This is a genomic window from Streptomyces sp. NPDC043896 (assembly GCF_056435605.1).
Window position 1 is genome coordinate 1 of sequence record NZ_JBWKEE010000011.1, and the last position, 189,242, is coordinate 189,242.

General features: G+C 73.9%; 168 protein-coding genes, 6 tRNA genes, 2 pseudogenes and 1 riboswitch. Of the genes and pseudogenes, 81 read left to right on the top strand and 95 right to left on the bottom strand.

Annotated elements, in window-relative coordinates; translation table 11 throughout:
* Positions 1–579: 579 nt before the first annotated feature.
* Positions 580–1,047 carry an NUDIX hydrolase gene (locus AC069X_RS17685; RefSeq protein ID WP_478729501.1) on the top strand — a complete coding sequence of 156 codons (468 nt, stop codon included), beginning with the start codon at positions 580–582 and terminating at the stop codon, positions 1,045–1,047.
* A 471-nt stretch (positions 1,048–1,518) separates the two neighbouring features.
* Here the strand turns inward: AC069X_RS17685 and AC069X_RS17690 are convergent, their stop codons facing one another.
* Genes AC069X_RS17690 through AC069X_RS17700 form a run of 3 tightly spaced genes read right to left on the bottom strand, consistent with a single transcriptional unit; the run spans position 1,519 to position 4,403 of the window.
* A complete protein-coding gene (locus AC069X_RS17690; RefSeq protein ID WP_478729502.1) occupies positions 1,519–2,421 on the bottom strand; it encodes a LysR family transcriptional regulator in 903 nt (300 codons plus the stop codon).
* A gap of 11 nt (positions 2,422–2,432) precedes the next feature.
* Positions 2,433–3,380 (bottom strand): DMT family transporter, encoded by a 948-nt coding sequence (locus AC069X_RS17695; RefSeq protein WP_478729503.1) that lies wholly within the window; start codon positions 3,378–3,380, stop codon positions 2,433–2,435.
* A 48-nt stretch (positions 3,381–3,428) separates the two neighbouring features.
* Positions 3,429–4,403 (bottom strand): EamA family transporter, encoded by a 975-nt coding sequence (locus AC069X_RS17700; protein WP_478729504.1) that lies wholly within the window; start codon positions 4,401–4,403, stop codon positions 3,429–3,431.
* A gap of 161 nt (positions 4,404–4,564) precedes the next feature.
* Between AC069X_RS17700 and AC069X_RS17705 the strand changes: the two genes are divergently transcribed.
* Entirely contained in the window at positions 4,565–5,074 is a 510-nt protein-coding gene (locus AC069X_RS17705) for a MarR family winged helix-turn-helix transcriptional regulator (RefSeq protein ID WP_478729505.1), read from the top strand.
* Between the two features lie 143 nt (positions 5,075–5,217).
* Here AC069X_RS17705 and AC069X_RS17710 read toward each other — a convergent pair whose 3' ends face one another.
* Genes AC069X_RS17710 through AC069X_RS17720 form a run of 3 tightly spaced genes read right to left on the bottom strand, consistent with a single transcriptional unit; the run spans position 5,218 to position 7,725 of the window.
* A complete protein-coding gene (locus tag AC069X_RS17710; protein ID WP_478729506.1) occupies positions 5,218–5,451 on the bottom strand; it encodes a hypothetical protein in 234 nt (77 codons plus the stop codon).
* Positions 5,452–5,471: 20 nt separating this feature from the next.
* Positions 5,472–7,472, bottom strand: a complete 2,001-nt coding sequence (locus tag AC069X_RS17715; protein ID WP_478729507.1) for a 4-alpha-glucanotransferase — start codon at positions 7,470–7,472, stop codon at positions 5,472–5,474.
* Positions 7,473–7,500: 28 nt separating this feature from the next.
* Complete coding sequence (locus tag AC069X_RS17720; protein WP_478729508.1) at positions 7,501–7,725, bottom strand: hypothetical protein; 225 nt, start codon at positions 7,723–7,725, stop codon at positions 7,501–7,503.
* Positions 7,726–7,923: 198 nt separating this feature from the next.
* On the opposite strand from AC069X_RS17720, the gene AC069X_RS17725 reads away from it, so the two are divergent.
* Positions 7,924–10,923 (top strand): beta-N-acetylglucosaminidase domain-containing protein, encoded by a 3,000-nt coding sequence (locus AC069X_RS17725; protein WP_478729509.1) that lies wholly within the window; start codon positions 7,924–7,926, stop codon positions 10,921–10,923.
* 68 nt (positions 10,924–10,991) lie between these two features.
* Here AC069X_RS17725 and AC069X_RS17730 read toward each other — a convergent pair whose 3' ends face one another.
* The gene (locus tag AC069X_RS17730) at positions 10,992–11,525 is read right to left on the bottom strand and encodes an HNH endonuclease (RefSeq protein WP_478729510.1); all 534 of its coding nucleotides are present in this window, start codon (positions 11,523–11,525) and stop codon (positions 10,992–10,994) included.
* Positions 11,526–11,794: 269 nt separating this feature from the next.
* Here AC069X_RS17730 and AC069X_RS17735 point away from each other — a divergent pair, with 269 nt between their 5' ends.
* The 11 genes from AC069X_RS17735 (at position 11,795) to AC069X_RS17785 (ending at position 27,763) form a co-directional block, all read left to right on the top strand.
* Positions 11,795–12,871 (top strand): mechanosensitive ion channel family protein, encoded by a 1,077-nt coding sequence (locus AC069X_RS17735; RefSeq protein WP_478729511.1) that lies wholly within the window; start codon positions 11,795–11,797, stop codon positions 12,869–12,871.
* A 147-nt stretch (positions 12,872–13,018) separates the two neighbouring features.
* Entirely contained in the window at positions 13,019–14,248 is a 1,230-nt protein-coding gene (locus tag AC069X_RS17740; RefSeq protein ID WP_478729512.1) for an ROK family transcriptional regulator, read from the top strand.
* A 145-nt stretch (positions 14,249–14,393) separates the two neighbouring features.
* Entirely contained in the window at positions 14,394–15,659 is a 1,266-nt protein-coding gene (locus AC069X_RS17745; protein WP_478729513.1) for a 6-phospho-beta-glucosidase, read from the top strand.
* The gene (locus AC069X_RS17750; protein WP_478729514.1) at positions 15,650–16,639 is read left to right on the top strand and encodes an N-acetylglucosamine kinase; all 990 of its coding nucleotides are present in this window, start codon (positions 15,650–15,652) and stop codon (positions 16,637–16,639) included. The genes AC069X_RS17745 and AC069X_RS17750 overlap by 10 nt, the downstream gene beginning before the upstream one ends.
* A 216-nt stretch (positions 16,640–16,855) precedes the next feature.
* Positions 16,856–18,241 (top strand): hypothetical protein, encoded by a 1,386-nt coding sequence (locus AC069X_RS17755; protein WP_478729515.1) that lies wholly within the window; start codon positions 16,856–16,858, stop codon positions 18,239–18,241.
* A gap of 170 nt (positions 18,242–18,411) precedes the next feature.
* Complete coding sequence (locus AC069X_RS17760; protein WP_478729697.1) at positions 18,412–19,344, top strand: glutamate ABC transporter substrate-binding protein; 933 nt, start codon at positions 18,412–18,414, stop codon at positions 19,342–19,344.
* Positions 19,345–19,505: 161 nt separating this feature from the next.
* Positions 19,506–20,765 (top strand): coiled-coil domain-containing protein, encoded by a 1,260-nt coding sequence (locus AC069X_RS17765; protein WP_478729698.1) that lies wholly within the window; start codon positions 19,506–19,508, stop codon positions 20,763–20,765.
* Positions 20,762–23,749: a serine/threonine-protein kinase gene (locus AC069X_RS17770; protein WP_478729516.1), complete on the top strand. Its 2,988-nt coding sequence runs from the start codon at positions 20,762–20,764 to the stop codon at positions 23,747–23,749. Before AC069X_RS17765 ends, AC069X_RS17770 begins: the two co-directional genes overlap by 4 nt.
* Positions 23,750–23,752: 3 nt before the next feature.
* The gene (locus tag AC069X_RS17775) at positions 23,753–25,327 is read left to right on the top strand and encodes a PP2C family protein-serine/threonine phosphatase (protein ID WP_478729517.1); all 1,575 of its coding nucleotides are present in this window, start codon (positions 23,753–23,755) and stop codon (positions 25,325–25,327) included.
* A 38-nt stretch (positions 25,328–25,365) separates the two neighbouring features.
* A complete protein-coding gene (locus AC069X_RS17780) occupies positions 25,366–26,691 on the top strand; it encodes a VWA domain-containing protein (RefSeq protein ID WP_478729518.1) in 1,326 nt (441 codons plus the stop codon).
* Between the two features lie 16 nt (positions 26,692–26,707).
* On the top strand, positions 26,708–27,763 hold the full coding sequence (locus AC069X_RS17785; protein WP_478729519.1) for an FHA domain-containing protein: 1,056 nt from the start codon (positions 26,708–26,710) through the stop codon (positions 27,761–27,763).
* On the opposite strand, the gene AC069X_RS17790 is transcribed toward AC069X_RS17785, so the two are convergent.
* Complete coding sequence (locus tag AC069X_RS17790; protein WP_478729520.1) at positions 27,760–28,752, bottom strand: methyltransferase domain-containing protein; 993 nt, start codon at positions 28,750–28,752, stop codon at positions 27,760–27,762. The genes AC069X_RS17785 and AC069X_RS17790 overlap by 4 nt on opposite strands.
* A gap of 107 nt (positions 28,753–28,859) precedes the next feature.
* Here AC069X_RS17790 and AC069X_RS17795 point away from each other — a divergent pair, with 107 nt between their 5' ends.
* Positions 28,860–29,264 carry a globin gene (locus tag AC069X_RS17795; protein WP_478729521.1) on the top strand — a complete coding sequence of 135 codons (405 nt, stop codon included), beginning with the start codon at positions 28,860–28,862 and terminating at the stop codon, positions 29,262–29,264.
* 314 nt (positions 29,265–29,578) lie between these two features.
* On the opposite strand, the gene AC069X_RS17800 is transcribed toward AC069X_RS17795, so the two are convergent.
* From AC069X_RS17800 to AC069X_RS17835, 8 genes are all read right to left on the bottom strand, one after another.
* The gene (locus tag AC069X_RS17800) at positions 29,579–30,307 is read right to left on the bottom strand and encodes a DUF8010 domain-containing protein (RefSeq protein ID WP_478729522.1); all 729 of its coding nucleotides are present in this window, start codon (positions 30,305–30,307) and stop codon (positions 29,579–29,581) included.
* On the bottom strand, positions 30,304–30,771 hold the full coding sequence (locus AC069X_RS17805) for an acyl-CoA thioesterase (RefSeq protein ID WP_478729523.1): 468 nt from the start codon (positions 30,769–30,771) through the stop codon (positions 30,304–30,306). Before AC069X_RS17805 ends, AC069X_RS17800 begins: the two co-directional genes overlap by 4 nt.
* Before the next feature lie 9 nt (positions 30,772–30,780).
* Positions 30,781–32,445, bottom strand: a complete 1,665-nt coding sequence (ettA, locus tag AC069X_RS17810; protein ID WP_478729524.1) for an energy-dependent translational throttle protein EttA — start codon at positions 32,443–32,445, stop codon at positions 30,781–30,783.
* Positions 32,446–32,653: 208 nt separating this feature from the next.
* A complete protein-coding gene (locus AC069X_RS17815; RefSeq protein ID WP_478729525.1) occupies positions 32,654–34,345 on the bottom strand; it encodes a phosphatase PAP2 family protein in 1,692 nt (563 codons plus the stop codon).
* Positions 34,346–34,377: 32 nt separating this feature from the next.
* Positions 34,378–35,760, bottom strand: coding sequence for a thioester domain-containing protein (locus AC069X_RS17820; RefSeq protein ID WP_478729526.1), 1,383 nt, complete (start codon positions 35,758–35,760; stop codon positions 34,378–34,380).
* Between the two features lie 68 nt (positions 35,761–35,828).
* A complete protein-coding gene (locus AC069X_RS17825) occupies positions 35,829–36,236 on the bottom strand; it encodes a single-stranded DNA-binding protein (protein WP_478729527.1) in 408 nt (135 codons plus the stop codon).
* Between the two features lie 98 nt (positions 36,237–36,334).
* On the bottom strand, positions 36,335–38,305 hold the full coding sequence (locus AC069X_RS17830) for a GTPase (RefSeq protein ID WP_478729528.1): 1,971 nt from the start codon (positions 38,303–38,305) through the stop codon (positions 36,335–36,337).
* Between the two features lie 4 nt (positions 38,306–38,309).
* Complete coding sequence (locus AC069X_RS17835; protein ID WP_478729529.1) at positions 38,310–39,926, bottom strand: dynamin family protein; 1,617 nt, start codon at positions 39,924–39,926, stop codon at positions 38,310–38,312.
* Positions 39,927–40,257: 331 nt separating this feature from the next.
* Here AC069X_RS17835 and AC069X_RS17840 point away from each other — a divergent pair.
* Positions 40,258–40,330: transfer RNA gene (locus AC069X_RS17840), tRNA-Arg, on the top strand.
* 280 nt (positions 40,331–40,610) lie between these two features.
* Here the strand turns inward: AC069X_RS17840 and AC069X_RS17845 are convergent.
* A complete protein-coding gene (locus AC069X_RS17845) occupies positions 40,611–41,126 on the bottom strand; it encodes a phospholipase (protein ID WP_478729530.1) in 516 nt (171 codons plus the stop codon).
* A gap of 275 nt (positions 41,127–41,401) precedes the next feature.
* Here AC069X_RS17845 and AC069X_RS17850 point away from each other — a divergent pair, with 275 nt between their 5' ends.
* Positions 41,402–41,941: a hypothetical protein gene (locus AC069X_RS17850; protein WP_478729531.1), complete on the top strand. Its 540-nt coding sequence runs from the start codon at positions 41,402–41,404 to the stop codon at positions 41,939–41,941.
* 19 nt (positions 41,942–41,960) lie between these two features.
* On the opposite strand, the gene AC069X_RS17855 is transcribed toward AC069X_RS17850, so the two are convergent.
* Positions 41,961–42,737: an alpha/beta fold hydrolase gene (locus AC069X_RS17855; protein ID WP_478729532.1), complete on the bottom strand. Its 777-nt coding sequence runs from the start codon at positions 42,735–42,737 to the stop codon at positions 41,961–41,963.
* A gap of 81 nt (positions 42,738–42,818) precedes the next feature.
* Here AC069X_RS17855 and AC069X_RS17860 point away from each other — a divergent pair, with 81 nt between their 5' ends.
* Positions 42,819–43,520 (top strand): 4'-phosphopantetheinyl transferase family protein, encoded by a 702-nt coding sequence (locus tag AC069X_RS17860; RefSeq protein ID WP_478729533.1) that lies wholly within the window; start codon positions 42,819–42,821, stop codon positions 43,518–43,520.
* A gap of 507 nt (positions 43,521–44,027) precedes the next feature.
* Here AC069X_RS17860 and AC069X_RS17865 read toward each other — a convergent pair.
* Positions 44,028–44,714, bottom strand: coding sequence for a nucleoside deaminase (locus tag AC069X_RS17865; protein WP_478729534.1), 687 nt, complete (start codon positions 44,712–44,714; stop codon positions 44,028–44,030).
* A 42-nt stretch (positions 44,715–44,756) separates the two neighbouring features.
* Here AC069X_RS17865 and AC069X_RS17870 point away from each other — a divergent pair, with 42 nt between their 5' ends.
* From AC069X_RS17870 to AC069X_RS17890, 5 genes are all read left to right on the top strand, one after another.
* On the top strand, positions 44,757–45,173 hold the full coding sequence (locus AC069X_RS17870; protein WP_478729535.1) for a GNAT family N-acetyltransferase: 417 nt from the start codon (positions 44,757–44,759) through the stop codon (positions 45,171–45,173).
* Positions 45,174–45,254: 81 nt separating this feature from the next.
* Positions 45,255–46,718 carry a S8 family peptidase gene (locus AC069X_RS17875; protein WP_478729536.1) on the top strand — a complete coding sequence of 488 codons (1,464 nt, stop codon included), beginning with the start codon at positions 45,255–45,257 and terminating at the stop codon, positions 46,716–46,718.
* A 211-nt stretch (positions 46,719–46,929) separates the two neighbouring features.
* Positions 46,930–48,225 carry a hypothetical protein gene (locus AC069X_RS17880; protein WP_478729537.1) on the top strand — a complete coding sequence of 432 codons (1,296 nt, stop codon included), beginning with the start codon at positions 46,930–46,932 and terminating at the stop codon, positions 48,223–48,225.
* A gap of 266 nt (positions 48,226–48,491) precedes the next feature.
* Complete coding sequence (locus AC069X_RS17885; RefSeq protein WP_478729538.1) at positions 48,492–49,517, top strand: WxL protein peptidoglycan domain-containing protein; 1,026 nt, start codon at positions 48,492–48,494, stop codon at positions 49,515–49,517.
* 65 nt (positions 49,518–49,582) lie between these two features.
* Positions 49,583–50,767, top strand: coding sequence for a hypothetical protein (locus tag AC069X_RS17890; protein ID WP_478729539.1), 1,185 nt, complete (start codon positions 49,583–49,585; stop codon positions 50,765–50,767).
* Between the two features lie 230 nt (positions 50,768–50,997).
* Here AC069X_RS17890 and AC069X_RS17895 read toward each other — a convergent pair whose 3' ends face one another.
* The 4 genes from AC069X_RS17895 to iolC are packed head-to-tail and all read right to left on the bottom strand — an operon-like array spanning position 50,998 to position 56,334.
* Positions 50,998–52,497 (bottom strand): CoA-acylating methylmalonate-semialdehyde dehydrogenase, encoded by a 1,500-nt coding sequence (locus tag AC069X_RS17895; protein WP_478729540.1) that lies wholly within the window; start codon positions 52,495–52,497, stop codon positions 50,998–51,000.
* 12 nt (positions 52,498–52,509) lie between these two features.
* Positions 52,510–54,390, bottom strand: coding sequence for a 3D-(3,5/4)-trihydroxycyclohexane-1,2-dione acylhydrolase (decyclizing) (gene iolD, locus AC069X_RS17900; RefSeq protein WP_478729541.1), 1,881 nt, complete (start codon positions 54,388–54,390; stop codon positions 52,510–52,512).
* Entirely contained in the window at positions 54,375–55,361 is a 987-nt protein-coding gene (iolB, locus tag AC069X_RS17905; RefSeq protein ID WP_478729542.1) for a 5-deoxy-glucuronate isomerase, read from the bottom strand. The genes iolD and iolB overlap by 16 nt, the downstream gene beginning before the upstream one ends.
* A complete protein-coding gene (gene iolC, locus AC069X_RS17910; RefSeq protein WP_478729543.1) occupies positions 55,345–56,334 on the bottom strand; it encodes a 5-dehydro-2-deoxygluconokinase in 990 nt (329 codons plus the stop codon). Before iolC ends, iolB begins: the two co-directional genes overlap by 17 nt.
* 63 nt (positions 56,335–56,397) lie before the next feature.
* Here iolC and AC069X_RS17915 point away from each other — a divergent pair, with 63 nt between their 5' ends.
* From AC069X_RS17915 to AC069X_RS17925, 3 genes are all read left to right on the top strand, one after another.
* Entirely contained in the window at positions 56,398–57,312 is a 915-nt protein-coding gene (locus AC069X_RS17915) for a sugar phosphate isomerase/epimerase family protein (protein ID WP_478729544.1), read from the top strand.
* A gap of 26 nt (positions 57,313–57,338) precedes the next feature.
* Complete coding sequence (locus AC069X_RS17920) at positions 57,339–58,352, top strand: Gfo/Idh/MocA family protein (protein WP_478729545.1); 1,014 nt, start codon at positions 57,339–57,341, stop codon at positions 58,350–58,352.
* Positions 58,353–58,612: 260 nt separating this feature from the next.
* Entirely contained in the window at positions 58,613–58,813 is a 201-nt protein-coding gene (locus AC069X_RS17925) for a helix-turn-helix transcriptional regulator (RefSeq protein ID WP_478729546.1), read from the top strand.
* Positions 58,814–58,860: 47 nt separating this feature from the next.
* Here the strand turns inward: AC069X_RS17925 and AC069X_RS17930 are convergent, their stop codons facing one another.
* Positions 58,861–60,063 (bottom strand): cation:proton antiporter, encoded by a 1,203-nt coding sequence (locus tag AC069X_RS17930; protein ID WP_478729547.1) that lies wholly within the window; start codon positions 60,061–60,063, stop codon positions 58,861–58,863.
* Positions 60,064–60,225: 162 nt separating this feature from the next.
* Here AC069X_RS17930 and AC069X_RS17935 point away from each other — a divergent pair, with 162 nt between their 5' ends.
* Together AC069X_RS17935 and AC069X_RS17940 are read left to right on the top strand one after the other, a co-directional pair.
* Positions 60,226–60,450 carry a heavy-metal-associated domain-containing protein gene (locus tag AC069X_RS17935; protein WP_478729548.1) on the top strand — a complete coding sequence of 75 codons (225 nt, stop codon included), beginning with the start codon at positions 60,226–60,228 and terminating at the stop codon, positions 60,448–60,450.
* A 94-nt stretch (positions 60,451–60,544) separates the two neighbouring features.
* Complete coding sequence (locus tag AC069X_RS17940; protein WP_478729549.1) at positions 60,545–62,830, top strand: heavy metal translocating P-type ATPase; 2,286 nt, start codon at positions 60,545–60,547, stop codon at positions 62,828–62,830.
* Between the two features lie 355 nt (positions 62,831–63,185).
* Here AC069X_RS17940 and AC069X_RS17945 read toward each other — a convergent pair whose 3' ends face one another.
* Together AC069X_RS17945 and recD2 are read right to left on the bottom strand one after the other, a co-directional pair.
* Positions 63,186–64,475: a citrate synthase gene (locus AC069X_RS17945; RefSeq protein WP_136216460.1), complete on the bottom strand. Its 1,290-nt coding sequence runs from the start codon at positions 64,473–64,475 to the stop codon at positions 63,186–63,188.
* Between the two features lie 183 nt (positions 64,476–64,658).
* Positions 64,659–66,905 carry an SF1B family DNA helicase RecD2 gene (gene recD2 / locus AC069X_RS17950; protein WP_478729550.1) on the bottom strand — a complete coding sequence of 749 codons (2,247 nt, stop codon included), beginning with the start codon at positions 66,903–66,905 and terminating at the stop codon, positions 64,659–64,661.
* Positions 66,906–67,217: 312 nt separating this feature from the next.
* Between recD2 and AC069X_RS17955 the strand changes: the two genes are divergently transcribed.
* Positions 67,218–67,733: a DUF937 domain-containing protein gene (locus tag AC069X_RS17955; protein ID WP_478729551.1), complete on the top strand. Its 516-nt coding sequence runs from the start codon at positions 67,218–67,220 to the stop codon at positions 67,731–67,733.
* A 61-nt stretch (positions 67,734–67,794) separates the two neighbouring features.
* A pseudogene (locus AC069X_RS17960) lies at positions 67,795–68,292 on the top strand (GNAT family N-acetyltransferase); the annotation flags it as partial.
* Here AC069X_RS17960 and AC069X_RS17965 read toward each other — a convergent pair.
* Positions 68,243–69,169, bottom strand: a complete 927-nt coding sequence (locus AC069X_RS17965; RefSeq protein ID WP_478729552.1) for an EamA family transporter — start codon at positions 69,167–69,169, stop codon at positions 68,243–68,245. The pseudogene AC069X_RS17960 and the gene AC069X_RS17965 overlap by 50 nt on opposite strands.
* An 82-nt stretch (positions 69,170–69,251) precedes the next feature.
* Here AC069X_RS17965 and AC069X_RS17970 point away from each other — a divergent pair, with 82 nt between their 5' ends.
* Together AC069X_RS17970 and AC069X_RS17975 are read left to right on the top strand one after the other, a co-directional pair.
* On the top strand, positions 69,252–70,148 hold the full coding sequence (locus AC069X_RS17970) for a LysR substrate-binding domain-containing protein (protein ID WP_478729553.1): 897 nt from the start codon (positions 69,252–69,254) through the stop codon (positions 70,146–70,148).
* 125 nt (positions 70,149–70,273) lie between these two features.
* A complete protein-coding gene (locus tag AC069X_RS17975) occupies positions 70,274–72,076 on the top strand; it encodes a glycoside hydrolase family 3 protein (protein WP_478729554.1) in 1,803 nt (600 codons plus the stop codon).
* A 59-nt stretch (positions 72,077–72,135) separates the two neighbouring features.
* On the opposite strand, the gene AC069X_RS17980 is transcribed toward AC069X_RS17975, so the two are convergent.
* Positions 72,136–73,611 (bottom strand): aminopeptidase, encoded by a 1,476-nt coding sequence (locus tag AC069X_RS17980; protein WP_478729555.1) that lies wholly within the window; start codon positions 73,609–73,611, stop codon positions 72,136–72,138.
* A gap of 85 nt (positions 73,612–73,696) precedes the next feature.
* Positions 73,697–74,065, bottom strand: coding sequence for a hypothetical protein (locus tag AC069X_RS17985; protein WP_478729556.1), 369 nt, complete (start codon positions 74,063–74,065; stop codon positions 73,697–73,699).
* A gap of 155 nt (positions 74,066–74,220) precedes the next feature.
* Here AC069X_RS17985 and AC069X_RS17990 point away from each other — a divergent pair, with 155 nt between their 5' ends.
* Positions 74,221–74,775 (top strand): EF-hand domain-containing protein, encoded by a 555-nt coding sequence (locus tag AC069X_RS17990; protein ID WP_478729557.1) that lies wholly within the window; start codon positions 74,221–74,223, stop codon positions 74,773–74,775.
* A gap of 27 nt (positions 74,776–74,802) precedes the next feature.
* On the opposite strand, the gene AC069X_RS17995 is transcribed toward AC069X_RS17990, so the two are convergent.
* The 5 genes from AC069X_RS17995 to speB form a co-directional block, all read right to left on the bottom strand.
* Positions 74,803–78,648 (bottom strand): ABC transporter ATP-binding protein, encoded by a 3,846-nt coding sequence (locus AC069X_RS17995; protein ID WP_478729558.1) that lies wholly within the window; start codon positions 78,646–78,648, stop codon positions 74,803–74,805.
* Between the two features lie 84 nt (positions 78,649–78,732).
* A complete protein-coding gene (locus tag AC069X_RS18000; protein ID WP_478729559.1) occupies positions 78,733–79,161 on the bottom strand; it encodes a PIN domain-containing protein in 429 nt (142 codons plus the stop codon).
* Positions 79,158–79,367 (bottom strand): type II toxin-antitoxin system VapB family antitoxin, encoded by a 210-nt coding sequence (locus tag AC069X_RS18005; protein WP_478729560.1) that lies wholly within the window; start codon positions 79,365–79,367, stop codon positions 79,158–79,160. The genes AC069X_RS18000 and AC069X_RS18005 overlap by 4 nt, the downstream gene beginning before the upstream one ends.
* Positions 79,368–79,429: 62 nt before the next feature.
* Complete coding sequence (locus tag AC069X_RS18010; RefSeq protein WP_478729561.1) at positions 79,430–81,115, bottom strand: thiamine pyrophosphate-binding protein; 1,686 nt, start codon at positions 81,113–81,115, stop codon at positions 79,430–79,432.
* An 18-nt stretch (positions 81,116–81,133) separates the two neighbouring features.
* Positions 81,134–82,090, bottom strand: coding sequence for an agmatinase (gene speB / locus AC069X_RS18015; RefSeq protein WP_478729562.1), 957 nt, complete (start codon positions 82,088–82,090; stop codon positions 81,134–81,136).
* A gap of 116 nt (positions 82,091–82,206) precedes the next feature.
* Between speB and AC069X_RS18020 the strand changes: the two genes are divergently transcribed.
* Positions 82,207–83,700 (top strand): PucR family transcriptional regulator, encoded by a 1,494-nt coding sequence (locus tag AC069X_RS18020; protein ID WP_478729563.1) that lies wholly within the window; start codon positions 82,207–82,209, stop codon positions 83,698–83,700.
* Here the strand turns inward: AC069X_RS18020 and AC069X_RS18025 are convergent.
* Positions 83,690–84,844, bottom strand: a complete 1,155-nt coding sequence (locus AC069X_RS18025) for a serine hydrolase domain-containing protein (protein WP_478729564.1) — start codon at positions 84,842–84,844, stop codon at positions 83,690–83,692. The two genes, AC069X_RS18020 and AC069X_RS18025, sit on opposite strands and share 11 nt — an antisense overlap.
* 276 nt (positions 84,845–85,120) lie before the next feature.
* On the opposite strand from AC069X_RS18025, the gene AC069X_RS18030 reads away from it, so the two are divergent.
* Genes AC069X_RS18030 through AC069X_RS18045 form a run of 4 tightly spaced genes read left to right on the top strand, consistent with a single transcriptional unit; the run spans position 85,121 to position 88,592 of the window.
* On the top strand, positions 85,121–86,278 hold the full coding sequence (locus AC069X_RS18030) for an acyl-CoA dehydrogenase family protein (protein ID WP_478729565.1): 1,158 nt from the start codon (positions 85,121–85,123) through the stop codon (positions 86,276–86,278).
* Positions 86,279–86,283: 5 nt separating this feature from the next.
* The gene (gene tesB, locus AC069X_RS18035; RefSeq protein ID WP_478729566.1) at positions 86,284–87,174 is read left to right on the top strand and encodes an acyl-CoA thioesterase II; all 891 of its coding nucleotides are present in this window, start codon (positions 86,284–86,286) and stop codon (positions 87,172–87,174) included.
* 19 nt (positions 87,175–87,193) lie between these two features.
* A complete protein-coding gene (locus tag AC069X_RS18040; RefSeq protein WP_478729567.1) occupies positions 87,194–88,180 on the top strand; it encodes a cation diffusion facilitator family transporter in 987 nt (328 codons plus the stop codon).
* A gap of 4 nt (positions 88,181–88,184) precedes the next feature.
* Positions 88,185–88,592, top strand: a complete 408-nt coding sequence (locus AC069X_RS18045; protein ID WP_478729568.1) for a helix-turn-helix domain-containing protein — start codon at positions 88,185–88,187, stop codon at positions 88,590–88,592.
* Between the two features lie 11 nt (positions 88,593–88,603).
* Here AC069X_RS18045 and AC069X_RS18050 read toward each other — a convergent pair whose 3' ends face one another.
* The 3 genes from AC069X_RS18050 to AC069X_RS18060 form a co-directional block, all read right to left on the bottom strand.
* Positions 88,604–89,422, bottom strand: coding sequence for a DUF4253 domain-containing protein (locus AC069X_RS18050; RefSeq protein ID WP_478729569.1), 819 nt, complete (start codon positions 89,420–89,422; stop codon positions 88,604–88,606).
* A 185-nt stretch (positions 89,423–89,607) separates the two neighbouring features.
* On the bottom strand, positions 89,608–90,414 hold the full coding sequence (locus AC069X_RS18055) for a phosphatase (RefSeq protein WP_478729699.1): 807 nt from the start codon (positions 90,412–90,414) through the stop codon (positions 89,608–89,610).
* A gap of 56 nt (positions 90,415–90,470) precedes the next feature.
* Complete coding sequence (locus tag AC069X_RS18060; protein ID WP_478729570.1) at positions 90,471–91,049, bottom strand: SACE_7040 family transcriptional regulator; 579 nt, start codon at positions 91,047–91,049, stop codon at positions 90,471–90,473.
* A 100-nt stretch (positions 91,050–91,149) separates the two neighbouring features.
* Between AC069X_RS18060 and AC069X_RS18065 the strand changes: the two genes are divergently transcribed.
* The 10 genes from AC069X_RS18065 to AC069X_RS18110 all read left to right on the top strand — a co-directional run bounded on the left by AC069X_RS18065 (position 91,150) and on the right by AC069X_RS18110 (position 104,488).
* On the top strand, positions 91,150–92,766 hold the full coding sequence (locus AC069X_RS18065) for a carboxyl transferase domain-containing protein (protein WP_478729571.1): 1,617 nt from the start codon (positions 91,150–91,152) through the stop codon (positions 92,764–92,766).
* Between the two features lie 23 nt (positions 92,767–92,789).
* The gene (locus AC069X_RS18070; RefSeq protein WP_478729572.1) at positions 92,790–94,844 is read left to right on the top strand and encodes an acetyl/propionyl/methylcrotonyl-CoA carboxylase subunit alpha; all 2,055 of its coding nucleotides are present in this window, start codon (positions 92,790–92,792) and stop codon (positions 94,842–94,844) included.
* Between the two features lie 11 nt (positions 94,845–94,855).
* Positions 94,856–95,776: a hydroxymethylglutaryl-CoA lyase gene (locus AC069X_RS18075; protein WP_478729700.1), complete on the top strand. Its 921-nt coding sequence runs from the start codon at positions 94,856–94,858 to the stop codon at positions 95,774–95,776.
* A 7-nt stretch (positions 95,777–95,783) separates the two neighbouring features.
* Positions 95,784–96,944, top strand: a complete 1,161-nt coding sequence (locus AC069X_RS18080) for an acyl-CoA dehydrogenase family protein (RefSeq protein WP_478729573.1) — start codon at positions 95,784–95,786, stop codon at positions 96,942–96,944.
* 153 nt (positions 96,945–97,097) lie between these two features.
* Positions 97,098–98,144 (top strand): ABC transporter substrate-binding protein, encoded by a 1,047-nt coding sequence (locus tag AC069X_RS18085; protein ID WP_478729574.1) that lies wholly within the window; start codon positions 97,098–97,100, stop codon positions 98,142–98,144.
* Positions 98,145–98,265: 121 nt separating this feature from the next.
* Positions 98,266–99,174 (top strand): siderophore-interacting protein, encoded by a 909-nt coding sequence (locus AC069X_RS18090; protein ID WP_478729575.1) that lies wholly within the window; start codon positions 98,266–98,268, stop codon positions 99,172–99,174.
* Positions 99,175–99,347: 173 nt separating this feature from the next.
* Positions 99,348–100,838, top strand: coding sequence for a pyridoxal phosphate-dependent decarboxylase family protein (locus tag AC069X_RS18095; RefSeq protein WP_478729576.1), 1,491 nt, complete (start codon positions 99,348–99,350; stop codon positions 100,836–100,838).
* Entirely contained in the window at positions 100,822–102,123 is a 1,302-nt protein-coding gene (locus AC069X_RS18100; protein ID WP_478729577.1) for a lysine N(6)-hydroxylase/L-ornithine N(5)-oxygenase family protein, read from the top strand. The genes AC069X_RS18095 and AC069X_RS18100 overlap by 17 nt, the downstream gene beginning before the upstream one ends.
* Positions 102,120–102,710 carry a GNAT family N-acetyltransferase gene (locus AC069X_RS18105; RefSeq protein WP_478729578.1) on the top strand — a complete coding sequence of 197 codons (591 nt, stop codon included), beginning with the start codon at positions 102,120–102,122 and terminating at the stop codon, positions 102,708–102,710. Before AC069X_RS18100 ends, AC069X_RS18105 begins: the two co-directional genes overlap by 4 nt.
* Positions 102,707–104,488, top strand: a complete 1,782-nt coding sequence (locus AC069X_RS18110) for an IucA/IucC family protein (protein ID WP_478729579.1) — start codon at positions 102,707–102,709, stop codon at positions 104,486–104,488. Before AC069X_RS18105 ends, AC069X_RS18110 begins: the two co-directional genes overlap by 4 nt.
* A 116-nt stretch (positions 104,489–104,604) precedes the next feature.
* Here AC069X_RS18110 and AC069X_RS18115 read toward each other — a convergent pair whose 3' ends face one another.
* Positions 104,605–106,215 (bottom strand): beta-N-acetylhexosaminidase, encoded by a 1,611-nt coding sequence (locus AC069X_RS18115; RefSeq protein ID WP_478729580.1) that lies wholly within the window; start codon positions 106,213–106,215, stop codon positions 104,605–104,607.
* Positions 106,216–106,278: 63 nt separating this feature from the next.
* Here AC069X_RS18115 and AC069X_RS18120 point away from each other — a divergent pair, with 63 nt between their 5' ends.
* The 3 genes from AC069X_RS18120 to glmS all read left to right on the top strand — a co-directional run bounded on the left by AC069X_RS18120 (position 106,279) and on the right by glmS (position 109,441).
* Positions 106,279–107,163, top strand: coding sequence for a DUF4429 domain-containing protein (locus AC069X_RS18120; RefSeq protein ID WP_478729581.1), 885 nt, complete (start codon positions 106,279–106,281; stop codon positions 107,161–107,163).
* 106 nt (positions 107,164–107,269) lie between these two features.
* On the top strand, positions 107,270–107,548 hold the full coding sequence (locus tag AC069X_RS18125; protein WP_478729582.1) for a hypothetical protein: 279 nt from the start codon (positions 107,270–107,272) through the stop codon (positions 107,546–107,548).
* A gap of 75 nt (positions 107,549–107,623) precedes the next feature.
* The gene (gene glmS / locus AC069X_RS18130) at positions 107,624–109,441 is read left to right on the top strand and encodes a glutamine--fructose-6-phosphate transaminase (isomerizing) (RefSeq protein WP_478729583.1); all 1,818 of its coding nucleotides are present in this window, start codon (positions 107,624–107,626) and stop codon (positions 109,439–109,441) included.
* A gap of 122 nt (positions 109,442–109,563) precedes the next feature.
* Here glmS and AC069X_RS18135 read toward each other — a convergent pair whose 3' ends face one another.
* Together AC069X_RS18135 and AC069X_RS18140 are read right to left on the bottom strand one after the other, a co-directional pair.
* Positions 109,564–110,130, bottom strand: a complete 567-nt coding sequence (locus AC069X_RS18135; RefSeq protein ID WP_478729584.1) for a GPR1/FUN34/YaaH family transporter — start codon at positions 110,128–110,130, stop codon at positions 109,564–109,566.
* Positions 110,131–110,229: 99 nt separating this feature from the next.
* Positions 110,230–110,760, bottom strand: a complete 531-nt coding sequence (locus AC069X_RS18140; RefSeq protein ID WP_478729585.1) for a universal stress protein — start codon at positions 110,758–110,760, stop codon at positions 110,230–110,232.
* 417 nt (positions 110,761–111,177) lie between these two features.
* On the opposite strand from AC069X_RS18140, the gene AC069X_RS18145 reads away from it, so the two are divergent.
* The 4 genes from AC069X_RS18145 (at position 111,178) to AC069X_RS18160 (ending at position 113,964) form a co-directional block, all read left to right on the top strand.
* Positions 111,178–111,564 (top strand): hypothetical protein, encoded by a 387-nt coding sequence (locus tag AC069X_RS18145; RefSeq protein WP_478729701.1) that lies wholly within the window; start codon positions 111,178–111,180, stop codon positions 111,562–111,564.
* 376 nt (positions 111,565–111,940) lie between these two features.
* Complete coding sequence (locus AC069X_RS18150; protein WP_478729586.1) at positions 111,941–113,116, top strand: helix-turn-helix domain-containing protein; 1,176 nt, start codon at positions 111,941–111,943, stop codon at positions 113,114–113,116.
* 78 nt (positions 113,117–113,194) lie between these two features.
* On the top strand, positions 113,195–113,797 hold the full coding sequence (gene orn, locus AC069X_RS18155) for an oligoribonuclease (protein ID WP_478729587.1): 603 nt from the start codon (positions 113,195–113,197) through the stop codon (positions 113,795–113,797).
* 94 nt (positions 113,798–113,891) lie between these two features.
* Positions 113,892–113,964, top strand: a tRNA-His gene (locus AC069X_RS18160).
* Positions 113,965–114,069: 105 nt separating this feature from the next.
* Here AC069X_RS18160 and AC069X_RS18165 read toward each other — a convergent pair.
* Positions 114,070–115,062: a LacI family DNA-binding transcriptional regulator gene (locus AC069X_RS18165; protein ID WP_478729588.1), complete on the bottom strand. Its 993-nt coding sequence runs from the start codon at positions 115,060–115,062 to the stop codon at positions 114,070–114,072.
* 159 nt (positions 115,063–115,221) lie between these two features.
* Here AC069X_RS18165 and AC069X_RS18170 point away from each other — a divergent pair, with 159 nt between their 5' ends.
* Positions 115,222–116,499, top strand: coding sequence for an MFS transporter (locus AC069X_RS18170; protein WP_478729589.1), 1,278 nt, complete (start codon positions 115,222–115,224; stop codon positions 116,497–116,499).
* Here AC069X_RS18170 and AC069X_RS18175 read toward each other — a convergent pair.
* The 5 genes from AC069X_RS18175 to AC069X_RS18195 form a co-directional block, all read right to left on the bottom strand.
* Positions 116,444–116,743 (bottom strand): hypothetical protein, encoded by a 300-nt coding sequence (locus tag AC069X_RS18175; protein WP_478729590.1) that lies wholly within the window; start codon positions 116,741–116,743, stop codon positions 116,444–116,446. The two genes, AC069X_RS18170 and AC069X_RS18175, sit on opposite strands and share 56 nt — an antisense overlap.
* 423 nt (positions 116,744–117,166) lie before the next feature.
* A complete protein-coding gene (locus tag AC069X_RS18180) occupies positions 117,167–117,808 on the bottom strand; it encodes a disulfide bond formation protein B (protein ID WP_478729702.1) in 642 nt (213 codons plus the stop codon).
* A 12-nt stretch (positions 117,809–117,820) separates the two neighbouring features.
* Positions 117,821–117,985 (bottom strand): DUF5993 family protein, encoded by a 165-nt coding sequence (locus tag AC069X_RS18185; protein ID WP_478729591.1) that lies wholly within the window; start codon positions 117,983–117,985, stop codon positions 117,821–117,823.
* A gap of 166 nt (positions 117,986–118,151) precedes the next feature.
* On the bottom strand, positions 118,152–119,528 hold the full coding sequence (locus AC069X_RS18190) for a sensor histidine kinase (protein ID WP_478729592.1): 1,377 nt from the start codon (positions 119,526–119,528) through the stop codon (positions 118,152–118,154).
* Positions 119,529–119,538: 10 nt separating this feature from the next.
* On the bottom strand, positions 119,539–120,228 hold the full coding sequence (locus tag AC069X_RS18195; RefSeq protein ID WP_185899126.1) for a response regulator transcription factor: 690 nt from the start codon (positions 120,226–120,228) through the stop codon (positions 119,539–119,541).
* Positions 120,229–120,306: 78 nt separating this feature from the next.
* Between AC069X_RS18195 and AC069X_RS18200 the strand changes: the two genes are divergently transcribed.
* On the top strand, positions 120,307–120,870 hold the full coding sequence (locus AC069X_RS18200) for a hypothetical protein (RefSeq protein WP_478729593.1): 564 nt from the start codon (positions 120,307–120,309) through the stop codon (positions 120,868–120,870).
* Between the two features lie 12 nt (positions 120,871–120,882).
* Here AC069X_RS18200 and AC069X_RS18205 read toward each other — a convergent pair whose 3' ends face one another.
* Both AC069X_RS18205 and AC069X_RS18210 read right to left on the bottom strand, forming a co-directional pair.
* Positions 120,883–121,767 (bottom strand): spermidine synthase, encoded by an 885-nt coding sequence (locus AC069X_RS18205; RefSeq protein WP_478729594.1) that lies wholly within the window; start codon positions 121,765–121,767, stop codon positions 120,883–120,885.
* Positions 121,768–121,792: 25 nt separating this feature from the next.
* Positions 121,793–122,311, bottom strand: coding sequence for a hypothetical protein (locus tag AC069X_RS18210; protein ID WP_478729595.1), 519 nt, complete (start codon positions 122,309–122,311; stop codon positions 121,793–121,795).
* A 273-nt stretch (positions 122,312–122,584) separates the two neighbouring features.
* On the opposite strand from AC069X_RS18210, the gene AC069X_RS18215 reads away from it, so the two are divergent.
* Positions 122,585–123,916, top strand: coding sequence for a tetratricopeptide repeat protein (locus tag AC069X_RS18215; RefSeq protein ID WP_478729596.1), 1,332 nt, complete (start codon positions 122,585–122,587; stop codon positions 123,914–123,916).
* Between the two features lie 198 nt (positions 123,917–124,114).
* Here AC069X_RS18215 and AC069X_RS18220 read toward each other — a convergent pair whose 3' ends face one another.
* Positions 124,115–124,711, bottom strand: coding sequence for a histidine phosphatase family protein (locus tag AC069X_RS18220; protein WP_478729597.1), 597 nt, complete (start codon positions 124,709–124,711; stop codon positions 124,115–124,117).
* Positions 124,712–124,887: 176 nt separating this feature from the next.
* On the opposite strand from AC069X_RS18220, the gene AC069X_RS18225 reads away from it, so the two are divergent.
* From AC069X_RS18225 to AC069X_RS18240, 4 genes are all read left to right on the top strand, one after another.
* Positions 124,888–126,069 carry a hypothetical protein gene (locus AC069X_RS18225; protein ID WP_478729598.1) on the top strand — a complete coding sequence of 394 codons (1,182 nt, stop codon included), beginning with the start codon at positions 124,888–124,890 and terminating at the stop codon, positions 126,067–126,069.
* Positions 126,057–127,628 carry a hypothetical protein gene (locus AC069X_RS18230; RefSeq protein ID WP_478729599.1) on the top strand — a complete coding sequence of 524 codons (1,572 nt, stop codon included), beginning with the start codon at positions 126,057–126,059 and terminating at the stop codon, positions 127,626–127,628. Before AC069X_RS18225 ends, AC069X_RS18230 begins: the two co-directional genes overlap by 13 nt.
* Positions 127,625–128,959, top strand: a complete 1,335-nt coding sequence (locus tag AC069X_RS18235) for an AAA domain-containing protein (RefSeq protein ID WP_478729600.1) — start codon at positions 127,625–127,627, stop codon at positions 128,957–128,959. Before AC069X_RS18230 ends, AC069X_RS18235 begins: the two co-directional genes overlap by 4 nt.
* A gap of 215 nt (positions 128,960–129,174) precedes the next feature.
* Positions 129,175–129,765 (top strand): hypothetical protein, encoded by a 591-nt coding sequence (locus AC069X_RS18240; protein ID WP_478729601.1) that lies wholly within the window; start codon positions 129,175–129,177, stop codon positions 129,763–129,765.
* Positions 129,766–129,785: 20 nt separating this feature from the next.
* Here AC069X_RS18240 and AC069X_RS18245 read toward each other — a convergent pair whose 3' ends face one another.
* Genes AC069X_RS18245 through AC069X_RS18255 form a run of 3 tightly spaced genes read right to left on the bottom strand, consistent with a single transcriptional unit; the run spans position 129,786 to position 131,334 of the window.
* Positions 129,786–130,202, bottom strand: a complete 417-nt coding sequence (locus AC069X_RS18245) for a GNAT family N-acetyltransferase (protein WP_478729602.1) — start codon at positions 130,200–130,202, stop codon at positions 129,786–129,788.
* Positions 130,203–130,244: 42 nt separating this feature from the next.
* Positions 130,245–130,823, bottom strand: a complete 579-nt coding sequence (locus AC069X_RS18250) for an SMI1/KNR4 family protein (protein ID WP_478729603.1) — start codon at positions 130,821–130,823, stop codon at positions 130,245–130,247.
* A 16-nt stretch (positions 130,824–130,839) separates the two neighbouring features.
* The gene (locus AC069X_RS18255) at positions 130,840–131,334 is read right to left on the bottom strand and encodes a MarR family winged helix-turn-helix transcriptional regulator (protein WP_478729604.1); all 495 of its coding nucleotides are present in this window, start codon (positions 131,332–131,334) and stop codon (positions 130,840–130,842) included.
* A gap of 136 nt (positions 131,335–131,470) precedes the next feature.
* Here AC069X_RS18255 and AC069X_RS18260 point away from each other — a divergent pair, with 136 nt between their 5' ends.
* The 4 genes from AC069X_RS18260 to AC069X_RS18275 all read left to right on the top strand — a co-directional run bounded on the left by AC069X_RS18260 (position 131,471) and on the right by AC069X_RS18275 (position 133,291).
* Positions 131,471–132,028, top strand: coding sequence for an NADPH-dependent FMN reductase (locus AC069X_RS18260; protein WP_478729605.1), 558 nt, complete (start codon positions 131,471–131,473; stop codon positions 132,026–132,028).
* Between the two features lie 72 nt (positions 132,029–132,100).
* Entirely contained in the window at positions 132,101–132,448 is a 348-nt protein-coding gene (locus AC069X_RS18265) for a hypothetical protein (protein WP_478729606.1), read from the top strand.
* A 185-nt stretch (positions 132,449–132,633) separates the two neighbouring features.
* A complete protein-coding gene (locus tag AC069X_RS18270) occupies positions 132,634–133,227 on the top strand; it encodes a bifunctional DNA primase/polymerase (protein WP_478729607.1) in 594 nt (197 codons plus the stop codon).
* Positions 133,218–133,291 (top strand) — tRNA-Lys (locus AC069X_RS18275). Before AC069X_RS18270 ends, AC069X_RS18275 begins: the two co-directional genes overlap by 10 nt.
* A gap of 62 nt (positions 133,292–133,353) precedes the next feature.
* On the opposite strand, the gene AC069X_RS18280 is transcribed toward AC069X_RS18275, so the two are convergent.
* Positions 133,354–134,550 (bottom strand): M6 family metalloprotease domain-containing protein, encoded by a 1,197-nt coding sequence (locus AC069X_RS18280; RefSeq protein ID WP_478729608.1) that lies wholly within the window; start codon positions 134,548–134,550, stop codon positions 133,354–133,356.
* 411 nt (positions 134,551–134,961) lie between these two features.
* Here AC069X_RS18280 and AC069X_RS18285 point away from each other — a divergent pair, with 411 nt between their 5' ends.
* The gene (locus tag AC069X_RS18285) at positions 134,962–136,794 is read left to right on the top strand and encodes a putative bifunctional diguanylate cyclase/phosphodiesterase (protein WP_478729609.1); all 1,833 of its coding nucleotides are present in this window, start codon (positions 134,962–134,964) and stop codon (positions 136,792–136,794) included.
* A 125-nt stretch (positions 136,795–136,919) separates the two neighbouring features.
* Here AC069X_RS18285 and AC069X_RS18290 read toward each other — a convergent pair whose 3' ends face one another.
* A complete protein-coding gene (locus AC069X_RS18290) occupies positions 136,920–138,605 on the bottom strand; it encodes a glycosyl hydrolase family 18 protein (protein WP_478729610.1) in 1,686 nt (561 codons plus the stop codon).
* 265 nt (positions 138,606–138,870) lie between these two features.
* The gene (locus tag AC069X_RS18295) at positions 138,871–140,046 is read right to left on the bottom strand and encodes an LLM class flavin-dependent oxidoreductase (RefSeq protein ID WP_478729703.1); all 1,176 of its coding nucleotides are present in this window, start codon (positions 140,044–140,046) and stop codon (positions 138,871–138,873) included.
* Between the two features lie 272 nt (positions 140,047–140,318).
* On the opposite strand from AC069X_RS18295, the gene AC069X_RS18300 reads away from it, so the two are divergent.
* Positions 140,319–141,077 carry an IclR family transcriptional regulator gene (locus AC069X_RS18300; RefSeq protein WP_478729611.1) on the top strand — a complete coding sequence of 253 codons (759 nt, stop codon included), beginning with the start codon at positions 140,319–140,321 and terminating at the stop codon, positions 141,075–141,077.
* A 163-nt stretch (positions 141,078–141,240) separates the two neighbouring features.
* Here the strand turns inward: AC069X_RS18300 and AC069X_RS18305 are convergent.
* The 5 genes from AC069X_RS18305 to AC069X_RS18325 form a co-directional block, all read right to left on the bottom strand.
* Positions 141,241–141,314 (bottom strand) — tRNA-Lys (locus AC069X_RS18305).
* A 76-nt stretch (positions 141,315–141,390) separates the two neighbouring features.
* Positions 141,391–143,097, bottom strand: coding sequence for an AMP-binding protein (locus tag AC069X_RS18310; RefSeq protein ID WP_478729612.1), 1,707 nt, complete (start codon positions 143,095–143,097; stop codon positions 141,391–141,393).
* A 26-nt stretch (positions 143,098–143,123) separates the two neighbouring features.
* Positions 143,124–143,807: a lytic polysaccharide monooxygenase auxiliary activity family 9 protein gene (locus AC069X_RS18315; RefSeq protein WP_478729613.1), complete on the bottom strand. Its 684-nt coding sequence runs from the start codon at positions 143,805–143,807 to the stop codon at positions 143,124–143,126.
* Positions 143,808–144,036: 229 nt separating this feature from the next.
* A complete protein-coding gene (locus AC069X_RS18320) occupies positions 144,037–146,292 on the bottom strand; it encodes an SPFH domain-containing protein (protein ID WP_478729614.1) in 2,256 nt (751 codons plus the stop codon).
* Between the two features lie 11 nt (positions 146,293–146,303).
* Positions 146,304–147,746, bottom strand: coding sequence for a peptidoglycan-binding protein (locus tag AC069X_RS18325; protein WP_478729704.1), 1,443 nt, complete (start codon positions 147,744–147,746; stop codon positions 146,304–146,306).
* A gap of 227 nt (positions 147,747–147,973) precedes the next feature.
* Between AC069X_RS18325 and AC069X_RS18330 the strand changes: the two genes are divergently transcribed.
* A tRNA-Lys gene (locus AC069X_RS18330) sits at positions 147,974–148,047 on the top strand.
* Between the two features lie 123 nt (positions 148,048–148,170).
* On the opposite strand, the gene AC069X_RS18335 is transcribed toward AC069X_RS18330, so the two are convergent.
* The 13 genes from AC069X_RS18335 to AC069X_RS18395 form a co-directional block, all read right to left on the bottom strand.
* On the bottom strand, positions 148,171–148,824 hold the full coding sequence (locus AC069X_RS18335) for a class F sortase (protein ID WP_478729615.1): 654 nt from the start codon (positions 148,822–148,824) through the stop codon (positions 148,171–148,173).
* Entirely contained in the window at positions 148,821–149,423 is a 603-nt protein-coding gene (locus AC069X_RS18340; protein WP_478729616.1) for a hypothetical protein, read from the bottom strand. Before AC069X_RS18340 ends, AC069X_RS18335 begins: the two co-directional genes overlap by 4 nt.
* A 103-nt stretch (positions 149,424–149,526) precedes the next feature.
* Positions 149,527–150,306: an HAD-IIA family hydrolase gene (locus tag AC069X_RS18345; protein WP_478729617.1), complete on the bottom strand. Its 780-nt coding sequence runs from the start codon at positions 150,304–150,306 to the stop codon at positions 149,527–149,529.
* A gap of 146 nt (positions 150,307–150,452) precedes the next feature.
* Positions 150,453–152,039, bottom strand: a complete 1,587-nt coding sequence (locus AC069X_RS18350) for an alkaline phosphatase family protein (protein ID WP_478729618.1) — start codon at positions 152,037–152,039, stop codon at positions 150,453–150,455.
* A 171-nt stretch (positions 152,040–152,210) separates the two neighbouring features.
* A complete protein-coding gene (locus AC069X_RS18355; RefSeq protein WP_478729619.1) occupies positions 152,211–153,299 on the bottom strand; it encodes a 2-aminoethylphosphonate ABC transporter substrate-binding protein in 1,089 nt (362 codons plus the stop codon).
* An 82-nt stretch (positions 153,300–153,381) separates the two neighbouring features.
* The gene (locus tag AC069X_RS18360; RefSeq protein WP_478729620.1) at positions 153,382–154,179 is read right to left on the bottom strand and encodes an ABC transporter permease; all 798 of its coding nucleotides are present in this window, start codon (positions 154,177–154,179) and stop codon (positions 153,382–153,384) included.
* Entirely contained in the window at positions 154,166–155,269 is a 1,104-nt protein-coding gene (locus tag AC069X_RS18365) for a 2-aminoethylphosphonate ABC transporter permease subunit (protein WP_478729621.1), read from the bottom strand. The genes AC069X_RS18360 and AC069X_RS18365 overlap by 14 nt, the downstream gene beginning before the upstream one ends.
* A complete protein-coding gene (locus AC069X_RS18370) occupies positions 155,262–156,311 on the bottom strand; it encodes an ABC transporter ATP-binding protein (RefSeq protein ID WP_478729622.1) in 1,050 nt (349 codons plus the stop codon). Before AC069X_RS18370 ends, AC069X_RS18365 begins: the two co-directional genes overlap by 8 nt.
* Complete coding sequence (locus AC069X_RS18375; protein ID WP_478729623.1) at positions 156,308–157,006, bottom strand: phosphonatase-like hydrolase; 699 nt, start codon at positions 157,004–157,006, stop codon at positions 156,308–156,310. The genes AC069X_RS18370 and AC069X_RS18375 overlap by 4 nt, the downstream gene beginning before the upstream one ends.
* Positions 157,007–157,011: 5 nt before the next feature.
* Entirely contained in the window at positions 157,012–158,133 is a 1,122-nt protein-coding gene (locus AC069X_RS18380) for a TIGR03364 family FAD-dependent oxidoreductase (protein WP_478729624.1), read from the bottom strand.
* Positions 158,134–158,291: 158 nt separating this feature from the next.
* Positions 158,292–159,059 (bottom strand): GntR family transcriptional regulator, encoded by a 768-nt coding sequence (locus AC069X_RS18385; protein WP_478729625.1) that lies wholly within the window; start codon positions 159,057–159,059, stop codon positions 158,292–158,294.
* Positions 159,060–159,263: 204 nt separating this feature from the next.
* On the bottom strand, positions 159,264–160,004 hold the full coding sequence (locus AC069X_RS18390; protein ID WP_478729626.1) for a hypothetical protein: 741 nt from the start codon (positions 160,002–160,004) through the stop codon (positions 159,264–159,266).
* Between the two features lie 737 nt (positions 160,005–160,741).
* On the bottom strand, positions 160,742–161,839 hold the full coding sequence (locus tag AC069X_RS18395) for an ROK family transcriptional regulator (protein ID WP_478729627.1): 1,098 nt from the start codon (positions 161,837–161,839) through the stop codon (positions 160,742–160,744).
* A 55-nt stretch (positions 161,840–161,894) separates the two neighbouring features.
* Between AC069X_RS18395 and AC069X_RS18400 the strand changes: the two genes are divergently transcribed.
* Both AC069X_RS18400 and AC069X_RS18405 read left to right on the top strand, forming a co-directional pair.
* Complete coding sequence (locus tag AC069X_RS18400) at positions 161,895–163,025, top strand: Gfo/Idh/MocA family oxidoreductase (protein WP_478729628.1); 1,131 nt, start codon at positions 161,895–161,897, stop codon at positions 163,023–163,025.
* Between the two features lie 98 nt (positions 163,026–163,123).
* Positions 163,124–164,353 carry an ALF repeat-containing protein gene (locus AC069X_RS18405; protein ID WP_478729629.1) on the top strand — a complete coding sequence of 410 codons (1,230 nt, stop codon included), beginning with the start codon at positions 163,124–163,126 and terminating at the stop codon, positions 164,351–164,353.
* Between the two features lie 108 nt (positions 164,354–164,461).
* Here the strand turns inward: AC069X_RS18405 and AC069X_RS18410 are convergent, their stop codons facing one another.
* The 4 genes from AC069X_RS18410 to AC069X_RS18425 all read right to left on the bottom strand — a co-directional run bounded on the left by AC069X_RS18410 (position 164,462) and on the right by AC069X_RS18425 (position 167,535).
* Positions 164,462–165,319 carry a fumarylacetoacetate hydrolase family protein gene (locus AC069X_RS18410; RefSeq protein WP_478729630.1) on the bottom strand — a complete coding sequence of 286 codons (858 nt, stop codon included), beginning with the start codon at positions 165,317–165,319 and terminating at the stop codon, positions 164,462–164,464.
* A gap of 138 nt (positions 165,320–165,457) precedes the next feature.
* The gene (locus AC069X_RS18415; RefSeq protein ID WP_478729631.1) at positions 165,458–166,147 is read right to left on the bottom strand and encodes a YidC/Oxa1 family membrane protein insertase; all 690 of its coding nucleotides are present in this window, start codon (positions 166,145–166,147) and stop codon (positions 165,458–165,460) included.
* A 113-nt stretch (positions 166,148–166,260) separates the two neighbouring features.
* Positions 166,261–166,599, bottom strand: a complete 339-nt coding sequence (locus tag AC069X_RS18420; protein WP_478729632.1) for a DUF6412 domain-containing protein — start codon at positions 166,597–166,599, stop codon at positions 166,261–166,263.
* 66 nt (positions 166,600–166,665) lie between these two features.
* Entirely contained in the window at positions 166,666–167,535 is an 870-nt protein-coding gene (locus AC069X_RS18425; RefSeq protein WP_478729633.1) for a class E sortase, read from the bottom strand.
* 56 nt (positions 167,536–167,591) lie between these two features.
* Here AC069X_RS18425 and AC069X_RS18430 point away from each other — a divergent pair, with 56 nt between their 5' ends.
* A complete protein-coding gene (locus AC069X_RS18430; RefSeq protein ID WP_478729634.1) occupies positions 167,592–168,596 on the top strand; it encodes an SEC-C metal-binding domain-containing protein in 1,005 nt (334 codons plus the stop codon).
* Positions 168,597–168,672: 76 nt separating this feature from the next.
* Here AC069X_RS18430 and AC069X_RS18435 read toward each other — a convergent pair whose 3' ends face one another.
* From AC069X_RS18435 to AC069X_RS18445, 3 genes are read right to left on the bottom strand one after another with little or no spacing between them, the layout of a single operon-like run.
* On the bottom strand, positions 168,673–169,134 hold the full coding sequence (locus AC069X_RS18435) for a very short patch repair endonuclease (RefSeq protein WP_478729635.1): 462 nt from the start codon (positions 169,132–169,134) through the stop codon (positions 168,673–168,675).
* Complete coding sequence (locus tag AC069X_RS18440) at positions 169,092–170,180, bottom strand: hypothetical protein (RefSeq protein ID WP_478729636.1); 1,089 nt, start codon at positions 170,178–170,180, stop codon at positions 169,092–169,094. The genes AC069X_RS18435 and AC069X_RS18440 overlap by 43 nt, the downstream gene beginning before the upstream one ends.
* 41 nt (positions 170,181–170,221) lie before the next feature.
* Positions 170,222–170,767 carry a GNAT family N-acetyltransferase gene (locus AC069X_RS18445; protein WP_478729637.1) on the bottom strand — a complete coding sequence of 182 codons (546 nt, stop codon included), beginning with the start codon at positions 170,765–170,767 and terminating at the stop codon, positions 170,222–170,224.
* Between the two features lie 167 nt (positions 170,768–170,934).
* On the opposite strand from AC069X_RS18445, the gene AC069X_RS18450 reads away from it, so the two are divergent.
* Both AC069X_RS18450 and AC069X_RS18455 read left to right on the top strand, forming a co-directional pair.
* Positions 170,935–171,117, top strand: a complete 183-nt coding sequence (locus tag AC069X_RS18450; protein WP_478729638.1) for a hypothetical protein — start codon at positions 170,935–170,937, stop codon at positions 171,115–171,117.
* A 68-nt stretch (positions 171,118–171,185) separates the two neighbouring features.
* A complete protein-coding gene (locus AC069X_RS18455) occupies positions 171,186–171,488 on the top strand; it encodes a hypothetical protein (RefSeq protein WP_478729639.1) in 303 nt (100 codons plus the stop codon).
* Positions 171,489–171,768: 280 nt separating this feature from the next.
* On the opposite strand, the gene AC069X_RS18460 is transcribed toward AC069X_RS18455, so the two are convergent.
* The 5 genes and pseudogenes from AC069X_RS18460 to AC069X_RS18480 all read right to left on the bottom strand — a co-directional run bounded on the left by AC069X_RS18460 (position 171,769) and on the right by AC069X_RS18480 (position 176,839).
* Complete coding sequence (locus tag AC069X_RS18460; RefSeq protein ID WP_478729640.1) at positions 171,769–173,136, bottom strand: DUF445 domain-containing protein; 1,368 nt, start codon at positions 173,134–173,136, stop codon at positions 171,769–171,771.
* A gap of 122 nt (positions 173,137–173,258) precedes the next feature.
* Positions 173,259–174,002 (bottom strand): annotated as a pseudogene (locus AC069X_RS18465) (DUF1707 SHOCT-like domain-containing protein); the annotation flags it as partial.
* A 178-nt stretch (positions 174,003–174,180) separates the two neighbouring features.
* A complete protein-coding gene (locus tag AC069X_RS18470) occupies positions 174,181–175,167 on the bottom strand; it encodes an ABC transporter ATP-binding protein (RefSeq protein WP_478729641.1) in 987 nt (328 codons plus the stop codon).
* A 3-nt stretch (positions 175,168–175,170) separates the two neighbouring features.
* A complete protein-coding gene (locus AC069X_RS18475; RefSeq protein WP_478729642.1) occupies positions 175,171–176,055 on the bottom strand; it encodes an ABC transporter permease in 885 nt (294 codons plus the stop codon).
* On the bottom strand, positions 176,048–176,839 hold the full coding sequence (locus tag AC069X_RS18480; protein WP_478729705.1) for an ABC transporter permease: 792 nt from the start codon (positions 176,837–176,839) through the stop codon (positions 176,048–176,050). The genes AC069X_RS18475 and AC069X_RS18480 overlap by 8 nt, the downstream gene beginning before the upstream one ends.
* Positions 176,840–177,013: 174 nt before the next feature.
* Between AC069X_RS18480 and AC069X_RS18485 the strand changes: the two genes are divergently transcribed.
* Entirely contained in the window at positions 177,014–179,464 is a 2,451-nt protein-coding gene (locus tag AC069X_RS18485; RefSeq protein WP_478729706.1) for a transglycosylase domain-containing protein, read from the top strand.
* A 21-nt stretch (positions 179,465–179,485) separates the two neighbouring features.
* Here AC069X_RS18485 and AC069X_RS18490 read toward each other — a convergent pair whose 3' ends face one another.
* From AC069X_RS18490 to AC069X_RS18500, 3 genes are all read right to left on the bottom strand, one after another.
* Positions 179,486–179,806 carry a DMT family transporter gene (locus tag AC069X_RS18490; protein WP_030158619.1) on the bottom strand — a complete coding sequence of 107 codons (321 nt, stop codon included), beginning with the start codon at positions 179,804–179,806 and terminating at the stop codon, positions 179,486–179,488.
* Positions 179,807–179,839: 33 nt separating this feature from the next.
* Positions 179,840–179,911, bottom strand: a riboswitch (guanidine-III (ykkC-III) riboswitch).
* Positions 179,912–179,973: 62 nt separating this feature from the next.
* Entirely contained in the window at positions 179,974–180,315 is a 342-nt protein-coding gene (locus tag AC069X_RS18495; RefSeq protein WP_478729643.1) for a GroES family chaperonin, read from the bottom strand.
* A 63-nt stretch (positions 180,316–180,378) separates the two neighbouring features.
* A complete protein-coding gene (locus AC069X_RS18500; protein WP_478729644.1) occupies positions 180,379–180,696 on the bottom strand; it encodes a DUF3618 domain-containing protein in 318 nt (105 codons plus the stop codon).
* A gap of 116 nt (positions 180,697–180,812) precedes the next feature.
* Here AC069X_RS18500 and bcp point away from each other — a divergent pair, with 116 nt between their 5' ends.
* The 4 genes from bcp (at position 180,813) to AC069X_RS18520 (ending at position 182,691) form a co-directional block, all read left to right on the top strand.
* Complete coding sequence (bcp, locus tag AC069X_RS18505) at positions 180,813–181,280, top strand: thioredoxin-dependent thiol peroxidase (protein ID WP_007264334.1); 468 nt, start codon at positions 180,813–180,815, stop codon at positions 181,278–181,280.
* A gap of 146 nt (positions 181,281–181,426) precedes the next feature.
* A complete protein-coding gene (locus tag AC069X_RS18510; RefSeq protein ID WP_478729645.1) occupies positions 181,427–182,074 on the top strand; it encodes an HNH endonuclease signature motif containing protein in 648 nt (215 codons plus the stop codon).
* The gene (locus AC069X_RS18515; protein ID WP_478729646.1) at positions 182,071–182,556 is read left to right on the top strand and encodes an HNH endonuclease; all 486 of its coding nucleotides are present in this window, start codon (positions 182,071–182,073) and stop codon (positions 182,554–182,556) included. Before AC069X_RS18510 ends, AC069X_RS18515 begins: the two co-directional genes overlap by 4 nt.
* Positions 182,557–182,608: 52 nt before the next feature.
* A tRNA-Leu gene (locus tag AC069X_RS18520) sits at positions 182,609–182,691 on the top strand.
* Positions 182,692–182,748: 57 nt separating this feature from the next.
* On the opposite strand, the gene rdgB is transcribed toward AC069X_RS18520, so the two are convergent.
* From rdgB to AC069X_RS18540, 4 genes are all read right to left on the bottom strand, one after another.
* On the bottom strand, positions 182,749–183,351 hold the full coding sequence (gene rdgB, locus AC069X_RS18525) for an RdgB/HAM1 family non-canonical purine NTP pyrophosphatase (RefSeq protein WP_478729647.1): 603 nt from the start codon (positions 183,349–183,351) through the stop codon (positions 182,749–182,751).
* Between the two features lie 8 nt (positions 183,352–183,359).
* Positions 183,360–183,764: a hypothetical protein gene (locus tag AC069X_RS18530; protein ID WP_478729648.1), complete on the bottom strand. Its 405-nt coding sequence runs from the start codon at positions 183,762–183,764 to the stop codon at positions 183,360–183,362.
* Between the two features lie 99 nt (positions 183,765–183,863).
* Positions 183,864–184,598 carry a ribonuclease PH gene (rph, locus tag AC069X_RS18535; RefSeq protein ID WP_478729649.1) on the bottom strand — a complete coding sequence of 245 codons (735 nt, stop codon included), beginning with the start codon at positions 184,596–184,598 and terminating at the stop codon, positions 183,864–183,866.
* A gap of 104 nt (positions 184,599–184,702) precedes the next feature.
* Positions 184,703–185,011: a PTS sugar transporter subunit IIB gene (locus AC069X_RS18540; protein WP_478729650.1), complete on the bottom strand. Its 309-nt coding sequence runs from the start codon at positions 185,009–185,011 to the stop codon at positions 184,703–184,705.
* A gap of 158 nt (positions 185,012–185,169) precedes the next feature.
* Here AC069X_RS18540 and AC069X_RS18545 point away from each other — a divergent pair, with 158 nt between their 5' ends.
* Both AC069X_RS18545 and AC069X_RS18550 read left to right on the top strand, forming a co-directional pair.
* On the top strand, positions 185,170–186,471 hold the full coding sequence (locus tag AC069X_RS18545; RefSeq protein WP_478729651.1) for a PTS transporter subunit EIIC: 1,302 nt from the start codon (positions 185,170–185,172) through the stop codon (positions 186,469–186,471).
* A gap of 242 nt (positions 186,472–186,713) precedes the next feature.
* Positions 186,714–187,970 (top strand): PTS transporter subunit EIIC, encoded by a 1,257-nt coding sequence (locus AC069X_RS18550; protein WP_478729652.1) that lies wholly within the window; start codon positions 186,714–186,716, stop codon positions 187,968–187,970.
* Positions 187,971–188,112: 142 nt separating this feature from the next.
* On the opposite strand, the gene AC069X_RS18555 is transcribed toward AC069X_RS18550, so the two are convergent.
* Both AC069X_RS18555 and AC069X_RS18560 read right to left on the bottom strand, forming a co-directional pair.
* Positions 188,113–188,865: an MBL fold metallo-hydrolase gene (locus AC069X_RS18555; protein ID WP_478729653.1), complete on the bottom strand. Its 753-nt coding sequence runs from the start codon at positions 188,863–188,865 to the stop codon at positions 188,113–188,115.
* A gap of 193 nt (positions 188,866–189,058) precedes the next feature.
* Positions 189,059–189,242, bottom strand: a 184-nt coding sequence (locus AC069X_RS18560) for a hypothetical protein (RefSeq protein WP_478729654.1), incomplete at its 5' end; no start/stop codon positions are given.

Genomic DNA, 189,242 nt, shown 5'->3' on the forward strand with positions numbered 1-189,242 from the left:
GATCGCCTTCGGCGACCCTTGACAGCCCGTCCCGCCCCGGAAAGCCGAAAGACTGCCGGGAAACCCCCAAAAGAACGGTCACGGGGCAGAAGAGGAAGGGACGGGCCTGTCATGGACGAGACGAGGGACCGGGCCATGGCCGGCCGGGCATCCGGGCCCCTTGATCCCTGCCGCCAGGGCCGGGGGCCCGGCTACCTGCAGGAAAGGTCGAGCAGAGCGACCGGCGGACCACCCAGACGCGACAGATCGCTACGCGCTCCTCATCGATTGGCGTCCAGCGGCCGTCCGGGGCTGATACCTGCAGTGGAGGACGATCAGAGCAGCCTGGAGAGCGGTCAGGCGCGTGAGATCGCTACGCGCTTCGCCGGTCTCGGCGGCTGACGGCCGTCTGGGGCTGGTCCGGGGCGCTTCCTGGACGAGTACGAGGCCCTGTCCTCGGCCCGGGGCGACGAGCACTTCGAGGTGATGAACCGCAGGCTCCGCCCGCACGGCAATGTCCGGGCGGTACGAGACCTCCGCGAGCGCGCCCGGCTCGTCGGCGCCCTCAAGGGCTGACCAGGCACCACATCAGGGAGAGCGATGCCCAGAATCGACTATGAAAACGACCCCGGCGCCCCGTCGGCGAACAGCCTCGTGCCCGCCGCATCCGCCGTCGTGGTGGACGACGACGGCCGGGTGCTGCTCCAGCGCCGCACCGACAACGGCATGTGGGCCCTTCCCGGCGGCCGAATGGATCTCGGCGAGTCCATCGGCGACTGCGCGGTCCGGGAAACCCACGAGGAAACAGGCATCAGCGTCGAGATCACCGGCATCGTCGGCACCTACACCAATCCCGGCCACGTCTTCGCCTACGACGACGGGGAAGTCCGCCAGGAGTTCTCGATCTGCCTCCTCGCCCGCCCCACGGGCGGCACCCTCCGCACGTCCGACGAGTCCTTCGAAGTCGCCTGGTTCACCCCCGAGGAGACCGACGAACTCCCCATGGTCCCCAGCATCCGCAACCGGCTCGCCGACTGGCGAGCCGGTAACGGCCCAGTAGTCCGATGACGCCGCCCTGATCGACCTTCGCTGCGGGCACCAGCCCTGGACGGTCGTCGGACGCCAAGCGAGAGGAGCGCGTAGCGATCTTTCGCGTCTGGGTGGTCCGCAGGGTGATCCTGTCGTCCTTCCGTGCAGGTAGAGGCCCTGTGGTCCCGGATCTCGGCTCCTGGGGGCCCGGATGCCCGGTGGGCCGGCCCCCGGCCCCTCGCCTGGTCTCTGAGAGACCCGTCCCTCCCTCTTCTGCCCCGTGACCGTTCTTTTGGGGGTTTCCCGGCAGTCTTTCGGCTTTCCGGGGCGGGACGGGCTGTCAAGGGTCGCCGAAGGCGATCACGAAGTGACGCGACCGAAGGGAGCGCCCTTTACAGGCCGGCACGACACGGAACGACGATGGGACTGACGGGAAACCCCCAGCACCTCCCCGACCCCGCCCCAGTGGCTACCGCCCACCCCGCCCAGGGGATGCCGCCCCCGGCCCCCTCAGGCAAGGGCCGTGGCCGCCGTTTCGAGGGCCTTCAGGACCTGCGACGTGGCCGGGGTGGCTTCCGTGCCGCGGCGGAGGGCGGCGATGACGTGGCGGGTCGGGCGGTCGTGGGACAGGGTGCGGACGGTGACCCCGGAGGCGCGGGCCGAGACCATGCGGGGGACCAGGGCGACGCCCATGCCCGCCTCCACCATGGCCAGGATCGCGGTCCAGCCGGATGCCGAGTGGGCCTGCTCCGGGACGAAGCCCGCCGTTTCGCACGCCGAGCGGGTGATCTCCGACCAGGGCCCGCTCCCGCCGTAGATCCACCGGTCCGCCGAGAGGTCCGCCAGCCTCACCTCCGGTGCACCCGCCAGGGGGTGGGCCGGGGGCAGGGCCACGTCCAGGGGGTCCTCCAGGAGGGTGACCCGGGTGTAGCGGGCGTCGTGGGCGCCCGGGGCGTGGGCGGCCAGGGAGAGGGCCAGGTCCACGACGCCGCCGGACAGGAGCTCGTACGACTCGGCCGCCTCGGTCTCCCGGACGCGGATCTCGATGCCCGGGTGCGTGCGCTTGAGGGCGGCGGCCGCCGGGACGATCAGGACCGGGACCGCCGTGGAGAAGGCGCCGACGCGGACCTCGCCCGACTCGCCCGCCAGGTAGCCGGTGAGTTCGGCGTCGGCCCGTTCCAGCTGGGCGAAGACGGCTTCGGTGTGGCGCAGGACCAGGTGGGCCGCGCCGGTCAGCCGGACCCCCCGGCCCTGGGCCTCCAGGATCGGCACCCCCAGCTGCCGGGCGAGGTTGGTCAGCTGCTGCGAAACGGCCGAGGGCGTCATGTGCAGCGCCTCGGCCGTCGCGGTCACGGTGCCCTGGTCGGCCAGGGTCCGCAGGATGCGGAGCTTCTTGATGTCCCAGTCGGTCACGGGACGAGAAGCTACCGGCGGGCCGTGCTGCTCAGGGCGACTCCGCCCAGGATCAGGGCCATGCACAGGAGCTGTGCCGGACCGGTGCGCTCGCCCAGGAGGAGCAGGCCGAGCACCGCGACGCACACCGGCTGGAGGTAGTAGACGACTCCCGCGCGGGCCGCCCCGATGAGGGAGATCGCCTTGTTCCAGGCGAAGAAGGCGACGGCGGAGGAGAAGACGCCGACGTACAGGAGCGGGCCGATGGTGTGGGGGGTGGGGGCGAAGCCGCCCTGGACGGTGAGGGAGACGGCGTACGCGGGGGCCAGCATCAGGGCGCCGAGGACGAAGGTGGTGAGGAGGAAGGCCAGGCCGCCGATCTCGGCGGGCTTGCGCTTCAGGAGGGCGCTGTAGGTGGCGAAGGAGAGGGCGGCCCCGAACATCCACAGGTCGCCGGCGCCGAAGTCGAGGCCGAGGGAGCCGTCGCCGACCAGGAGCAGCACCCCGAGGGCCGCGAGCAGCATGCCGAAGGAGCGCCGGGCGCCGAGCCGTTCACCGCCGAGGCGGGCGTAGAGGGCCATGATGACGGGGGACGCCGCCATGATCATGCCCATGTTGGAGGCGGATGTGGTCAGTCCGGCCTGGTGGACGAGGGTGTTGTAGAGGGTGACGCCGAAGAGGGTGGCGAGGCTGATGTAGCCGAGGTGCTCGCGGAGCAGTGTCCGCTGCTGCCAGGCCTGGTGGGCGGCGAAGGGGGCGACCGCGACGGCGGCGATGATCCAGCGCCAGAAGACGGCCTGGACGGGAGGGACCGTGTCCGCCATGCCGCGGGTGGCGACGAAGCTGCCGGACCAGACGACCGTCGCCACCAGGGCGAGGAGCACGCCGAGCCCGGCGGTCCCCTTCCTGGCAGCGGCGCCGCCGCCGGCGATGACGCCGGCGGCGGTGGGTGCGGTGCGGATCCGGTCCTTGACGGTCACTGGTGGTTCTCCTCCTCGGGAGTGGTCCGGGTGGGTCTGGACCTACTCTCACACCCTCACTTTGGTCAGGTCCATCGAAACATTTCGATCGGTTCCTTCAGGAGAACTGAACGGTCCCACCTGCGCCGGTGCCTGCTCCGGCTCCACCGCCTGCTCCCGCTTCGCCGCCCGCCCCGGGAGCTGCCCGAACACCGTGGCGCCGAAGGCGAGGGCCATGCCCACCAGCTGGACGGGCGACAGGGCCTGGCCGAGCGCGGCCCAGCCGATGACGGCGGCGGTGAGCGGGGAGAGCGGGCCGAGCAGGGTGACGGAGGTGGCGGTGAGCTGGCCGATGCCGCGGAACCAGAGGAAGTAGGCGGCACCGGTGTTGATCAGCATCATGTAGCCGTACCCGAGGAAGGCCTTGCCGTCGAGCGCGGGCGGCGCCCCCTCGACCAGCGCGGCGATCGGGATGATGACCAGGCCGCCCGCGGTGAGCTGCCAGCCGGTCACGGCCAGCGGGCCGACGCCCTCGGGGCGGCCCCAGCGCTTGGTCATCACGGTGCCGGCCCCCATGGCGGCGGAGGAGACAAGGCCGGCGATGACGCCGACGAGGTCGAGCTTCGCGTCGGCGGTCAGGACCACCATGCTCACGCCTAAGGCGGCGACGATCGCGGCGAGTACGGTCCGCAGCCTGGCCCGCTCGCCCAGCAGCACGGCCGCGAGCCCCACGACGAACAGCGGTCCGGCGGAGCCCAGTACGGCGGCGACACCGCCGGGGAGGCGGTAGGCGGCGAGGAAGAGGAGCGGGAAGAAGGCGCCGATGTTGAGGGTGCCGAGGACCGCGGACTTCCACCACCAGGCGCCCTTGGGCAGGACGCGGGAGAGGGCGACCAGCAGCAGGCCGGCGGGCAGGGCGCGCATGGCCCCGGTGAAGAGGGGCCGGTCGGGCGGCAGCAGCTCGCTGGCGACGAAGTACGTCGAGCCCCAGGAGATGGGGGCGAGCGCGGTCAGGATGGTGGTGGTGACACGGTTCACGGTCACTCCTCGGGCAGATGGTGAAGCGGCTGCGGTTGGGAGGCGACCTGCCCGGGGGCCCGTCCCGGCCTCCCCGAGTAGGTCGCTCGTAAGTAGCTTACTACTAAGCTACTTTTTGGCAAGCTACTTTCTTGCGAACGACTGAGCGGAAGCCGGATACTTCGGTCATGACCGAGGTGAAGAAGGACGCCGAGAAGGACGCCGTCGACGCGATCACCACCCAGTGGGGCGTCGTACGACCGGACCTGGACACCGCCCCCATGGCCGTCTTCGGGCGGATCTACCGCATCTCCAAGGCCATCGGCGACGCCGTCGAGCGGGCGTACAACCGCCACGGGATCACCCGCGGGGAGTTCGACGTCGTCGCGACGCTGCGCCGCTCCGGGGCCCCGTACACGCTCTCGCCGCGCGAGCTGTCGGCCACGCTGATGCTCACCACGGGCGGGATGACCGGGCGCCTGGACAAGCTGGAGAAGGCCGGACTGCTCACCCGCAGCCCCGACCCGCACGACCGGCGCGGGATCCAGGTGACGCTGACCGACCGCGGCGTCGCCCTCGCCGACGAGGCCGTCTCCGCCGGGCTGGAGGTCCACCGCGCCGCCCTGAAGGGGTTCGCGGACGAAGAGGTGGAGCAGCTCACCGGCCTGCTGCGCAAGCTCCTCGCCGAGATGCCCTAGCCGACGGCCGACGGGCGGCGGGCGGTGAGCGGTGAGCGGCTCCGGGTACGCCGAGGCGCCGGAGGTCGCGACGGGACCGGTTCACACCGGTTCCGCGGACCTCCGGCGCCCGGAAGTCTGAGCTGTGGACCTGCCCGGTCGGGTCAGGCCTGGTTCTTGCGCGACTTGTCGCCGACCATCACGAGGCCCGTGATGACCAGGAACAGCACGATCGGCGCGGCCACGAACAGGCCGAGCGTCTCGCCAATGCTCAGGCCCGGGCCCGGGTCGTCGCCGTCGTCGCGGGTCAGCGCGAGGGCGGGAGACGTCATCAGCAGCATCATCAGCGTCGTTCCGGCCGTGACGGCGCCGGCGCGCAGAGCGTTCTTCTTGTCCACGGTGCAAAAGTAGCGAACACCTAAACGGGGCGCGCGCCCGGGGGTGCCGTACGGGTCTGCGCGCCCTCCCGCACCGCGCCGAGCAGGGCGTTCGCCCGGGCCGAGGCGGTCAGCGCCTCCAGGGTCAGCGGGCGGCCGTCCGCGTCGGCGACCGGGAGCCGCCAGTTGGGGTACTGGTCCCAGGTGCCGGGCAGGTTCTGCGGCCGCCGGTCCCCCACCGCGTCGGGCAGCCACACGCCGACCAGCCGGGCGGGCGTGCGCAGCAGGAAGGCGTACAGGGCCCGTACGGCGGCCTCCTCGCCCTTGGTCTCCAGCCCCAGCGAGTCCAGCACCCGCAGCCACTCGGCGGTGTCGGCGGCGTCCTCGGCCCGCTCCAGCTCCAGAGGGCGGGTCAGCAGGCCGAGCCGGTCGCGCAGTTCCACGTGGGAGCCGGCCAGCTTGGCGGCGGAGGGGGGCAGGTCGTGCGTGGTGGCGGTGGCCAGGCACTCCGACCGCCAGGCCCGTGCCGGCAGCGGCTCCCCGCCGCCCGACCAGTCCCGCTCGAACCACAGCACGGAGGTGCCGAGGATCCCGCGCCGGGCCAGCGCCCGCCGTACCCGCGGCTCCACCGTCCCGAGGTCCTCGCCGACCACCAGGGCACCGGCCCGGTGCGCCTCCAGGACCAGTACGGCCAGCATCGCCTCGCCGTCGTACGAGACGTACGTGCCCTGCGCGGCCGGGGTGCCGACCGGGATCCACCAGAGCCGGAAGAGGCCCATGACGTGGTCCACGCGCACCGCCCCCGCGTAGCGGAACACCCCGCGCAGCAGGGCCCGGAAGGGGGCGTACGCGGACTCCTCCAGGGCGTCGGGCCGCCAGGGCGGCAGGCCCCAGTCCTGGCCGCGCGCGTTGAAGGCGTCCGGCGGGGCGCCGACGGAGGCGCCCCGGGCGTGGAAGGGGCCCGTACGGGCGTCCGAGCCGTCCGGGTGCACCCCGACGGCCAGGTCGTGCACGATGCCGACCGCCATCCCGGCCTCCCGCGCGGCCCGCTGGGCGGCGGTCAGCTGGGTGTCCGTCAGCCAGACGAGCCAGCAGTGGAAGTCGGCCCGCTCCCCGGGGTCCTCCCCGGCGGCGGCCGCGCACCAGGCGGCGTGCGCGGCGAGCCCCTCACCCTGGGCGGCCCGGAACGCCCGGTAGGCGGCCTCCCGGGCCGGCTCGCGCGGGACGGCGTACAGCAGTTCCAGGGCGGCGCGCTTGAGGGCCCACACGGCGTCCCGGTCGATCAGCGCCCCCTTCTCCAGCACCTCCCGGCGCAGCTCCCCGCCCCGGGCTGCCAGTTCGGCGAGGGCGTCCCGGTCGGGGCAGGCGGTCCACTCGGGCAGGTCCTCGACGCGCAGGTACACCGGGTCGGGGAAGCGGCGCGAGGCCGGCCGGTAGGGCGAGGGGTCGGTCGGGGTGCCGGGGAGCGCCGCGTGCAGCGGGTTGACCTGGACGAAGCCGGCGCCGTGGGTGCGGGCCGCCCAGCGGGCGAGCTCCGCGAGGTCGCCGAGGTCGCCCATGCCCCAGGAGCGCTCCGAGAGCAGGGAGTACAGCTGGACGAGCAGGCCGTGGGCGCGGTCGGGTGCCTCCGGGGCCCGGTCCGGGGCGACGATCAGGGTGGCGGCGGCGGTGCGGCCGTCGGGCGTCCCGGCGGTGAGCCGGTGCACCCCCAGGGGCAGGCCGGGGTGCCAGTCGGCCTCCCCGGCGCCGTCCTCCAGGGTCACCCGCACCCGCGTCCCGGCCGGCAGCGCGGCCAGGGCGGCGGGGGCGGGTTCCCCCCGCCACTGCACCAGCGTCGGGGGGAGCAGCCGTCCGGCCCGCTCCCGCCCGGCGCGGTCGGCCCTCTCCCGTACCTCCTCGGGGCTGTCGACGGTGACCCCGTTCAGGGCGAGCACCGCCCGGACCGTCGCCTCGGGCACCCGGACGGTGACGTCCTCGGCGGGCTGGTAGGAGGTGGCGACGCCGTAGAGGGCCGCGAGCCGGGCGAGGTCGTCCATCGTCATCCTTGGGGGAAGGGCCGCGAAGCAGGGGCTAGGTGAGCGGCTCGCTGGTGAGGTGGACCTCGGCCACGAGCGGGGGTTCGCTGGTCAGGGGTGCGTACCCGGAGCCGGCCAGCGGCGGTTCACTGGTCAGCGGGGGGCAGGCGGCGTCGACGGCCGGCACGTCCTCGGCGCCGGACGGGGCGGGCAGGTGGGCGAGCTGCGCGGGTTTCCTGCGGGCGCCGGACGCGGTGCCGGACGCGGTACGGGCGTTCATGAGGCCTCCCTTGTGCGGTTCGTCGGACCGCCCATGCAACACCCGTGGCGAACACCGCAGCCATACCCAGTCAGGGGCACCGCATTCCTGGCGGATCCAGGTCAGATCACCCCACGCGCATTGACACCCCGGCCGCGCGGGTGGTGGGCTCGGGCTCGTTCACACGGTCGGGGGACGACTCGGGACGGGGGAGGCTCCGTGCAGCTCAGGGGCAGGAAGCGGACCACGGCCGCGGCCGTCGCCGTCATCGGGACGCTCCTCGGCGGGGCCGTCGCGTCCGCTCCGCCGGGCATCGGCGGCGCTCCGGGGAACTCCGGCTCCGCGCGCCCCGACAGCGGCTCGGCCGCCACGTACGCGGCGGGACTGGGGCCGGTCATCGACCCGGGTTCCGACGTTCCCAGAGCGGTTTCCGAGGGTCCGGCCGTGTGGCCGCGGCCGCAGTCGGCGACCGCCGATCCGGGACGGGAGCTGCCGGTGCCCGCGGAGGCCGTACTGGTGACCCCTCCGGGCGTCGACCCGTACGCCGTCGAGGTCGTCCGCACCGCCCTGCGCACGGCCGGCGTGCGGACCCTGCACGCGCGGCCCCCGGGGGCGGCGCTGCCCGAACGGGCCCTCGTCGTACGGCTCCAGGGCCCGGACGCCGAGGAGGCCCTGCTGGCGCTGGGCGCGGCCCCGGCCGGGGACCTGCCGGGCGGCGGGTACCGGCTGGCCGTGGGCCGCACGGCCGGGCGGGACACGGTGGCGCTGGCCGGGGTGGGCGAGGACGGGCTGTTCCACGCGGCGCAGACGCTGCGCCAGCTGCTGGCGGCCGGGCACGGGAAGGTGCCCGGGATGCTGGTCCGGGACTGGCCGATCGCCCCGGTGCGCGGGATCACCGAGGGCTTCTACGGGCAGCCCTGGACGCGGGAACAGCGCCTCGAACAGATCGACTTCCTGGGCCGCACCAAGCAGAACCGCATGCTGCTGGCGCCCGGCGACGACCAGTACCGCACCACGGCGTGGCGCGAGGAGTACCCGCGCGAGCGGCAGGAGGAGTTCCGGGCGCTGGCCGAACGGGCGCTGGCCAACCGGGTGGTGCTCGGCTGGGCGGTGTCCCCGGGGCAGTCGATGTGCCTGGCGTCGGCGGACGACCGGGCGGCCCTGCTGCGCAAGGTGGACGCCATGTGGGAGCTGGGCTTCCGGGCGTTCCAGGTGCAGTTCCAGGACGTCAGCTACACCGAGTGGGGCTGCCGGGCCGACCGGGTGCGGTACGGGACGGGCCCCGCCGCCGCGGCGAAGGCGCACGCGGAGGTCGCGGGCGAGCTGGCGGCGCACCTGGCGGCCCGGCATCCGGGGGCGGCCCCGCTGTCGCTGCTGCCGACGGAGTACTTCCAGAACGGCGCGACCGCCTACCGCACCGCCCTGGCGGGGGCGCTGGACCCGCGCGTCGAAGTGGCCTGGACGGGCGTGGGGGTGGTGCCGCGCACCATCACCGGCAAGGAGCTGGCCGGGGCGCGGGCGGCGCTCGCGCATCCGCTGGTCACCATGGACAACTACCCGGTCAACGACTGGGACCCGGACCGCATCTTCCTCGGCCCGTACGCCGGCCGCGATCCGGCGGTGGCGAGCGGTTCGGCCGGGGTGCTGGCCAACGCGATGGCGCAGGGCACGCTGTCGCGGATCCCGCTGTTCACGGCGGCGGACTACGCCTGGAACCCGCGCGGCTACCGGGCCGGGGAGTCCTGGGCGGCGGCGGTCCGCGAACTGTCCGGCCCCGACCCGAAGACGCGGGCGGCGCTGGCGGCGCTGGCCGGGAACACCGCCTCCTCGGGCCTGAAGGTGGAGGAGTCGGCGTACCTGAAGCCGCTGGTGGAGGAGTTCTGGCGGGCCCGGGCCGCCGGGGACAAGGCCGCCGGGGAGCGGCTCCGCGCGGCCTTCACCGTGCTGCGGGAGGCTCCGGAGCGCCTCGACGCGCCGGTGGCGGCGGAGGCCGGGCCCTGGCTGGAGCGGCTCTCCCGGTACGGGGCCGCGGGCGAGCTGGCGGTCGACCTGATGCGGGCCGAGGCCCGGGGCGACGGGGCGGCCGCCTGGCGGCTGTCGCGGGAACTCTCGGCGGCGCGGGGCGAGCTGGCGGAACCGGGCGGGGTGCGGGTGGACACCTCCGTGCTCGACCCCTTCCTCGCGAAGGCGGCGGCGGAGTCGGACGCCTGGACGGGCGCGGCCCGCAAGGACGGCACCGTACGGCACGAACCCGGCTCCCACACCGTCCGGCTGGACTCGGCGCGGCCGCTCGCCGCGGTCACGGTCATGACGGACCCGCTGGCGCCGGGCACGCGGGGCGCGGTGGTGGAGGCGCACGTGCCGGGCGAGGGCTGGCGGCGGCTGGGTGACGCGGCGGTGTCCGGCTGGACGCAGGCCGACGGGGCGGGCGTACGGGCGGACGCGGTGCGGTTGTCGTGGGCGGGCCCCGGCCCCGTGGTGCACCAGGTGGTGCCGTGGTTCGCGGACGGCCCGCGGGCCCGCTTCGAACTGGCCGACGGGGGCCGGGCCGACGCGGAGATCGGCGGCGCGCCGCGCACGGTGTCGGCGCAGCTGTCCGGGCTGCGGCCCGGCGAGTTCCGGGGCCCGCTGGCGGCGGCCGCGCCGGCCGGGGTCCAGGTGCGGCTCCCTCAGGAGGTCGTGGTGCCGCGGGGTGCGACGGTCGCCGTCCCGGTGGAGGTCACCGTCGCGGCGGGCACCCCGGCCGGGGAGTACGCGGTGCCGCTGACCTTCGACGGGGAGGTACGGGTGCTCACCGTCCGGGCGGTCCCGCGCATCGCCGGCCCGGACCTGCTGCGCACGGCCCGGGCCACCTCCTCGGGGGACGAGGCCCCGCAGTTCCCGGCGGCGGCGGCGCTGGACGGCTCCGCCGCGACCCGGTGGTCGTCCCCGGCGGTGGACGGGGCCTGGTGGCAGGCCGAACTGGCCTCCCCGGCCAGGCTGGGCCTGCTGACCCTGCACTGGCAGGAGGCGTACCCCTCGCAGTTCCGGGTGGAGACGTCCCGCGACGGCGTGACGTGGCGCCCGGGTGCCGTGGTGTCCTCCCGGGGCGGGGTGGACGCGGTCCGGCTGGACGCGCCGGACACCCGCTACGTCCGGGTCACGTGCGACCGCCGCGCGACCCGCTTCGGGTGCAGCCTCTGGGCGGCGACGGCCCAGGCGGTGGCCGGTCCTTCCTGACGGGCCGCACGGCTCGGTCTCCGTGGCCGGGGCCCGAGCCGTGCGGGCGGCGCGGAAGCGAGCGAGGGTCAGGCCGTGGCTCCGATGCGTTCCAGCGCGTCCTGCGCCCCGTACGGCTGGAGGTAGGGCATCCAGCGCGGGTCCCGGTGCCCCGTACCGATGATCCGCCAGGCCAGCCCCGACGGCGGAGCCGGCTGGTGGCGCAGCCGCCAGCCGAGTTCCAGGAGGTGCCGGTCCGCCTTCACGTGGTTGCACCGCCGGCACGCGGCGACCACGTTGTCCCAGACGTGCTGGCCTCCCCTGCTGCGCGGGATGACGTGGTCCACGCTCGTCGCGACGGCCCCGCAGTACATGCAGCGGCCGCCGTCGCGGGCGAACAGCGCGCGGCGGGTGAGTGGAACGGGCCCCCGGTAGGGGACCCGCACGAAGCGCTTGAGCCTGACCACGCTGGGCGCGGGGACGGCTCGTGTCGCGCTGTGCAGGAAGGCGCCCGATTCCTCCAGGGAGATTGCCTTGTTCTCCAGGACGAGGACGAGCGCGCGGCGGAGCGGTACGACGCCGAGGGGCTCGTACGACGCGTTGAGGACCAGGACGTGCGGCACGGACTGCCTCCTTGTACGCCGGCGGCGCGTGGCTCGCGCCGGGACGATCTGCTCTCAGTCTCCCCTTACGGCTGGTCGAAGCGCCACCACGCGCCGGTAACGGGCCCGGGGTGTTTTCAACCACACTCCCTTTCATCCCCAGGTGAGTCCGGTCTCTCCCTCGAACAACGCAACGAGGTCGGTCCCGTGCCCCGTTAGTGTGGATGGCCTGCCCGCACAAGCCGTACGACCGTCCGCGGGCGGACCGCTATGCCCTGGAGGTTCCCGCCGTGCCCTCGCCCGCCACCCTGCTACCGCAGGCAGCGTCCACCACCGACGACGCCGCCGAGAGCGTGACGAACGCCGCGAGCTTCGTCGAGGAGAACTGGGCCACCTGGCTGAGCATCGGTCTGCGGATCCTGCTGATCATCGTGATCGCGGTGGCGCTCCGCACGGTGGTCCGCAAGGCGCTGACGAAGCTGATAAGCCGGATGAACTCCAGCGCGGAGGCCGTCGAGGGCACGGCGCTCGGCGGGCTGCTGGTCAACGCCGAGCGGCGCCGCCAGCGCTCGGAGGCGATCGGCTCCGTGCTGCGTTCGGTGTCCTCGTTCCTGATCCTCGGTACGGCCGCGCTGATGGTGCTGGCCGCGTTGAAGATCGACCTGGGGCCGCTGCTGGCGAGTGCCGGTGTGGCCGGTGTGGCGATCGGTTTCGGTGCGCGCAACCTGGTGACGGACTTCCTGTCCGGCGTGTTCATGATCATGGAGGACCAGTACGGCGTCGGCGACAAGATCGACGCCGGGGTGGCCTCCGGCGAGGTGATCGAGGTCGGTCTGCGCGTGACCAAGCTGCGCGGCGACAACGGCGAGATCTGGTACGTCCGCAACGGCGAGATCAAGCGGATCGGCAACCTCAGCCAGGGCTGGGCGACCGCGACCGTGGACGTGCAGGTCAAGCCGACGGAGAACCTCGCGCACATCCGCGAGGTGGTCCAGGAGGTCGCGGACACCCTGGCGAAGGAGACCCCGTGGGACGAGCGCCTGTGGGGTCCGGTGGAGGTGCTGGGCCTGGACGAGGTGCTGCTGGCCTCCATGACGGTGAAGGTGTCGGCGAAGACGATGCCGGGCCAGCAGTTCGCGGTGGAGCGCGAGCTGCGCTGGCGGATCAAGGAGGCCTTCGACGCGGCCGGGATCCGGATCATCGGCGGCGCCCCGGCCCCCGGCGAGGAGGAGGGCGCCCCGGCCGACCCCTCGGCCGCCGTCGCCGCGCCGTCGGCGCTGGCCAACCCGGCCTCCCCGCAGTCCCTGGCCACCGCCCCGATCCCGCCGGTGCAGGCGCCCGCTCCGGGGGTCCGGCTGCCGAAGTAGGGCCTGCCACCCCGCCCCACCCGCCCCACCGCCCCTCCCGCCCTCCGCTGCCCCGCCGGTCCGTTCCGGCGGGGCAGCGGCGTTGACAGGGCTCCGAAACCGATAGGAAACTTACCTGACAGTTCGCTTCGGAGGGAGGGACCCGCCATGCCCGCCGCCACTCCCGGAACCCCCAGCGTGCTGCGCGCCATGAACGACCGCGCCGCCCTGGAGCTGCTGCTGACGCACGGCCCCCTCTCCCGGACCCGGATCGGCCACCTCACCGGGCTCTCGAAGCCCACCGCCTCCCAGCTGCTGGCCCGGCTGGAGGCCGCCGGACTCGTCGTCGCCACCGGCACCGACGGCGGCCGCCCCGGCCCGAACGCCCAGCTGTACGCCCTCAACGCCCGCGCCGCCCACGTCGCCGGCCTCGACGTCACACCCGAGCGGGTGCTCGCCGCCGTCGCCGACCTGACCGGCACCGTGACCGGCCGCTTCGAGCTGCCCTCCCCCCAGGGCGCCGACGCCGTCGGTCAGGTCACCCGGGCCCTCGACGGGGCCCTCGAAGACGCCGGAATGACCCGCTCCGATCTGCACCGCCTGGTCATCGCCACCCCCGGCGCCTTCGACCCCCGCACCGGGCGGCTGCGCTACGCCGGCCACCTCCCCGGCTGGCACTCCCCCACCCTCCTCGACGAACTGGCCGCGGCCCTGCCCGTGCCGGTCGAGTACGAGAACGACGTGAACCTCGCCGCCGTCGCCGAGCAGCGCCTCGGCGCGGCCCGCGGCCACGAGGACTTCGTCCTGCTGTGGAACGAGGAGGGCCTGGGCGCCGCCCTCGTCCTCGGCGGGCGCCTGCACCGCGGCTGGACCGGCGGCGCGGGCGAGGTCGGCTTCCTGCCCGTGCCCGGCCGCCCCCTGGTCCGCGAGGTCAGCCGGGCCAACGCCGGCGGCTACCAGGAGCTGGCCGGCGTACAGGTGCTGCCCGCGCTCGCCGCCGGCGCCGGGCTCGCCGGCGGGACCGCCCCGGGCGTCCCGGACGCCGCCGGCACCCCGCGGGCGCAGGTCGCCGCCGGGGCCGGGCTGCTGCGGCGGGCCGCCGCCGCGCCCGAGGGCGCGGGCCTGCGCTTCCTCCGGTCGTACGCCACCGCCCTCGCGACCGGCCTGGCCTCGCTGGTCGCCGTACTGGACCCGGAGATCGTGGTCCTGTCCGGCGAGCTGATCACCGCGGGCGGCGAGCCGCTGCGCGCCCTGCTGGAGGACGAACTCGCCGAACTGGCCCCCTCCCGGCCGCGGCTGGTCACCGGCGAGGTGCGCGAGCGGCCCGTGCTGCGCGGCGCCCTGGAGAGCGCCCTGGCCGCCACCCGGGAGGAGGTCTTCGACACCAGCCGCCCGTGACCCTGGCCGGGCCCGGAGCCCGGCCGCCCGGACCCCCGGCCACGGCCCGGAGTCCTCCGAGGGCGCACCACGGCAACTGGAAGCCGGCCATGGCGGCGACGGTGCTCGTCATGGTCACCCCGACCGGAGTGAAAGGCTGATCCCGATGAAACTCGCAGTGGTGGGCGGCGGTTCCACCTACACCCCCGAACTCGTCGACGGCTTCGCACGGCTGCGCGACACCCTGCGCGTCGACGAACTCGTCCTGATCGACCCGGCCGCCGACAGGCTGGAGCTGATCGGGGGCCTGGCCCGGCGGATCTTCGCCCGGCAGGGCCACCCGGGGCGCGTCACCACCACCTCCGCACTGGACGCCGGGGTGGCCGGCGCCGACGCGGTCCTCCTCCAGCTGCGCGTCGGCGGTCAGGCGGCCCGGCTCCAGGACGAGACCTGGCCGCTGGAGTGCGGCTGCGTCGGCCAGGAGACCACCGGCGCGGGCGGGCTGGCCAAGGCCCTGCGCACCGTCCCCGTGGTCCTCGACATCGCCGAACGGGTACGCCGCGCCGCCCCCGGCGCCTGGATCATCGACTTCACCAACCCGGTCGGGATCGTCACCCGGGCCCTGCTGCGGGCCGGGCACAAGGCGGTCGGGCTGTGCAACGTCGCCATCGGCTTCCAGCGGAAGTTCGCGAAGCTGCTGGACGTGGCCCCCTCCGAGGTCCACCTCGACCACGTCGGCCTCAACCACCTGACCTGGGAGCTGGGGGTGCGGCTCGGCGGTCCGGACGGCGCCGACCAGCTGCCGCGGCTGCTGGCCGAGCACGGGGAGGCCGTCGCCGCCGACCTGCACCTGCCGCGCGCGCTGCTCGACCGGCTCGGCGTGGTGCCCTCGTACTACCTGCGCTACTTCTACGCCCACGACCAGGTGGTGCGGGAGCTCGGCCGGAAGCCCTCGCGGGCCGCCGAGGTCGCCGCGATGGAACGGGAACTCCTCGCCCTGTACGGGGATCCCGCGCTCGACGAGAAGCCCGCCCTGCTGGCGAAGCGGGGCGGGGCCTTCTACTCGGAGGCGGCCGTGGACCTCGCGGCGGCCCTGCTGGGCGGCCGCGGTCCGTCCGTGCAGGTGGTCAACGCCCGCAACGACGGGACGCTGCCCTTCCTCGCGGACGACGCCGTCATCGAGGTCCAGGCGCGCGTCGACGGCGGCGGTGCGGTGCCGCTGCCCGTGCCGCGGCTCGACCCCCTGTACGCCGGGCTCGTCGCGCACGTCGGCGCGTACGAGGAACTCGCGCTGGACGCGGCCCTGCGCGGCGGGCGCGAGCGGGTCTTCAAGGCCCTGCTCGCGCACCCGCTCGTCGGCCAGTACGACCTCGCCGAGGGACTGACCGACCGGCTGCTCGCGCACAACAAGGAGCACCTGCCGTGGGCGTAGCCGTCCCGCCCGCCTGCGCCGTCGTCGCGATCGACGCGGGCAACAGCAAGACGGACGCGGCGCTGGTCGCCGCCGACGGCACGGTCCTCGGCACGGGGCGCGCCGGGGGCTTCCAGCCGCCGCGCACCGGTGTGGAGGCGGCCGTGGACGTGCTCGCGGAGGCCGTCGCCGCGGCGGCCGCGGCCGCCGGGCTGTCCGGGGTGCCGCGCGCGGCCCGGGTCTCGGCCTGCCTGGCCAACGCGGACCTCCCGGTGGAGGAGAACCGGCTCGCCGGGGCGGTCGCGGCGCGCGGCTGGGGCGCCGCCACCGAGGTCCGCAACGACACCTTCGCGGTCCTGCGGGCGGGCGTGGAGGACCCGCGCGGGGTCGCGGTGGTGTGCGGGGCCGGCATCAACTGCGTGGGCATGCTGCCCGACGGGCGGACCGCCCGGTTCCCCGCACTGGGGCAGATCTCCGGGGACTGGGGCGGCGGGGGCGGCCTGGCGCGGGAGGCCCTGTGGTGGGCGGCGCGGGCCGAGGACGGGCGGGGCGGCCCGACGGCCCTGGCGGCCGCCCTGCCGGGGCACTTCGGGCTGGCTTCGATGGCGGCGCTGATCGAGGCGCTGCACCTGGGGCCGTTGGACCGGGGCCGGCTGCACGAGCTGGTGCCGGTGCTGTTCGCGGTGGCGGCGGCGGGCGACGCGGTGGCCTCGGCGCTGGTGGAGCGGCAGGCCGAGGAGGTGGTGGCGCTGGCCTCGGTGGCGCTGGAACGGCTCGGCCTGCTGGAGGCGGAGGTGCCGGTGCTGCTGGGCGGCGGTGTGCTCGCGGCAGGGCATCCCCGGCTGAACGGCCGGATCGGGGAACTGCTGGCCGCCCGCGCCCCCCTGGCCCGCGTCTCGGTCGTCACGGCCCCGCCGGTCCTGGGCGCCGCCCTGCTGGGCCTGGACGCCCTGGGCGCCCCGCGGGGGGCGATGGCGAGGCTGCGTGCCCATTTCGGGTGAACCCGCGCGGGGAGGTCTTGCGGAGGGAACCGCCGGGGCTGCTGCGGCGTATTGACGGTGAAGGGTGACGGGGGAATCCGCAGGGGCAGGAGGAGCGGGGGCGGCGGCCGGGCCGGGCGGGAAGGGGGATCGTCCAAGATCGGGCACCGGGTGCTGTGGCCGGGCGCCGCTAAGGCCATACTGCTGCGGAGCAGAGGGACCGAGGGGGAGGTCACGGTGGCCATCACGACACGCGCGTCCGCGCCCGGGGGCGGTACCTCCGGGGCGCCCGCCGCGCCGCCCGGGCGCAGTACCGCCTGGGCCGAGGGCGTCGAGCGGGTGCGTGCCGCGGCGACGACCGAGCCGGGCCGGCTGCGGATCATCGGTGCGGTGCTGGCCGCGCTGGTCGTGCTGTTCGGCGCGGTCGCGGTGTGGGAGGTGTCCGGGCGGGTCGCCGCCGCGGAGGACGTGGTGGGCCGCAGCCAGCCGCTGAGCGCGGACGCGGCGAGCATCTACCGTTCCCTCGCCGACGCCGACACGGCCTCCTCCAGCGGTTTCCTCGCGGGTGCCCAGGAGCCCCGGGAGGTCCGCCAGCGCTACGAGAAGGACATCGCGAACGCGTCCCGGCTGCTGGTGAGCGCCGCGGCCAACACCGGGGCGGGCGGCGAGTCCCGCAAGGAGATAGCGCTGCTCGGCGAGCAGCTGCCCCGGTACACCGGGCTGATCGAACAGGCCCGGGCGACGAACCGGCAGGGCCTGCCGCTGGGCGGGGCGTACCTGCGCTACGCCAACGAGCAGATGAGCACGGTGCTGCTGCCGGCCGCGCAGCGGCTGTACGAGGCGGAGACGGGCCGGCTGTACACGGACTACGACGAGGCCCGGTCCTGGCCGGTGGCGGCGACGGGCGCGGGGCTGCTCGCGCTGGCGGCCCTGGTGTGGGCGCAGCGGCGCAACTACCGGCGCACCAACCGTGTCTTCAACCACGGCCTGCTGGCGGCGACGGCCTCGGCGGCGGTGGTGCTGCTGTGGCTGACGGTGGGGCAGTCGGTGGCCCGGGCCGGGCTGGGTGAGGCCAGGGCGGACGGGCAGGAGTCGCTGAAGGTGCTCAACGACGCGCGGATCGCCTCGCTCCAGGCGCGGGCGAACGAGAACCTGACGCTGATCGCGCGGGGTGCCGTACTCGCCGAGGACAAGAAGTCCGACAAGTACGACGTGGACTACGAGAAGAACATGAAGGAGCTCGACGCCGGGCTGGCGCGGGCGCTGCGGCTGGCGGACGACGGGAGCGGCCGGGAGCCCGTCTCGAAGGCCGTCGAGGGCGTGGCGCAGTGGAAGCAGCGGCACGCGGCGGCCCGGGACGCCGACATGAAGGGCGACTACGAGCAGGCTCTGCCCCGGGTGATCGGGGACGCGGAGCACAGGGACAGCAGCGGGGCCTCGTTCGACACGGTGGACGCCTCCCTGGAGCGGGCCCTGGCCCATGAGCAGGCGCAGTTCACCGTGGCCGCCCGGGACGGCCTCGGCGCGCTCGGCGGGCTGGTGACGGGCTCGGCGCTGCTGGCGGTCGCCGGCGCGGCGGCGGCCCTCCTGGGCATCGGTCGCAGGCTTTCGGAGTACAGGTGAGATCGATGCGGATACGAGGGACCGGGCCGGAGCTGAACGAGCCGTACGGGACGCCGGAGCAGGCGGAGGGGGGCGGGGCGCCCGCGGCTGCCCCGTCACAGGCGGCGGGGGCGGCCGTGCGGGTGCGGCGCGCGGCGCGCCGGCTGCGCGGCTGGGGCGGGGTCAGCGCCATGGCGGCGGCCTGCGCGGTGACGGCTGCGGCCGTGCTGCTGCCGCTGGCCGGCTCCTCGTCCGGCGGCGGCTCGGGGCCGGTCCACGAGCCGGCTTCGGTCGCGGTGGCCCCGTACGCGCCGGCCGACACCTGCCGGGACCCGGAGGCCAGCCTGCGCCCGTCGGGGCTGGACGGTCCGGCGATCGAGCGGATCCGCAAGGCGGGCAAGCTCGTGGCGGGCGTGGACCAGAACAGCTTCAAGTGGGGCTACCGCAATCCGGACGGCCGCCTGGACGGTTTCGACATCGACCTGGTGAAGGCCATAGCGAAGGACATCCTGGGCAGCGAGGACGCGGTCATCTACCGGGCCATCCCGACCAGCCAGCGCATCCCGGCACTCCAGGAGGGCCGGGTGGACGTCGTTGTGCGGACCATGACGATCAACTGCAAGCGCCTGGAGGACGTCGCCTTCTCCACCGCCTATTTCGAGGGCGGGCAGCAGGTGCTGGCCCCCAAGGGCTCGCCGATCACCGGGTACGACGCCTCGCTGAAGGGCCGCCGGATCTGCACGGCGGCCGGTTCGACGGCGGAGGCTGCGCTGAAGGCCCAGCCGCACGGCTCGGTCGGGGTGTCGGTGGCGAACCAGCTGGACTGCCTGGTGCGGCTCCAGCTGGGTGAGGTGGACGGGATCATCACCGACAACGCGCTGGCCGCCGGGCAGGCGGCGCAGGACCCGTCGGTTCAGCTGGTCGGGGCGCCGTTCACCCGGGAGCTGTACGGGGTGGCGATGAACAAGGACGCCTCCGACCTGGTGCGCCGGGTCAACAAGGTGCTGGAGAACTACCGGGCGGGCGGTGACCAGAGCCCGTGGGCGACCTCGTACCGGAAGCACTTCGAGGACGTCCTGCCGAAGGCCAGCGTGCCGCCGGCGCCCAAGTACCGGGACGGCTGAGGCCCATGGCGGATTCGGAGCGGTACGTGAGCGAGCGTCACACGAGCGGGCCCCCTGCGGGCGGCTCCCATCCCGGGGGGTCCCACGCCGGGGGGTTCCAGCAGGGCGGGTTCCAGCAGGGCGGGTTCCTCGCGGGCAGGCCGGGGGCGGGGGCCGCGGTGATGGACCGGGACGAGGTCGACCGCGCGCTGGCGCGCCTCGGCGCGGAGCACGAGGCCGTCGAGACCTCCCTGCTCGCGCTCCAGGACCACGCGGGGCGGCGGCTGCTGGAAGGGGCCGCGCTGAGCGGGGTCACCAAGGAGCGGTGGGCCGCCGCGGACGCGGCGGTGACCCGGCTGTGGACGTACTTCGACGCCTACAGCGGGGCGCTGGCCGCCGCCCGGGAGATCCGCGAGCGGCGCCGCTGGCCCGGCCGGGAGGACCTGGCCGAGCTGACGGAGCGGCTGCGCGGTCCCGGGGTGACGATCGCCGGGGCCGGTGCGGAGGGCGCGGCGCTGGCGGAGCGCTTCTCGCTGGCGGAGCTGGTGGCACGGATGAACGAGCTGTACGCGTCCTCCCTGGACGTGGTGGTCGCCGCCGACGCGGTGTGGTCGGCGCTGCCCGCGCGGATCGACCTGCTCGCGGCCGAACTTCACCGGACGCGTTCGCTGGCGCACTCGGTGGGGGTCCGGCCGGGCGAGCACCCCTCGGGGGACGACCTGGAGGGGATCACCGCCGAGCTGGCGCAGCTGCGGGCGGCGGTGATCGAGGACCCGCTGGCCTTCTGGGTTCCGGTGGCGGGGAGTTCCGCTCCGGGCGGGGGCCGGCCGGACACCACCCGCTACGACCGGGCGGCGCGCGCGCTGGACGACGTACGGCGTGAGGTCGAGGCGGTCCTGACGGTGCGGCAGGACGCGGAGCAGCGGCTGATCGCCGTGCGGGACCTGCTGTCGCGGGCCGACCGGACCCTGGCGGAGGCGCGGGCGGCACGCGTGGAGGTGCTGGCGAAGATCGCGGCGTCGGAGGTCCCGGCGGTCAGCGGTCCGCCGACGGCCCTGCAGGAGCAGCTCGCGGCGGCGGCCGAGTACCGGCGGCGCTCGCAGTGGCACCGGCTGTCCCCGCTGCTGGACGCGCTGGAGGACCGGGCCGAGGAGGAACTGCGGCGGGCCCGCGAATCGTTGACCGCGGTGACGGCGCCCCTGGCGGTGCGCGCGGAGCTGCGCGGGCGGCTCGACGCGTACAAGGCGAAGGTGGCCCGGCTGGGCCTGGCGGAGGACCCGCTGCTGATCGAGCGGTACGACACGGCCCGGCGGATGCTGTGGAGCGCCCCCTGCGACCTGCGGGTCGCGGAGGAGGCGGTGTGGCGCTACCAGCAGGCGACGGCGGAGGCGTCGGCGCCGCAGGACATCCGGCCCGGACGGCCGGGGGAGGAGGAGGGATGAGCCTGATCGGAGCGCCGTGCCTCCGCCCCGGCTGCCCGGGCGCGTACGAGGACATGGGCGGCGGCGAGGTGTACTGCGACACGTGCGGGCTCGCGCCGGCGGGCGCGGTCGCCGCGGGTGCCGAGGAGCTGGTGTCGCCGCCGACGGGGATGACGAGCGCCGCCCGGCAGGGCGATTCCCGGGGGTCGGCGGGTTCGCGCGGTTCCGGGCGTTCCTCGGCGTCGGCGCGCTCGTCCCGGTCCTCCCGGTCGTCGTCCTCGCGCCGTTCGGTGTCCGGGCGGCTGTCGCGCTCGCTGCCGGGGTCGGTGTCGACCCGGTCGGTGTCGGTGCGAAGTTCGGGCTCGTCGGCGCCCTCCTCGGGGCGCAGCCGGCTGGGTGCCGGGCTGGTCAGCGTGCCGGAGGTGCCGCGTCCGGACCCGTCGGCGGCGGTGCTGGAGAACCCGGAGGTGCCGGAGCGCAAGCGGTTCTGCTCGCGCTCGGACTGCGGGGCGCCGGTGGGCCGGGCGCGCGGGGACCGGCCGGGCCGTACGGAGGGCTTCTGCACGAAGTGCGGGCACCCGTACTCGTTCGTGCCGAAGCTGCGCGCCGGGGACGTGGTGCACGGCCAGTACGAGGTGGCGGGCTGCCTGGCGCACGGGGGGCTCGGCTGGGTCTACCTGGCGGTGGACCGGGCCGTGTCGGACCGGTGGGTGGTGCTCAAGGGCCTGCTCGACACGGGTGACCAGGACGCGATGGAGGCGGCGATCTCCGAGCGGCGCTTCCTCGCGGAGATCGAGCACTCCAACATCGTGCGGATCTACAACTTCGTGGAGCACCTGGACCAGCGGACGGGTTCGCTGGACGGGTACATCGTCATGGAGTACGTGGGCGGCAAGTCGCTGAAGGAGATCGCCAACGAGCGGCGCCGGCCGGACGGGCGGCGCGATCCGCTGCCCGTGGAGCAGGCGTGCGCGTACGGGATCGAGGCGCTGGAGGCGCTGGGGCACCTGCACAGCCGCAACCTGCTGTACTGCGACTTCAAGGTCGACAACGCGATCCAGCGGCAGGACCAGCTGAAGCTGATCGACATGGGCGCGGTCCGGCGGATGGACGACGAGGAGTCGGCCATATACGGCACGGTCGGCTACCAGGCGCCGGAGGTGGCGGAGCTGGGCCCGTCGGTGGCCTCGGACCTGTATACGGTGGCGCGGACCCTGGCGGTGCTGACGTTCGACTTCCAGGGCTACACGAACGTGTTCGTGGACTCGCTGCCGGATCCGGAGCACATCGAGGTGTTCCAGCGGTACGAGTCGTTCTACCGGCTGCTGGTACGGGCGACCGATCCGGATCCGGGGCGGCGGTTCGCGTCCGCGCAGGAGATGGCCGACCAGCTGACGGGTGTGCTGCGGGAGGTGGTCGCGCTGCAGACGGGCCGGCCGCGGCCTCAGCTGTCGACCCTGTTCGGGCCGGAGCTGCGGGTTCCCGACAACCGGCTGTACGAGGACGCGCCGGGGGCGGAGGTGTCCCGGCTGGGCGTGCGGGCCGTCGCCTCCCGGCGGGGCGGATGGTTCGGCCGGCGCGCCGGCTCCGTGCGCGGGAGCTCCGCCCCGGCCGGTCGGCCCGCGGTCACGCTGCCGGCGCAGCAGGGTCCGGCGGGCGGCGCGGCGCCGGGGGGCGCGGCCATGAGCGCGGCTGTGCCCGGGGGCCGGGCCGTGGCGCAGGCCTGGGACCCGGCCGCGGCCGGAGCCGGATCCGCGAGCCCGCCCGGGGGCGGTGTCCCCGCGGCCGGGCCGGTGACCGGGCCGGCGGCCGCTGCCGCGGGCGGGGCCGGGCCGGGGACCGGCGTGACGGGGACGACCGGGCCGGGGATCGGCGGCACGGGGACGACCAGGCCGGGGATCGGCGGCACGGGGACGACCGGGCCGGGGATCGGCGGCACGGGGACGGCCGGGCTCGGCACCACCGCCACGCACGTGGCCGGGGCCGCCGTGCCCGGGGCCCGGCAGGCCCCGGCTGCCGCCGCCGCGCCCGCGTCCGCGCCGCTCCCGGCCGCCCGGGGACCGCTGCCGGCCACTGCCGGGCTCGCGGTACTCGACGCCCGCGACACCGCCCTCGCCCTGCCGGTGCCGCTGGTGGACCCGGCCGACCCCAACGCCGGGTTCCTCGCCGGGCTGCTCGCCTCCGCGCCGGCCGACCTGCTGGGCGCGCTGGGCTCGGCCCCGGCCGACTCCGTCGAGCTGCGGCTGCGTGAACTGCGCGCCCGGCTCGAACTGGGCGAACTGGCCGTCGCCGGAGAGGCGCTGGCCGAGCTGGAGGCCCGGCATCCGGACGACTGGCGGGTGGTGTGGGCGCGCGGGATCGCCTCCCTGGCCACCGGGGACGACGAGATAGCGGCCCTGTCCTTCGACGCCGTCTACGACGCCTTCCCGGGCGAGCCCGCGCCGAAGCTGGCGCTCGGGCTGTGCGCGGAGATCCTGGGCCAGCTGGACAACGCCGCCGAGTACTACCGGCTCGTCTGGATCACCGACCCGGGCTTCGTGAGCGCGGCCTTCGGGCTGGCCCGGGTCCAGCTGGCGGCCGGTGACCGGGACGCGGCGGTGCGCACCCTGGAATCCGTACCGGAGGCCTCCATCCACTACACCGCCGCACGGGTGGCGGCGGTACGGGCACGCCTGCGCGACCGTTCCCCGCAGGAGGAGCTGCTGGCCGACCTCGCGGCGGCGTCCGACCAGGTGGAGGCGCTGCGGCGGTTCGGGCTGGACCCGGAGCGGCAGGAGCGGCTGGCGACGGAGGTTCTGGGCTCCGCCCTGGACTGGGTACTGTCGGGTAGCCGGGGTGCCGACCCCGGCCGGACCTCGCTGCTCGGCAGTCAACTGGACGAGCGGGGGCTGCGGTTCGGCCTGGAACGCTCCTACCGCGTCCTCGCCCGGCTCGCGCAGCGGGGCGAGGAGCGGATCGAACTGGTGGAACGGGCAAACCGTTTCCGTCCCCGGACGTGGGTGTGAGTGATGTCGATGCATCGGCTGTCGGGCTGCCCCAGCTGCGCGGAACCGCTGGAGGAGGGTGACCGTTTCTGCGGGGTGTGCGGGTACGCCCTCTCCGCCGCGCCCCCCGCCTCGGATCCCACCCCGACGCTCCCCGTCACCCCCACCCCGGGTGCGGCGGGCCGGACCGGGTACGAGGCTCCGAGCGCCCCGGCGGGCGCGGGCCCGGCCGCGCCGCCCGGCGCCGCCGAGCCCGCCGCCGTGCCGGCCGGGGCCGCGTACTCCGCCGTCCCGGGCCCCGGCGCCCCGGCGGAGTACGGGGTGCCCGCCCCCGGGTGGGAGGAGGAGACCGGGCCGGACGCCCCCTGGGCCGCCGCCGCGCCCGGACCGGAGGAGCCGTACGGCGGCGCCGCCGGGGCCGTCCCGCAGGAGGGCCCGTACGGCAGTGCCCGGCAGGGCGGCGCGCAGGGGGACCCGTACGCGGGCTCCGGCGGCGTCCGCCACGACCCGCCCGGCCCCGGCCCCGAGTCCCCGTACGCCGCCGCACCGCAGAGCGGTCCGCACCCGGAGCCGTGCCCCGCCGCGCAGCAGCCCGAGGCGCACGAAGTCCCGTACGGCGGCGCCCCGCAGGGCGAGGGCCGGACCTGCGTCGCCTGCCGCGCCGGACACGTGGACCCCGACGGGTACTGCGAGCACTGCGGCCACGCGCAGCCGCGCGAGCGGGACCACCTGGAGGAGGAGCTCTGCAGCGTCGCCGCCGTCAGTGACCGCGGCCTGCGCCACCACCGCAACGAGGACTCCTTCGCGGTGTCCGCGACGGCCCTGCCCGACGGCTCCGCCGCGACCGTCGCCATCGTGTGCGACGGCGTCTCCTCCGCCAGCCGCCCCGACGAGGCCTCGGCGGCCGCCGCCGGCGCCGCCAACGAGGCACTGCTGGAGGCCCTTCCGCGCGGCGCCCGCCCGGCGGAGGCCATGCACGAGGCGATCCTCGCGGCGGCCGCCGCGGTGACCGCCCTCGCCCCGCCGGCCCCCGGCGCGCAGAACGCCCCGGCCTGCACCCTGGTCGGCGCCGTCGTCAGCGGCGGTGTGCTGACCGTCGGCTGGGTCGGCGACAGCCGCGCCTACTGGGTGCCCGACGACCGCGCGGCGCCGGCCCGCCGGCTCACCGAGGACGACTCCTGGGCCGCCCAGATGGTCGCGGCGGGCCTGATGGGCGAGGCCGAGGCCTACGCCGACGCCCGGGCCCACGCCATCACCGGCTGGCTCGGAGCCGACGCGTACGACCTCGAACCGCACACCGCCAGCTTCAGACCGGACCACCCGGGCGTGGTCGTCGTATGCACCGACGGCCTGTGGAACTACGCCGAGTCCGCGCAGGAGATGGCGCAGGTGGTCCCCGCGGACGCGGCCGCCCGGCCCCTGCACAGTGCCCAGGTACTGGTCGGGCACGCCCTGGACGGGGGTGGTCATGACAACATCACCGTCGCCGTCGTGCCCTTCGCGGGACCGGCGGAGGCACCGCCGCAGGCCCCCGCGGAAGCCCACGCGGCGCCGGAAGCGGAACCCCAAGCGGAACCGCAGGCCCACCCCCAGGCCTGAGCGCCTGCCCCAGCCAGCCCGGAGGAGGAGACCGACCGATGGCGAACTTCGCCAAGCCGAGCGCACCCCGTTTCAGCGTGGAGGTGTACCAGAACGAGTTCCTGCCCGAGGGCGGCCGCGACGTGCACGCCATCGTGACGGTCACCTCCAGCGGCGGAGCCACCGCCACCGCATCGCGCGCGCTCGGCCAGGACGCAGCCGTCGTGATCATGGTCGACTGCTCCGGCTCCATGGAGTACCCGCCGGACAAGATGCGCGGCGCCCGCGAGGCCACCGCCGCCGCGATCGACACCCTGCGCGACGGCACGGCCTTCGCGGTGATCGCCGGAACGCACGAGGCCAGGGAGGTCTACCCCGGCCAGGGCGGCCTCGCCACCGCCGGGCCGGCCACCCGCGCCCAGGCCAAGGAGGCCCTGCGCGGCCTGCGCGCCGGCGGCGGCACCGCCATCGGCACCTGGCTGCGGCTCGCCGACGGCCTGCTGCGCCGGACCCCCGCCACGATCCGGCACGGCATCCTGCTCACCGACGGCCGCAACGAGCACGAGGACCCGGCCGTGCTGCGCGCCACCCTCGACGCCTGCGCCGGCCGCTTCACCTGCGACGCCCGCGGGGTGGGCACGGACTGGGAGGTGAAGGAGGTGACCGGCATCGCGAGCGCGCTGCTCGGCTCCGCCGACATCGTCGCCGATCCGGCCCACCTCGCCGGGGACTTCACCCGCATGATGGCGAAGGTCATGGGCAAGGAGGTCGCGGACGTCGCGCTGCGCCTGTGGACCCCGGTCGGCGCGGAGGTCCGCTACGTCAAGCAGGTCTCGCCGTCCGTGCAGGACCTGACGGACCGCCGCACCGAGGCCGGCCCGCGCGCCGGGGACTACCCGACGGGTTCCTGGGGCGACGAGTCCCGCGAGTACCACGTGTGCGTACGGGTGCCGGGCGCGGCGCTGGGCCAGGAGATGCTGGCCGCGCGCGCCTCGCTCGTACTGCCCGGCCCGGACGGCGAACCGCGGCCCCCGCTGGCGCAGGGCCTGGTCCGGGCGGTGTGGACGGACGACCTGGCGGCCTCGACGGCCATCAGCCCCCAAGTGGCGCACTACACGGGGCAGGCGGAGCTCGCGGAGGCTATCCAGCAGGGGCTGGAAGCCCGCAAAATGGGCGATGTCGACAGCGCGACGGCAAAGCTCGGCCGTGCCGTCCAGCTGGCGAGCGCCTCGGGTAACGCCGACACCGCCAAACTGCTGGCGAAGGTGGTGGATGTCGTGGACGCGGTGGCGGGTACTGTGCGGCTGAAGGCGAAGGTCGCCGATGCCGACGAGATGACCCTTGAGACGCGTTCGACGCAGACCGTCCGAGTGAAGAAGACCTGAGAAGAAGCCTGACGCGATGACGCAGGGAGAAGGGGGAACCGCCGCGATGCCGACCTGCCCGAACGGCCACCAGTCCGCCTCCGACGACTGGTGCGAGGTCTGCGGCCACCGGATGGCCGCCCCCGCGGCGGCCGCCGCGGCGCCCTCCTACGGCTACGGCTACCCTCCCACCGGCGGCGAGCCGACCGCCCAGGCCGAGCTGTGCCCGCAGTGCCGGACCCCGCGCGAGGCGATGGCCCCCTTCTGCGAGGAGTGCCGCTACAACTTCCTCACGCGTACGGCGACCGGCGCGGGAACGGGCACGGGCGCAGGCGCGGGGACCGGCACGGGAGCGGTCCCGCCTCCGCCGGCCCCGCCGCAGCCGGTGTACTCCCAGGACCACTTCGAGTACCAGGGCTCCCGCCCGTCGCGGGTCAACCGCCCGGCCGAGCCGCTCCAGGCCGAGGACGACTGGCTGCTCCAGCCGCCCGCGCCGGAGCAGCCCGTACCGCCGCGGCCGGCCGCACCCCCGGCCGCACCCCCGGTCCCGCCGCCGGCGGCGCAGCAGCCCGCGCGGCAGGAGTACGAGGAGCCGCGGTACCAGGAGCCCGGGTACGGGCAGCAGCCCGCACCGCAGCCGTCGCGGCCCGAGTCCTTCACGGCCGCCCCGGAGCGGAACGGCGGCGACGCCTCCTGGTCCGCGACGATCGGCCCCGACCGCTCGTACTTCATGGCGATGATGCAGCGCAGCGGCCCCGAGGCCGCCGGGCTCAACCTGCCCGCGTACTCCCCGGAGCTGCACCTCCCGCTCTCCGGCGGCCAGATCACCATCGGCCGGCGCCGCGCCTCGACGGGTGAGTCCCCGGACATCGACCTGTCGGTGCCGCCGGAGGACCCGGGCGTCTCCCACCAGCACGCGGTGCTCGTCCAGCAGCCGGACCAGAGCTGGGCGGTCGTCGACCAGAACTCCACCAACGGCACCACCATCAACGGCGGCGAGGAGCCCATCCAGCCCTACGTCCCGGTCCCCCTCGGCGACGGCGACCGCGTCCACGTGGGCGCCTGGACCACCATCACCGTCCGGCGCGGCTAGCCGGTGTCCTCCCCCAGGGGCCACACGTAGGGCCCCTGGGGATCGTCGAGCCAGGACCACTGTCCCTCCGGGGTGACCGTGACGCCGAACCGTTCGCGCGCGGGCCTGCCCTCGCGCCGCCACAGGTCCAGTGCCTCGCGCGGGTGGAGCACGTCCGCGGTGAGGATCAGCAGGAACTGGAAGCGCTCGTTCTCCACCAGCTCGTACGGAACCCCGTGCAGCGGCCCCGTCGCCCCGGGCGGCCCCGGCGCGGCCGTGGCCCCGCGCAGCGGGACGAAGTAGGCGGAGGTGTGCAGGAAGCGCCCCTCCGCGAAGCCCGCGTCCCGGACGGTGAGCGCGATCAGCCCGGTCGACAGCGGGGCCAGGATCCGCGCCCCCGGCCGGCACTGGGCGAGCCAGGCGGGCGGGATCAGCGGCAGGGTGCAGGTCACCAGGATCCGGTCGAAGGGCGCCCGCGCGGGACAGCCGCGCGCCCCGTCCCCGGTCACCACGGTGGGCCGGTAGCCGAGCAGCGCCAGATGGGAGCGCGCCGACTCGGTGATCTCCTCGTCCAGGTCCACGGTGGTGACGAGGCCGTCGCCGAGCCGGTGGCAGAGCAGGGCCGCGTTGTAGCCGGTGCCGGCGCCGATCTCCAGCACGTTGTCCCCGTCGCGCACCTCCAGCGAGTCCAGCATCTTCGCCATGAGGGAGGGCTGGCTGCTGGAGGAGACCAGCTCGCCGTCGCGCAGCCGGGTCGCGAGCGGGGCGTCCGTGTAGACGCCGCGCAGCCAGCGGGCCCGGCGCTCGGGGTCCGGGTCCTCGGCCCACAGGCGCTCGTGGCCCGCTCCACGGCCGGTCCAGAACCACGGCACGAACAGGTGGCGGGGCACGGCGGTGAAGGCCGCCCGCCAGGCCGGGTCCTCCAGCACGCCGGCAGCGGTGAGTTCCCGTACCTGGGCGGCGTGCGCGGTCTCCCGCAGGTCCTTTTCCCCGGCCTTCGCCGTGCCCATGCCTCCACTGTGCTGCGGGCGGGCCCGGGGTGCGACCGCGCGGCGGCCGCTTCGCCCGTGGTCCTAGGACCGGGGTCCTCCGTCCGGGCGTCTGAGACGATGGTCAGGTGAATGACGAGCCTCAGAGCACGGTCCAGGAGACGACCTTCTACGAGCTGGTGGGCGGTGAGGAGACCTTCCGCCGGCTGGTCCACCGCTTCTACCAGGGGGTCGCGGGGGATCCGCTGCTGCGTCCGATGTACCCGGAGGAGGACCTCGGGCCCGCCGAGGAGCGGTTCGCGCTGTTCCTGATGCAGTACTGGGGCGGTCCGACCACGTACAGCGAGAACCGCGGGCACCCGCGCCTGCGCATGCGGCACGCGCCGTTCCAGGTGGACGCGGCCGCGCACGACGCGTGGCTGGGACACATGCGGGTGGCGGTGGACGAGCTGGGCCTGGCGCCGGAGCACGAGGCGCAGCTGTGGCGGTACCTGACCTACGCGGCCGCCTCGATGATCAACACCGCGGGCTAGGCGGTGTTGCGAAAGTCCTGTGCGGTGCCCGCGGTGTCCGGTGCGTGCTCTCGGCGTGCCGGGCGAAGGCCCTCGTACTGGGCGTACTCGGGGCTTCGGCCGGTGCGGCGAGAGTGCGTGCCGGGCGCCGTGGGCATCGTGCAGGACTTTCGCAACACCCCCTAGTCCGCCCACCCGCCGCGGGGCCCCGGTGGCCGACCGTACGCGGGCCCCGTCGACCGGCCGGCCCAGGCCCGTACGGGGCACGGGCGGGCGGTCCCTGCGGCCCGGCGGGCCGGCGGATCGGCAGCCCGGCGGGCCGGGACCGGGCGCTGTTAGGCCGGCCGCACCTGGAGGGCGCCCAGGCCGGCGAGGCCGCCGGGGCGGCGCAGGGCGACGGAGCCGTACGGGGTGCTGAGCCGCAGCCAGCCGCCGGAGGTGAACAGGGCCACCGGTGCGGGACCGGCCGCGCCGGAGGGCACGGTGGCGCCGGCGGGCACGGTGGCGCGTACCGGCCGCAGGAAGCCCAGGGACTGCGCGGCGTGCACCGCGCGCAGCGGGAGTTCGGTGTCGCCCAGGGTCCGCGACCAGATCTCGCGGCCGATGCGGTCGCGCTCGGAGCGGGTCCGGTGCTGCGGGGGCAGGGCCTCGTCCCGGGCGCGGAACTCGGCGACGGCGGCGGCCACGGCGGCCCGTACCGCCTCCGGGCCGGGCAGGCCGGGAACGGGCCGCCAGCCGCCGCGGGGCGGCAGGACCCCCGCCCAGGGCGGGCCGGTGACGGCCCCGGGCACGGTCACGGCGGCGCCGCTCTCGTCGACGGACTCCAGCAGCTCGCCCGCGGAGACGGTGAGGTCCAGCGGGGTCGCGCAGGGCTCGGCGAGGCGTGCCGTACGGACGGCCAGGACCTCGAAGGAGGGCGGCCGTCCGAAGACGGCGAGCGCGCCGCCGCCCGCCCGCGCCTGCAGGCGGACCGCGGCGGCGCGGTCGTAGTGCACCAGCCGGCCCAGGAAGGCGGCGAGGTCCGCCGCCTCCCCGGAGTCGGCGAGGCGCAGCTGGTCACTCATGCCGCGAGGCGCCCTTCGGCGGCCGCGGGAGCGTTCTCGGGGGTGTCGAGGTACTGCTGGAGGAAGTGCCGTTCCTCGTCGGTGATGCGGCGGGGCCGCCCCTCGGCGAGGTTGTAGGGCACGACGACCGTCTCGGCGCGGACGTAGACGGTCTCCGGGGTGTCCTCGGTCGCCTCGTCCTTGACCTCGTAGCGGATGGTCAGGGACGCGGCCCCTATCCGGGTCACCCAGGACTCGATGAGCACCGGCTCGTGCCGGTGCACCAGGGGGAGCTTGTAGTCGATCTCGTGGCGGGCCACGACGGAACCGCCCGTGAAGGACTCGCTGCCCTCCCCCGGCGCCAGGCGGAACATGAAGTCGATGCGCGCCTCCTCCAGGTAGCGGAGGAAGACGACGTTGTTGACGTGCCCGAAGGCGTCCATGTCCGCCCAGCGGAGGGGGCACCTGTAGTGGTGTCTGGCCATGACGGCGACCTAGCCCCGGGTGAGCTTCTTGTAGGTGGCGCGGTGCGGACGCGTGGCGTCCGGGCCGAGCCGCTCGACCTTGTTCTTCTCGTAGGACTCGAAGTTGCCCTCGAACCAGAACCACTTCGAGTCACCCTCGTAGGCGAGGATGTGCGTGGCCACTCGGTCCAGGAACCAGCGGTCGTGGGAGACGACCACGGCCGCACCCGGGAACTCCAGCAGCGCGTTCTCGAGCGAGCTCAGGGTCTCGACGTCGAGGTCGTTGGTGGGCTCGTCGAGGAGCAGCAGGTTGCCGCCCTGCTTGAGGGTGAGCGCGAGGTTGAGGCGGTTGCGCTCACCGCCGGAGAGGACCCCGGCCGGCTTCTGCTGGTCCGGGCCCTTGAAGCCGAAGGCGCTGACGTACGCGCGGGACGGCATCTCGACCTGGCCGACGTTGATGTAGTCCAGCTCGTCCGACACGACCGCCCAGAGGGTCTTCTTGGGGTCGATGTTGGCGCGGCCCTGGTCCACGTACGAGATCTTGACGGTCTCGCCGACCTTGATCTCGCCGGAGTCCGGCTTCTCCAGGCCCTGGATCATCTTGAAGAGCGTGGTCTTGCCGGCGCCGTTCGGGCCGATGATGCCGACGATGCCGTTGCGCGGCAGCGTGAAGGACAGGTCGTCGATGAGGACCTTGTCGCCGAACGCCTTCGAGAGGTTCGAGACCTCGACCACGATCGAGCCCAGGCGCGGGCCCGGCGGGATCTGGATCTCCTCGAAGTCGAGCTTGCGCATCTTGTCGGCCTCGGCCGCCATCTCCTCATAGCGGGCGAGGCGGGCCTTGGACTTGGCCTGGCGGCCCTTGGCGTTGGAGCGGACCCACTCCAGCTCTTCCTTGAGGCGCTTGGCGCGCTTCTCGTCCTTCTTGCCCTCGACCTTGAGGCGCTCGGCCTTCTTCTCCAGGTAGGTGGAGTAGTTGCCCTCGTAGGGGTGCGCGCGGCCGCGGTCGAGTTCGAGGATCCACTCGGCGACGTTGTCGAGGAAGTAGCGGTCGTGGGTGACGGCCACGACGGCGCCCTTGTACTGGGCCAGGTGCTGCTCCAGCCAGTTCACGGACTCGGCGTCGAGGTGGTTGGTGGGCTCGTCGAGGAGCAGCAGGTCGGGGGCCTCCAGCAGCAGCTTGCAGAGGGCCACGCGGCGCTTCTCACCACCGGAGAGGTTGGTGACGGGCCAGTCGCCGGGCGGGCAGCCCAGGGCGTCCATGGCCTGCTCCAGCTGGGCGTCGAGGTCCCACGCGTTGGCGTGGTCCAGGTCGTCCTGGAGCTTGCCCATCTCCTCCATCAGCTCGTCGGTGTAGTTCGTCGCCATTTCCTCGGCGATCGCGTTGAACCGGTTGAGCTTCTGCTTGATCTCGCCGACGCCGTCCTCGACGTTCTGCAGGACGGTCTTGGACTCGTCGAGCTTGGGCTCCTGCATGAGGATGCCGACGGAGTAGCCCGGTGCCAGGAAGGCGTCACCGTTGGACGGCTGCTCGATGCCCGCCATGATCTTCAGGACGGTGGACTTGCCGGCGCCGTTCGGGCCGACGACACCGATCTTCGCGCCCGGCAGGAAGTTCAGGAAGACGTCGTCGAGGATCACCTTGTCACCGTGCGCCTTGCGCGTCTTGCGCATGGTGTAGATGTACTCAGCCAAGAGAAACCGTCCGGCAGATCGATGGTGGGCAGATACACCCCATACTGCCGTACGTCCATCCCCCGGGGGAAACCCGTCCGGTTCCGCGAGACGGCCCGGAGGGGCGCGGGAGCGGCCTCCGGGCCGCGCCGGAGCGGCCCGGCCAGGGGCGGGTGACCGTACGTGTCCGCCCGGGTGCGGTGCCGGGCCACTGGTCGGGCGCCGGGCTTCAGTGGGGGCGGTAGACGACCAGGGCGTCGGGGAGGGCGTCGAGGACGAGCGCGGCGGGGGCCCGGGCGTACTCGCCGTCGTAGGCGAGCGGGGTGCCTTCCGGGATGTCCGCGACGCGCAGGCTGCGCAGCCGGGTCGCCACGTGGACGGGGGACCGGCTGAGCGGGCCGGCGAAGGCCGCGGCGAGCAGGCGCGGGCCGGGGCGGCCGCCGCCGTGGACGAGCCGGAGGTCGAGCAGGCCCTCGCCGAGGCCGGCGCGGCGGCGGGGTGCGGGGCCGGTGCCCTGGTAGGTGCCGTTGCCCGCGAAGAGCAGCCACGCGCTGCGGGGGCGCCCGGCGAGGGTCAGCCGTACGGGCCGCTCGGCGCGCAGCACCCGCCACGCGGCCAGCACCGCGGCGGGCCCGCCCCCAATCCGCGGCGCCCATCGCAGCCGGTGGCGCAGCAGCTCGGGATAGGCCCCGATGCTGAAGTTGTTCAGGAAGTACCCGGACGCGTCCCCGCCGGCCGTCCCGGCCTCCCCGCCCGGACGGGCCCCACCCGCACCGCCGGAACCGTGCGCCCCGCCGGGGCCGGAGCCGGGGGCGGGAGCGGCCGGGCGGGAGGCGGGCGCGGAGCCGGACGCGGGAGCGGCCGGGGCGGAGCTCCCCGGGCCGGCGGAGGCGGGGGCGTCGCCGGGGGCGGGGTCGTTCGGGTCTGAGGTGGTGGCGGGGGCCGGGGTGAAGCGGCCCAGGGAGATGCGGATCGCCTGGCCCGTGGCGAGGGCGCGGCAGGTGTCCTCCGGGCCGGTGAGGCCGAGGTCCAGGGCGAAGTGGTTCAGCGTGCCCCCGGGGAACACCGCCAGCGGCACCCCGGCCCGCAGGGCGGCGGTCGCGGCGGCGTTGACCGTGCCGTCGCCCCCGAACACCCCGAGCACGGTGGCCCGGGCGGCGGCGGCCGCCATCGCGGACTCCACCCCCTCCCCCGCGCACTCCACGATCTCCGCCTCCGGCAGCCGCTCGCGCAGGACGTCGAGCGCCGCGCTGCCGGCCGCGGTGCCCGACGCGGTGTTCGCGACGACCGTCAGCCCGGCCCCGTCCGGCAGCGCGGGCGCGCCCGCCGCCGGCCGCTCGGTGCCCCGGACCGCCCGCGCGCGCTCGGCCCGCCGCGCGAGGCCGCGTACGGCGAACCCGGCCGCGACCCCGAGCGCCGCGCCCGCCAGCACGTCGGACGGGTAGTGCACGCCGGTGTAGACCCGGGAGAAGGCCACCGACGCGGCCACCGGGGCCACCACGGCGCCCCATCCGGGGGATTCCAGGGCGAGCCCGGCGGTGAAGGCGGCGGCCGAGGCGGAGTGCCCGGACGGGAAGGAGGTGGTCCACGGCGGCACGGCCGGCTGCCGCACCGTCGGCACCCCCTCCAGCAGCGGCCTGGGCCTGCGCACGGACCATTTGCCGACGGTGTTGATGGTCACCGAGGCCAGCGCGAGCGAGGCGGCCGCGCTGAGCGCCCCCTTCCGCGCCCGGGGCGAGCCGAGGAGGGCGAGCGCCGCGGCGGTCCCGCCCCACAGCACCCCGTGGTTCGCTGCCCGCCCGAGGGCGGGCAGTACCCGTTCGGCGCCGGGCCAGTGCCGCCTGGCCACCGCGTCGAAGAGGTGCCGGTCCCACGCCGCGAGCGTGCCCCGCCAGGTCAGTTCCTGATTCTGATCAGCCACCCTTCGCGCTTACCCCGGCCGGCCGGACGGAATCACCCTTCGGCGTCCTCCCCCTCCAACGGCCGCTTGCGCAGCAGCAGGACCACCATGCCGCCCAGCACCACCAGCCCGACCGCGAGGGAGGCGATGACCGGGGTGGCCGCGGAGCTGCCGCTGGTCGCCAGCCGCTCCTCGTCCGGGGAGTCCGACCCGGCCGTCGCGGACTCGGCGGCCGTCGCCACCTCGGCCGTGCCGGCCAGCTGGCCCACCGTGCCCGCCGGTGCGGCCGGCGGCCGCGGCCAGACCGCCGTCGCGCCCGCGGCCGCGGCGGACTCGCTGGAGCCCGCCACGATCTGCGCCTCGGCCGGGATCCCGCTGGTGAAGACGCGCCCGACGGGCACCTTCGTGGAGCCGTGCACGGTCACCGAGGCGGTCCCGTCCGGGGTGCCGGCCGGCACCTCGAAGTACAGCCGGCTGCCGTTCGCGGCGGAGGTGACCGGCCGCCCCTCGGCGTCGACGACCCGCACCCCCATGGCGGTGGCGGCCGCGTCCGGGGTGACGGTCACGCTCTGCGCCCCCGTCCGGACGGTGACCGGGCCCAGCCGGGTGCCGGCGGCGCCCGTCAGCGGGCCGGACACCTGCCCGGGGTCCAGCCCCAGCGAGGCCGGCGGCTCCGGCAGCCGGCCCGCCTCCCGCTGGAGGTAGTCCGCCAGCCGCTCGGCGGCCGGGTCGGCCGCCTCCACCTGTGCCCCGTCGGCCAGCCGCCAGATCGCGACCTGGGTCCCGGCCGCCGCGCTCTCCGCCGTCAGCGCCCCGGCCCCGGCCGCCTTCGCCAGCCCGGCCAGGTCGTTGTGCTGCGGGTAGGAGTGCTCCAGCACCCAGCGGATCCGGCCCGCTTCGGCGTTCCCGGCGAGGGGGCTGACGCCCCAGCCGCTCTCCGTGTACCGGGCCTGGGGCTGCGCGTAGCCGGCGACTCCGACTCCGTACGTCTGGAGCATGCCGCCGCCGTCGACCCTCATCTCGTACAGCCCGGCCGGGATCTGCCGGACCGAGCCGTCCTTGCCGCGCAGGACCGCCTGCCCGTACGTCTTGAGGCCGTCGAGCACGGCGCTCGCGCCCCCGGCTGCCCGGCCGGCGGCGGCCGGTCCGGAGTCCGCGGCGGCGCGGGCCCCGGGCGCGGCGGTGAGGGCGGCGGCCAGCAGCGCCGCCGCGAAGGGCCGGCGCACGGAGCCGCGTACCGCACCCCCGGGAGCGGCGGCCGCGACGGCACCGCCGGGACCGGCGCCGGGGGCGCCTGCGGCTGGAAGCGGAACCTCCGCCCGGGCAGGGCCGGGCGCCGGTGCGGCGGTGGACACGGAGGCCGGTCCGCCCGCGGGGGCGGTGGCCTCCGCGCGGGGTTCGGAGGACGCGGAGGACGCGGGAACAGCAATCGACACAGTTCTCCCCTTCGGGCCGAAGACCAAGGTGCCCGTGAGTACCGGGGAATCCTAGCCGCCTCGAACACTCAGACCACCGCCGCCTTCTGAGGGCTCATCAGTGGGGTGTCCGTCTTGACGACCCTGCGGAAGGCCGCCGTTCCGCGGTTGAGGTCGTGTCCGACGGCGATCGCGTCGATGTCCGCCGAGAACCACCGGACGCCCTCGCCGTCGGGCGGGTCTTCCCTGACCCGCAGACGCCCGTGGACCACCAGCGGTTCCCCGACCGAGACGGAACTGGCCAGGTTGACCGCCAGTACCCGGCGGGCCCACACGGTGTAGAAGCTGGTGGGGGCGTCCGTCCAGGTGTCCGTGCGCCGGTCGAAGTACCGCGGCGTCACCGCGAAACGGAATCTCGCGGACGGTCCGGTCACCGTCTCCTTGAAGTCGATCTGCGTCGCCACGTGCCCCACCAGCGTCACCAGGGTGTCGTTCATCCCGGCCGCCCTCCCCGCACTCCGCACCCGTGCGGACCATCCGCACGGGGTACGGACCATGCTGGCCGGGAGTCCGCCGTCCCGCCGCGGCCTGTGGACTACTGACGGGTTGTGGACAACTTCGTCCCCCCTGAGGCGACCGCCGCGTACTGCTCGCGCACCTCGCGGTAGCGCAGCAGCTCCGCCGCCACGGGCTCCAGCACCCGCGCCCGGCCGCAGCCGGCGGCGGCCTGCCGCAGCCGGCGTTCGGCGTCCTGGCCGTACCGGCGCGCCGGGCCGCGCGCGGCGATCGAGCAGGCCCATTCCACCAGGGGCCCGCCGATGATGCCGGACGCCATGAACAGCACGGGCGGCAGCAGCTTCGGTTCCAGCACGCCGACGATCTGCCCGACCAGCCACAGCCCGCCGAAGATCTGCACCAGCGTCATGGCCGCCTGCGCGAGCACCGCGACCGGCCACCAGGCGGGTCTCGGCGGCTTGGCGCCGGGCACGGCGACGGCCGCGCCGAGGGTGACCGCCAGCTCGTCCAGGGCCTCCGGCAGCCGCTCGGCGCCGCGCACCGCGGTCTCCCGTACGGCTTGCGCCCAGGGGTCGGGCAGGCCGGCGACCGCCTCGTCCGCGACGGTCCGTACGGCCTGTTCCACTCGCTGGCGGGCGGTCACCTCCTCCTCGGGGGGCGCGGCGGCGGACGCGCCCGGGCCCCGGCCCTTGGCCGACATGAGGGCCAGGGACGCGAGCGAGCGCGGGGCGCGCCGGCTCTCGTACCAGCGCCACAGCCGCAGCCAGGGCGTGCCGCAGGCCTTGCCGGCGTTGCGCCGCCAGGCCCGTTCGGCGGCGAGGCCGGCGGCGTACGCCCCGACCGCTTCGGCGAGCCGGTCCTCGAACTCGGCGCGCGCCGCCTCGCCGATCTCGGGTCCGGAGGGTCCGGAGTGCCCGTCGGCGACGTACAGCGGGCGCAGGCGCGCGGCGGCCCGGTCGACGTCGGCGGAGATCCGGCGGGTCGCGGCGCCCTTCTCCTGGGTGAACTGTCCGAGGAGTTCGCGGAGTTCCCCGACGCCTTCACCCGTAAGGGCGGACAGGCCGAGGACGGTGGCGCCGGGCTCGCCGTGCTCGCCGAGTGCGATCCCGTCGTCGTCCAGCAGCCGCCGCAGGTCGTCCAGTACGAGGTCGGCGGCGTCGCCCGGCAGCCGGTCGACCTGGTTGAGCACGACGAAGGTCACCTCGGCGTGCCCGGCCAGCGGCCGCAGGTACCGCTCGTGGAGGACGGCGTCCGCGTACTTCTCCGGGTCCACCACCCACACCACGGCGTCGACGAGCGCCAGCACCCGGTCGACGTGGTCGCGGTGCGCGCCGACCGCCGAGTCGAGGTCGGGCAGGTCGACGAGGACCATGCCGCGCAGCACCTCGGCTTCGGAGGTCTCGCGGGGGCGGCGGCGGAGCCGTCCGGGGATCTCCAGCCGGTCGAGCAGGCCGGCGGCTCCGTCGGACCAGCTGCACGCGATGGGGGCGGCGGTGGTCGGCCGGCGCAGCCCGGTTTCGGAGATCTGCACTCCGGCGAGTGAATTGAAGAGGGTGGACTTGCCGCTTCCGGTGGCTCCGGCGATGGCGACGACGGTGTGCTGGGGGGAGAGTCCGCGGCGGGCGGCGGCCTCGTCGAGGACGCGGCCGGCTTCGGCGAGGGTCTTGCCGTCGAGGCGGGTGCGGGAGAGTCCGACGAGCTGGCGCAGGGCGTCGAGGCGTGTGCGCAGGGCCTGGGCCTCGGGGCTGAGCGGGGGTGCGGGGTTCTTTCCGCCGTCGGCCCCGGCGCCGGAGACGGCCCGGACGAGCACGTCGTCGCCCTCGCCGTCCTCGGCTCCCCCTTCTGCGGCGGCTTCGCCGTCCTCGCCGTTCCCGTCGAGGTCGTTGGCGAGGAGGGCGGCGTCGAGCAGCGCGTCGTCGATGAGGGCGTCGCCGGCGCGTGATCCGGTACCGCGCGGACCCCCCTTCCGGGTGGCCCGGTGGCGTGAGCGCGCGATGAATCCGTCGTCCCACCGGTCGCCGGCGTGGTCGCGGTCGGTAACGGCGGTCAACGCGTCACCTCTCCTTCTGCAGTACGGACAGCGCGGCGATCAGCTCGGCCTGGGGTTCGGGGGTGACTTCGAGTGCCTGGAGGGGGGCGAGCCTGCGGTCCCGTTCGGCGCGCAGGACCTGGTCGAGGTGGTCGCCGACCAGTTCCCCGCCCCGGTCGCGCAGGCGTACGGCGGCCTGCACGCCGATCCGCTCGGCGAGCTTCTCCCCCGCCGGGCGGGCGCGTTTGCCGCCGAGGAGGGCGGCGACGAGCAGGGCGGCGACACCGTCGGGGTCGGGCGAGGGCTGCTTGCCGAGCTTGGCGACCTCTTCCTCGGCGAGCTCCTCCAGTACGCGCCGCCAGCGGCGTACGGCCATGCCGATACGTTCCGCCGCTTCCCGGTCGGGCGCGGGCAGCGGCACCGCGCCGGAGGCCGGCTCGCGCCGCCAGACCTCGGCGATCCGCTCGTCGGCGGCGGCGACGGCGCACTGGAGCAGCGCGGCGAGGGATTCGGCGAGGGAGTCGAGGAGTTCGTCGGCGCTGGTGTCGAGGGGGTAGCCGCGCCACCGGGTGAGGGCGTCGCCGGCGAGCACGGCGCCCTTGTCGAGGCGGTTGCGGACCCGCTTGCCCTCCTGCCGGTACGCGTCCTCGACGGCCGTGGTCAGCCGGACGGCGGCGGCGTGCTGGGCGGCGACGGCGGAGGCCAGCTCCGGCATGCGGCGCTTGAGCGAGTCGAGCGCGCCGAGGGCGGTCCGGCCGACGGCGTACTGGCGGGCGGCCGGGTCGTGGACGTGGTGGGTGAGCCAGGCGAGCAGCGGGGCAACGGCGCTGGCCGGCAGCAGCCCGCCGCCGCCGGCGGACTCGGGCAGCTCCGGCACCGTGAAGCGCGGTACGTCGCCGAGTCCGGCGCGGGTGAGCAGTGCCCCGTACTGGCGGGAGACCTCGGCGAGGACCTGGTGCGGGACCCGGTCGAGGACGGTGATGAGGGTGGCGTTGTACTGCTTGGCGGTGCGCAGGAGGTGCCAGGGGATGGCGTCGGCGTACCGCGAGGCGGTGGTGACCATGACCCAGACGTCGGCGGCGCAGATCAGCTCGGCGGCGAGGGTGCGGTTCTCGACGACGAGGGAGTCGATGTCGGGGGCGTCGAGGACGGCGAGGCCGCGCGGGAGGGTGGAGACGGTCTCGACCCGCAGTTCCCCGGTCGCGGCGGCGGAGTGGCCGGGGCCGCGCGCAGGGGTCTTCCTGGAGGCGGGGACCAGCTCGTCGTCCGGCCGGGGCGCCCAGACGCGCATGAGGTCGGGCAGGATCCGCATCCCGGCGAACCAGTGGTGGTCGTCGGGGTGGCAGACGAGCACCGGGGTGCGGGTGGTGGGGCGCAGCACTCCGGCTTCGCTGACCTGGCGGCCGACGAGGGAGTTGACGAGGGTGGACTTGCCGGCCCCGGTGGACCCGCCGACGACGGCGAGCAGCGGCGCCTCGGGCGCCTTCAGCCGGGGGACGAGGTAGTCGTCGAGCTGCGCGAGCAGCTCGGCTCTGGTCTGGCGGGCGCGTGGGGCGCCGGGCAGGGGCAGCGGCAGACGCACGGACGCGACCCGGTCGCGCAGGGCGGACAGGGCATCGAGCAGCTGAGGCCGAACATCCAAGGTCACCACATGCGAAGAATGCCCAATTTGGGACCATTTTTGAAGCTTATACGCCCTCTGCGCGCCGACCGCGACTCCAGAGGGACATCATGGACACGGCGGACGAGTGGGACGCAGGCATAACGACTGCACAACACCCAGGCCGACGCGGCGCAAAAGCGGTGCGAGAATCGCACCTGCCTGCGATTATCGGGACCGCTTCACCGAACCTCCACAACGTGGCACGCGAGTGAAGCAACCGGGACAAGGCAACCGGAGCCCTATCCTTGACCCGGCACGGACCGCAGTCCCACCCCCACCAAGGGGCTCCAGGCCACCACGGTCACCACCGGCCCCCGTAGCTCAGTGGATAGAGCAGGCGCCTTCTAAGCGCTTGGCCGCAGGTTCGAGTCCTGCCGGGGGCACTCTTCTTCCACCCTTCCGAGAGACCTCCCGAGAGACCTCCCGAGGCCGTCCGGGCTGCCCTGGGCAGGGCTCGCGCCGTCCTCCGAGACTGGCGGAAATTCACTCGACCGGACGCTTGCGCGACCCTTGCACCCGCAAAACCGGAACAGCACCGTCCCGCCCGACGGGGGTTCGTTCGGGCGGGACGGAGTGGGGGCGGGCCGGGGCCCGGGCGTGCGGTCAGCGGGTCGAGGGGCCGGGGAAAGTCAGCGGCCGGGGAGAGTCAGCGGCTGGGGAAGGTCAGGAGGCCGGGGCCGGCTCGGGGGTGGTCGCACCGGAGGGGGAACCGTCGGCCGGGGCGTCCTGCGGGGAGACGCCGAAGGCCTTCACCGCCTGGTAGTACGTCCAGGCCGTGCTGTCGCACGAGCCCTTCTTGACGCCCGAGTACTGCGAGCAGACCCGCTTGAGGTCCGCGTAGAAGGCGTCGTCCAGCCGGGACTTGTTGGCCGGGAACGCGCCCGCCGCCTTGTAGTTGCGGTAGCCGAAGTCGTGGCGGGCGCAGGCCGTCTGGAAGGGGAAGCCGAAGGGGTTGTCGGGGGACGAGGAGCAGTAGTCCGTCGACCAGTCGAAGGCGTACGAGGCCCAGCTGCCCTGGTTGCCGCGCGCCGCGACCCAGGAGTTGTAGCTGGAGACGCTCGTCTGCGTCCAGCCGCTCAGCACCTGCGGCTTGTCCGCGGGGACCGCCGAGGCGGGGGTGGCGAGGGCGATCAGGCCGGCGGACGCGGACGCGAGCAGGGGGACGAGGCGGCGACGCATGGCAATCCTCCGTGGGGGGCGGGCGGTGCGGCGGGGTGAGCGGGCGACGGGGCCGCCCGGTCAACTCCCGGTGCGGCGTCGGGAATCACCTTCGGAGCACGCCATATCCCCGGCCCCTACCGCTCCTATAACGCGACCCTGGCGCACGCGTGTCGGCGGCGGACGCGTGGACCCCACCCCTCTCAGGTATGAGTCCGTGTCCGACCTCCGGCAGATTCGAGGTTGATACCGGGGAGGGACGCGCGAACGGGCCCCGGCCACGAACACTTGTGGACATGAACCGCCGTCCGCTCGTCATCGCCGCCGCCATCGCGGGAGCCCTCGCCCTGGCCGCCTTCGCCCTGCCCAACCTGCCGCCCAACCCGGTCACCGAGGCCCTGGAGAAGCAGGTACTGCGGGAGAAGGGCAAGCGCTACGCCAGTGCCGCCGACGCGCCGAAGCAGGGGGACAGGGCGTTCGTCCTGCCCAGTTGGATACCGCGGGACGCCACCGACATACGGATCCGCGCGCGCGGCGACGGCGGGGCCCGGCTGATCCGGTTCACCCTCGGCAAGACCCCGCTCGACGGCCCGCAGTGCGCCGCCGGGACGCCGAAGAAGGCGGGCGGCCCCCGGCTGGGCGCGCGCTGGTGGCCGGGCGACACCCGTGCCGAGGAGCGCCCCGAATGCCGGGACCGGTACCAGTACCAGGTCTCCGTACGCGGCCGGAAGGTCTACGCCTGGACCGACGGGACGCCCTCGCCGGGGGGTCGAATACCGGGCGGTGCCCCGGCCGTCGCGCCAGCCGGCGTACCCGGCGGCGGCCCCTCGCGGTGACGGGGCGGGCTCCGCGGGCTCAGACCGTGTCGCGGGCGAGGAGATCCGCCGTGGCCCGGGCGAAGCCCTCCGGGTTGTCGAGCATGATGTTGTGCCCGCAGTCCGGTACGGCCACCACCGCGACGCCGGCCGCCTCCAGGGCCTCGGCTCCGGCGAGCGGCGCGTCCGCCTCCGGGAGGAGGAAGCCTCGCGGGATCTTCAGCTCCAGCAGCAGTTCCCGCATGGTGGGCGTGGTGCCCGCGGCCAGGTTCACGGCGCTGCGGTGCAGGGCGGTCCGGCCGGCCAGCCGCATGGTCGACCACCAGTGCGCACCGACCCGGTCGCGCACCTCCTCCCAGCCGCCGGCCAGGAACTCCTCCTCCGTGTAGGAGGCGAGGCCGCTGCTGCCGGCGGTGCCCGGGACGGGCGGCGCCGGGTCCAGGTTGGCGTCGACGAGGACGAGGCGGGAGACCAGCCCGGGGTGCCGGGCGGCGAGCACGATGGCCACCGCCCCGCCCATGCTGTGGGCGATCACCTCGGCGCCTTCGGCGCGGGCCGCGGTCAGGGCCTCCGCCACGGCGTCGGCGTGCGCCTCCAGGGTGTACGGGAACGCCTCGGGCCGGTCGCTGTGGCCGTGCCCGAGCATGTCGAGCAGCAGCGAGCGCCGCCCGGCCAGCAGCGGGTGCACGGCACTCGCCGCGAAGTAGGCGGGGGAGGTGGAGCCGAGGCCGTGCAGGTAGACGCGGGGCACGTCCGCTCCCGGGAGTTCGACCCAGCGGATCCTGTCGCCTTGCGGTGTCACGACGGCACTGTGCACGGTGTGTTCCCCCTGGTGTGGTGCGGGCAAGTCCGGCACGAGGGTAACCGGGGCTCCAACTGCCTCGACTACCCTCGTCGGATGAGCCAGTACGTCAACCAGCTCGACGGCGCCGTCCCCCTCACGGGCCCGCCACCGGCGGGATCCGCCGTGGCGGTGTGGTCGCTGGACACCACGTGCGAGGTGATCGGCGGTCACGAGGCGGACGGGGCGCCGGCGCTGCTCGACACGGCCGAACGGGAGCGTGCCGCCCGGCTGCTGCGCCCTGCCGACCGGCGCAGCTACCTGGCCTCACACCTGGGCCTGCGGGTACTGCTCGGCGGGTACCTGGGGCTCGCGCCGGAGAAGGTCGTACTGGTCCGCGAGGACTGCCCGGGCTGCGGGGGGCCGCACGGCCGTCCCGCCGTGGCGGGAGGCGCGGTGCACTTCTCGCTGTCGCACAGCGCGGACATGGCCTACTTCGCCTTCGCGGGGGTGCCGGTGGGTGTCGACGTGGAGGGCCTGCCCACCGCGGGCGCGGTGGCCGACGTCCTGAGCAGCCTGCATCCGGTGGAGGCGGCCGAGATCACCGCACTCCCGGAGGCGGACCGGCCGGCGGCGATGGCCCGGGTGTGGGCCCGCAAGGAGGCCTGCCTCAAGGGCACCGGCGTCGGGGTGGCCTTCGGGCTGGCCGAACCCTACGTGGGCTCGGGAGCCGCTCCCGCCCGGGTCCCGGGCTGGACCCTGCGCGACCTCCCGGCACCGGCCTCCTACGCCGCCGCCGTCGCGGTCCGCAGCGCCTGACCGGCCGCCCCGCGCGGGGCCTGGATCCCGCCTGCGCGTCGCCGGTGTGAGGGCGCGGGGTGCCAGGGCTGCGGGGTGCCGAGGCCCGGAGCCCAGTCGGGGCGGGGACCGGGGACGGCCCCTGAGCCGCGCCCGGACCGCCCGGCCGGCCGCATCCCGCCGGTGCCGGCCGGCGGGTGCCGGCCGGCGGCGCCAGCCCGCCGATGCCGGTCAGCCCAAGCCTCCCAGCCGGTGCCGGTCGGGCGGTGCCGGTCGGGCGCGACGCCCCCGGGGCGGGGTCGGCGTGGCCTTGCCGGTGCCAGCCCGCCGACGCCAGCCCGCCGACGCCGGCCCGCCGTTGCCGGTCGGCCGGTGCCGGTCGGCCGGTGCCGGTCGGGCGGGGCCGGTCGGGCGGGGCCGGTCCCGCTGGTGCCGCCGGTCCCGCCGGGCCGGTCGGGCGGGGCGCCCCGGGGCGCGGGCGGGGTCGGCGCGGCCTTGCCGGCGCCGGTACCGGCCGGCGGGGGCCGGTCAGGGCAGCCGCGCGGTGCGGTCCCGTGCCGCCGGGGCCAGCAGGGGCCACAGGCCGGCCAGCCAGGCCCCGGCCGAAGCCGCCGCAGGCGCCCCGGCGGGGACGGCGTCATGGAGGGCGGCCGTCTCCGGTTCCGCGGCCCGGTGGTGGACCAGGATCGGCGGCTCCGCCGGCCCCGGGTCCGCCGCCAGGGCCACGCTGCGCAGGAACATCACGTTCGCCGCGAGCAGCCAGACCGGGTCCCCGGCCGGCTCCGCTCCCGATCCCCCGCCCGAGCCGCCGGCCAGCGCCCACGGGTCCGGCGCCAGGTACCGCACCGCGCCCACCCCCGTGAACCGGGCGGCGGCCGCGCACATCGCGCACGGCTCCTGCGTGCTCCACAGCGTGGCGGAGCCGAGGTCCCACCCCGTACGGGCCGCTCCGAGCGCGTTCATCTCGGCGTGCGCCAGGGGCGTGCCCCGCAGCGGCCCCGCGCCCGGCCGCCCCTGGCCGGGGAACTCGTAGGCCTCGTTGCGGCCCTCGGCCAGCACCGCGCCCGCCGGATCCGTCAGGACCGCCCCCACCGCCAGTCCCCCGGCCACCAGCGCCTCGTAGGCCAGCTCCAGCGCCCGCCGCACCGCCTCCGGTGCCGTCCGCCACGCCCGCTCGAAGTCCCCGTCCCGGTGCCCGCCCCCGTCTGCCGTCATGTCCGCATGGTCACACACCGCCGGAGCCCTACGCTGGCCGCCATGGACATCCGCCGCGCCACCAGCACCGCCGAACTCGTGGCTGCCGAGGGGCTCTTCGACGGCCCGGCCGACCCTGAGTGGGCCGAGCTCTTCCTCCGCCGCGGCGGGCACCTGATGCTGATCGCCTACGTCGACGGCGTGCCCGCCGGCATGGTCTCCGGCATCGAGATGACCCACCCCGACAAGGGCACCGAGATGTGCCTGTACGAGCTGTCCGTGGACGAGGGCTACCGCCGGCGCGGCATCGGGCGCGCCCTGACCCGGGCGCTCGCCGACGAGGCCAAGGCCCGTGGCTGCTACGGCATGTGGGTGGGCGTCGACACGGACAACGAGGAGGCGCTGGCCACCTACGACTCGGCCGGCGCCGAGGACGAGGGGCTCTTCTCCATGCGCGGCTGGACCCTCGACGGCTCCTGACGCCCCCTCCGGCGGCGTGTCGTGCGGCCACTCGGCGCACCCTCCGCGCGGTGCCGGGCGGGCTGGCCGAGCATCGGCCGCATGACCGCCATGACCGCCCTGCTCCCGGCCGCCGCCCTCCTGGCCGCGGCCGCCGCCCTGCCGCCGCACCCCGCCTCCGCCGCCGACGGCGGTACGAGCGGTGACGCGGCCACCGCTCCCTACGTCGTCCTGCTCAAGGACACCGCCTCCCGTGCCCCGGCCCGGGCCCTGGCCGCGGAGGCGGCGCGGTCGGGGGACCGGGTCGGGGCGGTGTACGACGCCGCCCTCGACGGGTTCGCCGTACGCACCACCCCGGCCCGCGCCGCCGCGCTCGCCGCCGACCCCCGGGTGGCGGCGGTGGAGCCGGACGTCACGTTCCGGATCTCGGGCGTGCCCGCCGCCCCCGAGCCCCCGGGCGGCATCCCCGTACCCGCCGCGCCCCCGCCCGAGGCCGCGGCGCCGCCCACGCCGGCGCCCCCGCAGGCCCCAGCCGCGCAACCCGCCCCGGCCCCGACCCCCACCACCCCGGCACCCACCCCGGACCCGGCGCAATCCCCCACCCCCACCCCCACCCCCACCCCCACCCCGGCGCCGGTCCACGTCCCCGCTCCCGTCCCCGCTCCCGTCCCCGCTCCCGCCCCCGCCGCGCAGCGGCCCGCGCCCTGGGCGCTCGACCGGATCGACCAGCGCGAGCTCCCGCTCGACGGCTCGTACGCGCGCGCCGGCAACGAGGCGCGGGGCGTCACCGTCTACGTCGTCGACACCGGGATCAACACCCCGCACCAGGAGTTCGGCGGGCGCGCCCGCAACGGCTACAACGGGGTGTTCCTGGAGAACGCCCAGGACTGCAACGGCCACGGCACGCACGTCGCCGCCACGGTGGGCGGGGCGACGTACGGCGTCGCGAAGGGGGTCTCCCTCGTCGGGGTGAAGGTGGCCGACTGCCGGGGCGACGGGAGCCTTTCGGTCATCCTGCGCGGCCTCGACTGGATGATCAAGGACCACGCCGCGAACCGGGCCCGGGGTCCCGCCGTCGCCAACATGAGCATGGGCGGCAGCCGCAGCCGCTCGATGGAGGCGGCGGTGCTGCGCGCGGTCGCCTCCGGGATCACCTTCACCGTGGCCGCGGGCAACGAGGCCCGGGACGCCTGCGCCGGCTCCCCGGCCGCCGCCCCGCAGGCCCTCACGGTCGGCGCGACCGACTGGACGGACCGGCGTCCGGACTTCTCCAACCACGGCCGCTGCGTGGACATCTCCGCGCCGGGCCTGGCCGTCACCTCCGCCTGGAAGGGCTCCCCCACGGCCCTGGCCCGGTCCTCCGGCACCTCCATGGCCGCCCCGCTCGTGGCGGGCGCCGCCGCGCTGCTCCTGGCGGGCGGCGAGGCCCGGACCCCCGAGGAGGTGGGCCGGGTACTGGTGCGCGACGCCGTCCGGGACCGGATCACGAACCTGCCCGCCGGGACCGCCAACCTGCTCCTGCACGTCCCGGCCGGGCAGCGGCCCGGACGGCCGCCCGAGCGGTAGCCGCCGGCACCCCGGAGCCACCGACCAGTCGGTATCCGATGTCCCGTCAGACCGGGTCTGATGGGACATCAATGTCTGTGCGCTTCGGGCCAAAGCAAGCCATTGACTTCTCATCACCGCGACGCGTCAATGACGGCCATCCGCACCGGCTCGGCCTTCCCCCACAGCGGGTGGGGGAAGGGGTTCGTCATGACGAAGGAGTCGCGACCCTGTGAGTACGAGAACGCTCAGACGAAGAGTGCTGGCCGGGGCGGGCGCCCTGTCCCTGGCCCTGACGGGCGGCGTCGTGGCCCTGACGGGGCCGGCGCAGGCCGCGACCAAGACCACGTCCGTGCCGGTGAAGTGCGTCGCCCCCGCCCCCCAGCCGGGCGCCAACGGCAACCAGGACTACACGGTCACCGTGCCGGACACCGCCAAGGCGGGCGAGACCGTACCGATCACGATCGACCCCGGCGAGACGCCGGTGATCCCGATGTTCACCATCGACACGGTCAACACCATCAAGGCGAAGCTCCTCGTCGGCGGGGCCGCGCAGACCGTCGCGAGCCCGCCGACCGCCAGCCACCAGGAAGCCGGCAAGAAGTCCGACCCGCCGGCCTTCAGCGGCACCGTCAAGATCCCGGACGGCACCGAGGGCACGACGGTCCAGATCACCATCGACCAGGTGGTCACCGACGCGGACCTCGGCGGCACGGTCTACACGACGACCTGTACGCCGGACCCGCGCCCCAGCGCCTCCGTGGCCTCGATCGCCGTCGAGGCCCTGCCGAAGGACCCGGTCACCACCAGGCTGACGCCCAACAGCGGCTCGGCGGGCACCGCCGTCACCGCAACCGGCGCCAACTTCCCGGCCGGCCCGGTCACCTGTTCCGCCCTGCTCGCGGGCGCGGCGACCGGTGACACCGGTACCGGAACGGCGGACGCGTCCGGAGCCGCGACCTGCAACATCACCGTCACCAAGAAGGCCGACGCGATCAAGATCGACGGCTCGGTCCCGCCCGCCAAGGCCTTCGTCTTCGTCGAGGAGCAGGCGGGCGTGAAGAACCCGGTGGACATCGAGGTGCTCCCCGGCCCGCTGGCCCTCGGACCGAAGGACGGCCAGCCGGCCGTGAGCTTCGGCGCGGTGACCATCAACGGCAAGGCCCAGTCGGTGTTCGGCGCGTTCAACGCCGCGACCGTCCAGGACTTCCGCGGCGGCACCCTCGGCTGGGACGTGACGGCGACCCGTACGCCGTTCCTCAACCAGACGACCGGCCACTCCATGGCGAAGGCGCAGCTCGGCATCCAGCCGACCTGCACCGTGACCAACCCGGACAGCCCGAGCACCTGCACGGCGGGCGCCCCGGGCGCGATCTCGGACACCCCGATGAAGGTCGCCTCCCAGGCGGCCGGCGGTGAGGAGCTGACCGGCGGCGAGTTCGCGGTGGGCGGCGCGGCGATGATCCAGCTGCCGCCGTTCATGTTCGCCGACACGTACCAGTCGGTCGTGACCTTCTCCATCGCCTGACGGCCGGCCCGGCCCGGGGGGGGGGGGGGGGGGGGGGGGGGGGAGGACCCACCCCCCCCCCCCCACCCCCCCCCCCCCCCCCCCCCCCCCCCCCCCCCCCCCCCCCCCCCCCCCTCCCCCTTCCCCCCCCCCCCCCCCCCCCCACCACCCTCCGGCGTTCCACCACCGCACCCCACCCCGGCGCCCCCCTTCCGCGCTCCACCACCGCACCCGGCGCCGCATCCCGCCTCAGCGCTCCACCGCCGCGACCCTGGAGACCTCCGCCCATGCGCATCCGCACCGTTCTCCGCTCCCTCCTCCCCGGCCTGTGCGGGGCGCTGCTGCTGCTCCCCGCCGCGCCCGCCACGGCCGCGGACAACGGCACCTGGGGGGTGTTCCCGACGCCCCCGGCCGGCGCGTCGGTGACCGACCGCGCGTACTTCTTCCACCAGGGCGCCGCCGGGACCACGGTCAGTGACAGCGTGACGGTCCTGAACTCCTCCGACCGCGAGCTGACCTTCCAGGTCTTCGCCACGGACGCGGTCAACACCCCCTCGGGCGGCGCCTTCGCGCTGCTGCCCGCCGAGACGAAGCCCTCGGGCGTCGGCACCTGGATGGCGCTGGCGCCCGAGGCGGCCACCACCGTCACCGTCCCGCCCCGGGGCCGCAAGGACATCCCCTTCACCGTCAAGGTCCCCCAGGACGCCGTGCCGGGCGACCACGTCGGCGGGATCGTCGCGCTGAACACCCAGGTCGAGGGGGTGCGGAAGGAGGGCAAGGTGCAGGTCGGGGTCAAGCGGCAGGTGGGCGCCCGGCTCTACTTCCGGGTCCCCGGCCCGCTGACCCCGGGGCTGAGCGTGGAGGACGTACGGGTCACCCGGGGCGCGCCGCTGCTGCCGTGGGTCAAGGACGCCCGCGCCACCGTCACGTACACGCTGGTGAACCGGGGCAACGTGGTCGTGGAGCCGAAGGTCGCGGTGTCCGCCGAGGGGCTGTTCGGGCGCCGGGTGCTGAACCGTTCCGCCCGCGACCTGAAGCTCGTCCTGCTCCCCGGCCAGCGGGTCAGCCTGAGCGAACCGTGGCCGGATTCCCCCCAGTTGGACCGGGTGTCCGTCAAGGTCGCGGCGGGCGCGACGGCTTACCCCGGCCTCGCCTCCGAGGCCGGTACGGACTTCCTCGCCGTGCCGTGGCCGGCGGCGGGCGCGGCCCTGGTACTGGCGGGGGCGGGCATCGCCGCCCTGGTGCTGCGCCGGCGCCGCCGCGCCACTGCGGAACAAGCGGTGAGCGAACCTGACTTGGCGGGGGCGCGCTGACCGGCGAGGGTGTTCCCGGGGGGTGACGGCATCCGGCCATCACCTGTGACCGGGAGGCTTGACGGATGGTACGAGAGCACAGCGAGTCCGGGTCCGCCACGCCGCCCGCGCGGCCGGTCAGGGGCGTGGGCCTGCTGACCCGCATCGAGCGGGCGCTGGGCACCGGGACCGCCGCCTACCTGCCCGGGGACGGCTGGATACGGCTCACCCTCCCGCTCGACGACGGCGGCCCGGCACCCGTCACGGTGGACGTGGTCGCGGACACCGTGCGGGCCCCGCACGGGATCGCGTACCTGCTGCCCGGCGGCGGCCTGAACTTCGCGGCGGACTTCTTCACCCCCGGCCGGGACAGCCTGGCCCACCACCTGCGCCGCCAGGGCCTGCTGGTGGTCGGGGTGACGCCCCGCGAGGACGCCGCCGGCCCCTCCGACGTCACCGCGGACTTCGGGCTCGCCGCGCACCGCCGGGACCTGGCGGGGGTGGTGGCCGCGCTGGACTCCGTACTGGGCCTGCCGTACGAGTACGCGGGCCACTCGGCCGGGGCCGCCCTGGCCCTGGACGCGGCCTCCCACGACCCCTCGGAGCGGCTGCGCCGGGTGCTGGTCCTGGACACCACCGGCCCGTACACGGGGGCCCTGGCCGAGCGGGCGGCCGAGACCCGCGAGGCGTACGAGGAGCAGCTCGCGCGGGGTGTCCACGCGGCCGACCCGGGCCTGGCGGCCCTGGTCGCCCGGGCGGTGACGGACCCGTCGGGGGCGTCGGAGGTGCCGTGGCCGCCGGATCCCGGGCAGCGCTTCACGCACGCGGGCCTGGCGCACTTCGCGCTGGTCCGAACCGCCGCCCTCCCGGGCCCGGCGAACTGGATCCACCGGCAGGGTCACGGCGCGGGCGAGTACGCCTTCGGTGCCGCCCCGGCCGAGGACCGCTTCGAGCTGTCCCGCACCCCGCTCGCCACCTGGCACACGGTCACCTCGGCCCTGGGCAGCGGGCTGGTTCCGACGGCCCTGATGCGGGACCTCGCGGCGGTGTGGGCGGGCGACGGGAAGGCGTACTCGATCGCGTGGGAGCGGATCGGCTGCGAGGTGGTGTGGGTCAACACCGAACTGGGGCGCGGTGACGAGCCGCGGGGCGCGGAGCTGATCCGGGAGGCGGGCAACGACCGGGTCCGCTTCGCCGTCGTCCCGGGCTACGGCCACGGCGACGTGGTCTGGTCGGAGACGGCGTCGGCGGACGTCTGGCCGCTGCTGTAGACCGGGCGGCGACGGCCGGCGCCCGGGCGCGGCTCCCCACCCGGCGGCGGCGGCGACGGCCCGCGCCCGGCCACGGCTCCCGATCCGGCGGCGGCTCGGCCGGGCGCCCGGCCGCGGCTCCGGAACCGGAACCGGAACCGGCTCCGGCTCCGGCTCCGGGAACAGCGGAGCCCCCGGCCGGTGAGGGTGGGCCGGGGGCTGCTGGTGCGGTGGGGCGTCAGGGCCTGCGCTCAGTGGTTGCGCGGGAAGCCCAGGTCCACGCCGGCGGGGGCGTCGGCCGGGTCCGGCCAGCGGGTGGTGACGACCTTGCCGCGCGTGTAGAAGTGGATGCCGTCGTTGCCGTAGATGTGGTGGTCGCCGAAGAGCGAGTCCTTCCAGCCGCCGAAGGAGTGGTAGCCCACCGGCACCGGGATCGGCACGTTGACGCCCACCATGCCGGCCTGGATCTCCAGCTGGAAGCGGCGGGCGGCGCCGCCGTCGCGGGTGAAGATCGCGGTGCCGTTGCCGAACGGCGAGGCGTTGATGAGGGCCACGCCCTCCTCGTAGGTCTCGGTGCGCAGCACGCACAGGACCGGGCCGAAGATCTCGTCGCGGTAGGCGTCGGAGCCGGTCTTGACGTGGTCGAGGAGCGAGAGGCCGATCCAGTGGCCGTTCTCGTACCCGTCGACCGTGTAGCCGGTGCCGTCCAGGACCACTTCCGCGCCCTGGCCGGCGGCGCCCTTGACGTACGAGGCGACCTTGTCGCGGTGGGCGGCGGTGATCAGCGGGCCCATCTCGGAGGCCGGGTCGTCGCCGGGGCCGATCTTGATCTTCTCGGCGCGCTCGCGGATCTTCTCGACGAGTTCGTCGGCGATGGAGCCGACCGCGACGACCGCCGAGATGGCCATGCAGCGCTCGCCCGCCGAGCCGTAGGCGGCGGAGACGGCCGCGTCGGCGGCGGCGTCCAGGTCGGCGTCCGGGAGCACCAGCATGTGGTTCTTGGCGCCGCCCAGTGCCTGGACGCGCTTGCCGTTGGCGGCGGCGGTGGTGTGGATGTGGCGGGCGATCGGGGTGGAGCCGACGAAGGAGACGGCGGAGATCCCGGGGTGGGCGAGGAGGGCGTCGACGGCGGTCTTGTCACCGTGGACGACGTTCAGGACGCCCGCCGGCAGACCGGCCTCGGTCATCAGCTCGGCCAGCTTCACGGAGGCCGACGGGTCCTTCTCGCTCGGCTTCAGGATGAAGGTGTTCCCGCAGGCGATGGCCAGCGGAAACATCCACATGGGAACCATCGCCGGGAAGTTGAAGGGGGTGATGCCCGCGACCACGCCGAGCGGCTGGCGGATGGCGGAGACGTCGACCCGGTTGGAGACGGAGCTCGACAGCTCGCCCTTGAGCTGGGTGGTGATCCCGCAGGCCAGCTCGACGATCTCCAGGCCGCGCGCGACCTCGCCCAGCGCGTCGGAGTGCACCTTGCCGTGCTCGGCGACGATCAGTTCGGCGATGGCGTCGCGGTGGGCGTCCAGCAGGGCGCGGTAGGCGAAGAGCACCTTGGTGCGGGCGGCCAGCGAGGACTGGCCCCAGGACAGGAACGCCTCCCGGGCGACCTTGACGGCCGCGTCGACCTCCTCGGCGGAGGCGAGCGCGACCTGGGTGGTGACCTCGCCGGTGGCCGGGTCGGTGACCGGGCCGTAGTTGCCCGACGCGCCCTCGACGGTCTTGCCACCGATCCAGTGGTTGACGGTCTTCATTGTGCTGCTCCTTCACAGATGGCGACGTCGCTGCGCGGCTTGCCGGTCGTACTCTTCACGGGCGCGGGCCGCCGACGCACGGGTCGCGGTCTCGGCCACAGGAACATCCCACCACGCCTGTGCCGGGGGCGGGCCCGACACAGTGTCGGGTGTTCGGGTCTGTGCGTAGACACATGTGGGCCGGTCCGACAGGCGGGCCTCGGCCAGGGCTTTTCGCAGGTCACCGAGGGTGTGGGTGCGGAGCACGGCCATCCCCAGAGAGGCCGCGTTGGCCGCGAGGTCCACCGGCAGGGGCGGTCCGTCGTACGCGCCGCCGGGCCCCCGGAAGCGGTACGCCGTGCCGAAGCCCTCTCCGCCGACCGCCCCGGAGAGGCCGCCGATGGAGGCGTAGCCGTGGTTGTCGAGGATCACCACCTTGACGGGGACCCCCTCCTGGACGGCGGTGACGAGTTCGGTGGGGTTCATCAGGTACGTCCCGTCGCCGACCAGGGCCCAGACCGGGCGGCCGGGGGCGGCGAGGGCGGTGCCGATGGCGGCGGGGATCTCGTAGCCCATGCAGGAGTAGCCGTACTCGACGTGGTACTGGTCGGCGGACCGGGCGCGCCAGAGCCTGTGCAGGTCGCCGGGGAGGGAGCCGGCGGCGTTGATCAGGACGTCGGTGTCGTCGACGAGGCCGTCGAGCAGTCCGAGCACCTGGGCCTGGGTGGGCGGGGCGTCCTCGTCGCCGGGGGCCCAGGCCCGGTCGACCAGGCGCTCCCAGTCCGCCTTGGCCGCGGTGTACGCGGCCTCGTACGCGGCCTCGACGCGGTATCCGGAGACCGCCTCGCGGAGTTCGCCGAGACCTTCGCGGGCGTCGGCGACCAGGGGGCGGGCGGCGAGTTTGTGGGCGTCGTAGGGGTCGAGGTTGAGGCCGACGAAGCGGACGGCCGGGTTCTGGAACAGGGTGGCGGAGGCGGTGGTGAAGTCGGTGAGCCGGGTCCCGGCGGCGATGACCAGGTCGGCCTCCCGGGCGAGCGCGTCGGCGGTGGCGGTGCCGGTGTGGCCGACGCCGCCCACGTCGGCGGGGTGGCCGTGGGGCAGGACGCCCTTGCCGGCCTGGGTGGTGGCGACGGGGATCCCGGTGGCCTCCGCGAAGGCGGCCAGGGCGGCCTGCGCGGCGCTGTGCCGGACGCCGCCGCCGGCGATGACCAGTGGGCGCGCGGAGTCCCGTACCAGCCCGGCGGCGGTCTCCAGCTCGCGCCGGTCGGGGCGGGGGCGGCGTACGGTCCACACCCGCTCGGCGAAGAACTCCTCGGGCCAGTCGTACGCCTGCGCCTGCACGTCCTGCGGGAGCGCGAGGGTGACGGCCCCGGTCTGCACCGGGTCGGTGAGCACGCGCATCGCCTGGAGCGCCGCCGGGACGAGGGCTTCGGGCCGGGTGATCCGGTCGAAGTGGCGGGAGACGGGGCGCAGGGTGTCGTTGACGGAGACGTCCCCCGCCCAGGGGACCTCCAGCTGCTGGAGCACCGGGTCGGCGGGCCGGGTGGCGAAGGTGTCCCCGGGCAGCAGGAGCACCGGGATCCGGTTGATCGTGGCGAGGGCGGCCCCGGTGACGAGGTTGGTCGCGCCGGGGCCGATGGAGGTGGTCACGGCGTGCGCCGACAGCCGCCCGCTCTGCCGGGCGTACCCGACGGCGGCGTGCACCATGGCCTGTTCGTTGCGCCCCTGGAGGAAGGGCATGGCCTCGGGGCCGCTCTCCAGCAGGGCCTGCCCGATGCCGGCGACGTTGCCGTGCCCGAAGATCCCCCAGGTGGCGGCGATCAGCCGGTGGCGGCGGCCGTCGCGCTCGGCGTACTGGGCGGCGAGGAAGCGCACGAGCGCCTGTGCGGTGGTCAGTCTCACGCGGTGTCCCATGCCTTCTCCTCCTTCTTCTCCTCCGTCTCGTCCGCCCGGAACGGCAGCCGGGGGTCGACGTCCTGGCCGGGCCAGGTGCCGCGGATCCAGGCGTGGTCGGGATGGTCCCGGATCAGCCACTCCCGCTCCGCGTCCGGGCCGGCCATCACGTTCAGGTAGTACATGTCGTGCCCGGGCGCGGCGATGGACGGGCCGTGCCAGCCGTCGGGGATCAGGACGACGTCGCCCGAGCGCACCTCGGCGAGCACGTCGGTCTTCCCGGCGGGCGAGGGCGTGACGCGCTGGTAGCCGACGCCGGGGGTGCCGTCGTGCGGGGCGATCTCGTAGAAGTAGATCTCCTCCAGCCGGGATTCCTCGCCCGGGTGGTGCTCGTCGTGCTTGTGGGGCGGGTACGAGGACCAGTTCCCGCCCGGTGTGAGCACCTCGACGGCGATGAGCCGGTCGCAGTCGAAGACCCCGGCGGCGGCGAAGTTGTGGACCTGCCGGGAGCACCGGCCGGCGCCGCGCAGCTCCACGGGGACGTCCGCGGCCCGGCCGTACCGGGCGGGGAGCCGGTTCTCGCAGCGCGCCCCGACGAGCGCGAACCGGCCGCCGCCGGCCGAGGTGACCTCGGCGTGCGCGTCCCGGGGGAGGTACGCGAAGTCGGTCGGCCCGGCGAACACGGAGTCCCGCCCCCGCAGCCGGAAGGCGGCACCGCCCCCGGGGGCGGGGTCCCGGGGAACGCGGGAAGGGCGGGGCGGGGAGCACTCCTGCCGTGGCCCGGCCCCGGAGTCTCCGGCCGCGCCCGGCGCCGGGGCCGCGCCCGGGAGCCTCCCCGGCGGAGCGTCCGCGCAGCGGACCTCGCAGCCGCCCGTCAGCGGGAGCACGATCCACTCCGCCTCCCCGCACGGGTGCGCGTACGTCTCCCCCGGTGCCAGTTCCAGCACCACCAGCCGGGTGAGTTCCATCCCCGTCTCAGACAGCACCGGCACGGGCCAGCACCTCCTCCACCTCTCCGGGGAACGGCATCGCGGACGAGCACGCGAGCCGCGACGCCACGATCGCCCCGGCCGCGTTCGCGTACCGCAGCACCCGCTCCAGGTCCCAGCCGGCCAGCAGCCCGTGGCACAGCGCGCCCCCGAAGGCGTCCCCGGCGCCGAGCCCGTTCACCACCTCGACCTCCACCGGCGGCACCTCCACCGCCGTGCCGTCGCGGTGCACCGCGAGCACGCCGCGCGGCCCGCGTTTGACGACGGCCAGCTCCACTCCGGCCGCGAGCAGCGCCTCCGCGGCCGCGTACGGTTCCCCGTGCCCGGTCGCGACCTCGCACTCCTCGGTGTTGCCGACGGCCACGGTCGCCAGCCGCAGGGCCCGCTCGTACCAGGGTCCGGGCGGGCCGTCCCAGAGCACCGGCCTCCAGTCCAGGTCGAAGACGGTGGTGCCGGACTTCGAGCGGGCCTCCAGCGCGGCCAGGGTGGCTGCGCGGCTGGGCTCGGCGCTGAGTCCGGTGCCCGTCATCCAGAAGACCCGGGCCGCCCGCACCGCTTCGCGGTCGATCTCGTCGGGCCGGATCTCCAGGTCGGGGGCCTTCGGGAGCCGGTAGAAGTACAGCGGGAAGTGGTCGGGCGGGAAGACCTCGCAGAAGGTGACGGGTGTCGGGTAGGCCGCCACCTCGCCCGCCCAGCGGTCGTCGACGCCGAATCCGCGCAGCTCGGACCGGAGATAGGCGCCGAAGGGGTCGGCGCCGGTCCGGGTGATGACGGCGGTGCGGCGCCCGAGCCGGGAGGCCGCGACGGCGACGTTCGCCGGCGAGCCGCCGAGGAACTTGCCGAAGGTGTCGGCCTCGGCGAGCGGTACGCCGGTCTTGAGCGGGTAGAGATCCACCCCGATCCGCCCCATCGTGATCAGGTCATAGGCGGCTTCCCGGGCCTCCGGTCCGTCCGCCGTCCCGTCCGGCGTGGTCACAGCAGGCTCTCCTCCCACTCGTCCTCCCTTTTCCCTCGAAGCTCGCACCCTAAGGTGGCCGTCATGACCTCCTCCCCACCCGCGTTGACCCGTATCCGTGTCGGTTCGGCTCCGGACTCCTGGGGTGTCTGGTTTCCGGAGGATCCGCTCCAGACCCCGTGGGAGCGGTTCCTCGACGAGGTCGCCGACGCGGGGTACGAATGGATCGAGCTCGGCCCGTACGGCTACCTGCCCACCGATCCCGTCCGGCTCGCCGAGGAGACCGCGAAGCGGGGCCTGCGGGTGTCCGCCGGGACCGTCTTCACCGGACTCCATCACGGCCCCGGCGTCTGGGAGCAGACCTGGGCGCACGTGTCGCGGATCGCCGCGCTGGCCCGGGACACGGGGGCGGAGCACCTCGTCGTCATCCCGTCGTTCTGGCGCGACGACAAGACCGGCGGGATGCTGGAGGATCCGGTGCTGAGCCCCGCCCAATGGCGTGAACTGACCTCGCAGACCGAGCGGCTGGGCCGCGAGGTGCGGGAGCGGTACGGGCTGCGGATCGTGGTCCACCCGCACGCCGACACCCACGTCGACACCCCGGAGAACGTGGCCCGGTTCCTGGACGCCACCGATCCGGAGCTGGTCTCCCTGTGCCTGGACACGGGGCACTACGCGTACTGCGGCGGGGACAGCGTCGAGGCGATCGAGACGTTCGGGGAGCGGATCGGCTACCTCCACCTCAAGCAGGTGGACCCGCGGATCCTCGCCGAAGTGCGGGCGGAGCGGACGCCGTTCGGCCCGGCCGTGGCGCGCGGGGTGATGTGCGAGCCGCCCTCCGGGGTGCCCGCGCTGGAGCCCGTACTGGCGGCGGCGCAGCGGCTCGGGGTGGACCTGTTCGCCATCGTGGAGCAGGACATGTACCCGTGCCCGCCCGAGCGCCCGCTGCCGATCGCCCGGCGCACCCGCGCCTACCTGCGCTCCTGCGGCGCCCGTTGACGACCCAGAACCCTGCGAGGAGAGACATGAGCACGCTCGGCATCGCCGTGATCGGCACCGGGAAGATGGGCGCCGACCACGTCCGGCGGATCGGCGGCACGGTCGGCGGGGCGCGGGTGGTGGCCGTGGCCGACCCGGACGGGGACCGGGTCAAGGAGGTCGCGGCGACCGTGGACGGCGCGGGCGCGTACACGGACCCGGCCGCGGCGATAGCGGCGCCCGGGGTGGAGGCCGTGCTGATCGCCTCGCCCGGACCGGCCCACGAGGAGGCGATCCTGCTCGCCCTGGAGCGGGAGTTGCCGGTGCTCTGCGAGAAGCCGCTGACCCCGGATCCGGAGGGGGCCCTGCGGGTGCTGGAGGCGGAGCGGCGGGTGGGCCGGCGGCTGGTGCAGGTCGGTTTCATGCGGCGCTTCGACGCGGAGTACGAGCGGCTCAAGGAGCTGCTGGACGCGGGCGGGATCGGCCGGCCGCTCTTCCTGCACTGCCGCCACCGCAACGCCTCCTCCCCGTCGTTCTTCACGAGCGACATGCTGATCAGCGATTCGGTGGTGCACGAGGTGGACGCGGCCCGCTGGCTGCTGGGCCAGGAGGTCACGGCGGTGACGGTGCTCTCGCCCGCGCCGTCCTCGGCCGCGCCGGAGGGGCTGCGCGATCCCCGGCTGGTGCTGCTGGAGACCTCGGGCGGGGCGATCGTCGACGTGGAGATCTTCGTCAACTGCGGCTTCGGCTACGAGGTGCGGTGCGAGGCCGTCGGCGAGTCGGGCACCGCCCGGATCGGCGACGGGCAGGCGATGGTCGTGCAGTCGGGCGGCCGCTGGGGCGGAGAGATCACCCAGGACTTCACCACGCGTTTCGCCGACGCCTACGACCGCCAGGTGCGGCGGTGGGTGGCGGCGGCCGGTCGGGGGCGGGTGGACGGCCCCGACGCCTGGGACGGGTACGCGGCCGCCGCCGTGTCGGAGGCCGGTCTGGAGGCCGCGCGCAGCGGCGTACGGACCGAGGTGCGGCTGGCGGAGCGGCCGGCGCCGTACGCGCGCTGACGCCGGCGGGCTCCCGCCGGTACCCCGCGAACGCCCGCCGCCGGGGGCGGCTCTCGTGTCACGTCCGTCACGGGAGTCGCCGCCGTGTCACGTATGTCCGTACTACGCGGGTCTTCCGTCACAGACGGTCCACAGACGCTCCCCCGCGCTCACCGAGCGTCGTTCTCCGGGCACAACCCGAGTGATCGTCAGTGTCCACGCGCCGGCTCCCCCGACGGCCTCCCGGCCGGCCCCGCGCCGTGGACCAGGAGGTGGCGTGGATGAGCGACCGACAGCTGTGGTCCTACAAGGAGATCGCCGCCCATATCCGGGTCCAGCCGGACACCGTGCGCTCCTACCGCAAGCACGGACTGCTGCCGGCCCCCGACCACGTGGAGGGCGGCAAGCCGTACTGGTACGCCGACACCATCCGGAGCTGGGTGGCGCGCCGCCCGGGCAACCGGGGACGCCGTGAGGAGTGACCGGGGGTCCCGGGGGCCGGTCCCGGCCCCGCCCCCGTCCGGCGCGTTCACCAGGTCTCCTGGCCCGTCGTCACGCCGGCCGTGGCGCGCCCGCGCAGCCGCAGGGCGAGCAGCGGGAAGACCAGGACCGAGATCATGCCCGCCCCGACCAGGGCGGCCGCCTCCCCGGCGCCGAGCATGCCGTCCTCCACGCCGAGGGTGGTGATCGCCACCACCAGCGGCAGCGCGGTCGACCCGAACAGCACGAGCGCCGCGCGGTCCCGCCGCTCCAGGTCGCGCGGGGCCAGCAGCCAGATCGGCAGTCCGCGCACCAGCAGGAAGAGCAGCAGGAACAGGGGCAGCAGGAGCAGTTCGCGGCCGCCCGCGAGGAGGGCGTCCAGGTCGAACTCGATCCCGGTGACCACGAAGAACACCGGCACCAGGAAGCCGAAGCCCATGGCCTCCACCTTCGACAGCACGGCCTCGCTGCTCTGCGGCGCCGCCCCGTGCAGCACCAGCCGGGTGACCAGCCCGGCGGCGAAGGCGCCGAGCAGGACGTCGAGGCCCATCGCCTGGGCCAGCCCCAGCATCGCCACGAGCATCAGGACCACCAGCCGCACCGCGAACTGGGCGCTGCTGTGCAGGGTCTTGGCGATGACCTCGGCGAACCAGGGCGGTTTGGGGCGCATCGCCCAGAACACCGCCGCCGCCGTCAGGACCGCGAAGGCGGCCAGCAGTGCCGCCGAGCGGGCCGGTGCCCGCCCGCTGAGCAGCAGGGCCATCGCGATGATCGGCCCGAACTCGCCGACGGAGCCCATCGCCATGGTCACCGTCCCGAAGCGGCTCCCCAGGTCCCCGGAGTCCCTCAGCATCGGCAGGATCGCCCCGAGCGCGGTGCTGGTGAGGGCGGTGCCGACGTAGACGCCCTGGTCGAAGCCGCCGCCGCGGGAGAGGAGGACGCCGGCGCCCAGGCCGAGGGCGAGGGCGGCCAGCCAGGCCCAGACGGACCGGCGCAGGGTGTCGCCCCTGACCTGGTCGAACCGGATCTCGTACCCGGCCAGGAAGATCAGCATGGCCAGGCCCAGCTGGCTGAGTACGTCGATCACCTCGCCGGTGTTCGCCCATCCGAGCACGTCGGGCCCGATGAGGATGCCCAGCAGGATCTCGAAGATCACCAGCGGAACGGGCAGCCGGCGCGCCACCCCGTAGGCGAGCAGGGGCGCGAGCACCGCGGCGGCCATGATGAGGACGAGCGTCACAGAATGGGACATGAGCGTCATTTACCTGCGCCCCGGCCGCCCCGTCCACCGGAGGGCGGAGGAGGATCGGCCGGAGACCGGCCGGAGACCGCCGGAATCCCGCTCAATGAACGGTCAATACCCCCTAGGGGTATAGTCTGATACGAGAGACATCCCCCGACAGAGGAGAACGACATGACCGCCGTGACGGTAACCGTGTACAAGGTCACCGGGATGACCTGCGGGCACTGCGAGGGCGCCGTGACCGCCGAGCTGTCCGCCCTGCCGGGCGTGACCTCGGTCAAGGCCGTCGCCGCCACCGGCGAGGTCACCGTGGAGTCCCGGGACCCGCTCTCCGAGGCCGACGTACGCGCCGCCGTGGACGAGGCCGGGTACGAGCTCGCCGGCGTGGCGGCCTGAGCCCCCGCACCCCTCGCCACCGCAGTACCCGCCGGGCCGCACCCGCCAGCTCGCACTGGACCGTACGGCCCGGCCCTCCCCCTGGAGCGGGAAGATGAGCAGCAGCACAGTGCACGACGGGCCCATAGCGGGCGCCGCCGTCTCCGAGGTCGAACTGACGATCGGCGGCATGACCTGCGCCTCGTGCGCGGCCCGCATCGAGAAGAAGCTCAACCGGATGGACGGCGTCAGCGCCACGGTGAACTACGCCACCGAGAAGGCCCGGGTCTCCTACGACGCCGGGGTCGAGGTGGCCGACCTGATCGCGACCGTGGTCAGGACGGGCTACACCGCCGAGGAGCCCCCGCCGCCGGCACCCGAGCCCGAAGCGGACGCCGCGGCGGGCACGGGGGAGGCCCCGGCCGTACGCGACCCCGAGCTCGCCGCGCTCCGGCAGCGGCTGCTCGTCTCCGCCGCCCTGGCCCTGCCCGTCGTCCTGCTCTCGATGGTCCCCGCCCTCCAGTTCGACAACTGGCAGTGGCTCTGCCTCACCCTGGCCTCGCCCGTGGCCGTGTGGGGCGCCCTGCCCTTCCACCGGGCCGCCTGGACCAACCTGCGGCACGGCGCCGCCACCATGGACACCCTGGTCTCGGTCGGCACGCTGGCCGCCTACGCCTGGTCCCTGTGGGCCCTGTTCTTCGGCCACGCCGGCATGACCGGGATGCGGCACGGATTCGACCTCACCGTCAGCCGCACCGACGGCTCCTCCGCGCTCTACCTGGAGGTCGCGGCGGGCGTCGTCACCTTCATCCTGCTCGGCCGCTACCTGGAGGCCCGCTCCAAGCGGAAGGCCGGCGCCGCCCTGCGGGCGCTGCTGGAGCTGGGCGCCAAGGACGTGGCCGTGCTGCGCGACGGCCGCGAGGCGCGGATCCCGGTCGGCGCGCTCGCGGTCGGCGACCGGTTCGTGGTCCGCCCCGGGGAGAAGATCGCCACCGACGGCACGGTCACCGAGGGCTCCTCCGCCGTGGACGCCTCCATGCTGACCGGCGAGTCCGTCCCGGTGGACGTCACCGTCGGGGACGCGGTCACCGGCGCCACCGTCAACACCTCCGGCCGGCTCGTCGTGGAGGCCACCCGGATCGGGGCCGACACCCAGCTCGCCCGGATGGCCCGCATGGTCGAGGAGGCCCAGAGCGGCAAGGCCGAGGTGCAGCGCCTCGCCGACCGGATCTCGGCCGTGTTCGTGCCCGTCGTCCTGCTCCTCGCCCTCGGCACCTGGGTCACCTGGCTGCTCCTCACCGACGACGCCACCGCCGCCTTCACCGCCGCCGTGGCGGTCCTGATCATCGCCTGCCCCTGCGCCCTGGGTCTGGCCACGCCGACCGCCCTGATGGTCGGCACCGGCCGGGGCGCGCAGCTGGGCATCCTGATCAAGGGGCCCGAGGTGCTGGAGTCCACGCGGCGCGTCGACACGGTCGTGCTCGACAAGACCGGCACGGTCACCACCGGCCGGATGACCCTCTCCGGGGTCCACCCCGCCGAGGGCGTCGACGAGCAGGAGCTGCTGCGGCTCGCCGGCGCGCTGGAGCACGCCTCCGAACACCCGGTCGCGCGGGCGATCGCCACCGGCGCCGCCGAGAAGGCCGGGGAACTGCCGGTGCCCGCCTCCTTCGAGAGCGTCGCCGGCCTGGGCGTGCGCGGCACCGTCGAGGGCCGCGAGGTCCTGGTGGGGCGCGAGCGGCTGCTCGCCGGCCGGGCGGTCCCGCTGCCCGCCCCGCTGGCCGCCGCGAAGGCCGGGGCCGAGGCGGCGGGCGCCACCGCGGTGCTGGTCGCCTGGGACGGCGCGGCCCGGGGCGTGCTGACCGTGGCCGACGCGGTCAAGGAGACCAGCGCCGAGGCCGTGGCCCGGCTGCGGGCGCTCGGCCTCACCCCGGTGCTGCTGACCGGTGACAACAGGGCCGTGGCCGGGACCGTGGCCCGGGAGGTGGGCATCGGCGAGGTGATCGCCGAGGTGCTCCCGCGGGACAAGGTGGACGTGGTCCGCCGGCTCCAGGCGGAGGGCCGTACGGTCGCCATGGTCGGCGACGGGGTCAACGACGCGGCCGCACTCGCCCAGGCCGACCTGGGGCTGGCCATGGGCACCGGTACGGACGCGGCCATCGAGGCCGGCGACCTGACCCTCGTACGCGGCGACCTGCGGGTGGCGGCGGACGCGATCCGGCTCTCCCGGCGGACCCTGGCCACCATCAAGGGCAACCTGTTCTGGGCCTTCGGCTACAACGTGGCGGCGCTCCCGCTGGCCGCCGCGGGGCTGCTCAACCCGATGATCGCGGGGGCCGCCATGGCCTTCTCCTCGGTCTTCGTGGTGACCAACAGCCTGCGCCTGCGCTCGTTCCGGTAGGGGACCCTCCTCCGCGTTCCCTCCACAGGTTCTTCACTGGAGACGCAGATCACAGTGACCCCAACGTAACCATCCGGGGTCGGCACAGGTCTAATGGGGCGATGCCGGAAACGTCTTGGGGGACGTTTCACGGAGGTCTTTGGGGGACGTCCGGGCATCCGCCGGCCGGGACGCGTGCCCTCGGGAAGCTTTGAGCGGCCCACCCGACCCGAACGGGTCCCGGCACACACCGACGCCCCGGCGCGGATCCCGTGGGGGGAATCCGCCGCCGGGGAAAGGGAAGCGCCCCGACCGTCGACCCGTGGGGGGATCGACGGCGGGGCGCTTTCCGTATGACCGGAGCGGCCGGAAGGACCTAGCGGGCCTCGACCGGGACGAAGTCGCGCAGGACCTCGCCGGTGTAGATCTGGCGCGGGCGGCCGATGCGGGAGCCGGGCTCCTTGATCATCTCGTGCCACTGGGCGATCCAGCCGGGAAGGCGGCCGAGCGCGAAGAGCACGGTGAACATCTCGGTCGGGAAGCCCATGGCCCGGTAGATCAGACCGGTGTAGAAGTCCACGTTCGGGTAGAGGTTGCGGGCGACGAAGTACTCGTCGGCCAGCGCGTGCTCCTCCAGCTTGAGCGCGATGTCCAGCAGCTCGTCGCTCTTGCCGAGCGCCGAGAGCACGTCGTGCGCCGCCGCCTTGATGATCTTCGCCCGGGGGTCGAAGCTCTTGTAGACGCGGTGCCCGAAGCCCATCAGGCGGACGCCGTCCTCCTTGTTCTTCACCTTGCGGATGAAGGCGTCGACGTCGCCGCCGTCGTTCTTGATGCCTTCCAGCATCTCCAGGACGGACTGGTTGGCGCCACCGTGCAGCGGACCCCACAGGGCCGAGATGCCGGCGGAGATCGAGGCGAACATGTTCGCCTGCGAGGAGCCGACCAGGCGCACGGTGGAGGTCGAGCAGTTCTGCTCGTGGTCCGCGTGCAGGATCAGCAGCTTGTCGAGCGCGGAGACCACGACCGGGTCCAGGTCGTACTCCTGGGCCGGCACGGAGAACGTCATGCGCAGGAAGTTCTCGACGTAGCCGAGGTCGTTGCGCGGGTAGACCACCGGGTGGCCGACCGACTTCTTGTACGCGTACGCGGCGATCGTCGGCAGCTTGGCCAGCAGGCGGATCGTCGAGAGGTGGCGCTGCTTCTCGTCGAACGGGTTGTGGCTGTCCTGGTAGAACGTCGACAGCGCGCTGACCACGGACGACAGCATGGCCATCGGGTGGGCGTCGCGCGGGAAGCCGTCGTAGAACCGCTTCACGTCCTCGTGCAGCAGCGTGTGCTGGGTGATCTCGTTGCGGAACGACGCGAGCTGGTCGACGGTCGGCAGCTCACCGTTGATCAGCAGGTAGGCGACCTCGATGAAGGTCGAGCGCTCCGCCAGCTGCTCGATCGGGTAGCCGCGGTAGCGCAGGATGCCCTGCTCACCGTCGAGGTAGGTGATCGCCGACTTGTAGGCGGCGGTGTTGCCGTAGCCACTGTCCAGCGTGACGAGCCCGGTCTGGGCCCGGAGCTTCGAGATGTCGAAGCCCTGGTCACCGACGGTGCTTTCGACCACCGGGTAGGTGTATTCACCGTCCGCGTACCGGAGTACTACAGAGTTGTCGCTCACGTCATCCCTCACCGACGTAGTGCCTCTTCTTCGAGGTGCCCTGACTGCCTCTACCTTCCCCCATTTGGCGCAGGAGAGTGCACTCGGGGTCGGCCTTTGGTCTCTTTGACGGCACTGAGTGCCGTCAACCTGCTCATCCTGCCCCCTCCGCGCCGGTTGTCGGAACCCCAAATGATCGATCATCTAGGTGATGTTTCCCACCGAGACCCGGCCGGCGAGTCGTGAGGCGACCGCGGTGTACCTCCTGCCTGCGGAAACGGTACGCACCGCCTGACCGAGGGCCTTGCGGGACCCGACCAGGACGACCAGTTTCTTCGCCCTGGTCACGGCCGTGTAGAGCAGATTCCGCTGGAGCATCATCCAAGCCCCCGTGGTGACGGGGATCACGACCGCCGGATATTCACTCCCCTGGGAACGGTGGATGGTGACGGCGTAGGCGTGCGCCAGCTCGTCGAGCTCCGCGAACTCGTACGCCACCTCCTCGTCCTCCTCTGTACGGACCGTCAAGCGCTGCTCGTCCGCGTCGAGGGCGGTGACCACGCCGACGGTGCCGTTGAAGACGCCGTTGGCGCCCTTCTCGTAGTTGTTGCGGATCTGGGTGACCTTGTCGCCCACCCGGAAGACCCGGCCGCCGAACCGCTTCTCGGGCAGGTCCGGCCGGGCGGGGGTGATCGCCTGCTGGAGGAGGCCGTTGAGGTTGCCCGCGCCGGCCGGGCCCCGGTGCATGGGGGCGAGCACCTGGACGTCCCGGCGCGGGTCGAGGCCGAACCGGGCCGGGATCCGGCGGGCCGCCACGTCCACGGCGAGGATCCCGGCGGCCTCCGTGTCCTCCTCCGGGAAGAGGAAGAAGTCCGGGAGGCCGTCCGTGATGGGCGGGACCCCGGTGTTGATCCGGTGCGCGTTGGTGACCACGCCCGACTGCTGGGCCTGGCGGAAGATCCGGGTCAGCCGGACGGCGGGCACCGGGCCGCCCTCCGCCAGCAGGTCCCGCAGCACCTCGCCGGCGCCGACCGAGGGCAGCTGGTCCACATCGCCGACCAGCAGCAGGTGCGCCCCGGGGGCCACCGCCTTGACGAGCTTGTTGGCGAGGAGCAGGTCCAGCATCGAGGCCTCGTCGACCACGACCAGGTCGGCGTCGAGCGGCCGGTCCCGGTCGTACGCCGCGTCCCCGCCGGGCTTGAGCTCCAGCAGCCGGTGCACGGTGGAGGCATCGGCCCCCGTCAGCTCGGACAGCCGCTTCGCCGCGCGTCCGGTGGGGGCGGCGAGCACCACCTTGGCCTTCTTCGCCCGGGCCAGCTCCACGATGGAGCGCACGGTGAACGACTTCCCGCAGCCGGGCCCGCCCGTGAGCACGGCCACCCGGCGGGTGAGGGCCAGCTTGACCGCGTCCCGCTGTTCGGGGGCGAGGCTGGCCCCGGTGCGCCCGGCGAGCCAGCCGAGGGCCTTGTCCCAGTCCACGTCCTGGAAGCCGGGCATCCGGTCCTCCTCGGCGTTCAGCAGCCGGCGGACCTGGCCCACCAGCGACAGCTCGGCCCGGTGGAAGGGGACCAGGTACACCGCCGTCAGCGGGTCCGGGCCGCCCTGGGGGTCGGGCACGGGCTCCCGTACGACCCCTTCGGGATCGGCGGCGAGCTCGGCCAGGCACTCGATCACCAGCCCGGTGTCCACCTGGAGCAGCTTGACCCCGTCGGCGATGAGCCGCTCCTCGGGGAGGAAGCAGTGCCCCTGGTCGGTGGACTGCGACAGGGCGTACTGGAGGCCCGCCTTGACCCGCTCGGGGCTGTCGTGCGGGATGCCGACGGCCTGGGCGATCCGGTCGGCGGTGAGGAAGCCGATGCCCCAGACGTCGGCGGCGAGCCGGTACGGCTGGTTCCTGACCACCGAGATGGAGGCGTCGCCGTACTTCTTGTAGATGCGCACCGCGATGGAGGTGGAGACGCCGACGCCCTGGAGGAAGACCATGACCTCCTTGATGGCCTTCTGCTCCTCCCAGGCGGCGCCGATCAGCTTCGTCCGCTTGGGGCCGAGGCCGGGGACCTCGATGAGCCGCTTCGGCTCCCCCTCGATGACGTCGAGGGTGTCGAGGCCGAAGTGCTCGACGATGCGGTCGGCGATCCTCGGGCCGATGCCCTTGATGAGGCCGGAGCCGAGGTAGCGGCGGATGCCCTGGATGGTGGCGGGCAGGACCGTCGAGTAGTTCTCGACGCTGAACTGCCTGCCGTACTGGGGGTGCGAGCCCCAGCGGCCCTCCATGCGCAGGGATTCGCCGGGCTGGGCGCCGAGGAGCGAGCCGACGACCGTCAGCAGGTCCCCGGCGCCCCGGCCGGTGTCGACCCGCGCGACCGTGTACCCGCTCTCCTCGTTGGCGTAGGTGATGCGCTCCAGCACCCCCTCGACCACCGCCAGTTGCACAGCCCCGTTGTTCGCCATGGCACGAAGCTACCGTCCGCCGCCGACAGGGCGGCGGGGCCTGTGGACAACGGTCCGGCGGCGGGGGCGAAAGCGGCCCCGGGAAACGAAAGGGGGTCCGGCCTCACGGCCGGACCCCCTCACGGTTACCCCTCCCTCGTCGGACTTCCCGATCCCCCCGGATCCCCACCCGGAAGTCCCGACGCAACATACGACCCGCGTGCCGCCCGGAGGGTTGCATGCGGAATCACAGCTTTACCTTTCCGTTACATTCAGCCACCCGGGGAGTACTCCGAGGTGCCGTCAAATCGCCGCACAAGTAGCGTTTCCGGCATGAGCGACTCTTCTTTCGAGGACGACGTACTGGGCGAACTGGGCGATGGCCGGCTCCAGGAGATCGCCACCCTGCTCGGCACCGACGCCGACGGCGCCCGCACGGCGGTCACGGAGACCGTCGGCGCGATGGCCGGCGGCCTCCAGGAGAAGGCCGACGCCGACGACGACGAGGTCCGCCAGGCCGTCGCCGAGGCCTCCGAGACCCCCCTCCAGGGCGTGGCCACCCTCGGCGGCGGCCTCGGCGGCCTGCTCGGCGGCGGGATGATGGCCGGGGTGCTCGCGAAGGTCGGCAAGCCCGTGGCCAACGCCGTCTCGAAGAAGACCGGCATCCCCGCCCCGACCGTCATGCGCGTCATCGAGCTGCTGATCCCGGTCCTGATGGCCGTCTTCGCCAAGCGCGCCGCCGCCGGCAAGCGGAACCCCGCCGCCGGGGCCCCCGGCTCCGGCACCCCCGCCGGCGACCCCGGCCTCGGCGACCTGCTGGGCCAGATCCTGGGCGGCGGCAAGAAGTAGCCCCGCCCGGCGGGCCGCCCCCGCGCTATCCTCGGCAGCCATGAGGACTTCCGGCGCGGCGGTGCGGCTGCGGGATCCCGGGCCCGGCGAACTGGGCTGGATCGTGCAGCGGCACGGCGCGCTCTACGCCGCCGAGTACGGCTGGAACCAGGAGTTCGAGGGCCTGGTGGCCCGTATCGTCGCGGACTTCGCCGAGGACCACGATCCCCATCTGGAGCGGGTCTGGATCGCCGAGCACAAGGGCGAGCCGGTCGGCTCGGTGATGTGCGTGCGCGAGGACGGTACGCCCGGCACGGCCCGGCTGCGGCTGCTGCTCGTGGAGCCGGCCGGGCGCGGGCTCGGGGTGGGCACCCTGCTGGTCGACACCGTCGTCGCCTTCGCCCGTTCGGCGGGCTACCGCGAGCTGGTGCTGTGGACCAACGACGTGCTGACCTCGGCCCGTTCCCTCTACGAGCGGGCCGGCTTCACCCTGGTCGCCGAGCGCCCGCACCGCTCGTACGGGGTCTCCCTCACGGGGCAGGACTGGCGGCTGCCGCTGCGCGAGGACTCACCGCGCTGACCCCGGCCGTACGGTCCTCCGTGCGCGCGGGGGCCAGCGAGGTCAGGCCCACGCCGCCGACCAGCAGCACCGCCGCGAGCCAGCGCAGCCCCGAGACGGACTCCCCCAGCACCAGGGCGGCCGAGGACATCCCGAACACCGGCACCAGCAGCGAGAACGGCGCCACGGCCGAGGCCGGGTAGCGGCGCAGCAGCCAGGTCCAGGCGCCGAAGCCGAACACGGTGGACACCCAGGCGACGTAGCCGATGACCGCCACTCCGGACCAGTCCAGGGCGCGCAGCGCGGCCAGGTCCCGCTCGGGCCCCTCCAGCAGCAGCGACAGCGCGAACAGCGGGACCACCGGCACGACGCACACCCACACCTGGAAGTTCATGGCGTCGGCCGGGGCGGCCTTGCGGGTGAGCACGTTGGACACGCCCCAGCAGGCGGCGGCCGCGACGACCAGCACGAAGCCGGTGACGGGCCCGGACAGGCCCCGGTCCACGGCGGCGACCGCGATCCCCGCCAGCGCCACGGCCATCCCCAGCAGCCGTATCCGGCCGGGCCGTTCGCGCAGTACGAGGGCGGCGAGGGCGGCGGTGAACACGGCCTGGACCTGGAGCACGAGCGAGGACAGCCCGGCCGGCATCCCGGCGGCCATCCCGGTGAACAGCAGCCCGAACTTGGCGATGCCGAGGGCCACTCCGACCCCGATGACCCACTTCCAGGCGACCTTGGGGCGCCCCACGAAGAACACCGCGGGCAGCGCGGCGACGAGGAAGCGAAGGGCGGACAGCAGCAGCGGCGGGAAGTGTCCGAGGCCGATCTCGATGACGACGAAGTTGAACCCCCAGACGGCGGCGACGAGTACGGCGAGTGCGGTGTGTACGGGACGCATGCTCCGAGCATCGGCGCCACCACCATGTAGCACCAGCGCGGATCACTACCGGGATGGATGAAGCAGTGCTTACGATTGGCGGATGCTCGACCTGTCCCGGCTGCGCGCCCTGCACGCCGTCTCCGTCCACGGTTCGGTCGCGGGCGCGGCGGCCGCCCTCGGCTACACCCCCTCCGCGGTCTCGCAGCAGATCGCCAAACTGGAGCGGGAGACGCGCACCACGCTGCTGGAGCGGCGCGGGCGCGGGGTCGCGCTCACCGAGGAGGCCCGGCACCTCGCCGACACCGCCCGGGAGCTGCTGGCGATCGTGGAGCGGGCCGAGACCACCCTGGAGGAACGGCGCGGCCGCCCGAGCGGGCTGCTGACGGTGGCCGCCTTCGCCTCGGCGGCGCGCGGGCTGCTGCCGGGCGTGCTGGCCGACCTGGCGCGCCGGCATCCCGCGCTGGACGTACGCCTCACGGAGGTGGACCCCCACCTCTCGGTGGACCTGGTCGCCCGGGGCGTCACCGACCTGGCGGTGGCCCACGACTGGGACATCGCCCCGCTGCCCGCCCCCGAGGGTGTGGAGCAGGCGGTCATCGGGGACGACCGCTGCGACCTGGTGGTCCCGGCCGGGCACCCCTTCACCGCCCGGCGGGTGGTGCGCCGGGCGGACCTCGGGGGCCAGCGGTGGGTGTGCCAGCCGCCCGGCCGGGTCTGCCACGACTGGCTGGTGCGGACGATGCGCGCGGCCGGGTTCGAGCCGGACATCGCCCACACCGCCGAGGAGAACCACACGGTCGTCGCCCTGGTCGCGGCCGGCCTCGGCATCGCCGTGGTCCCCCGGCTGGGCACCGGCGCGCTGCCGCCGGGCGCGGTGGCGGTACCGCTGGAACCGGGCCCGGTCCGCAGGCTGTACGCCCTGTGGCGGACGGGCGCGGCCCGCCGCCCCGCGATCACCGAGGCGGTACGGACCCTCCAGGAGCACTGGGCGGCGTAGGGGACGGCCGTCCCGCCCCGGCAGCAGGGGGACGTCCTGCCACCCGGCTCAGGACGCCGTCACTTACGGGCCATTCCCGAGTGTCCGTCAGGCGACCGGCCGGGTGCCGCAGTAGGGTCCCGTGGGTGCCGAACCACGCCTCACGCCGGGCTCTGCTCGCCGCCGCCGCCATGGCCGCCGTCACGGCCGCCGGTGCCGCCTCCACCGTGGCCTCCACCGCCGTTTCCAGTACCCCGGACGACTCCCGGCCGCCGGGCCGCACGCCGGACCGGGAGCGGCTGCGGGCGCTGGTCGCCGGGCTGGGGCTGCCCGAGCTGGTGGGGCAGTTGTTCGTGTCCCGGGCCTACGGGCATTCCGCGACGGACCCCGAGCCGGCGGACGCCGAGCTGAACCTGAAGCACTTCGGGGTGCGCACCGCCGCCGAGCTGGTGGCCCGCTACCACCTGGGCGGGGTCGTCTACTTCGCGTGGGCCCACAACACGCGCGCCCCGCACCAGATCGCCGCCCTGTCCAACGGGCTCCAGCGGGCCGCGGCCGACTCCGGGGCGGGGATCCCGCTGCTGCTGTCCGTGGACCAGGAGCACGGGGCCGTCGCCCGGATCGGCCGGCCCGCGACGCTGCTGCCCGGGGCGATGGCACTCGGCGCGGCCGGCTCCGCCGAGGCGGCCCGCCGGGCGGCGCGGGTGGCGGGGACCGAGCTGGCGGCGCTGGGCATCCGGCAGGACTGGGCGCCGGTGGCCGACGTGAACGTGAACCCGGCCAATCCGGTGATCGGGGTACGCTCCTTCGGCTCCGACCCGGGCGCGGTCGCGGCCCTGGCCGCCGCCCAGGTGCGCGGCTACCAGTCGGCGGGGGTGGCGGCCGCGGCGAAGCACTTCCCGGGGCACGGGGACACCGAGACGGACAGCCACGTCGGGCTGCCGGTGATGCGGCACACCCGCGCCGAGTGGGAGCGGCTGGACGCGCCGCCGTTCCGGGCGGCGGTGCGCGCGGGTGTGGACGTGATCATGACGGCGCACATCGTCTTCCCCGCCCTCGACCCCTCGGAGGACCCGGCGACCCTCTCGCGGCCCATCGTGACCGGCGTCCTGCGCGAACAGCTGGGCTTCGGCGGGGTGGTGGTCACCGACGCCCTCGACATGGCCGGGGTCCGGCAGGAGTACGGGGACGACCGGGTGCCGGTACTGGCCCTGAAGGCGGGCTGCGACCTGCTGCTGAACGCGCCCGACCTGGGGCTGGCGTACCGCAGCGTGCTGGCGGCGGTGGAGTCGGGCGAGCTGTCGCGCGCCCGGATCGAGGAATCGGTGCTGCGGATCCTGGCGCTGAAGGCCCGCCGGGGTCTGTTCGAGGACCCGTACACCTCCGACGCGCGGGTGGACGCGGCGGTGGGGACGCAGGGGCACCTGGCGGCCGCCGACGCGGTCGCGGCCGGGACGACCACCCTGCTGGCCAACCCGGACGGGCTGCTGCCGCTGGACGCGTCGGCCGGGCCGCGGCTGCTGGTGACGGGTACCGACCCGGTCTCCCCCACGGGCACCACGGGCCCCCCGACGGCGGTCCTGGCGCGGGAGCTGACCGCCCTGGGCTGCCGGGCGCAGGCGCTCCCGCCCGAGCGGGCGCCGACGGCCGCGCCGGGGCACGCGGCGGTGCTGGTGTGCACGTACAACGTCCCGGAGGGGGAGAGTCCGCAGCGCACGCTGGTGGCGGAGCTGGTCGCGACGGGCGTCCCGGTGGTGCTGGTGGCGGTGCGCAATCCGTACGACCCGGCCCGGCTGCCGCGGTGCGCGGCCGAGCTGGCCACGTACACCTGGACGGACGTGGAGATGCGGGCGGCGGCCCGGGTGCTGACGGGGGCGAGCCGGCCGTCGGGCCGCCTCCCCGTGCCCGTCCCGGGCCGCTACCCGCTGGGCCACGGGCTGTCGTACTGAAGTACCGCGGGTGCGTGTACCGGAGGTACGCGTACCAGCCCGTGGCCCGGCCGGGACCGTCAGCGCCGCAGCGACTCGCGGCGCAGGTCGGTCTGGTCGAGCTGCGGGTCCGGCGCGGCGAGCGGCGCCGCCTGCGGGGCGGCCCCTTCCCGGCTGAACACGTTCGCGGCGGGGGCCACGCCGGCCCACTGGAGGATCTTCGCGGTCGCGAGGGCCTTCTCGCCGTCCTGGAGCTTGGCGACGTTGGCCCCGTGGTTGGCGCCCGGCGCGGTCATCACGTGGCTGTCGCGCACCCCGTACCCGAGACGGAAGGGCTCGGCGCCCCACGGGTCGTTCTGTCCGTACACGAACAGCATCTGGTTGGCGTTGTTGCGGACCCAGTGGTCGATGTCCGCCATGGCCGCCGGCTGGAAGGTCATGGGGATGTCGCGCGGCACGAAGTTGCGCGGCGGCTGGTAGCCGTAGCGGCTCAGGCCCTTGAGGTGCGGCTGCGTGATGTCGGGCGAGCCGAGCTGCGTGCCGGCCTGGTAGTAGTACGGCGTGTACGTGTCCAGGCCCTGGTCGGCGTAGGCCGAGAAGCCGGAGATCGCGTCGACCGTGTCCCAGATCTGCTGGTCGGTGGCGGTCTTGGCGTCCGGGATCGCCGCGCAGTCGGCGAGCAGGCTGTACTGCCAGAAGGCCCAGGTGTAGTCGAGGACGACGGCTTCGAAGGCCTTGTCGAGGCTGCCGACGGTGTTGAAGGTCCAGCCGTTCTCGGCAGCAGCGGCCGTGTACTTGGCCTCCAGCGGCTCGCGGCGGATCAGGGCCTCGCGCTGGACCGCGTTGAGCTTGTCACGGCACTCCTTGGTGCCGACCTTGTTGAAGAACCGGTCGTAGGCCGAGTCCTCCTTGTTGACGACGTCGTTGGGCGCCACGTAGGCGACGACCCCGTCCATGTCGCGCGGGTAGAAGCGCTCGAAGTAGGTCGCCGTCATGCCGCCCTTGCTGCCGCCCGTGGCGAGCCAGTTCTTGGGGTAGAGCTTCTTGAAGGCGGTGAACAGGCGGTGCTGGTCGCTGGCGGCCTGCCAGATGTCCAGCTTCGACCAGTCCGCCGGGTCGGGGCGGGACGGGTTGAAGAATCGATACTCCATCGACAGCTGGTTGCCGTCGATTATGGTCGTCGGCTCCGAGCGGCGCGGGTTGGTGTTCACGTTGTAGCCGGAGGTGAAGAACACCGTGGGCCGGGAGACGTCCTTGTGCAGCAGGGTGACGCGCTGCTTGAAGGTGCCCTTCCACGGCTGCCGGTGGTCGACCGGCTGCTCGTAGTTCAGTACGAAGAACCGGTAGCCGGGGTACGGCTTCTCCTCGATCAGGCTCACGCCCGGGATCGCGAGGATCTGGTCCTTGATGTCCGCTGCGGAGCCCTGTCCGGCGGTGGCGGCCTGCGCGGCGGCGGCCGGCTCTGCGGCGGTGGCCGTCTGAGCCGTGAAGCCGGCCGTGCCCATGGTGCCGATCAGCACCGCGACGGGCAGCAGTCGGCCGAGCGTGTTGCGCATTCACCCTCCCCTTGAGTTCACTGTGGTCGCCCGTGAACCTAGCGGGGTCAACCTGCTCGTGAACAGCCCCAGTTGGGACGCGCCCTCAGCACAGGATCCAGCCGGAATCCACGGATCCGGCCGCCACTTCACCCCTTACATACACACACCGGTTGATCACGCCCACGGTGACGGGGCCCGCGTACCGGGCGAATTGCCCCGCATCGCCCACCGGGACCCCGCCGCGCGGCTGAACGCTCACCGCCATGTGGCGGCGCTCCCCCGGGTTCAGGGCGACGTTCACGGCGCAGACCTGGGTCCGGCTCTTGTACACGCGCACCTCGGCGCCCGGCAGGGGCAGCGTCCTGACGAGCTGTCCGGGACAGCCGCCGGTCGCCGCCAGCGCCTCGGGCGCGGCCGCGACGACCCCGCCGAGCGCGAGCCACAGCGCACCCCCGAACACCCCCAGGGACACGACCCGCCGTCGCCCCTCGCGGCCCTGCCTCATTCCTGGCCCCCCGATCGGTCGTACGTAACACGTACTCACGTACGACGCTCAGCCGCACCGGAAGGTTGCACTACTCTAGGCGATCGACCGAACGCCCAACGTAGCCGTGAAAGGCAGCCGACATGACGACCGATCTGCTCGACCGCAAGCTGGAGCGCGCGTTCGCGCACCTGGACGCCGACTCCAACGGCGTGATCGACGAGAAGGACATGATCGCGCTCGGGTCCCGGCTGCTGACCGCGCTGTCGGAGCCCGCCGACTCCCCCAAGGCGACCGAGGTGTTCCGCGGCCTCACCGACTTCTGGGTGGACCTCTTCAACGAGCTCGGCGTCGGCCAGGACCAGAAGCTGACCCCCGGTCAGTACCGGGACGGAATGACCCGCCTCTACAAGGACGGCGGCCCGGCGTACGAGAAGTCCTTCCGGCCGATGATGAAGGCGATCCTCACCGTCGTCGACACCAACGGCGACGGGCACATCAGCCCCGACGAGTTCCACAAGGCGCAGCTGGCCTTCGACACCCGGCTGGAGCCCGCCGACGCGGACACCCTCTTCGCGCGGATCGACAAGAACCACGACGGCTACCTGTCGGTCGAGGAACTCCTCGACGCCGTGCGCGAGTACTACACCGGTGACGACGAGGACGCCCCGGGGAACCTGCTCTTCGGCGAGCTCTGACCCCGGGACGCCCCTCGGACCGGCCGGCTACGCGGCCGCGGCCGCCTCGTCCTCCCCGGCGAAGGTCCGCCACAGCACCGCGTACCGCCCGCCCCGGGCCAGCAGTTCGGCGTGGCTCCCGTCCTCCACGACCCGGCCCCGGTCCATGACCACCACCCGGTCGGCCCGGGCGGCCGTGGTCAGCCGGTGGGCCACCACCAGGGTGGTGCGCTTGCCCGCGAGCCGCTCGGTGGCCCGGTTGACCTGCGCCTCGGTGGCCAGGTCCAGGGCCGCGGTGGCCTCGTCGAGCAGCAGCACGTCCGGGTCGACCAGCTCGGCGCGGGCCAGTGCGATCAGCTGGCGCTGGCCCGCGGAGAGGTTGCGGCCGCGCTCGGTGACGGCGTGCAGGTAGCCGCCGTCGAGGGTGGCGATCATGTCGTGGGCGCCGACCGCGCGGGCGGCGGCCTCCACCTCGGCGTCGCTCGCGCCGGGCCGGCCGTAGGCGATGGCGTCGCGGACCGTCCCCGGGAAGAGGTACGGCTCCTGGGGGACGACCCCCAGCCGGTGGCGGTACGCCGTCAGGTCCAGCTCCCTCAGGTCGGTGCCGTCGGCGGTGACCCGGCCGGAGGTCGGGTCGTAGAACCGGGCCACCATCTTGACCAGCGTGGACTTGCCCGCCCCGGTCTCGCCGACGAAGGCGACGGTCTGACCGGCGGGTATCCGCAGGCTGATCCCGGCCAGCGCCTCGCCCTTCTCCCCGCGCTCCTCGGCCGTGCCGTACTGGAAGCGCACGCCCTCGAAGGCGATCTCGCCGCGCAGCGCGCCGACCTCGCGGGGGTCGGCCGGACGCGGGGTGGTGGTGGGCTCGCGCAGCAGGTCCTGGATCCGGCCGAGGGAGACGGTGGCCTGCTGGTACCCGTCGAAGACCTGCGAGAGCTGCTGGACGGGGGCGAAGAACAGGTCGATGTACAGCAGGTACGCCACCAGGGCGCCGGTGGTGAGGGTGCCCGCCTCGACCCGGCCCGCGCCGACGATCAGCACGGCCGCCGCCGCGCCCGAGGACAGCAGCTGCACGAAGGGGAAGTAGACGGATATCAGCCACTGTCCGCGCACCCGCGCGTCCCGGTACGCGTCGCTGCGCTCGGCGAACCGGGCCCGGCCGGCGTCCTGGCGGCGGAAGGCCTGCACCAGCCGGAGGCCTGCCACGGACTCCTGGAGGTCGGCGTTGACCAGGCTGACGCGGTCGCGCGCCAGCTCGTAGGCGACCACCGACCTGCGGCGGAACACGACCGTGCCGATGACCAGCACGGGCAGGGTGGCGAAGACGATCAGGGCGAGCCCGACGTCGAGGACGAGCAGGGCGACGAGGATGCCGAAGAAGGTCAGGATGGAGACGACGGCGGTGACGACCCCGGTCTGAAGGAAGCTGGACAGGGAGTCCACGTCGGTGGTCATCCGGGTCATGATCTTGCCGGTGAGTTCGCGCTCGTAGTAGTCCAAGCCGAGGCGCTGGAGCTGGGCGAAGATCTTGACGCGCAGCGAGTAGAGCACGCGCTCACCGGTCCGCCCGGTCATCCGGGTCTCGGCGAACTGCGCGGCCCACTGCCCGGCGACCACGGCGAGGGCGAGCAGGGAAGCCGCCCACACCGCGCCCAGGGCGGCCTTCTCCACGCCCTGGTCGATGCCGTGCCGGATCAGTACGGGCAGCAGCAGGCCGGCGCCCGCGTCGAGGGCGACCAGGCCGAGGCTGACGGCGAGCGGGGCCCAGAATCCGGAGAGCAGCCGGCGCAGGCCGTAGCTCTCCTCGGCGGCCGCGGCCCGGGCCTCGTCCACCCGCGGTTCGTCGTCGGCGGGCGGCAGGGCCGCCACCTGGGCGAGCAGTTCGGGGGTGGCGCCCGGCATCGCGTCGGTGTCGCCCTGGTCCTGGCGCCGCCACAGCTCGGGGGTGACCCCGTCGGCGACGCGGCGCTTGGCGCTCACCGGCTCGGAGTCGATCTCGGCTTCGAGCTCGATGTCCTTCTCGATGTCCTTCTTGAGCTCCCGCTCGAATTCCGTCATCGACGGCGCGTCGGGGGTGCGCGGCGAGTGCGCGCCGAGGGCCTCGGGGTCGGTGAGCAGCCGCCGGTAGAGCGCGGAGCGGTGCTCCAGCTCCTCGTGCGTGCCGATGTCGGCGAGCCGCCCGTGCTCCAGTACGGCGATCCGGTCGGCGAGCGCGAGCGTGGAGCGGCGGTGGGCGATCAGCAGGGTGGTGCGGCCGGCCATGACGGCCCGCAGCGCCTCGTGGATCTCGTGCTCGACGCGGGCGTCGACGGCGGAGGTGGCGTCGTCCAGGAGCAGCAGGCGGGGGTCGGTGAGGATGGCGCGGGCGAGGGCGATGCGCTGGCGCTGGCCGCCGGAGAGGGTCAGGCCCTGCTCGCCGACCTTGGTGTCGTAGCCGGCGGGAAGGGCCTCGATGAACCCCTCGGCCTGGGCGGCGCGGGCGGCGGCGCGGATCTGCTCCTCGCCGGCCCCGGGGTGTCCGTAGGCGATGTTCGCGCGGATGGTGTCGGAGAAGAGGAACGAGTCCTCGGGGACCAGGCCGATGGCGCCGCGCAGGGAGCCGTAGGTCAGCTCGCGCACGTCGTGGCCGCCGACTCGGACCGTGCCCCGGTCGGCGTCGTAGAAGCGCGGCAGGAGCAGCGAGACGGTGGACTTGCCGCTGCCGGAGGCGCCGACGAGGGCGACGGTCTCGCCCTCGGCCAGGGAAAGGGAGAAGCCGTCGAGGACGGGACGGCCGGGCTCGTACCCGAAGCGGACGTCCTCGAACTCGACGGTGGCGGGCGCGTCGGCGGGCAGCTCCCGCGTCCCCTCGCGGATCACCGGCTCGGTGTCGATGAGCTCGAACACCCGCTCAGCGCCGGCCTGGGCCTGCTGGCCGACGGTGAGCACCATCGCGAGCATCCGGACGGGGCCGACCAGCTGGGCGAGGTAGGTGGAGAAGGCGACGAAGGTGCCGAGGGTGATGTGCCCGTCGGTGGCCAGCCAGCCGCCGAGGGCCAGCATGGCGACCTGCCCGAGGGCGGGGACGGCCTGGAGGGCGGGGGTGTAGCGGGAGTTCAGCCGGATGGCGCGCATCCGGCCGCCGAAGAGCCGGCGGCCGGCCTCGCGGAGCTTGCCGGTCTCCTGCTCCTCCTGCCCGAAGCCCTTGACGACCCGTACGCCGGTCACGGCGCCGTCGACGACGGAGGCGACGGCGGCGGCCTGGCCCTGGGCGTACCAGGTGGCGGGGAAGAGCTTCCTGCGGCTGCGCTTGGCGATGAACCAGAGGGCGGGGGCCATCAGCAGCGCGACGAGGGTGAGCAGCGGCGACAGCCACAGCATGATCCCGAGGGATATCCCGAAGAGCAGGAAGTTCCCGATGGTCATGGGCAGCATGAAGAGCAGGCCCTGGATCAGCTGGAGGTCGCTCGTGGCCCGGCCGACGACCTGTCCGGTGGACAGCTCGTCCTGCCGGCGCCCGTCGAGGCGGGCGATGGCGTCGTACATGTCGGTGCGCAGGTCGTGCTGCACGTCGAGGGCGAGGCGTCCGCCGTAGTACCTGCGTATGTAGGTCAGTACGTAGACCAGCAGGGCGGCGCCTATGAGCAGGGCGGCCCAGGGCCCCATGGGCCTGCTCTCGTCACCGATGACGTCGTCGATGATGACCCGGGTGACGAGGGGGACGAGGGCCATGACGGCCATGCCCGCCAGGGAGGACCCGAGCGCGAGGAGCACGTTGGCCTTGTACCGCCAGCTGTAGGCGGCCAGCCGCCTGCCCCAGCCCTGTTTCTCCCCAGCCTGCGCCGCCGTCACGTGGTGCCTCCCCGTCGGTCCTGTCCTGCCGCCTCCCCCAACGCCCCCACCGGCGGATTTCATCCCACCGCAACGATCGCACCGGTGTGCGGGGAGCGCTCGGGGTCCTCGGCCGTCCAGGGGACCTCGGGGGCGGCGGACGGGCCCTTAGGGCCTGGCCTCGCCGGGGCGGGCCGCCCAGCGGGTGGGCTGGCCCGTTGCCCGTGCGATCGTGTCGAAGTCCTTGTCGTAGTGCAGCAGCGTGAGGCCGGTGAGTTCGGCGGTCGCCGCGACGAGCAGATCGACCGGGCCCGCGCTGCGGTGCTCGCCCCGGTCTGTGAGCAGCCGCTGGACCGCGCGGGCCCGGATGTAGACGCTGTCGGGCATGGCCGTCCGGTTGAAGAGCTCGCCCAGCAGCGCTTCCTTCTCCAGGCGGTCGGCGAGCGAGCGGGCCGAGAAGAGGATCTCCAGCTCCGTCACCTCGCAGATGCCGATCACGCCCTCGGCGAGATGGTCGCGCCAGACCTTCCGCACGTCCGCGTCGGTCAGGATCCGCACCACCGCGGAGGTGTCGATCAGATACGTGACGGGACTCATTGACGGTAGTCGGCCTTGTCGAGGAGAACGTCGAAGTCGCCCCGCTCACCCATCTCCACGAGCCGCTCGAGCGCTTCGAGGCGCTTGTGTCGGCGGGCGACCTCCTGGAGGGCCGCGTTGACCGTGTCCTTCTTCGACCTCGTGCCGAGTATGGCCGCCGCCTCCGCGAGGGCCTCGTCATCCACTTCCATGTAGAGGTTGGACATATATGCCTCCTATCACCGTCCCATATGAAGCATAGGGACGGGTCCGGGAGGCGGCAACGGGCTCAGAGGTGCGTCGGGGCGAACATCCTGAGGGTGGCGGGGAGGACGAGGACCGAGGGGCCCGGGGTCTTGAGCGCGCGGGCGAGGTCCTCGCGGAGGGTGTCCGGGGTGGTGGTGGCGGCCGGGACGCCGAAGGACTCCGCCAGGGCGGCGAAGTCCGGGCGGGTCAGTTCGGTGGCCGTGGTGCGGCCGTCGAAGGCGGCCCCCATGTATTCGCGCAGGATGCCGTAGCCGCCGTCGTCCACGATCAGCCAGGTGACGTCCAGGTCGTACTGCCTGGCGGTGGCGAGGTCCGCGACGGAGTACATGGCGCCGCCGTCGCCGGAGACCGCCAGGACCGGGGTGCCGGGCTCGGCGACCGCCGCGCCCAGGGCCGCCGGGAAGGCGTAGCCGAGGCCGCCCGCGCCCTGCGCCGAGTGCATGGTGTTCGGGTGCTTCGCGTCGAAGGCGGACCAGGCCCAGTAGGACAGGATCGTCATGTCCCAGAAGGACGGGGAGCGGGGCGGGAGGGCCTGCCGGATGGAGGCCAGGAGCTCCCGTTCGAGGGTGACGTCCTGCTGGGCGAGGCGGTCCTCGATCGCGGCGAGGAGCGCGCGGACCCGCTCGGGGGCGTCCTCGTCCGGACGGGGCTCCACCGTCTCCAGGAGGGCCTGGAGGGCGAGGCGGGCGTCGGCGTGGATGCCGAGGGCCGGGTGGTTGGACTCCAGCTTGCCGAGGTCCGCCTCGATCTGGACGACCCGGCCCGTGGGGAAGAACGTGTGGTAGTTCGAGGACAGCTCGCCCAGGCCGGAGCCGACCACCAGCAGGACGTCCGCGTCCTCCAGGAAGTCGGTCGTGTGGCGGTCCTCCAGCCAGGACTGGAGGGAGAGCGGGTGGGTCCAGGGGAAGGCGCCCTTGCCGCCGAAGGTGGTGACCACGGGGGCGTTCAGGAGCTCCGCGAGCTGCCTGAGCTTGCCGGCGGCGTCGGCGCGGATCACCCCGCCGCCCGCGATGATCACCGGGCGGGAGGCGTTCGACAGCCAGTGCGCGGCCAGCGCGGTGAGCTCGGGGCGCGGGGCCAGCTCGTGCGGGGTCGCGTCCATGCCGGTGACCTGCGGGATCACCGTCTCGGCGCGCAGTACGTCCTCGGGGATCTCCACCCAGACCGGGCCGTGCGGGGCGGTGAGCGCCGACTCCCAGGCCTCGGCGATCACGGAGGGGATCTGGGAGGGGGTGCGGGCGGTGTGGACGGACTTCACCACGTCGCGGAAGGACGCCGCCTGGTCCCGCAGCTCGTGGAGGTGGCCGCGCCGGCCTCCGCCCAGGCCCGCCGTGGGGACCTGGGAGGAGAGGGCGAGGACCGGCGCCGAGGCGGCCGCCGCCTCGGCGAGGGCGGGCAGGGACATCAGCGCCCCGGGCCCGGTGGACAGCAGCAGCGGGACCGCCTCGCCGGTGAGCCGGCCGTACGCGTCGGCGGCGAAGCCCGCGTTGTTCTCCGTACGCAGGGTGATCAGGCGCAGGTCGGAGCGGCCGACCGCGTCGAAGAGGCCGAGCGCGTGCTGACCGGGCAGGCCGAAGACGGTGGTCGCGCCGAGCCCGCGCAGCGTCTCCACGACCAGGTCCCCGCCCGTGCGGCCCGGCGGCGGCGCCAGGGCGGCCGCCCTCTGGGCCTCGGTGGGACGGAGTACCAGGTCGTGGTCGTGCGTCACGGGTGTGTGGTGCCCTTCTTACTTCGCCGCCGCGATCTGACGGCTCATGATCGTGGTGAGCTCGTACGCGGTGTGCGAGGCCGCGACCGAGGTGATCTCCGCGTGATCGTACGCCGGGGCGACCTCGACGACGTCGGCCGAAACCAGCTTGCAGGAGGACAGGCCGCGGATGATCTCCAGCAGCTCGCGGGAGGTCATGCCGCCCGCCTCGGGCGTGCCGGTGCCGGGGGCGTGGGCCGGGTCGAGCACGTCGATGTCGATGGAGATGTACAGCGGGCGGTCGCCGATGCGCTGGCGCAGCTGGTCGGCGATCTCGTCGGCGCCGCGGCGGTAGACGTCCGCCGAGGTCACGATGCCGAAGCCCATCTTGGCGTCGTCGTCGAGGTCCTGCTTGCCGTACAGCGGGCCGCGCGTGCCGACGTGGGAGAGGGCCTCGGTGTCGAGGATGCCCTCCTCGACGGCGCGGCGGAACGGGGTGCCGTGGGTGTACTCGGCGCCGAAGTAGGTGTCCCAGGTGTCCAGGTGGGCGTCGAAGTGCAGCAGCGCGACCGGGCCGTGCTTCTTCGCGACGGAGCGCAGCAGCGGGAGGGCGATGGTGTGGTCGCCGCCGAGGGTCATCAGGCGGGAGCCGGAGGAGAGCAGTTCGTCGGCGGCGGCCTCGACCGTCTCGACGGCCTCGTTGATGTTGAAGGGGTTCACCGCGATGTCACCGGCGTCCGCGACCTGCGCGAGGGCGAAGGGGGAGGCGTCCTGGGCCGGGTTGTAGGGGCGCAGCAGGCGGGAGGCCTCGCGGATGGCGTTGCCGCCGAAGCGGGCGCCGGGGCGGTAGGAGACGCCGGAGTCGAAGGGCACGCCGACGACGGCGACGTCGGCGGAGCCGACCTCGTCGAGGCGGGGCAGGCGGGCGAAGGTCGCCGGGCCCGCGTAGCGCGGGATGCGGGAGGAGTCGACGGGGCCGCGCGGCTGCGTGCTCATGGGGGGTGCCCTTCTGGTGGTCCTGCTGGTGCGGTCCTTCGAGCGTAAGCGTGCCGCGCGGGGGTGGGGAGGGTACGTTTCATCCATCTGACGGCACCGGAATGTACGGAGTATCCATGGGTGAGGTCCCGGTCCCCCCGAACCCCGGCGACGGGCCGCGGGCGGCGGCGTCGGCCCCCGCCGGGGAGCCGATGACGCCGCCCGTGGGGCTCGCGGCGCTGCTCGGTGAGCGGGGGCTCGGGCTGCGGCACCTCGCGGGGCCGGCCGCGGCGGAGGTGCACGGGGTGCACGCCTCCGAGATGGCGGACCCGTCCCCGTACCTGCTGGGCGGCGAGCTCCTGCTGACGGCCGGGGCCGAGCTGACGGAGGCCGGGGCCGCCGCCTACGCCGCCCGGCTCGCCCGCGCCGGGGCCGCCGCGCTCGGCTTCGGCGTGACCCCGGTGCACGAGGTGGTCCCGCCGGGCCTGGCCGAGGCGTGCGAGCGGCACGGGCTGCCGCTCGTGGAGGTCCCGCCCGGGACCCCGTTCACGGCGGTCGCCCGCAGCGTCGGGCGGCTGATGGCGGAGGCGCGTACGCGGGAGCTGCGCCGGGTCGCGGAGGTGCAGCAGGCCCTGGCGGCGGCCGCGGCCCGCCCGGAACCGGTCCCGGCGGTGCTGTCCCGGCTGGCGGCGGGCCTGGGCGGCTGGGCCGCACTGCTCGCCCCGGGCCCCGACGCCGCCGGAACCCCCGGTCCCGGCCGGGGCTCCGTCGCGACCGCGGGAGCCGTCACGACCGCGGGGGCCGTTCCCGACGCGGGGGTGCTCGGCGCGGTGGAGGCGCTGGCCCGCCGGGTGGCCCCGGGGGCCGCGGCCACCGCCACCGACGCGCTCGGCGGCACGAGCCTGGCCGCGTACGCCGTGGGCGGCGGGCGGGTGCTGGCCCTGGCCACCCCGGGACGCACCCCGGGCGACCACACCATCGCCTCCATCGCCGCGGTGCTGCTGACCCTCGTCACGGCGGAGCGGCCCGCCGGGGACGAGGCGGCCGCCCTGACCCGGCTGCTGCTGGACGGGGATCCGGCGGGGGCCCTCGCCCCCGGCCCCTGGTACGCGGTCCACGCCCGGGGCACCGGGGACCCGCAGGCCCTGGCCGGCGCGCTGGGCACCGTACTGCTGGACCCGCGCGGGGACGGCGTACGCCTGCTCACCGAACGCGAGCCCGGCCCGCAGCCCGGCTGGCGGCTCGGGGTCAGCGCCCCGGCCTCCCCCGACGCCCTGGCCACGGCCGACGCGCAGGCCCGCCGCGCCCTCGCCCGCGCCGAGGCGGCCCGGACCGCGGTGGCCCGGCACACGGACCCCGGTTTCGCGGGCCTGGTCGGCGAGGCCGAGGCGCGGGCCCACGCCGAGGCCCTCCTGGAGCCCCTCTCCCCCGTCCTGCGGGACACCCTGCGCGGCTGGCTGGCCCACCACGGCAGCTGGGACCGCAGCGCGGCGGCGCTCGGCGTGCACCGGAACACGGTCCGCCAGCGCGTGGCCCGCTGCGCGGCGCTGCTGGACCGGGACCTCGACGACCCGGACACCCGGATGGAGCTGTGGTTCGCCCTGCGCCGGCCGCCCGGGGTCAGCGGTTGAACGCCGCGAGCCCGAACCGCTGGACGATCTTCAGGCCGTCACCCTTGGCGTCCGTGCTGTTGACGGAGTAGACGAGGGTCCGGGACAGGTCCCGGGTCGCCGCGACGACGGTGTGGTACCCCGGGCGGGCGCCGGTCTTGCCCCAGACCTCCTTGCCGTTCACGACGAGGCGCTCCAGCCCGGCGCTGCGGGTGGCGCCCGGGAGGTCGGGGACGGTGAACATCTCCTTCAGCTGCGGTTCGGGCACCACCTGGCCGCGGAAGAGGGCGAAGACGAAGCGTTCCAGGTCCCGGGTCGTGGAGATCATGTCGCCGGCGGCGAAGCGGTCCGTCATGTTCCATTCGGTGACGTCCACCCGCTCGCCGCCCATCAGCTGGTAGCCCCGGTTGTGCGGTCCGTGGATGCGCGGGTCGGCGCCCTTGGGGAAGGAACTCCCGGTCATGCCGACCGGGCGGAAGATCCGGACCTCGGCCTGGTGCGCGAACGAGTCGCCGGTGACCTTCTCGACCAGCATGCCGAGGATCGTGTAGTTGATGTTGTTGTACTGCTGCCTGGTGCCCGCCTCGAACGCCGGCCCCCTGGACAGGCCCCCGGCCACGACCTCCTGGTACGGGAGGGTCTCGAAGCGGTGCGGGTACTCCTCCTCGACGGTGTCGCCGAAGGACGCCCCGGCCTGGATGCCGCTGGTGAAGTTCAGGAGGTGGCGGACGGTGACGGGCTTGGTGAAGCTCGCCGGCACCAGGCCCGGGAGGTAGGCGTTCACGGGGGCGTTCAGGTCGACCTTGCCTTCGGCGGCGAGCTGGAGGACGAGGGCGGCCGTGACGACCTTGGTGGTGGAGCCGGCCCGGAAGCGGGCGTCGGCCAGGGCCGGGGCCCCGGTCCGGAGGTCGCGCACGCCGGCGGTTCCGGTCCAGCGGCCGTTCCCGCCGACGCGGACCAGCGCGGCGGTCGCGTCCTGGTCGGGCAGTCCGGCGATACCGGCGCGCAGGGCCTCCGCGTCCGGCCCCTGCTGCCCGGTGGAGACGGCCGCCGCGGAGACGGCCCCCGCGGGGGCGGGTGCCGCGACGGCGGTGGCGGTCACGGGTCCGGCGGCGAGGCCCAGGAGGAGGACGGCGGCCAGGGCGGTGCGGGTGCGTCGGTTCACTGCTGCTCCGGTGTGCTCGGTTCGGTGTTCCCTCTGACCCGTCCCATCCTGGTGATCACGCCGGGCGGGCGGATCGTCCGCACAGAGGACTCGTCGGCGCCCGTCCCCTCCGGGACGGCGGGCCCCCTCCTCAGGGGCGCCCTGGGGGTTCACCCCCAGGGCCGGCCGGCCCGGTCCCGCGGCCGACTCTGGACAGGATCGACAACCCGCCGGTAACTTAGCTATGAGCAAGCGCTTAGACAGGGCGGCGGACTGCCGCGACGAAGGGAGCCGGCCGTGCGCCGTACGGTGTTCAACGAGGACCACGAGGCGTTCCGGGAGACCCTCCGCGCCTTCATCGAGGCCGAGGTCGTCCCCGTCTACGACGAGTGGTTCCAGGCCGGCCAGGCGCCGCGCGACTTCTACTACAAGCTCGGCGAGCTGGGCGTCTTCGGCATCAACGTCCCCGAGGAGTTCGGCGGCGCGGGCCTGGACACCCACAAGTTCGAGGCCGTCCTCTACGAAGAGACCTCCCGCGCGGGCGTCAACTTCGGCGGCTCCGGCGTGCACGTGCTGCTCGCCCTGCCCTACATCAAGATGCTCGCCTCCGACGAGCAGAAGAAGCGCTTCCTCCCGAAGTTCACCTCCGGCGAGGAGATGTGGGCGCTGGCGATGACCGAGCCGGGCACCGGCTCCGACGTCGCGGGCATGAAGACCACCGCCAAGCTCTCCGAGGACGGCACCCACTACGTCCTCAACGGCGCCAAGACCTTCATCACCGGCGGCGTGCACGCCGACCGCGTGATCGTCTGCGCCCGCACCTCCGCCCCCTCGGCCGAGGACCGCCGCTTCGGCATCTCCCTCTTCGCCGTGGACACCAAGTCCGAGGGCTACTCGGTCGGCCGCAAGCTCGACAAGCTCGGCCTGAAGACCTCCGACACCGCCGAGCTGGCGTTCGTCGACGTCAAGGTCCCGGTCGAGGACCTGCTCGGCGAGGAGGGCAAGGGCTTCTACTACCTCGGGCACAACCTGGCCTCCGAGCGCTGGGGCATCGCCTTCGGCGCCTACGCCCAGGCCGCCGCGGCCGTCCGGTTCGCCCAGCAGTACGTCACGGACCGCACGGTCTTCGGCAAGCCGGTCGCGCACTTCCAGAACACGAAGTTCGAGCTGGCCGCCTGCCAGGCCGAGGTGGACGCGGCCCAGGCCGTCGCCGACCGCGCCCTGGAGGCCCTGGACGCCGGCGAGCTGACCCCGGCCGAGGCCGCCTCCGCGAAGCTCTTCTGCACCGAGGTCGCGCACCGCGTCATCGACCGCTGCCTCCAGCTCCACGGCGGCTACGGCTACATGAACGAGTACCCGATCGCCCGCCTGTACGCGGACAACCGCGTCAACCGCATCTACGGCGGCACCAGCGAGATCATGAAGTCGATCATCGCCAAGTCGATGGGTCTGTAACCCACTTGGCCGAGTTCGAAAGAGACGCCGCACTGGCGGACCTCCTCGATCTGCTCGACCTGGAGCAGATCGAGGAGAACATCTTCCGCGGCACGAGCCGCACCTCCCTGGTGCCGCGCGTGTTCGGCGGCCAGGTCGCGGCCCAGGCCCTGGTCGCGGCCGGCCGCACGGTGCCCTCCGACCGGCTGCCGCACTCGCTCCACTCGTACTTCCTGCGGACCGGCGACTCCGGTGCGCCGATCGTGTACTCCGTGGACCGGATCCGCGACGGGCGGTCCTTCACCACCCGCCGCGTGGTCGCCGTCCAGCACGGACAGCCGATCTTCCACCTCTCCGCGTCCTTCCAGACGTACGAGGAGGGCATGGAGCACCAGACCGCGATGCCGGCCGCGCCGGACCCCGACTCCCTGCCCACCGCCGCCGAGGCACTGCCGGCGTACCGGGAGATCTTCCGCGACCCCGGCACCGTCGAACGGCTGCTGGAGGCGCGCGGCGCCGTGGACCTGCGGTACGCGACCACCCCGCCGTGGGGCTCGGTCGGCAAGCCGCTGGAGCCGCGCTCCCAGGTCTGGTTCCGCACCCGGGGCAAGCTCGCGGACGACCCGCTGCTGCACGTCTGCCTGGCCACCTACGTGTCCGACATGACCCTGCTGGACTCGGTGCTGCTCGCGCACGGCCGGGGCGGCTGGGCGGTCGGCGACGTGGTCGGCGCCTCCCTGGACCACGCCATGTGGTTCCACCGGCCCTTCCGCGCCGACGAGTGGCTCCTGTACGACCAGGAGTCCCCCTCGGCGTCCGCCGGGCGCGGCCTGGGCCAGGCCCGCATCTGGACCCAGGACGGCCGCCTGGCGGTCACCGTGATCCAGGAAGGTGTCGTGCGCGTCCCGCGCGGCTGACCGGACGTACCGTCGCCCCATGCCGGTCGAAGCCGAAGCAGCAGTCGGGGGCGCGGGGTCCGAGAGCGTCGCCACGGTGGTCGTCGCCGTGGTCACCAACCTGGCCATCGCCGCCGCGAAGGCCGTCGCCGGGATCGTCAGCGGGTCCAGCGCGATGCTGTCCGAGGCCGCTCACTCGGTGGCCGACACGGTCACCGAGGTACTGCTGCTGACCTCCCTGAAGCGCAGCGCGCGGCCCGCCGACGAGGCGCACCCGCTGGGGTACGGGCCCGAGCGCTACATCTGGGCGCTGCTCGCCTCGATCGCCACGTTCGCGGGCGGCGCGGTCTTCGCCTTCTACGACGGGATCCACACCCTGGTGCACGGGGAGGACCCCGGTGACCCGCTGTTCTCGTACGCCGTCCTCGCGGTCGCGTTCCTCCTGGAGGGGTACTCGCTGCTGGTGGCCTGGCGGCAGGTGACGGGCGAGGCGGCGCGCATGCGGGCGCCGCTGGGGCTGTACGTGAAGCACACCCCGGACACGGCGGTGAAGGCGGTGCTGCTGGAGAACGCCGCCGCGCTGATCGGCCTCGCCCTGGCGGCGGGCGGGCTGCTGGGGGCGCAGCTGACGGGGTCGGGCGCGTACGACGGGGTGGCCTCGCTCCTGATCGGGGTGCTGCTGGTGGCGGTGGCGTGGGAGCTGGGGCGCTCGAACGCGCAGTACCTGATCGGGCGGCCGCTGCCCGAGCCGATGCGGGCGGAGGTGCGCGAGGAGCTGCTGTCGGTCCTGCACATCGAGGGGGTGCTGGAGCTGACCACCCTGGTGCAGGGGCCGGACGAGGTGCTGATCGCGGCGAAGGTGGACTTCCACGACCTGGCGTCGGCCCGGCAGGTGGAGGCGGCCTGCGAGGACGCCGAGGACCAGCTGCGGGAGCGGTGGCCGGCGGTCCGCCGGGTGTACCTGGACCCGACGCCGACCCCGCGGCCTTCGGAACCTTCGCCACCGCCCGGGCCTGTGCGAGGCTGAACGGGTGAACCTGGAGGACCTCGCCCGGCTGCGCCGGGCCCGTGACCTGATGGACCGCGACTACGCGGAACCGCTCGACGTGGCCGCGCTGGCGCAGGTCGCCCTCATGTCGGCGGGGCACTTCTCGCGCAGCTTCCGCGCCGCCTACGGGGAGACCCCGTACAGCTACCTCATGACGCGCCGCATCGAGCGGGCCAAGGCCCTGCTGCGGCGGGGCGACCAGTCGGTGACGGAGGTCTGCTTCGCGGTGGGCTGCACCTCGCTGGGGTCGTTCAGCTCGCGGTTCACGGAGCTGGTGGGCGAGAGCCCGAGCGCGTACCGGGCCCGCGAGCACGGGGAGGACGCGGCCCTGCCGGCGTGCGTGTCGAAGATCCACACCCGGCCGGTCAGGAACGGCCCCGACGCCGGCTGACCGGGGGACCCTCAGTCCCACCAGAACGACCAGTGGGCCTCCCCCACCAGGGCCTCGGCGGCGTAGTCGCGGACGGTTCCGGAGCCCTGCCAGACGTTGTCGGGGCAGAACGCGAAGTGCTCGGCGGCCACGGGGAGGGCCTCGGCGAGCGTGCGCGGCGGGGCCGCCACCGACAGGTCGAGGCGGTCGTGGCCGAGCGCGAGGACCCGGGCGCCGAAACGGTCCTCCCAGGAGCGCAGGACGGCGCTGACCCGGGCGGTGTCGTTCTCGTGGTGGGTGGGGCCGCACCAGCCGATCGCGGCGGGTACGTCGGCCCCGCGCGCGGCGGGCACCAGCGCGAGCCGGGGGCTGCCGCCCAGCACCCCCTGCGCGAGCAGCTCTCCCGCGACCGCCGCGGCCGCCGCGGCGGGTTCCGCGACCGGGGTGCCGGGCCGGGCGGTGCCGGGCCAGGACCGGCCGAAGGGGGCGATCAGCTCTTCGCCCTCTTCCCCCTCCTCGGGGTCGGGGACGACGGCGTCCCAGTACTCCCGCAGCACCGTCCGGACGTCGTGCTCGTCCGGGCCGGAGCAGCGCTCCCGGTCCAGGCGGTCCTCGTCGCCCCACCAGAGCGCCGGCCCGTAGCGGTCGTGCAGCAGTACGGGCACCAGCCCGGCGGGCGCCGGGTACGCCCCGGCGGGGGCGGCCACCGGCCCGTGGGAGAGCCACAGCAGCGGCTCGTGCCGCACCCGCCGGAGCGGTCCGCGGCGCACCGGCCGGGTGATCAGCCCGCCCGGCGGCAGCCCGGGGAAGGCGGCACCGAGCACGGACAGCGGGTTCGGGGCATCGGCCATGCCGGTGACCGTACCGCCACCCCCTGACACCCGCCGGACCGAGGCCGCCGACCGGGGCCGAGGGCCGGGGCAGCGCCCGAGGGCCGGGCCAGCGGCCGAGGGCCAGGGCCGAGGGCCGGGCCAGCGGCCGGGCCGGGGCTCCGGCGACGCGCGCCCCCGCCGGGCCCCGAAGCGCCCGGCCAGGGCTACAGCAGGCCCGCCGCCGAGAGGAGGTACGCCACCATCGGGTCGTAGAAGCGCGGGTCGCGGACGTGGTCGTCCAGCGGGACCGCCACCTGGAGGGTGCCCTCCGCCTCGCCGAGGAACAGCGCCGGGTCGTTGCAGTCCGCGTACCCCACGGCGTCCAGCCCGCGCTGCGCCGCACAGCCCGCCCAGCCGTGGTCGGCGACGACCAGGTCCGGCTGCGGGCGGCCCTCCGCCGCGAGGCCGTCCAGGATCGCGGCCATCGGCGCCGGGGAGTGGGTGTGCCACAGGGTCGCGCCCCGCTCCAGTACGGCCACGTCGCCGAACTGCCACACCGAGCCCTCGTCGGCGATCAGGCCGGCCGGGATGCGGACGATCTCGCAGCCCGCGGCGCGCAGCGCGTCGGCGGTGGCCCGGTGGACGTCGAGCAGGCCGCCGGGGTGGCCGGTGGCGAACAGCACGCTGTGCCGGTCGAGGGCGGCCTTGTGCAGCCGGGCCGCCATCCGGTCGAGGCCCGCGACGGTCAGTTCCGGGTCGATGGTGTCCTGGCCGGCCCGGTGCGCCGGGTCGTCGACGACGCCGACGCGCTCGGCCATCACGGCCAGGACGTCCTGCTCGTCGGCCCAGCGGTCGCCCAGTTCGAGGCCGAGCCAGTAGTGCCGGTCGCCGTTGGCGAGCTTGCGGTAGTGGGAGAGGTTGTTCTCGCGCGGAGTGGCCACCTGCCCCGCGATCCGCGTGCGGACCAGGTGGTCGATGAGTTCGGCGCGGCTGGGTACGGGCGTCTCTATCGGCTTCGGCATGCGGACCATTCTGCCGCCGCTCGCCCGGAGCCGTCCGTTCCACCACGTACCGCTCAAGCCGCGCCTTACCCCGACAACGCCCCGAAGGCTCCGTTCGCCAGCCTGCGCAGCAGCGATTCCGTCGCCTCGCGGCCGGGGGCGGCCAGGTGCGGGGTGGAGTTCAGCAGCCCGAAGACGGCGTGCACGGCCACCCGTACCTCCGCCTCCCCGACCTCGGGGTGCAGTTCCCGTACGACCTCCACCCACAGCTCCACGTACTGCCGCTGGAGCTGGCGCACGAGCTTGCGGTCGGCTTCGCGCAGCCGGTCCAGTTCGCGGTCGTGCAGGGTGATCAGCGCCCGGTCGTCCAGGGCGAAGTCGATGTGTCCCTCGACGAGGGAGGCGAGGATCGCCTCCGGGTCCCCGGCCGCCTCCTCGACGCGCCGCCGGCCACCGGTCAGCAGCCGCTCGCTGATCCCGACGAGCAGCTCGGCGAGCATGGCGTCCTTGCCCGCGAAGTGCCGGTACAGCCCGGGGCCGCTGATGCCGACCGCCGCCCCTATCTCGTCCACGCCGACGCCGTGGAAGCCGCGCTCCGCGAAAAGACGAGCGGCCTCACTGAGGATCTGCTCGCGACGGGTCGGGGCGGCCGCTCTGGTGCTCATGGAAATCCATTCTAGACAGGGCGGTTAGCGCTCGTTAACCTGAGACCCGAACGCGTTAACGGTCATTAACAAAGCGTGCACGAGCAAGGGAGCTCGACCGATGCAGCAGGCACCAGTGCTGACGAGCGCCGCGGACCCGGCGTCCGAGGCCTGGCGGACCAATGAGGCCGCCCACCGCGAACTGGCCGAAGGCCTGCGCGCCCGGCTCGACGCGGCCCGCCTCGGCGGCGGCGAGAAGGCCCGCGCCCGCCACACCGCGCGCGGGAAGCTGCTCCCCCGCGACCGCGTCGACACCCTCCTCGACCCCGGGTCGCCCTTCCTGGAGCTGGCCCCGCTGGCCGCCGAGGGGATGTACGGGGGCGCCGCCCCCGCCGCCGGGGTGATCGCGGGCATCGGCCGGGTCAGCGGGCGCGAGTGCGTGATCGTCGCCAACGACGCCACCGTCAAGGGCGGCACGTACTACCCGATGACCGTGAAGAAGCACCTGCGCGCGCAGGAGGTGGCCCTGGAGAACCGCCTCCCCTGCCTCTACCTGGTGGACTCCGGCGGCGCCTTCCTCCCCATGCAGGACGAGGTCTTCCCCGACCGGGAGCACTTCGGCCGGATCTTCTACAACCAGGCCCGCATGTCCGGGGCCGGCATCCCGCAGATCGCCGCCGTCCTCGGCTCCTGCACGGCGGGCGGGGCGTACGTGCCGGCGATGAGCGACGAGGCCGTCATCGTGCGCGGCCAGGGCACGATCTTCCTCGGCGGCCCGCCGCTGGTGAAGGCCGCGACCGGTGAGGTGGTCACGGCCGAGGAGCTGGGCGGCGGCGAGGTCCACTCCCGCACCTCCGGCGTCACCGACCACCTCGCGGAGGACGACGCGCACGCGCTGCGGATCGTACGGAACATCGTGGCGACCCTGCCCGCGCGCGGGGCCCTGCCCTGGTCGGTCGAGGCTCCCGAAGAGCCCAAGGTGGACCCGTACGGCCTCTACGGCGCGGTCCCCGTCGACTCCCGCACCCCCTACGACGCCCGCGAGATCATCGCCCGGATCGTGGACGGCTCCCGCTTCCAGGAGTTCAAGGCGGAGTTCGGGCAGACCCTGGTCACCGGGTTCGCCCGGATCCACGGCCACCCGGTCGGCATCGTCGCCAACAACGGCATCCTCTTCTCCGAGTCCGCGCAGAAGGGCGCCCACTTCATCGAGCTGTGCGACCAGCGCGGCATCCCGCTCCTCTTCCTCCAGAACATCTCCGGCTTCATGGTCGGCCGCGACTACGAGGCCGGCGGCATCGCCAAGCACGGCGCGAAGATGGTCACGGCCGTGGCCTGCACCCGGGTCCCGAAGCTGACCGTGGTCGTCGGCGGCTCCTACGGCGCGGGCAACTACTCGATGTGCGGCCGGGCGTACTCGCCGCGCTTCCTGTGGATGTGGCCCAACGCCAAGATCTCGGTGATGGGCGGCGAGCAGGCCGCCTCGGTACTGGCGACCGTCAAGCGGGACCAGATCGAGGGCGCGGGCCAGGAGTGGCCGGCCGAGGACGAGGAGGCCTTCAAGGCCCCGGTCCGCGCGCAGTACGAGGAACAGGGCAACGCCTACTACGCCACCGCGCGGCTGTGGGACGACGGGGTCATCGACCCGATGGAGACCCGGCAGGTGCTGGGACTGGCCCTGACCGCGTGCGCGAACGCCCCGCTGGGCGAGTCCGGCTTCGGCATCTTCCGTATGTGACGTGTGACGTGAGGACCTCACTGATGTTCAGCACTGTTCTGGTCGCCAACCGCGGCGAGATCGCGGTACGGGTCATCCGCACCCTGCGGCAGCTCGGGGTGCGCTCGGTCGCCGTCTTCAGCGACGCCGACGCCGACGCGCGGCACGTACGGGAGGCCGACACCGCCGTCCGGATCGGCCCGGCGGCCGCCGCCGAGAGCTACCTGTCGGTGGAGCGGCTCCTGGACGCCGCGAAGCGGACGGGCGCCGAGGCCGTCCACCCGGGCTACGGCTTCCTCGCGGAGAACGCGGCCTTCGCCCGGGCCTGCGCGGACGCCGGACTGGCCTTCATCGGCCCGCCGGCGTCCGCCATCTCCCTCATGGGCGACAAGATCACGGCGAAGGAGACGGTCCGGGCGGCCGGCGTCCCGGTGGTCCCGGGCTCCTCAGGCAGCGGCCTGACGGACGCCGAACTCGTCGCGGCCGCCTCGCAGATCGGCATGCCGGTGCTGCTGAAGCCCTCGGCGGGCGGCGGCGGCAAGGGCATGCGCCTCGTACGGGACGAGGCGGTGCTGGCCGAGGAGATCGCTGCGGCCCGCCGCGAGGCGAAGTCCTCCTTCGGTGACGACACCCTCCTCGTGGAGCGGTGGATCGACCGGCCCCGGCACATCGAGATCCAGGTGCTGGCCGACGCCCACGGCAACGTGGTGCACCTCGGCGAGCGCGAGTGCTCCCTCCAGCGGCGCCACCAGAAGGTCATCGAGGAGGCCCCCTCGGTCCTGCTGGACGAGAAGACCCGCGCGGCGATGGGCGCGGCGGCCGTGGAGGCGGCCCGCTCCTGCGGGTACGTCGGCGCGGGCACGGTGGAGTTCATCGTCCCGGGCGGGGACCCCTCCTCTTACTACTTCATGGAGATGAACACCCGCCTCCAGGTGGAGCACCCGGTGACCGAGCTGGTCACCGGCCTGGACCTGGTGGAGCAGCAGCTGCGGGTGGCCTCCGGCGAGGCCCTGCCCGTCACCCAGGACGACATCCGGCTGACCGGGCACGCGATCGAGGCCCGCGTCTGCGCGGAGGACCCCGCGCGCGGGTTCCTGCCGTCCGGCGGCACGGTGCTGGCCCTGTCGGAGCCGGACGGCGGGGCGGTGCGCACCGACTCCGGGCTCACGGCGGGCGTCCCGGTCGGCTCGACGTACGACCCGATGCTGTCGAAGGTCATCGCGTACGGGCCCGACCGCGCCAGTGCCCTGCGGGTGCTGCGGGGGGCCCTCTCCGACACCGTGATCCTGGGCGTCCAGACCAACGCCGGGTTCCTGCGCCGCCTGCTCGCGCACCCGGACGTGGTGTCGGGCGACATGGACACCGGCCTGGTGGAGCGGGACCTCCCGTCCCTCCTCCCGGAGGGCGTCCCCGCCGAGGTGTACGCGGCCGCCGCACTGCTGGCCTCCGCCTCCGCCTCCGCCGCCGGCCCGGCGCCCCGGGCGGCGGCGGGTCCGGACGGCGCCGGCTGGGCCGACCCGTACTCCTCCGGCAACGGCTGGCGCCTCGGCGGCACCCCGGCCTGGACGGTCCGGCATTTCCGCCTCCCCGGACAGGACCCCGTCGAGGTCCGCACCCGGCAGCGGGGAACCGAGCAGGAGCTCCTGCTGCCCGCGCCCGACGGCGGCGTCCCGGCACCGGCGCGGGCCCGGACCGTGGCCTTCACCCCGGGCACCGTCACCGTCGAACTCGACGGGGTCACGCACCGGTTCAGCCACGCCGCCTCCCCGGAGGGGATCTGGCTCGGCCGCGACGCGGACAGCTGGCACGTCCAGCACCACGACCCCGTGGCAGCGGCCCTCGGCGGGGGCGGACACGCCGGCGCGGACACCCTGGCCGCCCCCATGCCCGGCACCGTCACCGTCGTCAAGGTGGCCGTCGGCGACCGGGTGACGGCCGGTCAGAGCCTGCTGGTCGTCGAGGCGATGAAGATGGAGCACGTCATCTCCGCCCCGCACGCCGGCACCGTCACGGAACTCGACGTCACCCCGGGCACCACCGTGGCCATGGACCAGGTCCTGGCCGTGGTGACCCCGGAGGAAGAGGAGGGGGCCGCGTGAACGGGCTGCCCATGACCGTCCCGTCCCCCGGCGGGCTGCCGGCCCGCGTCCGCATCCACGAGGTCGGCGCGCGCGACGGCCTGCAGAACGAGGGGACGGCCGTACCGACCGCGGTGAAGGCCGAGTTCGTCCACCGGCTCGCCGCGGCCGGCCTGACCACCATCGAGGCCACCAGCTTCGTCCACCCCAAGTGGGTGCCCCAACTGGCGGACGCCGAGCAGCTCTTCCCGCTGCTCTCCGACGTGGAGGCGGAGCTGCCGGTCCTGGTGCCCAACGAGCGGGGCCTCGACCGCGCGCTCGCCCTGGGCGCCACCCGGATCGCGGTGTTCGGCTCGGCCACCGAGACCTTCGCCGCCCGCAACCTGAACCGCACCGTCGCCGAGTCCCTCGCCATGTTCGAGCCCGTCGTGGCCCGCGCCAAGGCGGAGCGGGCGCACGTCCGGGGCTACCTGTCGATGTGCTTCGGGGATCCCTGGGAGGGCGCGGTCCCGGTCCACCAGGTGGTCCGCGTCGCGAAGGCCCTGCTCGACCTCGGCTGTGACGAGCTGAGCCTGGGCGACACCATCGGCGTCGCCACGCCCGGCCACGTCCAGGCCCTGCTCTCCGCGCTGAACGAGGAGGGCGTGGGCACCGACCGGATCGGCGTGCACTTCCACGACACCTACGGCCAGGCCCTCTCCAACACCCTCGCCGCGCTCCAGCACGGCGTGACCACGGTCGACTCCTCGGCCGGCGGCCTCGGCGGCTGCCCGTACGCGAAGAGCGCCACCGGCAACCTCGCCACCGAGGACCTGGTGTGGATGCTCGACGGCCTCGGCATCGAGACCGGGGTCGACCTGGCCGCCCTCACCGCCACGAGCGTGTGGATGGCCGAACGGCTGGGCCGTCCCAGCCCCTCCCGTACCGTCCGCGCCCTCTCCCACAAGGAGTAGTCACACCATGTCCCTCGACCACCGGCTCACCCCCGAGCACGAGGAACTCCGCCGTACCGTCGAGGCGTTCGCGCACGACGTCGTCGCGCCGAAGATCGGCGACCTGTACGAGCGCCACGAGTTCCCGTACGAGATCGTCCGCGAGATGGGCCGCATGGGCCTCTTCGGCCTGCCCTTCCCGGAGGAGTACGGCGGCATGGGCGGCGACTACCTCGCCCTCGGCATCGCGCTGGAGGAGCTGGCCCGCGTCGACTCCTCGGTCGCGATCACCCTGGAGGCGGGCGTCTCCCTGGGCGCCATGCCCCTCTACCTGTTCGGCTCGGAGGAGCAGAAGCGGGAGTGGCTGCCGAAGCTGTGCTCGGGCGAGATGCTCGGCGCGTTCGGCCTGACGGAGCCCGGCGCGGGCAGTGACGCGGGCGGCACCCGCACCACGGCCGTCCGCGAGGGCGACGAGTGGGTGATCAACGGCTCCAAGTGCTTCATCACCAACTCCGGTACGGACATCACGGGGCTGGTCACCGTCACCGCCGTCACGGGCCGCAAGGCGGACGGCCGCCCGGAGATCTCCTCGATCATCGTGCCGTCCGGCACGCCGGGCTTCACGGTGGCCGCTCCGTACTCGAAGGTCGGCTGGAACTCCTCGGACACCCGTGAGCTGTCCTTCGACGGCGTGCGCGTGCCGCTGGCGAACCTGGTGGGCCAGGAGGGCCGCGGCTACGCCCAGTTCCTGCGGATCCTCGACGAGGGCCGCATCGCCATCGCGGCGCTGGCCACGGGTCTCGCGCAGGGCTGTGTGGACGAGTCGGTGAAGTACGCCAAGGAACGGCAGGCCTTCGGGAAGCCGATCGGCGACAACCAGGCGATCCAGTTCAAGCTGGCGGACATGGAGACGCGCGCCCACATGGCGCGCATCGGCTGGCGCGACGCGGCCTCGCGGCTGGTCCACGGGGAGCCGTTCAAGAAGGAGGCGGCGATCGCGAAGCTGTACTCCTCGACGGTCGCCGTCGACAACGCCCGGGACGCCACGCAGATCCACGGCGGCTACGGCTTCATGAACGAGTACCCGGTCGCCCGTATGTGGCGGGATTCGAAGATCCTGGAGATCGGCGAGGGCACGAGCGAGGTCCAGCGCATGCTGATCGCCCGTGAGCTGGGCTTCGCCGGCTGACGGACCGACCGCGCGGCGCGCGGGGTGTGCGGAGGGGACCCGAGAACTAATTAGGGTCCCCTTACCGTTTTCGGCCAAGGTTAGGCTAACCTTCCCCCCGAACGGCCTAGAGCCCTCCCGGCCGCCCCTGCACGTACGAAAGCGGACTTCGCCATGCCCAAGCCCAGCACCACGTTCCTCTCCCGCCGCGGACTCGTCGCGGCCGGCGGCGCCCTCGGCCTCGTCGCGGCCCTGACCGCGTGCGGCGGCAACGACAAGGCGAAGGACGCTGACGGCGACAAGGGCAGCACGGCCGCCGCCTCGGGTCCCTGGAGCTTCAAGGACGACCTCGGCAAGGACGTCGCCGCCAAGTCCACGCCGAAGAACATCGTGGCCTACACCGGCACCGCCGCCGCGCTGTACGACTACGGCGTGCAGGTCAAGGGCGTCTTCGGCCCGACCAAGCTGGCGGACGGCAAGGCCGACCCGATGGCCGGCTCGATGGACATCTCCAAGGTCGAGATCCTCGGCAACGTCTACGACGAGTTCAACGTCGAGAAGTACGCGGCCCTGAAGCCCGAGCTGCTCGCCACCAACACCTGGGACGGCACGTACTGGTACGTCCCCGAGGCCTCCAAGGACAAGATCCTGAAGCTGGCCCCGGCCGCCGCGATCGGCGTGGGCGACAAGGCCTCCATGGACAAGGCCCTGGAGCGCACCGCGGACCTCGCCAAGTCCCTCGGCGCCGACCTGAACTCCAAGAAGGCCGCCGACGCCAAGGCCCGTTTCGACGCCGCCTCCGCCAAGGTCCGCGAGGCCGTCAAGGCCAACCCGGGCATCAAGGTGCTCGTCGGCTCCGGCGCCGACCAGCTCTTCTACGTCTCCACCCCGAAGACCTCGGCCGACCTGAAGTACTTCGAGTCCCTGGGCGTCGAGTTCGTCGCCCCGGAGCAGGACAAGCTGGACCCGCAGGGCTTCTACGAGAGCCTCAGCTGGGAGAACGCCGGCAAGTACAAGGCCGACCTCGTCCTGCTGGACAACCGCACCCAGGCCCTCCAGAACGACGCCCTCAAGGCCAAGCCGACCTGGAACGAGCTGCCCGCCGTCAAGGCCGGCCAGGTCGCCCCGCGCGTGACCGAGCCGATCTACTCGTACGAGAAGTGCGCGCAGATCCTCGAGGACCTCGCCAAGGCCATCCAGAACGCCAAGAAGGTCTCCTGACCCTCTTCCGCCGGCTCTGAACGCCGGGCCCCGGGCCACCGCCCGGGGCCCGGCTTCCGGCACTGACCGCCCGGCACCACCCACCGCCGGCGCCCATTCGAATCCCAGGGGGGACCCGCGCATGACCGACACCGCATCCGAGGCCGAGCAGGCCGCGGCGCACTTCCGCTTCTTCACGATGGAAGTGCTGCGCACCCGCCGCCTCGGCCACTCCTTCCTGCGCGTGACCTTCGGCGGCGAGTCCCTCGCGGACTTCCGCTCCGGCGGGTACGACCAGAGCCTCTCGCTCTTCCTGCCGCCCGAGGGCGCCGAGCACACCGAGCTGCCGTCCACGGACGAGGACACCTGGTTCGGGGCGTGGCGCGCGATGCCGGACGAGGAGCGCCCGGTGATGCGCTCGTACACCGTGCGCGACCAGCGGCGCACGGCCGACGGGGCGGACGAGGTCGACATCGACTTCGTCCTGCACGGGGACGGCTCCCCGGCCTCCCGGTGGGCGGGCAGGGCCGTCACCGGCCGCCGGATCATGGCGATCGGGCCGGCCGTCGCGGAGAACAAGTCCGTGCGCTTCCAGCCCCCCGCGGGCACCGACGCCTTCCTGATGTACGCCGACGAGACGGCCCTGCCCGCCGCGGCGGCGATCCTGGACCGGCTTCCCGCCGCGACCCCGGTCAAGGCCTGGTTCGAGGTCCCGCACGAGGACGACCGGCTCGGCCTGCACACCCTCGCCGACGCCGACATCACCTGGATCGTCCGCGAGAAGGGCGCCTCGGGCCCGGAGCGGGCCGGCCGGGTGGTGGACGCCGTGCGCGCGGCGGAACAGCCCGCCGCCGAAGCCCCGTACGCCTGGCTGGCGGGCGAGGCGGGCACCATCCGCGCCGTACGCCGCCACTTGGTGCAGGAACGTTCCATCGACCGGCGCGCGGTCCGCTTCACCGGCTACTGGCGACTCGGCGCGAGCGAGGAGCAGTTGCTCGCCGAGGCGTACGCGGGCCGGGCCCCGAGTGAGGACCCCGCGTCCGCGCTGTAGCCAACACCTGCACCGAGCAGGGAATTTCACATCGGAGGGCCCCGGCTGAAGCCGGGGCCCTCCGGCATTTGTGGTCGAACTAAGGTTAGGCTAACCTAAGTCTCACACCCCACCCCTGCCCCGCTCTCCCCAGCTCACGCTGGCGGTGCCCCCACCTGCCCGGAGGAAAGTTGATGCGCACGCATCTGCTGAACGAGACGACCGCGGACCTGTACCGGCGCTCCGTCACCGAGGGCGTCGACCGCGTCGCCGCCAAACTCGCCACGACCGAGCGGCCCCACACCGGCATATCCGTCGACGAACTCGCCCCGGTCATCAACGGGATCGACCTCGACAAGCCGCTGGCCGACGCGGCCGCCGCCCTCGACGAGCTGGAGGACGTCTACCTCCGCGACGCCGTCTACTTCCACCACCCGCGCTACCTGGGCCACCTCAACTGCCCGGTGGTCATCCCCGCGGTGGTCGGCGAAGCGGTCCTGTCGGCCGTCAACTCCTCCCTGGACACCTGGGACCAGTCCATCGGCGGCACGCTCATCGAGCGCCGGCTGATCGACTGGACCGCCCGCCGCATCGGCCTCGGCGAGGGCGCGGACGGCATCTTCACCTCCGGCGGCAGCCAGTCGAACTTCCACGCGCTGCTCCTCGCCCGTGACGAGGCCTGCCGGACCGTGATGAAGCGGGCCCTCGACGAGGGCACCGAGCTCACCAAGGCCGAGCTGCTGCCGAAGCTGCGCATCTTCACCTCCGAGGCCAGCCACTTCAGCGTCCAGAAGTCCGCCGCCATGCTGGGCCTCGGCTACGAAGCCGTCATCTCCGTGCCCGTCGACCGCAACCGCCGCATGGACACCTCGGTCCTGGCACTGGAGCTGGAGAGCTGCGCCGGCGAGGGCCTCTTCCCCATGGCCGTCGTCGCCACCGCCGGCACCACCGACTTCGGGTCCATCGACCCGCTCCCCGAGATCGCCCGCCTGGCCGGGCAGCACTCCGCGTGGATGCACGTGGACGCCGCCTACGGCTGCGGACTGCTGGTCTCACCCACCCGCCGGCACCTCCTCGACGGCATCGAGAAGGCCGACTCGGTCACCGTCGACTACCACAAGTCGTTCTTTCAGCCCGTCAGCTCCAGCGCGATGCTGGTCCGCGACCGCGACACCCTCAAGCACGCCACGTACCACGCGGACTACCTCAATCCGCGCCGGATGGCCGAGGAGCGGATCCCGAACCAGGTCGACAAGTCCATCCAGACCACGCGCCGCTTCGACGCCCTCAAGCTCTGGATGACCCTGCGCATCATGGGCGCCGACGGCGTCGGCTCCCTCTTCGACGAGGTCGTCGACCTCGCCGCCGCCGGCTACGAGGTCATCGCGGCCGACCCGCGCTTCGAGGTCGTCGTCGAGCCGCAGATCTCCACCCTGGTCTTCCGCTACCTGCCCGCCGGCGAGCTGCGCCCCGACCTCGTCGACGAGGCCCAGCTGCACGCCCGCAAGGCCCTGTTCGCCTCCGGTGAGGCCGTCGTCGCCGGCACCAAGGTGGACGGGAAGCAGTACCTGAAGTTCACCCTCCTCAACCCGCAGACCACGACGGCCGACATCGCGGCCGTCCTCGACCTCCTCGCCGCACACGCCGAGCAGTTCCTGGGAGACTCCCTTGCCGTCCACCGCTAAGCCCCACGACTTCATCGGCATCGGCCTGGGTCCCTTCAACCTGGGACTCGCCTGCCTGACCGCGCCGATCGAGGAGCTCGACGGTCTCTTCATCGAGTCGAAGCCGCACTTCGAGTGGCACGCCGGGATGTTCCTGGACGGCGCGCACCTGCAGACGCCGTTCATGTCGGACCTGGTCACCCTCGCCGACCCGACCTCGCCCTTCTCCTTCCTGAACTACCTGAAGGACAAGGACCGGCTGTACTCCTTCTACATCCGGGAGAACTTCTACCCGCTGCGCGCCGAGTACAACGACTACTGCCGCTGGGCCGCCGACCGGCTCGACAACGTCCTGTACTCCACCTCCGTCACCGAGGTGACGTACGACGAGGCCGCCGGCGTCTACGAGGTCCGCACCGACCGCGGCGAGACCCACCGGGCCCGCCGCCTGGTCCTCGGCACCGGCACCCCGCCCCACGTCCCCGCCTCCTGCGAGGGCCTCGGCGGCGACTTCCTGCACAACTCCTCGTACATGCAGCACAAGGAGTCCCTCCAGAAGAAGAAGTCGATCACCCTGATCGGCTCGGGCCAGAGCGCCGCCGAGATCTACTACGACCTCCTCGCCGAGATCGACGTCCACGGCTACCAGCTCAACTGGGTCACCCGCTCCCCCCGCTTCTTCCCGCTGGAGTACACCAAGCTCACGCTGGAGATGACCTCCCCGGAGTACGTGGACTACTTCCACGCCCTCCCCGAGGAGACCCGCTACCGGCTGGAGACCCAGCAGAAGAACCTCTTCAAGGGCATCGACGGCGACCTCATCAACGCCATCTTCGACCTGCTCTACCAGAAGAAGATCACCATGCCGGGCGCGGTCCCCACGACGCTCCTGACGAACACCTCCCTGAACAGCACGGCGTACGACACCACCACGGGCACGTACACGCTGGGCCTGCGCCAGGAGGAGCAGGAGCGGGACTTCACCCTCGCCACGGAGGGCCTGGTCCTGGCCACGGGCTACAAGTACGTGGCGCCGGAGTTCCTCACGCCCATCCACGACCGGCTGAACTTCGACGGCCACGGCCGTCTCGACGCAGGCCGCAACTACGCCGTGGACGTGACCGGCCGCGGGGTGTACCTGCAGAACGGCACGACCCACAACCACTCCCTCACCTCGCCCGACCTGGGCATGGCCGCGTACCGCAACGCGTACATCGTCGGTGAGCTGCTCGGCCGCGAGTACTACAAGGTCGAGAAGTCCATCGCGTTCCAGCAGTTCGCGGCCCCGGAAGGCATCCACGCATGAGCACCACCCCTGAACTCCTCTTCGCCCGCACCGACGCGGCCCTCGGGACCTTCTCCATCCGCCCCCTGGACCCCTTCGCGGACGCGGAACTCCTGCACGGCTGGGTCACGCACCCGAAAGCCGCGTTCTGGATGATGCAGGACGCCTCCCTCACCGAGGTCGAGCGCGAGTACGTGCGCATCACCGCGCACGAGGACCACCACGCCTTCATCGGCCTCCACGAGGGCCGCCCGGCCTTCCTGATGGAGAGCTACGACCCCTCGAAGCTGGAACTCGTCGGCCTGTACGAGGCCCAGCCGGGCGACGTCGGCATGCACTTCCTGGTGGCGCCCTCGGACACCCCCATATCCGGTTTCACCCGCGCGGTGATCACCACGGTCATGGCCGCCCTGTTCGCGGACCCCGCCACTCGGCGTGTCGTAGTCGAACCGGACGTCCGCAACAAGGCCGTCCACGCCCTCAACGAGGCCGTCGGCTTCGTCCCCGAGCGCGAGGTCCAGAAGCCCGAGAAGGCCGCCCTGCTCAGCTTCTGCACCCGCGCCCGGTTCGAGGCGGCCACCGCCCTCACGACGGGAGTCCCGGCATGAGCCTGGCCGACGCCATCGCCCACCTCTCCCCCGAGCTGTGGGCCCGCGCCAACCGCGCCCTGGTGCGCAAGGCCCTCGCGGAGTTCTCCCACGAGCGCCTGCTGACCCCGGAGCCGCTGGGTGAGGACCGCTACTCGGTCCGCAGCGACGACGGCACGGTCGAATACCGCTTCCGCTCGGCCCTGCACGCCCTGGACCACTGGGCGGTGGAGGAGGACTCCATCACCCGCCACCGGGACGGTGCCGAGCTCGACCTGGACGCCCTGGACTTCCACATCGAGCTCCAGCAGGCCCTGGGCCTGAGCGCGGAGGTCCTCCCGGTCTACCTGGAGGAGATCTCCTCCACCCTGGCCGGCACCGGCTTCAAGTACACGAAGCCGCAGGTCACCTCGGCCACCCTCGCGAAGTCCAGCTTCCAGGACATCGAGACGGGCATGACGGAGGGCCACCCCTGCTTCGTGGCCAACAACGGCCGCCTGGGCTTCGGCGTGCACGAGTACCTCTCGTACGCCCCGGAGACGGCGAGCCCCGTCCACCTGGTGTGGGTCGCCGCCCGCAAGGACGTCTCCACCTTCACGGCGGGCGCGGGCCTGGACCACGACGCGTTCATGCGCGAGGAGCTGGGCGAGGACGCCCTCACCCTCTTCTCGGCGAAGATGGCCTCCCTGGGCCTGGACCTGGCGGACTACCACCTCCTGCCGATCCACCCCTGGCAGTGGTGGAACAAGACCACGGTCACCTTCGCGGCCGAGATCGCCAACCGCCGCCTGGTGCTGCTCGGCGAAGGCTCCGACGCCTACCTCGCCCAGCAGTCGATCCGTACGTTCTTCAACACCACCACCCCCACGAAGCACTACGTCAAGACGGCCATCTCCGTCCTGAACATGGGCTTCATGCGCGGGCTGTCCGCCGCCTACATGGAGGCCACCCCGGCCATCAACGACTGGCTGCACCAGCTGATCGAGTCGGACGAGGTCCTCCGGTCGGTCGAGTTCTCGATCATCCGCGAGCGCGCGGCGATCGGCTACCACCACCGCCAGTACGAGCGCGCCACGGACCGCTACTCGCCGTACCGCAAGATGCTGGCCGCCCTGTGGCGCGAGTCCCCGGTGAACTCCCTGCGCGACGGCGAGCGCCTGGCGACCATGGCCTCGCTCCTCCACGTGGACGCGGACGGCAAGTCCTTCGTCGGCGCCCTGATCGCCGAATCGGGTCTCACCCCGGCGGAATGGCTGAAGCCCTACCTCCGCGCCTACCTCCTCCCGCTCCTCCACTGCTTCTACCAGTACGACCTCGCCTACATGCCGCACGGCGAGAACACGATCCTGGTGATCAAGGACGGCGTCGTCCAGCGGGCGATCTTCAAGGACATCGCCGAGGAGATCGTGGTCATGGACCCGGACGCGGTCCTCCCGCCGGCCGTCGAGCGCGTCAGGGCCGACATCCCGGAGGACATGAAGCTCCTGTCGATCTTCACGGACGTCTTCGACTGCTTCTTCCGCTTCCTGGGCTCGATCCTGGTGTCGGAGGGCATCTGCGAGGAGTCCGTCTTCTGGCAGGCCGTGGCGGACTGCGCCCACGACTACCAGGCCTCGGCCCCCGCCCTGGCGGACCGCTTCGCCCAGTACGACCTCTTCACCCCCGAGTTCCAGCTGTCCTGCCTGAACCGGCTCCAGCTGCGCAACAACAAGCAGATGGTCGACCTCGCCGACCCGGCGGCGGCCCTCCAGCTGATCGGCACCCTCAAGAACCCCGTCGCGCCCTTCGCCCGGCGCTGACGGCCCGGGACGGGCGCGGTTTCGAATACGGTCCCTCGAACCCGCGCCCGCCCCTCCGCCCCGACGGCGGGGCCGCGAAGCCCAAGGCCCTCTTCGCCGGCCCCGCCGTCAGGCCATCACCTCCCAGCCCGTACGCCCGCGCGTGCGGGCTCTTCCCACGGCACCTCCGGCGCCCGGTAGTACGCCGTGTCCTGCGCGTCCAGGCGCGGGGCCTGGGCCGCCAGGCGCCGGCGGTACGCGGGCCAGTCCAGGGCCGCCGCCGGGGACCAGCCGAGTTCCGCGAGGCCCAGGAGGCGGGGGAAGGCCATCAGCTCCCAGTCCGGGCGGTTGGCGATGGTCTCCGTCCACAGGGGGGCTTCGACGCCGAGGACCGCGGACTCGGGGACGCCGGAGAGGTAGGAGCCCGGGTTCCATGAGTAGGAGCGCTGGACCGGGACGTAGCCCGCCCAGGCCAGGCCCGGCTTCGTCGCCTTGTCGTACTTCATGTCCAGGTAGGCGCGGTCCGCCGGGGAGAGGATGAGGGGGTGGCCCGCGTCGGCCGCCGCCGCCACCGCCGACTTCTCCGCCGCCGCCGTCCTGTCGTGGCCCCAGTACTGGAGGACCGCGCCCGGCGCCGGGCGGGCGTTCGCGAGCTGGTGCCAGGCCACCACCGTCTTGCCGTGCCGGGCCACGATCTGCTGGGCGCGGTCCATGAAGGCCGCGTAGTCCGCCGCCGGGGTGGAGTGGGCCTCGTCGCCGCCGATGTGGAGGTAGCGGCCGGGGGTGAGGGCGGCCAGCTCGCCGAGGACGTCGTCGACGAACTCGTACGTGCGCTCCTTGCCCACGCACAGCGAGCTGAAGCCGACCTTGATGCCGGTGTAGCGCTCGGGGGCCTTGCCGTCGCAGTTCAGCTCCGCGTAGGAGGCGAGGGCGGCGTTGACGTGGCCGGGCATGTCGATCTCCGGGACCACGTCGACGTAGCGCTCCGCCGCGTAGGCGACCAGGTCCCGGTACTGCTCCTTGGTCCAGTGGCCGCCCGGGCCGCCGCCGACCTCGCTCGCGCCGCCGTACGTGGCCAGGCGCGGCCAGGAGTCGATGGCGATGCGCCAGCCCTGGTCGTCGCTGAGGTGCACGTGCAGGGTGTTGATCTTGTACTGGGCGGCCTGGTCGACGTACCGCTTGACCTGCTCCACCGGGAAGTGGTGGCGGGCGATGTCGACCATCACCCCCCGGTACGCGAAGCGCGGCGTGTCCGTGATCTCCCCGCCCGGGACCTCCCCCGTGCCCCGCACCGGCAGCAGCTGCCGCAGCGTCTGCCCGCCGCGGAAGAGCCCCGCCGGGGTGTGCGCGGTCAGGGTGACCCCGGAGGGGGTGGTCCGCAGCCGGTAGCCCTCGGCGCCCAGCTCCCGGGCCGCGCCGTCCAGCCGCAGCCGGATGCCGTCCCCCTCCTCCCCGTCGACCACCGGCAGCGGCAGGCCGCTCGGCCCGCGCAGCTGCTCCGCGAGGAGTTCACCGACCCGCCGGACCTCCTCCGCCGAGCCGGGCCCGGTACGGATCACCGTGCCGGCGCCGAAGGAGTACCCGGCGCCCCCGGCCCGCGCGGAGGCGGGCGCGGGCAGGAGCCGGTCGTAGGGGGCGAGGACGGCGGCGGCGTGCGGGCTCTTGGCGTCGTCGCCGTGGGCGGCGGTGCAGGAGACGGCGGCACCCAGGACGAGGAGGGCGGCGACCGTGCGGCGCAGGGCTCTCATGCGCCCAGGTATAGGCCAGACGGCCCCCTCTCGGGCCGTACTTCGCGGTGGGAGAATCATCGGATGGCGGAAATCATCCAGAAGGACGGTACTTGGAGCTTCGACGGGGACGCGGTGCGCATCGTGCCGGGCCGCGACAAGGGGGTGGGGCTGCTCCGGCAGCACCTCGGTGAGGTGGTCGTGCCGCTGCGCGCCATCGGCGGGATCAGCTACGAGCCGGGCCGCAAGGCGGGCCGGCTGCGGCTCCGGCTGCGGGACGGGGCGGACCCGCTGACGCAGGTGACGGGCGGGCGGCTGCCGGAGGCCTCGGACCCGTACCGGCTGTCGGTGGAGTCGGACCGCAGCGGGGTGGCGGAGTACTTCGTCGACGCGGTGCGCAACGCGCTGCTGCTGGACCAGGTGGATCCCGGCCCGTGTGACGCGTACCTGCTGCCCGGGCCTCCGGTGCCGGTCGCCTTCGGCGCGGGTGACGGCACGGCCTCCTTCGACGGCGACCGGGTGGTGCTGGACTGGAACTGGACCACGGAGGAGGCCAAGCGCTCAGGCGGCCCGAGCGAGTTCCGGGTCGCGGACGTGCGGGCGGTGGACTGGTCGCCGTCGAAGGGCCTGGACAACGGCTGGCTGCGGTTCACCCTGGAGGGCGCCCAGGCGGCAGCCGCCCCCAAGTACGACCGCTGCACGGTGGAGCTCTTCGGTTTCAAGAAGGACCCGTTGATGGCGCTGGTCGCGGCGGCCGTGGCGGTACGGATGCCGCATCCGGCGGCGCCCGCGCCCGAGCGGGCCAAGGCGCTGCCGCTCGCGGAGTCGGCCCCCGCGCTGGCGGGCGAGCCCGCGGACCACGACACGCTGCTGCGGCGGCTGCGCGAGGTGGGCGAGCTGCACCAGGCGGGCGTCCTCACCGCCGACGAGTTCTCGGCGGCGAAGGCCGCGATTTTGGGTCGTTTCTGACCACCGGATACCGGAATCTCCCATTCACTGGTCCAGACCAGCGAGATCCTGCCCGATATCGGGCAGGATCTTTGCGTTTCACTCCTTGGACAGTCAGTATCTACGGGTGCTCGACCGCCGCCCGTCCTCCCACGACGACCTCGTCGACCACCTGGTGCGCAGCACCGCGCTGCAGCGCGGCGAAGCCACCCGGGTGGTGCTCGACGTCCTCGCGTACTTCAACGAGACGACCGAGGAGTTCGTCCGCCGCCGCCACCGCGAGCTGCAGTCGGGCGGCGCGGTCAACGCGGAGATCTTCGAGCGCATCGCGGCCGAACTGCCGCACCGCGCCGTGGCGCCACCGGAGCTCTCGCTCCGGCAGCTGCGCCGCATCGTCTACGGCTGACAGGGGCCGGGGCGGCCCGTGGGGGGCCGCGCGGGGACGAGCACGACCACCGAACCTCAGGAGGGGCAACACCGTATGTGCGGAATCGTCGGTTACATCGGCAAGCGTGACGTGGCACCGCTGCTGCTCGAAGGCCTGGCACGACTGGAGTACCGCGGATACGACTCCGCCGGCATCGTCGTCAACAGCCCGAAGGCCGCCGCGCTGAAGATGGTCAAGGCGAAGGGCCGCGTCCGCGACCTGGAGGCCCGCGTTCCCAAGCGCTTCACCGGCACCACCGGCATCGCCCACACCCGCTGGGCCACCCACGGCGCGCCGAGCGACATCAACTCGCACCCGCACCTGGACCCCGAGAACAAGGTCGCCGTCGTCCACAACGGCATCGTCGACAACGCCGCCGAGCTGCGCGCCAAGCTGGAGGCCGAGGGCGTCGTCTTCGCGTCCGAGACCGACACCGAGGTGATCACCCACCTGATCGCCCGCTCCCAGGCCGACAGCCTGGAGGAGAAGGTCCGCGAGGCGCTCAAGGTCATCGAGGGCACCTACGGCATCGCCGTCATGCACGCCGACTTCTCCGACCGCATCGTCGTCGCCCGCAACGGCTCCCCGGTCATCCTCGGCATCGGCGAGAAGGAGATGCTCGTCGCCTCCGACGTCGCCGCGCTGATCGCCCACACCCGCCAGGTCGTGACCCTCAACGACGGCGAGATGGCCACCCTCAAGGCCGACGACTTCCGCACCTACACCACCAGCGGCACGACGACCACCGCCACCCCGGAGACCGTGGAGTGGGAGGCCGCCTCCTACGACATGGGCGGCCACGACACCTACATGCACAAGGAGATCTCCGAGCAGCCCGACGCGGTCGACCGCGTGCTGCGCGGCCGGATCGACGACCGCTTCAACACCGTCCACCTGGGCGGCCTGAACCTGGACCCGCGCGAGGCCCGCGGCATCCGCCGGGTCAAGATCCTGGGCTGCGGCACCTCCTACCACGCGGGCCTGATCGGCGCCGGGCTCATCGAGAGCATGGCCCGCATCCCCGCCGACGCCGAGCCGGCCTCCGAGTTCCGCTACCGCAACCCGGTCGTGGACCCCGACACCCTCTACATCGCCGTCTCCCAGTCCGGTGAGACGTACGACGTGCTCGCGGCGGTCCAGGAGCTCAAGCGCAAGGGCGCCCGCGTCCTCGGCGTGGTCAACGTGGTCGGCTCCGCGATCGCCCGCGAGGCCGACGGCGGCGTCTACGTGCACGCCGGCCCGGAGGTCTGCGTCGTCTCCACCAAGTGCTTCACGAACACGGTGGTGGCCTTCGCGCTGCTCGCCGTGCACCTGGGCCGGATCCGGGACCTGTCGGTCACCGACGGCAAGCGGATCATCGACGGCCTGCGCAAGCTGCCCGCCCAGATCGAGGAGATCCTCAAGGGCGAGGAGGACATCAAGCGGCTCGCGGCCGAGTACGCCGACGCCAAGTCGATGATGTTCATCGGCCGGGTCCGCGGCTACCCGGTGGCCCTGGAGGCCTCCCTCAAGCTGAAGGAGATCTCCTACATCCACGCCGAGGCCTACCCGGCCTCCGAGCTGAAGCACGGCCCGCTCGCGCTCATCGAGCCGGCGATGCCGACGGTCGCGATCGTCCCGGACGACGACCTGCTGGAGAAGAACCGCGCGGCGCTGGAGGAGATCAAGGCCCGCAGCGGCCGGATCCTGGCCGTCGCCCACCGCGAGCAGGAGAAGGCCGACCACACCATCCTCGTGCCCAAGAACGAGGACGAGCTGGACCCGATCCTGATGGGCATCCCGCTCCAGCTGCTGGCGTACCACACCGCCCTGGCCCTGGGCCGGGACATCGACAAGCCGCGCAACCTGGCGAAGTCCGTCACGGTCGAATAGGCCGCCACGGCCGGACCCCCGTGCCACGAGGCACGGCACGGCACGGCACGGCACGGCACGCGAAAGGGGTGTCACCGGAACTCCGGTGGCACCCCTGTGCGTTGCCCCGCGGTCCGGGCCCGTCAGCCCGCGGCGACCGCGCGTCCCGAGCTCCTGCCCAGCGCCATCGGCCAGCCGGCCAGCGCGGCCGTCGCCCCGTACCAGGCCAGCAGACCGGAGACGGCGGCGACCCAGCCGCCCGCCTTGGCCAGACCGGCGCTGTCCGCGAAGGCGGCTATGGCCAGCAGGAGGAGGGCGAGGGTCAGCAGGGCGTGGACGCCCTGGCCGAACAGCCCGCTCGACGCGGCGAGCGTGAGGGTCAGCGCGACCATCGCGAAGAGGACGAGAAACGTTCCGGCGGCCTCGGCGGAAACCGAGGCGCCCGCCCCCTTGGCCCAGGTGAACCAGAAGACGCCGAGGCCCGCGAAGGCGGTGCCGTTGAAGCCGTTGCCGCCGCGGTATTCGAGGAGGCCGAGGAGGAAGAGGGCCGCGCCGCCGACGTACATCGCGAGCGACACGGAGTCGGCGGCGGTCACACCCGAGAGGACACCCGTGTGGCCGATACCGAACGCGAGAAGGGTGAGACCCAGGGCGATGTTCCCCAGGGTCGAGGTCGAGGCCGTGCTTCCCGCAGAGACACCATTGTCCACGGCGGGCTCCCTTCGATCTGCAGTTGTTCGCTGTGTCCCAGCAGCACTTATCTACCCTTTACAAAGGGGTTCACAACCGCACAACCGACATACAGTGGGTTACGGAATGACAACAACGGGTCGCTGCGCCCGCTTCGCCAGCCGTCCCGCGACCGAGCCGAAGATCCGGCCGACGATCCCGTGGGTGGAACCCACCACGATGGCGTCCGCCGAGTACTCCCGGCCGACCTCCTCCAGCTCGTGGCAGATGTCACCCCCGCGCTCGACGAGGATCCACGGCACCTCGGACAGGTAGTCCGCGCAGGCCAGCTCCAGGCCGAGCACCTCGGTGCGGTGGTCGGGCACGTCCACGAAGACGGGCGGTTCACAGCCGGCCCACACCGTGGTGGGCAGCCGGTTCGCCACGTGCACGATGATCAGACCGGAACCGGAGCGCCGGGCCATGCCGATCGCGTAGGCGAGGGCTCGCTCACTGGAGGTGGAGCCGTCGAAGCCCACCACGACGCCGTGCCGGAAGGCGGGGTCGCAGGGATGACGCGTCTGTTCCACCGCGCGCAGGTCGCTCGATGCGGAATCGGCGAGGTGTTTGCGCTTGCGGTCCGCGGGTTCGGAGAATTCGTGACCGGCCATGGGTGTCTCGGCGAAGAGTCCTCGGGGGAAGCGACAGGGGCGGTTTCGGCGACTCGGAGCATCTGACGACGAGGGCTTGGCTCACGAGCGCTTTTGACGACGCAGCGTGACGAAGCTCTGTCTGGGAAGCATCTTCCCAAGCCCTTACCCACCAGGGTACGGCGACACTCCTGTCCTGCACAGGGCATGCCGCCCTTGGAGAGCGTCCCAGGGAGCATGCCGGAGTGCGGGCGCCTTGGCAATGGCCGCTGCCCCCTACAGCCAGTGACGAGAGACCCTTGCGCCACCCGTGCGCGCAGTGACCGAGGCCCGTACCGGGGCGTTGGACAAGAGTCCGACCGTCCAGGAAGAGCCCGCAGGGAGTACGCCGTGCCCGGCCATCCGGTTCACCCCGTCCAGCCCGTCCAGCCCGCTCCGATGACGCGGTCCGCCCGGTCCGCCCGCTCCGCGCCGTCCTCCGCGCGCGCCCCGCTTCACCCGTCCGTGCAGTCCGCCGGACGGGGCCATGACGACCCGGCGGGTGACGTGGTGCGCTGGGCCGCGTTCAGCTGCCTCCTCGTACCCGTGGTCCTGGTGGTCTACGGGACCTCGTACGGCGGGGCCGCGGTGGCGACCCTGGGGCTGGCCGCGGTGACGGCCGCCTGCCGGGTGCTGCTGCGGTACTCGGAGAAGACGGAGCGGACGGCCGCCCGGGTGCTGTCGGAAGACCCGCCGCCCTCCGGCCACCGCGGCCGGCACTCCCGTACGGGGGCCGGTTCGCACCGCGGCTGCCACGGTTCCGGCGGCCCGTCCCCTCACGGCTGACCGGTTCGCACGTACACACCCGGTTGTTTTCAGCCAACTTCCGGACCCAGTGCTTCCCTTGCCGGAATGTTCCCCCGACCCCCCTACCACCAGCGACTACGGACGACAGGGGACGATTCGACCCCATGAGTACTGGCCACGGCCGGATCGCGGGCTTCCGTGGCGGGTAGCGGAGTGGAACGCTTCCTGATCGAATGCTTTTCGCCAAGTTGCCAAGTCGACATAGCGCTGCGTGCTGAACTTGTCACGCCGACACCACGGGACGCAGTAGATTCGATCATGTATTTACGGCGGGGGATCCACGTGCAAGGCCGAGGGGAAACGTGCAGGTGCGACCAGACCAAGGAGTCGCGACACCCAAGGGGGGCTTAGCGCCATGAGCCAGGATTCCACCGCCGCAGTCGTCGCTGACGCGGGCCGGAAGCTCGCGGGGCGTCGCCGCAGGGAGATCGTCGCCGTGCTGCTGTTCAGCGGCGGGCCGATCTTCGAGAGTTCCATTCCGCTGTCCGTGTTCGGCATCGACCGGCAGGACGCGGGAGTTCCACGCTACCGACTGCTCGTGTGCGCCGGAGAGGACGGTCCGCTGCGGACCACCGGCGGACTCGAACTGACCGCGCCGTACGGGTTGGAGGCGATCGCCCGGGCAGGCACGGTCGTCGTGCCGGCCTGGCGCTCCATCACCTCACCGCCGCCGCCGGAGGCGCTCGACGCCCTGCGGCTGGCGCACGAGGAGGGGGCCCGCATCGTCGGCCTGTGCACGGGAGCCTTCGTGCTCGCCGCCGCCGGGCTGCTCGACGGCCGGCCCGCGACCACCCACTGGATGTACGCGCCGACGCTCGCCAAGCGCTACCCGTCCGTCCACGTGGACCCGCGCGAGCTGTTCGTCGACGACGGCGACGTGCTGACGTCCGCCGGCACCGCGGCCGGAATCGATCTGTGCCTGCACATCGTGCGCACGGACCACGGCAGCGAGGCGGCCGGGGCACTGGCCCGCCGGCTCGTCGTCCCACCGCGCCGCACCGGAGGCCAGGAACGCTACCTCGACCGGTCGCTGCCCGAGGAGATCGGCGCCGACCCGCTCGCCGAGGTCGTCGCCTGGGCACTGGAGCACCTCCACGAGCAGTTCGACGTGGAGACGCTGGCCGCCCGCGCCTACATGAGCCGGCGCACCTTCGACCGGCGGTTCCGCTCGCTCACCGGCAGCGCCCCGCTCCAGTGGCTGATCACCCAGCGGGTGCTCCAGGCACAGCGGCTGCTGGAGACCTCCGACTACTCCGTCGACGAGGTCGCCGGACGCTGCGGCTTCCGCTCGCCGGTGGCCCTGCGCGGGCACTTCCGGCGGCAGCTGGGGTCCTCCCCGGCCGCCTACCGCTCCGCCTACCGGGCGCGCCGGCCGCAGGCCGACGTGTCGCAGGTGTCGGAGATGCAGGGCTCCCCGGTGCCGCACCAGCGGACCCCGCAGCCCCAGCGGGCCGCGGCGGCCCTGGCCGCCTCCGGTCCCAGCGTGACCGAGCTGTACGCCCCCGGCCGGGTCCTGCGCGAGCACGCGTAGCCGTACCCGCGGGAGCGAGGAGGTCCCCCGCACCGGTCGAGCACCGGTGCGGGGGACCTTCGGCATAAGGTGGGGCGCATGAACGATCGAATGGTGTGGATCGACTGCGAGATGACCGGGCTCTCGCTGACGGACGACGCACTCATCGAGGTGGCCGCGCTGGTCACCGACTCGGAGCTGAACGTGCTCGGCGAAGGCGTGGACATCGTGATCCGCCCGCCGGACGCGGCCCTGGAGACCATGCCGGACGTGGTGCGCGAGATGCACACCGCCTCCGGGCTGCTCGACGAGCTGGCCGCCGGCACGACCCTGGCCGACGCCGAGGCGCAGGTCCTCGCGTACGTCCGGGAACACGTGAAGGAGCCCCGCAAGGCCCCGCTCTGCGGGAACTCCGTCGGCACCGACCGCGGGTTCCTCTCCCGTGACATGCCCGCCCTGGAGAGCCACCTGCACTACCGGATCGTGGACGTGTCCTCGGTCAAGGAGCTGGCGCGCCGCTGGTACCCGCGGGCGTACTTCAACAGCCCGCCGAAGAACGGCAACCACCGGGCGCTCGCGGACATCAAGGAGTCCATCGCCGAGCTGCGCTACTACCGCGAGGCGGTCTTCGTGGCGCAGCCCGGGCCCGACTCGGACACCGCCCGGGCGATCGCCGCCAAGCACGTGGTGGCGGACGAATAGACCCTCCGGAGGGGGGTGCGGGGGAAAGGTGGAGCGAGCACCCTCCCGGACCCTGTACCCTTTTCTTCGGCCGGTCGTTCTGCGACCGGACATGGTGGGTGTAGCTCAGCTGGTAGAGCACCTGGTTGTGGTCCAGGTGGCCGCGGGTTCAAGTCCCGTCACTCACCCTGTGGGAAGGCCCCGGTTCGCGAGAGCGGACCGGGGCCTTCTGCGTGTACGGGAGGGGCCGGGGCCCAGAGCGGCCGCCGGGGGCTCCACGGGCCGCCGCGCCTTCACGTCGACCCCCGGACGATCAGCTCCGTCGGCAGGACGACCTCCTCCCGCTCCCGGGGCTTCCCGCCCGAGATCCGGGCCAGCAGGAGCCGCGCCATCGTCCGGCCCAGTTCCTCGGCGGGCGCCCGCACGCTGGTCAGCGGCGGATCCAGGTGGCGGGCCAGCGGCGAGTCGCCGAAGCCCACCAGCGCCACGTCCCCCGGCACCCCCCGCCCGGCCGCGCGCAGCTCCCGCCGGGCGCCCGCCGCCAGCAGGTCGGAGGCGGCGAAGACCGCGTCCAGGGCCGGCCTGCGCTCCAGCAGTTCCCGCATCGCCCGCCGGCCGCCGTCCTCGCCGGGGCCGCCGGCGGCGACGAGCAGTTCGTCCGCGGGCCGCCCGGCGGCGGCCAGGGCCCGCCGGTATCCCTGCAGGCGGCGCCGGGCCCCGTCGTCCTCGGGCGGGCCCGCGATGGCGGCTATCGTCCGCCGGCCCCGCCCCAGCAGGTGCCGCACGGCCTCGGCGGCGCCCCCCAGGTGATCGCAGTCCACGCTCGGCAGCGTCCCGGCGGCCGCCCCGCGTCCACCGGCCACCGCCGGGATCCCCGGCGGCGGCTCCCCCGCGCCCGCCGTCAGCAGCAGCACCCCGTCGACCCGGTGGCCCGACAGCCCGGCCGCACCGCCCCCGGGGGCGAGGACCAGCTCCACCCCGGCCCCCGCCAGCGCCTCGGCGGCCCCGCGCAGGATGCCGGAGAAGCAGGGCTCGGTGATGAAGGGGGAGTGCGGCTCGGGCAGCACCAGGGCGACGGCTCCGGCCCGGTCGGCGGCCAGCGCCCGGGCCGCGCGGTCGGGGACGTACCCCAGCTCGGCGACGGCCGCCTCGACGGCCGCCCGGGTGCGCTCGCTGACCCCCGGCAGGCCGTTCACGACCCGGGAGACGGTGCCGCGCCCGACCCCGGCCCGCAGGGCGACCTCCTCCAGGGTCGGCCGTCCCCGCCCGCGCCCGTGACCGTTCATGGCTGCCTCCCGCTGCGAATCTACCCGCTGGTAGGGGCGGGAGCGCTCCCACCGGCGGGGGCTTCCGAAGCGGGCGTTCCGCGGCTAGCGTCCCGCCCTACGGGCAACGGCGCGCGCCGGAGAAACGGGAGGGTCGGCGTGCGGATGGAGGTTGTCCGCATGTCCCCTTCCACCGCGTCCCCGGCCACGGCCGGGACCGCTCCCGCCGGATTCCGCGGGGTGTTCGCCCTCGGCGGCCGCACCCTGCCCATCCACGCGTTCCTGGCCCGGCTGCCCGCCGCGCTGTGCCCCATCGGGACGCTGCTGCTGATCAACGACCGGGACGGCATCGGCCACGCCGGCGCCGTCGCGGCGGCGCTCTGGCTGGGCCAGGCCCTGGGCGGCCCGGTCATCGGGAGGCTGGCCGACCGGCGCGGCCACCGCCCGGTGCTGCTCGTCGCCTGCGCCGCGAACGCCGCCGTGCTGTGCGCCCTGGTCGCCGCCGTGCTGGCCGGGCTGCCGCTGGCCGCCCCGGTCGCCCTCGCGGTGGCGGCCGGGCTGACCGTGCCGCAGGTGGGGCCGCTGGCGCGGGCCCGCTGGGCGCGGCTGGCCGGGGAGGACAAGGCCCTGTTGGACTCCGCGCTGTCCTTCGACACCACCCTCGACGAGGTCGGGTTCGTGGTGGGGCCCGCGCTGGCCGGGATCCTCGCGGTGACCGTGCACCCCGCCTCGGCGCTGGTGCTGGCGGCACTCCTGATCCTGGTGTCGGGGACCCTGTTCGCCCTGCACCCCAGCGCGCCCGGGCCGCTCGCGGCGGGGGGCGCGCGGGGCGGCGTACGGCTGTGGTCGCCGGGGCTGGCCCTGCTGTTCACGATGGCCGTGCTCCAGGGGGCCGCGTTCAGCGGGGCCAACACGGGGGTCAACGCCCTGGCGGGGTCCCTGGGCGAGGGCGGCGCGGCCGGGCTGGTGTGGGCGGCGATGGCGGTGACGAGTTCGGTCGCCGGCTTCCTGACGGTGGCCCGGCCCGGCTCCGCAGACCTGGCGGTGCGGCTGCGGTGGACGGTCGGGATCCAGGCGGTGCTGACCCTGCCGCTGCTCGCGGTGTCGGGGCTGTGGGGTGCGACGGCGGCGGTCGCGGGGATCGGACTGGCCGTGGCCCCGCACCTGATCGCGCTGTTCGGGCTGGTCGAGCGGACCGGCCCGGCGGAGCGGATGGGCGAGGCCATGACCGTGCTCGGCAGTGGCCTGATCGTCGGTCAGGCCCTCGCGGCGGCCGTGTCCGGGCCGCTGGCCGCCTCGTACGGGCACCGGGCCGCGTTCGCCGTCGCGTGCGCGGCGGTGACCGCGTCGGCCGTGCTGGCGGTGGCGGCCTCGGGGCGGGTCCGGTTCGGGCGGGGCGACGTCACGGCGAGGACTTCATCTCCGACAGACCCCTCGCCAGGTCTTCCGCGTTCATGACCGGGCCGACTTCCAGCTCGGCGTTGAACTGGAGGAAGAGGTCCTCCAGGAGCGGCGGCAGCTTCGCGCTGTCCTGGAGGTCGAAGACGATCCAGCAGGAACGCACGCCCTCGTGGAGGCCGAAGTAGGCCGCCTCCGGCTTGACCTTCTCCATCAGGGCCTTGATGGCCTGGGGCAGGGCGCCGCTCCTGATGCCCTCGTTGGTGGCGGCCGTGTCCATGTGGGCCCTGAGCATGACTCTCATGCGTGGCTCCTTCCGTCACGGCCACCCTTCGCGCGGTACGGGGGCGCGGCAACATTTGCGCCGCCGTCCGGCGGACGGTGGGGGGGAGGAAGGGGGCAGGCGGAGGGGGCCAGGCGGAGGAGGTGGCCGACTGGACGTGGACGTTGAACTCCGAGTGGCCGAGAGCGCCCATCACGCGCAGCCGCACCGGGAGCGTCATCTCGGTGCCGATGACGGCCCCGCGGCCGAGGGAGACCAGAGGGGCGGCCACCGTACGGCCGACGACGCCGGTGCCGAGGACTGCGCAACGCATGCGGATGTCCCATCGGGGACGGGTCCTGCACGTGCCCGCGCGGGATGCGGCCGCTGCGGGGCCGGTCGTCGGCCGTCGGTCGTCGGTCGTCGGTCGTCGGTCGTCGGTCGTCGGTCGTCGGTCGTCGGTCGTCAGTCCAGGATCCCGACGTCGTAGAAGAACTGGTAGCGGGTCGGGTCGTCCGGCAGGAACCAGTGGAAGCCCTCCTCCAGGAACACCGCCACCACGTTGACGGCGATGACCAGCCCCAGCAAGGCCAGTACGACCATCCCCGCCGTCCGGTACGGGCCCGGCGCGGCCGTCGGGACGGTCCGGCCCGCAGTGACGTGCGCGAGGGCGAGGACGATGCCGATCGCGACGGCCGAGGCGGAGAAGAGGATCCACGCCCACACGTACAGGTGCAGTCCGAGCGCCGTGCTGCCGTAGCCCTCGTCCCCGGGGAGGATGTGCAGCATCGTCTGCCGCCACGCGGTGAACGCGCCGCCCGTCACGGCGACCAGGGCCATGCCCCAGCCGGTCATGTAGTCCCGGCCGGTCACCACGCCGGCCGTGAGCGCGGTGCGGATGATGTACGCGGCTCCGATCGCCGCCAGCAGCATGAACATCCGCTGCACGACGCAGAGCGGGCACGGGTACTCCCACAGCCCGAGCTGGTAGAAGAGGCCGCCGCAGACGACGGCCGTCCAGCCCGCGGCGAAGAAGCAGGCGAACCAGTACTGGACCCGCCCCAGCAGGCCGTTCTCCGGCGGCGCCTCCGGCAGGAGGCTGTTCATCGTGGCCACGGGTCAGTAGCTCAGGTTCAGGGCGAGGCCGCTGGTGATGTGGTGCGCCATCAGCAGCAGCACGGCGACCAGCATGACCCACCAGGCGCCGAGGACCACGGTCCGGGAGGTGTCCCGGTGCATGGCGACGAGGGTGGCGAGGAGCCCGCCGAAGATGAGGGTGTCCATGGGCCGGACCGTACCGACCTGGGCACTTCCGCCCCGCGAGGCGCGCCCCGGGGTGTGCCGGTGTACGTCGGTTGCCCCGCCGGGGCGGGTACGGGCGGCCGTTCCGGGAGACCGGCCTGCCGCGCCGGGGGGGGCTGGCTGCCGTTCCAGGGGGCCGGCCGGCGGGTCAGGCGCCCCGGCGCCTGCGGCGGGCGCGCCGGGTGCGCGCACCGCGCTCGCCGCCCCGGGCCCGGTCGTCCAGCGCGATCCACACCCGTACCTCGGTCCCCCCGAGCACCGAGCGCCCCAGCCGTACGTCGCCGCCGGTGGATTCGGCGACCCGGCGCACGATGTCCAGGCCGAGCCCGGTCGAGCCGTCCCGGGCGCCGTCGTTGCCGCGCCGCAGGGCTGCGTCCGGGTCGGCGATGCCGGGGCCGGCGTCCGAGACGAGGACGATGACGGCGTCCCCCGCGTCGTGCACGTCCACCGCGAAGGGGGTGGCCTCCGGGGTGTGCCGGAAGACGTTGCCGAGCATGGCGTCGAGGGCGGCCGCCAGCTCGGGGCGGGCCACCGGGATGCGCACGGTGCGGTCCACCCCCGCGAGCCGCACCTCGCGGCCCTCGTCCTCGGCCAGCGCCGACCAGAACGCCATCCGGTCGCGGATCACCTCGGCGGCGTCGCAGCCGGCGGTCGCCGCGCCGGCGGGCGGTCGCTGCTCACGGGCGGTGCGGATGATCGTGTCGACCTCCCGTTCCAGCTGCTCGACCGCCGCCCGGGTGTGCTCGGCGGCCGGGCCGTCCCCGAGGGAGGCCGCGTTGAGCCGCAGCACCGTCAGGGGCGTGCGCAGCCGGTGGGAGAGGTCGGCGGCGAGTTCCCGCTCGTTGGCGAGGAGTTCGACGACCTGGTCGGCCATCGAGTTGAACGCGACGGCCGCCGACCGGAGTTCCTTGGGGCCGTCCTCGGGCACCCGCGCCCCGAGCTTCCCCTCCCCCAGCTGGTGCGCGGCGTCCGCGAGCCGTTCGGCGGGGCGGACCAGGCGGGCGCCGAGCCGGTCCGCGACGGCCACCGAGCCGATGACGAGGGCGAGTGCGACCCCGCCGAGGATCAGCCAGGCGGTGGTGACCCCGTTGCTGACCTCGCTCTCCGGCACGTAGATCTCGATCACCGCGATGTCCCCGGAGCCGAGGGCGATGGGCTGGAGCAGCGCGGAACCCCCGCCGGGGACGCGGGCGGTGGTCGCCCGGCCGAGGGAGCGGGTCTCGGCCACCGCGTGCGCCCCGGCCCGGCCCTCGCCGATGTCCACGGCGGCGCTCCCGCCGATCGCGGGCACGTGGACGGCCATCCGCCCGGCGGCGCCCATCTCGGTGGACTCCACGGCCCGGCGCAGCTGCGCGGGATCGGTGGTGATGGAGAGGGTCGGCCCCATGGTGGCGGCCTGCCGTTCGGCGTTGGAGAAGGCCCGGTCGCTGGCCATCTCCCGGACCACCATCGCGAGCGGCACCGCGAAGGCCAGGACCACCATGGCCGTGACCGCGAGGCACACCTTGACCAGCGCCCACCTCATGGCCCGACGCTCACAGCGGCGGTTCCAGCTTCACGCCGACCCCGCGCAGGGTGTGCAGGTAGCGGGGGCGGGCGGCGGTCTCGCCGAGTTTGCGGCGCAGCCAGGACAGGTGCACGTCGATGGTCTGGTCGTCCCCGTAGGACTGCTGCCAGACCTCGGCGAGCAGCTCGCGCCGGGCCACGACCACGCCGGGGCGCCCGGCGAGGAAGGCCAGCAGGTCGAACTCCCGGCGGGTGAGGTCGAGTACGGCACCGTCGAGCTCGGCCTGGCGGCGCAGCGGGTCGATGGCGAGGCCGCCGACGCGCAGGACGCGGGAGGGCGGTTCGGCCCCGGCGGCGGCGCGGGCGCGGCGCAGGACGGCGGCCATGCGGGCGGAGAGGTGCTCGACGGAGAAAGGTTTGGTCAGGTAGTCGTCGGCGCCGTCGTTGAGGAGCCGGACGATCTCGGCCTCGTCGTCGCGCGCGGTGGCGATGATGACCGGTACGTCGGTGATGCCGCGCAGCATCTTCAGGGCCTCGGACCCGTCGAGGTCGGGCAGTCCGAGGTCGAGGATGACCACGTCGAAGCGGTTGTGGGCGACTTCGCGCAGGGCCTCCAGGGCCGTGCCGACGCTCCGCACGGTGTGGGAGGCCTCGGTCAGGTGCCGGATGAGGGCGGAACGTACGAACTGGTCGTCCTCGACCACGAGCACACTTGCCATGGCCGCACCGTAGTCCATCCGGGCGACCCGGGGAGGTGCCGGGACGGGTCTGTGACGTGTGGTGCAGTATGTGCCCTGATGCGACGAGGACCTGTACACGCCATGGCCTGGGTGCTGGCCACCGCGGCCGCCGTGACCCTGTCGTGGTGGGGCGTGCACACCGTCATGTCGGGGACGGCCTACGATCCTCCGCTCGCGGTGCCGCTGACGGCCAGGGCCCCGGACGCGCCGCCGCGGTCCTCCGCCACGCCGGGCCCGGACCCGGCACCGGCCGCTTCGGCCTCCGCGTCGCCGTCGCCGTCCGCGTCCCCCTCGGCCTCCGCCCCGGCCGGCGCCTCCGCGTCCCCGCCGGCGAAGCCGAAGCAGCCGCCGTCACCCGGCCAGCGCCCGGCCCAGGACGGCGGCCAGGGCGGCGGCTCCGGCACGGTGAAGAGCTACGCGGTGTCGGGCGGCCGGGTCGTCTTCGACCTCGGCACCTCCTCGGCCGGGCTGGTCTCGGCGACCCCGGAGGCGGGCTGGCGGATGCAGGTCTGGAAGCAGGACTTCTGGATCCGCGTCACCTTCACCCAGGGCAGCCGCGAGGTGTCGGTGTTCTGCACCTGGCACGACCACCCGCCGGCGGTGGAGATCGTCGACCCGTGACGGCCCGAGGGCCTACCGGAAGACCGAGGGCGGAGGCTGCGGGGAAGGGACCGCCGAGGCGTCCGCCACCGGGGCCGCGCCGCCGGTGAAGTCGGCCAGGGCCCGGCCGTGTTCGACGCGGCCGGGGTGCGGGTCGCTCGCCACGCGGCGGGTGAACTCCGCGACGGGCAGCTCTCGGTCGGAGGCCACGAGCACCGCATTGCCGAAACGTTTCCCCCGCCAGACCACCGGATCCGCCGCCAGCGCCAGCTCCCCGAACCGCGACGCGGCCGTGGCGACCTGGCCCCGCAGGTGCGCCAGCGGCGGACCGTCCGCGAGGTTGGCGACGTACCACCCGGTGGGCGCGAGGGCCCGGCGCACCTCGTCCAGGAACTCCGCGCTGGTCAGGTGGGCGGGGGTGCGCGCCCCGCTGAACACGTCCGCGATGACCAGGTCCGCCCAGCCGTCCGGGACCTTCGCGAGCCCCGCCCGCGCGTCCACGGCCCGTACGCGGATCCGCGCCTGCGGGTCCAGCGGCAGGTGTTCCCGCACGAAGGCCACCAGGGCCCCGTCGACCTCCACCACCTGCTGCGTGGAGCGGGGGCGGGCGGCGGCCGTGTAGCGGGCCAGGGTGAAGGCGCCGCCGCCCAGGTGCACCACGTTCAGGGGCTGCCGGGCGGGCGCGATCAGGTCGATCAGGTGGCCGATCCGGCGCTGGTACGCGAAGTCCAGGTACCCGGGGTCGTCCAGGTCCACGTGGGACTGCGGGGCCCCGTCGATCAGCAGGGTCCAGGCACGGGACCGCTCGCGGTCCGGGGCCAGTTCGGCGAGCCCGCCGCCCACCTGCCCGACGACCGGTCCCGCGGCCGGTATCGCACCGCCGCGGCTGCCCCTGCTGCCCTTGCCCTTGCCTGCCACGCCACCATTATGGCTGGTCAGCGCCTCAGCGGCAGTTGTCGGCCGCCTCGATCAGCCGGGCCGCCTCGCCGAGCGCCGCGCGCAGCACCTCCGGGTCGGTGACCGGCCCCACCGCCTCGGGTGGCAGCAGCCAGCCCGTACCGCCCGAGGTGGGCGAGGCGGCGTCGCCGAAGCGCATGCCGCGCCCGTTGGTCTGCGTACACGCGCTGCCGGGCAGGTCCCAGGCGTCGGCGGTGCCGGGCGGGACGAGGAAGCCGAGGGTGTCCCCGGAGCCGTCGTGCAGCACCGGGCCCACGCCGGGGGCGGCCCGGCCGGCCCCGCGCCGGATGATGTCCACCGCCTCCAGGCCCTGCCGGGTGGGTACGGTCACCAGGTCCGGGGCGGCGAGGGAGACCTGCGGCGGGAGGGGCGCGGCGGCCAGGGGCGGTGCGGCCAGGGGCGGTGCGGGAGGCGCGGCGGCCAGGGGCGGGCGGACCGGACCGCGGGCCGGGGCCGGGGAGGTCGCGCCGGGTCCGGGCGCGGTGTTCGTTCCGATGCTGTCCATGCCGGCCTCCACCAAGGGGAACCCCTCCTCGATCCGTATCCGCATGGGTCCAACGCACGGAAGCGTCAACGGATGCGGCGGGAAGACGCCGCAAAGGATGGCAGTTCATGGCGGATCGCGGGTGAGATATCCGTTTTGTAGCCAAACACCGTATGGAGCGCCCCTCGCCGACGGTACGTTCATGCGCGCCGGAGCCCTGACTCCGGGGCGAGACCGACAGGGATCGACGGGGTCCTGCGGGACACCTGGGATCGTCCAGAGAGGCACACGTCCATGGCGGCGTCACCCCACTCACCCAACTCCTCCTTCCGCCGGCTGCGCGGAGCGCACTCCCCGGCCGAGTTCGCGGCCATGGTCCGCCGCGCCGGCCGGGAGATCGGCGAAACGGTTTCCTGCGACGCCCGCTACATCGGCCGGGTCGAATCGGGCGAGATCCGCTGCCCCAACTACGCCTACGAGCGGGTCTTCCTCCGGATGTTCCCCGGCCGCACCCTGGCCGACCTCGGCTTCTCCCCCCGCGAGGCCGTACGCGGCCGCTCCGCGCAGCGCGCGCAGCCCGCACCGCCCGCGCCGCCGGTCCTCGCCCACCTCATCCAGCGTTCCAAGGAGAGCGACGTGCTGCGTCGCGCGTTCATGACGGGCGGCTCCGCGACCGTGGCGGCCGCGACGCTCAGCCTCACCCTGCTCGGCGACGGCCGCAGGGTCCCCACCCGCGCCGGCGAGGCCGAGGCCGCCGCCGTCGAGGACGCGGTACGCCAGATCCGGCTGCTGGACGACCGGCACGGTGCCGACACCCTCTACCGGCGGGCGGCGCAGCCCCTGAGGACCGCGTACGCGCTGCTCGACGCGGGGGCCACCCGGCAGTCCACCGAGGACCGGCTGCACGCGGGGGCCGGGGAGCTGGCCGTCTCGGTGGGCTGGCTGGCACACGACTCGGGCCGCTTCGAGGACGCCCGCTCGCACTACGCGGAAGCCCTCGCCACGGCCCGGGTCTCGGGCAACGCGGCACTGGAGGCGCACGCCTTCAGCAACATGGCCTTCCTGGCCCGGGACCGCGGCCGCCACCGCGAGTCGGTACGCGCCGCCCAGGCGGGCCTGCGCGCGGCCCGCTCGCTGGGCTCACCCCGGCTGCTGGCGCTGCTGGCGCTGCGGGAGGCGGGCGGCTGGGCGGGGCTCGGGGACCGCAGGGCCTGCGAGGAGTCGCTGGCGCGGGCGCACGCCGAGTTCGCGAAGGGCGCCTCGGCCGCCGACCCGGAGTGGATGTCCTTCTTCGGCGAGGCGGAGCTGGAATCGCTGGAGTCCCGCTGCTGGGCCGCGCTCGGGGAGCACGCCCGCGCGGCCCGGCACGCCCGGCGCGCGGCGGACCTCCAGGACCCGCACTTCACGCGGAACGTCGCCCTGTACACGGCGGAGCTCGCCGAGGACCTGGCCCGGGCGGGAGCGCCCGACGAGGCGGCGTGGGCGGGGGGCCGGGTGCTGGACCTGCTGACGGAGGTCCGGTCGACCCGCATCCGGTCGATGCTGGCGGGCACGGCCCGCACCCTGGTCCCGCACCAGCGCTCCCCGCGCGTGGGCGCGTTCCTGACGAGGCACGCCGAGGCGTAGCGCGGGGCGCTCCGCGGGTGGACCGGGTGCGGGGCGCTCCGCGGGGGGCGCCGGGTCCCGGGTGCGGGGCCGGTGGGGCCGGGTGCGCGGTTCCCCGCGCCCCCGACGGGACCTGGCCGCGCCCCCGACGGGGCCTGGCCGGGGCGGCGCCTGGTCTGTTGCCGCCCCGGCCGGACGCCGGGCGCGTCGGCGGCGGGGTCAGGCTTCCAGGTGGCCCGTGTCGTTCCAGCGTTCCAGGGCCGGGGCTCCGTACGCCCAGCCCAGGACCGACAGGGAGGTGGGGTCCAGGCGGATGCGGGCGCCGAAGGAGGCCTCGAAGCCGAGCCAGCGGGCGGCGAGGGTGCGCAGGACGTGGCCGTGCGCGAAGACGAGGACGTCGCGCTCCGCCGAGCGGGCCCAGGTCACGACCTCGTCGGCGCGCGCCGCGATGTCGGCGACGGACTCGCCGCCGGGGACCCCGTCGCGCCAGATCAGCCAGCCGGGCCGGACGGCCTGGATCTCGGCCGGGGTCATGCCCTCGTAGTCGCCGTAGTCCCACTCCATGAGGGTGTCCCAGGGGTCGGCCTGGGCTCCGAAGCCCGCCAGGTCGCAGCTCTCGCTCGCGCGGACCAGCGGGCTGGTGCGCACCTCCAGGCCGCGCAGGCCCGCCCAGGGTTCGCGGGCCAGGCGCTCGCCGAGCCGCTTCGCCCCCTGCCTGCCCTCCTCCAGCAGCGGCACGTCCGTACGGCCGGTGTGCTTGCCGAGCTGGGACCATGCCGTCTGGCCGTGGCGGGCCAGCAGGATGCGGGGGGCCATCTGTGTTTCTCCCGGTCCGTGGGGGTTCGCCGTGGAACGTGCGGTGAGCGCGTCGGGTGCGACGGGGTCGTCCGTCCATCATCCCCGACGCGGACGGCCGGCGTTCCGTCCGGTCCGCGGCCACCGTTTCCGCCGTATGACCACGGTTGTCAGTGGCGGATGGGACACTTCCGCCCGTGAGCTCCTACCCGCCCGACGGCCCGCCCCAGACGACGACGCTGCGGCAGCGGCTCGCCGACCTGCGCGGCCCCGCCGTGCCGCCCCGCCCGCTCGACGCCCGGGCGCTCGCCGCTCTCGCCGCCAATCCCGGCTGCGGCAGACGGGCCCTGCTCGACGGCGCCGGGGTGGACAAGACCGCGCTCGCGGCGGCCCTGGGCTCCCCCGCCGCCTTCGGGCAGTCGCAGTTCGCGATCGTGCGCGGCAACTCCTTCGAGGCCAAGGTCAAGGGCGACGGCGGGGTGGAGCTGCTGCGGCTGACGCACGCCCGCCTCGGGGGCGGGGCCGAGCCGCCCGGGCCTGACTCCCGGGTCCCCGACCTGACCGCCGCCGGGCCCGAGGGGCGTGCCGCGCGGACGGCGCTGGCCCTGCGGGAGGCGACCGCCGCGCGGGCGTGGACGCTGCTGGACCATCCGATGCTGGCCCTGGAGGTCGCGGGCACGCCCGCCTACCTGGAGCCCGACGCCGTCGTGGTGCATCCCGACGGCCGCTGGACCGTGGTGGAGATCAAGTCGTTCCCGATGATCGACGGGGCCGCCGACGCCGCGAAGGTGGGGGCCGCCGCACGGCAGGCCGCCGTGTACGTGCTGGCCCTGGAGCAGACCGCCGGGAAGCTGGAGGGCGCCGAGGTGGGGCACCAGGTGCTGCTCGTCTGCCCGAAGGACTTCTCCAACCTGCCCACCGCCGCGCTCGTGGACGTACGCCGGGAGCGGTCGGTGACCCGACGGCAGCTGGAGCGGCTGACCCGGGTGGAGGAGCTGGCCGAGGGGCTGCCGGAGGGGCTGTGCTTCGACCCCGCGCGGCCCGCCGCCGAGCTGACCGAGGCCGTCTCCGCGGTCTCCGCCGCCTACGCCCCCGAGTGCCTCGCCGCCTGCGAGCTCGCCTTCCACTGCCGGGAGCGGTCCCGCGCCGCCGGGGACCCGGCCGCGCTCGGCCGTTCCGTACGGAGCGAACTGGGCGGCCTGGCCACCGTCGAGGCCGCCCTCGCGGCCGCCGCCGGGGCCCGCTCCGCCGAAGGCCCCGCCGACGACCCCACCGCCGCCGCGCTGCGCCAGGCGGCCCGGCTGCGCGCCGAGGCCCTGGAACAGGCCGCCGCCCGACCCCCGTACCAGGCCCCGGAGACCCCCGAATGCCCCTGCTGAGCACCCTGGCCCGGCTGGAGGCGGTCCGCGCGGGCCGCGCCCAGCCGCTCGCTACCGTGCGGCACCGCCACCTGAGCGCGAACCCGCTGGTCTTCGTACCGCTGACCACCGCCGGTGAGGCGGGCGCGCCGCTCGGCGCGATGCTGGGCACCGACCCGAACGACCCGCGGATCTTCGTCATACCCCAGCCCCGCGACCGGAACCTGCGCTGGGAGTTCCTGGCCGCGCTGGCCGAGCACGTGATGGCGTACGTGGACGCGTACGCGGACGTCGTCGAGCCGGCCGAGCGCACCGAGACCGACCCGGAGACCGGGAAGAAGGTCAAGGTCGAGGCCGAACTGTGCGTGGACGCGCCGCAGATCGTGGTGCCGAGCCGGGCCGGCATCGAGTACGTGCGCCTGCTGGGCCGCTCCATGCGCTTCCGGCGGACCGCCGAGGAGGACCCCGACAACCCGTACCCGGCGCCCACTCAGGTGCCGCTGCTGGGCCGCTGGTTCACGCACCTCGCCGAGCGCTCCCGGGTGCCCGGCTCCTCGATGCTGCTGTCCGCCACGGAGCTGCTGGGCCGGCACTGGGCGACCGGCCAGAGCAACCTGGAGGACCAGCACCTCGGGGCGCTGCTCGGCTGGATCGACCCGCCGGAGGGCGTCTCGGGCGCCGAGCGGGCGCTGCGCGTGGAACTCGCCCGGGACGCGGACGGCCAGTTGCTGGTCCCGCCGTCCGGCCCGGCCACCGACCCGGCCTTCGACAACAAGCTGCTGGCGCCGGCGATCGCGAAGTTCGACGCGGCACGGGCGGCGGGCGAGCCCCGTGACGGTGACCGGGCGCGGCTCGCCGAGCGGGCGGTCCGCCGGCTGGTCGTGGACCAGATGCAGACCGCGTGGTGGCAGACCTGGGAGGCGCTCGACCTGATGCGCGCCCTGCCGCCGGGCGAGCGCACCGAGGAGCGCTGGACCCGCGACCGCTGGTCCTTCACCGGCCACCGCGACCGGGTCCGGGCGGGCGAGCCGCCGCAGCCGCGCCGCGACGACGCGGTGACGGCGGCGCAGAAGCTGGCCACGCGGGAGACCGAGCAGGTGCGCCTCGACGCGCAGGAGGCGCTGGACGACCCGCTGGTGATGGCGGCCCGGCGCTTCGCGGGCGAGGCCTTCGCCGGTGAGGTCACCGAGGTGCTGATGGAGTGGACGGAGGGCAGGCGCCCCCGCCCGCGCCCGCTGGTCACGGTGGCCACCGAGGACCGGCCGCAGCTGGCGGACGAGGGCGGCGGGAAGGTGTTCCGCTCACTGGACGGGCGCCAGCAGGCCTTCGAGTTCGTCCGGTACGAGGAGGACGGGCAGCTGGTGCTGCGCGTCCTCGACAAGATGGGCGCGGGCCGGGAGCCGGTGGCGGGCTCGGTGCCGGAGAAGGGCGACCGGGACTGCTGGACGCTCTTCGAGCACGACGCGCGCGGCGGCCCGAAGCTGCCCGACCCGGAGAACACCCCGTGGACGCACGGCGGACCCCCGGGGTCCGCGACCGCCCCCGCCCTGGACGCCGTGACCGACGAGGACCTCCTGTGACCACCGCCTTCGACCCGGGCGCGGCCGCCGACCGGGCGACCGCCGCCATCCTCCACGACACCCTGCACGGCAGCGAGCGGGGTGTGGTCGTCGATTCCCCGCCCGGGGCCGGCAAGTCCACGCTCGTGGTGCGCGCGGCCCGGGAGCTGGCCGCCGCCGGGCGCCGGCTGATGGTGGTCGCGCAGACCAACGCGCAGGTCGACGACCTGGTGCTGCGGCTCGCCGAGAAGGACCCGGAGCTGAAGGTGGGCCGGCTGCACAGCAGCGACGGCGACGCCTACGACCCGGCGCTGCGGGAGCTCCCGTCGGTCACCCTCTCCGCCAAGCCGGCGGACCTCGCGGAGCTGCCGGTCACCATCTCGACGGCGGCGAAGTGGGCGTACGTGAAGGACGCGGAACCCTGGGAGCACGCGATCGTCGACGAGGCGTACCAGATGCGTTCGGACGCGCTCCTGGCCGTGGCCGGGCTGTTCGACCGGGCGCTGTTCGTGGGCGACCCGGGGCAGCTGGACCCGTTCAGCGTGGTCGGCGCGGAGCAGTGGGCCGGGCTGTCGTACGACCCTTCGGCCAGCGCGGTGTCGACCCTCCTCGCGCACAACCCGCAGCTGCCGCAGCACCGGCTGCCGGTGTCGTGGCGGCTCCCGGCGACGGCCGCGCCGCTGGTCTCGCGCGCCTTCTACCCGTACTCGCAGTTCCGCAGCGGCACCGGTCCCGGCGAGCGGCGGCTCGCGTACGGGGTCGCGGGGGACGGTTCGGGACCGGACCGGGTCCTGGACGAGGCCGCCGCGTCGGGCTGGGGCCTGCTGGAGCTGCCCGCGCGGCACACCCCGCGCACGGACCCGGAGGCGGTGCGGGCGGTGGCCCTGGTGGTGCGCCGGGCCCTGGACCGGGGTGCGGTGACCTCCGACGAACGCTCCCCCGCCCCCACCCCGCTGACCCCGGACCGCATCGCCGTCGGCACCGCCCACCGCGACCAGGCGGCGGCCGTCCGTACGGCCCTGGCGGCCCTGGGCGTCACCGGTGTCACGGTCGACACCGCGAACCGGCTGCAGGGCCGTGAGTACGACCTCACGGTGGTCCTGCACCCCTTGTCGGGCCGCCCCGACGCGACGGCGTTCCACCTGGAGACGGGCCGGCTGTGCGTCCTGGCCTCCCGGCACCGGCACGCCTGCGTGGTGGTGGCCCGGGCGGGGATAGCGGAGCTGCTGGACGACCACCCGTCGACGGAGCCGGTGCAACTGGGCGTGACGGTCAAGTTCCCGGACGGCTGGGAGGCGAACCACTCGGTCCTGGCCCACCTCGCCGAACACCGCGTCCCCTGGCGGCCGTAGCGACCCCGCCCGCCGGACGGAGTCCGGCACGCCGCCGCAGGCGGCCGACGGACACAGCCCCGGACGGCTGGGAGGCGAACCACTCGGTCCTGGCCCACCTCGCCGAACACCGCGTCCCCTGGCGGCCGTAGGGGGCCGCTCCGGGCGGAAATCCGCGCGCCGTGCGCGGGCGGGGCGTGCGAGGATCCCGTCCGGTCTTCGAGGGGTTGGTGCGCATGGGGCTCGACTACGGCTATCAGATCTACGTGCCGGCGCGGAACGTCGGCCGGGCGCTCGGCGAGCTCGCCCGGCTGGCGCCGGCCACCGACCGGGTGCCGCCGCTCACGGTCACCCTGCCCGGCGGTGAGCGGGTCGTCGTCCCGTTCACGTCCGGGTTCAAGAGCGAGCCGGTCGACTGCTCGGCGGGCCGAGGGCTCGACCTCGACACCACCATCATGTTCGGCGCCGACGACGCGGTGCTCGCCTACGCCGACCGCTACGGCCTGGTGCCCGACGGGCTCGGGCGGGTCGCGATCGGGTACGTCTACCTCATGGGCTGCTTCGCGTCGGCGCTCCACCCCCGCCACGTGCTGCTGGACTTCACCGCGGCCACGTCCGAGATGAGCCGGCTCTTCGAGAGTTCGGCGAGCGTGCGCGAGGTGTTCACCGGCCTCGCCGCCGCCTCCGGCGCCGTGTGCTGCCTGCTCGACACGGAGAGCGAGACCTCCCGGGCGTGCTGGCTGAACGGCCGGCCGGTCGACGAGCGGGTTCCGAGCCTCTTCTTCTCGGCGGGCTTCCGCGAGTTCGAGGCGACCTGGGACGGCTGAGCACCGGCCGGCCGGGACGGCTACTGCTCCCCGAACGCCATCCACTTGCCCGGCGTCTCCAGCGGCGCGAAGCCGGCGCGGGCGTAGACCTCGTGCGCGTCGGCGGTGGCCAGCATGATGCGGCGCAGGCCGTACGGGGCCAGGTGGGTCTTGACGGCCTCGACGAGGGCGCCGCCGAGGCCCTTGCCGCGCGCGCCGGGGTCGACGTACACGTCGCAGAGCCAGGCGAAGGTGGCCTGGTCGGTGACGATCCGCGCGTAGCCGAGCTGGGCGCCCGAAACGCTGTCGTACGCGCCGAAGTTGAGGGAGGAGCCGACGGCCCGGTCGTGGCTCTCGCGGGTGCGCCCGAGGGCCCAGTACGCGTCCTGCGAAAGCCAGCGGTGGACCAGCTCGTTGTCGAGCCGGGCGGGGTCCGTGGAGATCTCGTAGCCGTCCATCGGGCCATCCAACAGCGTCCGCCCCGGCCGGGCCAGGGGATTTCAGTGGAGGGGACCGAGCCAGCCGGGCGGCAGCAGGTCCCAGGAGTCGCGGCCGAGCCATTCGCCGAAGGTGGCGGGCCGGCCGGCGCCGGCGTGGTCGAGGGAGAGCGGGACGATGACGCCGTGGGAGGAGCGCCCGTCCCACCACATCGTGCCGGCCAGCGGCCCGGAGACCGCCAGCAGGGTGGAGAAGCCGCAGCCGTGCTCCTGGAGGCGCATCGCGCCCGCCGTCCGGCGGTCCTCGAACTCCTCGCACTCCGCGTCCCAGGCGTCCCAGGCCGCCGTCATCTCGGCGGGGTCGTCGAAGTCCTCCTCCCGGGGCTCCGCGTCGCAGAGGACGGTGTCGGCCTCCACGTAGGAGTCGGGGTGCGGGAACGGCTCGGGCAGCAGGTCCGGGCGCAGCCGGTCGTCCCCGGGCCACCGCCAGCCGTCCTCGGTGCGCACGACGCCGAACCCGCCCGTGTCGGGGCCGCGCAGGTAGGCGCGGTACTCGGCCGGGAAGCGGATGCCGAGTTCGCGCTCGGCGTCGGCCACCTCGTCCTCGGTCAGCGGCGGCGGCAGGGGGGCGGGTCGGTGCATGGGGCGAGCGTACGGCCTACTCGGCGTGGCCCTTGCGGGTGATGCCGAAGTGGCGGCGGAGGGCCTCGCCGGCGTCGGCGAGGGCGTGGAGCTGCTCGGGGGTGAGGACGTCGATCAGGTGCCGCCGTACGGATTCCACGTGCAGCGGGGCCGCTTCGGTGATGGCGGCCACCCCGTCGGCGGTGAGCACCACCTCGGCGCCGCGGCCGTCGGTGGCGACGTCCTCGCGGCGGACGAGGCCGCGCTGCTGCATCCGGCTGATCTGGTGGGAGAGGCGGCTGCGCGACCACTGCATCAACACGGCGAGGGCGCTGATCCGCATGTGGTGGCCCTCGGTGGAACCGAGTACGGACAGGACGTCGTAGTCGGCTTCGGAGAGCGCGCTGTCGTGGTTGAGGTCGCGTGCGATCTCCGCGTTGACCAGGGGGAACATCCGGCGCCAGGCGTACCAGGCGTGCTGTTCGGACTCGGTGAGCCAGCGGGGGTGGGCCGGCTCGGGCGCGTCGGTCATGGGGGCAGCCTAGCGAAGTCGGTGACACATCAACAATCTAGTTGACATATCACGCAGCACCGATTTTCCTGGGTGACACGTCAACAACCAGACTGCGACCCGCACACCGCACCTGAACACAACGGGAGTTCACGCCATGACCCGACTGCTCGTCATCTCCGCCGCCACCCGCCCCACCTCCTCGGGACGCCCCCTCGCCGAGTGGGTCACCGGCCAGGCCCGCGAGCACGGCGCCTTCGAGGTCACCCCGGTGGACCTCGCCGAGGTCGCCCTGCCGTTCCTGGACGAGCCCGAGTACGCCTCCAGCGGCAACTACGCCCACCCGCACACCCGCGAGTGGAGCGCGCTCGTCGACTCCGCCGACGCCTTCGTCTTCGTCCTGCCGATGTACAACGGCGGGTTCACCGCCCCCTTCAAGAACGCCATCGACTTCCTCTACCGCGAGTGGCAGGGCAAGCCGGTCGGCCTGGTCAGCTACAGCGCGGGCGGCTCCGGCGGCGCCCCGGCCGCGCAGATGCTGCTGCCGGTCCTCACGCAGCTCGGCATGCTGCCCGCCGAGCGCTCGGTGGCGGTCCCCGGCGTCAACGGCCTGATCGGCGCCGAGGGCTTCCAGGCCCCGGAGGGTCTCGCCGACCGGCTCGCCGGCGTCCTCGACGACGTCGCCGCGCTGCTGAAGGAGCCCGCCGCGGCCTGACCCCCGGCACCCTTGCGCGACGCTGGACAATGGAGGGTGGCCCAGGATTCGCAGCGCAGCAGGAGGACACGCATGGCAGAGCCCGAGCGGACCGAGCGGAGGCAGCGGCCCGCACCGCTGCTCTTCGAGCCCTCGGAGGCCGCCACGGACCCGGAGCACTTCTTCGACCTGGAGTCGATCGAGGACCCCCGCGAGCTGCTGACCCGGGCCACCGAGCTGACGCTGGCCTTCCGGGCCGCGCAGGACCGGGCGGTGGAGTTCCAGGCCGTGGCGGCGGCGCAGCTGGCGGATCCCCGGCGCTTCGACCGGCTCCCGCCGGAGGCCATCGCCGCGATCGCGGAGTGGACCGAGGACTACGCCCGCAAGATGATCGAATTCGGCGAGGACCTCCAGCGCGGCGCCACCCCGGACACCGTCTAGCCACGCGGCCCGCGCATCCGTCCGCCTCCGCACCCGCGCCCCCGCCGGGCCCCACCGCCCGGCGGGCGCGGACCGGCGGAGCCCTGTGGCATATGCGCCGCGCAACATACCCCAGGACCGCCCGCCCCGTCCCGGTTTTGCGTAACTCCGCGAAATCGGAGCACTACGCCGGGTACATCTGGCATATGACGACCCTGACGACGGCCGCCGGCTGCCCCGCCCTCGACGGCCCCGACGCACGCACCGCGCCCGCCACCCAGGTCACCCCGCAGGGCGCCGCCTGGCTGGCCTCCGCTTCCGCGCGGCCGCACCAGACCCTCACCCTCTGGGAGTCCCGGCCCGACGCGCCCGCCGTGCTGCCCTGCGGGACCGCGTTCGACGTCGTCAACGTTCCGCTCGTCCTCGGCCGCCGGATGCTCGACCTGCTCTGGGAGCAGGGCCCCGGCTCCGGCCCCGCCGCCGTCCACCGCGGCCGGATGCTGCTCTTCGCCGCCCCCGGCACCGCGCAGCGGCTGCCGGCGCTGCTCGCCTGGGAGGAGTGGGGGCCCGCCTCCCCGGCTCCGCTCTGCCACGGCCACGGGGACGCCGTCACCGTGCCCCCGCTGGCCGCCGCGCCCGGCCCGTCGCGCTGGCTGGTGGCCCCGGACACCCGGATTCCGTGGCTCCCGGGACCGGACTCCCTGCTCTGGGCCTTCCTGCACGCCGCCCGCGGCCCGGTATCGATTTCTGGTTCGGCCGAATCGGATGCTAATGTCTACCACGTCAGCAGGCGCCGCTAGCTCAGTTGGTTAGAGCAGCTGACTCTTAATCAGCGGGTCCGGGGTTCGAGTCCCTGGCGGCGCACAGACGGGAGAAGGCCCCCGCTCTTCGGAGCGGGGGCCTTCTTCGTGTCCGGAAACCGACCCTCAGGTCGTGATCTTCACCGTGTAGGCGCCCGACTGGGTCCGGTCCGCCACCTCGATCGTGATCCGCTCCCCCGGCACCGTGAAGGTCTCCCCGACCTCCAGCGGCGCGTCCGCCAGCGGCGGGTACACGGAGCGGTCCCAGCAGGCCTCCGTGCGCGGGTGGCCGTCCAGCACCTCGATCGGGCCGCCGCCCGAGGCCGCCTCGTTGCGGACCCGGTAGACGAGGACCCCCTCCGTGCAGGTGTCCCCGTCGTTCCCGGCCGAACCCCGCGCCTCGACCGCGATCGCGCTGCCGGGGCCCGTACGGATCACCGCGAGCCGGGTCCCGCCCGTACCGCCCGGCGGCGGGGCCTCCGACAGCGGCTGGAGGGTGTGCAGCGAGGTGCCGGACCGTACGCAGTCCACCTGCGCGGGGTCGAGCCAGCCGAGCTTCCACTTGTGCCAGGCGAACAGGTCCGGAGCCATCCCGAACTGGCTGCCCATGACGTCCCAGTCACCGACGTACGTGTCCCAGTCGCCCTTCCCGTCCGCCGGCCGGTGGTAGAGGTCGGGCAGGTCGAAGACGTGCCCGGTCTCGTGCGCCAGCACGTTGCGGTCCGGCGGGTGCTGCTCGAAGACGGTCACGATCCGCCGCAGCTCCGCGCCGTCCGCCATGATCGGGCGGTCGAAGTTGACGACCTTCGTGGCGTCGGAGTCCACCCCGGGGGAGCCCGGGTCCGCGACGAAGTACACGACGTCGTACGCGCCGAAGTCCACGTGCGGGTCGGCGGCGGCGACCGCGTCCCGCAAGTAGGCCGCCCGGTCCTCCGGCGCCCAGTCGCGCTGTATCCCGTACGCGGTCGCCGGACGCGGCATCCGGATCCACCGCTCCTGCGGGTGCGGGACCAGCCGGAAGCGGCCGTAGGAGGCCCGCTCGAAGAACTCTCCGGTCGCCGGGAAGTAGTCGGCCGTCAGCTCCCGGGGCGTCACGGCCGGGTGGTGGCCGGGGAAGGAGAGGAAGACCATGACCGCCTTGAGAGTGCGCTCCGGCTTGGGGTAGGCGCTGTTCCAGGTGTCCACGCCGAGGGAGTGGTGGGCGGCCGTCCGGGTCAGCGCGCACGGCCCGGCGGCGGCGGTGTCGGCCACCGCGGGCCCGGCGACGAGCGACATGGCCGCGAGCGCCGTCATCGAAGTGAGGGCCGCGGCCGTACTTCGCATGCGGGAGCGGTCCACTCCCCCGGGTGTCTGCTCTCGCCGCACGTCGACCTCCCGCTGGTGGATTCGTCCCGTCTCATCCACCTTGAGGCGATTGTCTGATTAATGTCCTGTTCCGGTGCCCCACATGAGTGAGCGGTGCGGCAAGCCGGTGACCCCCGGAGTTCACGCCGGGAACTACAGAACGTCACGATCGATCACCTGGGATCAGCCGTCGTCACCAGGCGTTCACAGGTGCGCGCAAACGGTCGCGCCGTCGTCGTCCGACACCCCGTCAGCATCCCGCCCCGAAGGCGTCAGCACGGCGACGGACCGGGCCCCGCACGGCGACGCCGCTGGATAGGGCCTCCCGGCAGCCTCTATGATCGGCACACTTTCCTGCGCGGACACTCACGAACACTGCGGGAGCCAACGGTGAGCGGAACCTCAGAGGAGACCGGTTCGGCGGCCGACCGCATCCGATCGGCCCTTACGGAGCGTCACCCGGCGGTGCCCGCCGTGCCCGAACCGCGCGACTACCGCGCCGCCTTCGACGCGGCCCACCTCGCCATGGCCGTCGTCGGCCGCGACGGCGAGGTGATCGCCGCGAACCGGGCGCTGGCCGCCCTGCTGGGCGCCGAGCCGCACGCCCTCGCCGGGCAGTGCGCGGCCGATCTGGTGGACCTGGCGGCGGAGGCCCGTACCTGGCAGGCGTACCAGGAGGTGCTGCGTGGCCGGCAGGCCCGGCTGCGGTGCACGCGCCGCCTCAAGCACCCCGACGGGCACTCGCTGTGGACGGAGGTCACCCTCGGGCCCGTCACCGGCACCCAGGACGTCCTGCTGTCCGTCGCCGACATCAGCGACCGGCGCGACCTCCAGGCCCGGCTGCGGCACCTCCAGATGCACGACCCGGTGACCCGGCTGCCCAACCGGGCGCTGTTCTTCGAACGGCTCTCGGCAGCCCTGGAGGCCTCCGCGTACGGAACGGGCGGCACCGGGCGGATCGGCTTGTGCTACCTCGACCTCGACGGCTTCAAGGCCGTCAACGACACCCTGGGCCACCGGGTCGGCGACCGGCTGCTGACCGCCGTGGCGGCCCGGCTCACCCAGTGCGCCGACCAGTCCGGCTACGGCCGCTCGGGCGGCCACCTCGTCGCCCGGCTCGGCGGGGACGAGTTCGCGCTGCTGGTCGAGGACTCCACCGGCACCGAGCAGCTCGCGGACCTGGCGCGCAGCGTCCTGGCCGCCGTACAGGAGCCCTTCGACCTGGCCGGGCAGCGGCTGTCGGTGTCCGCGTCGATCGGCGTGGTCGAACGGGACGCGGCCGGAACCTCCGCGACGGGGCTGATGCAGGCCGCCGACACCACCCTGTACTGGGCGAAGGCGGACGGGAAGGCCCGCTGGACCCTCTTCGACCCCGAGCGCAACGCCCACCGGATGACCCGGCAGGCCCTCTCCTCCAGCCTGCGCCCGGCCGTGGAGCGCGGGGAGTTCGCACTGGAGTACCAGCCGCTGGTCGACCTGGAGAGCGGGGTGGTGCGCGGGGTGGAGGCCCTGGTCCGCTGGAAACACCCGCAGTTCGGGGTCCTGACGCCGAATCGGTTCATCGGGATCGCCGAAGAGGACGGCTCCATCGTGCAGCTGGGACAGTGGGTGCTGCGCACCGCCTGCCGGCAGGCACGCCGCTGGCAGATCGAACAGCCCAGCGACTCGCCGGTCTTCGTCTCCGTCAACGTGGCGGTGCGCCAGGTGTGGGACTCCGACCTGGTCGGGGACGTCGCGGAGATCCTCGCCGAGACCGGGCTCGCCCCGCAGCTGCTCCAGCTGGAGCTGACCGAGTCCGCGGTCATGGGCTCGGCGGGCCGGCCGCTCCAGGCCCTCCAGGCCCTCAGCGACATGGGTGTGCGCATCGCCATCGACGACTTCGGCACCGGCTACTCGAACCTGGCCTACCTGAGCAGGCTCCCGGTGTCGGTGCTGAAGCTGGACGGCTCCTTCGTACGGGGCTTCCGCTACGAGGAGGGCACCCACCCGAACCCGGCCGACGAGACCATCGTCGAGGCCCTGGTGCAGCTCGCGCACCGGCTCGGCCTGACCGTCACCGCCGAGTGCGTGGAGACCGCCGGCCAGGCGGCCCGGCTGCGCCGCGTCGGCTGCGACACCGGTCAGGGCTGGCTGTACTCCCGCGCGGTGGCCCCGGAGCGGATCGCCGAGATGATCGCGCCGGCCCCGGGCGCCCGGTTCGCCACGGGTACGCCGGAGGCCTGACGGACGCCGGGGCCTGACGGCAGGGGCCCGGGAGCGCGGGCCGGCGTACCTGCCCGGAAACCGGAACCGCCCCGCCCCCCGGGAGGAGGGGCGGGGCGGCCGGCGCTCGGCGCGGGGTGGGGGGATCAGCAGGCGCCGAGGTCCTTCCAGACACCCCATTCACCCGTGGTGCCGGGCGCCTCGTTCTGCGTCCACCACTGGGCCTTCCACTTGCGGCCGTTGTGCGAGACCTCGCTGCCGCCGGTGTAGACGGTGCCCGCGACGTAGGCCGGGACGCTGCCGCAGCCGGTGGTCGGGGGCGTCGTCGGCGGGGTCGTCGGCGGCGTGGTGGGCGGGGTGGTCGGAGGCGTGGTCGGCGGCACCGTGGCCCCGCCGAGGGCGTCGGAGATCTGGTTCAGCAGGGTGGTGTTGTTGTCCAGGCCGAGCAGGGAGTACATCATCGCGCCGGCCAGACCGCGCTGCTTGCCGTAGTCGACCCGGGCCTGGATCGACTTCTGGTTCAGGCCGGTGAAGAACTCGCCGTCCTTGTAGAAGTACGAGGCCTTGGCCTGGTCGTCCCAGTAGGTGGTCGCCGGGTTGTCGACGATCCCGCCGAGCTCCTTGTAGTTGGCGATACCGGCCTGCTGGCTGGTGGGACGGGCACCGGAGGCGCCGGTGGCGGGCTGGGCGAGGCCGTTCGAGGCCCCTGCCGGGACGCCCTTCCAGCCGCGGTAGTAGAACTCGTAGCCCAGGGTCAGCTTGTTGGCGGGGAAGCCGCCGGTGATGCCGTAGGCCGGGTTGCCGTCGATCCAGGAGTCGATGGCGTTGTCGACGCTGTACTTCTGGGTGCCCGGCGCGATCGGGTCCGTCGGGTCGTTGGCCCCGGAGTACAGCGGGGACTGGTGGTACGTGGGCCCGTCGCCGTCCCAGGCGCCGTGCATGTCGTACGTCATGATGTTCGCGTAGTCGAGGTACGCGCCGATCTTGTCCGTCTCGATGTGCTTGATCTTGTCCTGGCCGGCCGGGAGGGCCGCGGTCAGCAGGAACTTCTTGCCGCCGTTGGCCTGGCCGTAGGCGTCGAGCTGCTCGCGGAACTCCTTGAGCAGCAGGGTGAAGTTCTGCTTGTCCTCGGGGGCGTAGTGGTTGCCGAGGTGACCGCCGGACGAGCCCGGGTACTCCCAGTCGATGTCGATGCCGTCGAAGATCCCGGCCGCCGTGCCGGGGCCGCCGAAGCCGTCGGCCTTGGGCAGGTTGCCCTTGATGTACTGGTCGATGCAGGAGGAGACCAGCTTCTTGCGGGAGGCGTCGGTCTTGGCCGCGTCGCTGAAGTACTTCGAGTACGTCCAGCCGCCCAGCGAGATGTTGATCTTCAGGTGGGGGTACTTGGCCTTCAGCTGCTTGAACTGGTTGAAGACGCCCACGATCGGCTGGTCCCACTTGTCGGCGACGCCGCTGACGCTGTCGGCCGCGCTGAAGGACTTCTGGTAGTCGGCGTACGAGTCGCCCGCGCCGTCACCGGCGTTGGGGTTGTTGTCGTCGCCCGCCGCCTTGTTCGCCTCGAAACAGGTGAGCTCGGTGGGGTGGATGTTGCCGAACGAGTAGTTGATGACGTCCAGCTTCCCCGCTATGCCCCGGGTGTCGAGGTGCTTGGGGTAGAACGCGTTGCCGTACACGCTCCACTGGTCGTAGTAGGCGATCCGCACGCCGCCGGCCGCGGCGGTGGTGGAGGCGTCCGCGGCCTGGGCGGTGCCGAGTCCCGCGAAGGTGGCCAGCGCTCCGGCTGCCAGCGCGGCCGTGGCGGCGGCCGCGACGAGGGGTTTACGGATGTGCATGAACTGCCTCCGTGGGGGTGGGAGGGGAGGGCATCAGCTGTAGGTGAGAGAAGTGATAGCGATCACCCGCCACCCCAGTCAATGGTTTGGACCAAAGAAGGACTAGACCACTCAACGGCCAAACGCCCTAGTCAGAGGGGTGGAGGCACAGCAGAAACCGCCCGCCACCCCGGGTGACGAGCGGTTTAAGGCTCCCTTAGGCCATGCTCCGGCAAGCTTTCGGCAACAAACCAGCCAAACGCCGTTCTTCGGGATCCGGCCCGGTTCAGGCCGCGTTCGAGGGCTCGACGGGCATCCTGTACGCATCTGCGACGAGCTCGTACGAGCGCAACCGGGCCGCCCCGCCGTGCGCGTTGGCGGTGAGCATCAGCTCGTCCGCGCCCGTCCGCGCCACCAGCGCGTCCAGCCCGGCCCGGACCTCGTCCGGGGTGCCGTGGACCACGTGGGAGAGCCAGCCGTCCACGAACTCCCGCTCCAGCGGCGAGAACGCGTACGCCGCCGCCTCCTCGGGTGACGGCACCAGCCCGGGCCGCCCGCTGCGCAGCCGGAGCATCGACAGCGCGCCGGTGAGCACCTGGGCGCGGGCCTCCGCCGAGGTACCGGCCGCGAACGCCGAGACCCCGATGAGGGCGTACGGGGCGTCCAGCACCGCCGAGGGGCGGAAGCTCTCCCGGTACAGCTCCAGCGCGGGCAGGGTGCCGGCCGCGGAGAAGTGGTGGGCGTACGCGAAGGGCAGGCCCAGCTCCCCCGCGAGCCGGGCGCTGAAGCCGGAGGAGCCCAGCAGCCAGAGCGGCGGCCGCCCGGCGGGCCCCTGCACCGGGCCGGGCACGGCGTGCACGCGGGCGTACGGGTGTCCGTCGGGGAAGTCGTCGTCGAGGAAGCGGGTCAGCTCCGCGAGCCGGCGCGGGAACTCGTCCGCCCCCTCGTCCAGCCGCCCGGGCCCGCGCAGCGCGGCCGCCGTGCGCGGGTCGGTGCCCGGCGCCCGGCCGAGCCCGAGGTCGACCCGGCCCGGGGCGAGGGCCTCCAGGGTGCCGAACTGCTCGGCCACGGCCAGCGGGGCGTGGTTGGGCAGCATGACCCCGCCCGAACCGAGGCGGATGCGGGAGGTGTGCGCGGCCAGGTGGGCCAGGATCACGGCCGGGGAGGAGCTGGCGACCCCGGGCATGGAGTGGTGCTCGGCGACCCAGTGGCGGTGGTAGCCGCGCGACTCGGCCAGCCGGGAGATCTCCACGCTGGTGCGCAGGGACGCGTGGGCGGTGGAGCCGCTGCCGACGGTGACCAGGTCGAGCACCGAGAGCGGCACGGGCGCCTCGCCGCGGACGGTCCCCCGTACCGGGTCGTGCGCCGGGTCCGGCGGCGGGGACCCGGCCCGGTCCGTCTCCCCAGGGGTGTCCTCCGCCCGCCCGCCCGTGCGCCGGCCCGCGTCCCCGGTGTCGCTCATCGTCGCTCCCGTCCCGTCCCGCTCGTGCGCCGGCGGCGCCCCGTACTCCTCGTACGCCTCGTACGGCGTTCGTACGAAGAACTCGAACGGGATGTGCGCGCCGGGCATTCCCGGCAGACCGGGTCATGCTCATGCCCATGGCATATGCCAGCCGAGTAGGCCCAGGCGAGGGGACTTGATTAAGCCATCAATCTCCTCAACACACGCTCCACGTGGGCCTCTTGATGGCTATCGTGGTAGAGCAAGCGGTAACAACCTGGTAGGGGGAAACCGTGGCGCTGAAGCCCGAGCCGACCGCGCCGTTCCACTCGGTGCAGTACGCCCTGCGCGTACTCGAAACGATCTCGCGGCACACCGGCGGTGTGACCGACGTGCAGATCGCGCGTGAGACCGGCCTGCCCGCGGTCCATCTCGCCCCGATGCTCCTCATGCTGCGGCGCGAGGGATACGTCCTCCAGGTCTCCGACGGCGCCTACGCCATAGGGGACTCCCTCGTCCTGCTCGGCTCCGGCATGGACCGGCAGCAGGCCCTCCAGGAGAAGCTCCAGGACACCCTCGACAAGCTGCGGGACTCGGTCGGCGCCGCCGTCTACATCAGCCGGTACGTGGACGGCGAGGTCCGCATCACGCAGTTCGCCGACAGCCCCCGCACCCCGAAGGTCCACGAGTGGGTCGACTTCCGCTCGGCGGCGCACGCCAGCGCGGTCGGCAAGTGCCTGCTGACCCAGCTCGACCAGAACGGCCGCCGCGACCACCTCTCCCGGCACAAGATCGCCCGGCTCACGTCGAAGACGATCGTGAACGAGCGGATCCTGTTCTCCAAGCTGGACTCCCAGCCGGCCACCGTCCCCGTCCTGGACCTCCAGGAGTACGCGGTGGGCACGGTCTGCGCCGCGGTACCGATCACGGCGGGCGCCGCCGTGGGCTGCCTGGCCCTGTCCATGCCCGTCGAACACGCCCACCGGCTGCGCGCGGCCGCCGACGCCCTGAACCGCAAGGCCGCGCCGCTGCTGCTGTCGCTCACGCTCTGACGTGCCCCCGGCGCCCGGACCGGCCGGGGCGGACGGACGGACGGGGTGGTCCGGCAACGCGGTCGGGCGGGATGGGGCGGGCCGGGATGGGCGGGATGGGCGACGGGCCCGGAAAAACACTTCGGGCGGTTCCCGGTGAACCGGGAACCGCCCGAAGATCAGGTGCGCCGCCAGGGACTCGAACCCCGGACCCGCTGATTAAGAGTCAGCTGCTCTAACCAACTGAGCTAGCGGCGCCTGCTGACAGAGAAAATACTACCCGGTCCCGAGGGGTGCTCCAAACCCATGGCCCCGGGGCCGTCCGGCGGCCCCCTCAGCGTTCCAGCAGGTCCCTGCGGCCCTGGGCCTCGTACGCCGCCAGCAGCGCGGCCAGGCCCTCCGCGTCGAGCGGGCGATAGGCGCCGTCCGAGCGGTGCCAGACCGGGCCGGGCCCGAGGAAGCCGGCCCGGCGCAGGGCGACCCGGTGGACCTTGTTCGTGGCCGTGACGGGCAGGGCGTCGAGGATCCGCACGTAGCGCGGGGCCATCTTCGTGCCGAGGTCCGGCTGCGCCGCCAGGAAGGCGTCGAAGGCCCCCGGGTCGAAGGCGGCGCCCTCGCGCAGGGCGACGGCGGCCATCACCTGGTCCCCCGCGACCTCGTCCGGGACCGCGTACACGGCGACGGCGGCCGCCGCGTCCCAGCGGGCCAGGACGTTCTCGATCACCGCCGCGGCCAGGTTCTCGCTGTCGACCCGGAGCCGGTCGTCGGTGCGGCCCGCGAAGTAGAGGAACCCCGCGGGGTCCCGGAAGAAGAGGTCACCGGTCCAGTACCAGCCGTTCCGGGTGCGGGCCGCCTCCGCGCCGGGGTTGCGCCAGTAGCCCTCGAAGAGGCTGCGGCCCCGGTTGACGAGCTCGCCGATGGCCTCGCCCCCGTTGAGCAGCCGGCCGCGGCCGTCCAGGACCGCCGGCGGGCATTCGCGGCCCGTCTCCGGGTCGACCACGGCCAGGTCGTCGCCCGGAGCGGCCCGGCCCAGCGCGCCCGGCGGGGTGCCGGGGCCGCGCTGGACGGAGGCGCCGCCCTCGGTGGCCCCGTACCCCTCGACGAGCCGGACCCCGAAGCGGTCGGCGAAGCGGGCCGCGTCCACCGCCCCGGCCTCGGTGCCGAAGCCCAGGCGCAGCGGGTGCTCGCGGTCGTCGGGGCGGGGCTCGGTGGCCAGCAGGTACTGGACGGCCCGGCCGACGTAGGTGAAGTACGTCGCCCCGTAGGCCCGTACGTCGTCCAGGAACGCGGAGGCCGAGAAGCGGCGGCGCAGCGCGACGGGGGCCCCGGCGGAGAGGGCGGGCAGCCAGTCGGCGATGACGGCGTTGCCGTGGAAGAGCGGCATGCAGATGTAGTGGACGTCGTCCGGGGTGACCGAGAAGTGGCGGGCGAGCGAGGAGCCGGCGGCGGCGAGGCGGCCCTGGCTGCAGACGGCGGCCTTGGGGGCGCCGGTGGAGCCGGAGGTGAAGTAGAGCAGCAGCCGGGTGCCGGGGCCGGGTTTCCCCGCGCGGACGGTCGCCTCGCCGGCCTTCGCGGCGGCGTAGGGGGCAAGGAGGGCCGCGTACTCCTCGGTGCCGGTCACCAGGAGCCGCACGCCGGGCAGGTCGAGGCCGCGCAGCAGCGGGAGGTGCGCGGGCTCGGTGACGAGGATCCGGCAGTCGGTGTGGAGGATGTCGCGGGCCAGCTCCGGACCGCGCCGGGTGGGGTTGATCCCGGCGACGGCGGCCCCGGCGAGGGCCGCCGCACCGAGCCAGAAGGGGAATTCGGGGGTGTTGTCGAGCAGCACCCCCACGTGCGGCTCCGCCCCCGGCGGCAGCAGATCGGCGAGGAGCGCGGCGCGGGCGGCGGCCTCCTGGGCGGTCCGGTGGCGGCTGAGGACGGTGGGCCCGGCGCTGTCGGCCGCGCCGGCCCCGTACATCAGCCCGGGCCGGTGGTCACCCCACTGGCGCGCGACGAGTTCCGCGACGGTCTCGGCGGCATCGGGTGCTGTCGTGGTCCGCATGCCGCCGGAGATTAGCTGACGTGCCGTCAGAATTGAACGTCGGAGCAGGCGTAGAACGCCATCGGGGTGTCGTTGACGGTCCAGACGGCCAGGATCATGTGCCGTCCGGTCTTGCCCGCCGGCATGGAGCCGCGGTGGATGGTGGTCATGTCCGGGCGGCCGCCGTTGTAGGGGACGACGAGGAAGGGCTGGGGGTCGAGGGAGGCGCGGGTGAGGGGCTTGGCGGGGTCCCAGCCGTCCTTGGTGACGAAGTACTTGAAGTCGGTGGTGGAGTGGTTGGCGGTGAACTGCCAGCGGAAGTCGAAGGGCCGGCCGGAGTTGACCCGGGTCGCGGGCCAGTTGCCGCCGCGCGGATCGTCGAGCTGGGCGAACTCGGCGTGCCCGCCGGCGCATATCCGGCCGTCGGCCGGGCCGGCCGCCGGGAAGCCCTTGTAGCCCTCGACGCTCTGCGGTTCCCACTGGATGGGCCCGCAGTCGGAGACCGTCCGGTTGGCGCAGAGCTTCTGCCGGCTGATGGGGGTGTCGGTGTAGCCGTGGCTGCTGGCGGTGGGGGCGCCGAGCAGGGTGGCGCCGGCGAGGAGGCCGAGGCCGAGCGTGGCGGCGGCGCCGGCGCGCGCGGTGCGCGAGGTGCGGGCGGGGCGCGAGGTGCGGGCGGGGCGCGGGGGCCCGGCGGGGCGCGCGGGCCATGAGGGCATGCGGAAGGAACGCATGGTGCTCCTTGGACGTGGGGGGATCCTGCGGGGACGTGCGCGCGCGTGGGGATCGGCCCCGGCGGATCGGTCGGTGATCCACCGGGGCCGGCGACAGGTGCTAGGTCTAGACCAAGTCCCACAGTATTGACGGGAGTTGGCCATGTCTATACCAATGCGACAACGGGTGGTCCGGTCATTACCGGCCACCCGTTCGCGCGCGGAGTCCCCGCGACCCCCGTGACTCCCGCTACTGGTCGGACCGCCCGGTGTAGAACGCGACGGTGAGGTCCTTCACCAGGGCCTTGCGCTCGTAGTCGTCGAGCTCCACGATCCCGCGCGAGGTCAGCCGGTGGACGGTGTCGTCCACGGCGTCGACCACCGAGGTCAGCACCGTGTCCCGGTGCTTCGCGTCGATCGCCGCCACCCGGCGGCGGCGCATGGCCTCCGCCACCTCCGGGGCGTACTCGATCCGGGTGGGCTGGGCCGAGTACACCTCGATCCCGACCGCCTCGGTTTCGGCCGCCAGCATCCGGGTCAGCGCGTCACCGACGGCCTCGGCGTCACGCAGGGTCGGGGCGTCCTCGTGGAAGGCGTCCGCGGGCAGCTGGGACAGCACCCGGGCCATGGCCGACTCGACCTGCTCGGCGAGGTAGCCGGTGTGGTCCTCCACGGCCAGGGTGGCCCGGGCGGTGTCCTTGACCTGCCACACGACCTGCACGACCACCTGGAGGGCGAGCCCGCCGGAGTCCACGGCGGCCATCGGCTCGCTGCGCCAGTGCCGCAGCCGTACGTCGACCCGCTGGCGCAGCAGGAGGGGGCTGATCCAGGTCAGGCCGGTACGCCGGACCGTGCCCCGGTAGCGGCCGAACAGGGTGAGCACCCAGGCGTGGCCCGCCTTGGCCCGGCCGAGGCCGCCGAGCGCGAGGAGGGTGACGATGCCGAGGAAGGCGAGCGGGGGCCAGTGCGCGGCGCGCAACCCCTGGTAGGCGCGGGGCGGCGCCCCGAAGGCCGCGACCACGGTGGCGGGCACCACCCCGGCCCGCCACAGCACGGCCGCGCAGCTGAGGAGGGCGAGGCCGCCGACGGCCACCGCGATCCAGCCGGGCAGCACGGGCCCCCGGTGCTCCCGGAGCCGGTCGTCACCCCGGGGGACGCGCCGCCCGGCGGGCGGCTTCTTCGCCGGGCGCGCGGCGGCGGGGGCGGCGGCCGCGGGCGGCGGGGCCTCCGGCCGGGGGACCTCGGGCCGCGGCCGGAAGGGGAGGTGCAGCGGGACCTCCGTGACCGCCGTACCGCTGCCGCGCGGGGGCTGCGGGAGGCCGCCGCGCGGCCCGGGGTCCCCGGTGCGCATCCCGCGCGCGACCGCCCGGGCGGCGATCTCGGCCGCGCCGGGGCCGGGCACGCCGGCCGGGGGTTCGGCGGTGGGGTGCGGGATCCCCCCGGGCGCGGCCTCGGCCCCGGCCTGGCTCCGCGCGGCGGGCACGTCGGCCGGGTGCGCCGCGACGGCGAGCGCCGCCGGTTCCGGACCGGCCCCGGGAGCAGGATGCGCGGGCCGGTCCGGGGCCGGTGCCGGTGCGGGTTCCGGCGCGGCGGGGTGCGGGTGAACGGGGCGGGAGGCCGCTGCCGGGGCCTGGGCGGCCGGCTCGGCGGCGCGGGGTGCCGGGGCCGAGACGGCACCGGCCGCCGGAGCGGCCGGACTCGCGGCGACGACCCCCGACGCGAACCGCGTGGCCCCGAACGGCTGCGTCGGCGCCTCGGCGGGATGCCCGGCCCGGGCGGCCTGCCCGGGAGCCGCCGGCACCGGGTCGGCGGGGTGCCCGGCGGGGGCCGACTCCGGACCCGGGGCGGCGCGCCACGCCGACTGCGCGACGGACCGGCCGGGCTCCACCGCCTGGGCGGGGGCGCGGTGCACCGCCGAAGCGGGATCCACCGTCGGAGCCGGGGCGACGGGCGCCGACTGCGGAACCGGAAGCGGACCGGCCGGCTGCGCGCCGGGACGCACCGCCGGAGCGGAAGCCGTCGCCTGGGCCGGAGCCGGTGCCGTCGTCGAGGCCGGAGCGGCCGGGACCCCGACCGCAGCCGAGGCGGCAGCCGGAGGCTGAGCGGCCACCCGGACGGGGTCAACCACCGGCGCCGGGGCGGCGGGGGCCGACTGCGGAACCGGCGCGGCCTGGCCGCCCGACTGCCCGGCGGGCACGGCCCCCCGGACTGGGTCCACCACCGGGAACGAAGCGGCCGGAGCCGAGGCGGCAGCCGGAGCCGGCACCGCAGCGGGGCGGGCGGCCGGGTGCGCCGACGGGGCAGGAGCCGCCGCCGGAGCCTGACCGGTCGAAGCCGCCGTCGGCACCGGGGCCGGGTGCACCGGTGGGGCGGGAGCCGTCGCCGGGGCGGCCGGGGTGCCCCCGTACACCACGGCCGGCTCCGGAAGCGTCGCCGCAGGCGGCACGGCGGGCGGTTCGGGGAGCCGGAAGGTGCCCGTCGTGAACGTGGTGTGGTTCGGGTACATCGTTGCCTCCGTCATGCGAACAGCCGGCGCCAGGTTTCCGGGCCCGGGTAGCCGTCGGCCGAGGCGCCGCGCCAGCCCTGGGCGCGCTGGAAGGCCTCGACGTTGCGGCGGTCGGCCTCGCTCCAGCGGGGGCCCGGGCCGGACGTGTAGTACTTGCCGAAGCCCTTGAGGGCCAGCCGGCGGCCCAGGGCGAGGACGGCCGGGTGGGACTGCCCGGGCCGGAAGACCCCGATCCCCGGATAGACGGGCGCCCCGGCGGGACCCGGCAGGGCGGCGGGGGCCCCCAGCAGGGGTCCCGGCCCGGGCTTCGGCTTCGGCTTCGGTACGCCCGGACCCGTCCGTCCCGTCGGCGGGATGTCCTTGCCCTGGCGCTGGACCAGCAGCCGCCAGGTGTGCTCGCCGGGGATGCCGTCGGCGTCGGCACCCGTCCAGCCCTGCGCCTGCTGGAAGGCCTGCGTGGCCAGCCGGTCGGCCTCGCTCCACTTCGAGCTCGGCCCCTTGGGGTAGAACCGCAGCGCGCCGCGCCCGATCAGCATCTTGGCCAGCTCGGTGACGTGCTCGTTGTCCGCGCCCGGACCGAACTTGGCCGCGCCGGGGAAGACGGCCGCGCCCGCCGCCGGGGCGCCCGGCACCGGCCCGTCCGGCAGGACCCCGGCGGTCACGCCGTTGTACCGGTACGGCACGTACTTCTCCGAGTTCTTCCAGTACCCGTACGGCGTCGCCAGCTTCCGCGTGAACGGGCGGGTCTGCTCGTACGCGACGTAGTGCGTGCGCGTCTCGTCGGCCCAGCCGCCGAAGATGACGACGTGCGAGCCGTTGTTGGGGTCGGCCGGGTTGTGGAAGAGCAGCATGTCCCCCGGCAGCAGCTCCTCCTTCGTGATCTTCGTGGCGAAGGTGTCGAGGCTGCCGGTCCACTCGTTCGTACCGAGGTTCCAGACCATGGAGACGTACCCCGAGCAGTCCTGCCGGTAGCCGTCCGCCCAGTACTCGGACATGCTGTAGGGGACCTGGGCGTCCAGCCAGATCTTCGCCCGGTTGATGATCGTGGCCCGGTCGATGGCCCGTACCGCGGGCGGCGCGCCCGGCCGCCCCGTCGTCGAAGACGGCGGACGCGGTCCCGGTGCCGGGCGGCCGTGCAGCGGGGCCCGATCGCCCTGCGGGCTGCCCGGGCCGTCCGCGCCGTCCCGGTCGTCCCGGTCGTCCAGGGTCACCGGCCCCGCGCCCGGACCCGGCGTCGGCCTGGCCGCCGCGAGAGCCGCCGATCCGCCGCCGCCCAGCACCACCCCGGCGGCGGTCGCCAGCACCAGCGCCCGGCGGGCCCCGCGCGCGGCCGGGTGGCCCCCGTCCCGGAGCGCCACGGCCCGCCCGCGCGCGAGGGCGCGGCGCCGCTGCGCGCACCCGAGGCACACGCAGTCGCCGGCGGGCTCGTACTCCTCGAAGGCCGGCATCGTCATCGGCGTCGGCATCTGCACATGCACCGGAGGCTGCATCGTCATGCGGTTCCGTCCACTCCCCTGCTCGTCCACTGGTCGGCCGGGCACGCATCTGTCGGGGCATCAGATTCGGCTCGACCAGACATATCGTGCACGACAAACCTCTTAAACATGGGTTAATCGGACAACGTGGGCGCGGCTGGTCACGAGTACCTCTCCAGGTGGGGTAGAGTTTTCCCTGTCAGCAGGCGCCGCTAGCTCAGTTGGTTAGAGCAGCTGACTCTTAATCAGCGGGTCCGGGGTTCGAGTCCCTGGCGGCGCACAGACAAGAAGAAGACCCCCGCAGCGGAAGCTGCGGGGGTCTTCTTCGTTCTGCCGTCCACCGGGTGGACCCGGACGGGCCTCGGCAGGACCAGGACCCGGACGGCCCAGCGGCCCTGCCGCCTCAGACGGCCGCCGCGCCCGCGCCCGTCAGGTACGCGGAGACCACCACGTTCGCCGAGTACTGCCCGGCCGCCTTGTCGTAGGTCCCGCCGCAGGTCACCAGCCGCAGTTCGGCGCGGCCCTCGATCCGGGGCCCGTACGCCCTGTGCGGGTCGAAGCCCGCGCGCTCGTAGACGCGTACGTCCTCCACGGTGAACTCGGCGACCGTCCCGTCCGCCCGCGCCACGCGGATCTGCTGGCCCGGCTTGAGCGAGCTCAGGCCGTAGAACACGGCCGGCTTCGACTCCGTGTCCACGTGCCCGACCATCAGCGCCGCCCCCGCCGCGCCGGGCGCCGGACCCGCGCCCCACCAGCCCACCGTCCCCGGCAGCTCGTACGGCGGCGGGTCGATCGCCCCCCGCGCGTCCAGGCCGCGCGCGATCACCGGCGCCTGGACGCCGAGCGCCGGTACGTCGACCCGTGCGGGCATCGCCCCGGACAGCGGGGCCCGCGCGGCCGGGAGGGCAAGCCCCTGCTGCCCGGCGCCCTGCCCGGCCGGCGGACCCGGCGGGACCCCGGTGATCTCCTTGCCCCACAGCCACAGACCCAGCACCATCACCGTCCAGGCGGCGAAGGTGAGCAGCCTGCCGCCGGCGGACGCCCGGGGCTCGCTCATCCGCCGTTGCGTCGGCGGCGCAGGGTGATGGCCCGGCCGGCGACCGCCAGGGTGGCCGCGGCGGCGAGGACGGCGCCGATCACGGTGTGCGGGAGCCCGGGACCGTCATCGCCGTGACTCTTCTTCGCGGCCGTCGCCAGCCGGGTCGTCTCGGCGATCTCGGCGGACATGCCGCCGCCGCCGGCGTGGACCGGCCAGACCGGCGAGCGGTGCGGATCGGGGCGGTGGTGGCCGCGGTGGCGGATCTCGATGGAACCGCGCAGCCCGTCGGCGCCGTCGCACTTGACCCGGATCTCGTGCCATCCCGGGCCGGCGTGCGGGCGGACCTTGGCCTCGCCCCAGAGGGTCCGGCCGTCGCCGCGGCCCGGGGAGAGCCGGGCGTCGGACGTGAAGACGGGGGAACGGGCCACCCCCCAGTCCCCGTCACAGCCCCGGACGCGGATCTTGACGTGCGCCCCCGGGTCGGCGGGGTTGGGTTCCACCGAGACGCCGCCGCGGTCCCATTCGTTCGCGAGGGCCGCGGGGGCGGTCACCGCGGTGCAGGCCGCCAGGGCGACGGCGACCCCTGCGGCACGGAGAGCGATCAGAGAACAGCGCATGGTGAACCTCCTCAACAAGGAGATTCACGCGCGACGCGCCGCTCCGCATCCGGAGCGGCGCTCTCTTGGCCCGTACGTGTCAGCCGTACGCGCTAACGCCCGGCTACACCAGGTCCACGAGATCGGCGATGGAGTCGACCGTCCTGGTCGGACGGTACGGGAACCTCTCGGTGTCCTCGACCGTGGTCAGACCGGTCAGCACGAGGAAGGTCTGCATGCCCGCCTCCAGCCCGGCCAGTACGTCGGTGTCCATCCGGTCGCCGATCATCGCGCTGGTCTCGGAGTGGGCGCCGATGGCGTTGAGGCCCGTACGCATCATCAGCGGGTTGGGCTTGCCGGCGAAGTACGGCTTCTTGCCGGTCGCCTTCGTGATCAGTGCGGCGACCGCTCCGGTGGCCGGGAGCGGGCCCTCGGTGGAGGGGCCGGTCTCGTCGGGGTTGGTGCAGATGAAGCGGGCGCCGCCGTTGATCAGCCGGACGGCCTTGGTCATGGCCTCGAACGAGTAGGTCCGCGTCTCGCCGAGGACCACGTAGTCGGGCTCGTGGTCGGTCAGGATGTAGCCGATGTCGTGCAGGGCCGTGGTCAGGCCCGCCTCGCCGATGACGTAGGCGGTGCCGCCCGGGCGCTGGTCGTCGAGGAACTTCGCGGTGGCGAGCGCGGAGGTCCAGATGTTCTCGACGGGCACGTCCAGGCCCATCCGGCTGAGCCGGGCCTGGAGGTCGCGCGGGGTGTAGATGGAGTTGTTGGTCAGGACCAGGAAGGGCTTGCCGGATTCGCGCAGCCGCTTGATGAAGGCGTCCGCACCGGGGATCGGGGTGCCCTCGTGGATGAGGACCCCGTCCATGTCGGTGAGCCAGGATTCGATCGGCTTGCGCTCTGCCACGGGACGTCTCTCCGCTCTGCGGGGCCTCTGACCTCGGGGGCCTCTGGTCTGTACCACCCTAGCGGTGCCGGGCCGCGGACGGGGAGGGCGTCCACGGCCCGGACAGCGGGCCCCCGGGGGCAGGGGGCGCGCCGGGGAGGGCGGGGTCAGTCGAGGGTGACGTTGTCCACGGTCCAGTACCAGTTGTTGTCGCCGCTGTAGCGGAAGCGGACCTGGACGTCCGTGGCACCGGCCGGCACCTGGAGGGTGAGGGACTCGGCCTTCGCCACGGCGTCGGCGGTGTAGTTCTTGACGACGGCCGCCGCGCCCCCGTTGTAGGAGACGAGGACCTGCGCGGTCTGGCCGGACTCGTGGCGGTAGTGCGACTGGAAGGACAGGGTGCGCGTGGTGCCGCCGGTGACGGGCCACTTCGGGGTGATCAGGGTGGAGTCGAAGGTGCCGGTGTGCGTCTTGTCGTCCCACTCGTCGGAGTCGGCGACGGCGAACACGTCACGGGAGCGGACGTTCAGCTCGCGCCACTGGTCGCGCTGCGCCTGGCTCCAGAACTCGTCGGTGGCGAAGGCCCATCCGGCCCATTCGGTGACGCCGCCCGTGCCCATCCGGGAGTTGTCGACGGACCAGCCGGCGGGCGGGGTGTGCGTGAAGCCCTTGGTGGCGGCGGGGATGCCCGTCTCGTCCACGCGGGTCCGCAGGTTCGGGCGCAGGGTGTCGAAGGGGTCGCTGTCGGGGGTGGCCAGCGGTACGCCGTCCAGTGCGGCGGTGGGGACGCCGACCTGGGCGAGCGCGGTCGCGGCGACGTCGGCGAGGCGGACGTCGTCGCGTACGGAACCGGCGGGGATGCCTGCGCCCTTGGCGATGACGAAGGTGCCGCGTTCCTGGATGGTGGAGCCGCCGTGGCCGCCGCCGTCGGTGTGGCCGTGGTCGGTGGTGACCAGGATCTTCCAGTTCTCCTGGGCGTAGGCGGGCCGGTTCTGGACGGCCGTGAGGAGCTGGCCGACCAGCGCGTCGACACGGGCGACGGAGTCGAGGTACTGCTGGCTGGCGGCGCCGTAGGAGTGGCCGGCGGAGTCGACCTGGCCGAGGTAGACGAAGGCGGCGTCCGGGTTCTGGTCGCGCAGTTCGGCGGCGGCCGCGGCGGCGATCTTCGGGTCCTCGTTGCCGTAGCCGTCGCGGTCTCCCTTGAGGGAGAGCCGCTTGTCGACCTTGGCGGAGAAGATCGGGCCGTTCTGGTCGGTGGAGGTGATGGGCTCCCAGTCGGCGGCCGCGTAGGTGTTGAGGGACGGCTTGGCGTTCTCGACGCGGGTCAGGAAGTCGGGGTGGGCGGCGTAGTTCTTGCCGGTGAAGGAGTTGTCCTTCACGCCGTGCTTGTCGGGCCAGACGCCGGTGGCGATGGTGGACCAGCCCGGGCCGGACGAGGTGGCGGCCATCGGGTTCGCGTAGAGGGTGCTGCGGGCGGTCAGGCCCTGGGCCATGAGGCCCTTGAGGTGGGGGGCGTTGGCCGCCTTGACGCGGTCGAGGACCACGCCGTCGAGGCCGATGACGAGGACCTTGTCGGTGTTCGCCGCGGCCGTCGCGGGGGCGGTGGCGGTGGCGGCCGCCTTGGCCGCGGCCTCGGCCGCGGCTGTGGCCGGGTCGGTGGCGGCGGTCGCGGTGGTGGCGCCGAGGGCGGTGGCGATCAGGGCCGTGGCGGTGGCGGCCACGGCGAGGGTGCGTCCGGACAGGACAGTGGACACGTACTCCTCCGGGAGCGTGAAGAGAGGTGCGGGGGACGGGGCGGCGTCGCGCGGCGTCGTGCGGGAACGTGCGCGAACGTGCGGAGGGCCCGGACCGGAGGGTCAGCCTTCGGTCCAGACCCGTTATCCACTGGTGACTGTCGCGGCCCTGGGTGGCCGCCGGGTTAAGGCTCAGCTGCCGGTCGCGGACTTCCACGCGTCGACGTAGGCGGTGAGGTTCTTGTCGATGTCGGTCCAGTCCGGCTGGAAGACCTCGACTCCGGTCATGAGCTTGGTGAGTTCGATGGCGTTGGCGTCGGTCGGCTTGACGTCGGCGCGCGCGGGGAAGCCGCCGCCGACCTCGCTGACCTGCCTCTGGGCCTCCTCGCCGAGCATGAAGTCGAGGAGCTTCCTGCCGTTGTCGGCGTGCGGGGCCTTGGCGACCAGGCCGGCGGCGTAGGGCAGGGCGAAGGTGGTGGGCTTGCCGCCGTCTTTGGCGGGGAACCAGATGCCGAGGTTGGGCATGGACTTGGACTGCGCGAAGTTCATCTGGACGTCGCCGTTGGCGACGAGCAGTTCGCCCTTGTCTGTCTTCGGCGCGAGCTTGCTGGTGGAGGAGGAGGGGCCGACGTTGTTGGCCTGGAGCTTCCTGAGGTACTCCATCGCCGGCTCCTTGCCGCCGAAGTCGTGCATCGACTTGATGAGGACGGCCGTGCCGTCGCCCGCGATGCCGGGGGTGGAGTACTGGAGCTTGCCCTTGTACCTGGCGTCGAGGAGCTCCTCCCAGGTCCTGGGCGCCTGGCCGAGCTCCTTCTTGTTGTAGACGAAGCCGAAGTAGTTGTTGACGACGGAGGTCCACTTGCCGTCGGCGGACTTGTCGGCGCCGTTGACCTTGTCGGCGCCCTGCGGGACGTACGGCTGGAGCAGCCCCTTGCCGTCGGCCTGCTGGATGAAGGGCGGCAGCGTGATCAGCACGTCGGCCTGGGTGTTGGTCTTCTCGCGGACCGCGCGCTGCACCATCTCGCCGGAGCCGCCCTCGACGTACTTGACCTCGATGCCGGTCTTCTTGGTGAAGTCGGCGAAGACCTTGTCGTACCAGCCGTCGCCCTTGTCGCTCTTGAGGCCGTCCGCGCTGTAGACGGTGACGGTCTTCTCGCCGCCGCCGTTGGCGTCGGCGGCGGGGTCTGCGGTCGTGGAGCCGCCGCAGGCGGTGAGGGAGGCGGCGAGGGCGAGGCCGCCGGTGAGGGCGGCGGCGGTCCGGAGCGGGAACTTGCCGGTCATGGAACTTCCTTACGGGGAAAGGGAGTCTGCGGGGACTGGAGGGGAAGGGCGGTTGCGGGGGCGGCGGCCTGCGGGGCCGGGGTCAGCGGTACGCGGCCCGGGTGCGGACGCGGGAGACGGCCAGCAGCACCAGCAGGGTGGTGGCCATCAGGACCACGGCGACGGCGGAGCCGCCGAAGAGCGAGCCGCGGTCGGTTGCGGTGAAGATCCGGACCGGGAGGGGCATCCAGTCCGGGGGGTAGAGCATCATCGTGGCGCTCAGCTCGCCCATGGACAGGGCGAAGCAGAGGCCCGCGGCCGCGGTGAGGGACGGCAGCAGGAGCGGGAGCCGGACCCGCCACAGGACGTAGCCGGGCCGGGCTCCGAGGGAGGCGGCGGCCTGCTCGTACGCGGGGTCGAGACGGACGATGGCGGCGGAGACCGACTGGTAGGCGAACGCCGTGACGAGCACCGTGTGCGCCAGGACGACGATGGAACCGGTGCCGTTGAGGAGGACCGGCGGCCGGCTGAAGGCGACGAGGACGGCGAGGCCGACGACCACGGACGGCACGGCGACCGGCAGCACGAACAGGGCGTCCAGGCACCGCTTCCCGCGCTTGCCGAGGGACGCGGCGGCCAGCGCCGCCCAGGTGCCGAGGGTGAGCGCGAGCAGGCTCGCGGCGAGGGCGGTGACCAGGGAGGTGGTCAGGGCCTGGAGGGACTCCCCGCGGACGGCGGCGGCGTAGTTCTCGGTGGTCGGGCCGGAGGGGAAGGCGCCGGACCAGTGGGTGGCGAAGGAGGCCGCCACCACGACGAGGAGGGGCAGCGCGAAGAGGGGCAGGAAGAGGACGCCGAACAGGCCCCAGGCGGCCCAGCGGCCGCCCTTGCTATGCACCAGCACGCTTGCCCACCACCCGGTAGAGGCCGAACAGGCCGACGGATATCGCGATGTTGACGACGGCGACCACGCAGGCGGCCGTGTAGTCGGATTCGAGGATCGCCTTGCCGTAGACGAGCATCGGGAGGGTCGTGACGTCCTTGGCCCCGGTGAACAGGACGATCCCGAACTCGTTGAGGCACATGACGAGGACGAGGCTCCCGCCGGCCGCCAGCGCGGGCAGCGCCTCGGGGAGGATCACCTGCCGGACGATCCGGGCGGGCCGGGCGCCGAGGCCCGCGGCGACCTCCAGCTGGGCGGTGTCCAGCTGGGAGAAGGCGGCGAGCAGCGGACGCATCACGAAGGGCGTGAAGTAGGTGATCTCCGCGAGGAGGACGCCCCAGGGGGTGGCCAGGAACCGGAAGGGGCCTTCGGCCACGCCGAAGACGTCGGTCCAGACGCCGTTGGCCATGCCGACCGTGCCGTAGATGAAGAGCAGGGCGAGGGTGATGAGGAAGGAGGGGAAGGAGAGGAAGACGTCGATGAACTTGGCGACGGCCCTGGCTCCCGGGAAGGGGACGAAGGCGATGACCACGGCGAGGACGAAGCCGAGGAGGAGACAGCCGGCGGTGGCGCCGACGGCCAGCCAGACGGTGGTGCCGAGGGCCTCGCGGAAGGCGGTCGAGGCGAAGACGGCGGAGTAGGCGTCGAGGGCGCCGCCGCCGTCCTCGGGGCTGAAGGACTGCTGGACGACCAGCGCCAGGGGGTACAGGAAGACCAGCGCGAGCACCACCACGGGGGGCAGCGCCCAGACACCGCGCGGCAGCCGCGGGCGCGGGCGCGCGCCGGGGCCGGGCCCGGGCTGACGAGCGGCCGGGGCGGGGGAAGGCCGCCCGGCGCCGGCTCCGCCCGCGCCCGGGCCGACGGCGGCCGGGGCTGCGGGGACGGCGGGGGCGGCAGAGTCCTCCGGGGCCGTGGATCCGGCCGGGGCGACGGATCCCGCGGGGGCGGCGGGGGCGGATCCCCGGGCGACGGGTCCAGCGGGGGCGGCGGGGGCGGCCGGGGGACGGGGCGGGAGGGTCCGGTCGGCGGCCCGCCGCGAGGCGTCAGGCATCCGAGACCCCCGCCGCCAGCAGCACCGCGTCGCGGGGCTCGAAGTGCAGCGTGACCCGGTCGCCCAGCGCCGGCGTCTCCCTCAGCTCGGGCAGGTCCGCCTTCACGCTGTGCCCGCCCACGTCCACGTACAGCCGGTGCGTCGAGCCGCGCCACTGCACCTCGGTGATCGTCCCGCTCAGGGTGTTGGGGCCCTCGCCGAGCCCGAGCAGGTGCGGGCGTACGCACAGGGTGGCGCCGGCACCCGGCACCGCGCCCGCGGCGTCCACGGTCAGGGGGCGCCCCGCGAAGACCGCGCCGCCGTCGGCGACCGTCACCGGCAGCAGGTTGGCGTTGCCGACGAAGGAGGCCGTGAACTCGGTGCGCGGGGCCCGGTACAGCTGCTGCGGGGTGCCGCAGTCCTGGAGGCGGGCCCGGTCCATGACGGCGATCCGGTCGGCCAGGGTCAGCGCCTCGACCTGGTCGTGGGTGACGTACAGGACGGACACGTCGGGCAGTTCGCGGTGCAGCCGCGCAAGTTCCGCCAGCATCCCGGAGCGCAGCTGCGCGTCGAGGGCGGAGAGGGGTTCGTCGAGCAGGAGGACGCCGGGGCGGATGGCGAGGGCGCGGGCGATGGCCACGCGCTGCTGCTGGCCGCCGGACAGCTCGCGGGGGTAGCGGCGGGCGTAGGCGGCCATCCCCGTCATCTCCAGGACCTCGGCGACCCGTTCGGGGATCCCGGCCTTGGGGGCCTTCTGGGCCCGGAGGCCGAAGGCGACGTTGTCCTCGACGCGCATGTGCGGGAAGAGGGCGTACTGCTGGACGACCATCCCGATGCCGCGTTTGTGCGGCGGGAGCGCGGTGACGTCGCGGCCGCCGATGAGCACCCGTCCGGCGGAGGGCCGGACGAAGCCGGCGACCGCGCGCAGCGCCGTGGTCTTGCCGGAGCCGGAGGGGCCGAGCAGCGCCATGACCTCGCCGGGTTCGACGGTCAGGTCGAGGGAGTCCAGGACGGTGGTGCCGTGGTAGGCGACCGATACGGAGTCGAAGCGGATGCCGCTCACGACGGCCGCGTTCCGGTGAGGAGGGCGGGCAGTTCGGCGACGGAGGCGAGGACGTGGGTGGCGCCGTGCCCGGTGAGGGCGGCCCGGTCGTGGGCGCCGGTGAGGACGCCGGCGACGATGCCCGCCCCGGCACGGTGGCCGCTGAGCATGTCGTACGCCGTGTCGCCGGCGACGACGGTGTCGCGTACGTCGGTCACGGCGCCGGTGCGCAGGAACGCGGCCAGCACCATGTCGGGGTAGGGCCGGCCGCGGCCGCCGGCGTCGGCGGGGCACAGGGTGAGGTCGGGGAGGTCCCGCCAGCCGAGGGCGTCGAGGATGGCGTCCTGGGTGACGCGGGCGAAGCCGGTGGTCAGGACGACGGTGTGACCGTCGGCGCGGAGTCCCTCGATGGTGGCGCGGGCTCCGGTCACGGGGGCGATGAGGCCGGCGTCGACGAGTTCGGCGTAGGCCTCCTCGAAGGCGGAGTTGGCGAGCCGGGCGCGTTCCTCGCTGCCGAAGAGGTGCCGGAAGACGGAGATCTTCGACTCGCCCATGGTGTCGCGGACGTACTGGAGCTTCTCGGCGTGGTCGGGGGTGCCCGGTTCGACGCCGAGGCGTTCGGCGGCGCGTTCGAAGGCGCGCTCGACGAGACCGCCGTCGGCGACGGTGGTGCCGGCCATGTCGAGGACGACGAGCTTCTTCGGGGTGTCGGTCATGCGGCTCACCAGCCCAGTTCGTTCGCGGTGGTCTCGGCGATGGCGGGGGAGCAGGTCATGCCGCGTCCGCCGGGTCCGGTCACCAGCCAGACGCCTTCGCCGACCTGCTGGCGGTGGACGACGCGGGTGGTGTCGGTGCACTGCGCGTACACGCCCGCCCAGCGGTGCCGGATCTTCGGCAGGGGGCGGCCCAGGAAGGACTCGACGACCTGGGTGAGGTGGTCGTAGGGGTCTTCGAGGGTGTCGAACGCGAAGGGGTGCTCGTACTCGTGGGTGTCGCCGATGGTCAGTCCGCCGTCCTGGCGCTGCACCATCAGCAGCTGCATCTTGTGGGCGGCGGCCACGGGCGTCTGTGCCTGTGCGGCGTTGAGCTCGTCGAGGGCCTCGGACCGGTAGGCGGGGTAGTAGCGGAAGCTGTCCGCGTCGGCGACGGAGGTGGTGAGCGGCTCGCCGAGGGGTGCGGTCTGCATCATCTGGAGCCGGACGCGGCGCACGGGCAGTTCGGGGGCGAGTTCGCGGACCAGGCCGGACAGCCAGGCGCCGGTGGCGAGGACGACGGCGTCGCCGCGGTGGACGTCGCCGTGGTCGTCGCGGACGGCGGCGGGGCCGGCCAGGTCGCGGACCTCGCGGCCGGGGACGAAGGTGTAGCGGCCGGAGGCGCGGAGGGCCTCGCGGAGGTGGAGCTGGGCGGTGCGGGGCTCGACGGCGGCGTCGCGCTCGCACCACAGGGCCGCTTCGAAGGCGCCGCGCAGGGCCGGGTTGATCCGCCGGGCCTCCGCGGCGGTGACCAGTTCGTAGCCGCGGGCGGCGGCGTCGGGGCGGGCGGCGGCCGCCTCGGCGACCGCGTGCTCGCGGGCGTTGCGTACGGGGGTGAGGGAGCCGATGGCACGGAAGCCCAGGCCGGGCACCTCCGCGCCGATCCGCTCCCAGAGCTCGCGGGCGCGCAGGGCGGTGTCGAGCTCCTCGCCCCCGGCCCGGCCGCTGACCCAGATCTGGCCGAAATTGCGCAGTGAGGCGCCGCGCGCCTCGGCCTCCCGCTCGATCTGGACGACCTCGTGGCCGCGTTGGACTGCTTGCCAGGCGTGCATGGTGCCGACCACGCCGCCTCCGACGACTATGACTCTCACGCCGTCCACGGTGGGCGCGGTCCGTGACCCGGGAGGGTCTCGGGGGCGTCCGGGTGGTGAACAGCCCTCGACGCTTGGACTAGACCCGTTACCGTTCCGTGATTTCAATTGGGCACGGTCTGGGTGGTTGGGGGCGATTCGGTGGGGCGGGGCGGCGGCTAATCGGGCCGCAGGTGGGTCGTGAAGCTGAACCGGTCGCCACGGTAGAGCGAACGCACCCGCTCCAGCGGCCGACCGTCCCGGTCCCGCGAGAAGCGGTGGATGAGCAGCATCGGCAGCGCGGGCGGCGTACCGATCAGCAGGGCCTCGCGGGGGGTCGCGAGGACGGTCTCCAGCTTCTCGTCGGCGTCACCGAAGGAGATGCCGAGGCTGTCGTGGAGGTAGCCGTAGAAGGAGGAGTCCGGCTGGAAATCGACGTCGAGGCGGGGGACGCGGGCCACCCGGATGTACGTGCTCTCCAGCCCGACCCGCTCGTCGTCGGCGAGCAGCACCCGCTCCAGGTGCCAGACGGGCTCCCCCGGCTCGGCGCCGATGCCGGGCGCGAGGTCGGCCGGGCAGGGGAAGCGCTCCAGGCCGATGAGGTTGCGGCCGGGGCGTCTGCCCTGCCGGCGCACGCCCTCGGTGTAGCTCGCGAGGGAGAGGGGCTGCTCCAGCTTGGGACCGGCCACCACGGTCCCGCGCCCGGAACGGCGCAGCCGCCCTTCGAGCAGCAGCTCGCGCAGCGCCTGCCGCACGGTCTCGCGGGCCACCTCGTACCGCTCGGCGAGATCCCGCTCGGTGGGCAGCAGGCCGCCCTCGCCGAGCTCGTCGAGGAGGCCGGCGATGCGCGCCTTGACGGCGTAGTACTTGGGGATGCGGCCGTGCTCGGGAATCCCGGACCGGACGGGCGAGCCGGGGCGGTGGGACGGGGGGTTCTGATCTTCCACCCTGGGACTGTACGCGGACCAGGTGTACGCAAGCCCCGCCCCCGGACACCCGTCCGCGCACGGCCTTGCGTGTACGTGGGTGCGCGACGCCCATGCGCACCTGCCCTTGCGCGCACGCCGTGGCAGGCGCGCCGTGGCAGGTACGCCGTGGCAGGTACGCGCCTACGCGTACGCCCCTACGCCGGCGCCCCTACGCCGGCGCCCCTATGCGGACGCCTTGACCCTCCGGGCCCCGAGCAGCAGCCCGCCCCCGGCGGCGAGGGCGGCGACGGCCGCGCCCCCGTAGGCCCACTCGCGGGGGCCGGTGTGCGCGAGCGAGCCCGCCTCGGCCGGGTCCTGCGGCCCCTCCACCGAGAAGCGGTACCCGCCGGCTTCGCCGACCCACTCCCCGTCGTCCGCCTTGCGCTGGACCAGCGCGGCGTCGGCGACGACCTCGCCGAGGGGGGCGTCGGGGGCGAACGCCAGCCGCACCTTGACGGTGGCGGACCCGCCGGCCGGCACGGAGAAGCCGGAGAACCGGCTCCCCCCGTCGAACACCGCGATGATCTCGTCGCGGTCGGAGCGCTCCAGGGTGACGGGGTACGGGCCGCCGGGCGCCTCGAACTCCATGCGGAGGTGGGCCGGCCGCAGGTGGCGGGCGGCGTCGGTGAAGACGACCACGGGGTGGATGGCGGTGCACGCGCCGCTCGTGGTGTTGGTCAGGTCCAGCAGCCAGGTCTGCGGCCCGCCGCCCGCCCGGTAGACCGCCGGGCCGCCCCGGATCCGCGCCCCGATGGGGAACGCGGTGGCCTTGCCGTCGCCGCAGGTGGCGTGCGCGCGGGAGGGCAGCGCGGGGGCCGGGCGGGCGCCGCCGCCGTTGCCGATGTCGGCGGTGGCGGTGGGGGCCGTGGCGGTACCGAGGGCGAGGAGGAGGGCGGTGAGGGCGAGGGCGTTGCGCAGTCGCATGGAAGACCTTTGCTGCTCGCCGGACGGACGGACGGACGCACGGACGTACGGAACGGAACGATGATCGGACGAGGCGACAATCACCCCGACCTTCCCCGCACCCTGCCACGCGCGCCGAAACCCCACCCAACCCCACGCCCAAGCCCTCCCGGTTTACGCCCAAACGGCGGCCGGGGTCAATGGGGGCGGGGCGGACCCCCCGAGGACCGGGCCCCAGCCGGAGGGCCTCCCAGGCGGGGCAGCCGAAGCCAGGGGCGGAGCCCCGGGGGCCGCCCAGGGGGGCCGGCCTCGGGGGGCGGCGGGGGGGCGGCCCGACTGCCCGGGGCCGCAGGCGCAGCCTCCGGGCAGTCGGGGCCGGGGCCCGCGGGCGCAGCCCGGGGGCAGTCGGGGCCGGGCCCCGCGGCCGGGGTCCAGCCGGGGCCGGGGCGGAGCCCCCGACCGGGGGCAGCCGGGGCCCGCAGGCCCAGCCCCCGGGCAGTCGGGGCCGGGGCGGAGCCCCGGGGAACGGTGGAAGGGCGGGGAGGGGCACTGCCCACACGCGCACCGCGCCACCGCCGCACCACCGCCCGGGCAGGGGCGTGCGGAGCCGGAACGCGGGACTCCCCGACAGTGGCGGGCAAAGCCGGGACGCGGGGGGCCTCCCGACGGGGGCGGGCGGAGCCAGAACGCCGAGCCCGCCCCCCAGGGGCGCGGCCGGGCCGCCTGGGCGGAGCCGGCGGGCCCGCCGCGGGGTGGGGTCAGGTCCAGCCGAAGACCCGGCCCCGGACCAGGGCCGCCGCGCCCTCCGCCACCCCGGCCGGGGTGGCCGCAACCGTCGGGGGGTGCTCCAGCAGCACGCGGGACTCCAGCGCCGCGCGGACCCCGGCCACGAAGGGCTCCGGATCCGCGTCCACGACCCGGCCCCCCAGCAGGACCCGGTCCACGTCCAGCAGCGCGGCCAGGTTCGCCGCCCCCTCCCCCAGCAGTCGCGCCGCCTCCGCCACATCGCCCCGGGCCACCGCCTCCAGGCAGAGCACCTCCAGGCAGCCGCGCCCGCCGCACCGGCACGCCGGCCCGTCCAGCCGCAGCACCTGGTGCCCGAACTCCCCCGCCGCCGAGCGCGCCCCCCTGTGCACCGCCCCGTCGAAGCGCAGCCCCGCCCCGAGCCCGGTCCCGACGTGGAGGTACACCGAGGTACCGGAGCCCGGCCCGCCCGGAGCCCCCGCCACGACCCCGGCGTTGGTGTCCTTGTCCAGCACCACGGGCAACCCCAGGCGCCCCGCCAGCACCTCCCGCAACGGGTACCCCGCCCAGTCCGGGAACCCCGTCACCCTCCCCAGCACCCCGCTGCGCCAGTCCAGCGGGCCCGGCGCGGCGGCGCCCACCCCGAGCAGCGGCGGCCCCGCCCCGGCCTCGCCGGAAACCCGCGCGACCGCTCGTACGACCGAATCCACCACCCGTTCCGGACCGGCCCCGAAGTCCAGCGGCCCGCTCCACCGCGCGACCACGCCGCCCGCCAGGTCGACCCTGACCGCGCTCAGCTCGTCGCGGTCCAGGTGCACCCCCACCGCGTGCCGGGCCCCGGGCACCAGCCGCAGCAGCGTGCGCGGCTTGCCGCCGGTGGAGGCGCCGCGCCCGGCCTCGGCGACCAGCCCCTCCGCCGCCAGCCGCGCGGTGATCTTGCTGACGGCCTGCGGGGTGAGCCCCGTACGGGCGGCGAGCTCCGCGCGGCCGAGCCCCGGCGCGCCGGCGGCGCGCAGCAGGTCCAGCAGCAGCGCCTCGTTGTGCCCCCGCAGCGCCGGCAGGTTGACCCCGCCGCCTCCGCCTCCCCCGTCGCCCCCGTCGCCCCTGTTCACCCGCCCATTGTCCACCCTCCTTGCACTTACACAACACTGTTGCCAAAGTGGTCCCATGGACGCCTCCCCGACCTCTCCCGCCTCCCACGCCTCCCACGCCTCCCCCACCTCTCCCTCCGCCCCGCTGCGCGTGGCGCTCATCGGCTACGGGCTCGCCGGCTCCGTCTTCCACGCCCCTCTCGTGTCCGCCACCGACGGCCTCGTCCTCGACACGGTCGTCACCTCCGACCCCGGCCGGCAGGCCCAGGCCCGCGAGGCCCACCCCGGCGTCCGCATCGCCCCCTCCGCCGACGAGCTCTGGCAGCGGCCCGACGCCCCGGACCTGGTCGTCGTCGCCTCTCCCAACAAGACCCACGTCCCCTTCGCCACCGCCGCCCTCACCGCCGGCATCCCCGTGGTCGTGGACAAGCCGCTCGCCGCCACCGCCGCCGAGGCGTACGAGCTGGCCGCGCTCGCGGAGCGCACCGGGACCTTCCTCTCCGTCTTCCAGAACCGCCGCTGGGACAACGACTTCCTCACCCTGCGCCGCCTCCTCGCCGACGGCGAGCTCGGCGAGGTCCAGCGCTTCGAGTCCCGCTACGAGCGCTGGCGTCCCCAGCTCAAGGGCGGCTGGCGGGAGTCCGGAGCCCCGGAGGAGGTCGGCGGCCTGCTGTACGACCTCGGCAGCCACGTCGTCGACCAGGCACTCGTGCTGTTCGGCCCGGCGGTACGCGTCTACGCGGAGACGGACGTGCGCCGCCCGGCCGCCGAGACCGACGACGACACGTTCATCGCGATCACGCACGTGAACGGAGTCCGCTCCCACCTCTACGTCAGCGCGACCACGGCCCAGCTCGGCCCGCGGTTCCGCGTACTCGGCTCGCGCGCCGGCTACGTCAAGTACGGCCTGGACCCGCAGGAGGCCGCCCTGCGCGAGGGCCTGCGCCCCGGCGTCGACGGGCAGCCGTGGGGCGAGGAGCCCGAGCACCTGTGGGGCCGGCTGGGCTCCGGCGAGTCCCCGCTCACGGGCGGCGGAATCCCGGTGCGGACGGCCCCCGGCGACTACCCCGCGTACTACGCCGCCGTCGCGGAGGCCCTCCGTACGGGCGGACCGGCGCCGGTCACCGCCGAGGAGGCGGCGCGCTGCCTGGCGGTACTGGAGGCGGCCCGCAGGTCCTCCCGCGAGGGGGTGGCCGTGGAGCTGTGATCCTCATGACTTGATCCATCTTTGTCGCAAAATCGACGCTTGTGGCTCCCGGCAGGGGCCTATTCTTCACAGGCTGCCGATCATCACACTTGTGAAGAATGGAATCCCCACCTGTGAAGCTGCCCCGGATCGCGTCCGTCGTGGCCACCGCCGCGATAGCCCCGGCCGTCCTGCTGTCCTCGCCCGCCTTCGCCGCTGACGCCTCGTCCGCGGCGCCGGCCACCCCGTCGTCGCCGACCGCGCCCGACCGGGACCCGCAGGCCGCGAATCCGGCGGGTACCCCCGCGACGACGCCGGCCGACGACCAGGCCGCCGACGCCCGGGCCCGGATCCAGCAGATCCTGAACGACCCGGCGAGCGGCCCGGGCGTCCGCGAGGCCGCCGCGAAGGCGCTCCAGGGGACGGCCGCCGACATGCAGGCCTTCCTCACGACCGGCCATGCGCAGCAGCAGCTCGAGGACGACCGCGTGCGGGTCGCCCGGATCGGCGAGGCCGGCGGCAAGGGCGTCAAGAAGGCCGCGGACGCTGCCCTGGCGGTGAACACCCAGCAGGCGCTCTCCGACTTCCTCCGCAACGGCCAGCACGTGGCCCGCCTCGAAGACGACCGCGTCGAGATGATGCGCATGCTGAACGGCGCCGGCCGGGGCATCACCCAGGCCGTCAACGAGCTGATGAGCAACGGCACGCGCGAGCAGATCCGCGACTTCGTCGCCACCGGCCAGCACAAGATCCGCGCCGTGGACGACCGGGTCGCGCTGTTCTCGATGCTGAACGGCGCGGGACCGGGCCTGAAGGAGGGGATCATCAAGCTCCTCGAGGGCAACGCGACCCCGGAGCAGCTGCGCGAGTTCATGACCAAGGGGCAGCACCGGCTCCGCGACGACGACAACAGCGTCGAGATCTCGCGGATGGTGAACGGCGCCGGCCCGGAGCTGAAGAAAGCCGCCCTCGCCGCCCTCAACGGCACCCCCGAGGACCGGGCCGCGTTCCTGAAGACCGGCCAGCACGTGGCGCGCGCCAAGGACAAGGCCGCCGGCCACACGGGCGGCTCGGGCAACACGGGCGGCACCGGGACCGGCACGAACACCGGATCCGGCACCGGCACCGGCACCGGCACCGGCACCACCGGCGGGGTCCAGCCGGCCGGCGCCAAGGGCACGACCGGGAACGGCAACACCACCCCGGCCGGTGGCTCCGGCTCCGCCCCGCTCGCCAGCACGGGCGCGGGCTCGGAGACGTGGATCGCCGGCACCGGCGCCGCCGCACTCGCCGCGGGCGCGGGCCTGATGGTCGCCAACCGCCGCCGCCGCGCCTCGTCCGAGGGCTGACCGGCACCACCCCACGCACACGGGGAGGGGGGGGGGGGGGGGAAACACCCCCCCCCCCCCCCCCCCTCCCGCATTCAAGCCCTACACGCGCCGCGCACGCCACGCACGCTACGCGCTCTTGAACTCCTGCCGCTGCCGGCCGAGCTTCTCGATCTCCAGCTCCACCACGTCGCCGGCCCGCAGGTACGGCTTCGGCTCGGGCTGGCCCATCGCCACGCCCGCCGGGGTGCCGGTGACGATGACGTCACCCGGGTACAGGGTCATGAACTGGCTCAGGTACCGCACGACCTCGCCGACCGGGAAGATCTGGTCCGAGGTGTTGCCGTCCTGCTTGAGCTCGCCGTTGACCCACAGCCTGACGTCCAGGACCTGCGGGTCCGGGATCTCGTCGGCCGTGACGAGCCAGGGGCCGAGCGGGGTGAACGTCTCGCAGTTCTTGCCCTTGTCCCAGGTGCCGCCGCGCTCGATCTGGAACTCGCGCTCCGAGACGTCGTTGACCAGCGTGTAGCCGCCGACGTGCGCGAGGCCCTCCTCGGCGGACCCGAGGTAGCGGGCGGTGCTGCCGATGACGACGCCGAGCTCGGCCTCCCAGTCGGTCTTCACGCTGCCGCGCGGGATGAGCACGGTGTCGTCGGGGCCCACCACGGTGTCCGCGGCCTTCAGGAACAGGATCGGCTCGGCCGGCGGCTCCGCGCCGATCTCGGCCGCGTGCCCGAAGTAGTTCAGCCCGATGCCCACGATCTTGCCGATCCGGCCGACCGGGGAGCCGATCCGCAGCCCTTCCGCGTCCAGGACCGGCAGCTCGCCGGCCGCCGCGGCCTCCCGTACCCGGGACAGTACGGACGCGTCGGACAGCAGGGCGCCGTCCACATCCGTGACCAGGCCGGACAGGTCCCGCAGGGTCCCGTCCTGGTCGAGCAGCGCGGGGCGCTCCGACCCGACGGGTCCGACACGCAGCAGCTTCATGGGCATTCTCCCGTGGTCGTGGGTGGTCGGCCCGTGGGCATGCCGGTGAACGGGCACGGCACGGGCCGGCCGATGGGTTGCGGCCATCGGAGGATTGGCTGATCCTCCAAGATGTCCGACCAATCCGCAAGACCCTGTTCACAGAATGGAACGCGCAGCTCCGTCCTTCCGGTACTGGAGCCAGGCCCGCTCCCCGACCGACCAGGCGGTGGTGGTCAGCAGGTACAGCCCGGCCGCCAGCGGGACCACGGCCGCCGTGATCAGCGTCCCGAACGACAGCAGGGGCAGTACGCCGCCCAGCTTGCGCATCGCCTCCAGCTGCTCGGCGCTCAGCTCGGGCGCCGCCCCCGCACCCTTCGCCCCGCCCCTCTTCGCCCCGGCGCCCGCCCCGGCGCCCTTCGCCGCGGGCAGCACCGGCGCCGGCGCGGCAGCGGCCGCACGCCGCCCCCGTACCGCACTCCACGCGGCCACCACCGCGATCGCCGCGAAGAGCCCGAGGAACACCAGGCCCTGCGCCCCGAACAGGCCGCCCTCCTCCAGCGCCCCGGTCCAGCGGGCGCCGAGCGGCGCGGCGAAGAGCCGGTGGTCGAGCAGCTCACCGCCCGAGGAGAAGGACTGGTACATCAGGAAGAACACCGGCAGCTGCAACAGGACGGGCAGGCAGCCGGCCGCCGGCGTCGCCGCACGGAACGCGGCACGCCCCAGCGGAAACAGGGCGAGCCTCACGAGGACGGTGAACAGCACGATCGCGGCAGCGGTCGCGGACTCGGCCAGCACCGGCTCCAGGAACCGGCCCAGCTCGACAACAAGATCAGAGAAAACGGACACGCGGGCCCTCCAGGGGTCTCGTCGAACGTCGAAGGAAACGCACTTCGGCGTGACGACCCGCGAGGGGCGACAACAGCGATGGATCAGCAGAAGGCGGGAGGCACTGCGCGCCCCTACGCGGCCGTCAGGACCAGACGGCCGGGAGCCCTGGGCCGCGACCGGCCCGAGGCGTCGGGATCGCGCTGCGGCAGGAACGCCGTGCGCTGCTCGCGATCACGGATCGCGGTACGTATGCGGTGCGGCGGCACGGGCCGTACGAGGCACGCGGCCAGCACGGCGGCCCCGAAGGCGACGGCCGAGGCCAGCACGACCACACCGGCGGCAAGCCCGGCCTCGCCGGACACCAGCCCGAGGAACCCGCCGAGCAGCAGCAGCGCGACGAGCAGCCGCACCACCCGCGAGGAGGACAGCAGGGCCGAGACGGAAGCGCGAACCCGCAGCACGGAAGACATCCACCCCACCCCCTCGACCGAACCCCAACCGGGAACGGAACTCGCGATCGATACGACACACCGATACTAACGGGTGCCGCTGACAACGTTCTTGAGGGTCCCCCAGACCACCAGCCGGTACTTGGAGCTGTACTCGGGCGTACAGGTCGTCAGCGTGATGTACGACCCCACCGCCTCGTACCCGTACCCGGCCCTCACCCCGCTCCGCGGCACCGGCGCGATCACCCCCACGTCGCCCGGACTCGTCTCCGCCAGCACCTTCCCCACCACGTACACGTACCGCCGCCCCCGCACGTCGACGAACACCTCGTCCCCGTCCCGCAGCCGGTTCAGGTACCGGAACGGCTCCCCGTGGGTGTTGCGGTGCCCGGCCAGCGCGAAGTTCCCCACCGCCCCCGGCTGCGCGGTCCCCGGGTAGTGCCCGGCGTACCCCTTGTCCAGCACGGCCCGCTTGTCGACCCCCTCCGCCACCGGCACCGCGAGCCCGATCCGCGGCACGCGCAACACGGCGTACGCCTCGTCCCGCGCCGGCGCCCGGGGCGGCGGCACGGCCTTCCCGGAAGCAGCCGGCGGAGCCGCCGACGGCCTCCCCCCACCCCCCACGGAAGGAGCGGCGGCGGCCGGAGCGCCGCCGGAGTCCTCCTCACCCCCCACCGGATCCACCCCCACCCCCACCCCCTCCTCCCCCTCGCCGACAACACCGGCAGCAGGCTCCCCGGCCCCGGACCCCCACCGCTCCTCCAGGACCTGAACCTGCTCCTGAGCGGCGGCCACGGCCTGCCGGTTCGTCCACCACACCTGGTGCACCACCAGCAGCGCCACCACCACGCCCACCGTCGTGATGACCTCGGCCCCCACCCACAGCAGCCCGGCGAGACCGGCCCGACGCCCCCGCCGGCCGCCCCCCTGCACCACCACCCGCACACGATCCCGCACGGCGGGCACCCTAAGACCTCCCCCCTCAACTGACCAGCAGCAGTACGGTGTGAACCATGCGCCCCGACACGCCTGCCGAGCACATCGCCGAAGCCGAGCGCCTGATCCGCACGGCGACCCGCTACCCCGAGGACCAGGAGCCCTTGCTCCTCCAGGCCGCGGCCCACCTCGAACTGGCCGACGACCGGGAGCGCGCGAGCGCCCTCTACGACCAACTCCTCGCCGCGGACCCCGCCAACCCCCACCTGATCAAGGCCCTCCAGGCCGCGAACCTGTGGGAGTACGGCCACGAGGCCGAGGCCCGCGCCCTGATCTCCGGCCTCCGCGCGGCGGCCCCCACGGACCCGGCCCCCTGGGAAGTCATCGCCGAAGCCCTGGAATCACACGACGAACTGGAAGCCTCCCACGAGTGCTTCACCGAGGCGGCGACCCTCCTCACCTCGGAGGACACCCCCCTCACCCGGGCCACCACCGCGCTCCTGACGGGCCGCCACCGCGTCCGCCGGCTCCTCGCCCTCCCCCACGACGACTGGGACATGGTCGCCGACACCCGCCACATCGGCCCGATCCCGCTGGACGAGCTCCACGACCCGAAGCGCATCTGGGCCCTGGGCTCCGACGACCCGGCCGAACTCCGCGCCGAGATCGCCCGCCTGCGCGCCGAACTCGGCGACCGCCGCGCGGCCCTGTCCCGCCCCTTCCCGGTGGCGATCCTCCACTGGCCCCACCGCGAACTGGCCGAACTCCTGACGAGCTACCCCACCCTCTCGACGGAGTACCCCTCCCACGAGGCCCACCTCGCAGCGGTGGAGTCCTCCCTCCGCGCCCTGGCGGCCTCGGGCACCACGAATCTCGGCATCGTGACGGGCAGCGTCCCCTCGTACGAAGCCTTCGCGGCCTCGGAGAAGACCTCCCCGGCCTCCCCGGCCCTCCTCCCGGAGTACGCCACCACCCTGGCGGCCCGAGGCAAAGCCACCCCCTGGCCCCCCACCCCCACGTCCCCCTGCTGGTGCACCTCGGGCAAGCCGTACACGGAGTGCCACGGGACCACCGACACCTGACCGAACAACCGGTGGCCGGCGACCTTTCACCGGGCGCGAGCGGCGTGACGGCGCCCCGACGACAGGGAGCGTCTTCTCACGCGTCCGGGACGGAGTCGTGCGCTCGCACCCGTGAACGCGAAGGGGCACGACGGCTCGCGACGACTGCCAGCACACGCGCAGCCGCCTCGTCCGCCTGCTCGTGCTCCCAGACGCGCACGGCCAACCAACCCGCCTCGGTCAGCCGGGCGTCCGTGTCGAGGTCCCTGCGCCGGTTCCCTTCGATCTTCGCCCGCCAGAACTCGGCGTTGTTCTTCGGCCATGTGGCGTGCACGGGGCAGCCGTGCCAGAAGCAGCCGTCGACGAACACCGCGACGCGCGCGGGGCCGAACACGATGTCGGCCTCGCGCCGCACTCCCTTCACCGGTTTCCGGTGGATCCGGTAGCGGGCCCCCATGGCGTGCAGCGCCCTTCGCAGGGCCACCTCCACACCGGTGTCGCGGCTCTTCTGGCGACTCATCCTGGTGCGCACGGTGGCCGTCGTCGGCAGTTTCTCCACCCTCCCATTGTGAACCGCCCGATCACCCGATCACCCCTCCCCCCAGAAGGGCAGGGGCAGCTGTTGGTGGCCGCGGGCCAGGGCTGTGGGTGGGGTGGGGTGGGGCGGGTGGTGGCCAGGGCCAGGAGGGTGCGCAGGGCAGCGGTCACCTGGTCCGGGGTGTCGCGGATCATCGACGGGGTCGCGCTGACCACCAGGACGCCGTGGGACTCCAGGCGCAGGCGGCGGCGGAGGGTGGCCTGCCAGGCGTCCCGGGTGTAGTGGTACTCGGCCGAGTCGACCTCCAGGGCCACGCCCTCGTCGGGCCAGTAGGCATCCGGGGTGGCCAGGAAGGTGCCGTCCGGGGTGTAGAGGCGGGCGTTCCAGAGGGGCGTCGGGAGGTCGGTGCCGGTGAGGGCGTCGCGGGCCCGGGCTTCGGCCACCGAGCGGACCCCGGCCAGGAGTTCCGCCGCCGCGGCGCGCACGGCGGGGCGGCCCAGGAGGCGGGAGACGCGGAGTTCGGCGTGCAGTTCGTCCGGGTGGCACCAGCCGGCCTGCACGACCTGGGCCAGGACGGAACGGATCCGGTCGGGGTGCGCGTCGGGCCCCGGGCGGGCGGCGAAGTCGGCGGCGGCGCGCACCGGGCGGGCGCTGGGGACGCCCGCGACGGTGATGGTGCGGGGCCAGCGGGAGGTCGTCAGGGGCCGGACCTCCGGGATCCCGACGGGCCGGCGCGGGGCGCGGACCAGCACGTCCGCCGGGGCCGGCGGGGTGTCGCGGACGCCGAGGAGGGACAGGGCCGCCCCGCCGGTGAGGACGGCGGTCTCGCCGGAGAGCGGGTCCGCGGCCGGCGCGGCGGCGTACAGGACGGCGGCCAGGGCCCGTTGGCGGTGGTCCGGCGGCCCCGTCTGGAGGAGGTAGACGCGGGGCAGCAGCCGCTGCCAGGGCCCGCCGGCGCGGGTCCGGGAAGTGACCGTGCCGCCGGGGATCCCGGCGGCGGTCAGCTGGTGGCGGGTGGCGAGGCCGAGCTGGCGGCGGGCCACTTTGACGGTTCCGGGTGTGATCATGGCCCGGGTATGCCCGTTCCGCACCCGGTCCAGCTCCCGGGTCAGGAGGCGGTTCGGCCCGGGTGGGTCGGGGAGAGGAAGACGACCACGCCGGTCTGGGTGCCGGGGTGGGCCGGCACCTCCTGCCAGCCGAGCCGGCGGTACGTGGCCACCGTGTCCGTGGCCAGCCGGGAGGTCAGCAGCCACGCGCGGCGCTGCGGGGCGTCCTCGGTGATCTCCGCGAGCAGCTCGCGGCCGGTGCCGCGGCCGCGCGCGTAGGCCCGTACGGCGAGCTCGTCGATCTCCAGCGCCCCGACGAGCAGGTCCCGTACCCGGTCGGGGCCGAGCTGCGCGGCGACCTGGGGGTACGCGCGGTGCTGGGGGAAAGGTTCCTGCGTGAGCCAGCCGGTCGCGAAGCCGTCCACCCCGGCCTCGGACTGCGCGAAGGCCATACGGAACCCCGGGCGCCGGACGTCCGTCTGCAGGCGGACCGAGAACTGGCGAATGGTTTCTTCGTCCTCGTTCCACGGCGCGGCGGAGAAGACGTCGGCGTAGGCGTCGACCAGCTCGTCCTGAAGGTCCAGGACGGTTCGTCCGTATGAGATCACGGTGTCGACTCCTGGGGTCGGTGTGGCGATTGGGCGGATTTCCCACTGGAAGACCGAATCTACGCCCAGGAGGTTCCCCGGCCCGGTGATGCACAGAAACGGCGAGTGTGCGACAAATCGTCTCCGCGTCGTCCGTGTCGCGGGCCGGGGTGGGGCGTTGAGCATCCGTGAACACGGACAGACTGCTGCGGGCGGCGGGGCGGTGCGCGCTCGCCTTCCTCCTCGTCCTCGGAGTCGTCGCGCTGCTGCCCCGCACCGTGCGGGAGGCGCTTCCGGACGCGGTGGTCGGCGGGGCGGTGCTCGTGCTCGGGGCGGTGGGGGTCCGGCGGGCGTCCAGGGGCCCGCGTTAGCTTTGGGGGCGGATGCAGAACGGATCCGACCGGATCATTTGATGACAAGACGAGTGAGGGAGTTCGACATGGCACGCGTACCCAGTTCCGCGGTGGCGGCGGCAGGGCTGGTCGGCGGTTACGCCGTCGCCCGCTGGACCAAGAAGCGGCCGCTGGGCGGTGTCGTGCTCGGCGCCGCCGGGCTCGTGGCCGGCCGCGAGTGGCACAAGCGCGGCGGTGTGCCCGCGGCGGCCGGGCTGGGGGCGCTGTACCTCGCCGGCTTCGCGGGGGCGCACCCGCTGGCGAAGAAGGTCGGCGCGTGGCCGGCCGTCGTGGGTGCGGCCGGGGTCGTCGCCGCGACCGCCTGGGCCGTGTCGGACCGCCCCGCCTGACCGGTCCCCCGGGGGGGGATCCGTGTCCCGTCCCCTGGCCGGGGAGTACCTCTCGGCAGGGGGCCTCTCCCCTGGCCGGGGCTGCCGTACCCCTGGCCGGGGCTGCGGTGGGCCGCTGCGCGGGGCTGGTCCCCTACCCGCCCTTCCACCGTTCCCCGGGCGCTGCCCGGACCCGCGCCTCAAACGTCGGCGGGGCTGGAAGGTACCCCCGGGCTCAGCCCGCGGAGGTCATGCCCCCGGCACGGGACCGCGTACCCACCCGCCTACCCCCCTACCCCCCCTACCCCCCCAGCGCCCGCGAGACCGTGTAGATGACCAGGCCCGCCAGCGCGCCCACCACCGTGCCGTTGATGCGGATGAACTGGAGGTCGCGGCCGATGTGCGCCTCGATCTTGCGCGAGGTGTGCTCGGCGTCCCAGGCCGCCACCGTGTCCGTGATCAGGGAGGTGATCTCCCTCCGGTACGTGGTGACCACGTAGACCACCGCGCCCTCGATCCAGCCCTCCACCTTCTCCTGCAGACGCCCGTCCGTCGCGAGCCGGGCGCCCAGCGACATCAGCGAGGACCGCACCCTCAGCCGCAGCTCGCTCTGCTCGTCCTCCGCCGCCGAGATGATCATCGTGCGGATCGCGGACCACGCCGACGCGATCACGTCCTGGATCTCGTCCCGCGCCAGGATCTCCGACTTCAGCCGCTCCACCCGCGCCCGCGTCTCCGTGTCCGACTGGAGGTCGGCGGCGAAGTCGCGCAGGAAGCGGTCCACCGCCCCGCGCGCCGGGTGACCCGGCATGTCCCGCATCTCCGTGACGAAGCGCAGCAGCTCCTTGTACACCCGGTCGCCGATCTTGCGGTCGACGAAGCGCGGGGTCCAGCCGGGGGCGCCGCCCTGGACGGCGTCCATGACGGAGTCCCCGTGCGTGATGAGCCAGTCGTGGGCCTTCGCGCACACGAGGTCCACGGCACGGTGGTGGCCGCCGTCCGCGACGACCCGTTCCAGGGTCTTGCCGATGCCGGGGGCGATCTCCGCCGCCTCCGCCCGCCGCGTGATCGCCTCGCCCACCACGGCCTGCACGTCGGAGTCCCGCAGTACGGTCAGGGCCCCGCGCAGGGCCGTGGCCAGCTCGGCCGTGACCCGGTCGGCATGCGCGGGCTCGGCCAGCCAGGCGCCGAGCCGGCCGCCGATGCCGAGGGAGTGGAGCCGTGCGCGCACCACGTCCGACGACAGGAAGTTCTCGCCGACGAACTCGCCCAGCGAGACGCCCAGCTGGTCCTTCTTGGTCGGAATGATCGCCGTGTGCGGGATCGGCAGCCCCAGCGGCCGCCGGAAGAGGGCCGTCACCGCGAACCAGTCCGCCAGCGCACCCACCATGCCCGCCTCGGCCGCCGCCGCGACGTACCCGGCCCAGGGGCCGGCGCCCCAGGCGTTCTGCGCGCACTTGGCCAGTACGTAGACCAGCGCGACCAGGACCAGCAGCCCCGTCGCGGTCGCCTTCATCCGGCGGACACCGCGCTGCCGCTCCTCGTCCGCCGCGTTGAAGACGAACGCGCCGCGTGGCGGGGCCGACGGGCCCCTCGTACGGTCATCCGTGCTGCTGCTCACGTGCTGCTCCTGCCCTTCCCCCGATGGCCGGTTTTGTCTGCATAGCATCCGACTCCCGGGAGGCCCGGGGAGTTCCCGGCACGCCGCCGAAGGCACTCGGACCGCTCGGGCACCGGCCCCGGCACCGGCCCCGGCCCCGGCCCCGGCGCACAGTCGCCGAAGGCCCGCTACAGCTCCTTGCGGGACGGACCGCCGTCCAGCCGCTCCGCCCCCTTCGGCCCCTTCAACCCCTTCGACCCCTTGGGCTCCTTCACCTTGACCGCGACCCCGCCCCAGAGGGCGAGCCCGTTCACGACCACCCGCGGGGCGCCCGGATCGGGCCGGTACTCCAGGGCGTTGCCCTGGTCGAAGGCGCCCATGACGCCGATGCCGCGTACGTCGACCTCCACGCCCGGCGGGACGGTGATCTCGATGCCGCCCATGATGGCCACGCAGGTGATGACGACCTCGCGCTCAGCGAAGTCGGCCTGGCGCAGGTCGAGCTCGCCACCGCCCCAGAAGGCCACCGCGTTGAAGCGTGCGGGCACGGTCCAGCGGCCCTTGCGCTGGAAGCCCGACATGACGGCGACGGCCGTGGCCGAGGTCCCCGTACCGCCGATCCGGTCGGGCCACGACGGGGAAGGGGACGGGAACGGGGAAGGAGAAGAGGACGGGAACCCGGAAGCGGCCGCCGGCGAAACGGGGGACGGGACCGGTGCCGGGCCGGGCAGGTCGCGGGTCAGGGGTTCGAGTTCCGCGTACGTACGGGACTTGTACGCGGCTTCCAGCCGCTCCTCGAACTCCTCCATGTCGAGGCGGCCCTCGGCGACGGCGTCCCGCAGCTTGTCCACCACCCGCTCGCGGTCGGCGTCCGACGCCCGCAGCGCGGGCGCCCCGGCGGCGGCCCCCGCTTCCTCCGGCGCGGCCTTCTCCAGTGAGGTCTTCTCCGGCAACGGCTTCTCGGGCCGCTCGTCACTCATGTGGACCACCCTAAGCAGAGACCGGGCCCGCCACCCGGGGGCGAACCCTGATTTGTCCCTACCCCGCCCTCATCCCTACCCCCCCGCCCTCAGCCCGCCCTCACCCCGCCCGCCCCTCATCCCCGGCCGCCCCTCATCCCCGCCCCGCGTACATCCGCGCGATCACGTCCTCGATGTCCGGATCCCGCACCGACAGGTCCAGCAGCGGGTACCTGGCCGCCACCGCCGCCACCAGCGGCGCCGCCGACTGCCCCGCAGGGAACGCCAGCCACTGCCGCGGCCCCTCCACCTTCACCACCCGGGCGCCCTCCACCTCGACCGGCGGGAGCTCCCGCTCCAGGTCGACCACCAGCGTCCGCTCGCTGCCCGCGCCCTCCCCCAGGGCGTGCAGCCCGCCGAGCGCCCCGTCGTACATCAGCCGGCCGTGGTCGATCACCATCACCCGCTCGCACAACTGCTCGATGTCCTGGAGGTCGTGGGTGGTCAGCAGCACCGTCGTCCCCAGCTCCTCGTTCAGCTGCCGCAGGAAACCCCGAACCTTCGCCTTGCTCACCACGTCCAGCCCGATCGTCGGCTCGTCGAGGTACAGCACCTCCGGGTCGTGCAGCAGCGCCGCCGCGATGTCCCCGCGCATCCGCTGCCCCAGGGACAGCTGCCGCACCGGTACGTCGAGCAGCTCACCCAGGTCCAGCCGCTCGACGCACCTCTCCAGGTTCTCCGCGAAGCGCGCCGCCGGGATCCGGTACATCCGGCGCATCAGCCCGTACGAGTCCTTCAGCGGCAGGTCCCACCACAGCGTCGTGCGCTGCCCGAACACGACCCCGATCCGGTGCGCGAGCCGCATCCGCTCACGCGCCGGGTCGATGCCGGCGACGCGCAGCCGGCCGCCGGTCGGCGTGAGGATGCCGGTCAGCATCTTGATGGTGGTGGACTTGCCGGCCCCGTTGGGGCCGATGTAGCCGACGACCTCGCCGCGCGCGATCTCGAAGCTGATCCCGTCCACGGCCCTGACCTGCCGTTTCTCCCGTCTCACCAGCCCCACCCGACGCCGCACGTCGAAGACCTTCTCGACGCCGTCCAAAGAGATCAGCCCACCACCGGCACTACCACCCACGCCCATCTCCTAACTCCCCGTACTCCGGTACGAACGCACACCCGCCCGCCACGCCAGCGACGCGGGCAGGAACACCGCGAACGCCACCAGCGGGCTCAGGAACGCCACCCACCCCGGCAGCCCCAGCGGGTCGGGCCGCCCCAGCACGTACAGCGCGGGCAGCCAGTTGACGAAGGCCAGCGGGACGACGAAGGTCACCCCGCGCAGCAGCTCCTTCGCGAACACCGTCGGCGGGTACTGGAGCATGGTGCAGCCCCCGTACGTGAAGGAGTTCTGCACCTCGGCCGCGTCCCCGGCGACGAACTGGAAGGCCGCGCCCGCCACCAGCACGGCGCTGAAGATCCCCGCCCCGGCCACCACCATGACCGGCACCAGCAGCACCTTCGCCGGCGTCCAGTGCACGTCCAGCACCGAGACCGCCCAGCCCAGCACCCCCAGCCCCTGCACGACCCGCCCCAGCCGGCGCAGCGCGAAGCGGTCGGCCGCGACCTGCGCGAGGAGCGGGACGGGGCGCACCAGCATGGTGTCGAGGGAGCCGTCGCGGATCCGGGCCCCGACCCGGTCGGTGTTGCCGAGCAGCAGGTCCGCCAGGCCCAGGGAGGCCGAGGAGGCCCCGTACAGCAGGGCGATCTCGGGCAGGGTGAAGCCGCCCAGCGCGTCCACGTGGGAGAACATGACGGCGATCGCGACGAAGTCGAGGGCGGTGATCGCCGCGTTCCCGAAGGTGGCGAGCAGGAACGACATCCGGTACGTCATCGTCGAGCGGATCCACATCCCGGCGATCAGCCCGTACCCGCGCAGCCCCTCGCGGAGCCGGCCGCCGGACCGTGTCTCCTCGTACGGCAGCCCGCGGCCGGGCGTCCGCGTACGGCGGTCCACCGTCGCCTCAGCCACCCTGGACCACCACCTTCCGCGTCGCCGCCGCCTGGACCAGCCGCCCCGCGCCCAGCAGGGCCAGCGCCCACGCGGTCTGGAAGCCCAGCGCCCGTACGGCTCCCCCGGCCCCGGTGTGGGTGCCGAGGAGCACGTCCAGCGGCACCTGGAGCATCGCCGCCCACGGCAGCAGCCGGACCGCCTCGCCGAAGCCGCCCGGGAAGACGGTCAGCGGCAGCAGCATCCCGGAGCAGAAGATGGTGACGACGGTGGCCATCAGGTTGACGCCGGCTCCGTCCAGCAGCCAGAACGCCGCCAGCCCCAGCAGGTACCGCACCGCGAACCCGACGACCAGCCCGAGGAAGACCGAGACCAGGAACAGCAGCCAGCGCAGCGGATCGGACGGCAGCGCGAGGGTGAAGGCGCACGCCCCGGCCACCAGGGGCAGCACCCCGCGCCCCAGCAGCTGGAAGCCGGCCCGGCCGAGGTCGGCGGCGAGCCACCAGGCCTGGAGGTCGGCCGGGCGGTACAGGTCGACGGCGATGTCACCCGTACGGATGCGTTCCTGGAGCTCCTCCTGGAAGCCGCCGCCGATGAGCGAGCCGGCCGCCAGCAGGGACTGGCTGACCCAGACGAAGGTGAGGGCCTGGGCCTGGTCGTAGCCGCCCAGGTGGGGGCGCTCGTCCCACAGGGCGACGTACGTGTAGGCGACGATGAAGCCGAAGACGGTGTTGGTGAACACCCCGGCGGCCGTCGCCGTCCCGTACGTCGCGTAGCGCCGGAACCCGCCGGCGGCGACGGTCATGTAGAGACGCACCGCATCCCTCCGTTTCCCACGTCGTTCCCACGTCGGCCAAAGCGCGCGAGCTTAGTGCGGAGGGGCGAGCCACGCGACCGTTTTACGCCAGTCCATCCGGACACCATGAGGTAAAAATGTGGATATTTCCCACGGTCACGAGGAGCCCCGGAAATGCCGGACATGAGCGACCAGTCACCACCCCCCGGCTGGCCCCCTCGCGACCCCGACACCCCGGCCCACACCCCCACCCAAGGCCCCACCCAAGGCCCGGCCGGCACCCCCGGGCCCCGCCCCGCCCCCCGGGCCGCAACCCGCCCCCGCCGCACCGGCCTGCGGCGCTTCCTCCCGACCTGGCGCCTGGCCGTCGGCACCCTGCTGCTGCTCGCCCTGCTGCTCGGCGGCGCCCTCGTCGCCGGCTACCTGCTGGTGGACATCCCCCCGGCCAACGCGGCCGCCACCGCGCAGTCGAACGTCTACCTCTACGCGGACGGCTCCCAGCTCGCCCGCGACGGCGAGGTCAACCGCGTCAACATCCCCCTGTCGCAGGTCCCCCTGGGCGTGCAGCAGGCCGTACTGGCCGCAGAGGACCGGGACTTCCACTCCGAACGGGCGGTGGACCCCAAGGCGATGGTCCGGGCCGCCTGGAACACGGCGACCGGCAAGGGCACCCAGTCCGGTTCGACCATCACCCAGCAGTACGTCAAGAACTACTACCTGGGCCAGGAACAGACGATCAAACGGAAGGTCAAGGAGTTCTTCATCGCGATCAAACTCGGGCGCGAGAAATCGAAGAACTACATCCTGGAGGGGTACCTGAACACCAGTTACTTCGGCCGGAACGCCTACGGCATCCAGGCCGCCTCCCAGGCCTACTACGGCAAGGACGCCGCCAGACTGACCACCGCCGAGGGCGCCTACCTCGCCACCCTCCTCAACTCCCCCAGCGCCTTCGACGTCGTCTCCCACCCCCAGAGCCGCGGCCGCGCCGTCGCCCGCTGGAACTACGTGCTCGACGGCATGGTCAAGAAGAAGTGGATGACACCCGAGGAGCGCGCCGCCGTACAGTTCCCCGAGCCCGGCAAGGTCCGCGCCGCCGCCGGCCTCTCCGGCCAGCGCGGCTACCTCGTCGAAGCCGTCAAGGACCACATCGCCGAACACAAGATCCTCGACGACAAGACCCTCGCCGAGGGCGGCTACCGGATCACCACCACCATCGACAAGCGCCGCCAGAACGCCTTCGTCGACGCCGTCCAGAAGCAGCTCATGGACAAGCTCGACCCGGCCGCACGCCCGGCGGACCGCGTCGTACGGGCCGGCGGGGCCTCCATCGACCCGGCCACCGGCAAGGTCGTCGCCCTCTACGGCGGCATCGACTACACCAAGCAGTACGTGAACAACGCGACCCGCCACGACTACCAGGTCGCCTCCACCTTCAAGCCGTTCGTCTTCGCCTCCGCCGTCCAGAACGACTCCCGCACCCAGGACGGCCGCCGGATCACCCCGAACACCCTCTACAACGGCGACAACAAGCGCCGCGTCGTCGGCACCCGGATCCCCTACGCCCCGGAGAACGAAGGCCAGCAGTCCTACGGGGACATCACCGTCACCACCGCCACCGACCTCTCCGTCAACACCGTCTTCGCCCAGATGGTCGTCGACGTCGGCACCGAGAAGGTCAAGCGCACCGCCATCGACCTCGGCATCCCCGAGAACACCCCGAACTTCGCCGTCGGCCCGGCCATGGCCCTCGGCACCCTCCAGGCCAGCGTCGTGGACATGGCCCAGGCGTACGCGACCCTCGCCGACCACGGCCGCCACACCCCCTACACCCTGCTGGAGAAGATCTCCAAGGACGGCGACGACATCCCCCTCCCCGACCGCCCCACCCGCCAGGCCATCCCCCGCGAGGCCGCCGACACGACCACCTCCATGCTGGTCAGCGTCGTCGACAACGGCACCGGCACGGAAGCCCTGGCAGCCGGCCGCCCGGCCGCCGGCAAGACGGGCACCGCCGAGCTGGACCGCGCCGCCTGGTTCGCCGCGTACACCCCCGACCTGGTCACGGTGGTCTCGGTCATGGGCCAGGACCCCGACACCGGCACCCTCCAGTCCCTGTACGGGGCGCTCGGCGAGGCCCGGCTCGGCGGCGGCGGCTACCCCGCCCGGATCTGGGCGGCCTACACGAAGGAGGCCCTGGAGGCCACCGACCCGCAGGACTTCGACCTGGAGCTCCAGCCCGGCGCGGCCCAGCCCCCGCCACCGCCGCTCCAGCCCGGCATCCCGCAGCAGCCCGAGGGCAGCCGCCCGCCCTGGCAGCGCCCCGACCGGCCGACCCCGCCCGGACCGCCCACCCCGCCCGGACCGCCGAACGGCGGCCAGACCCAGGGCGGCCAGACCAACGGGGGCCAGACCCAGGGCGGGCAGACGAACGGAGGCCAGACGACCGGCGGCGATACGAACGGCGGCCAGACCCAGGGCGGCCAGACCAACGGAGGCCAGACCACCGGAGGCGAAACGAACGGCGGCCAGACGGACGGCGGCCAGACCACCGGCGGCGAGACCACCGGAGGCCAGACCCAGGGAGGCACCACCCAGGGCCGCCGCCGACCGCCCGCGGAATTCCTGGAATAGCCCCGGCAGGCGCCCACCCGGTCAGTGCCCGGAGGTGGCCTTCAGCCCCACCACGGCGACCAGCAGCAGACAGATGAAGAAGATCCGGGCGGCGGTGACGGGCTCCCCCAGCACCGCCATGCCGAGCACGGCCGCCCCGGCCGCCCCGATGCCCACCCAGACGCCGTACGCCGTACCGATGGGCAGGGTCTTGGCCGCGTACGACAGCAGCACCATGCTCGCGACGATGCCGGCACCGGTGAAGACGGACGGCCACAGACGGGTGAAGCCCTCGGTGAACTTCATGCCGATCGACCAGCCGACCTCGAGCAGACCGGCGACGAGAAGAAGAACCCAGGCCATGACAGGCACCTCCGGGACGAGAACGGAAACGGGGGTGCGTCGTCTTTGCGTCCTGCCAACCCGGTACGGCGCGTCTCGTCGGGGGTTCGGCTCCACCGTAGCAAACGGCATGCGAAAGGGCCGGTGACCACGGTCACCGGCCCCCGCTCACGCTCACGCTCACATGTTCAGAGGTACAGCCCGGTGGAGTCCTTCGACCCCTCCAGCCGCTCCGCGGCCACGGCGTGCAGGTCCCGCTCGCGCATCAGCACGTACGTCGCCCCGCGCACCTCGACCTCGGCACGGTCCTCGGGGTCGTACAGCACGCGGTCGCCCGGCTCGACGCTGCGCACGTTCTGCCCGACCGCGACCACCTCGGCCCAGGCGAGCCGCTTGCCCACCGCGGCCGTCGCCGGAATCAGGATGCCGCCGCCGGAGCGCCGCTCCCCCTCGGGGTTGTCGGACTTCACGAGCACGCGGTCGTGGAGCATGCGGATGGGCAGCTTGTCGTGGGTGGTGTTCTCGCTCACGACTCGAACCTACCTGCCCCCACGCGCCCTGTAAGCCGGAGGGTGGTCACCGTCACCGCGTCGTCACCGCTTGCGGCGCGAGGAGGCCACGAGGAGCCCGACCACGCCGACCGCCAGGAGCGCGACCGGCAGGATCCGCTCGAAGCGCGGGGCGCCGTCCTCGTGGCGCAGGCCGTCCTTCACGTCGGTGACGAGCCGGTTCACGGCGACGAAGGCCCGGCCGGCCGTCTGGTCCACCGTCGAGGCGACCCGGGCCTTCGCGTCCCCGATGATCGTCTGCGGGTGCATGCGCACGCCGATCTCGTCGAGCGTCTCGGCGAGCTGCTCGCGGCGGCGGACGATGTCCGCCTCGATCTGTGCGGGGGTCCTGGCTTCCGGCACCGCGCTGCCTCCGTCGTCGTTTCGTCGTCTGTGGGCTTGATCCGTCATGGACAGTCTGTCAGCTCAGTCAGCTTAGGCTCATGCCGTACGGATCCCCTCCCGAGGAGAGCACTGACATGAGCGAGCGACTCCAGCCGGGCGACATCGCCCCCGCCTTCACCCTGCCCGACGCGGACGGCAACGAGGTCTCGCTGGCCGACCACAAGGGCCGCAAGGTGATCGTGTACTTCTACCCGGCGGCCCTGACGCCGGGCTGCACCAAGCAGGCCTGCGACTTCACGGACAACCTGGACGTCCTGGCCACGGCCGGCTACGACGTCATCGGCGTCTCCCCGGACAAGCCGGAGAAGCTCGCGAAGTTCCGCGAGCAGGAGCACCTGAAGGTCACCCTGGTCGGGGACCCGGAGAAGGAGACCCTGGCGGCGTACGGAGCCTTCGGCGAGAAGAAGCTGTACGGCAAGACGGTCACCGGGGTCATCCGCTCCACAGTGGTGGTGGACGAGGAGGGCAAGGTCGAGCACGCCTTCTACAACGTCAAGGCCACGGGCCACGTTGCGAAGATCATCAAGGACCTGGGCATCTAACCCCCGCCCGGCCCCTTCCCGGCAAAGTCCCGCACCACAAGTGGTGCGGGACTTTCCGCTTATCGGACGTAACCATCCGTGATGCTGAACAGTTAACCCGTACGAGGTCCCGCGACCGCGCGGCCGAGAACGGAGAGGGGCGAGGGATGCCGGTCAGTCCGTACACGAAGGAGCGCCTGGCAGAGGCGGCGGAGACGTCGCGGACGCTGACCGAGGCGCTGGAGAAGCTGGGGGTGGACCCGAAAGGCGGCTCGCGTGAATACATCCGCAAGCGCATGCACCAGCTCGGAGTGGACGTCTCGCACTTCGAGCGGGACCGGAACCGCTGGACCCGGGCAATCCTGGAGGAGGCGGTGAGGGCTTCCACCAGCATGTACGAGGTCCTGCGCCGCCTGGGGCTCGACGCTGTGGGCGGGCACCACACCCACATCAGCCGCCGAGTCCGCGCGCTGGGCATCGACACCTCGCATTTCACCGGCCCGTCCCGGACGGACCGGATGCGAGACAACCGTCGACGGCGTACGGCGGACGAGATCCTTCGCGAAGATCGCTCACCTCACGCCACCCGTACCCCGAACACGATGCTCCGGCGCGCGCTGCACGATCTCGGCGCGGAGGACCGCTGTGCCGACTGCGGCGTCGCGGCCGTCTGGATGGGCATGCCCCTCCCCCTGGAGGTTGACCACATCAACGGCGACTGGCGCGACAACCGCCGGGAGAATCTGCGGCTGCTGTGCCCCAACTGCCACTCCACGACAGACTCGTACCGGGGCCGGGGCAAGGGCCGCCGATGAACACCCGGCGTCTCGATCGGCCGTCACGAGAGGAACTCGGTCAGGCGATAGCCGAGTCGACCAGCATCGCCGGGACCCTTCGGCGCCTGGGCTTCCCAAACCATGACGGACAGCGGGCGCACCTGCGTAGGTGGATCTCGGAGGAAGGGCACGACACTTCGCACTTCCTGGGACAGGCACACCAACGCGGGAAGGCCGGGACCAGGCCGGCCAAGGCCGCCAACGACATCCTCGTCAATCACGGCGGAAAGCACCGAACGAAAACCCAGCTTCTACGCCGCGCGCTTCGGGAAATCGGGGTCCCGGAGTGCTGCACCCACTGCGGCACATCCCCTGAGTGGCAGGGGCGCCCCATGACTCTGGAGGTCGACCACATCAACGGCGACTGGAGCGACGACCGGCGGGAGAACCTGCGGCTGTTGTGCCCCAACTGCCATGCCGTCACCAGTACATGGTGCCGAGGAGGCCGAAGCCCCCGGTAGGACCACAACCGGGAACACAAAACGCCGCCCGCCCGCTAGGATTGCGGCGCGAGCGGTCGTTGCTGAATGGTATAAGCGGAGGTTTTAGGTGCCTCTGGGCGAAAGCCCATGTGGGTTCGAATCCCATCGACCGCACAGGCCATGGAATCGAAGGCCCGGCTCGAAGAGCCGGGCCTTCGGCCTACCCGGGCCTCAGCCCAGCAGCTCCCGCAGGACCGGGATGAGACCGCGGAAGGCCTGGCCGCGGTGGGAGATGGCGTTCTTCTCCTCCGGGGTCAGTTCCGCGCAGGTGCGGGTTTCGCCGAGGGGCTGGAGGATCGGGTCGTAGCCGAAGCCTCCGCCGCCCACCGGGGTGTGGCGCAGGGTGCCCAGGAGGCGGCCTTCGACGACGCGTTCGGTGCCGTCCGGGAGGGCCAGGGCGGCGGCGCAGAAGAAGTGGGCGCCGCGGTGTTCCGTGGCGATGTCGCTCAGCTGGGCCAGCAGGAGGTCCAGGTTGGCGCGGTCGTTGCCGTGGGCGCCGGCCCAGCGGGCGGAGAAGATGCCGGGGGCGCCGTTCAGGACGTCGACGCACAGGCCGGAGTCGTCCGCGATGGCGGGGTGGCCGGTGGCCCGGGCGAGGGCGTGGGCTTTCAGGAGGGCGTTCTCGGCGAAGGTGACGCCGGTCTCCTTGACGTCCGGGATCTCGGGGTACGCGTCCGCGCCGACCAGCTCGTGCGGCAGGCCGGCGTCGGACAGGATGGCGCGGAGTTCGGTGACTTTGCCCGCGTTGCGGGTCGCGAGGATCAGGCGGGTCATGCGGCCCATTATCCCGGGGTGCAGACCTTGGAGATCTCGGCGGCGGCGTCGGCGACGGGCTTGACGTCGGGGGTGGTGTCGCCGTTGTTGACGGCGGTGCGGACGTTCTTGACGGCCGTGCTCATGGAGTCGACGGCCTTGCCGAGGTCGGCGTTGCCCGTCGTGTCCTTGATCTTGTTGAGGTTGGTGTCGATCTGGTCGAGGGCCTTCTGGGTGTCCTGGATGCTGTTGCCCGCGTTGGAGACGGCCTGCTGGAGCTCGTTCGCGCTGTCCGCGATGGCGACGGCGGTGTTGGCGCAGTCCATGGCGGTGGCGATGGCGTCGCAGCTGGTGACGGCCGGGACGGTGAGGGCCGCGGCCAGGGCGACGGCGGCGATGCGCAGTTTCGGCTTGCTCGGCTTGCTCGGCTTCATTCGGGTCCCCCCGGAAATGGCTCGGATGCATGGACGGGCACACGGTGGTGACACCGTGTGCCCGTACCTTCGTAGACGCGGGCGTCCGCCCGGCGGTTGCTACGGGATCTGCAGGTCCAGGGCGCCGAGCTGGAGGGCTTCCAGGTCGGCGCAGCCGCCGGCGGCGAGGTCGAGGAGGGCGTTGAGCTCCTTGCGGTCGAAGGGCTCGCCCTCGGCGGTGCCCTGGACCTCGACGAAGCGGCCGTCGCCGGTGCAGACGACGTTCATGTCGGTCTCGGCGCGGACGTCTTCCTCGTAGCAGAGGTCGAGGAGCGGGACGCCGTCGACGATGCCGACGCTGACGGCGGCGACGGTGCCGGTGAGCGGCTTGCGGCCGGCCTTGATGAGCTTCTTCTTCTGGCCCCAGGCGACGGCGTCGGCGAGGGCGACGTAGGCGCCGGTGATGGCGGCGGTGCGGGTGCCGCCGTCGGCCTGGAGGACGTCGCAGTCCAGGACGATGGTGTTCTCGCCGAGGGCCTTGTAGTCGATGACGGCGCGCAGGGAGCGGCCGATGAGGCGGGAGATCTCGTGGGTGCGGCCGCCGATCTTGCCGCGGACGGATTCGCGGTCGCCGCGGGTGTTGGTGGAGCGGGGGAGCATCGAGTACTCGGAGGTGACCCAGCCTTCGCCGCTGCCCTTGCGCCAGCGCGGGACTCCTTCGGTGAAGGAGGCGGTGCAGAAGACCTTGGTGTCTCCGAAGGAGATGAGGACGGAGCCCTCGGCGTGCTTGCTCCATCCGCGTTCGATGGTGACCGGGCGGAGCTGTTCGGGCGTGCGGCCGTCGATGCGAGACATGGCTGTGAGCCTAGTCGGTGCGGGGGTACGCGTGGACCCCGTCCGGTGGGCCGGTACGGGGTCCTCGTTCTGCCCTGTGGGGTGTGGTGAGCTCGGGGCTCAGCTCACATCATGTCTTCGATCTCGCCGGCGATCGGGTCGGCGTCGGTGCCGATGACGACCTGGATGGCGGTGCCCATCTTGACGACGCCGTGGGCGCCGGCGGCCTTGAGGGCGGCTTCGTCGACGAGGGACGGGTCGGAGACCTCGGTGCGCAGGCGGGTGATGCAGCCCTCGACCTCTTCGATGTTGTCGATGCCGCCGAGCCCGGCGACGATCTTCTCAGCCTTGGTGGCCATGTGTTTCTCCCTGAGTGTGTCGAAGAACGAGTCTCTGCGGCCGTGGCCGGCTACCCGCTGCGTCCGCTTTGTCACGGTAGCTCACGTCGCTCACGGTTGGCCTATCTACGCGAGCGCAAGCCGGAGGCCTGTCCCATGATGACGATCAGCAGCAGCCTGCCCACAACTGGTCTACACCAGTGTGCCGCACGTACTGCGACCGCCAAAACGGGCCCGGCCGAAGGAGGACGCGGATGAGCGCGAGCAGTGCGGCGGAGGTCCCGCGGAAGCAGTGGTGGGGCGGACTGTTCCAGGGCCTGCAGAAGATGGGGCGCAGTCTCCAGCTGCCGATCGCCGTCCTGCCGGCCGCGGGCATCCTGAACCGGCTCGGGCAGCCGGACGTGTTCGGCGCGGACGGCCTGGACTGGACGGCCGTCGCGAAGGTGATGGCCGGGGCGGGCGGGGCGCTGCTGGACGCGGACCTGGGTCTGCCGCTGCTGTTCTGCGTGGGTGTCGCGATCGGCATGGCGAAGAAGGCGGACGGTTCGACCGCGCTGGCGGCGGTGGCGGGGTTCCTCGTCTACCGGGGCGTGCTGCACGCGTTCCCGAAGCCGTGTCCGTCCGGCACGAAGGACATCGGGGGCGGGTGTCTGACGCCGACGGACACTTTCGCCGGGTACGCGTACCAGAACCCGGGGGTGTTCGGCGGGATCGTGATGGGGCTGCTGGCGGCGTGGTTCTGGCAGCGCTACCACCGGGTGAGGCTGGTGGACTGGCTGGGCTTCTTCAACGGGCGGCGGCTGGTCCCGATCATCATGTCGTTCGTGGCGATCTTGTTCGCCGCGCTGTGCCTGTGGATCTGGCCGCCGGTGGGTGCCGCGCTGGAGGGCTTCTCGGACTGGCTGGTGGGTCTGGGTGCCTGGGGTGCGGGGATCTTCGGGGTCGCGAACCGTGCGCTGCTGGTGATCGGTCTGCACCAGTTCCTGAACGTGCCGGTGTGGTTCCAGTTCGGCAGTTACACCAAGCCGGACGGGACGACGGTGCACGGTGACATCAACATGTTCCTGGCGGGTGACCCGGACGCGGGTCTGTTCCTGTCCGGCTTCTTCCCCATCATGATGTTCGCGCTGCCGGCGGCGGCCCTGGCGATCACGCACTGTGCGAAGCCGCAGCGGCGCAAGGAGGTCGGCGGGCTGATGCTGTCGGTGGGGCTGACCTCGTTCGTCACGGGGATCACGGAGCCGCTTGAGTACTCCTTCCTCTTCGTGGCGCCGGCGCTGTACGTGATCCACGCGGTGCTGACGGGTGTGTCGATGGCGGTGACGTGGGCGCTGGGGGTGCACGACGGGTTCAGCTTCTCGGCCGGTCTGATCGACTACGTCATCAACTGGGGTCTGGCGACGAAGCCGTGGCTGATCATCCCGATCGGGCTGGGCTTCGCGGTCGTCTACTACGCGGTGTTCCGGTTCGCGATCACCCGGTGGGACATCCCGACGCCGGGCCGGGAGTCGGACGAGGAGATCGCGGCGATGCAGGCGGAGAACACCAAGGCGTAGGGCCTTCGTGAGGCGGGGCCGGGGCCTTCGGATCCAGTGATCCGGAGGCCCTTCGTCCTGTGGTCCAGGCCACACAAAATCGAAGGTTCCTTATCTAACCCCGACCGTGCTACAACTGGTCTACACCACCCAATGGTGTAGACCATGCAGCTGCCCGAGCAGCCAGTGGTCCCCCATTTCCGAGACGCCGCCACCCCCATTTTCCATGTCCCCAGGCAGCGCCTTGTCCTCTGGAGGAACCCATGTCCACAGCGACCGCTGCGGAGAAGAAGAAGGGCGCTGGCGTGATGGCCGTCATGCAGCGCATCGGCCGGAGCCTCATGCTCCCCGTTGCCGTGCTGCCGGCCGGCGCTCTGCTCATCCGCCTCGGCCAGGACGACATGCTCGGCAAGGCGTCGCTGCCGGACTTCATCAACAAGATCGCCACCTACATGGCGGCCGGTGGTGACGCGATCATCGGCAACATGGCGCTGCTGTTCGCCGTCGGCATCGCGATCGGCTTCGCGAAGAAGTCCGACGGTTCGACGGCCCTGGCCGCCGTCACCGGCTACCTGGTCTTCCAGAAGGTGCTCGCCACCTTCACCGACCCGAGCCTGCCGAAGGTCGCCAAGGTGGTCGACGGCAAGATCGCCATGGTCGAGGCGCCCGTGGACGCGAAGGTCCTCGGCGGTGTCGTGATGGGCATCGTCGTCGCCCTGCTCTACCAGAAGTTCTACCGGACCAAGCTGCCGGACTGGGCGGGCTTCTTCGGCGGCCGCCGCCTGGTCCCGATCCTCTCCGCCTTCGCGGGTCTGTTCATCGGCATCGTCTTCGGTCTGATCTGGCCCGTCCTCGGCAAGGGCATCCACGGTTTCGGCGAGTGGCTGGTCGGCTCCGGCGCCGTCGGCGCGGGCATCTTCGGTGTCGCCAACCGTGCGCTCATCCCGGTCGGCATGCACCACCTCCTCAACTCCTTCCCGTGGTTCCAGGCGGGCGAGTACAACGGCAAGAGCGGCGACATCGGCCGCTTCCTCGCCGGCGACCCGAGCGCCGGACAGTTCATGACCGGCTTCTTCCCGATCATGATGTTCGCCCTCCCGGCGGCCTGCCTCGCGATCGTGCACTGCGCCCGCCCCGAGCGCCGCAAGGTCGTCGGCGGCATGATGTTCTCCCTCGCGCTCACCGCCTTCGTCACCGGCGTGACCGAGCCGATCGAGTTCACCTTCATGTTCATCGCCCCGGTGCTGTACGCGGTGCACGCGGTCCTGACCGGTGTCTCCATGGCCCTGACCTGGGCGCTCGGCATGAAGGACGGCTTCGGCTTCTCCGCCGGCGCGATCGACTTCTTCCTCAACCTCGGTATCGCGACCAAGCCGTGGATGCTCGTCCTGGTCGGCCTGTGCTTCGCGGCCCTCTACTACGCGATCTTCCGCTTCGCGATCACCAAGTGGAACATCCCGACGCCGGGCCGCGAGTCCGACGAGGAGCTCGCCGAGCTGGCCAAGGCCGAGGCCAAGTAAGGCCCCGCCGGTCCGCCGGCCCCGCAGTTTCGTAGGCGGCAACTACGCGACGGAGCCCCCGCTCTCCCGCAAGGGAGGGCGGGGGCTCCGTCGTTCCCGGTCTTCCCGGTCTTCCCGGCGTTCCCGGCGCGTTCCCGAGGCCTCAGACCTCGTACACGGCGCCCGCGTGCGCCAGGTCCACCCGGCCGTCGTAGACCGCGCGGGCGTCCGCCAGGTTCTGCGCGGCGTCCGTCCACGGCGGGATGTGCGTCAGCACGAGCCGGCCGACCCGGCCGTCGCGCGCGTACTCCCCGGCCTCGCGGCCGTTGAGGTGGAGGTCCGGGATGTCCTCCTTGCCGTGGGTGAAGGAGGCCTCGCACAGGAACAGGTCCGCGCCCTCCGCCAGCGTCCCCAGCTCGGGGCAGACCCCGGTGTCGCCGGAGTACGCGAGCACGCGCCCGCCGTGCTCGACGCGGATGCCGTACGACTCGACCGGGTGGCAGACCTTCTCCGTGCGGACCGTGAACGGGCCGATCTCGAAGCTGCCGGACTTCAGGGTGCGGAAGTCGAACACCTCGCTCATCGAGCGCTCGTCGGGGACGTCCTCGTACGCCGTGGTCAGGCGCTGCTCGGTGCCCTCGGGGCCGTAGACGGGGATGGTCCCGCAGCGGCCGCCCTCGTGCCGGTAGTAGCGGGCGACGAAGTACGCGCACATGTCGATGCAGTGGTCGGCGTGCAGGTGGCTCAGGAAGATCGCGTCGAGGTCGTAGAGACCGCAGTGGCGCTGGAGCGCGCCGAGGGAGCCGTTGCCCATGTCGAGGAGCAGCCGGAAGCCGTCGGCCTCGACGAGATAGCTCGAACATGCCGAATCCGCGGCCGGGAAGGACCCCGAACAGCCGACGACGGTGAGCTTCATGGAGCGTGAACCTCCGGGGACGGTCCGTGGACGGAATGCGGGCCGTGCGTGGGTCGAGCGTAAGGCGCGAAACGTCCGGTCGCTCCTCCGCGGCAGGCCGTTGTGGGGGGAATCACCTGTGGTGTCACCCAGGGGAGCGACGAGGGGCACAGGCGTTGCCGCGTGGCTGCCGTGCCGGGGGCCGGGTGCGCGGCTACGGTCGGAATATGGACACGTCGTGGTGGCCCGCCGTACTGGCGGCGGTCGCCGTGGCGGTGGTGGTGCTGCTCCCCCGGCGGGCCACGACGGTGGCGGCGGCGCCCCCGCCCCACGGGCCGGCGCCGCCGCCGCGGCTGCGGCCGGGTGGGCTGTGGTGTTTTGTGGGCAGCCGGAACCGC

Coding starts and splice junctions, on each gene's coding strand:
- AC069X_RS17685 (WP_478729501.1), top strand. CDS start 580: ATGCCCAGAATCGACTATGAAAACGACCCCGGCGCCCCGTCGGCGAAC.
- AC069X_RS17705 (WP_478729505.1), top strand. CDS start 4,565: ATGACCGAGGTGAAGAAGGACGCCGAGAAGGACGCCGTCGACGCGATC.
- AC069X_RS17715 (WP_478729507.1), bottom strand. CDS start 7,472: ATGACGATGGACGACCTCGCCCGGCTCGCGGCCCTCTACGGCGTCGCC.
- AC069X_RS17720 (WP_478729508.1), bottom strand. CDS start 7,725: ATGAACGCCCGTACCGCGTCCGGCACCGCGTCCGGCGCCCGCAGGAAA.
- AC069X_RS17740 (WP_478729512.1), top strand. CDS start 13,019: ATGCCCGCCGCCACTCCCGGAACCCCCAGCGTGCTGCGCGCCATGAAC.
- AC069X_RS17745 (WP_478729513.1), top strand. CDS start 14,394: ATGAAACTCGCAGTGGTGGGCGGCGGTTCCACCTACACCCCCGAACTC.
- AC069X_RS17760 (WP_478729697.1), top strand. CDS start 18,412: ATGGCGGCGGCCTGCGCGGTGACGGCTGCGGCCGTGCTGCTGCCGCTG.
- AC069X_RS17765 (WP_478729698.1), top strand. CDS start 19,506: ATGGACCGGGACGAGGTCGACCGCGCGCTGGCGCGCCTCGGCGCGGAG.
- AC069X_RS17770 (WP_478729516.1), top strand. CDS start 20,762: ATGAGCCTGATCGGAGCGCCGTGCCTCCGCCCCGGCTGCCCGGGCGCG.
- AC069X_RS17775 (WP_478729517.1), top strand. CDS start 23,753: ATGTCGATGCATCGGCTGTCGGGCTGCCCCAGCTGCGCGGAACCGCTG.
- AC069X_RS17780 (WP_478729518.1), top strand. CDS start 25,366: ATGGCGAACTTCGCCAAGCCGAGCGCACCCCGTTTCAGCGTGGAGGTG.
- AC069X_RS17785 (WP_478729519.1), top strand. CDS start 26,708: ATGACGCAGGGAGAAGGGGGAACCGCCGCGATGCCGACCTGCCCGAAC.
- AC069X_RS17790 (WP_478729520.1), bottom strand. CDS start 28,752: ATGGGCACGGCGAAGGCCGGGGAAAAGGACCTGCGGGAGACCGCGCAC.
- AC069X_RS17800 (WP_478729522.1), bottom strand. CDS start 30,307: ATGAGTGACCAGCTGCGCCTCGCCGACTCCGGGGAGGCGGCGGACCTC.
- AC069X_RS17805 (WP_478729523.1), bottom strand. CDS start 30,771: ATGGCCAGACACCACTACAGGTGCCCCCTCCGCTGGGCGGACATGGAC.
- AC069X_RS17825 (WP_478729527.1), bottom strand. CDS start 36,236: ATGAACGACACCCTGGTGACGCTGGTGGGGCACGTGGCGACGCAGATC.
- AC069X_RS17845 (WP_478729530.1), bottom strand. CDS start 41,126: ATGCGTCGCCGCCTCGTCCCCCTGCTCGCGTCCGCGTCCGCCGGCCTG.
- AC069X_RS17850 (WP_478729531.1), top strand. CDS start 41,402: ATGAACCGCCGTCCGCTCGTCATCGCCGCCGCCATCGCGGGAGCCCTC.
- AC069X_RS17860 (WP_478729533.1), top strand. CDS start 42,819: ATGAGCCAGTACGTCAACCAGCTCGACGGCGCCGTCCCCCTCACGGGC.
- AC069X_RS17865 (WP_478729534.1), bottom strand. CDS start 44,714: ATGACGGCAGACGGGGGCGGGCACCGGGACGGGGACTTCGAGCGGGCG.
- AC069X_RS17870 (WP_478729535.1), top strand. CDS start 44,757: ATGGACATCCGCCGCGCCACCAGCACCGCCGAACTCGTGGCTGCCGAG.
- AC069X_RS17875 (WP_478729536.1), top strand. CDS start 45,255: ATGACCGCCATGACCGCCCTGCTCCCGGCCGCCGCCCTCCTGGCCGCG.
- AC069X_RS17885 (WP_478729538.1), top strand. CDS start 48,492: ATGCGCATCCGCACCGTTCTCCGCTCCCTCCTCCCCGGCCTGTGCGGG.
- AC069X_RS17890 (WP_478729539.1), top strand. CDS start 49,583: ATGGTACGAGAGCACAGCGAGTCCGGGTCCGCCACGCCGCCCGCGCGG.
- AC069X_RS17895 (WP_478729540.1), bottom strand. CDS start 52,497: ATGAAGACCGTCAACCACTGGATCGGTGGCAAGACCGTCGAGGGCGCG.
- iolD (WP_478729541.1), bottom strand. CDS start 54,390: ATGGGACACCGCGTGAGACTGACCACCGCACAGGCGCTCGTGCGCTTC.
- AC069X_RS17915 (WP_478729544.1), top strand. CDS start 56,398: ATGACCTCCTCCCCACCCGCGTTGACCCGTATCCGTGTCGGTTCGGCT.
- AC069X_RS17920 (WP_478729545.1), top strand. CDS start 57,339: ATGAGCACGCTCGGCATCGCCGTGATCGGCACCGGGAAGATGGGCGCC.
- AC069X_RS17925 (WP_478729546.1), top strand. CDS start 58,613: ATGAGCGACCGACAGCTGTGGTCCTACAAGGAGATCGCCGCCCATATC.
- AC069X_RS17930 (WP_478729547.1), bottom strand. CDS start 60,063: ATGTCCCATTCTGTGACGCTCGTCCTCATCATGGCCGCCGCGGTGCTC.
- AC069X_RS17935 (WP_478729548.1), top strand. CDS start 60,226: ATGACCGCCGTGACGGTAACCGTGTACAAGGTCACCGGGATGACCTGC.
- AC069X_RS17940 (WP_478729549.1), top strand. CDS start 60,545: ATGAGCAGCAGCACAGTGCACGACGGGCCCATAGCGGGCGCCGCCGTC.
- recD2 (WP_478729550.1), bottom strand. CDS start 66,905: ATGGCGAACAACGGGGCTGTGCAACTGGCGGTGGTCGAGGGGGTGCTG.
- AC069X_RS17955 (WP_478729551.1), top strand. CDS start 67,218: ATGAGCGACTCTTCTTTCGAGGACGACGTACTGGGCGAACTGGGCGAT.
- AC069X_RS17965 (WP_478729552.1), bottom strand. CDS start 69,169: ATGCGTCCCGTACACACCGCACTCGCCGTACTCGTCGCCGCCGTCTGG.
- AC069X_RS17970 (WP_478729553.1), top strand. CDS start 69,252: ATGCTCGACCTGTCCCGGCTGCGCGCCCTGCACGCCGTCTCCGTCCAC.
- AC069X_RS17980 (WP_478729555.1), bottom strand. CDS start 73,611: ATGCGCAACACGCTCGGCCGACTGCTGCCCGTCGCGGTGCTGATCGGC.
- AC069X_RS17990 (WP_478729557.1), top strand. CDS start 74,221: ATGACGACCGATCTGCTCGACCGCAAGCTGGAGCGCGCGTTCGCGCAC.
- AC069X_RS17995 (WP_478729558.1), bottom strand. CDS start 78,648: ATGAAATCCGCCGGTGGGGGCGTTGGGGGAGGCGGCAGGACAGGACCG.
- AC069X_RS18000 (WP_478729559.1), bottom strand. CDS start 79,161: ATGAGTCCCGTCACGTATCTGATCGACACCTCCGCGGTGGTGCGGATC.
- AC069X_RS18005 (WP_478729560.1), bottom strand. CDS start 79,367: ATGTCCAACCTCTACATGGAAGTGGATGACGAGGCCCTCGCGGAGGCG.
- speB (WP_478729562.1), bottom strand. CDS start 82,090: ATGAGCACGCAGCCGCGCGGCCCCGTCGACTCCTCCCGCATCCCGCGC.
- AC069X_RS18020 (WP_478729563.1), top strand. CDS start 82,207: ATGGGTGAGGTCCCGGTCCCCCCGAACCCCGGCGACGGGCCGCGGGCG.
- AC069X_RS18040 (WP_478729567.1), top strand. CDS start 87,194: ATGCCGGTCGAAGCCGAAGCAGCAGTCGGGGGCGCGGGGTCCGAGAGC.
- AC069X_RS18050 (WP_478729569.1), bottom strand. CDS start 89,422: ATGGCCGATGCCCCGAACCCGCTGTCCGTGCTCGGTGCCGCCTTCCCC.
- AC069X_RS18055 (WP_478729699.1), bottom strand. CDS start 90,414: ATGGTCCGCATGCCGAAGCCGATAGAGACGCCCGTACCCAGCCGCGCC.
- AC069X_RS18060 (WP_478729570.1), bottom strand. CDS start 91,049: ATGAGCACCAGAGCGGCCGCCCCGACCCGTCGCGAGCAGATCCTCAGT.
- AC069X_RS18065 (WP_478729571.1), top strand. CDS start 91,150: ATGCAGCAGGCACCAGTGCTGACGAGCGCCGCGGACCCGGCGTCCGAG.
- AC069X_RS18070 (WP_478729572.1), top strand. CDS start 92,790: ATGTTCAGCACTGTTCTGGTCGCCAACCGCGGCGAGATCGCGGTACGG.
- AC069X_RS18075 (WP_478729700.1), top strand. CDS start 94,856: ATGACCGTCCCGTCCCCCGGCGGGCTGCCGGCCCGCGTCCGCATCCAC.
- AC069X_RS18080 (WP_478729573.1), top strand. CDS start 95,784: ATGTCCCTCGACCACCGGCTCACCCCCGAGCACGAGGAACTCCGCCGT.
- AC069X_RS18085 (WP_478729574.1), top strand. CDS start 97,098: ATGCCCAAGCCCAGCACCACGTTCCTCTCCCGCCGCGGACTCGTCGCG.
- AC069X_RS18090 (WP_478729575.1), top strand. CDS start 98,266: ATGACCGACACCGCATCCGAGGCCGAGCAGGCCGCGGCGCACTTCCGC.
- AC069X_RS18095 (WP_478729576.1), top strand. CDS start 99,348: ATGCGCACGCATCTGCTGAACGAGACGACCGCGGACCTGTACCGGCGC.
- AC069X_RS18105 (WP_478729578.1), top strand. CDS start 102,120: ATGAGCACCACCCCTGAACTCCTCTTCGCCCGCACCGACGCGGCCCTC.
- AC069X_RS18110 (WP_478729579.1), top strand. CDS start 102,707: ATGAGCCTGGCCGACGCCATCGCCCACCTCTCCCCCGAGCTGTGGGCC.
- AC069X_RS18115 (WP_478729580.1), bottom strand. CDS start 106,215: ATGAGAGCCCTGCGCCGCACGGTCGCCGCCCTCCTCGTCCTGGGTGCC.
- AC069X_RS18120 (WP_478729581.1), top strand. CDS start 106,279: ATGGCGGAAATCATCCAGAAGGACGGTACTTGGAGCTTCGACGGGGAC.
- glmS (WP_478729583.1), top strand. CDS start 107,624: ATGTGCGGAATCGTCGGTTACATCGGCAAGCGTGACGTGGCACCGCTG.
- AC069X_RS18140 (WP_478729585.1), bottom strand. CDS start 110,760: ATGGCCGGTCACGAATTCTCCGAACCCGCGGACCGCAAGCGCAAACAC.
- AC069X_RS18145 (WP_478729701.1), top strand. CDS start 111,178: ATGACGCGGTCCGCCCGGTCCGCCCGCTCCGCGCCGTCCTCCGCGCGC.
- AC069X_RS18150 (WP_478729586.1), top strand. CDS start 111,941: ATGAGCCAGGATTCCACCGCCGCAGTCGTCGCTGACGCGGGCCGGAAG.
- orn (WP_478729587.1), top strand. CDS start 113,195: ATGAACGATCGAATGGTGTGGATCGACTGCGAGATGACCGGGCTCTCG.
- AC069X_RS18165 (WP_478729588.1), bottom strand. CDS start 115,062: ATGAACGGTCACGGGCGCGGGCGGGGACGGCCGACCCTGGAGGAGGTC.
- AC069X_RS18170 (WP_478729589.1), top strand. CDS start 115,222: ATGTCCCCTTCCACCGCGTCCCCGGCCACGGCCGGGACCGCTCCCGCC.
- AC069X_RS18175 (WP_478729590.1), bottom strand. CDS start 116,743: ATGAGAGTCATGCTCAGGGCCCACATGGACACGGCCGCCACCAACGAG.
- AC069X_RS18180 (WP_478729702.1), bottom strand. CDS start 117,808: ATGAACAGCCTCCTGCCGGAGGCGCCGCCGGAGAACGGCCTGCTGGGG.
- AC069X_RS18185 (WP_478729591.1), bottom strand. CDS start 117,985: ATGGACACCCTCATCTTCGGCGGGCTCCTCGCCACCCTCGTCGCCATG.
- AC069X_RS18190 (WP_478729592.1), bottom strand. CDS start 119,528: ATGAGGTGGGCGCTGGTCAAGGTGTGCCTCGCGGTCACGGCCATGGTG.
- AC069X_RS18195 (WP_185899126.1), bottom strand. CDS start 120,228: ATGGCAAGTGTGCTCGTGGTCGAGGACGACCAGTTCGTACGTTCCGCC.
- AC069X_RS18200 (WP_478729593.1), top strand. CDS start 120,307: ATGCGACGAGGACCTGTACACGCCATGGCCTGGGTGCTGGCCACCGCG.
- AC069X_RS18210 (WP_478729595.1), bottom strand. CDS start 122,311: ATGGACAGCATCGGAACGAACACCGCGCCCGGACCCGGCGCGACCTCC.
- AC069X_RS18215 (WP_478729596.1), top strand. CDS start 122,585: ATGGCGGCGTCACCCCACTCACCCAACTCCTCCTTCCGCCGGCTGCGC.
- AC069X_RS18220 (WP_478729597.1), bottom strand. CDS start 124,711: ATGGCCCCCCGCATCCTGCTGGCCCGCCACGGCCAGACGGCATGGTCC.
- AC069X_RS18230 (WP_478729599.1), top strand. CDS start 126,057: ATGCCCCTGCTGAGCACCCTGGCCCGGCTGGAGGCGGTCCGCGCGGGC.
- AC069X_RS18240 (WP_478729601.1), top strand. CDS start 129,175: ATGGGGCTCGACTACGGCTATCAGATCTACGTGCCGGCGCGGAACGTC.
- AC069X_RS18245 (WP_478729602.1), bottom strand. CDS start 130,202: ATGGACGGCTACGAGATCTCCACGGACCCCGCCCGGCTCGACAACGAG.
- AC069X_RS18250 (WP_478729603.1), bottom strand. CDS start 130,823: ATGCACCGACCCGCCCCCCTGCCGCCGCCGCTGACCGAGGACGAGGTG.
- AC069X_RS18255 (WP_478729604.1), bottom strand. CDS start 131,334: ATGACCGACGCGCCCGAGCCGGCCCACCCCCGCTGGCTCACCGAGTCC.
- AC069X_RS18260 (WP_478729605.1), top strand. CDS start 131,471: ATGACCCGACTGCTCGTCATCTCCGCCGCCACCCGCCCCACCTCCTCG.
- AC069X_RS18265 (WP_478729606.1), top strand. CDS start 132,101: ATGGCAGAGCCCGAGCGGACCGAGCGGAGGCAGCGGCCCGCACCGCTG.
- AC069X_RS18270 (WP_478729607.1), top strand. CDS start 132,634: ATGACGACCCTGACGACGGCCGCCGGCTGCCCCGCCCTCGACGGCCCC.
- AC069X_RS18280 (WP_478729608.1), bottom strand. CDS start 134,550: ATGCGAAGTACGGCCGCGGCCCTCACTTCGATGACGGCGCTCGCGGCC.
- AC069X_RS18290 (WP_478729610.1), bottom strand. CDS start 138,605: ATGCACATCCGTAAACCCCTCGTCGCGGCCGCCGCCACGGCCGCGCTG.
- AC069X_RS18295 (WP_478729703.1), bottom strand. CDS start 140,046: ATGAGCGACACCGGGGACGCGGGCCGGCGCACGGGCGGGCGGGCGGAG.
- AC069X_RS18310 (WP_478729612.1), bottom strand. CDS start 143,097: ATGCGGACCACGACAGCACCCGATGCCGCCGAGACCGTCGCGGAACTC.
- AC069X_RS18315 (WP_478729613.1), bottom strand. CDS start 143,807: ATGCGTTCCTTCCGCATGCCCTCATGGCCCGCGCGCCCCGCCGGGCCC.
- AC069X_RS18320 (WP_478729614.1), bottom strand. CDS start 146,292: ATGTACCCGAACCACACCACGTTCACGACGGGCACCTTCCGGCTCCCC.
- AC069X_RS18325 (WP_478729704.1), bottom strand. CDS start 147,746: ATGACGATGCCGGCCTTCGAGGAGTACGAGCCCGCCGGCGACTGCGTG.
- AC069X_RS18335 (WP_478729615.1), bottom strand. CDS start 148,824: ATGAGCGAGCCCCGGGCGTCCGCCGGCGGCAGGCTGCTCACCTTCGCC.
- AC069X_RS18340 (WP_478729616.1), bottom strand. CDS start 149,423: ATGCGCTGTTCTCTGATCGCTCTCCGTGCCGCAGGGGTCGCCGTCGCC.
- AC069X_RS18355 (WP_478729619.1), bottom strand. CDS start 153,299: ATGACCGGCAAGTTCCCGCTCCGGACCGCCGCCGCCCTCACCGGCGGC.
- AC069X_RS18365 (WP_478729621.1), bottom strand. CDS start 155,269: ATGCCTGACGCCTCGCGGCGGGCCGCCGACCGGACCCTCCCGCCCCGT.
- AC069X_RS18375 (WP_478729623.1), bottom strand. CDS start 157,006: ATGACCGACACCCCGAAGAAGCTCGTCGTCCTCGACATGGCCGGCACC.
- AC069X_RS18390 (WP_478729626.1), bottom strand. CDS start 160,004: ATGCGACTGCGCAACGCCCTCGCCCTCACCGCCCTCCTCCTCGCCCTC.
- AC069X_RS18400 (WP_478729628.1), top strand. CDS start 161,895: ATGGACGCCTCCCCGACCTCTCCCGCCTCCCACGCCTCCCACGCCTCC.
- AC069X_RS18405 (WP_478729629.1), top strand. CDS start 163,124: ATGGAATCCCCACCTGTGAAGCTGCCCCGGATCGCGTCCGTCGTGGCC.
- AC069X_RS18410 (WP_478729630.1), bottom strand. CDS start 165,319: ATGAAGCTGCTGCGTGTCGGACCCGTCGGGTCGGAGCGCCCCGCGCTG.
- AC069X_RS18420 (WP_478729632.1), bottom strand. CDS start 166,599: ATGTCTTCCGTGCTGCGGGTTCGCGCTTCCGTCTCGGCCCTGCTGTCC.
- AC069X_RS18430 (WP_478729634.1), top strand. CDS start 167,592: ATGCGCCCCGACACGCCTGCCGAGCACATCGCCGAAGCCGAGCGCCTG.
- AC069X_RS18440 (WP_478729636.1), bottom strand. CDS start 170,180: ATGATCACACCCGGAACCGTCAAAGTGGCCCGCCGCCAGCTCGGCCTC.
- AC069X_RS18455 (WP_478729639.1), top strand. CDS start 171,186: ATGGCACGCGTACCCAGTTCCGCGGTGGCGGCGGCAGGGCTGGTCGGC.
- AC069X_RS18460 (WP_478729640.1), bottom strand. CDS start 173,136: ATGCTATGCAGACAAAACCGGCCATCGGGGGAAGGGCAGGAGCAGCAC.
- AC069X_RS18470 (WP_478729641.1), bottom strand. CDS start 175,167: ATGGGCGTGGGTGGTAGTGCCGGTGGTGGGCTGATCTCTTTGGACGGC.
- AC069X_RS18480 (WP_478729705.1), bottom strand. CDS start 176,839: ATGACCGTCGCCGCCGGCGGGTTCCGGCGCTACGCGACGTACGGGACG.
- AC069X_RS18485 (WP_478729706.1), top strand. CDS start 177,014: ATGAGCGACCAGTCACCACCCCCCGGCTGGCCCCCTCGCGACCCCGAC.
- AC069X_RS18490 (WP_030158619.1), bottom strand. CDS start 179,806: ATGGCCTGGGTTCTTCTTCTCGTCGCCGGTCTGCTCGAGGTCGGCTGG.
- bcp (WP_007264334.1), top strand. CDS start 180,813: ATGAGCGAGCGACTCCAGCCGGGCGACATCGCCCCCGCCTTCACCCTG.
- AC069X_RS18510 (WP_478729645.1), top strand. CDS start 181,427: ATGCCGGTCAGTCCGTACACGAAGGAGCGCCTGGCAGAGGCGGCGGAG.
- AC069X_RS18515 (WP_478729646.1), top strand. CDS start 182,071: ATGAACACCCGGCGTCTCGATCGGCCGTCACGAGAGGAACTCGGTCAG.
- rdgB (WP_478729647.1), bottom strand. CDS start 183,351: ATGACCCGCCTGATCCTCGCGACCCGCAACGCGGGCAAAGTCACCGAA.
- AC069X_RS18530 (WP_478729648.1), bottom strand. CDS start 183,764: ATGAAGCCGAGCAAGCCGAGCAAGCCGAAACTGCGCATCGCCGCCGTC.
- rph (WP_478729649.1), bottom strand. CDS start 184,598: ATGTCTCGCATCGACGGCCGCACGCCCGAACAGCTCCGCCCGGTCACC.
- AC069X_RS18545 (WP_478729651.1), top strand. CDS start 185,170: ATGAGCGCGAGCAGTGCGGCGGAGGTCCCGCGGAAGCAGTGGTGGGGC.
- AC069X_RS18550 (WP_478729652.1), top strand. CDS start 186,714: ATGTCCACAGCGACCGCTGCGGAGAAGAAGAAGGGCGCTGGCGTGATG.
- AC069X_RS18555 (WP_478729653.1), bottom strand. CDS start 188,865: ATGAAGCTCACCGTCGTCGGCTGTTCGGGGTCCTTCCCGGCCGCGGAT.